Annotated in this window: 214 protein-coding genes, 1 tRNA gene, 1 other RNA gene, 4 pseudogenes and 1 other annotated feature (1 of these 221 cut by a window edge); of the genes and pseudogenes, 46 read left to right on the top strand and 174 right to left on the bottom strand. The window is 44.4% G+C overall.

Features of this window, described 5'->3' with window-relative positions; genetic code table 11:
* Positions 1-41: 41 nt before the first annotated feature.
* The 6 genes from MOC09_RS11585 to csoR all read right to left on the bottom strand — a co-directional run bounded on the left by MOC09_RS11585 (position 42) and on the right by csoR (position 6,602).
* The gene (locus tag MOC09_RS11585; protein ID WP_003235152.1) at positions 42-458 is read right to left on the bottom strand and encodes a disulfide oxidoreductase; all 417 of its coding nucleotides are present in this window, start codon (positions 456-458) and stop codon (positions 42-44) included.
* A gap of 4 nt (positions 459-462) precedes the next feature.
* Entirely contained in the window at positions 463-1,131 is a 669-nt protein-coding gene (bdbD, locus tag MOC09_RS11590; protein ID WP_268370565.1) for a disulfide bond formation protein BdbD, read from the bottom strand.
* Positions 1,132-1,250: 119 nt separating this feature from the next.
* Positions 1,251-3,359: a heavy metal translocating P-type ATPase gene (locus MOC09_RS11595; RefSeq protein WP_268370567.1), complete on the bottom strand. Its 2,109-nt coding sequence runs from the start codon at positions 3,357-3,359 to the stop codon at positions 1,251-1,253.
* Between the two features lie 159 nt (positions 3,360-3,518).
* Positions 3,519-5,930: a copper-exporting P-type ATPase CopA gene (gene copA / locus MOC09_RS11600; protein ID WP_268370568.1), complete on the bottom strand. Its 2,412-nt coding sequence runs from the start codon at positions 5,928-5,930 to the stop codon at positions 3,519-3,521.
* Positions 5,931-6,013: 83 nt separating this feature from the next.
* Positions 6,014-6,223 carry a copper chaperone CopZ gene (gene copZ / locus MOC09_RS11605; RefSeq protein WP_268361707.1) on the bottom strand — a complete coding sequence of 70 codons (210 nt, stop codon included), beginning with the start codon at positions 6,221-6,223 and terminating at the stop codon, positions 6,014-6,016.
* A 73-nt stretch (positions 6,224-6,296) separates the two neighbouring features.
* Entirely contained in the window at positions 6,297-6,602 is a 306-nt protein-coding gene (gene csoR, locus MOC09_RS11610; protein WP_003220011.1) for a copper-sensing transcriptional repressor CsoR, read from the bottom strand.
* A gap of 121 nt (positions 6,603-6,723) precedes the next feature.
* Between csoR and MOC09_RS11615 the strand changes: the two genes are divergently transcribed.
* Positions 6,724-7,806: an oxidoreductase gene (locus tag MOC09_RS11615; protein ID WP_268370766.1), complete on the top strand. Its 1,083-nt coding sequence runs from the start codon at positions 6,724-6,726 to the stop codon at positions 7,804-7,806.
* 35 nt (positions 7,807-7,841) lie between these two features.
* On the opposite strand, the gene azoRB is transcribed toward MOC09_RS11615, so the two are convergent.
* The 8 genes from azoRB to secG all read right to left on the bottom strand — a co-directional run bounded on the left by azoRB (position 7,842) and on the right by secG (position 16,382).
* A complete protein-coding gene (gene azoRB / locus MOC09_RS11620) occupies positions 7,842-8,477 on the bottom strand; it encodes an FMN-dependent NADH-azoreductase AzoRB (protein WP_268361709.1) in 636 nt (211 codons plus the stop codon).
* 158 nt (positions 8,478-8,635) lie between these two features.
* Complete coding sequence (locus tag MOC09_RS11625) at positions 8,636-10,534, bottom strand: FUSC family protein (protein ID WP_268370570.1); 1,899 nt, start codon at positions 10,532-10,534, stop codon at positions 8,636-8,638.
* A 255-nt stretch (positions 10,535-10,789) separates the two neighbouring features.
* Positions 10,790-11,584: an SDR family NAD(P)-dependent oxidoreductase gene (locus tag MOC09_RS11630; RefSeq protein WP_268361713.1), complete on the bottom strand. Its 795-nt coding sequence runs from the start codon at positions 11,582-11,584 to the stop codon at positions 10,790-10,792.
* Between the two features lie 183 nt (positions 11,585-11,767).
* Positions 11,768-12,130: a transfer-messenger RNA gene (ssrA, locus tag MOC09_RS11635) on the bottom strand.
* 176 nt (positions 12,131-12,306) lie between these two features.
* Complete coding sequence (smpB, locus tag MOC09_RS11640; protein WP_268361714.1) at positions 12,307-12,777, bottom strand: SsrA-binding protein; 471 nt, start codon at positions 12,775-12,777, stop codon at positions 12,307-12,309.
* Positions 12,778-12,921: 144 nt separating this feature from the next.
* On the bottom strand, positions 12,922-15,261 hold the full coding sequence (gene rnr / locus MOC09_RS11645) for a ribonuclease R (RefSeq protein ID WP_268361717.1): 2,340 nt from the start codon (positions 15,259-15,261) through the stop codon (positions 12,922-12,924).
* Between the two features lie 18 nt (positions 15,262-15,279).
* A complete protein-coding gene (locus tag MOC09_RS11650) occupies positions 15,280-16,020 on the bottom strand; it encodes an alpha/beta hydrolase (protein WP_268361720.1) in 741 nt (246 codons plus the stop codon).
* Positions 16,021-16,151: 131 nt separating this feature from the next.
* Complete coding sequence (gene secG, locus MOC09_RS11655) at positions 16,152-16,382, bottom strand: preprotein translocase subunit SecG (protein WP_003220028.1); 231 nt, start codon at positions 16,380-16,382, stop codon at positions 16,152-16,154.
* A gap of 148 nt (positions 16,383-16,530) precedes the next feature.
* Here secG and MOC09_RS11660 point away from each other — a divergent pair, with 148 nt between their 5' ends.
* A complete protein-coding gene (locus MOC09_RS11660; protein ID WP_268370572.1) occupies positions 16,531-17,301 on the top strand; it encodes an alpha/beta fold hydrolase in 771 nt (256 codons plus the stop codon).
* Positions 17,302-17,340: 39 nt separating this feature from the next.
* Here the strand turns inward: MOC09_RS11660 and MOC09_RS11665 are convergent, their stop codons facing one another.
* Entirely contained in the window at positions 17,341-17,574 is a 234-nt protein-coding gene (locus MOC09_RS11665) for a helix-turn-helix domain-containing protein (protein WP_003220031.1), read from the bottom strand.
* A gap of 151 nt (positions 17,575-17,725) precedes the next feature.
* Between MOC09_RS11665 and rghR the strand changes: the two genes are divergently transcribed.
* From rghR to MOC09_RS11685, 4 genes and pseudogenes are all read left to right on the top strand, one after another.
* A complete protein-coding gene (gene rghR / locus MOC09_RS11670) occupies positions 17,726-18,133 on the top strand; it encodes a transcriptional repressor RghR (RefSeq protein WP_268361724.1) in 408 nt (135 codons plus the stop codon).
* A 27-nt stretch (positions 18,134-18,160) separates the two neighbouring features.
* The gene (locus tag MOC09_RS11675) at positions 18,161-18,580 is read left to right on the top strand and encodes a helix-turn-helix domain-containing protein (protein WP_268370574.1); all 420 of its coding nucleotides are present in this window, start codon (positions 18,161-18,163) and stop codon (positions 18,578-18,580) included.
* Positions 18,581-18,670: 90 nt separating this feature from the next.
* The gene (catR, locus tag MOC09_RS11680; protein WP_003242888.1) at positions 18,671-18,997 is read left to right on the top strand and encodes a catDE operon transcriptional regulator CatR; all 327 of its coding nucleotides are present in this window, start codon (positions 18,671-18,673) and stop codon (positions 18,995-18,997) included.
* A gap of 293 nt (positions 18,998-19,290) precedes the next feature.
* Positions 19,291-19,635 (top strand): annotated as a pseudogene (locus MOC09_RS11685) (methyl-accepting chemotaxis protein); the annotation flags it as partial.
* Between the two features lie 42 nt (positions 19,636-19,677).
* On the opposite strand, the gene opuBD reads toward MOC09_RS11685, so the two are convergent.
* The 4 genes from opuBD to opuBA are packed head-to-tail and all read right to left on the bottom strand — an operon-like array spanning position 19,678 to position 23,120.
* On the bottom strand, positions 19,678-20,358 hold the full coding sequence (opuBD, locus tag MOC09_RS11690) for a choline ABC transporter permease OpuBD (protein WP_268370576.1): 681 nt from the start codon (positions 20,356-20,358) through the stop codon (positions 19,678-19,680).
* Between the two features lie 16 nt (positions 20,359-20,374).
* Complete coding sequence (gene opuBC / locus MOC09_RS11695; RefSeq protein ID WP_268360889.1) at positions 20,375-21,295, bottom strand: choline ABC transporter substrate-binding lipoprotein OpuBC; 921 nt, start codon at positions 21,293-21,295, stop codon at positions 20,375-20,377.
* An 11-nt stretch (positions 21,296-21,306) separates the two neighbouring features.
* The gene (gene opuBB, locus MOC09_RS11700) at positions 21,307-21,960 is read right to left on the bottom strand and encodes a choline ABC transporter permease OpuBB (RefSeq protein WP_268360891.1); all 654 of its coding nucleotides are present in this window, start codon (positions 21,958-21,960) and stop codon (positions 21,307-21,309) included.
* 14 nt (positions 21,961-21,974) lie between these two features.
* On the bottom strand, positions 21,975-23,120 hold the full coding sequence (gene opuBA / locus MOC09_RS11705; RefSeq protein ID WP_268370577.1) for a choline ABC transporter ATP-binding protein OpuBA: 1,146 nt from the start codon (positions 23,118-23,120) through the stop codon (positions 21,975-21,977).
* Between the two features lie 284 nt (positions 23,121-23,404).
* Between opuBA and MOC09_RS11710 the strand changes: the two genes are divergently transcribed.
* Positions 23,405-23,938: a GbsR/MarR family transcriptional regulator gene (locus MOC09_RS11710; protein ID WP_268360895.1), complete on the top strand. Its 534-nt coding sequence runs from the start codon at positions 23,405-23,407 to the stop codon at positions 23,936-23,938.
* A gap of 33 nt (positions 23,939-23,971) precedes the next feature.
* On the opposite strand, the gene opuCD is transcribed toward MOC09_RS11710, so the two are convergent.
* The 4 genes from opuCD to opuCA are packed head-to-tail and all read right to left on the bottom strand — an operon-like array spanning position 23,972 to position 27,410.
* On the bottom strand, positions 23,972-24,646 hold the full coding sequence (gene opuCD, locus MOC09_RS11715; protein WP_268360896.1) for a glycine betaine/carnitine/choline/choline sulfate ABC transporter permease OpuCD: 675 nt from the start codon (positions 24,644-24,646) through the stop codon (positions 23,972-23,974).
* Positions 24,647-24,663: 17 nt separating this feature from the next.
* The gene (gene opuCC, locus MOC09_RS11720) at positions 24,664-25,581 is read right to left on the bottom strand and encodes an osmoprotectant ABC transporter substrate-binding lipoprotein OpuCC (RefSeq protein WP_268370579.1); all 918 of its coding nucleotides are present in this window, start codon (positions 25,579-25,581) and stop codon (positions 24,664-24,666) included.
* Positions 25,582-25,594: 13 nt separating this feature from the next.
* A complete protein-coding gene (gene opuCB, locus MOC09_RS11725) occupies positions 25,595-26,248 on the bottom strand; it encodes a glycine betaine/carnitine/choline/choline sulfate ABC transporter permease OpuCB (RefSeq protein WP_268360900.1) in 654 nt (217 codons plus the stop codon).
* A 22-nt stretch (positions 26,249-26,270) separates the two neighbouring features.
* Positions 26,271-27,410 carry an osmoprotectant ABC transporter ATP-binding protein OpuCA gene (gene opuCA, locus MOC09_RS11730; protein WP_268360902.1) on the bottom strand — a complete coding sequence of 380 codons (1,140 nt, stop codon included), beginning with the start codon at positions 27,408-27,410 and terminating at the stop codon, positions 26,271-26,273.
* A 262-nt stretch (positions 27,411-27,672) separates the two neighbouring features.
* On the opposite strand from opuCA, the gene opcR reads away from it, so the two are divergent.
* From opcR to MOC09_RS11745, 3 genes are all read left to right on the top strand, one after another.
* The gene (gene opcR, locus MOC09_RS11735; RefSeq protein ID WP_268360903.1) at positions 27,673-28,230 is read left to right on the top strand and encodes an opuC operon transcriptional regulator OpcR; all 558 of its coding nucleotides are present in this window, start codon (positions 27,673-27,675) and stop codon (positions 28,228-28,230) included.
* A gap of 111 nt (positions 28,231-28,341) precedes the next feature.
* On the top strand, positions 28,342-28,956 hold the full coding sequence (locus MOC09_RS11740; RefSeq protein ID WP_268360905.1) for a PH domain-containing protein: 615 nt from the start codon (positions 28,342-28,344) through the stop codon (positions 28,954-28,956).
* A 145-nt stretch (positions 28,957-29,101) separates the two neighbouring features.
* A complete protein-coding gene (locus tag MOC09_RS11745) occupies positions 29,102-29,800 on the top strand; it encodes a zinc ribbon domain-containing protein (protein WP_268370581.1) in 699 nt (232 codons plus the stop codon).
* Between the two features lie 38 nt (positions 29,801-29,838).
* Here MOC09_RS11745 and MOC09_RS11750 read toward each other — a convergent pair whose 3' ends face one another.
* Positions 29,839-31,653 (bottom strand): zinc ribbon domain-containing protein, encoded by a 1,815-nt coding sequence (locus MOC09_RS11750; RefSeq protein ID WP_268360909.1) that lies wholly within the window; start codon positions 31,651-31,653, stop codon positions 29,839-29,841.
* A 132-nt stretch (positions 31,654-31,785) separates the two neighbouring features.
* Here MOC09_RS11750 and MOC09_RS11755 point away from each other — a divergent pair, with 132 nt between their 5' ends.
* On the top strand, positions 31,786-32,247 hold the full coding sequence (locus tag MOC09_RS11755; protein ID WP_268360910.1) for a GNAT family N-acetyltransferase: 462 nt from the start codon (positions 31,786-31,788) through the stop codon (positions 32,245-32,247).
* A 44-nt stretch (positions 32,248-32,291) separates the two neighbouring features.
* On the opposite strand, the gene eno is transcribed toward MOC09_RS11755, so the two are convergent.
* From eno to araE, 7 genes are all read right to left on the bottom strand, one after another.
* Entirely contained in the window at positions 32,292-33,584 is a 1,293-nt protein-coding gene (gene eno / locus MOC09_RS11760; protein WP_268360912.1) for a phosphopyruvate hydratase, read from the bottom strand.
* 28 nt (positions 33,585-33,612) lie between these two features.
* Positions 33,613-35,148 carry a 2,3-bisphosphoglycerate-independent phosphoglycerate mutase gene (gene gpmI / locus MOC09_RS11765; RefSeq protein ID WP_268360914.1) on the bottom strand — a complete coding sequence of 512 codons (1,536 nt, stop codon included), beginning with the start codon at positions 35,146-35,148 and terminating at the stop codon, positions 33,613-33,615.
* Positions 35,141-35,902: a triose-phosphate isomerase gene (tpiA, locus tag MOC09_RS11770; RefSeq protein WP_268370584.1), complete on the bottom strand. Its 762-nt coding sequence runs from the start codon at positions 35,900-35,902 to the stop codon at positions 35,141-35,143. Before tpiA ends, gpmI begins: the two co-directional genes overlap by 8 nt.
* A gap of 30 nt (positions 35,903-35,932) precedes the next feature.
* Positions 35,933-37,117: a phosphoglycerate kinase gene (locus tag MOC09_RS11775; protein WP_268370586.1), complete on the bottom strand. Its 1,185-nt coding sequence runs from the start codon at positions 37,115-37,117 to the stop codon at positions 35,933-35,935.
* 315 nt (positions 37,118-37,432) lie between these two features.
* On the bottom strand, positions 37,433-38,440 hold the full coding sequence (gene gap, locus MOC09_RS11780; protein ID WP_268366692.1) for a type I glyceraldehyde-3-phosphate dehydrogenase: 1,008 nt from the start codon (positions 38,438-38,440) through the stop codon (positions 37,433-37,435).
* Positions 38,441-38,486: 46 nt separating this feature from the next.
* Positions 38,487-39,509, bottom strand: coding sequence for a gapA transcriptional regulator CggR (gene cggR, locus MOC09_RS11785; RefSeq protein ID WP_268370587.1), 1,023 nt, complete (start codon positions 39,507-39,509; stop codon positions 38,487-38,489).
* Between the two features lie 298 nt (positions 39,510-39,807).
* Positions 39,808-41,202, bottom strand: coding sequence for an arabinose-proton symporter AraE (gene araE / locus MOC09_RS11790; protein ID WP_268358091.1), 1,395 nt, complete (start codon positions 41,200-41,202; stop codon positions 39,808-39,810).
* Between the two features lie 203 nt (positions 41,203-41,405).
* On the opposite strand from araE, the gene araR reads away from it, so the two are divergent.
* Positions 41,406-42,494, top strand: coding sequence for an arabinose utilization transcriptional regulator AraR (gene araR / locus MOC09_RS11795; RefSeq protein WP_268358092.1), 1,089 nt, complete (start codon positions 41,406-41,408; stop codon positions 42,492-42,494).
* Positions 42,495-42,543: 49 nt separating this feature from the next.
* Here the strand turns inward: araR and MOC09_RS11800 are convergent, their stop codons facing one another.
* Together MOC09_RS11800 and MOC09_RS11805 are read right to left on the bottom strand one after the other, a co-directional pair.
* The gene (locus MOC09_RS11800) at positions 42,544-43,554 is read right to left on the bottom strand and encodes an LLM class flavin-dependent oxidoreductase (protein ID WP_268370589.1); all 1,011 of its coding nucleotides are present in this window, start codon (positions 43,552-43,554) and stop codon (positions 42,544-42,546) included.
* 157 nt (positions 43,555-43,711) lie between these two features.
* Entirely contained in the window at positions 43,712-44,590 is an 879-nt protein-coding gene (locus MOC09_RS11805; RefSeq protein ID WP_268370591.1) for a LysR family transcriptional regulator, read from the bottom strand.
* A gap of 99 nt (positions 44,591-44,689) precedes the next feature.
* On the opposite strand from MOC09_RS11805, the gene MOC09_RS11810 reads away from it, so the two are divergent.
* Positions 44,690-45,607, top strand: coding sequence for a DMT family transporter (locus MOC09_RS11810; protein ID WP_268358096.1), 918 nt, complete (start codon positions 44,690-44,692; stop codon positions 45,605-45,607).
* A gap of 39 nt (positions 45,608-45,646) precedes the next feature.
* Here MOC09_RS11810 and MOC09_RS11815 read toward each other — a convergent pair whose 3' ends face one another.
* From MOC09_RS11815 to MOC09_RS11855, 9 genes are all read right to left on the bottom strand, one after another.
* Entirely contained in the window at positions 45,647-46,990 is a 1,344-nt protein-coding gene (locus MOC09_RS11815; protein WP_268358097.1) for an amino acid permease, read from the bottom strand.
* A gap of 63 nt (positions 46,991-47,053) precedes the next feature.
* Positions 47,054-47,289, bottom strand: a binding site (T-box leader).
* Positions 47,290-47,388: 99 nt separating this feature from the next.
* Positions 47,389-48,423: a glycosyl hydrolase family 18 protein gene (locus MOC09_RS11820; protein WP_268370593.1), complete on the bottom strand. Its 1,035-nt coding sequence runs from the start codon at positions 48,421-48,423 to the stop codon at positions 47,389-47,391.
* Between the two features lie 107 nt (positions 48,424-48,530).
* Positions 48,531-49,253 (bottom strand): lactate utilization protein LutC, encoded by a 723-nt coding sequence (lutC, locus tag MOC09_RS11825; RefSeq protein WP_268358101.1) that lies wholly within the window; start codon positions 49,251-49,253, stop codon positions 48,531-48,533.
* Positions 49,253-50,692 (bottom strand): lactate utilization iron-sulfur protein LutB, encoded by a 1,440-nt coding sequence (gene lutB, locus MOC09_RS11830; RefSeq protein WP_268370595.1) that lies wholly within the window; start codon positions 50,690-50,692, stop codon positions 49,253-49,255. The genes lutC and lutB overlap by 1 nt, the downstream gene beginning before the upstream one ends.
* Positions 50,693-50,718: 26 nt before the next feature.
* Positions 50,719-51,435, bottom strand: a complete 717-nt coding sequence (lutA, locus tag MOC09_RS11835; RefSeq protein WP_268358104.1) for a lactate utilization iron-sulfur protein LutA — start codon at positions 51,433-51,435, stop codon at positions 50,719-50,721.
* Positions 51,436-51,623: 188 nt separating this feature from the next.
* The gene (gene yvfU / locus MOC09_RS11840) at positions 51,624-52,226 is read right to left on the bottom strand and encodes a two-component system response regulator YvfU (protein ID WP_268370597.1); all 603 of its coding nucleotides are present in this window, start codon (positions 52,224-52,226) and stop codon (positions 51,624-51,626) included.
* A 16-nt stretch (positions 52,227-52,242) separates the two neighbouring features.
* Entirely contained in the window at positions 52,243-53,355 is a 1,113-nt protein-coding gene (locus MOC09_RS11845) for a sensor histidine kinase (RefSeq protein WP_268370598.1), read from the bottom strand.
* Between the two features lie 3 nt (positions 53,356-53,358).
* Positions 53,359-54,096, bottom strand: a complete 738-nt coding sequence (locus MOC09_RS11850) for an ABC transporter permease (RefSeq protein WP_268358105.1) — start codon at positions 54,094-54,096, stop codon at positions 53,359-53,361.
* Positions 54,097-55,002, bottom strand: a complete 906-nt coding sequence (locus MOC09_RS11855; RefSeq protein ID WP_268358107.1) for an ABC transporter ATP-binding protein — start codon at positions 55,000-55,002, stop codon at positions 54,097-54,099.
* Positions 55,003-55,273: 271 nt separating this feature from the next.
* Between MOC09_RS11855 and MOC09_RS11860 the strand changes: the two genes are divergently transcribed.
* Together MOC09_RS11860 and MOC09_RS11865 are read left to right on the top strand one after the other, a co-directional pair.
* Positions 55,274-56,083, top strand: coding sequence for an alpha/beta fold hydrolase (locus MOC09_RS11860; RefSeq protein WP_268358108.1), 810 nt, complete (start codon positions 55,274-55,276; stop codon positions 56,081-56,083).
* A gap of 34 nt (positions 56,084-56,117) precedes the next feature.
* Positions 56,118-57,329, top strand: coding sequence for a SpoIIE family protein phosphatase (locus tag MOC09_RS11865; RefSeq protein WP_268358109.1), 1,212 nt, complete (start codon positions 56,118-56,120; stop codon positions 57,327-57,329).
* A 47-nt stretch (positions 57,330-57,376) separates the two neighbouring features.
* On the opposite strand, the gene MOC09_RS11870 is transcribed toward MOC09_RS11865, so the two are convergent.
* The 7 genes from MOC09_RS11870 to lutR all read right to left on the bottom strand — a co-directional run bounded on the left by MOC09_RS11870 (position 57,377) and on the right by lutR (position 66,278).
* Positions 57,377-58,666: a glycoside hydrolase family 53 protein gene (locus tag MOC09_RS11870; protein WP_268370600.1), complete on the bottom strand. Its 1,290-nt coding sequence runs from the start codon at positions 58,664-58,666 to the stop codon at positions 57,377-57,379.
* 76 nt (positions 58,667-58,742) lie between these two features.
* Complete coding sequence (gene ganA / locus MOC09_RS11875) at positions 58,743-60,806, bottom strand: beta-galactosidase GanA (protein ID WP_268358111.1); 2,064 nt, start codon at positions 60,804-60,806, stop codon at positions 58,743-58,745.
* A gap of 18 nt (positions 60,807-60,824) precedes the next feature.
* Positions 60,825-61,676: an arabinogalactan oligomer ABC transporter permease GanQ gene (gene ganQ, locus MOC09_RS11880; protein ID WP_268358113.1), complete on the bottom strand. Its 852-nt coding sequence runs from the start codon at positions 61,674-61,676 to the stop codon at positions 60,825-60,827.
* Between the two features lie 3 nt (positions 61,677-61,679).
* Positions 61,680-62,936, bottom strand: a complete 1,257-nt coding sequence (gene ganP, locus MOC09_RS11885; protein ID WP_268370602.1) for an arabinogalactan oligomer ABC transporter permease GanP — start codon at positions 62,934-62,936, stop codon at positions 61,680-61,682.
* A gap of 39 nt (positions 62,937-62,975) precedes the next feature.
* On the bottom strand, positions 62,976-64,241 hold the full coding sequence (gene ganS / locus MOC09_RS11890; protein ID WP_268370604.1) for an arabinogalactan oligomer ABC transporter substrate-binding protein GanS: 1,266 nt from the start codon (positions 64,239-64,241) through the stop codon (positions 62,976-62,978).
* A 140-nt stretch (positions 64,242-64,381) separates the two neighbouring features.
* Positions 64,382-65,374 (bottom strand): galactan degradation operon transcriptional regulator GanR, encoded by a 993-nt coding sequence (ganR, locus tag MOC09_RS11895; protein ID WP_268358118.1) that lies wholly within the window; start codon positions 65,372-65,374, stop codon positions 64,382-64,384.
* A 181-nt stretch (positions 65,375-65,555) separates the two neighbouring features.
* The gene (lutR, locus tag MOC09_RS11900; RefSeq protein ID WP_284439438.1) at positions 65,556-66,278 is read right to left on the bottom strand and encodes an L-lactate utilization/bacilysin biosynthesis transcriptional regulator LutR; all 723 of its coding nucleotides are present in this window, start codon (positions 66,276-66,278) and stop codon (positions 65,556-65,558) included.
* A 227-nt stretch (positions 66,279-66,505) separates the two neighbouring features.
* On the opposite strand from lutR, the gene lutP reads away from it, so the two are divergent.
* A complete protein-coding gene (gene lutP / locus MOC09_RS11905; protein ID WP_268370605.1) occupies positions 66,506-68,197 on the top strand; it encodes an L-lactate permease LutP in 1,692 nt (563 codons plus the stop codon).
* A 25-nt stretch (positions 68,198-68,222) separates the two neighbouring features.
* On the opposite strand, the gene rpoN is transcribed toward lutP, so the two are convergent.
* Positions 68,223-69,533 carry an RNA polymerase factor sigma-54 gene (gene rpoN, locus MOC09_RS11910; RefSeq protein WP_268370607.1) on the bottom strand — a complete coding sequence of 437 codons (1,311 nt, stop codon included), beginning with the start codon at positions 69,531-69,533 and terminating at the stop codon, positions 68,223-68,225.
* Between the two features lie 78 nt (positions 69,534-69,611).
* On the opposite strand from rpoN, the gene yvfG reads away from it, so the two are divergent.
* The gene (gene yvfG, locus MOC09_RS11915) at positions 69,612-69,830 is read left to right on the top strand and encodes a protein YvfG (RefSeq protein WP_003219905.1); all 219 of its coding nucleotides are present in this window, start codon (positions 69,612-69,614) and stop codon (positions 69,828-69,830) included.
* A gap of 9 nt (positions 69,831-69,839) precedes the next feature.
* On the opposite strand, the gene MOC09_RS11920 is transcribed toward yvfG, so the two are convergent.
* The 15 genes and pseudogenes from MOC09_RS11920 to MOC09_RS11990 form a co-directional block, all read right to left on the bottom strand.
* On the bottom strand, positions 69,840-70,808 hold the full coding sequence (locus MOC09_RS11920; protein ID WP_268370608.1) for a polysaccharide pyruvyl transferase family protein: 969 nt from the start codon (positions 70,806-70,808) through the stop codon (positions 69,840-69,842).
* Complete coding sequence (locus tag MOC09_RS11925; protein WP_268358123.1) at positions 70,787-71,953, bottom strand: aminotransferase class I/II-fold pyridoxal phosphate-dependent enzyme; 1,167 nt, start codon at positions 71,951-71,953, stop codon at positions 70,787-70,789. Before MOC09_RS11925 ends, MOC09_RS11920 begins: the two co-directional genes overlap by 22 nt.
* A gap of 16 nt (positions 71,954-71,969) precedes the next feature.
* The gene (locus tag MOC09_RS11930) at positions 71,970-72,608 is read right to left on the bottom strand and encodes an acetyltransferase (protein ID WP_268358125.1); all 639 of its coding nucleotides are present in this window, start codon (positions 72,606-72,608) and stop codon (positions 71,970-71,972) included.
* The gene (locus MOC09_RS11935; RefSeq protein ID WP_268370610.1) at positions 72,605-73,213 is read right to left on the bottom strand and encodes a sugar transferase; all 609 of its coding nucleotides are present in this window, start codon (positions 73,211-73,213) and stop codon (positions 72,605-72,607) included. Before MOC09_RS11935 ends, MOC09_RS11930 begins: the two co-directional genes overlap by 4 nt.
* A complete protein-coding gene (locus tag MOC09_RS11940) occupies positions 73,210-74,727 on the bottom strand; it encodes an MATE family efflux transporter (RefSeq protein ID WP_268370611.1) in 1,518 nt (505 codons plus the stop codon). Before MOC09_RS11940 ends, MOC09_RS11935 begins: the two co-directional genes overlap by 4 nt.
* Positions 74,724-75,758, bottom strand: coding sequence for a glycosyltransferase (locus MOC09_RS11945; protein WP_268358129.1), 1,035 nt, complete (start codon positions 75,756-75,758; stop codon positions 74,724-74,726). The genes MOC09_RS11940 and MOC09_RS11945 overlap by 4 nt, the downstream gene beginning before the upstream one ends.
* A complete protein-coding gene (locus tag MOC09_RS11950) occupies positions 75,755-76,831 on the bottom strand; it encodes a polysaccharide pyruvyl transferase family protein (protein ID WP_268358131.1) in 1,077 nt (358 codons plus the stop codon). Before MOC09_RS11950 ends, MOC09_RS11945 begins: the two co-directional genes overlap by 4 nt.
* A 4-nt stretch (positions 76,832-76,835) precedes the next feature.
* Complete coding sequence (locus tag MOC09_RS11955; RefSeq protein ID WP_268358132.1) at positions 76,836-77,870, bottom strand: glycosyltransferase family 2 protein; 1,035 nt, start codon at positions 77,868-77,870, stop codon at positions 76,836-76,838.
* A gap of 24 nt (positions 77,871-77,894) precedes the next feature.
* Positions 77,895-78,998 (bottom strand): biofilm exopolysaccharide biosynthesis protein EpsG, encoded by a 1,104-nt coding sequence (gene epsG, locus MOC09_RS11960; protein ID WP_268358133.1) that lies wholly within the window; start codon positions 78,996-78,998, stop codon positions 77,895-77,897.
* Positions 78,995-80,150, bottom strand: a pseudogene (locus MOC09_RS11965) (glycosyltransferase family 1 protein). Before MOC09_RS11965 ends, epsG begins: the two are co-directional and overlap by 4 nt.
* The gene (gene epsE, locus MOC09_RS11970) at positions 80,143-80,979 is read right to left on the bottom strand and encodes a glycosyltransferase EpsE (protein WP_268358135.1); all 837 of its coding nucleotides are present in this window, start codon (positions 80,977-80,979) and stop codon (positions 80,143-80,145) included. Before epsE ends, MOC09_RS11965 begins: the two are co-directional and overlap by 8 nt.
* Positions 80,976-82,115 (bottom strand): glycosyltransferase family 4 protein, encoded by a 1,140-nt coding sequence (locus tag MOC09_RS11975; protein WP_268370613.1) that lies wholly within the window; start codon positions 82,113-82,115, stop codon positions 80,976-80,978. The genes epsE and MOC09_RS11975 overlap by 4 nt, the downstream gene beginning before the upstream one ends.
* Positions 82,116-82,126: 11 nt before the next feature.
* Entirely contained in the window at positions 82,127-83,947 is a 1,821-nt protein-coding gene (locus MOC09_RS11980; protein WP_268370614.1) for a nucleoside-diphosphate sugar epimerase/dehydratase, read from the bottom strand.
* Positions 83,948-84,179: 232 nt separating this feature from the next.
* Entirely contained in the window at positions 84,180-84,863 is a 684-nt protein-coding gene (epsB, locus tag MOC09_RS11985) for a protein tyrosine kinase EpsB (RefSeq protein ID WP_268358138.1), read from the bottom strand.
* Positions 84,864-84,868: 5 nt separating this feature from the next.
* Positions 84,869-85,573, bottom strand: coding sequence for a YveK family protein (locus MOC09_RS11990; protein ID WP_268370616.1), 705 nt, complete (start codon positions 85,571-85,573; stop codon positions 84,869-84,871).
* 245 nt (positions 85,574-85,818) lie between these two features.
* Between MOC09_RS11990 and slrR the strand changes: the two genes are divergently transcribed.
* From slrR to MOC09_RS12005, 3 genes and pseudogenes are all read left to right on the top strand, one after another.
* Entirely contained in the window at positions 85,819-86,277 is a 459-nt protein-coding gene (gene slrR / locus MOC09_RS11995; RefSeq protein ID WP_268358140.1) for an HTH-type transcriptional regulator SlrR, read from the top strand.
* Between the two features lie 73 nt (positions 86,278-86,350).
* A complete protein-coding gene (locus MOC09_RS12000) occupies positions 86,351-87,820 on the top strand; it encodes a carboxylesterase/lipase family protein (protein ID WP_268370617.1) in 1,470 nt (489 codons plus the stop codon).
* A gap of 2 nt (positions 87,821-87,822) precedes the next feature.
* Positions 87,823-88,012: pseudogene (locus MOC09_RS12005) on the top strand (hypothetical protein).
* 25 nt (positions 88,013-88,037) lie between these two features.
* Here the strand turns inward: MOC09_RS12005 and padC are convergent.
* The 5 genes from padC to MOC09_RS12030 form a co-directional block, all read right to left on the bottom strand.
* A complete protein-coding gene (padC, locus tag MOC09_RS12010) occupies positions 88,038-88,523 on the bottom strand; it encodes a phenolic acid decarboxylase (RefSeq protein WP_242734236.1) in 486 nt (161 codons plus the stop codon).
* Positions 88,524-88,544: 21 nt separating this feature from the next.
* A complete protein-coding gene (locus MOC09_RS12015) occupies positions 88,545-89,000 on the bottom strand; it encodes a DUF3237 domain-containing protein (RefSeq protein WP_268370619.1) in 456 nt (151 codons plus the stop codon).
* A gap of 121 nt (positions 89,001-89,121) precedes the next feature.
* On the bottom strand, positions 89,122-89,805 hold the full coding sequence (locus tag MOC09_RS12020; RefSeq protein ID WP_268370621.1) for an amino acid racemase: 684 nt from the start codon (positions 89,803-89,805) through the stop codon (positions 89,122-89,124).
* A gap of 15 nt (positions 89,806-89,820) precedes the next feature.
* Positions 89,821-91,176, bottom strand: a complete 1,356-nt coding sequence (locus tag MOC09_RS12025; protein WP_268370623.1) for a serine hydrolase — start codon at positions 91,174-91,176, stop codon at positions 89,821-89,823.
* 147 nt (positions 91,177-91,323) lie between these two features.
* Entirely contained in the window at positions 91,324-91,875 is a 552-nt protein-coding gene (locus MOC09_RS12030) for a C1q-like domain-containing protein (protein WP_268358146.1), read from the bottom strand.
* A gap of 592 nt (positions 91,876-92,467) precedes the next feature.
* Here MOC09_RS12030 and sacB point away from each other — a divergent pair.
* The 6 genes from sacB to MOC09_RS12060 all read left to right on the top strand — a co-directional run bounded on the left by sacB (position 92,468) and on the right by MOC09_RS12060 (position 98,596).
* Positions 92,468-93,889, top strand: coding sequence for a levansucrase (gene sacB / locus MOC09_RS12035; protein WP_268358148.1), 1,422 nt, complete (start codon positions 92,468-92,470; stop codon positions 93,887-93,889).
* Positions 93,890-93,965: 76 nt separating this feature from the next.
* Positions 93,966-95,516: a 2,6-beta-fructan 6-levanbiohydrolase gene (levB, locus tag MOC09_RS12040; protein ID WP_268358150.1), complete on the top strand. Its 1,551-nt coding sequence runs from the start codon at positions 93,966-93,968 to the stop codon at positions 95,514-95,516.
* A gap of 106 nt (positions 95,517-95,622) precedes the next feature.
* Entirely contained in the window at positions 95,623-97,185 is a 1,563-nt protein-coding gene (gene aspP, locus MOC09_RS12045; protein ID WP_268358151.1) for an aspartate/proton symporter AspP, read from the top strand.
* Positions 97,186-97,279: 94 nt separating this feature from the next.
* Positions 97,280-97,864: a TetR family transcriptional regulator gene (locus tag MOC09_RS12050; RefSeq protein WP_268358152.1), complete on the top strand. Its 585-nt coding sequence runs from the start codon at positions 97,280-97,282 to the stop codon at positions 97,862-97,864.
* Positions 97,865-97,946: 82 nt separating this feature from the next.
* The gene (locus MOC09_RS12055; RefSeq protein WP_268370625.1) at positions 97,947-98,282 is read left to right on the top strand and encodes a DMT family transporter; all 336 of its coding nucleotides are present in this window, start codon (positions 97,947-97,949) and stop codon (positions 98,280-98,282) included.
* Positions 98,282-98,596: a DMT family transporter gene (locus tag MOC09_RS12060; RefSeq protein WP_268358154.1), complete on the top strand. Its 315-nt coding sequence runs from the start codon at positions 98,282-98,284 to the stop codon at positions 98,594-98,596. Before MOC09_RS12055 ends, MOC09_RS12060 begins: the two co-directional genes overlap by 1 nt.
* A 42-nt stretch (positions 98,597-98,638) precedes the next feature.
* Here MOC09_RS12060 and MOC09_RS12065 read toward each other — a convergent pair whose 3' ends face one another.
* Together MOC09_RS12065 and MOC09_RS12070 are read right to left on the bottom strand one after the other, a co-directional pair.
* Positions 98,639-99,151, bottom strand: coding sequence for a DUF3231 family protein (locus MOC09_RS12065; RefSeq protein ID WP_268358156.1), 513 nt, complete (start codon positions 99,149-99,151; stop codon positions 98,639-98,641).
* Positions 99,152-99,303: 152 nt separating this feature from the next.
* Positions 99,304-99,379 (bottom strand) — tRNA-Arg (locus MOC09_RS12070).
* Positions 99,380-99,648: 269 nt separating this feature from the next.
* Here MOC09_RS12070 and clpP point away from each other — a divergent pair.
* Positions 99,649-100,239 carry an ATP-dependent Clp endopeptidase proteolytic subunit ClpP gene (clpP, locus tag MOC09_RS12075; protein ID WP_014665471.1) on the top strand — a complete coding sequence of 197 codons (591 nt, stop codon included), beginning with the start codon at positions 99,649-99,651 and terminating at the stop codon, positions 100,237-100,239.
* A gap of 46 nt (positions 100,240-100,285) precedes the next feature.
* Here clpP and pgmB read toward each other — a convergent pair whose 3' ends face one another.
* The 10 genes from pgmB to MOC09_RS12125 form a co-directional block, all read right to left on the bottom strand.
* The gene (gene pgmB, locus MOC09_RS12080) at positions 100,286-100,960 is read right to left on the bottom strand and encodes a beta-phosphoglucomutase (RefSeq protein ID WP_268370627.1); all 675 of its coding nucleotides are present in this window, start codon (positions 100,958-100,960) and stop codon (positions 100,286-100,288) included.
* On the bottom strand, positions 100,957-102,642 hold the full coding sequence (malL, locus tag MOC09_RS12085) for an oligo-1,6-glucosidase (protein WP_268370628.1): 1,686 nt from the start codon (positions 102,640-102,642) through the stop codon (positions 100,957-100,959). The genes pgmB and malL overlap by 4 nt, the downstream gene beginning before the upstream one ends.
* Positions 102,635-104,908, bottom strand: a complete 2,274-nt coding sequence (locus tag MOC09_RS12090; RefSeq protein ID WP_268370630.1) for a glycoside hydrolase family 65 protein — start codon at positions 104,906-104,908, stop codon at positions 102,635-102,637. The genes malL and MOC09_RS12090 overlap by 8 nt, the downstream gene beginning before the upstream one ends.
* On the bottom strand, positions 104,886-105,770 hold the full coding sequence (locus tag MOC09_RS12095; RefSeq protein ID WP_268370632.1) for a DUF1189 domain-containing protein: 885 nt from the start codon (positions 105,768-105,770) through the stop codon (positions 104,886-104,888). Before MOC09_RS12095 ends, MOC09_RS12090 begins: the two co-directional genes overlap by 23 nt.
* A 4-nt stretch (positions 105,771-105,774) precedes the next feature.
* Positions 105,775-106,611, bottom strand: coding sequence for a maltodextrin ABC transporter permease MdxG (mdxG, locus tag MOC09_RS12100; protein WP_268370634.1), 837 nt, complete (start codon positions 106,609-106,611; stop codon positions 105,775-105,777).
* On the bottom strand, positions 106,612-107,919 hold the full coding sequence (mdxF, locus tag MOC09_RS12105; RefSeq protein ID WP_268358165.1) for a maltodextrin ABC transporter permease MdxF: 1,308 nt from the start codon (positions 107,917-107,919) through the stop codon (positions 106,612-106,614).
* A gap of 40 nt (positions 107,920-107,959) precedes the next feature.
* Complete coding sequence (gene mdxE, locus MOC09_RS12110) at positions 107,960-109,213, bottom strand: maltodextrin ABC transporter substrate-binding protein MdxE (RefSeq protein WP_268370636.1); 1,254 nt, start codon at positions 109,211-109,213, stop codon at positions 107,960-107,962.
* 94 nt (positions 109,214-109,307) lie between these two features.
* The gene (locus MOC09_RS12115) at positions 109,308-111,077 is read right to left on the bottom strand and encodes a glycoside hydrolase family 13 protein (RefSeq protein WP_268370637.1); all 1,770 of its coding nucleotides are present in this window, start codon (positions 111,075-111,077) and stop codon (positions 109,308-109,310) included.
* Between the two features lie 111 nt (positions 111,078-111,188).
* Complete coding sequence (locus MOC09_RS12120) at positions 111,189-112,139, bottom strand: LacI family DNA-binding transcriptional regulator (protein WP_268358169.1); 951 nt, start codon at positions 112,137-112,139, stop codon at positions 111,189-111,191.
* Between the two features lie 184 nt (positions 112,140-112,323).
* Positions 112,324-112,899 (bottom strand): TIGR00730 family Rossman fold protein, encoded by a 576-nt coding sequence (locus tag MOC09_RS12125; protein ID WP_268358170.1) that lies wholly within the window; start codon positions 112,897-112,899, stop codon positions 112,324-112,326.
* A gap of 114 nt (positions 112,900-113,013) precedes the next feature.
* On the opposite strand from MOC09_RS12125, the gene MOC09_RS12130 reads away from it, so the two are divergent.
* Positions 113,014-113,334, top strand: coding sequence for a MazG-like family protein (locus MOC09_RS12130; protein ID WP_268358220.1), 321 nt, complete (start codon positions 113,014-113,016; stop codon positions 113,332-113,334).
* Between the two features lie 25 nt (positions 113,335-113,359).
* Here the strand turns inward: MOC09_RS12130 and MOC09_RS12135 are convergent, their stop codons facing one another.
* Positions 113,360-114,952 carry a SulP family inorganic anion transporter gene (locus tag MOC09_RS12135; RefSeq protein WP_268358171.1) on the bottom strand — a complete coding sequence of 531 codons (1,593 nt, stop codon included), beginning with the start codon at positions 114,950-114,952 and terminating at the stop codon, positions 113,360-113,362.
* A gap of 18 nt (positions 114,953-114,970) precedes the next feature.
* On the bottom strand, positions 114,971-115,564 hold the full coding sequence (locus tag MOC09_RS12140; protein ID WP_080010878.1) for a beta-class carbonic anhydrase: 594 nt from the start codon (positions 115,562-115,564) through the stop codon (positions 114,971-114,973).
* Positions 115,565-115,957: 393 nt separating this feature from the next.
* Between MOC09_RS12140 and MOC09_RS12145 the strand changes: the two genes are divergently transcribed.
* Positions 115,958-116,935, top strand: coding sequence for a 2-hydroxyacid dehydrogenase (locus tag MOC09_RS12145; RefSeq protein ID WP_268358173.1), 978 nt, complete (start codon positions 115,958-115,960; stop codon positions 116,933-116,935).
* A 36-nt stretch (positions 116,936-116,971) separates the two neighbouring features.
* Here the strand turns inward: MOC09_RS12145 and MOC09_RS12150 are convergent, their stop codons facing one another.
* The 4 genes from MOC09_RS12150 to psdR all read right to left on the bottom strand — a co-directional run bounded on the left by MOC09_RS12150 (position 116,972) and on the right by psdR (position 121,526).
* The gene (locus MOC09_RS12150) at positions 116,972-118,912 is read right to left on the bottom strand and encodes an ABC transporter permease (protein ID WP_268370639.1); all 1,941 of its coding nucleotides are present in this window, start codon (positions 118,910-118,912) and stop codon (positions 116,972-116,974) included.
* Positions 118,887-119,666 carry a lantibiotic ABC transporter ATP-binding protein PsdA gene (gene psdA / locus MOC09_RS12155; RefSeq protein ID WP_268358175.1) on the bottom strand — a complete coding sequence of 260 codons (780 nt, stop codon included), beginning with the start codon at positions 119,664-119,666 and terminating at the stop codon, positions 118,887-118,889. Before psdA ends, MOC09_RS12150 begins: the two co-directional genes overlap by 26 nt.
* An 82-nt stretch (positions 119,667-119,748) precedes the next feature.
* Positions 119,749-120,819, bottom strand: a complete 1,071-nt coding sequence (locus MOC09_RS12160) for a HAMP domain-containing histidine kinase (RefSeq protein ID WP_268358177.1) — start codon at positions 120,817-120,819, stop codon at positions 119,749-119,751.
* Positions 120,813-121,526: a two-component system response regulator PsdR gene (psdR, locus tag MOC09_RS12165; protein WP_268370641.1), complete on the bottom strand. Its 714-nt coding sequence runs from the start codon at positions 121,524-121,526 to the stop codon at positions 120,813-120,815. Before psdR ends, MOC09_RS12160 begins: the two co-directional genes overlap by 7 nt.
* 145 nt (positions 121,527-121,671) lie before the next feature.
* Here psdR and MOC09_RS12170 point away from each other — a divergent pair, with 145 nt between their 5' ends.
* Positions 121,672-121,881: a hypothetical protein gene (locus tag MOC09_RS12170; protein WP_268370644.1), complete on the top strand. Its 210-nt coding sequence runs from the start codon at positions 121,672-121,674 to the stop codon at positions 121,879-121,881.
* A gap of 35 nt (positions 121,882-121,916) precedes the next feature.
* Here MOC09_RS12170 and MOC09_RS12175 read toward each other — a convergent pair whose 3' ends face one another.
* From MOC09_RS12175 to MOC09_RS12275, 21 genes and pseudogenes are all read right to left on the bottom strand, one after another.
* Positions 121,917-122,681 carry an arylamine N-acetyltransferase family protein gene (locus tag MOC09_RS12175; protein ID WP_268370646.1) on the bottom strand — a complete coding sequence of 255 codons (765 nt, stop codon included), beginning with the start codon at positions 122,679-122,681 and terminating at the stop codon, positions 121,917-121,919.
* Entirely contained in the window at positions 122,682-122,939 is a 258-nt protein-coding gene (locus MOC09_RS12180) for an HPr family phosphocarrier protein (protein ID WP_003219835.1), read from the bottom strand. It lies immediately after the preceding gene.
* 23 nt (positions 122,940-122,962) lie between these two features.
* Positions 122,963-123,913 carry a DNA-binding protein WhiA gene (gene whiA / locus MOC09_RS12185; protein WP_268358184.1) on the bottom strand — a complete coding sequence of 317 codons (951 nt, stop codon included), beginning with the start codon at positions 123,911-123,913 and terminating at the stop codon, positions 122,963-122,965.
* A gap of 22 nt (positions 123,914-123,935) precedes the next feature.
* Positions 123,936-124,889 carry a gluconeogenesis morphogenetic factor gene (gene mgfK / locus MOC09_RS12190; protein WP_268358221.1) on the bottom strand — a complete coding sequence of 318 codons (954 nt, stop codon included), beginning with the start codon at positions 124,887-124,889 and terminating at the stop codon, positions 123,936-123,938.
* A 1-nt stretch (position 124,890) separates the two neighbouring features.
* Entirely contained in the window at positions 124,891-125,778 is an 888-nt protein-coding gene (rapZ, locus tag MOC09_RS12195) for an RNase adapter RapZ (protein ID WP_268358186.1), read from the bottom strand.
* Positions 125,779-125,802: 24 nt separating this feature from the next.
* Positions 125,803-126,279 carry an 8-oxo-dGTP diphosphatase gene (locus MOC09_RS12200; RefSeq protein WP_014481002.1) on the bottom strand — a complete coding sequence of 159 codons (477 nt, stop codon included), beginning with the start codon at positions 126,277-126,279 and terminating at the stop codon, positions 125,803-125,805.
* A gap of 319 nt (positions 126,280-126,598) precedes the next feature.
* Positions 126,599-127,549, bottom strand: coding sequence for a thioredoxin-disulfide reductase (gene trxB, locus MOC09_RS12205; RefSeq protein ID WP_060399565.1), 951 nt, complete (start codon positions 127,547-127,549; stop codon positions 126,599-126,601).
* Positions 127,550-127,769: 220 nt separating this feature from the next.
* Positions 127,770-129,182 carry a peptidoglycan DL-endopeptidase CwlO gene (gene cwlO, locus MOC09_RS12210; RefSeq protein WP_268358188.1) on the bottom strand — a complete coding sequence of 471 codons (1,413 nt, stop codon included), beginning with the start codon at positions 129,180-129,182 and terminating at the stop codon, positions 127,770-127,772.
* A 380-nt stretch (positions 129,183-129,562) separates the two neighbouring features.
* Positions 129,563-131,017, bottom strand: coding sequence for a tetratricopeptide repeat protein (locus MOC09_RS12215; RefSeq protein ID WP_268370648.1), 1,455 nt, complete (start codon positions 131,015-131,017; stop codon positions 129,563-129,565).
* Positions 131,018-131,143: 126 nt separating this feature from the next.
* On the bottom strand, positions 131,144-132,913 hold the full coding sequence (gene bmrA, locus MOC09_RS12220; protein ID WP_268358192.1) for a multidrug resistance ABC transporter ATP-binding protein/permease BmrA: 1,770 nt from the start codon (positions 132,911-132,913) through the stop codon (positions 131,144-131,146).
* Between the two features lie 167 nt (positions 132,914-133,080).
* A complete protein-coding gene (locus MOC09_RS12225) occupies positions 133,081-133,440 on the bottom strand; it encodes a hypothetical protein (protein WP_268370649.1) in 360 nt (119 codons plus the stop codon).
* A 14-nt stretch (positions 133,441-133,454) separates the two neighbouring features.
* Positions 133,455-135,335 (bottom strand): annotated as a pseudogene (locus MOC09_RS12230) (DUF6792 domain-containing protein).
* Entirely contained in the window at positions 135,325-136,038 is a 714-nt protein-coding gene (locus tag MOC09_RS12235; protein ID WP_268358195.1) for a lipoprotein YvcA, read from the bottom strand. Before MOC09_RS12235 ends, MOC09_RS12230 begins: the two are co-directional and overlap by 11 nt.
* Before the next feature lie 247 nt (positions 136,039-136,285).
* Positions 136,286-136,915: a bifunctional phosphoribosyl-AMP cyclohydrolase/phosphoribosyl-ATP diphosphatase HisIE gene (gene hisIE / locus MOC09_RS12240; RefSeq protein ID WP_268358196.1), complete on the bottom strand. Its 630-nt coding sequence runs from the start codon at positions 136,913-136,915 to the stop codon at positions 136,286-136,288.
* Entirely contained in the window at positions 136,912-137,670 is a 759-nt protein-coding gene (hisF, locus tag MOC09_RS12245) for an imidazole glycerol phosphate synthase subunit HisF (RefSeq protein ID WP_268358197.1), read from the bottom strand. Before hisF ends, hisIE begins: the two co-directional genes overlap by 4 nt.
* Positions 137,667-138,404: a 1-(5-phosphoribosyl)-5-[(5-phosphoribosylamino)methylideneamino]imidazole-4-carboxamide isomerase gene (hisA, locus tag MOC09_RS12250; protein WP_268370651.1), complete on the bottom strand. Its 738-nt coding sequence runs from the start codon at positions 138,402-138,404 to the stop codon at positions 137,667-137,669. The genes hisF and hisA overlap by 4 nt, the downstream gene beginning before the upstream one ends.
* The gene (hisH, locus tag MOC09_RS12255; RefSeq protein ID WP_268358201.1) at positions 138,401-139,039 is read right to left on the bottom strand and encodes an imidazole glycerol phosphate synthase subunit HisH; all 639 of its coding nucleotides are present in this window, start codon (positions 139,037-139,039) and stop codon (positions 138,401-138,403) included. The genes hisA and hisH overlap by 4 nt, the downstream gene beginning before the upstream one ends.
* Positions 139,040-139,624, bottom strand: a complete 585-nt coding sequence (gene hisB / locus MOC09_RS12260; RefSeq protein WP_106019624.1) for an imidazoleglycerol-phosphate dehydratase HisB — start codon at positions 139,622-139,624, stop codon at positions 139,040-139,042.
* The gene (gene hisD, locus MOC09_RS12265) at positions 139,621-140,904 is read right to left on the bottom strand and encodes a histidinol dehydrogenase (RefSeq protein ID WP_268370652.1); all 1,284 of its coding nucleotides are present in this window, start codon (positions 140,902-140,904) and stop codon (positions 139,621-139,623) included. The genes hisB and hisD overlap by 4 nt, the downstream gene beginning before the upstream one ends.
* Positions 140,901-141,542, bottom strand: coding sequence for an ATP phosphoribosyltransferase (hisG, locus tag MOC09_RS12270; RefSeq protein ID WP_268370653.1), 642 nt, complete (start codon positions 141,540-141,542; stop codon positions 140,901-140,903). The genes hisD and hisG overlap by 4 nt, the downstream gene beginning before the upstream one ends.
* Positions 141,535-142,710, bottom strand: a complete 1,176-nt coding sequence (locus tag MOC09_RS12275) for an ATP phosphoribosyltransferase regulatory subunit (protein WP_268358205.1) — start codon at positions 142,708-142,710, stop codon at positions 141,535-141,537. Before MOC09_RS12275 ends, hisG begins: the two co-directional genes overlap by 8 nt.
* Before the next feature lie 249 nt (positions 142,711-142,959).
* On the opposite strand from MOC09_RS12275, the gene MOC09_RS12280 reads away from it, so the two are divergent.
* The gene (locus MOC09_RS12280; RefSeq protein ID WP_268358206.1) at positions 142,960-143,712 is read left to right on the top strand and encodes a C39 family peptidase; all 753 of its coding nucleotides are present in this window, start codon (positions 142,960-142,962) and stop codon (positions 143,710-143,712) included.
* Between the two features lie 252 nt (positions 143,713-143,964).
* Positions 143,965-144,630, top strand: coding sequence for a pectate/pectin lyase PelC (gene pelC / locus MOC09_RS12285; protein ID WP_268358207.1), 666 nt, complete (start codon positions 143,965-143,967; stop codon positions 144,628-144,630).
* Positions 144,631-144,652: 22 nt separating this feature from the next.
* Here the strand turns inward: pelC and hprF are convergent, their stop codons facing one another.
* From hprF to hprK, 5 genes are read right to left on the bottom strand one after another with little or no spacing between them, the layout of a single operon-like run.
* A complete protein-coding gene (gene hprF, locus MOC09_RS12290; RefSeq protein WP_268358208.1) occupies positions 144,653-145,171 on the bottom strand; it encodes a heptaprenylglyceryl phosphate O-acetyltransferase in 519 nt (172 codons plus the stop codon).
* A 3-nt stretch (positions 145,172-145,174) separates the two neighbouring features.
* The gene (gene ppaX, locus MOC09_RS12295) at positions 145,175-145,825 is read right to left on the bottom strand and encodes a pyrophosphatase PpaX (protein WP_268367162.1); all 651 of its coding nucleotides are present in this window, start codon (positions 145,823-145,825) and stop codon (positions 145,175-145,177) included.
* Positions 145,822-146,760 carry a nucleoside recognition domain-containing protein gene (locus MOC09_RS12300; protein WP_268370655.1) on the bottom strand — a complete coding sequence of 313 codons (939 nt, stop codon included), beginning with the start codon at positions 146,758-146,760 and terminating at the stop codon, positions 145,822-145,824. Before MOC09_RS12300 ends, ppaX begins: the two co-directional genes overlap by 4 nt.
* Positions 146,761-146,783: 23 nt before the next feature.
* Entirely contained in the window at positions 146,784-147,593 is an 810-nt protein-coding gene (gene lgt, locus MOC09_RS12305) for a prolipoprotein diacylglyceryl transferase (protein ID WP_268358212.1), read from the bottom strand.
* Positions 147,594-147,606: 13 nt separating this feature from the next.
* Positions 147,607-148,539 carry an HPr(Ser) kinase/phosphatase gene (hprK, locus tag MOC09_RS12310; protein ID WP_268358213.1) on the bottom strand — a complete coding sequence of 311 codons (933 nt, stop codon included), beginning with the start codon at positions 148,537-148,539 and terminating at the stop codon, positions 147,607-147,609.
* A gap of 181 nt (positions 148,540-148,720) precedes the next feature.
* Here hprK and nagA point away from each other — a divergent pair, with 181 nt between their 5' ends.
* The 3 genes from nagA to nagR are packed head-to-tail and all read left to right on the top strand — an operon-like array spanning position 148,721 to position 151,384.
* Positions 148,721-149,911 carry an N-acetylglucosamine-6-phosphate deacetylase gene (nagA, locus tag MOC09_RS12315; protein ID WP_268370657.1) on the top strand — a complete coding sequence of 397 codons (1,191 nt, stop codon included), beginning with the start codon at positions 148,721-148,723 and terminating at the stop codon, positions 149,909-149,911.
* Complete coding sequence (gene nagB, locus MOC09_RS12320) at positions 149,908-150,636, top strand: glucosamine-6-phosphate deaminase (RefSeq protein ID WP_268358215.1); 729 nt, start codon at positions 149,908-149,910, stop codon at positions 150,634-150,636. Before nagA ends, nagB begins: the two co-directional genes overlap by 4 nt.
* Before the next feature lie 16 nt (positions 150,637-150,652).
* A complete protein-coding gene (nagR, locus tag MOC09_RS12325) occupies positions 150,653-151,384 on the top strand; it encodes an N-acetylglucosamine utilization transcriptional regulator NagR (protein ID WP_268370658.1) in 732 nt (243 codons plus the stop codon).
* Between the two features lie 18 nt (positions 151,385-151,402).
* Here the strand turns inward: nagR and MOC09_RS12330 are convergent, their stop codons facing one another.
* Entirely contained in the window at positions 151,403-155,272 is a 3,870-nt protein-coding gene (locus MOC09_RS12330; RefSeq protein ID WP_268370659.1) for a metallophosphoesterase, read from the bottom strand.
* Positions 155,273-155,436: 164 nt separating this feature from the next.
* Between MOC09_RS12330 and MOC09_RS12335 the strand changes: the two genes are divergently transcribed.
* The gene (locus MOC09_RS12335; protein ID WP_268360467.1) at positions 155,437-155,898 is read left to right on the top strand and encodes a MarR family transcriptional regulator; all 462 of its coding nucleotides are present in this window, start codon (positions 155,437-155,439) and stop codon (positions 155,896-155,898) included.
* Between the two features lie 38 nt (positions 155,899-155,936).
* Here the strand turns inward: MOC09_RS12335 and cypX are convergent, their stop codons facing one another.
* Together cypX and pchC are read right to left on the bottom strand one after the other, a co-directional pair.
* Entirely contained in the window at positions 155,937-157,154 is a 1,218-nt protein-coding gene (gene cypX, locus MOC09_RS12340) for a pulcherriminic acid synthase (protein WP_268370661.1), read from the bottom strand.
* Between the two features lie 15 nt (positions 157,155-157,169).
* Positions 157,170-157,916: a cyclo(L-leucyl-L-leucyl) synthase gene (gene pchC / locus MOC09_RS12345; protein WP_268370663.1), complete on the bottom strand. Its 747-nt coding sequence runs from the start codon at positions 157,914-157,916 to the stop codon at positions 157,170-157,172.
* 418 nt (positions 157,917-158,334) lie between these two features.
* On the opposite strand from pchC, the gene MOC09_RS12350 reads away from it, so the two are divergent.
* Positions 158,335-158,844 carry a MarR family transcriptional regulator gene (locus MOC09_RS12350; RefSeq protein ID WP_268370665.1) on the top strand — a complete coding sequence of 170 codons (510 nt, stop codon included), beginning with the start codon at positions 158,335-158,337 and terminating at the stop codon, positions 158,842-158,844.
* A gap of 22 nt (positions 158,845-158,866) precedes the next feature.
* A complete protein-coding gene (locus tag MOC09_RS12355; RefSeq protein WP_268360471.1) occupies positions 158,867-160,078 on the top strand; it encodes an MFS transporter in 1,212 nt (403 codons plus the stop codon).
* Between the two features lie 24 nt (positions 160,079-160,102).
* Here MOC09_RS12355 and MOC09_RS12360 read toward each other — a convergent pair whose 3' ends face one another.
* The 4 genes from MOC09_RS12360 to yvlA are packed head-to-tail and all read right to left on the bottom strand — an operon-like array spanning position 160,103 to position 162,114.
* A complete protein-coding gene (locus MOC09_RS12360; RefSeq protein ID WP_268360472.1) occupies positions 160,103-160,462 on the bottom strand; it encodes a phage holin family protein in 360 nt (119 codons plus the stop codon).
* A 1-nt stretch (position 160,463) separates the two neighbouring features.
* A complete protein-coding gene (locus tag MOC09_RS12365) occupies positions 160,464-160,661 on the bottom strand; it encodes a PspC domain-containing protein (protein ID WP_268360473.1) in 198 nt (65 codons plus the stop codon).
* A gap of 4 nt (positions 160,662-160,665) precedes the next feature.
* The gene (locus MOC09_RS12370; protein ID WP_268370667.1) at positions 160,666-161,763 is read right to left on the bottom strand and encodes a DUF4097 family beta strand repeat-containing protein; all 1,098 of its coding nucleotides are present in this window, start codon (positions 161,761-161,763) and stop codon (positions 160,666-160,668) included.
* A 24-nt stretch (positions 161,764-161,787) separates the two neighbouring features.
* Positions 161,788-162,114, bottom strand: a complete 327-nt coding sequence (gene yvlA, locus MOC09_RS12375) for a protein YvlA (protein ID WP_268360475.1) — start codon at positions 162,112-162,114, stop codon at positions 161,788-161,790.
* A gap of 217 nt (positions 162,115-162,331) precedes the next feature.
* Between yvlA and MOC09_RS12380 the strand changes: the two genes are divergently transcribed.
* On the top strand, positions 162,332-162,562 hold the full coding sequence (locus tag MOC09_RS12380) for a hypothetical protein (protein ID WP_268360476.1): 231 nt from the start codon (positions 162,332-162,334) through the stop codon (positions 162,560-162,562).
* 46 nt (positions 162,563-162,608) lie between these two features.
* Here the strand turns inward: MOC09_RS12380 and uvrA are convergent, their stop codons facing one another.
* The 3 genes from uvrA to MOC09_RS12395 form a co-directional block, all read right to left on the bottom strand.
* A complete protein-coding gene (gene uvrA / locus MOC09_RS12385; protein WP_268360477.1) occupies positions 162,609-165,482 on the bottom strand; it encodes an excinuclease ABC subunit UvrA in 2,874 nt (957 codons plus the stop codon).
* Between the two features lie 6 nt (positions 165,483-165,488).
* Complete coding sequence (gene uvrB, locus MOC09_RS12390; protein ID WP_268360478.1) at positions 165,489-167,474, bottom strand: excinuclease ABC subunit UvrB; 1,986 nt, start codon at positions 167,472-167,474, stop codon at positions 165,489-165,491.
* Between the two features lie 183 nt (positions 167,475-167,657).
* Positions 167,658-167,888 carry a CsbA family protein gene (locus MOC09_RS12395; RefSeq protein WP_003228053.1) on the bottom strand — a complete coding sequence of 77 codons (231 nt, stop codon included), beginning with the start codon at positions 167,886-167,888 and terminating at the stop codon, positions 167,658-167,660.
* Between the two features lie 615 nt (positions 167,889-168,503).
* Between MOC09_RS12395 and MOC09_RS12400 the strand changes: the two genes are divergently transcribed.
* The 3 genes from MOC09_RS12400 to MOC09_RS12410 all read left to right on the top strand — a co-directional run bounded on the left by MOC09_RS12400 (position 168,504) and on the right by MOC09_RS12410 (position 173,007).
* Positions 168,504-170,999, top strand: a complete 2,496-nt coding sequence (locus MOC09_RS12400) for a PEP/pyruvate-binding domain-containing protein (RefSeq protein ID WP_268370669.1) — start codon at positions 168,504-168,506, stop codon at positions 170,997-170,999.
* Positions 171,000-171,074: 75 nt separating this feature from the next.
* Positions 171,075-171,638, top strand: a complete 564-nt coding sequence (locus MOC09_RS12405) for a TetR/AcrR family transcriptional regulator (protein ID WP_268370670.1) — start codon at positions 171,075-171,077, stop codon at positions 171,636-171,638.
* 34 nt (positions 171,639-171,672) lie between these two features.
* A complete protein-coding gene (locus MOC09_RS12410) occupies positions 171,673-173,007 on the top strand; it encodes an MFS transporter (RefSeq protein WP_268370672.1) in 1,335 nt (444 codons plus the stop codon).
* 47 nt (positions 173,008-173,054) lie between these two features.
* Here MOC09_RS12410 and minJ read toward each other — a convergent pair whose 3' ends face one another.
* From minJ to degS, 30 genes are all read right to left on the bottom strand, one after another.
* Positions 173,055-174,251 (bottom strand): cell division topological determinant MinJ, encoded by a 1,197-nt coding sequence (minJ, locus tag MOC09_RS12415; RefSeq protein WP_268370674.1) that lies wholly within the window; start codon positions 174,249-174,251, stop codon positions 173,055-173,057.
* A 78-nt stretch (positions 174,252-174,329) separates the two neighbouring features.
* Positions 174,330-174,683, bottom strand: a complete 354-nt coding sequence (swrA, locus tag MOC09_RS12420) for a swarming motility protein SwrAA (RefSeq protein WP_103747342.1) — start codon at positions 174,681-174,683, stop codon at positions 174,330-174,332.
* 384 nt (positions 174,684-175,067) lie between these two features.
* Complete coding sequence (gene ctpB, locus MOC09_RS12425; protein ID WP_268360483.1) at positions 175,068-176,510, bottom strand: carboxy-terminal processing protease CtpB; 1,443 nt, start codon at positions 176,508-176,510, stop codon at positions 175,068-175,070.
* Positions 176,511-176,649: 139 nt separating this feature from the next.
* The gene (ftsX, locus tag MOC09_RS12430; protein WP_268360484.1) at positions 176,650-177,540 is read right to left on the bottom strand and encodes a permease-like cell division protein FtsX; all 891 of its coding nucleotides are present in this window, start codon (positions 177,538-177,540) and stop codon (positions 176,650-176,652) included.
* Positions 177,533-178,219: a cell division ATP-binding protein FtsE gene (gene ftsE / locus MOC09_RS12435; RefSeq protein WP_003228039.1), complete on the bottom strand. Its 687-nt coding sequence runs from the start codon at positions 178,217-178,219 to the stop codon at positions 177,533-177,535. The genes ftsX and ftsE overlap by 8 nt, the downstream gene beginning before the upstream one ends.
* A gap of 233 nt (positions 178,220-178,452) precedes the next feature.
* On the bottom strand, positions 178,453-178,791 hold the full coding sequence (cccB, locus tag MOC09_RS12440; protein WP_268360485.1) for a cytochrome c551: 339 nt from the start codon (positions 178,789-178,791) through the stop codon (positions 178,453-178,455).
* A gap of 48 nt (positions 178,792-178,839) precedes the next feature.
* Positions 178,840-179,685 carry a YitT family protein gene (locus tag MOC09_RS12445; protein WP_268370675.1) on the bottom strand — a complete coding sequence of 282 codons (846 nt, stop codon included), beginning with the start codon at positions 179,683-179,685 and terminating at the stop codon, positions 178,840-178,842.
* A gap of 164 nt (positions 179,686-179,849) precedes the next feature.
* A protein-coding gene (gene prfB / locus MOC09_RS12450) for a peptide chain release factor 2 (protein WP_268360487.1) occupies positions 179,850-180,951 on the bottom strand; the annotation gives its coding sequence in 2 pieces (ribosomal slippage) (positions 179,850-180,878 and positions 180,880-180,951; 1,101 coding nt in all).
* A gap of 68 nt (positions 180,952-181,019) precedes the next feature.
* Entirely contained in the window at positions 181,020-183,545 is a 2,526-nt protein-coding gene (gene secA, locus MOC09_RS12455; protein ID WP_268360488.1) for a preprotein translocase subunit SecA, read from the bottom strand.
* A gap of 167 nt (positions 183,546-183,712) precedes the next feature.
* The gene (gene hpf / locus MOC09_RS12460; protein ID WP_268360489.1) at positions 183,713-184,282 is read right to left on the bottom strand and encodes a ribosome hibernation promotion factor; all 570 of its coding nucleotides are present in this window, start codon (positions 184,280-184,282) and stop codon (positions 183,713-183,715) included.
* 189 nt (positions 184,283-184,471) lie between these two features.
* Positions 184,472-184,849: a hypothetical protein gene (locus MOC09_RS12465; RefSeq protein WP_268367160.1), complete on the bottom strand. Its 378-nt coding sequence runs from the start codon at positions 184,847-184,849 to the stop codon at positions 184,472-184,474.
* A 9-nt stretch (positions 184,850-184,858) separates the two neighbouring features.
* A complete protein-coding gene (locus MOC09_RS12470) occupies positions 184,859-185,200 on the bottom strand; it encodes a flagellar protein FliT (protein WP_268360491.1) in 342 nt (113 codons plus the stop codon).
* Positions 185,197-185,598, bottom strand: a complete 402-nt coding sequence (fliS, locus tag MOC09_RS12475) for a flagellar export chaperone FliS (protein ID WP_268370677.1) — start codon at positions 185,596-185,598, stop codon at positions 185,197-185,199. Before fliS ends, MOC09_RS12470 begins: the two co-directional genes overlap by 4 nt.
* 21 nt (positions 185,599-185,619) lie before the next feature.
* Complete coding sequence (locus MOC09_RS12480) at positions 185,620-187,116, bottom strand: flagellar hook-associated protein 2 (RefSeq protein ID WP_268370679.1); 1,497 nt, start codon at positions 187,114-187,116, stop codon at positions 185,620-185,622.
* Between the two features lie 17 nt (positions 187,117-187,133).
* A complete protein-coding gene (gene flaG, locus MOC09_RS12485; protein WP_268370680.1) occupies positions 187,134-187,463 on the bottom strand; it encodes a flagellar protein FlaG in 330 nt (109 codons plus the stop codon).
* Between the two features lie 233 nt (positions 187,464-187,696).
* A complete protein-coding gene (gene hag, locus MOC09_RS12490) occupies positions 187,697-188,611 on the bottom strand; it encodes a flagellin Hag (protein WP_268370682.1) in 915 nt (304 codons plus the stop codon).
* Positions 188,612-188,756: 145 nt separating this feature from the next.
* On the bottom strand, positions 188,757-188,981 hold the full coding sequence (gene csrA / locus MOC09_RS12495; RefSeq protein WP_268370684.1) for a carbon storage regulator CsrA: 225 nt from the start codon (positions 188,979-188,981) through the stop codon (positions 188,757-188,759).
* The gene (fliW, locus tag MOC09_RS12500) at positions 188,975-189,406 is read right to left on the bottom strand and encodes a flagellar assembly protein FliW (RefSeq protein ID WP_268370686.1); all 432 of its coding nucleotides are present in this window, start codon (positions 189,404-189,406) and stop codon (positions 188,975-188,977) included. The genes csrA and fliW overlap by 7 nt, the downstream gene beginning before the upstream one ends.
* Before the next feature lie 20 nt (positions 189,407-189,426).
* Positions 189,427-190,002: a DUF6470 family protein gene (locus tag MOC09_RS12505; RefSeq protein ID WP_268360497.1), complete on the bottom strand. Its 576-nt coding sequence runs from the start codon at positions 190,000-190,002 to the stop codon at positions 189,427-189,429.
* Between the two features lie 46 nt (positions 190,003-190,048).
* The gene (flgL, locus tag MOC09_RS12510) at positions 190,049-190,945 is read right to left on the bottom strand and encodes a flagellar hook-associated protein FlgL (protein WP_268360498.1); all 897 of its coding nucleotides are present in this window, start codon (positions 190,943-190,945) and stop codon (positions 190,049-190,051) included.
* 9 nt (positions 190,946-190,954) lie between these two features.
* Complete coding sequence (flgK, locus tag MOC09_RS12515; RefSeq protein WP_268370688.1) at positions 190,955-192,478, bottom strand: flagellar hook-associated protein FlgK; 1,524 nt, start codon at positions 192,476-192,478, stop codon at positions 190,955-190,957.
* An 18-nt stretch (positions 192,479-192,496) separates the two neighbouring features.
* Positions 192,497-192,979 carry a flagellar protein FlgN gene (gene flgN, locus MOC09_RS12520; RefSeq protein ID WP_268360500.1) on the bottom strand — a complete coding sequence of 161 codons (483 nt, stop codon included), beginning with the start codon at positions 192,977-192,979 and terminating at the stop codon, positions 192,497-192,499.
* 15 nt (positions 192,980-192,994) lie between these two features.
* Positions 192,995-193,261, bottom strand: a complete 267-nt coding sequence (flgM, locus tag MOC09_RS12525; protein WP_268360501.1) for a flagellar biosynthesis anti-sigma factor FlgM — start codon at positions 193,259-193,261, stop codon at positions 192,995-192,997.
* Positions 193,262-193,341: 80 nt separating this feature from the next.
* The gene (locus MOC09_RS12530; RefSeq protein WP_268360502.1) at positions 193,342-193,761 is read right to left on the bottom strand and encodes a TIGR03826 family flagellar region protein; all 420 of its coding nucleotides are present in this window, start codon (positions 193,759-193,761) and stop codon (positions 193,342-193,344) included.
* 72 nt (positions 193,762-193,833) lie between these two features.
* Positions 193,834-194,556, bottom strand: a complete 723-nt coding sequence (locus tag MOC09_RS12535) for a ComF family protein (RefSeq protein WP_268370690.1) — start codon at positions 194,554-194,556, stop codon at positions 193,834-193,836.
* Positions 194,520-194,816, bottom strand: a complete 297-nt coding sequence (locus MOC09_RS12540) for a late competence development ComFB family protein (RefSeq protein WP_268360504.1) — start codon at positions 194,814-194,816, stop codon at positions 194,520-194,522. The genes MOC09_RS12535 and MOC09_RS12540 overlap by 37 nt, the downstream gene beginning before the upstream one ends.
* A 59-nt stretch (positions 194,817-194,875) precedes the next feature.
* Positions 194,876-196,258 (bottom strand): ATP-dependent helicase ComFA, encoded by a 1,383-nt coding sequence (comFA, locus tag MOC09_RS12545; protein WP_268370692.1) that lies wholly within the window; start codon positions 196,256-196,258, stop codon positions 194,876-194,878.
* A 106-nt stretch (positions 196,259-196,364) separates the two neighbouring features.
* Positions 196,365-197,210 carry a DegV family protein gene (locus MOC09_RS12550; RefSeq protein WP_268370694.1) on the bottom strand — a complete coding sequence of 282 codons (846 nt, stop codon included), beginning with the start codon at positions 197,208-197,210 and terminating at the stop codon, positions 196,365-196,367.
* Positions 197,211-197,307: 97 nt separating this feature from the next.
* Positions 197,308-197,997: a two-component system response regulator DegU gene (gene degU / locus MOC09_RS12555; protein WP_003219701.1), complete on the bottom strand. Its 690-nt coding sequence runs from the start codon at positions 197,995-197,997 to the stop codon at positions 197,308-197,310.
* Between the two features lie 82 nt (positions 197,998-198,079).
* The gene (degS, locus tag MOC09_RS12560; RefSeq protein ID WP_268360507.1) at positions 198,080-199,237 is read right to left on the bottom strand and encodes a two-component sensor histidine kinase DegS; all 1,158 of its coding nucleotides are present in this window, start codon (positions 199,235-199,237) and stop codon (positions 198,080-198,082) included.
* 216 nt (positions 199,238-199,453) lie between these two features.
* Between degS and MOC09_RS12565 the strand changes: the two genes are divergently transcribed.
* Positions 199,454-200,107 (top strand): YigZ family protein, encoded by a 654-nt coding sequence (locus tag MOC09_RS12565; protein WP_268370696.1) that lies wholly within the window; start codon positions 199,454-199,456, stop codon positions 200,105-200,107.
* Positions 200,107-201,294, top strand: coding sequence for a polyisoprenyl-teichoic acid--peptidoglycan teichoic acid transferase TagV (tagV, locus tag MOC09_RS12570; protein WP_268360509.1), 1,188 nt, complete (start codon positions 200,107-200,109; stop codon positions 201,292-201,294). The genes MOC09_RS12565 and tagV overlap by 1 nt, the downstream gene beginning before the upstream one ends.
* 70 nt (positions 201,295-201,364) lie before the next feature.
* On the opposite strand, the gene MOC09_RS12575 is transcribed toward tagV, so the two are convergent.
* The 13 genes from MOC09_RS12575 to MOC09_RS12635 all read right to left on the bottom strand — a co-directional run bounded on the left by MOC09_RS12575 (position 201,365) and on the right by MOC09_RS12635 (position 218,068).
* The gene (locus tag MOC09_RS12575) at positions 201,365-202,441 is read right to left on the bottom strand and encodes an MraY family glycosyltransferase (protein ID WP_268360510.1); all 1,077 of its coding nucleotides are present in this window, start codon (positions 202,439-202,441) and stop codon (positions 201,365-201,367) included.
* 144 nt (positions 202,442-202,585) lie between these two features.
* Positions 202,586-203,779 carry a teichuronic acid biosynthesis protein TuaH gene (gene tuaH / locus MOC09_RS12580; RefSeq protein WP_268370768.1) on the bottom strand — a complete coding sequence of 398 codons (1,194 nt, stop codon included), beginning with the start codon at positions 203,777-203,779 and terminating at the stop codon, positions 202,586-202,588.
* 28 nt (positions 203,780-203,807) lie between these two features.
* Positions 203,808-204,566: a teichuronic acid biosynthesis protein TuaG gene (gene tuaG, locus MOC09_RS12585; protein ID WP_268360511.1), complete on the bottom strand. Its 759-nt coding sequence runs from the start codon at positions 204,564-204,566 to the stop codon at positions 203,808-203,810.
* A gap of 23 nt (positions 204,567-204,589) precedes the next feature.
* Entirely contained in the window at positions 204,590-205,270 is a 681-nt protein-coding gene (tuaF, locus tag MOC09_RS12590; RefSeq protein ID WP_268360512.1) for a teichuronic acid biosynthesis protein TuaF, read from the bottom strand.
* Between the two features lie 28 nt (positions 205,271-205,298).
* Positions 205,299-206,765 carry a teichuronic acid biosynthesis protein TuaE gene (gene tuaE, locus MOC09_RS12595; RefSeq protein WP_268370698.1) on the bottom strand — a complete coding sequence of 489 codons (1,467 nt, stop codon included), beginning with the start codon at positions 206,763-206,765 and terminating at the stop codon, positions 205,299-205,301.
* Positions 206,766-206,849: 84 nt separating this feature from the next.
* Positions 206,850-208,235, bottom strand: a complete 1,386-nt coding sequence (gene tuaD / locus MOC09_RS12600) for a UDP-glucose 6-dehydrogenase TuaD (RefSeq protein WP_268370700.1) — start codon at positions 208,233-208,235, stop codon at positions 206,850-206,852.
* Between the two features lie 61 nt (positions 208,236-208,296).
* Positions 208,297-209,466: a teichuronic acid biosynthesis protein TuaC gene (gene tuaC, locus MOC09_RS12605; RefSeq protein ID WP_268370702.1), complete on the bottom strand. Its 1,170-nt coding sequence runs from the start codon at positions 209,464-209,466 to the stop codon at positions 208,297-208,299.
* The gene (gene tuaB / locus MOC09_RS12610) at positions 209,463-210,914 is read right to left on the bottom strand and encodes a teichuronic acid biosynthesis protein TuaB (RefSeq protein ID WP_268370770.1); all 1,452 of its coding nucleotides are present in this window, start codon (positions 210,912-210,914) and stop codon (positions 209,463-209,465) included. Before tuaB ends, tuaC begins: the two co-directional genes overlap by 4 nt.
* Positions 210,915-210,969: 55 nt before the next feature.
* Positions 210,970-211,629, bottom strand: a complete 660-nt coding sequence (locus tag MOC09_RS12615) for a sugar transferase (RefSeq protein ID WP_268360517.1) — start codon at positions 211,627-211,629, stop codon at positions 210,970-210,972.
* A 235-nt stretch (positions 211,630-211,864) separates the two neighbouring features.
* Positions 211,865-213,769 (bottom strand): (poly)ribitol-phosphate teichoic acid beta-D-glucosyltransferase TarQ, encoded by a 1,905-nt coding sequence (gene tarQ / locus MOC09_RS12620; RefSeq protein WP_268370704.1) that lies wholly within the window; start codon positions 213,767-213,769, stop codon positions 211,865-211,867.
* Positions 213,770-213,987: 218 nt separating this feature from the next.
* Positions 213,988-215,475: an N-acetylmuramoyl-L-alanine amidase gene (locus tag MOC09_RS12625; RefSeq protein WP_268360519.1), complete on the bottom strand. Its 1,488-nt coding sequence runs from the start codon at positions 215,473-215,475 to the stop codon at positions 213,988-213,990.
* 88 nt (positions 215,476-215,563) lie between these two features.
* Positions 215,564-217,717, bottom strand: a complete 2,154-nt coding sequence (locus MOC09_RS12630; RefSeq protein WP_268370706.1) for a SpoIID/LytB domain-containing protein — start codon at positions 217,715-217,717, stop codon at positions 215,564-215,566.
* A gap of 27 nt (positions 217,718-217,744) precedes the next feature.
* On the bottom strand, positions 217,745-218,068 hold the full coding sequence (locus MOC09_RS12635; protein WP_268370707.1) for a hypothetical protein: 324 nt from the start codon (positions 218,066-218,068) through the stop codon (positions 217,745-217,747).
* Positions 218,069-218,280: 212 nt separating this feature from the next.
* Here MOC09_RS12635 and lytR point away from each other — a divergent pair, with 212 nt between their 5' ends.
* Positions 218,281-219,201 carry a transcription antiterminator LytR gene (gene lytR, locus MOC09_RS12640; protein WP_268360521.1) on the top strand — a complete coding sequence of 307 codons (921 nt, stop codon included), beginning with the start codon at positions 218,281-218,283 and terminating at the stop codon, positions 219,199-219,201.
* A gap of 39 nt (positions 219,202-219,240) precedes the next feature.
* Here lytR and wecB read toward each other — a convergent pair whose 3' ends face one another.
* From wecB to MOC09_RS12660, 4 genes are all read right to left on the bottom strand, one after another.
* On the bottom strand, positions 219,241-220,383 hold the full coding sequence (gene wecB, locus MOC09_RS12645) for a non-hydrolyzing UDP-N-acetylglucosamine 2-epimerase (RefSeq protein WP_268370709.1): 1,143 nt from the start codon (positions 220,381-220,383) through the stop codon (positions 219,241-219,243).
* Positions 220,384-220,405: 22 nt separating this feature from the next.
* Positions 220,406-222,316, bottom strand: a complete 1,911-nt coding sequence (locus MOC09_RS12650) for a glycosyltransferase (protein ID WP_268370710.1) — start codon at positions 222,314-222,316, stop codon at positions 220,406-220,408.
* Between the two features lie 74 nt (positions 222,317-222,390).
* Positions 222,391-223,911, bottom strand: coding sequence for a glycosyltransferase (locus MOC09_RS12655; protein WP_268360524.1), 1,521 nt, complete (start codon positions 223,909-223,911; stop codon positions 222,391-222,393).
* A gap of 33 nt (positions 223,912-223,944) precedes the next feature.
* Positions 223,945-225,315, bottom strand: a complete 1,371-nt coding sequence (locus MOC09_RS12660; RefSeq protein WP_268370712.1) for an alpha-glucosyltransferase N-terminal domain-containing protein — start codon at positions 225,313-225,315, stop codon at positions 223,945-223,947.
* 338 nt (positions 225,316-225,653) lie between these two features.
* Between MOC09_RS12660 and galU the strand changes: the two genes are divergently transcribed.
* A complete protein-coding gene (gene galU / locus MOC09_RS12665; protein WP_268370713.1) occupies positions 225,654-226,532 on the top strand; it encodes a UTP--glucose-1-phosphate uridylyltransferase GalU in 879 nt (292 codons plus the stop codon).
* Positions 226,533-226,570: 38 nt separating this feature from the next.
* Here the strand turns inward: galU and tagH are convergent, their stop codons facing one another.
* From tagH to ggaB, 3 genes are all read right to left on the bottom strand, one after another.
* Entirely contained in the window at positions 226,571-228,154 is a 1,584-nt protein-coding gene (tagH, locus tag MOC09_RS12670) for a teichoic acids export ABC transporter ATP-binding subunit TagH (RefSeq protein ID WP_268367358.1), read from the bottom strand.
* A 19-nt stretch (positions 228,155-228,173) separates the two neighbouring features.
* Entirely contained in the window at positions 228,174-229,001 is an 828-nt protein-coding gene (gene tagG, locus MOC09_RS12675; RefSeq protein WP_133485789.1) for a teichoic acids export ABC transporter permease subunit TagG, read from the bottom strand.
* A 173-nt stretch (positions 229,002-229,174) separates the two neighbouring features.
* Positions 229,175-230,686, bottom strand: the 3' portion of a protein-coding gene (gene ggaB / locus MOC09_RS12680; RefSeq protein ID WP_268370715.1) for a poly(glucosyl N-acetylgalactosamine 1-phosphate) glucosyltransferase. The gene runs 1,191 nt beyond the window's last position; only the last 1,512 of its 2,703 coding nucleotides appear in the window; the start codon falls outside the window, past its right edge — the gene reads right to left on this strand; its stop codon occupies positions 229,175-229,177.

A 230,686-nucleotide genomic window follows, 5' to 3' on the forward strand; every position in this document is an offset into this window, starting at 1 on the left:
ATCTTATGGGGTCAGTCCCCATACTGCGGGCGCTTTTTTTGTCATTCAGATTTTTCGCCTTTCAGCAGGCACATAAAAACGATAATCAGGATAAAAGCAATCAGGGCCAGGAATGGAATGGTAATAAAACCAAACCAGTTAATATATTGGCCTGAGCACGGCACGCCGCTTACACACGGCTTAATGCCGGTAAAGCCGGGCACTTTTTGCTCTAAGTAGTGCATGATCGAAATAAATGCCCCGATAATCGCCATTGGGAGCACATATTTTTTCACGCGTGTGTCACCTTGAAAGGTGGCGATGCCTAAAATCAGGACGAGCGGATACATGAGTATACGCTGGTACCAGCACAGTTCACATGGAATGAACTTTCTGATTTCACTGAAATACAGGCTGCCCAGCATAGCGACAAGAGCCACAACCCAGGAAGCATATAAAAATACAATTCTATTTTTCATATGATTACTTCCCTTTCAGCTCTTTTTCTATTGTTTCTTTGATTTCATTATAATCCGCAAAATTTTTGATCACTTTATCATTGACGTAAATCGTCGGTGTTGCGTTTATGTTCATTTTTTGATTAAGGTCAGAGTCCTTTTCCACTTGAGAAGCAAATGTTTCCTTATCAAGATTCTCCTTGAGCGTCTCAGGTTTTATCTTTGTGGTGCTTTTTGCAAGATCACCAAGAACGGCTGGGGTCACCCATTCCTGTTCTGTGTCCGGCTGTTTTTCAAACAGCTTTTCATGGAATGCCCAGAAAGAGTCAGGGTCTTCTTTCCATACTTCTTCTGAAGCAAGAGCCGCTAATCTTGAGCCTGTTCCGTGGAACATGACGTTCACAAATGAAAATTTCACATCGCCCTTATCAATAAAGTCTTTTTGTATCTTTGGAAAGATGTCACTGTTAAACACCTTGCAAGACGGACATTTGTAATCTCCAAATTCTACTACAGTTACCGGTGCATCATCCTTGCCAAGCACAGGCTGGCCTTTGATAGACGGCTGTCCGGAAACCGCTTCATCGCCTTGTTCCGTTTTGTTATTAATGATGACAATGGCTGCTAACAATACAACAACCACAACTGTAAGGATGACCGCGAATTTCGCAGAAGACTGCTGTTTCTTTTTCACTCCGACACCTCATCGTTTTAAAATTAAAAAAGAAGCGGATCACAATTGATCCACTTCTTTATTTTAACAAGACAAGCGCCTATAAGAAAACCCCGAAAAAATGAATTCTCTCCGACAATTTATCTGTTTTTGAGACGCATAACGCGCATGGCGTTTGCTACAGCGAGCAGTGTAACACCGACATCTGAGAAAACCGCCTCCCACATCGTCGCAATCCCAAATGCTCCGAGAATGAGAAAGATCGCTTTTACACCTAACGCAAAGCCGATGTTCTGCCACACGATTCGCCGTGTCCGTTTCGCAATCCGAATCGCTTCCGCTATTTTTGACGGCTGATCCGTCATCAGCACCACGTCTGCGGCTTCCACCGCGGCGTCAGAACCAAGGCCTCCCATGGCTGCTCCAATATCCGCGCGCGCAAGAACCGGCGTATCATTGATGCCATCACCGACAAAAATAAGTTTTTCGTTTGGCGAAAGCTTTGCTTCCAATGCTTCGACCCGCGCCACTTTATCCTGCGGCAGCAGCTCTGCATATACCTCATCGATGCCAAGCTGTTTTCCAACGGCTTCTCCTGTCTGCTTCGAATCACCTGTCAGCATAACTGTATGCTTGATTCCAAGCGCCTTCAGGTCGGCAACCGCCTGTGACGCATCTTCTTTTACTTCGTCCGCTATGATGATTGCTCCGGCATAGCGTTGATCAACAGCAACATGTACGATTGTTCCAGCACTTTCATCCGGGACGCCCTCAATCTGTTCTCTTTCCATAAGCTTCTTATTTCCAGCAAGGATTTCTGTTCCGTTTACGTTTGCAAAAATGCCGTGGCCGGATATTTCCTCATATGACTCTATGGCGTCAGAGGAAAGCATTTTTCCGTAAGCTTTACGTACAGATTCTGCAATCGGATGCTGGGAATGAAGCTCAGCGTATGCCACCGCTTCAAGTAATCTGTCCTTTGTAAATCCTTCCGCAGGTTTGATTTGTGTCACTTCAAAGCTGCCTTTAGTTAACGTTCCTGTTTTATCAAACACCGCGTATTTCACTTGATTCAAGGCCTCTAAATAATTGCTTCCCTTCACAAGCACTCCAGCCTTTGAGGCTGCTCCGATTCCGCCAAAGAAACCGAGCGGAATTGAGACGACAAGCGCACATGGGCAAGAAATCACTAAGAAAATAAGCGCGCGGTACACCCAATCGGAAAGCGCTGCGCCAGGAACCACCAGTGGCGGTACAAAGGCCAGCAAAACCGCGATGATCACAACCGCAGGTGTATAATACTTGGCAAACTTTGTGATAAAGTTTTCTGTCCGGGCTTTACGGCTGCTCGCATTCTGAACCAAATCTAGTATTTTTGATACTGCAGATTCCTGGTAGACCTTTGTGACTTCAATGTGCAGAACGCCGTTTTGATTGATAAAGCCTGACATTACATCTTGTCCTTCTGCAGCTTTTCTCGGCACGGACTCACCTGTTAAAGCAGACGTATCAACCATCGCTGATCCCTGCACAACCCTTCCGTCAAGCGGTATGCTTTCGCCCGGATTGACCACAATGATGTCCCCTGTCTTTACATCCTCTGGAGAAACCAGTTCGATCCCGTTCTCTGTTTTGACATTGGCGTAATCAGGCCGTATGTCCATTAACGCACTGATTGATTTTCTGGACCGGCTGACCGCAGCTCCTTGAAAAAGCTCACCAATTTGGTAAAACAGCATAACGGCGACGCCTTCAGGATATTGCTGAATCAGAAAAGCGCCAATTGTGGCAAGAGCCATTAAGAAATGCTCATCAAACACCTGACCGCGGCTCATGTTTTTGACTGCACGGATGACAATATCACCGCCGATGATCAAATAGGCAGCGAGGAAAAGCAAAAATTCGATTGTTTCGGAATGAACGACATATGCCGCTGCTCCGAGTATGACGGCCGCAGCCATCCTTACCAGCATCTTGATCATTCGATGACGATAGCCGTCATCAGCTGATTTCTGTTTATGCTTTTGGCGAACCGTTACATGCGGATCGATTGATTTCACCTTTTTCTCTACCTTACTGGTGACCCATTGCTCTTCTTTTCCATCGGCTGAGACAGTCAAGGTGCTTGCTGCAAAATTAACCGCGCATCCGTCAATGCCTTTTATGCCTTTAACTCCGTTTTCGATTTTTTGGGCACAATTGCTGCAATCCAAACCGTCCAGAACGTATTCCTGTTTCACTAGTCTCACCTTACCTTCCGATTTAGGCTTCCCTCTTCAAAGCGTATCAATGAGTGTTGGTCATGAATTTTTATATATGAGCACATACTCATATATGGGTTACATCTATTATATGGCGTTTCCCAAGAAAGTGTCAATGAAAAACAAAAACCGGCATTTGGCCGGTTTTTATTTTACTTTCTGCAGACGCAGGGCATTCAGAACAACGGAAACGGAGCTGAATGCCATTGCCGCTCCCGCTATCCATGGCGCTAAAAATCCGAGCGCTGCGACTGGGATGCCGAGGCTGTTGTAGCCAAGCGCCCAGAATAAGTTTTGTTTAATGTTTTTCATTGTCAGTCTGCTCATGCGAATGGCGTCGGCAATGCTGTTCAAATCTCCGCGAATTAGCGTAATGTCCGCTGTTTCCATCGCAATGTCCGTGCCTGTTCCAATTGCCATGCCGATATCGGCTGTGGCAAGCGCCGGAGCATCGTTAATTCCATCGCCTACCATGGCCGTCTGGCGTCCTTCTTTCTGCAGGCGGGAAATTTCGGCTGCCTTTTGTTCGGGAAGGACTTCGGCAATGACACTTGTAATCCCCGCTTCCTTCGCAATTGCTTCTGCAGTTCTGCGGTTGTCACCTGTCATCATGATGACATCCAGGCCCAACTCTTTCAGACGGGCCACGGCCTCCCGAGAGGTGTCTTTTATTGTATCGGCAACCGCTACAAGCCCTGCTGCTTCTCCATCAATGGAGACAAGCATAACCGTTTTCCCTTCTCCCTCAAGTTCTTCCATTTGGGCAAGAAGAGCCCTGTGCTCCACCTGTTCGCTCTCCATTAACTTTCTTGTGCCGACGAGAACGGTTTTGCCTCCGGCTTCAGCCAAAATGCCTGCGCCGATTTTCGCTTCAAAACGTGCCAGCTTTGGTATTTCAAGCCCTTTTTCCTTTACACCGGCAACAATCGCTTCGCCGAGCGGATGCTCCGATCCCGTTTCAGCTGCCGCCGCAAATTGAAGCAGTTCTGTTTCTTCAAATCGGCCGAACGGAATAGCATCTGTCAGTCGCGGCTTTCCGTTTGTCACAGTTCCGGTTTTATCAAGAACAATCGTATCGAGACGATGTGTTTTTTCTAAATGCTCGCCGCCTTTAAAGAGAATTCCAAACTCAGCAGCGCGGCCAGATCCAGCCATTATGCTCGTCGGAGTGGCAAGACCCAGAGCGCAAGGACAGGCAATGACGAGAACGGCAATAAACTTGCTGATCGCGTCGGCAAAATCGCCGGGAGCCGCCCATAGATACCAAATGAGGAAAGTAAGAACGGCAATCCCCAAGACGATGGGCACAAAAATGCCAGAGATCTGATCAGCGAGACGCTGGATCGGCGCTTTTGATCCTTGTGCTTCCTCAACAATTTTGATGATATGGGAAAGTGCGGTATCCTTTCCGACGTTGACAGCTTTGATTTTCAGAAAGCCGTTAGAGTTGACGGTTGCACCTGTCACACTGTCACCTGGATTTTTGTCAACAGGAAGGCTTTCTCCGGTAATCATTGATTCATCAACTGCCGAGCGGCCTTCCACCACCTCTCCGTCGACAGGAATTCGTTCGCCCGGTTTGACGTAAACAACATCATCGACAAGCACTTCGTCTATCGGGATGATTTGTTCCTGTCCGTCTCTGACGACAGTCGCTGTTTTCGCTTGAAGCTTCATCAGCTTTTTAATCGCATCAGAAGAACGCCCTTTTGCCTTTGTTTCAAACAGCTTGCCTAATAAAATCAGCGTCAGCAAAATCGCGCTTGTTTCATAGTAAAGACCGTCTGTATATCCATGGGAACCGAGGCTTTGGATGGTAAGATAAAGGCTGTAAGTGTAAGCAGCCGTCGTTCCGAGTGCGACCAATACATCCATATTGGCGCTTTTATTTCTGAGCGCCTTATATGCACCCGCATAAAACGGCCATCCGATCAGAAACTGAACTGGTGTCGCCAGCGCAAACTGCATCCACGGATTGAGAAATAGATCCGGCACCCAAATAAACGATGTGAACGTAAAATGGCTCACCATCGCCCAAAGCAATGGAAATGACAGGACCGCTGAAAAGATCAGTCTCGCCGTTTGCTTCCGTTCTTCTTTCTTTTTAGAAGCTGCCGCTTCACCTTCCTCATCACCCTTCAGCTGCAGCTTATATCCCAGCTTATCTACTGCTTCTTTCAAATCGCCTACAGACGCTTCTTTCGGATTGTACTCGACCGTAACCGTTTCTAAAGCGAAGTTTACAGGAGCATTTGTTACGCCTTCTATTTTATTAAGCCGCTTTTCAATCCGATTGGCGCAGGCCGCACACGTCATGCCTTCGATATCAAATTCAGCTTTTTCTGTTACGACGTGATAGCCTAGCTTTTCAATTTTTTCCTGAATCGCCTCAGCCCCTGTTTCAGCAGGATCGTAGGTGACATTTGATGTTTCCGTTGCCAGATTGACATTGGCATCCGTAACTCCGGGCATCCGCTTCAGGCCTTTTTCAATTCTGGAGGCACATGCCGCACAGGTCATTCCAGATACCTGCATCGCGATTTCCTTTTGTTCACTCAACATACTCACTCCTTTATATACACCAGGGGGGTATATAAAAATGAAAGAAATATCGCGCCTCCCTAAAGGCGCGATACCTTGAATCAATCAGCTACATCATAGCCCTGATCTTCTATGGCATCCGCAATGTCTTTGACTGATACTTTGCCAGCATCAAACGAAACATCGACTTTTCCCGCTTCCAGATTGACATGAACAGCACTGACGCCGTCCAGTTCTCCTACGCTCGTTTCCACTGCTTTGACGCAGTGCTGACAAGACATTCCTTCAACCCGCAATGTTTTTTGTTCCATTTGAATTCCTCCTGTTTATCTTTCTGTTTCCATCCTACCATACCCCCGTAGGGTATTACAATAAAAAAAGACTTTATGATTTTGTGAACTTTTTAAAAACGTCTAAAAGCTCAGAAATGGCTTGTTCCCCGTCACCGCTTTTGATGGCATCCGCTACACAATGATGGGCATGATCCTCAAGCAATTGAAGCGCCACATTTTTCATTGCCGCCTGAACAGCTGAAATCTGCACAAGAATATCTACACAATATCTATCGTTTTCCACCATGTTTTGAATGCCTCTGACTTGGCCCTCTATCCGCTTCAGCCGGTTTGTGATTTGATCCTTTTCTTTCGAGCTTTTATGGTTTAATGCTTTATGTTCGTTATGCTTTTCCATGCGTACACCTCTGTTTCTTATACTAATTCCCATTATACTGATTGTCCAAACTGTTGTCTAAGCATGCCTCTGCAAAAAAAATGAATCAGTTAGGTTTTACCATTTGATCAGGAGGGTATATATTTCTTATGAAAACGTTTTAAAGGGGAGAAGAAAAGTGAATACGATAAAGGTTGGGATATTAGGGTACGGACTGTCCGGTTCTGTTTTTCACGCGCCGCTGCTTGCTGTTCTGGATCAGTATCACATCAGTAAAGTCATGACATCCCGGACAGAAGAAGTGAAACGGGATTTTGCGGATGCTGAAGTTGTACATGAACTTGAGGAAATCACAAATGATCCAGATATTGAGCTCGTTATTGTCACAACCCCGAGCGGCCTTCATTATGAGCATGCTATGGCATGCATTGAGGCTGGAAAACATGTTGTCATCGAAAAGCCGATGACCGAGACGGCCGAAGAAGGGGAGACATTAAAGAAAGCTGCCGATGAAAAAGGTGTATTGTTAAGTGTATATCATAACCGGCGCTGGGATAACGACTTTTTAACAATTAAAAAGCTGATCGCTGACGGATCCCTTGAAGATATTCATACATATCAAGTTTCCTATGACCGCTACAGACCTGAAGTTCAAGAACGGTGGCGGGAAAAAGAAGGCGCTGCCACTGGTACGCTGTATGATCTCGGCTCCCACATCATAGACCAAGCCCTGCACCTATTCGGGATGCCTAAAGCCGTTACAGCAAACGTGATGGCCCAGCGAGAAAATGCAGAAACTGTTGACTACTTTCATTTGACTTTGGATTACGGAAGACTCCAAGCCATTCTGTACGGAGGTTCGGTTGTTCCGGCAAACGGCCCTCGTTATCAAATCCACGGACAGCATTCAAGCTTTATCAAATACGGAATTGACGGACAAGAAGACGCACTCAGAGCGGGAAGAAAACCGGAGGATGACAGCTGGGGAGCGGATGATCCGGAGTTTTACGGCCAACTGACAACCGTTCATGGCACGGACAAAAAAACAGAAACCATCCCATCAGTAAATGGCTCCTACCTTACATATTACCGCAAAATAGCGGAAAGCATACGGGAAGGCGCCGCGCTGCCCGTCACCGCTGAGGAAGGAATTGATGTCATCCGCATCATTGAAGCCGCGATGAAAAGCAGTGAAGAAAAGCGAACCATTATCCTGGAGCAATAAACAAAGCCTCCCCAAGTAAAGGGGAGGCTTTTTCATTAAAATGTTTTTCCTGCTTCTTTCGCACGCGCAATTGCGTCTTCTTTGATTTGCTGTGCTTTATCAGGTTCCGCATTGTGTCCCTCTACGAAAATGCCCTCAAATGATGGTACACCGAAGAAGTTCATCATGATGCCGATGTAGCGATGCCCCATTTCCATTTCAGCCGCAGGGCCTTCTGAATAGTAGCCGCCGCGCGCTTGGATATGAATTGCTTTTTTATCCGTTAACAAGCCGATAGGGCCTTGTTCAGTGTATTTGAATGATTTTCCTGCAACAGCTACAGAATCGAGATACGCTTTCATCACTGGCGGGAACGAGAAGTTCCATAATGGAGTAACGAATACATACTTATCTGCAGTAGCAAATTGATCGCTAAGTTCTCCCAGACGGCCCACTTTCGCTTTTTCGTTTTCAGAAAGCTCCTCAAAGCCTGTGCCTGACTGGAGCTTGCCCCAGCCGCTGAATACATCCGCGTCAATGTGAGGGATGTTTTCTTTGTACAAATCGATATGTACAACTTCATCATTCGGATTCGCTTCTTTGTAAGATTCGATAAATGCTTTACCTGTTGCCATACTGTAAGAAGTAGCTTCATCATGCGGGTGAGCAGTGATATACAATACTTTTGCCATTTTTACCAGCCCTTTCGTTTTTAAAATCACACATCAATTATTATCATACAGATGCATTATGATTATTCTGTCTCTCTTACTCTTTATTATAGGGGCACTAAAAATTACTTTCAAGTAAAATATCTCGAATTAAAGATTATTTTACTTTTCCAAACGGCTCACTTCTCAAAAGCTGTCCTTAGTCCGGAATAGAGTGCGCAGAGCTCTTTGCTGATTCGCGGGTAATATGAAACTTGCGGCACCTGAATGTCAGCCGGCTTCCTTTTCATCAAAACGGACTGCTCAGCCTGTTCAAAAAACGTTCTCAGCTGGTCCATCTCTACTTTGAAAAACGGTGCTGATGGACGATGGTGTGCTTGGGCCGAAAGCAAATAATACCCTAAGTGCTGAACGCCGGAGATGGCAGGCCAGAGCGCCTCCGCATTCGCATGAGGAAATTCCCCAAGCGCCTTGTCATACGCATCCCGAAGCCTGACCAAGCTCAGTCTTAATTTGTGTCCGTCTGCTTTCTGTCCTGATAACAGCTTCTCCATAAACTGCCCCTCCAGCCGGATCACGTCTCTCATCAGCTCTGGCAGCCGCTTCGTTGAAAATCTTCTCCACAAAAGCATTGTTCCCAATAGCCCGATCACGCTGCCGACAGCGACATCCGTCAGCCTCGCTAGCATAAAATAGCCGACGTCCTCACCGCCATGCATGCTTTCTGTAATAACCAGCGCATTAGCAGTTAAAAAAGGAACCGCCAGTGCATAATTGCGGACAATCAGCATCTCTAGAAGACATTGCAGCACTGCAATACATAACGCTATATAAACACCATCCGGCTTACATAACAGGATTGCGCCCGCCAGCCCAACACCAATTACGGTTCCGGCTGAACGCTGAATGGCCCTGTGCAGCGTAAAGACAACAGTGGTGCCAAGCATGACCGCTGCTGCCGAAAGCGGAATCCAATAGGAGCGTGCAAAACCGAATGCGAGGGCAAACAGATCGGCGGCAAACAGTACAATTCCGTACTTTACCGCCCGTATCAAAACCGGAGACTGCCAGTCAAAGGCATTTCTCAAAAAGTAAAAAGAGGCTGGCAGGCGGCTCGGTTCCAGGTCCAATTGCATATCGTTTCGTCCTGAAGCGATATGCAAAGCCTCATTGATTTCTTCAAGCAGCTTCCGGCTTGGCTCTGGTTCATTCTCTTTGATCTGAAACACACTGGAACTGCGGACACGCCCCAGTGCATCTCCTGCTTGACGGAGTACCTTTTCAATCTGGGCTGTCTCTCTGCCTGGCGTTTCAGCCGAAAAATGAATAATGGCAAGGAATATGTCGTCAGCTTTTTCGAGCAGGCGGAAAAAGCGTTCATCATGCTGCGACTTTTTTCCCCTATTCCCTTTGCCGAGAATGGTTTGACGGGCTGTTCTGAGCATAAGCACCGTCTGATGCTGTGCGTTATGAAAGCCTGGCGTTCCGACGGCAGAAAGACATGCGGCCAGCTGATGATACGTTTTTTGCAGCACAGCCTCCTCCGGTCCATGTTTGTTCCATAACCAGCCGATTAAAGCGATACACATGGCGAAAATGCCGCCAAGAAACGTCAGTCCCGCTCTGAACAGCGCTTGTGAAGGATCGGCCGGCAGCCCGGAACTGACTAAAAAGGCAAGGACAAAAAACATTGGCGCCGGGCCTTGTATACCAAGCGCGCTAAAAATAAACATCGCCGCTACGCCGATCAGCCCCAGAACAGCCGCCATCATCCAAAACACCCCGGACAAAAGCGTCCCTAATCCAAATGAGAGGGCGATCCCAATAGAGACCAAGAGCAGCTTCAAAGCGCGCTTTTTATACGATTCACCGCCCGCATACAAATAAACAAAGCCCCCGATGCTTGCAATTAAACCGTAATCCGTGTGACCCGCCAATGCGCCAATCAGCACAGGAAAACCGGAAGCGATGCCTGATCCGATCGCCTTTTTCCATGGAAATGGATTCGCACGAATGCGGAAGGCATCCTTGACGATACTTGGCATGGTTCTTTGTTTGTTCTCAGCAGTTTTGTTCATTTGACAGAATCCTTTTCTATAAATGTATAGGACTTTTCCCGATGATTCGCCATAGTATGCCCCAAAAACACCTTCGCTGCTCAATAGATGCCCTCAAAAAAACAGAGACCATCGTCTCTGCCTGTTTTACTCTACATCCTGAATCGGCTTGATCCAGTTGCTATACGTCAGCTCGGCAGCTTTTTTCCGATACTTTGATTATGTCAATTTAATTAGGAATAACACTATAAAAAAACCTCTCCTTTTGGGAGAGGTTTAAAAGACACTGCGGACCAAACCGCCGTCAGCCCGAAGCGCCGCGCCATTGATCGCGGAAGAAAGCGGGCTGCTTAAAAATGTAACGAAGTGGGCAATTTCTTCCGGACGGATCAGTCTTTGAATAATGGATGTCGGCCGGTTTTCTTTCATAAAACGAATCTCAGCTTCTTGAACAGTCAGGTTTTCGCCAGGATACAGCGAGTTCAGCATGGTTTCTACCCCCTCTGTTAAAGTCGAGCCCGGCATGACGGTGTTGACCGTGACATTCGTGCCGGTCGTCAGCTCCGCCAGACTGCGGGAAATGGACAGCTGCATCGTTTTCGTCGCACTGTAATGGGCCATTTCCTGTGACGGCATAATCGCCGCTTCACTGGCAATAAAAATCACACGCCCTTCTTTTTTCTCTATCATGTTGTGCAAATACCTGCGTGTGAGCCTTACCCCGCTCATAATGTTCACTTCAAAAAACCGGAACCATTCATCATCGGGAATATCAAAGTACTCCGCCGGTTCAAATATTCCTAAATTGTTGATTAAAATATCAACCTCTGGGTATGCCTGAAACAGCTTATTGCAGCCTTCTTCTGTTCCCAGATCATATGCAGCCGGATATAGGACGGCTTCAGCGTACTGTGTTTTTAATTCATTTATCGTCTGATTCACTTTTTCTTCCCGGCGCCCGTTAATGATCACTGCCGCGCCTTCTTCAGCTAACGAAGAGGCAATGGCTTTTCCGATCCCCGATGTCGAACCAGTCACCAGTGCGGTTTTTCCTTGTAAATTCAGCTTCATTTGTTCATCCCTCCGTTTTTGATTCTTCTTATTTATTGACAGAAACGCGATTGGTGAAACATCTGCTCTGCAATCAGTATGAAACAGCTGGGATTAAAATGGTAGTACGCACTTTTTGGTGCCTGTGGTCCGGAGAAAAAATAAAGCAGAACCCCTTAAGAGGTTCTGCTTTATTGTCAGTATGTATGGAGACGGTGGGAGTCGAACCCACGTCCAGAAACATCGATTACTTAAGCGTCTACGAGCGTAGCCTGCATATTTATGGTTTCACTCATCTTCTTGCCTGCGGGCGGGCCTTCCGAGAGCTAGTCTGTTCATCTCTTCTTACGTTCTCAGACGGGAACGCAAGCGTAGCCTACTTGGATGTGCTCTTCACAGACACATAGGCAATGTCAGGAAGAGCTCGCTGCGTTTATTAGGCAGCTAATGCTACGTTTTGGTTAAAACTGTTAGTTTTGCCAGTTATATTTAAGTGCGTGTTTACGAGATCGCCTCTCGGCTCGCAGCTCAAGCTCGATCCATCCCTGTCGAATCCGTAACGTCCCCTTGTTATAAGGGAAATACGGGAGAAAATATCAAGCTCTCACTCAAACTGGCTATAGTCTTATTATAACATGATCACGGCTCTTTTCAATTGTCAAATCCTTCAAATGAATGGCGTCGTGATCTGATCATGAACACAGTATAGCACAGGCCTGATTTTTGAATCAAGCACTATGCCTTTAAAAGCCTTTTTGCCTGTCTCTGAACGCTCTTTCAATTTCCCGCTTCGCGTCCTTGCGCTTCAGGTCTTCCCGTTTGTCATAGTTCTTCTTCCCTTTTCCAAGGCCGAGAAGCACTTTGGCGAAGCCGTTTTTCAAATACAGCTTCAGCGGAACGAGAGAATAGCCTTTTTCCTTTGTTAACCCGATCAGCTTATTAATCTCCTTGCGGTGCATTAACAGCTTTCTCGTCCGGAGCGGATCGTGGTTATAGCGGTTTCCCTGCTCATACGGGCTGACGTGCATATTATGGAGAAACACTTCTCCCCGTTCGATTTTGGCGAAGGAATCCTTAAGGTTTACACGGCCGGCGCGAATCGATTTGATTTCGGTTCCTTGCAGAACGATGCCTGTTTCATAGGTTTCTTCTATAAAATAATCGTGATTGGCTTTCTTATTTTGAGATAATACTTTTCCTGACCCTTTTGGCATGCCAGAACCTCCTCTCTCTAAGGAAAAACTGTCCACCTTTTGCGATACGCTCTATTTTACCAAATGTCACGTACCGCTACAATGAAAAGCTGTTCCGAAAGAAAGCAAATAGAGCACTGCGGCCCTATTTGCTGGTTTGAGCTGCTATTTCTTCTTTTTCCGTTTCTGTTTCGGCGCATTTTGGAAGCCGCGTTTTTTCTTTTTCTTCTTCGGCTTAGTGAACCACTCGCCTTTTTCCTCAGACGGAGCTGGAGAAACAGGCGTATTGGTGCTTTGAACGCGTTTTCTGGCAGGCTTTCCGCGTTTTCTGCTCCGGCTGCTGTCCAATTCTCTCGGACGCCGCGGAGTGCCCTTCATGCCGACGATTTCAAAGTCGATATTACGCTCATCTTTATTGACATCGACGACCTTGACTGTGATTTCATCCCCGATTCGGAAGACGTTGCCTGTCCGCTCGCCGATCATTGCAAAATGCTGTTCGTCAAAGCGGTAGTAGTCATCCGTCATAAAGCTGACGTGAACGAGTCCTTCGATTGTATTCGGCAGTTCGACGAACATTCCGAAGTTTGTCACAGAGCTGATCATGCCGTCAAACTCTTCACCGATTTTATCAAGCATGTATTCCGCTTTTTTCAGATCGTCTGTTTCACGCTCGGCGTCAACTGCACGGCGCTCCATTGAGGATGTATGCTCGGCGATATCCGGCAGGCGTTCAGCCCATTTTTCCTGTGTCGCTTCATCGACCTTGCCGTTGATTAAATACGTTCTGATCAAACGGTGAACGATTAAGTCAGGGTAACGGCGAATCGGCGATGTGAAATGCGTATAGAATTCCGTTGACAGACCGAAGTGCCCCAAGCTTTGCGGGTCGTATTTCGCCTGCTTCATCGAACGGAGCATGACAGTTGAAATAACTGTTTCCTCTGGCCTGTCACGAACAGCGTCCAGAATGCTTTGCAGCGCGCGCGGATGAATATTTCCCGCCGTTCCTTTCACCACATAGCCAAATGTCGTTACAAACTCTAAAAACTTTTGCAGCTTTTCAGCGTTCGGCTCTTCGTGGATCCGGTATATAAACGGAACGTTCATCCAATGGAAGTGCTCCGCTACCGTTTCGTTCGCCACAAGCATAAATTCTTCGATCAGCTTCTCGGCGACAGAGCGTTCTCTGATGACAACGTCTTTAACCGCTCCTTCGTCATCGACAAGCACCTTGGCTTCTTTAAAATCAAAATCAACGGCGCCGCGGTTCATCCGCTTATCGCGCAGAATTTCAGCCAGGCGCTCCATGTCTTTGAACATCGGAACGAGAGGCTCGTATTTTTGTTTCAGTTCTTCGTCATCGTCAACAAGAATTTTATTCACATCTGAATACGTCATTCTTTCCGTTGTTTTGATAACACTTTGGAAGATCTCGTGCTCCGTCACCTGACCCTGACTGTTAATTGTCATTTCACAAGAAAGCGTCAGGCGGTCAACCTTTGGATTTAAGGAGCAGATGCCGTTTGACAGTCTGTGCGGAATCATTGGGATGACACGGTCAACCAAATACACACTCGTCCCTCTTTCAAGCGCTTCTTTGTCAATAGGAGAGTTTTCGGTTACGTAATGGCTGACATCAGCAATGTGAACACCGAGCTTGTAGCTTCCATCATCAAGCTTCGTCACGGTAACTGCATCATCCAAATCCTTCGCGTCCGCACCATCAATGGTGACAATCACCTGGTCACGGAGATCACGGCGGTCTTTCAGGTCTTTTTCATCAATTGTGTCAGGCGTACTTGATGCCTGTTCCATTGCGTCAGCAGGAAATTCTCCCGGCAGGCCGTGCTTATGAATGACCGATAAAATATCAATGCCCGGATCATTTTTATGGCCGAGAATGGTTTCAATCTCGCCTTCTGCGTTCATGCGGCCTTCAGGATAGCTCGTCAGTTTGACAACAACCTTGTGCCCTTCCGCCGCTCCGTTTTTCCCATTTTTCGGGATAAAGATGTCACTCGTGATTTTTTTGTCGTCCGGAATGACAAAGCCGAAGTTTCTTGTTTCTGTATACGTACCGACAACCCGCTGAATCGCTCTTTCTAAAATGCGGATGACGGTCCCTTCCTGTCTGGAGCCGCTTGACTGTGAATTCAGACGAACCATGACGATATCGCCGTTCATTGCCGTATTCAGCTCAGTAGGCGGAATAAACACATCGCTTAACGACGTATCCTCAGGCAGCAAAAAGGCGAAGCCTTTTGCATGTGCTGAAATCTTTCCTTTTATTAAATTCATCTTCTCCGGAATGCCGTAGCGGTCGCTTCTCGTCCGTACGATCAGCCCTTTTTCTTCCAAGGCGACTAACGCTTTGACGAGCTCTTTAAACTCCTCAGCTTCCGTAATATTTAACATCTCCTCAAGTTCCTGAACGGTCAGAGGCTTGTACGCCTCTTCCTTCATAAACGAGAGAAGCTTTTCCATAAATGCTTCTTTTTCCATTATCCGACCTCCTGTTGGTTACCAATCGAGCTTCTCTAAAAATTCATACACATCCTGATGGACGAGGTCACGTTCTTTGTCAAGCGTAATGACATGGCCTGATTCCTCGTACCATTTCAGCTGTTTATCGTCAGTTTCCACTTCGTTGTAAATAATATTGGCGCTTTCTGTATTAATCATGTGATCATGACGGGCCTGCACCACAAATGTCGGTGAATAAATCATATCGACATTGTTCCGCACATCGGCAATTAATTCTTGCAGCGCCTTAAGGGTGTTCATCGGCGTTTTTTCGAATTCCTTCATTTCCTCTTCAATTTGCTCCTGGCTTTTCCCCTCGAATTTTTTGTAATTGCGAGCGTATGAAAGGACGCCCTGATACATCACTTCTTCACTCTTAATATGCATTGGCGCGCACATTGGAACAATTCCCTTTATGGGTACAGTGTAACCCAATTTCAGCGAAAAAACCCCGCCAAGCGACAGTCCGCAGGCAGCAATGCTCTCATAGCCTTCAGATTTTAAGTATTCATAGCCATCCATCACGTTTTTCCACCAGTCTTCAGGCCCTGTATGTACCAGTTCTTCAGGGGGAACGCCGTGTCCTTCATATTGAGGCGCGTGGCAAGTATAGCCCCGCTCATTCAAATAACGTCCCAGCATTCGTACGTCCGCTGTATTTCCTGTAAAGCCGTGCAGCAAAAGCACCGCTTTGTCCCCGCCTTTAAATGTAAATGGTTTTGGTGTCACAACTTTCATGCTCATGTCTCCCTTTCTATCTGCACGATCATTTTAGTTTTCCACAGTTTGATCAGAAAAAAACACTTTGAATATCATCCAGAAACGTGAAAAAGGCCTGACTTCACATCAGACCTTATACAAACATTGCCCTATAGGATATAAGCAAGCGCAATCGTTAACACGAAAAACAAGACTGCCAGCACAACCGTGATGCGGTGCAAAATCAAATCAAGACCTCTTGCTTTTTGTTTCCCGAAGAGCTGCTCCGCTCCACCTGAAATCGCACCAGATAATCCGGCACTTTTACTGGATTGAAGCAAAACGACAATAATAAGTGCAATGCTGACGATAACCAATAAGGTAATCAAAACCGCGTGCATCCCTTACACCTCCAGACTCACTGGCCTACATTACTTCTATTTTACATGAAAAGGGTTGGCATGTCACGCTGTATCAGACGCCAAATGGCGGGTTAAGACGTATTATCTTGGTTACCCTATTTAGGAAAAGGCCAAAAGGAGAAAAACGATGCCGCTGATCAGCATAGTTAACAGAAAACATCTTTATTATGAAGAATATGGACAGGGAATCCCTATCATCTTTATCCACCCGCCGGGCATGGGACGCAAGGTTTTTTATTATCAGCGCCTTCTTTCCGAACATTTCAGGGTGATTTTTCCCGATTTAAGCGGCCACGGTGACAGTGACCACACAGATGAGCCCGCTTCTATTTCCTATTACGCAAACGAGATCGTGCAATTCATGGATGCTCTTCACATTGACAAGGCTGTCTTATTTGGGTATTCCGCCGGCGGCTTAATCGCGCAGCACATCGGCTTCACCCGCCCGGACAAAGTGTCGCACCTCGTTCTGTCAGGCGCTTATCCTGTAGTCCATAACCTGATCGGACAGAAGATACACAAAACGGGGATGTATCTGCTCGAAAAAAACGCCGGGTTGCTCATAAAAATCCTTGCCGTCAGCCACACAAAAAATCAAGAGCTTCGGCACATATTGACAAGCCATATGAAAAAAGCAGACCTAGCCCCTTGGCATCAATATTATCAGGACTCGCTCAGCTATAACTGCATTGGACAGCTGCCCCATTTACACATGCCGATGCTGTTTATGTATGGCGGCCTGCGGGACTGGACCTTCCCAGCATCAGGCTACTACCGTAAAGCTTGCAGCCATGCTGAATTTTTCAGATTGGAATATCAGGGGCATCAGTTGCCGACAAAACAATGGAAAACATGCAATGAACTGGTGACAGGTTTTGTGCTGACACATCATGATTAGGGATAGAAAACGCTTGGTTACCTTGCGTTTTCTATTGCTTTATTGACTTTTGTCAATAAAATCGTAGTAAAAAAGATCCTCGAATTTCAAATTAAAATAATGAAGCATTTTACCGATCACTAGCTGCCCCGGCCGTCTTTCTCCATTCAGCACGCGGCTCAGTGTGGCGGGTGAGACTCCGATTTCCAGCGCAAGCTGATTAAGGGAATAATCGTTATTGACCATATACTGCAAGACATAATCGCGTCTAATCTGTATCTTTTCTACTGGCACTTTCCTCACCTTCCGTTCCTGAAAAAACTTTTTCTATACTTTTACATTACGGCTTATGTTAACTTTTGTCAATACATTTCCAGCTTACCTATTCCCTTTAGTCAATAAACATACTAAAATATGAGTAACAGTGAGGGACGGGGTGAGACATATGGAAAGCTTTGGCGAACAATTGCGGGCATTGCGCGAAGAGCGAAAGTTAACAGTCAACCAGCTTGCAACTTATTCAGGCGTAAGTGCCGCAGGGATCTCCAGAATCGAAAACGGCAAACGGGGCGTTCCCAAACCTGCCACTATCAAAAAACTGGCGGAGGCCTTAAAAATTCCTTATGAAGGGCTTATGTATAAGGCCGGTTACATCGAGGAAGTGCATGAAGACAGGGCTCCTTATGAAACGAAGTGCAAGCTGCTTGAAAAAGCGGAGGCCTATGACCTGAAAAACCTTGCTCTTCTTAAGAACGAAAAGTGGCAATATCTCAATAAAGAAGATTTGCTCATGCTTGATCATTATTTTTCATTTATCTCAGACGAAGCCAAAAAACGGTCTGCTGTTGACTAACTCTGACAGGAATGTGAGGCAATCACCATGTCACCATTCGGACAGCAATTACGAGAGCTGCGCCGCGCCCGCAAACTGACTGTGAATCAGCTTGCGGTGTACTCAGGCATCAGCTCGGCCACCATTTCAAAAATTGAAAACGGCAAGCGCGGCACCCCCAAACCTGCCACCATCAAAAAACTGGCGGCTGTACTGAAAGTGCCCTACGAAAACCTGATGGCTGCCGCTGGTCATATTCAAGCCTATCCAGAAGAAATCCGCGAGGCTTCGGAAAGCTATCAGTCCATTTATGACATTTACCAGACAGCTGTCACTCGCGGAGCGGAGCACCTCCCGATTTTCAACAGCCATAAATGGGAACATCTATCAAAGCAGGATATTGAAAATCTCAGCAAATACTTCGATTTTTTAGCTTCCGAAGCGAAAAAACGCACCTCTTCTTCGTAATCCCCTGTCTCTCCTTCTCATTTTATCAATCACCCTTGCATACCTTCCCTCGTTATTTGCGTTATAATAGTGACAGACGAGGTGAAAAGTATGAACCAATCAGAAATGTGTCCTAGATTTGAAAAGGCAGTCGACATCTTAAGTAAACGCTGGGTCGCTTTAATCGTATTTCAGCTCTTGAACGGGTCACAGCGATTTAGCGAAATTGAAGCAGCACTTCCAAATCTAAGCGGCAGAGTTCTGTCAGAACGGCTGAAAGAACTTGAGCTTGAAGGAGTGGTGAAGCGGGATGTCATCCCTGAAACTCCGGTTCGCATCGAATATTCTTTGACTGATAAAGGAAAGGCGTTAGCTCCCATTTTAGGTGAGATTTCAAAATGGGCGACAGAATGGATTGACCCTTCCTTTCTTGACTGATTGCTAAAACGGTTCTGATCTCCAAGACGAGAAAAGAGCCGTTTTTATTTTCCAGGTGAAAAAACAATTTCTCAGCCGATATATAGTACATCCACACACATTACGATTTTAAAGGAGACCACTTATATGCGACTGACGATTTCCCGCAAATTCAGCCTGGTATTTTTGATACTGATCCTGATCAATTAACTTGTCGGCGGAATAGGCGCTTTTAATATGCAGCATATCATTCAAAAAACAGACGAAATCAACACGAAATGGATTGACGGTATCAAAGAAATCACATCGATTAATTAAAATACTTAGAAAGCAGCTTTACAGAAGTCGAAAAAGGAACAGAAAACCTGACAGACACCGGTCAGGCTATGCAGCATATCAAACAGTCCGTCACACACGTTGCAGACAGCATTAAGGAAGTAACGGACGGCCTGAAGCGGTTAACAAACCAATCGATCACCATCAATCAATCGATTGAAAATATCGCTTCTGTATCTGAAGAATCGGCTGCCGGCATTGAAGAAACATTTTCCATTACCGAGCAATCCGCCCATTCCATGGATCAAGTGCTCCAAAATGCCGAAGAACTTGAGCAGCTGGCGAAGGAGCTTCATGAGAAGATGGATCAGTTTACGATTTAGATAAAAAAAGAGGCTGGAGTCATCCAAGCCTCTTTTTCTATTCTATGCAGCGGTTTGAACGTGTTTCGCTCTGGTTCTTTTTTTCTTTACCGGGCTTAATGCCCGCTCCAGCCAAGCCATTAGCAAATCAGCGGCAACCGCCATGACCGCAGTCGGTATTGCTCCCGCGAGAATAATTGCAGTTCCGTTTGCCGCGTTTGATCCGCGGACGATCATATCCCCGAGCCCTCCGGCGCCGACAAATGTACCGATTGCCGTAATCCCGATGGCAATGACGAGAGCCGTGCGCAAGCCCGCCATCATGACAGAAAGCGCGAGCGGGAGCTCAACCATCCGGAGAACCTGGAATTTCGTCATGCCCATCGCTTTTCCCGATTCTAAGTAGGCATGTTCAATGCTGACTATGCCTGTGTACGTGTTTCGGATAATCGGCAGAAGGGAATACAGAAATAATGACACAATCACCGTATTTGCCCCGAGCCCCATGACAAGCATCAAGACGGCCAGCATGGCGAGCGCGGGGATTGTCTGAATAACGTTTGTTACTGCGAACACCCAGGCTGACAAACGGCGAAAATGCGCAATGAGGATTCCGACCGGAACTCCGACGGCAGCGGCAAACAAAACACCGTAAGCCGACATGAGAAAGTGCCGGGCGAATTCTTCCATAACGTAGCTGCCATTCTGCGCATAATACGTCATGACCTGTTCAAGCACGTTCATTGGCTACTTCCCCCTTTCACGATTCGAAGTAATGATGCTTTTCTAAATATTCCTTGGCAACGACAGACGGTTCTTTTAAGTTGCCGTCGACCTCATAGTTAAGCTCCTGCATTGTGGCTGTGTCGATTTTCCCGATCATTTTCCGGATGATGCCTTCAAGCTCAGGATGTTCTTTGAGCACTTGTTCCGGCACAACCGGAGAGCAGTCATACGGCGGGAAAAATTGCTTATCATCCTTTAGCATTTTAAGGCCATAGGACTTGATTCTTCCATCCGTCGAATACGCGAGGACAATGTCCATTTTTCCGCTTTTCACCGCGTCATACACAAGCCCGATCTGCATGGGATACGTGCCGCCGAATGTCATGCCGTAGGTTTTCGTAAAGTCCTGATAGCCGTTTCCCTTGAGCTTCATCCAATAGTTATCGACACCCAGCTTTAATTGCGTCGCCCATTTTTTAATGTCTGATACGGTTTCTAAATGGTATTTGTCTGCTAGCTCCTTGCTGACTGTAAAAGCATATGTATTATCAAACCCATAGGAGTCATACCATTTTAAATCGTATCTTTTTTTAAACTCCTGCTGTGTTAATGCCAGTGCTTTGTCCGGATCCTTCTCTGGTGCCATTCTCAGCGTGCCTGTCAGCGCATCGCCGGTATATCTTGTGGCGGCAATGTCGATTTCCCCGTTCATTAAGGCCTGTTGCTGCACCGCGTTGGAGCCGAGATTTTTAATGGTTGTTGTTTTGAGATCAGTATGATGTTCAATCAGCTGGCCAAGCATATTTGCGATGATTTCTGATTCGCTCATGCTCTGCGCGCCGATTTTAATGGTCTGGTCTGAAGCGGCGCTGAGACCCGGAAGCGAACAGCCGCTCAGCATCAGCATTGCTGCAAGTATTAAACCGATCATCCATTTGTGATAGTTTCTTTTCATGAGCCGCCTCCTTATGAAACTTCCTTCAATCTTTGCATGCCGGCAGGTGTCAGTTTTCGTTCAGTCACCGCCAGCACATAATCAATCACAATCGCTAGTATCGTGACGGGAGCCGCGCCTCCGATGATGTATTCCGGCTGATATAAATTCAGGCCGATAAAAATGTAATCACCCAATCCGCCGCCTCCGATAAAGGAAGCAAGCGTGGCCCAGCCGATTAAGTAAATTGTTGATGTTCTGATTCCCGCCATGATAACAGGCGCAGCAAGCGGCAGCTCCACCAGGCGGACTTGTTCAGCCGGTGTCATTCCGATGCCTTTACCAGACTCGAGCAGATTTTTGTTGACGCCGCGAATGCCAGTATACGTGTTTCGGAGAATCGGCAACACGGAATAGAAAAACAGAGCCGCGATGGCAGGAACCTTTCCGACACCTAGGAGCGGAATAAAGATAGCAAGAATTGCCAGACTCGGCAGCGTCTGAATGATATTGACGATGCCGATAATGGTGCTGGCTCCCTTCTTCATTCTCGTAAGCACAACCCCGAGGGGTACGGCAACGAGCACACCCAAAATGACAGCAATGAACGATATCATGATATGCTCATATGTTTTATAAAGGAGCTCGTCCCCGTTGGTTTGCAAAAATTGAACAATATGATTCACAACTTATCGCCTCCCTATGACAATACCGCGAGCTGCTTTTCTTCTCCCCAGATAGAGTCATACACAATATCGACCAGACTCGCTCTCGTCACAATTCCAATTAAGCGCCGGTCTTCATCCACAACAGGGACATATTTAACACCCCGTTTTAAAATTTTCCGGACCGTGTCCCTTAGCAGTGTGCCGCCCAATACTGTATAAAGATCTTCATGTAAAACCTCTCCTACGAGATTGGCTTTTTTCCGGGATTGATCAATGATTTCAACATCTACATAGCCCTGCAGAACGTGACCGTCATCGACGACAAGCAGTGAATCGACACGCTCCTGCCTCATCAGCTGAATGGCTTCAGAAAGCGTTTTATCCGCAGTGATCGTCACAGGCTGTGTGTTCATAATCTGATCAACCCGTTCAACATCCGGGCTGGATGACTCGATCAGCCGCTCCTTGCCGATAAATTCCTCGACAAATTCATCAGCTGGATTTCTTAAAATGTCATCGGGTGTTCCAACTTGAACGATTTCTCCCGCTTTTAAAATCACAATCCGGTCTGCCAGTTTAATCGCTTCATCCATATCGTGGGTAACAAAAACGATGGTTTTATGTAAGGTTTTTTGCAGTTTTTTAAATTCTTCCTGAAGGGAATCCCTCGTAATCGGGTCAAGTGCCCCAAACGGTTCATCCATTAAGATAAGCGGTGGCTCCGCGGCAAGTGCCCGTAATACACCAATTCGCTGCTGCTGTCCCCCGCTTAATTCATGAGGGTAACGGTCTAAATATTCAGGCCCCATATCAACTAATTTCAGAAGCTCCCGCGCCCGTTCTTTCCGCTGCTGCTCCGGCCAATTCAGCAGTTTGGGGACAAGTGAAATATTCTGCTGAATGGTCATATGAGGAAACAGGCCGATTTGCTGAATGACATAGCCGATCTTACGCCTAAGCTCTACGGGGTCCTGTTCCATAATGTTTTCGCCGTCAATGAAAATCTTGCCGGCGGAAGGCTCAATTAATCGGTTAATCATTTTCATTGTTGTCGTTTTTCCGCAGCCGCTCGGGCCGATAAAACAGATAAATTCGCCTTTTGCAATCTTAAGATTCACGTTGTTCACAGCTTTTTTGCCGCCCTTGTATGTTTTCGAGACATTTTCTAATGTCAGCAAACATCGCACCTCCAAAGTTAAGTTTATTCAATTCATTCAGTTCGTATTTAATTTTTCAGACAATTGAATGGTTCCCATTATAGAATAAAGTTTATAAAATAAAAAGTTTACAATTTGTTCATATTATTTATAAAGTATGTGTAAACGCTGATTTACCTGCATTGACCTGTAATGATCTCCTTATTGCTCCAATTTCCTGCCAAATTCTCTTGTTACAGCATTTCCGCCGCATCAAAAATGTGGTATATTGACATCGGAATTGTTAGCTGAAAGGATTGAAACCGTTGGAGAAAGATCCGTTAACGATCATTGAACAAGCTGAGGACCATTTAATAGAAAGACTCGCGGAAAACATGCATGCATTTGGAATGCCCTCTACCGTCGGACGTGTGCTGGGCATTATTTATATGAATCGAAAACCGATGACGCTGACCGAACTTTCCGAAGCGACCGGCATGAGCAAAACACGCATGAGCCAGGTTGTGCGGGAAATGCTGGATGCCAACATCGCCGAGAAGGTGTTCGAAAAGGGCGTGCGAAAAGATTTATATGAGGTCGAACAGGATTACTACCAAACGTTTATTACCCTGTTTACAGCCACTTGGAGCAAAGTCGTCAGCAAGAACAAAATGATGCATAAAAAACTCAATCGGGAACTGCTCAGCGTCTTGGACGAAGAGCTTACTCCTGAAGCGGAAGAAAAAGTCAATGAGCTGCTGAAGGAACTAAAGGAATGGCTCGATTATTATAATTGGCTCGGGCGATTGATTGAGTTTTTTGAAAGCGAAGAAATTTTTAAATATGTGCCGAAGCCGTAAAAAAACGCCCTGTCATTCACAAGGCGTTTTTTCTTATGCGGCGCCGGCCAGATTTTTCTTCTTTTTCTTTTTAATCGGGCTTAACGTGCGTTCAAGCCAGCCCATCACCAAATCGGCTATCACCGCCATCAGAGCCGTGGGGATTGCACCCGCCAGTATAATCGCGGTTCCATTTGTTGCATTTGATCCTCTGACGATGATATCCCCGAGACCGCCTGCACCGACAAATGTCCCGATCGCTGTAATGCCGATGGCGATGACAAGCGCGGTGCGGAGGCCGGCCATAATAACAGAAAGCGCAAGCGGAAGCTCGACCATCCGCAGCACTTGACATTTTGTCATTCCCATCGCTTTTCCGGATTCCAAATAGGCATGTTCAATGCTGATAATGCCTGTATACGTATTTCTGATAATCGGCAGAAGAGAATACAGAAATAATGACAATATCACTGTATTAGCACCCAGCCCCATGACAAGCATCAGCACGGCAAGCATGGCGAGAGCCGGGATGGTTTGAATGACGTTCGTCACCGCAAAAACCCATCCGCTTAATGTTCTGTATCTGGCTATCAGGATGCCGAGCGGAATCCCAACAATGGCGGCAAACAAAACGCCGTACACCGACATCAGAAAATGGCGGTAAAACTCCTGCAGCACGTAGCTGCCGTTTTGCGAATAGTAAGTGCCAAGCTGCTGTAGTACCTCCATATGATCCACCTCTTTTCTTAGTCAAAATAATGATGTTTCTCTAAAAATTCCTTCGCTACGACAGACGGCTCCTTCAGCTTGCCATCCACCTCGTAGTTAAGCTCCTGCATCGTTTCCGTATCAATTTGCCCGATCAGCTTATTGATCACGCCTTCAAGCTCCGGATGTTCCTTAAGCACCTTTTCAGGAATCACCGGTGAACAGTCATACGGCGGGAAAAAACGCTTATCGTCCTTTAAGATTTTGAGATCATAGGCTTTAATCCGTCCATCCGTTGAATAAGCCAGAACAGCATCCATTTTTCCGTTTTTGACTGCGTCATAGACAAGCCCGATCTGCATCGGATAAGTTGTGCCGAACTCAAATTCATATGTGCTCACAAAGCCTTTATACCCGTCGCCTTTCCGTTTCAGCCAAGCATTATCGACGCCTAATTTATAATGAGAAGCGTTTTTCTTCAGGGCAGATACGGTGTTGATACGCTCCTTTTCCGCAAACTTTTTTGTTACGGTAAAGGCATATGTGTTCTCAAATCCGTAGGAATCAAACCATTTATAGGCAAAGCGCTTTTCAAATTCGTTCTGCACAATGTTCAGCGCTTTTTTCGGATCTTTTTCTGCTTCCTTGCCGAGGGTGCTTGTTAAATCTGTTCCGGAATAGCGCGTGGCAGAAATATCAATGTCACCGCCCAGCATCGCTTGGTGCTGAACATAGTTTGACCCGAGGTTTTTCACTAAAGCGGTATTCAAATCTGTATCATGTTCAATAAGCTGTGCGATCATATTCGCTACAATTTCTGATTCTGTCATGCTTTGCGCCCCGACTTTGATCGTGTCGTCTGAAGCGCCGCCGAGCCCTGGCAGAGAACAGCCGCTCAGCAGCAGGACAAAGGCAATAGCGAACGCGCCAAGCCATTTGATTTTTTTCGTTTTCAACAGAGCCAACTCCTTACGAAACTTCCTTCATCCCTTGCAATCCTTTCGGCGTCACCTTTCGTTCGGTCACAGCCAGCACGTAATCAATGATAATGGCCAGGATCGTGACCGGCACGGCGCCGCCAATGATATATTCAGGCTGATACAGGTTTAAGCCGATAAAAATGTAATCCCCGAGACCGCCGCCCCCGATAAACGATGCAAGTGTCGCCCAGCCGATTAAATAGATCGTTGATGTGCGGATCCCCGCCATAATAATCGGGATCGCCAGCGGGATTTCAACGAGCCGAATCTGTTCCCAGCCGGTCATGCCGATCCCTTTTCCCGATTCCAGCAGATTTTTGTTGACACCTTTAATGCCGGTATACGTGTTGCGCAGGATCGGCAGCACCGAATAGAAAAATAAAGCGACAATTGCAGGCACTTTTCCGACACCGAGAAGCGGAATAAAGAAGGCTAAAATCGCCAGGCTCGGCAGTGTTTGCACAATGTTGACGGCGCCTATAATCGCGCCTGCGCCTTTCTTCATTCTGGTGAGAGCAACGCCTAGCGGCACCGCAACGATAATGCCCAATACAACGGCAATGAGTGAAATATATAAATGCTCACCTGTTTTATACAGCAGTTCTCCGCCGTTCGTTTGCAAAAAAGTCATCATTTGATTCATCTTAATAGAGCTCCTCCCCTGGTCAGATCGTCATGAGCTGGTCTTCCTCGCCCCATATGGAATCGTATACGATATCAACAAGGCTCGCTCTCGTCACAATTCCTGCTAAATGATTCTGTTCATCCACCACAGGAACATACTTGATTCCCTGCTTCAGGATTTTCCGGACCGTATCGCGAAGAAGCGCTCCTTTTTGCACAGTATATATATCCGAGCGGTATACATCGCCAACGACGCTCGCTTTTTTGCGGTTTTGATCAATCATTTCCACATCAACATAGCCCTTCAGCACATTTTGCCGGTCCACAACAAGCAGTGAATCGACACGTTTTTCTCTCATCAGCTGAATCGCCTGTGAAAGCGTTTTGTCCGCTGATACCGTCACAGGTGTTCTGTTCATCATTTGCTCTACCCGCTCGATATCCGGTCTCGACTGGATCAGGCGTTCTTTCCCGATAAATTCTTCAACAAATTCATTTGCAGGGTTCCGGAGAATCTCATCGGGTGTGCCGACTTGAACGATTTCTCCCGCTTTTAAAATCACGATCCGGTCAGCCAGCTTAATCGCTTCATCCATATCATGGGTTACAAACACAATCGTTTTGTTTAAGGTTCTTTGCAGTTTTTTGAATTCTTCCTGAAGGGAATCACGCGTAATTGGGTCAAGCGCTCCGAACGGTTCATCCATTAGAATGAGAGGGGGTTCCGCAGCCAGTGCACGCAGCACGCCGATTCTTTGCTGCTGTCCGCCGCTGAGCTCATGGGGGTAACGGCCTAAATATTCCGGGCCCATATCCACAAGCTTTAACAGCTCTCTCGCCCGTTCTTTCCGTTTTTCTTCAGGCCATTTCAGCAGCTTTGGCACAAGTGAGATGTTCTGCTGGATGGTCATGTGGGGGAACAGACCGATCTGCTGAATCACATAGCCGATTTTTCTCCTCAGTTCAACCGGGTCCTGCTCCATAATATTTTCTCCGTCGATAAAGATGTTTCCTGACGATGGTTCAATTAATCTATTGATCATTTTCATCGTCGTCGTTTTTCCGCAGCCGCTCGGGCCGATAAAACAGATAAATTCGCCCTTGGCGATATCTAAATCAATGCTGTTCACAGCCTTTTTGCCGCCTTTATATACTTTTGACACTTGTTCTAATTTCAGCAATCCGTGCACCTCCGCAGGTTCTCTTTAATTTTCTGAAAAGTATAATCTTTATTATAGTTTGAACTTTATAAAATAAAAAGTTTACAATGTGTTGAAATTATATGTTATTTACAGATTATCTATTGTTATGACCAAGACGGAGAGGGTGTTCTTACAATTACGCCGGATCCCTCCCTCTTCCTCTGCATTCAGCTATTTTCAACAACTGTCAGAAATATGTTATATTGACACCATCAATTGCCATTTGAAGGGATGATCAGCTGTGGAAAAAACTGCTCTCGACATCATTGAACATGCTGAAGAGCATCTCATTGAGAAGATTGCCGAAAATATGCATACGTTTGGAATGCCTTCAACTGTCGGGCGTGTGCTTGGAATTATCTATATGAATCGAAAACCGATGACGCTAAGCGAGCTGTCAGAGGCAACAGGCATGAGCAAAACACGGATGAGCCAGGTTGTCCGTGAAATGATCGATGCCAATATTGCCGAAAAGGTGTTTGAAAAAGGCGTACGAAAAGACCTATATGACGTCGAGCAGGATTATTATCAAACCTTCATTTCATTATTTGCGGCGAACTGGACAAAGGTCGTAAGCAAAAACAAAGTGCTGTATAAAAAATTAAACCGGGAGCTGACTGATCTTTTACAAAGGGACGGGCTTACCCCGGAAGCGGAAGAGAAAGTCAATCAGCTGCTGAATGAATTAAGAGAATGGCTCCATTACTATGACTGGCTGAGCAGATTGATTGAATTCTTTGAGAGCGAGGAAGTCTTTCAATACGTGCCGAAAACAAAAGAAAGCAGTTTCCTGAAGTAAGGGAACTGCTTTCTTTTGTGGATAAAATGTTGTGATTTTATCAGTTATAGCCTGACAGAAACACTCCATGCTACAATAAAGTGACAAATGGAATAGGAAGGACGTATGCAGATGTTCAAAAAAATTGCAGCAGATGCACTGGGCTTATCTGATATCGGAAAAATTATCGACCCTCAGGATTATGACAAAACAGATGCTGATGACTATGTCATGCATGAAGACAATGAGAAAATATATTTCTTGATTAAAACAAAAGCAGACGAATACTGCTTTACGAATCTGGCTCTGATCCATGTAGACGGCGAACGCGCCACTTCCTCAAAACGAACATTGAAACGCTATCCTTATTCGCAGTATAAAATCTCTGACGTTTTTCTGGAAACCGCCGGAAAAGTCGATTTGGATGTTGAAATTAAGTTCAAGCTGGGCGGTGAACAATTCGACATCGATGTGCACAAAGACCAAATTGAAAAGTTAAAAGACCTTTATAAAGCACTGCTTCGTATCGCAGAAACAACCTATGAAAATGATATTTTAATCAATCAAGCGGAACAAAGCTTGGATAAAGCCGCAACGATTCTTCACCATACCCGTCCAGAGCACGTCAATATTGAAACGCAATATAAAGAGCTGACTGAATTCGGATTCACTTGGCTGACATCCGTTCGCTCGCAGTATCATATTAAGGATTTTGGGGATGTATTTGAGAAATATATAAATAACTAGCATATAAAAACGACACAGCTGCTATTGGGCTCGTGTCTTTTTTATATGGTATTTTTGTATGAATATTGGTTACTTTACAACTTTTTTCTTTTATAATAAACCTATTAGTCTATTTTCCCTATATTATAGATAAAGGAGTTATTTTATGTATTGTCCTCAATGCGGCCATCAAACAGATGGCGGAAAGTTTTGTGAGAAATGCGGATCACCTCTCCCTGGTCAATCAGGCCAACAGCAGGCAGCTCAAACCGGAGCCACTGCAAAACAAGCTGCAAAGCAGTTCGGTTCTTTTGTCCTTGCCGTCCTGAAACGCCCTTATCAGGAGTGTAGAACAACAGGCGGAGAGCAGCTGATCAGCGCAGTTATTACGATGGTTCTATTCAGTTTGCTGACCCCTTTGATGTTGTACACTCTTCTATCAGACGGTCCCGGAAGCGTAAGCTTTACAGCAGTCTTCTTAGAACCAACCATTTACTTTGCCCTGTTTCTTTTCGGTTTGCATGCCTTGATCTTTTTCGCTTTGAAAATCGCGGGAAACCAAGTATCTTTCAAGGATTCCTTTTCAAGGTTTGGTGCGTTTCTCATTCCGTTTACAGCTATTTTGATTTTTGCCCTTTTATTGTTTTTATTACATACAGACATTTGCTTTACCGTGTTAGTCGTTGGTTTAATCGGTGCATTTTTTGCCATTCCTCCTGCGATGATGAGCAGTTACCAGCATTCATATAAAGGAAAGGCTGATATCATTTACTCAACGATTGTGATTTATCTGATCACCTGCGTTACATTTCAGCTTATGATCGAACACTATATCAAGGAGATTTTCCGTTATATGTTCTTTTAAAAAAACAACCCCATCACCAGCTGGCGATGGGGTTGTTTTTATTGAATCGACGTTAAGTAAATTCTTCCGTTCTTCACTACGCCGGTATAAGTCCAATTATATGTTCTGAGCTTTGGACTGCCGCCTGATTTTGTGATATAGAATTCTTCGTACGTCTTAATTGTAATCGCTGATCCATTTTGGCTCCAGCTTTTCACTTCATAGTTATTAAAGTCTTCCGTTGTTCCCTCTTTATTTAATTTCGCCACGAGATGCTGCTGGTCGGAATAAAGGGAACTGCCTTTTTCAAGGCTGTCTTCCATCAGTGAGAAATTATTTTGATTCACGGCATCTGCCTGATTTTGCAGATAACTGCCCATGAATAATGTCACTTGTTCATCTGTAACATCACCGCTTGCAGAGCTTTCGCTGTTTTTGTTTTTCGAGCCTGCCCAAGCGGATGTGTACGTCTCCGGTTTGTCATTTTTGATTTTCTTTATATTTGTACCGGCAGATTCGAATGTTGATTCTGCATCTTCAAAAATCCATTTTTTCTGTTTTTTATCATATGAAAGAAGATATTCATAACTCGGACTTTCGTCAGTCATTTCAGATTTTGTATAGTCGTTATACGAAGAAGACTGGTGAAGTTCTTTTCCTGTTACCGATACCTGCCACGTTCCGTCGTTTTTCTGAGAGAGGGCAAATGTGTCCAGGTCAAAATCAGTTTCCAAGTATCTATCTTTTAAGTATGAATCCGCGCTTTTCATAGAATCGACGGTGTCCTTCGTCTCCGCCTTCCAATTGGCACTTGCCTCTGTCATCTCGGCTGTATTCCCATCAGATAGCGCTTTGGAGTATTGTTTTGTTGTTTTGACAATTGTGTTCATAATCTGTTCCTGTGTAGCTTGATCAGGAATTAACGTTAACTCCATTTCTTTATGATCGATCGGAACGCCCGCTGTTTTTGTTTTCCCCCATGGAAATGCTGCCTCGACTGAAGCCGTCATGGATCCGTCTGTCAGAAGCGGTCCGTATGTTACAGATTTGAACGGGTCTTTATGAATCGACTTGCCGTTAATCAGCAAGTCTCCCTTCCCGCTCTTGATGTCATCTGCTAAGCTGAATGTCACATCGTCTGCTTCTAGTGAGAGATCAACACGAAAGCTGTTATCGCCCACCGCCTGTATGTCTTCCTTTTTTACAAGATCGACTACATCGTTTTTCAGTTTGGCTGAGACTGTATATTCGCCGGGGATGTACGGCCCTAGAGTTTGTGCTTGATCCGCTTTCTTTACAGATCCGGCATCCTCTTTATTGACATATAGATCGGTATTTTTATAATTGCTGGTCACTTCAAAATAAACAGGTGCTACCTTTAAGTCATAATGGTCAAAAACAAGCAAGCTTTTCCCGTCTTTCTCCGCGTATACGATATCCTTTTGGGCTGTTTCAGCACGCAGCGATGCAAAAAGCTCATCTTTTTTGTCAGGATGATCCTTTAAATATGTAAGAAACGGCTTTACATTATTTTTAGTAAGCTTAAGCTTGTCATTTACCGGCGTAAGAAGAGACGCGATTTGGTCTTTATCCTCATCATTTACAGCCTGTTCAAACTTGTCGACTAACCTATCCTTTGAAGTAAAGTACGCTCCGGTTTTATATGCGGCGAATACTATCACGCACGCTGCGGCAATGCTGCTCCATAACATGATGGTTTTCTTAGGGATTGGTTTTCTCGGAGCCTGCTTCGTTTCAGCAGTGCTTGCTGTTTCTTTATGTGCCTGTCTGCTGCTTCCTCCTATCGGGGTGCCGCATTCTTTACAAAACTTGGCCCCTTCATTATTTTTTTGACCACATTCCTTACAAAACATGTGACTTTCCTCCTAGTTGTTATCCACTATTTTGTACAGATTTCCTATGTTACATATTTTATAATAGAATGGTATGAAATTGGAGGAAATCACGAAAATATCTCTATAAGAATGTGAAAAGGTGGAATGATCATGCAACATCTCACCATTCAAAAAGCAACAAACTATGATCAAGCGCTGTATGAGCTTCTGCTGCTCGCCGACCCATCAATAGAAATTGTTGATGAATATTTGGCCAGAGGAGAGTGCTACACAGGCTATCTATCAGGCGAATTAGCCGGTGTATACGTGATCATCACAACTCGGCCGCAAACGGTAGAAATCGTTAACATCGCAGTAAAACAAACAATGCAAAAACAGGGCATTGGCAAGCTTCTTATCCGCGACGCCATTGAAAAAGCGAAACATATGGGAGCAAAGGTGATTGAGATAGGCACTGGAAATTCCAGCATCCATCAGCTGTCTCTATATCAAAAATGCGGATTTCGCCTTCAAGGAATTGACCATGATTTTTTTATCAGACACTACGAGGAGGAGATTTTTGAAGACGGTATTCAATGCCGTGATATGGTGAGGCTTTATATGGACCTTTGAAAGCATAAAAAAACCGCCGAGAGAAAATCCCGGCGGTCATTTTATTACTTATTCAAGTTGTAGAAAGAGTTAATACCGTGGTATTGAGCAGTTTCAGCCAACTGATCTTCGATGCGAAGAAGCTGGTTGTATTTCGCAACACGGTCCGTACGAGACGGAGCACCTGTTTTGATTTGTCCTGCGTTTGTTGCCACAGCGATGTCAGCGATTGTGCTGTCTTCAGTTTCACCTGAACGGTGAGAGATAACAGCTGTGTAGCCTGCGCGTTTCGCCATTTCGATTGCATCGAATGTTTCAGTCAATGTACCGATTTGGTTTACTTTGATCAGGATAGAGTTGCCTACGCCGTTTTTGATGCCTTCAGCAAGTTTTTTCGTGTTAGTAACGAAGAGGTCGTCACCAACAAGCTGAACTTTATTGCCAAGACGCTCAGTAAGAAGCTTGTGGCCTTCCCAGTCGTTCTCATCAAGTCCGTCTTCGATAGAGATGATTGGATATTTAGAAACAAGCTCTTCATACCAGTCAACCATTTCAGCAGATGTTTTCACAACGCCTTCGCCAGACAGATGGTATTTGCCGTCTTCTTTGTTGTAGAACTCAGAAGATGCAGCATCCATAGCAAGTTTTACTTCTTCGCCAGGTTTGAAGCCGGCTTTTTCGATTGCTTCAACGATTGTTTGAAGCGCTTCTTCGTTAGAACCAAGGTTTGGAGCGAATCCGCCTTCATCACCTACAGCAGTGTTTAAGCCTTTTGCGCTTAATACTGATTTCAGGCTGTGGAAAATTTGAGCGCCCATGCGAAGTGCTTCACGGAAGTTTGGAGCACCTACAGGCATGATCATGAATTCTTGAATATCCACGTTGTTATCAGCATGCTCTCCGCCGTTGACGATGTTCATCATCGGTACAGGAAGCGTTTTTGAGTTGAATCCTCCAAGGTATTGGTAAAGAGGAATCTGTAAGAAATCAGCAGCAGCACGCGCACAAGCCATAGATACGCCAAGGATTGCGTTCGCACCAAGTTTGCCTTTGTTTTCAGTACCGTCAAGCTCGATTAAAAGCTGATCGATTGCGTTTTGTTCAGTTACATCAAAGCCAAGAAGCTCTGGAGCAATGATTTCGTTAACGTTGTTAACAGCTGTTAACACGCCTTTTCCAAGGTAACGGTCTTTGTCGCCGTCACGAAGCTCAACCGCTTCGTATTCACCTGTAGAAGCTCCGCTTGGCACTAATGCGCGGCCGAAAGCTCCTGTTTCTGTGTATACTTCAACTTCAACTGTTGGGTTGCCGCGGGAGTCTAATACTTCGCGTGCATAAACATCAACAATGTATGGCATGAGTTTTGTCTCTCCTTTGATTTTCAAATTATTTTTGAATTAAAGATGTTCCTGTCATTTCTTTCGGTTTTTCAACACCGAGAAGGTCTAATAACGTTGGTGCAAGGTCGCCTAGGATTCCGCCTTCACGCAGCGTGATGCCTTCTTTCGTAACAATCACAGGGACTGGGTTTGTTGTATGTGCAGTGTGCGGTTCGCCTGATTCTGTAATCAGAATATCAGCATTACCGTGATCAGCGGTAATGATAGCGTGTCCGCCTTTAGCGAGAATCGCGTCAACGACTTCGCCCAAGCATTCGTCCACTGCTTCAATTGCTTTAATTGTTGGTTCAACCATTCCGGAGTGGCCGACCATATCAGGGTTTGCGAAGTTAAGAATGATCGCGTCATGCTTGTCTGCTTCAATTTCTTTGACAAGCGCGTCCTTCACTTCATACGCACTCATTTCAGGCTTCAAGTCATATGTTGCAACTTTCGGCGAGTTGATGAGAATACGCTCTTCACCCGGGAATTCAGCTTCACGGCCGCCGCTCATAAAGAACGTGACGTGCGGATACTTTTCAGTTTCTGCAATTCGAAGCTGTTTTAATCCGTGCTGGGATAATACTTCTCCGACTGTGTTATCAAGATTCATCGGTTTAAACGCTACATAGCCGTCAACTGATTCACTGAAGTGAGTCAGGCAGACGAAGTGCAGGTTCTTCGGATAATTCTCGCCGCGATCAAAGTCACGGAAGTCTTTGTTTGTGAACGTGTTAGAAATCTGAATCGCACGGTCAGGTCTGAAATTATAGAAAATGACAGAATCGCCGTCGTGGATTTTCGCAACAGGCTCACCGTTTTCTTTTGTGATGACAGATGGAATCACGAATTCATCATAAATTCCGTTCGCATAGGAATCATCTACAACATCCAGTGCGCTGCGGTATGTCGGGCCTTCGCCGTATGCCATTGCGCGGTACGCTTTTTCTACACGGTCCCAGCGTTTGTCGCGGTCCATAGAGTAGTAACGTCCGGAAATGCTGGCGATTTCACCCACACCGATTTCCTTGATTTGTTCGTTCAGCTGGTTGATGTACGTTTTCGCCGTTTGCGGACCTACATCACGGCCGTCAAGGAAGCCATGGATATATACCTTTGTCAGCCCTTCATTTTTCGCAAGCTTTAAGAGCGCGAATAAATGGTTGATATGGCTGTGCACGCCTCCGTCCGATAAAAGACCGAACAGGTGCAAGGCTTTGTTGTTTTCTTTCGCGTGCTTCATGGCGTCCAGGAATGTTTGGTTGCGTTCAAACTCTCCTTCGCGGATCGCAATGTTTACACGTGTAAGGCTTTGGTACACAATACGCCCTGCCCCGATATTTAAATGTCCTACTTCAGAGTTCCCCATTTGCCCTTCAGGAAGGCCCACAGCCTCTCCAGAAGCAGTCAATGTTTGATGAGGATACTGGTTCCAGTAGCGGTCAAAATTCGGTTTTTTCGCTAAAGCGACTGCGTTCCCTACTGTTTCGTTTCGTAATCCGAACCCATCAAGAATGATGAGTGCAGCTGGTTTTTTACTCATATTGACCTTCCTCCAATAATTGAACGAATGACTGTGGCTCAAGGCTCGCGCCGCCGACCAAAGCACCGTCAATATCGGACTCTGCCATATATTCTTTAATGTTTGCAGGCTTTACGCTTCCGCCATATTGGATGCGAAGCTTGTCTGCAGCTTCTTGGCCGAAGCTTTCAGCGACGGTTTTACGGATATGCGCACACACGTCGTTCGCATCTTTCGCTGTAGAAGATTTGCCTGTTCCGATTGCCCAGATTGGCTCATACGCAATAACAGAAGCAGCAACTTGTTCTTCAGAAAGACCAGCCAGGCCTTTTTTCACTTGGTCAGCGACAAGATCATTTGTTTTGCCGGCTTCGCGCTCTTCAAGCGTTTCACCTACACAGATGATCGGCACAATGCCGTGTTTGAAAGCAGCATGTGCTTTTTTGTTGACTGTTTCATCAGTTTCAGCGAACATTTCACGGCGCTCAGAGTGGCCGATGACGCAATAGTCAACGCCAAGGTCTTTCAAAGCAACCGGGCTGATTTCGCCTGTGAACGCGCCGCTTTCTTCAAAGTGCATGTTTTGAGCGCCGACTTTAAGGTCAGTGCCTTTAACAGTAGAAGTAAGCTTTTCTAAGAAAAGCGCTGGCGCGCAAACAACAGCTTCCGCTTTGTCTGCTGCTGGAATGGAAGACTTTACTTCTTCAACGAAGCTGACAGCTTCGCCGAGTGTTTTGTTCATTTTCCAGTTACCGGCGATAATTGGTTTTCTCATCTGTTCCACTTCCTTATAGCAGTTTTGAGATTATTTATCGTTCAGTGCAGCTACCCCTGGAAGCTCTTTGCCTTCCATAAACTCAAGGGATGCGCCGCCGCCTGTTGAGATGTGGCTCATTTTGTCAGCAAGGCCGAATTTTTCAACCGCTGCCGCAGAGTCTCCTCCGCCGATGACAGAGTATGTATCTTTCGCCTCTGCCAATGCTTCCGCAACCGCTTTTGTTCCTTGAGCGAACAAGTCGATTTCGAATACGCCCATCGGTCCGTTCCACACGACAAGTTTGCTGTTTTTGATGACGTCAGCATACGTTTCGCGTGTTTTCGTACCAATGTCGATTGCTTCTAAATCACTAGGGATTTCAGAGATCGGCACAATTTTCACGTTTGCATCGTTAGAGAAATCATCTGCAACGAGTACATCTTCAGGCATGTAGAAGTTAACGCCTTTTTCTTTCGCGCGGTCCATAAATGACTTCGCAAGCTCGATTTTATCTTCTTCAAGAAGAGATTTACCGATTTCATAGCCTAGCGCTTTAACGAAAGTATAAGCAAGACCTCCGCCGATGATCAGGTTGTCTACTTTATCAAGAAGACTTTCGATTACACCGATTTTGTCTTTTACTTTCGCTCCGCCGATGATTGCTGTGAACGGGCGCTCAGGGTTAGAAATTGCTTTTCCTAGCACGTCAAGCTCTTTTTCCATTAAGAAACCTGCAACTGCTGGCAGATGCTCGGCAATTCCAGCTGTAGATGCATGAGCACGGTGGGCAGCACCAAATGCGTCATTTACATATACATCTGCAAGCTCAGCAAATGCTTTTGCAAGCTCAGGATCATTTTTCTCTTCACCAGGGTAGAAGCGTACGTTTTCCAATACAAGAACGTCTCCGTCTTTCATGTCAGAAATTTGTGCTTTAACAGCATCGCCGTAAGCTTCATCTGCTTTTTTCACTTCTTTGCCAAGCAGTTCGCCGAGACGTGCAGCGACAGGAGTTAAACGAAGCTCCTCAACCACTTCGCCTTTCGGGCGGCCTAAGTGGCTCGCAAGAAGGACTTTCGCGCCTTGGTCTGCAAGGTGTTTGATTGTTGGAAGCGCAGCACGGATACGTGTATCGTCTGTTACTTCCCCGTCTTTCATTGGAACGTTAAAGTCAACGCGGCAGAATACAACTTTGCCTTTTACGTCGATGTCTTTGAGAGTTTTCTTATTCATGCCTAGGAGATCCTCCTTCAAAATGGTTTGCATACAGCACGAAAAACGTGAAACCGCCTGGTCAAGCGATAACTCCGCTAGGGCAGATCGCAGTCTTTTTCGGCACAGGGCAGTTCACCTGAAGCCAGGGCAGCGGCCTCAGGCGAAAGCGCCGGCAAAGCTGCAATAACGCGGTCGTTTCTCTATCACAGAGCGTTTTATGAAAGCCGGTCTTCATGGAAAAAGGGAAAGGGAGTCCGTCCCCATCCCTTGTCCGCTTTCATTATAGCGCTTCTATTCAAAAGAACCAAGTCAGGTCCTTTTTTCAGCTATAAATTAAAGACCTTTTTTTGCGATGTAAGCTGCAAGGTCAACAACGCGGTTAGAGTAGCCGCTTTCGTTATCGTACCAAGAGATTACTTTTACCATGCTGCCTTCCATAACCATTGTAGAAAGAGCATCGATAGTAGAAGAGTTTTTGTTTCCGTTGTAGTCGCCAGAAACTAATGGCTCTTCGCTGTAGCCAAGGATTCCTTTAAGATCTCCTTCAGCCGCTTCTTTAAGAGCTGCGTTTACTTCTTCAGCTGTTACTTCTTGGTTCAGTTCTGCAACCAAGTCAACTAGAGAAACGTTTGGAGTTGGAACACGCATTGCTCCACCGTTCAGTTTGCCTTTTAGTTCAGGAAGAACTAGAGAAACTGCTTTAGCAGCACCAGTTGATGTTGGGATGATGTTTTCAGCTGCTGCACGCGCACGACGGTAGTCTTTGTGCGGAAGATCAAGGATTTGCTGATCGTTAGTGTAAGAGTGAACAGTTGTCATCATACCGCGTTTGATGCCGAATTTATCGTTAAGTACTTTTGCAAACGGCGCAAGGCAGTTTGTTGTGCAAGATGCGTTAGAAATAACATGGTGGTTAGCCGCATCATATTTATCTTCGTTAACACCCATAACGATTGTGATATCTTCTTCGTTAGCAGGAGCAGAGATGATTACTTTTTTTGCGCCAGCTTCTAAGTGTTTCGCAGCGTCTGCGCGTTTTGTGAAGAAACCAGTAGATTCAACTACGATTTCAACGCCTTGTTTGCCCCAGCTAAGTTTAGCAGGGTCGCGTTCTGCAGAAACTTCAATTGTTTTGCCGTTAACAACAAGGTTGTTACCGTCAACTGAAACTTCAGCGTCTAATTTTCCGTGTACAGAATCATATTGTAAAAGGTGAGCCAGCATGTTAGCATCTGTTAAATCGTTAACCGCTACTACCTCAACTTCAGGATTGTTTAATGCTGCGCGGAATACGTTACGTCCAATACGACCAAAACCGTTAATACCGACTTTTACTGCCATGATTGTTTCCTCCTTTAAATAAGTGAGAGATATTTATATTGAGGGATTATTCATCCCTTAATAACTTCTTTGCGGCTCCTTCGTCTGTGACGAGAACCGTGTTGCGGGGCTTTTTAAAGTAAGCCTCGATCGCCTCGGCTTTTGATGATCCGCCCGCTACTGCAATAATATCGGGGATGTCGTCTATGTCATCCAGCTGCATTCCGACAGAATGCACTTTGTGGACCACTTCGCCATCCGCGTTAAAATAGTAGCCGAACGCTTCTGTCACCGCGTTGTTATCATCTATTTTCTTTAAGTCTTCTAAAGGTGTGTTTCTTCGCTCAGCCATGGTTTTAGCTTCGCCGATTCCGTGAACCAGCATACTCGCTGATTTAATCGTCTTCAGCACCTCTTTGACAGAAGGCTCTTCAATAATAGATGAATAGGCGCCTTGTGACAGCTGTCCCGGAACAAACAAAAGCCGGTAAGTGCCTGAAGCCTTCTCCGCCATATGCGCACATATGGTGTTCGCCTGGTTTTTCACGTCTTCGCCTAAACCGCCTCTTGCAGGCACAAACAAAAGCTCGCGGTTTTTAGAATCCGGCGTCATCATTTCGGCGACAGCTTCAATTGTCGTACCGCCAGTTACAGCGACGATATTTTTGCCTGAAAATCTTTTTTTCATACATGCGACAGCCGCTCTTCCCATTTCTTTTTTGACCCATGGGGAGTGATCGCTGTCTCCGGATACGATAATGGCATCCTTTAGATTTAACCGTTCTTTTAATGTCTTTTCCAAAAGCGTCAAACCTAAAACATCTTTCATCGTATCTTCCAGAACGGAAAGCAGTTCATAGCCCTCTTCTGTCAATGTCATGCCGTTTGTTTTAATATCGACCAGGTTCTGTTCCTTTAAAAACTGAACCTCGCCCCTCAGCACACGCTCACTGATTCCGAGACTGGCAGACAGGCTTCTTCGCCCGATGGGTTCTGTCAGCCTGATATACTGCAAGATTTCAAACCTCTTTTGCATAACGACCAGAAGATCAGGCAATAATTTTTTTTGAGCTTGTATTAACTGGTTCATGACTCAAACGTTCCTTCCTTTTTTTGCTGGACATTAAACGTCCCGCTATGACAAAAAACGTCCCATCATAGCCAAAAAAAATTATTTCTGCTTTCTTTAATTATTTTAACAGGGTGGAATTGTTTATTCAACTGTTAAGAGCCAATTCATCGACAATATTCGCAGAGTTTTCATGCCGCGGCGATTATCCAGCATTATTTTTTCCTATATATCTTTATCTTATACAGAAAACGCCAAAAGGTGCATCCCAACAAAAACAGCCCTTCCAATAGAAAGGGCCTGCTCTTTTAAAGCGTTTTCATTTTATCCAAAGCTTTTCAATCTCTTCGAGCGATTTGTTCTTCGTTTCCGGGCAGATCGTAACGACAAACAGGAAGCAAAGGATGTTAATCACTGCAAAGATCCAGAATGTATAGGCGAGCCCGAATGAGTCGATCATCATTGGCACAAACTGCCCGATCGCCCAGTTTGCCCCCCATAAAAAGATGGTCGCAATGCCCGCAGCACGCGCACGCAGATGGTTCGGAAAGATTTCAGAAATCATTATCCATGTGATCGGTCCGACTGATACACAGAAGGCAGCCACAAAACCTAAAATAAAGAAGATCAGCATAAATCCGCTTGTTAACTGAAAGTAGAACGACGTCCCGATTAAGATCATAAAAATAGCCATAAAAGCAGAACCGATGGACATCAATTTTTTTCGTCCGACTCTATCAATCAGCAAAACCGCAATAACAGTAAAAATGACTTCTACAACCCCAACGATACAGGTTGTCACAAATCCGGCATTTTGACCGAAACCCATCATTTTGAAGATTTCCGGCCCGTAGTAAGTAATGGCGTTCATGCCAATGACTTGGTTAAAGAGCGCAAGCAGGATGCCAATGATAAGCGCCTTTCTGAGACCTGGCTTAAACAGCTGGGAGAGCGACCCCATTTGTTCTATTTTTAAAGAGTTCTCAATGTTCTTTAATTCTTCTTTTGCAACAGTTTCTCCATTAATACGTGTCAGGATCTTTAACGCTTCATTTGTTTTGCCCGCTTTCGCCAGCCATCTCGGACTTTCCGGCACGACAAGCAGGACGAGGAAAAAGATCACAGACGGCACCATCCCATAAGCGAGCATCCATCTCCAGCCGGTGTGGACGCCCCATTCATATGTTCCGGACCGCTGCACAGCGAGATTAATAAAGTACGTTGCGGATATACCCAATATCGTAAAGAGCTGATATAAGGAAGAAAGGCTTCCCCGTATGGCAGGCGGCGCTGCTTCCGTAATATACGTAACAGATAGTGATGAGCCCATCCCAATCCCGAGGCCGCCGATAATTCTTGCAATGATTAAAGTGGACACGTCTTGAGAAAGCGCTGAAACGATTGCGGATACCGCAAATAACAAGGCCGCTGTCATTAAAATTTTTCTCCGGCCGAATCTGTCACTTAGAAATCCGGATATCCCGACGCCCGCCACTCCTCCAATCATAATGCTGGAAATCACAAGACCTTCCATAAACGGACTCAGGCTGTATAAATCTTTCAGAAATCCGATGGCGCCGGAAATCACTGCCGTGTCATAGCCATACAATAGGCCGCCAAGACCCGCCGCGCATGAAATCAAAATGACAAATCCCATTGAATGGCTTCTTGTTACAGGAGCATTTGGTTCTAATTGCGTTGGAGTATTCTTCATTTCCCTGCCCTCCCGAATGTTGAGTAAAGCGTTTACATTTCTCTTTGTGTTTGTACGTACTTATATTAAAATTTAACGAAAATTACATCTAATTAGTACGTACAAATATAGAATAATCGTCTTTGCATTTTCTGTCAATGTTTTCTTACAAAGAACGCTGTGATATACTGAAATTTGTCCGTATACATTTTGGAGGAATGGATATGTTACCAAAATACGCGCAAGTAAAAGAAGAAATCAGTTCATGGATTAACCAAGGCAAAATACTGCCTGATCAAAAGATCCCTACAGAAAACGAATTAATGCAGCAATTCGGCGTCAGCCGGCATACCATTCGCAAGGCGATCGGAGACCTCGTATCACAAGGCCTGCTGTACAGCGTACAAGGCGGGGGCACCTTTGTCGCTTCACGCTCTGCTAAGTCAGCGCTGCATTCCAATAAAACGATCGGTGTTCTGACAACCTACATATCAGACTATATTTTCCCGAGCATCATCAGAGGAATCGAGTCTTATTTAAGCGAGCAGGGGTATTCGATGCTTTTGACAAGCACAAACAACAACCCCGACAATGAAAGAAGAGGGTTAGAAAACCTGCTGTCCCAGCATATTGACGGACTCATCGTAGAGCCGACTAAAAGCGCCCTGCAAACACCAAATATCGGCTACTATCTGAATTTGGAGAAAAACGGCATTCCTTTCGCGATGATTAACGCATCATATGCCGAGCTTGCCGCACCGAGTTTTACCTTAGATGATGTGAAAGGCGGGATGATGGCAGCGGAGCATTTGCTTTCTCTCGGCCACACGCATATGATGGGCATTTTCAAAGCAGATGACACGCAGGGCGTCAAACGGATGAATGGGTTTATTCAGGCACACCGGGACCGTGAGTTATTCCCTTCCCCAGATATGATTGTAACGTTTACAACGGAAGAAAAAGAATCAAGACTGCTGGAGAAAGTAAAGTCCACATTGGAGAAAAACAGCAAGCATATGCCGACAGCCATTCTTTGTTATAACGATGAAATTGCGCTGAAGGTGATTGATATGCTAAGAGAGATGGATCTTAAAGTGCCAGAGGATATGTCTATCGTCGGATATGACGATTCGCATTTCGCGCAAATCTCCGAGGTCAAATTAACCTCTGTCAAGCACCCGAAATCCGTGCTCGGACAAGCAGCGGCCAAATATGTTATTGACTGCTTAGAGCATAAAAAGCCGAAGCAAGAGGATGTTATATTTGAGCCTGAGCTAATTATTCGCCAGTCGGCCAGAGAACTGAATGAATAAAAAAAGCAATGTATGGGATCTCCCCGCTACATTGCTTTTTTTATAGCTGTTATCTGTTTTTCCAAACATCTGCGATGATTTCAAACGAGCGCATTCTGTCTGCGTGTTCAAAGGTTTCTGAGTTGACCATAATTTCATCAGCCTGCGTCGTTTTGACAAAGTCTTCGAGCTTCGCTTTCACTTCTTCTGGACCGCCGACAATCGTCGAACTCAGCTGCTCATTGACCATTGCTTTTTCATACGGGCTCCAGATTTGGTCCATATCTTCAACAGGCGGCTTTAGCTGGTTCGGCGTGCCGCGGACAAGATCAAGAAATCTTTGATAATGCGACGTCGCAAGGTGCTGCGCTTTCTCGTTTGTATCTGCCGCGATAATGGTAACACCGACCATCGCATAAGGTTCGTCGAGCACTTCTGACGGCGTGAAGGAATTGCGGTACAGCTCCAATGCGGGAACCGTATTCGCCGGTGAGAAATGGGCGGCAAACGCAAATGGAAGACCGAGTTCGCCCGCCAGTCGGGCGCTGAAGCCGCTTGATCCCAGCAGCCAAATCGGTACATCTATGCCCTCTCCCGGAATGGCGCGGACTTGATTGCGCACATTCCCGGTCGGTTTAAAGTAATTACGCAGTTCCTCTAATTGCTCTGGGAAATCTTCACCGCTGTTGATATTTCTGCGCAGCGCTCGTGCTGTCAATTGGTCCGTTCCAGGAGCACGTCCGAGCCCCAGATCAATCCGTCCGGGATACAGTGTTTCCAGTGTGCCGAATTGCTCAGCAATTACCAGTGAAGAGTGGTTCGGGAGCATAATGCCGCCGGAGCCGACGCGGATTTTCTTTGTGCCGCCGGCAATATGGCCGATCAGGACCGCGGTGGCAGAGCTTGCGACACCTTCTATATTATGATGCTCAGCGAGCCAGTAGCGGTGATAGCCCCATTCCTCCGCACGGCGCGCCAAGTCCATGCTGTTTCGGAATGATTCTGCGATCGTTCCTCCCTGAACAACCGGAGATAAATTCAAGACAGAAAGCAAGGTATCTTTGCGTTGTTGAGTAGACATGTTTTTCTCCTTTGCAATTGTGATATCAATAAACAGCCTCAAGCTGTCAAGTCATGATCGAAAGGACTTCTATCACACCATAACACAACTGCATTCAGGAATAAAAGAATTTGATTCGATGAAATTCGAACAATATAAAACGAACAGTTGGGCACCATTATTCTGTCCCAAACAGATCCTGCGCCATCTCAATAAAGAGTTTAGCCGCCAGAGAAGCTTCCTTCATCGACGGAACAGCAAGCTGCACATCACGGTATACCTGCGGGTCCAAATCCCGTGTCACCACATGCTCAGGCAGCGGCATGCCCGACATGGACATTTCTGATAAAATCGCCAGGCCCAGTCCTTCTCTGATCATACTGATCGAGGTATTCATGTTATAGACTGTGAAAGCGGCGTTCAGCGTAGCACCCGCCTGCCGGAACATATCGATAAAAGGTGATTCATAGCCGCCGTCACAGACGATCATCGGTTCATGGTCAAGCTCTTTCAGCGTAATGGACGCGTGACTGGCAAGCGGGTGATCGTCCCTGAGCACGACAGCCATTTTATCTTTTTTCAAATGAATGTACTCCATCTCCTCTGTTGGATATAGAAGGATGCCGACATCTATCATTCGCGTGTGAAGCCACTCCTTGACTTCATTTACAGTTCCCTCGTGCAGCACAAGCTCCAATTTCGGATATTTTTGTTTAAACTCACTGATCAGCTTTGGCATAAAATAAGCCGAAGCAGTTGAGAATGTGCCGATATGGATTGTTCCCAGTTCAAGCCCTTTTTCCGCGGCTGCGACTTGCTCAACTTTTTCAATGCCTTTTAGGACTTCCCTGATGTGGACTAAAATCTTTTTTCCTGTATCCGTCAGCATCAGGCCATTGCGCCGGTCACGAATGATCAGCTTCACATCAAGCTCTGCTTCGATCGCAGAAATCGCATGGCTGACAGCCGGCTGTGTCATGTTCAGCGCCTGCCCCGCTTTTGTAAAGCTTCCCGTTTCAGCTATTTTTACGAAAACCCTTAATTGTGTAATGGTCATAACAATTTACTTATACTCCTTATAAAAAAGATTCATTTTATTTATCTTATGTTCTACCGTATCATATGATGGAAACGTACTACAAGGAGTGATTGAACAGTGAAGCAGCTCTCAAAAACGCGGACAGCTCTTCTTCTCGCCTTTCTCGTCATCATGTGGGGCATCAACTGGCCGCTGTCGAAGGCAGCACTCGCTTATTCCCCGCCATTATTATTCGCGGGCATCCGGACGCTGATCGGCGGACTTTTATTAGTCATTGTCGCATTGCCGCGTATTCATAAATTACGCTTAAAAGAAACGTGGCCGATTTATCTTGTTTCTGCACTTTTAAATATTACGTTGTTCTACGGCCTGCAAACGATCGGGCTGAATTACCTTCCTGCCGGCCTGTTTTCCGCGATCGTCTTCTTTCAGCCGGTGCTGATGGGCGTGTTTTCTTGGCTGTGGCTCGGCGAATCCATGTTTGTTCTGAAAGTAATCGGGCTGATCCTCGGCTTTGCCGGAGTGGCCGTCATCAGTGCCGCAGGCTTTGGCGGGCATATTTCTGTCATTGGAGTTCTGCTGGCTCTCGGCTCCGCACTCAGCTGGGCGCTCGGGACAGTATATATGAAAAAGACAGGCAGCCGCGTCGATTCCATCTGGATGGTCGCTTTGCAGCTGACGATCGGAAGCGCGTTTCTGCTTATATCCGGCTTTTGGACAGAAAGCTTTTCTGCGATCCAATGGACGGTTCCGTTTATTGCGAGCCTGTTGTTCATCTCTGTCTTCGTTATCGCGCTTGGATGGCTTGTCTTTTTTACACTTGTCGGCTCAGGAGAAGCAAGCAAGGTCGCATCCTACACCTTTTTGATTCCGCTCATTTCGATCGTGGCCAGCTCCATATTCCTGCATGAACCGCTCACCTTGAGCCTCTTGGCAGGTCTGCTGCTGATTGTGACGAGCATCTGCCTCGTAAATTCAAAATCAAAAGCACAGAAAGCCGCAGCGATTGGTGTAAATGAGAAAGCTGCACAATAATAAAAAAACCTCTTGTCGATGTGACAAGAGGTTTCTCATTTACTGATGTTTGCGGCCATTGATCCAATACGCAATTGTAATCAAAAGATAAATCGCCGCCGTGATAAGGGTTATGACAATTGATGTTGTCATGATAACCCCGACCAGAATGGCAAGTAACGCCAAAACCGCAAACCATGTCGTGTAAGGGAACCATTTTACATAATAGGCCGGTGTTTCTGTTTGCTGTTTTCTCGATTTCAAATGGGCGAATCCGATGATCAGCCAAATGAATAAAACGGTATATCCCAATGAACCCATTAGGTAATTAAACGTTTGGCTTCCAGCGAACAGAGAAATCAATACGCCAATATAGAGTGAGGAAGTGCACATCAGAATCGCAAACATTGGTACATTTTTTGATGAAAGCTTCGAAAAGATCTTCGGAAGCCTTCCGTCAGTTGCCTGTGTATACAAAATGCGTGATGATCCGTATAAACCTGAATTCATTGAGGAAATGATTGCCAGCAGAATCACTGCGTTCATGATATGATCGGCGCCCGGAATGCCAACCATTTTAAAGACCATCACAAAAGGACTTTCCGGAACGGAATTGACCTGATTCCATGGGATCAGGCTGACGATGATGAAAAACGGCAGCAGGTAGAACGCGACAATCCGTGTCAATGTGCTGCGGACAGCTTTCGGGACAACTTTTTCAGGATTCTTTGTCTCAGCAAGCGTTACACCAATAATTTCTGTCCCGCCATACGAGTAAATCACAACAAGCATTGCCGTAATCAGCCCTGTGCCGCCATGCGGGAAAAATCCGCCGTGCTCTGTCAGGTTTGAAAACCCAGAGGCTGTATGATCACCGAATGATACAAATAAGAGCAGCAATCCTAATATAATAAAGACAATAATAACGGTAATCTTGATCATGGCCAGCCAATATTCGGTTTCAGCAAAGATTTTAACAGAAAGCAAGTTCACAATCGTGACGACAAGCGAGATTCCTAATGCCAGCACCCAGATCGGGCAGCCCGGCAGCCAATATTGAATAAAGATCGCAGCGACAACAGCTTCAGCCGCTATGTTAAGCACCCACATTTTCCAGTATATCCAATCCAAGAAGTAAGCAGCGTAATTTCCTAACACCTGCTGGACAAGATCCCGGAAGGTTCTGGCGTTTCGGTTGCGCACAGCCATTTCCGCGAGCCCCTGCATAATAAACAGCAAAATAATTCCGCCGAGCAGGTATGCGATAATGACAGATGGACCTGCCACATCGATCGCTGAGCTGCTCCCTTTAAATAAACCTGCGCCGATGGCTCCGCCCAGCGCCATCATCATAATATGGCGGGACGTCATCGTGCGTTTTAACGTCTGATTGTCCTTTTCCATCCTCTTCTACCTCTCCTTCTCGTTTACAAAAACAAAAAAGCCCGCCGTCTCCTATCTAATAGATAAAGAGACGACGAGCCTTTGGCTGACCGCGGTACCACTCTTGTTGATTCTTCATAAAGAATCCAGCTTTTGACCTGTAACGAAGGTTAGCCGTTAAAACATAGGGAATATTCAATCTATTCCGTTCCGTCTTACCACTCCCGGGCGAGTTCAAAGAAGAATCAGGCTGCGTCGCACCACCCCGCAGCTCTCTTTTCTGATCACTTTCTTTTACTGCTCCCATTCTATGTGTTGTAGTTTTCTGAAAAACTTAAATTTTATGATCTGAATATATTAACATAATATACGTGCTTCTCTTTTCCCTGTCAATAACTTCAGAGAAAAAAAAGAAACTGTTATTTTGTCCCTTTTTGAATGGCTTTCCAAAAGGATTCAGACTCGTTTCCTAATGCATAGACTGAGACGCCTGCTATTTTATATTGCTTTGCCAGATGGCTTTTCGTTTGAATTGTTTTTTCGTTTTCATACCACACGACATGTTTATGCTTCTTTTTGTCAACGTAAGAAAACGTCATCGAACCTGATTTTTTGTTGAATGCCGGCTTTGCTTTCTGCTTCTTGATGAGGGACTTTAGCTCATTCCATTCTCTCGCTGCGCTGCCGCTTCCGTCTTTTACATCCCAGTCATAACCGTACGCGGGAATGCCCATGATGACTTTATTGGCTTTGATTTTTTTGACTGAAAACTGCAGAGAGCTTTTAATCCAGCTTGTGCTTGCCACTGATCCCGGCTCGCCCCATATGCCGTGTTCGTCGTAAGTCATGACCTGTACGTAGTCGGCATATTTACCGATTTTCGCATAATCATACGGCCAGCTCCAGTCATCGTTTTGATCATCGGCGCTTTTGGCTGGAATGGATACCATTGTTTTGATCTGTTTCTTTTTTAGAGCCTGAGAAACATATTGAATAAAGCTTGAATATTTGGATCGGTCTTCTGGATTCACAGCTTCAAAATCAATATTGATCCCGTAGTATGAGTGCTTTTTGGCCAATGCTATTAGCTCGTTTGTGAATCGTTTTTTCGCTGTTTGATTACTCATGACTCGACTCGCTAAATCTCCGTCAAAATCGTAAATGGCGTCATTATAGTTTGAAATGACAGCCCATGTCTTGATTTTTTTCTTTTTCGCATATGTCAGCTGCCTGCCCGGGGCTTCGCCAATGACGTGTCCGTTTTTTTCAAACGCAAACGTATCTGTGGCGATGGAATTCATGTATGTATGATATTTCTCAAGAGAATTGTATGAGGCCGTATTCCCAGTCGTGTAGCCCAATGTTATGCCAGCCGCTTTTGCTTCTGCATTTGAATACATAAACAGAACGATCGCAATCGCCAGTGAAATAGCTGCGATCAGCCATTTTTTCATCGCATTTCCTCCTTTTTTCAAGTCATACTCTTCTCATCGGACAAAAAAATGGAAGTTGAAGGTTTTTCAAGCAAAAAGCCCGGCTGTATAAGCCGGGCTTCCTGTGATCAGCGGTCAGATACGAGAATATATGCAGCTTTTACAGGTCCGTGCACCCCGACGACCAAATCCATTTCGATGTCGGCTGAGTTGCTCGGTCCGGTAATATAGTTGACGCATGAAGGAACAGTGAAGCCGTCCGCAATGTTTTGGCGGATGATTTCACTGGCTTGTGTCATTCTAGGCACGATACTTGATTTGGGCACAATCGCAATATAGGTCGTTGGCAGAAGGCTGACAGACCGGCCGATATCTTTTGAAGAAAAGAGGACAACCGTTCCCGACTCAGCCAGCGTGATTTCACTGAATGTGATCCCTACATTGGCTTGCTCCGCTTTTTTGATATTTTCTTCGCCTTTGTCAGCATCCCACTCCCAGACCGGCGTTCCTTCGTTCGGCCAGTCCTTGGTGAGCAGGCTTTTTAATCCGTATGCTTCAAAGCGGGGGTCCTTCGGAATGATGACAGGGCCTCCGGAAAAGCGGCTGACCTGCTCGCGAAGAGCATCGTAAAGGCCGGTTGAATCGGTTTCAATCAGCTCTGTATGGATTTTGACACAATGGTTTTTGAGCACTGTGACTAAGTCATCGACTGAATATCCCTCAAGTGTTTTATATTGCGGCTGATGCGTCCACTCAGGGACTGCCACGCCTCCTGTTCTTCTTTCACGGCCCAGGCGAGAAGCGATCCGGTTTAGAAAGCTCTCTTGATTCTGAACGGTTCCCTTCATCATCACTGCTCCTCCTTCGTGTGTTCACGTGATTCTCTGTCTGTAAACCAGTCTCTAAACCTTGATTTGTGCGGAGCCGGGAAATCGCGGATCTGGGTCCAGTTTTTGAGCGGGCCAGGCCCTTTCGAAATTTTTTCATCTTCTGTAAAAGGTGTCATGGCGGCTGGCGCCCATTTTGATCCCACTTTATAAAGCGACAAAGAGGACGCGCCAAGTCCGAACGCTTTCATCGCAAGCTTTTCACTGATCGGCGCTCTGCCTTCTTTTTCGACGATGTTCTGGCGATGCTTGAGAAGCAGCTCATGAAGCGGAATTTTGACAGGGCAGGCTTCTGAGCAAGCCGCGCACAATGTGGACGCGTACGGCAGCTCCTTATAATCGTCATAACCGCCGAGCAGCGGCGATAAAACCGCTCCGATCGGCCCCGAATAAATTGAGCCGTATGAGTGTCCGCCGACATGGCGGTACACAGGACAGACATTGATACAGGCAGCACAGCGAATACATTGCAGCACAGACTGAAATTCCGTACCGAGAATATTGGACCGGCCATTGTCAACAATGACCAGATGGAATTCCTCCGGCCCGTCCACTTCCCCTTCCAGCTTCGGGCCTGTCAAAGCCGTAATATAGCTCGTCAGCCGCTGTCCGACAGCGCTTCTTGTCAGCATGCTGACAAGGACTTCAAATTCAGAAAATGATGGAACAATCCGCTCCATTCCCATCACGGTGATTTGCGTTTTCGGCAAGGTGCTCACAAGCCGTCCGTTTCCTTCATTGGTTACAAGGCTGACAGACCCCGTGTCAGCGATGGCGAAGTTACAGCCGGTAATGCCGATATCCGCTTCCAGAAATTTTTCACGGAGAATGGCGCGCGCATGCATGACAAGCTCTTCCGGTTTTTCTGTATGTTGATAGTCCAGCCTTTCTTTAAACACATCGCGTATCTGCTCTTTATTTTTATGAAGGGCGGGCGCTACGATATGTGATGGCGGATCATGATCATCAATCTGTAAAATATACTCGCCGAGGTCGGTTTCGATGACTTCACAGCCTTCCTTCTCCAGCACCTCGTTCAGATTGATTTCCTCTGTGACCATTGATTTTGATTTCACGATTTTCTTCCCGTTCTTCTTTTGAATGACGTCGCGAATATAAGAAGATGCCTCTTCCGATGTTTCCGCGAAATAAACATGCCCGCCTCTTTTCGTTACATTTTCAGCAAGCTGGCCGAGATAGAAATCGAGGTTTTCAAGGACATGCTGCCTGATTTCCTCTGACAGCGAGCGCCACTCTTCCCAGTTTCCCAGCTCTTCGGCTGCTTCAAGGCGCCGTGTCCGGAGACGTTCCTGCGCACCTGAAACAGCGCCTCTCATAAACTCATTATCTATCCCCTGTGATACCCGCTCTTTAAAAGCGTCAGTACCGATTTTCATCGCCATGATCCTTTCCCCCTCTGAATCCAGTTTTATCTGCTGTTGAGCACTTCGGCGATGTGCATCACTTTGACATTCTTGTCTTTTCTGTCAAGCCGTCCCCCGATATTCATCAAACAGCCGCAGTCAGCACCGATCAGCACCTCTGCTCCTGTTTCTTCGACACATGCGACTTTTTCATCGACCATCTGCTCAGAGATCTGCGCCATTTTGACGGAAAACGTTCCCCCGAATCCGCAGCAGTTATGTTTGCCCGGAAGCGCTGTGAATTCCAGGCCCTTTACATGGCTCAGAAGCTTCATCGGCTCCTCCCGAACCCCAAGCAGCCTTGTCATATGGCACGACGTATGTAAAGTCGCTTTTGTATGAAGGGTCGCGCCGACATCCTCTACCCCAAGGACGTTTACGATAAAATCCGTCAGTTCATACGTTTTATCCGCAAGCTTTTGCGCTTTGTCAGCCCATTTCGGATCATCCTGAAACAGATGCGGATACTCCCGGAACATCGTCGTGCAAGAGCCGGAAGGACTGACAACATATTCGGAATCCTGAAACGTTTCAATCATCCGTTTCATTGCTTTTTTGGCGTCATTTACATAGCCGCTGTTGTAAGCCGGCTGCCCGCAGCAGATCTGCCCCTCCGGAAAATCAACCTCACATCCAAGCCGCTCCAGCAGCTGAACCGTTGCTTTTCCGACGTTTGTTTGAAACATATCAACAAGACAAGTGACAAAAAGTGAGACTTTCATGATGAACCCCTCTCTCATCCCCAATATATGATCTGGTCATCAGATGACCTGAGTTAAAATAACTATATCAATATCGTACACTATTCTGACAATAGAAGGAAAGGGTTTTCTGGGGATATTTTCATTTGCAGGCATATAAAAAACACTCCTGATCTTCCAGAGTGCAGTAAATAGTGAAAAGTTTATGGTTAGATCCAGCCTTTTTCCTCAGCAATGCTGGCGGCTTCTGTCCGATTTTTCGCATGAAGCTTTTGGATGATTTCTGATATATAGTTTCGGACTGTGCCTTGAGATAAATAGAGCTCCAGCGTAATGTCTTTTGTTGTTTTGCCTAAAGCCGCAAGCCTCAGAATTTCTTGCTCTCTAACGGTTAGCGGATTTTCGTCTCGCATCATATTAAATGTCAGCTCGGGGCTGAACACCCTTTTTCCCTTTACACACTTTCGGATGGCATCGGCCAGGTCGTCAATTTCTCCGTCTTTCAGCAGATAGCCATGTACGCCTGCTTTAACGGCGCGTTCAAAATAGCCGGGGCGGGCAAAGGTGGTTAAAATAATGACCTTGCTGCCGCAGCCTTTTTGCACCAATTCCTCTGCTACATCCAGTCCGCTTCGAACCGGCATTTCAATGTCCATAATGCATACATCCGGCTCCAACTTCAATACAGCTTGTAACGCCTCTTCCCCATTTAGTGCTTGTCCGATGACTGTCATATCCTCTTCTAAATCAAGCAGAGATCCTAAAGCGCCCAACAGCATTCGCTGGTCCTCAGCAATAAACAGACGAATCATTCTTTTCGTCCTCCTATCATTCGGCTTTTTTAATCAGCGGAATCGTCAATGTCACAACCGTTCCGTTATGATCTGAAAGCGTTAATCCCCCTTCAATGAGCATCAGCCGTTCTTCCATTCCGCTCAGCCCATTTCCAAACGTTTTCTCCTTTGCTCCCTTTCCGTCATCCCGTATCACAACTTTCATTTTGTCAGCAAACTGTGAAATGGTGATGGCGCAGTGGGTTGCTTTGCTGTGCTTGATGATATTGGTCACGGCTTCCCGCATACACATACTGATAATATTTTGAGTAACGGGAGATATTGCTGAAAAGTCTTCGTCCCCTTCGTATTGAAAGGTAATGTTCCCTGTTTTTAATATGTGCTGGATGTTGGCGAGCTCCTCTGTCATTGTGACCGTTCTCATGTCAGAAACAAGCTCACGAACTTGCTTGAGTGCGGCTCGAGAGCTTATTTCCATTTCTTTTGCCTCAAGCCGGGTCCGATCTGAATCAGATGTTGCCAGCCGCTGAATCAGCTGGCTTTTTAATGTAAGGAGCGACAGGGTATGGCCGAGGGTATCGTGAAGATCACGGGCGATTCGCACGCGCTCCTGCCTTTTGGAGAGTTCCTTTATCTGTTCATTTGCTTGGTCAAGCTTCGTTTCAAGCTCAATTCTCCGAAACATTGAACGAATTCCGAATGGAGAAATGAGCATGATGACGAGAAACGGGAGAACAGAAAAAAGCTCTCGGAGCGAGACTGAGTTCGCGAAAAATTGATAAAAACAGGGAAAAAGCAGCATAAAGAGTAAACCGCAGAACGCACGGTTAAACTTTGTTTTCTCTTTGTAATAACCAACAAAGTTTGCCGGAAAAAAACCTAAATAGATATAGGTAATATGGTAAAACAGACTGTATACCAAAATCACTGCCATTTGCACGATAAGCCAATACGTAAATGAGATTTTGCCCACGCTGCAAAACAGCTGGCGATATGCCGCAACAAAAAGAAGCAGCATGCCATAGCCAATCACCTGTTTGATGCCTGATTCTTTCAATAAAGATAGGAACGGCATAACCGTGTACACCAGAAAGATATAAGGGAAAAACCCGAATTCCTTCGGGAAGATTGCTATTGCCTTTTTCATGTATTACACCGCTTCTTGTTTTCTTCTCATATACTTAAATAGTAGCATGAAGAACATCAAATAAGCGATTAATATTAGAATATGTTTCCCGGACGGGCTCCCGCCTTGGACAAGTTCCCACGCTCCGCTCCCGAAATGATAAGACGGAAGCCACCGGCCAATGTTCTGCATCATGTCAGGCATGACCTCAAACGGCATCCACATGCCGCCGCCTAAAGCCAGCAGCATGTAAAGCACATTACTGATTCCGGCCGCTGTTTCTACCTTTCTCATGAGACCGATTAGTGTGCCTAATGCTAAAAACGGGAATGCGCCAAACAAAATCCACAGTCCGCTCATGATCCATTCAAACGGCGGCAAGGCAATGTCATTGATGATTGCGCCGAACAGAAAAATGACGGCAATCGATAAAACGTGAATGACACTTTGGCCGATCATCTGAGCTGATAAATAGATATAACCCGGAAGAGGCGTAATGCGGAGAAAGGAAGTCCAGCCTTGTGACCGTTCTTGAACCATACGGATGCCAAGCGTCATGATAGAGGAGCCCATCACGCTGAAGACTGTCATCGACATTAAGTAATGAGCGTCCCATGCACGCTGGTCAGGAACGTTGGTATTGACTACATTTGTAAATAGATAATAAAAAGCAATCGGCATGATCAGCGACCAAAGCACAAAGTACTTATTCCTAAGAACCCTTTTTATTTCAGCGATGCTTTGCTTCTGCAGCATGTTCACTCACATTCCCTCCCTGTTTCCGTCAGCCAGTTGGCGAAATGCCTCATCGAGCGTTCCTTGCTCAATCCGGATATCGCGCGCCTGTATGTTTTCTTGAAAGATCAGTGCTAACACTTTGTCTGTACTTGATGTTTGGATGATGGTTCTTTGATGCTTTTGGATCACTCGCTCTACTTCCGGGTGTCGAGACAGCTTTTCCAATGATTCATCTGAATGGAGCGTAAAGGAAACAGACTGTTTTTGAATTCTAGAGCGGAGCTGCATTGGTGAGCCGTCTGCCACAAGCCGCCCTTCAGCAAAAAATAGGATTCGCTGTGCGGCATCATCTGCTTCCTGTAAATAATGAGTTGAAAAAATAATTGTTTTTCCTTGGTCCGCCAGTCCATGAATGGTCTGCCAGAACCGATGTCTTGATGATGTGTCCATTCCGACGGTCGGTTCATCGAATATAAGCAGCTCCGGGTTCCCGGCAAGAGCCAAAGCAAAGTTCAAACGGCGTTTTTGTCCGCCGGATAATTTTTCTGCTCTTGTTTTCAAATCTTCTTTTGTGAGTGCTGTTAACGCAACGAGTTCTTTCATAGACAATGGATGCGGATAATAGCTTTGAAAGAGCTCGAGGATTTCAATCACCTTTAAACCCGGCATGACACTCACGTCCTGAAGCATCGCCCCCATCTTTTCCCGCACCTGTTGATCATCGGGAACCCGATTAAATAGTTTGATATCTCCCTCACTTGGTTTCAGCAATCCTAATATCATAGAGATGACAGTCGTCTTCCCTGCCCCATTCGGCCCGAGAATAGCTGCAATTTCTCCTTTTTCAATGCTGAAGCTGATGTTGTGTACAGCTGTTTTTTGCTGAAAATGTTTTGTCACATTGCTTACTGATACTGCCTCATTCATCACATGAGCACCTCCTGATCGCTTACATTGATTGTAAAATGACGGAGAAGATGACGTTAGTATGGGGTGTCATGATATCAAAGTGACATATGTCATATTCTTTCTAACCGCAGAGTTCTAGACAATCCATCCTCTCTACATCTTCTAATTCAACTAGCTTGCCTATGCCGCCTTTTTCTTTTAAACTAACTTTTATTGAAAAACACACTATTGCAACCTATGAGTGGTATGATATACATATTGAACTTTATTTTCCGGCTGAAAGGAGCCAATCATGAACAAAGCGATTTTGTCTCGAAATGATGTGAAGGTGAGTGGTAGCGGCAAAGCATCTATCATTTTCGCTCCTGGTTTTGGCTGCGATCAAAGTGTGTGGAATGCCGTCGCGCCAGCCTTCGAAGAAGAGTATCGGGTTATTTTATTTGATTACGTCGGTTCCGGGAATTCGGATTTACGCGCATATGATCCGAATCGTTACGGAACACTTGACGGCTATGCCCAAGATGTTCTTGATGTTTGTGAAGCTTTAGAACTGGAAGAAACCGTATTTGTAGGTCACTCTGTCGGAGCTGTGATTGGGATGCTCGCTTCCATCCGCCGTCCGGCGCTGTTTTCCCACCTGGTCATGGTAGGCCCTTCCCCATGCTATTTGAATGATCCGCCTGAGTATTACGGAGGTTTTGAGGAGGAGCAGCTCCTTGGCTTGCTGGAGATGATGGAGAAAAATTACATAGGCTGGGCAACTGTATTTGCGGCTACTGTTCTGAATCAGCCAGATCGCCCTGAAGTCAGGGAAGAACTCGAAAGCCGTTTTTGTTCGACTGACCCTGTGATTGCCCGTCAATTCGCAAAAGCCGCATTTTTTTCTGATCATCGGGAAGATCTTTCGAAGGTAACGGTTCCCTCTTTTATTCTCCAATGCGCAGATGATATCATTGCCCCTGCAACAGTAGGTGAGTATATGCATAAACATCTGCCTTATAGCAGGCTAAAACAAATGGAGGCTCGCGGTCATTGCCCCCACATGAGCCATCCGGAGGAAACAATACAGCTGATCAGCGATTATTTGAAAGTACACGTGTAATATAGGAACGAAAGGGATTGAGGTGACCCTCTGAATGGACAAACAATTGAATAATGCACCATGCGGTTTCCTCACTTTGTCAGAAGAGGGTTCAATAATAGCGGTCAACCGTACTCTGCTCAACATTCTAAAATACGATCAGGAACAGGTAATCGGCCAGCATATGGATACAATCTTGACTGTTTCCGCACAGCTTTTCTACCAGCTCTATTTTGTTCCGCTTCTGAAACTGGAGAAGCACATTGAAGAAATGTACATTTCCCTAAAAACAAGAGATGGAGAAGACATTCCCGTCCTTGTCAATGCCGTGGTAAGAGCAGATCGCGGAGATTCTATTACCGAGTGTGTTCTGATTCCAATGCGGAAGCGAAATGAATATGAAAATGAACTGTTGATGGCCAAAAACGCGGCCCAGGAAGCTTTGCATGCCAAACAGAAAGCCAATGCGGAGTTAGAGATTGCGTTGGAGACGCTGAAGGCAAAACAAGAAGAACTCCTTGAGAGCAACAAGCAAAATCAGCAATTTAAATTAAACACCAAAAGAGAGCTTGAGCTCGCCAGAAGAATTCAGGAAAACTCGTTAACTGAGCCGATTGTAAACGGTCAAATTCAGATTGATTCTTATTACAAAGCATCCAGTGACTTATCGGGTGATCTTTACGGATTTTATCAAATCGATGAACATCGTTACGGCATTATTATCCTTGATGTGATGGGGCACGGGATTTCATCCGCTCTGATTACAATGTCACTTCATCCTTTGTTTCAGCGCCAGATCACGCAAGGCCTCGGTCCTGTCAAAGTCATGAAGGAATTAGACCGCCACCTTCATAGCTTGTTTCAAAATGATGAGGAAGCCAGACATTATTGTACTGCCATTTATCTCGTCGTTGATACTGCGCGGCAAAAAATTGATTATGTCAACGCAGGGCATCCTCCCGCATTATGGCAGGACGCCGATGGAACTCAACATCTGCTGCAAGCAACCTCACCTCCGATCGGGATGTTTGAAGACGCGGTGTTCCAGTCAAAGAGCCTTCCATACACGAAGGGCGGAAGGCTTCTTCTTTATACAGATGGTGTGATGGATCCTACGGCTTCATGTTATTTATTTGATTTATTAAAGGCTCATCCCGATTTGCCTATTGCTGACCTGAAAGAAAACATCCTTACATCACTTGATCAACATAAGGAAGCCCAGCATCAAAGTGATGATGAATGTTTTATATTAATTGACCTAAAATGATCCATGAGACATAACAATGATTTGTTGCATCTCATGGATTTTCTCTTTCAGCGTTTCTTCAGGTTATGGCCTGTCTCTGCATATCGAAATACCTGCAAGGAAGGCAACGGGTGTCCGGTAAAATCAAACAAAGCTTGGTTATCTACAGCACTTCCCCCAAACCACTTTCCGGCATCTTCAGGGTCATATTCAGCAGCATAGCTGGAGGCCCACCCTGAACCGTATGTTTCCCATAACAGTTTGTTTTTCTCTATCTGCGTTTTCGGCCCGACTGGAATCCACGCCGGCTCCCAATAGAAAACGCCAAGTCCTGCCGTACCCGTATTTGCTACGGCTTCCATCACATCTCTTACCGCATCTGCCTGGCCTTGAACGGAAATCGGGTATGGCAGCGTCTGCCCGCTTTTAGGCGCTGTATTTTCATGCCCGTCGCCATCCTCAGCGGTATAGGTGTATGACGTTTCTGCCACCATGACTTTTTTGCCGTACGTATCAGCGACTGCCTTCAGTACGGAGGTCAAATTTTGTAATGTGCCGTGCCAGAAAGGATAATAGGAACTCGCAAATACATCATAATCCACTTTGTTTTTGCTGAGGGTTTCCGCAATAAATGAATACCTTCCAGTTGTTTCAGGATTGGTAAAATGCAGGGCGACCAAGATGCTGCGGTCTGTTTCCCTGACCGCTCGGCTTCCTTCATTAAACAATTGGCTCATCTTCGCCCAATCCGTTTCGCCGGCAAAAGCCCCTGTGGTTTCATTTCCGACCTGAACCATGCCGATGTCTACGCCTTCCTTGATCATCTTTTGAAGGCTTTGCTTCGTATATTCATAGAGCTTTGCTTTTTTAGCTTCAAAGCTGAGATTGGCCCAAGCTTTGGGCACCTTCTGTTTCCCAGGATCAGCCCAGAAATCAGAATAATGAAAATCAGCCAGCACCTTCATTCCGTTCGCTGTCGCTCTTTTTCCGATAACGATGGCTTTTTGAACATCATTGTTTCCCCCGCCATACCCATTGCCACTTGAATCATATGGGTGATTCCAGATGCGGACGCGAACATAGTTGACTCCAGCCTGCTTTAAAGTTGTAAAAATGTCCTGGCGTTTCCCGCTTGTATCGTAAAAGGTGACACCGCTGTTTTCCAAAGCAATAATGCTGGACACATCTACTCCTTTGATAAAGTTCTTGTTCATGCCCGCTACCTTTTTAACGAAAAGGTCATTTGTCCGAAGCTCTGGCACATGTTTCTCTGCCTCAATGGCCGCAGCATATCCTGATGAACTACATGCACTCCACACGATGGCAGCCACAAAGAACATTTTCACTTTGCTTTTCATGATTTCATCCCCCGATTTAGTAAGCGTCTTCATTCCGTAGAAAAAAGAATCCGCCCATACCGAGCGGAGCAACAGCCTAATGTGTGTTTACAACAATTCTCACTTCATACTTTTCCATCGTCAGGTCGCCTGACAATATGTCTCCTGTCATCATATCCTTCACACTCTGGTCAAACGTGACCAGCTGCTTTTCTTCCGTAAAATTCATGACAAATATATAATCATTGTCCTGATCCTGCCTCGCTTGTACGGACACGCCTTTTCCGTGCAGAACCGGAAAAACAGGAGAAAGAGACAGATCTGTAATCAGCCCTTCATAGAAATCACGATGAAATTGATCTTCCAAACGCGCACCGATAAAATACGCCTTGCCCTGCTGGTATTGATGGCTTGTCACTGCTGGCGTACGCGCATAAAAATCTTCTTGATACACCGCTTCTGCTGAAGCGGTCTTTACATTGATCACCGTTGCATAATCCTTCATTTCATAGGTTTGGCTGCGGTAGCTGACAGCATTTCGATCCTTCGGATACAGCGTGTCAGTTTCAAGAGGCTCAATCCCGAAAATAGCCTGCAAATCCGGATGCCATCCGCCTGTGTACGTTAAGTCATGCTCATTTACAATCCCGCTGATATACGTCATAACTAAAGTGCCGCCATCAGCCGTAAACGCTTTTAAACGGGAAATAGTGTCCTCGCTGATTAAATACAGCATCGGGACGATCAGCAGTTTGTATGGTGAAAAATCTTGTTCTTTCGTAATGACGTCAACAGGGATATCATGCTCCCAGAACGTGCGGTAATGCTGCTGAAGCGTTTGCGGATAACGTTTTGTCGCCTTCGCAAATCCCTGAGCATCCTCGAGCGCCCAGTGATTTTCCCAGTCATATAAAATAGCGGTTTCAGCCGGACGCTTCGTCCCGACAACCTCGGACAGCCGTTCCAGTGTCTCGCCGACTTTGGCCACTTCTTGAAAGACGCGGTTCTTCGGGCTATTGTCATGATCCACAACCGCCCCGTGCAACTTTTCTGATGATCCGCGTGATTTCCGGTATTGGAAATAGAGAACGCTGTCCGAGCCGTGGGCAATCATTTGCATGGACGACAGCAGATTCATGCCCGGGCGCTTTGCTTTGTTGACGTGATGCCAATTGACTGCGCTTGGCGTACATTCCATTAATAAGAAAGGCTGCTGCTTCAAGCTCCGGTATAGGTCATTGATGAAGCCCACCTTCATCGCCAAATCGGCTGTGCTTTCCCAGTCATTGTGCCAGACTGGATAAGCGTCCCAGCTAATCACATCGACATGCTTCGCAAATTTGCTGTAGTCGAGGCCCTGATACGGAATCAAATCCGGCGTGTCTGCCATAAAGTTCGTTGTGATCGGAATATCAGGCGTCAATTCCTTCAGCGGAACGATTTCGTTTTCATAAAACGAAATCGTCTGATCTGTGACGAACCGGCGCCAGTCTAAGTTCAAGCCGTGCAAGCCATTTTCACCGATCGGCGAAGGGCTTTCAATTTGTGACCAATCATTGAATGTGTGGCTCCAAAAATGAGTCCACCATGCATGGTTCAGCGCCTTGAGGCTGTTGTCATATTTCGATTTCAGCCACTCCCTGAAGGCATGCTGGCATAGATCACAGTGGCAATCTCCCCCGTATTCGTTTGAAATATGCCACAATAACAGCGCCGGGTGATTGCCGTATCGTTCTGCTAATAAGCGGTTGATGTGACGTGTTTTTTCTCGGTAGACTTTAGATGTGAGGCAGTGGTTGTGCCTTCCGCCGTGCAGCTGTTTGACACGGGAGGCATTGACACGCAAAACCTCAGGATAGGTTTGCGAAAGCCAGGCAGGACGCGCCCCGCTTGGCGTTGCTAAGATGACTCTGCCGCCTATGCTGTGAATCTGTTCAAAAATATCATCCAGCCATTCAAATTGATATACGCCCTCCTCCGGCTCAAGTGCGCTCCATGCAAAAATGCCGACAGAAAACGTATTCGTATGAGAAAGCTTCATCAGCTTGATATCATCGGCTAAAATATCGGGCCGATCGAGCCACTGATCGGGATTGTAGTCTCCTCCGTGGAGCATAAATTTTGCTTCTGTTACGAGCGTTTTTTCAAGCTTTGACATCACATTCTCCTCCTTATTCTCTTAGCCTTTCGTTCCCCCTGCGGTTAAACCGGACACAAAATTCTTTTGCAGCATGATAAAGATGACAGCAACCGGTATGCTGATGAGGAGAGCTCCGGCTGCAAATGTCGTATAGCTGGCCCCCATGACATCATTTACTAAATTGAATAGACCGACGGGCAATGTATAGGATTCAGGCGTTCTCAATATGGTTGAGGACAGCACAAAATCTCCGAGCGGGCCGGTAAAACCGTTCATGGCGACCACTGCCGCCATCGGTTTTGATAGAGGCAGAATGATCTGGAAGAAGATTCTTGTGCTGCTGGCTCCATCAATCTTGGCGCTTTCATCTAAATCCATCGGAATGGAATCCATGTATCCTTTCATCAAATACGTATTCATCGGGATCAGGCCGCCGATATAAAGCAAGATTAACAGCCAGTGGCTATTGATCATCCCCAAGATTTGCGCCAATACAAACAGGGCAATTAACGCTGAAAACTGGGGAATCATTTGCAGCAATAAAAAGAGAGTTAAAGCGTATTTCCTCCCTTTAAATCGAAACCGCGAAAACGCATAGGCGGTAAATGTCACACAGATCAAAGACCCTGCCATCGTAAACAGGCTGATCTTCATTGAGTTGATATACCACTGCACATATTGAAGGCTTTCTTTGCCCGCAAATAATTCCTTGTAATGGTCGAGAGTCGGATGCTTCGGAATGATGGATGTACTGACCAAGCTGTTGCCGGGGTTAAAGCTTGCGCCTGCTGTCCAAAGGAGAGGATACACAATGATGACTGCCATACAGGCTAACAGCAAGTAAGAGAAAAGGAGACGGATATATTTTCTGACCTTCATATCTGCCAGCATGCCTCATGCCTCCTCTTTAAAAGACTTTGTCCGTCTGAACTGCCACAATGCGATGGAAATGACAAACACAGATAATAGAATTGTTAAAGCAGCGGCAAGTGAATATTGGCTGGACTGCATTGTCAATTTATAAATCCATGAAACGAGAATATCTGTCCCGCCGGCTGTTGATCCGGTTACAGCCGGACCTCCGCCATTAAATAGATAGATAATATTAAAGTTATTAAAATTAAACGTAAACTGGGTAATGATAATCGGAGCCATAGCAATGAACACCATCGGAAGCGTAATGTACCTCAGCTTTGATAAGACAGAAGCGCCATCAATCGTTGCCGCTTCATACAGATCGTCCGGTATGGATTGCAATACGCCTGTTGAGACGAGAAAGATGTATGGAAACCCGAGCCAGCCCTGCATGAGAATCAGCGCAAGCCTCGACCAATTGGCATCTGTCATCCACGGAAGCGGATCTATCCCGAAGAAAGCCAAGATGTCGTGATTCATCGCGCCGAAGCTGTCATTAAACAGCCCTGCAAAAATTAAAATCGTTACAAATCCGGGAACGGCCCATGGCAAAATCAGAATCGTCCGGAAAAAGCGTTTAAAACGAATGTCTTTCTGATTGACGATGATCGCGAGAAAAATCCCAAGGCTGACTTGCAGTGTGGATGCAGCAAGTGTCCAAACCACCGTCCAAGCCAGCACATCAAAAAAAGTCGACCTCCATATATCAACTGTGAAGATATTTGAGAAGGTTTGAAAACCGACCCAATCGATTAATTTTGCAGGAGGAGAATGATACAAATCATAGTTTGTGAAGGCTAATGCAAAGCTGAATAAGATAGGGAATATCACGGCGAAAATTAAAATAAACAAAGATGGGCCGCTGACGACATAAGGATAGCCCTCAGAAATGATATGCTGGTATTGTTCCTTTAAGGAACTTAATGGCTTGTTTTCATCACGCTGTTTTCCGCTTTGAAACGCATCGCGAAGATTCACATAATACACCGCAAGGCCAAAGCAGGTCACAATCACAGCGATAATCCCTTCTGCCAGCAGAAACACGGAATTATCCCGCGGCACCTCTGTTCCCAACGTAAAGATTCCCCAAAACCCCATATTAAGCAGATCTCCAAAGACTGCAAAAAACGATGCGCCTAAGAGAAGAAAGACAAAACCTTTGATCCATTGCTTGTTATAAAATTGCCCCAGCCCCGGAATAATTGACAGCAACAAAGCGATTTGACGATGCTGCACCGTTTTCACCTCTCTTACAATACAAATCTAGGTTTCTCTTTATTTTCCGCTGTGCTTTGCCTTGATTTGTCCTTTGGCCGTTTCAGCAGCTTGATCCAATGCTTGTTTTGGGTCCGCTTTTCCGGTTGCAATTGTTTGTAATGCTGAATCAGCCGGCGTCCATATTTCATTCATTTCCGGGATATTTGGCGTCAGCTCTGAGTAGCGGGATTGTTCAGTAACCGTCCGTGCCGCCTCGCTTTTCATAATTGCCGGATCATTGGCTAAGGATTTCACAGCAGGGACTTCTTTCGTTTGTTCATATCGTGTTTTAGAATTTTTTTCGTTTGCCAAATAAACAGCTAATTCTTGCGCCAGCTCCGCATTCTTTGAAAATGCACTGACGTTGTAGCTTTTGACGCCGATAAAGGAACTCATGTTTTTCCCATTGTCCAGCTTCGGCAGCTTCGTTATGCCAAAATTGATTCCTGCCTTCGAAAAAGCTTCTACATTCCACGGGCCTGAGATAATCGCGGCGGCTTTTCCTTCAGTGAACAGCGATTCCAGCACATTAATCCCTTGCTCTCCAATAATGCCTGCCGGGAATAAACCCTCTTTATAAAACTTTTGAATCAGCGCCGCACCTTTGACAGCGCCTTCATGATTGATCCCGATGTCAGACGGGTTATAGCTGCCGTCTTGATCCTTTCCGAAAATGTATCCGCCATATCCGCTCATCACACTTTCCGCGTAATAAATTTGATCGAACAGGGCTAAAAATCCAAACTTTCTTCCGTCAGCTGTCTTTTTAGAATAGTCGTACCACTCTTCCAGTGTTTGCGGCAATTCCTTCTCTGAGATGAGATCTTTGTTGTAAAAAAGCACTGTCGTTTCCACTGCTTTAGGCAGACCATAAAGCTTTTTGTCTACCATTTGAGACTGAATAGAGGCGTCAGTATAAAGCGATTGAACGTCCTTTTTGACATGTAATTCCTTGAGTAATCCCTCCGTGACAGCTGTTCCGATTTGGTCACCGGGCATTGTTAGCACGTCAGGACCTGTACCGGCCGGTCCGTCCATTCGCAAATCTTCAATCTGCTGGGCATACGGTTTTTCCACGACTTTAACCTTTATATCATGCTCTTTTTCAAATGCAGCAACAGCGTCTTTGATGCCGATGCTTTTTTCTTTATCCTCCCATACGACAAGCTCTGATCCTTTTGAACTTGATTTGGCACTGCTGCTTTCCTTTGGGCCGCAGGCCGCCAAAGATAAACTGACAGCCGCGCATAGCATGAATACGGTACACTTTTTTATCATTTTCATCGATTGTCACCCTTTCGGCATAAATGAAAGCGCTTTTAAAATAATATAGCACGACTGAGAAAATGTGTAAACAAACTATTTACTTCTAACAGTAAATTTTTTTACTTAAACAAAAAATGGCTTAGTCTCCTAAGCCATTCTCAATTCATACTCTTTCTGACGATCAATTCCCCGCCAATATACAATGTTTTTACCGTTCTTCTCTTGTCCTGCACTTGTTCAAGCAGCAACTGAACAGCATTTTTACATAATTCATATATATCAATGTGAAATGTTGTCAAAGGGGGCGAGACATACTTTGCGAAGCTGATGTTGTTGATGCTAACAACGCTGACCCTGTTCGGTATGGCAATACCATTTTCGTTCAGGGCTTGCAGACAGCCTACTGCAATCGGGTCCGCCGCGATCATAAAAGCGGTCGGGAGCTGATTGCCTAATGTGTCAATTGCTGCTGTCATCAGGCGGTAGCCGTTTTCTACAGAGAACCCGCGATGACAGAAAATATACCGCTCGTCCAGCATGCCTTTTTCCTTCATATAGGATCTGAAGGTTTGTTCACGGATGTCCATTTCATCTTGATTGGTGTTTGGATTTTTGTATGTGCCGCCGATAAAACCGATGTTCTTATGTCCCTTTTCGCTCAGCATGTTTATCGTTTTTCTTGTCATTTGGGCTAAATCAGGCCTTACTGAGTCAAAATGATCGGGATCAGGCGTTGAATCGATAAACACGCCGTTTTCAGTGAGATTTCTGAGGAAAGCCAGCTCTTGATCAGAAAATGTGCCGACGGCAATAAACCCTTCGGTATGTTCAGGGATGCGTTCGATTCCATCCGATATTTTATACGTTGTCATGTCGACATTGAATGCTTTCGCCAGTTTTTCTACTTCTAATCTCATTGTTTTAAAATAGACATCTTCTAACTCCTCTTTATCTGTCAGCCAATATAAAAAAGCAATATGTTTCACCAGCGGCCTTACTGTTTTCTTGCGGTAATTGAGCTTTTCCGCTGCTTCATAGATTTTCTCCCGTGTCTCATCAGGAACAGAAAGGCTTTCATCGTTATTTAAAACACGGGAAACGGTTGAGATCGAAAATCCCGCTTCCTGTGCGATATCTTTAATTGTCGCCATTGCATCTGCCTCCATTATTCAGCTTGCCGTTCATTTTAGTAAAACATTTTACTTTCTTTCCCGCAAATGTCAAGTGTACAAAGCCCCTGCTGCTTCATGTAAAAAGACTGAACCCTTTGCGGCTCAGTCTCAGTTGTTTGTATCATGCAGCACCGGCGGAATTGCCCGGGAAATGAGTTGATTATTGCACATTTTCCTCGAAATATCCCGAAAGCACAGCTTCCACATTCGTTAAATGCGCCAGCATAGCAGCCTCCGCCTGCACTCCATCCTGTGCAGCCACGGCGTTGTAAATCCGCTCATGCTCCTCATAAAGCCGCTGAACTGAGGTCTTCTTGGAAAACAGCCAGATTTTCCGTGTTTCCCTCATTGTTTCCAGCAGCAATGATGACACGTGATTCATCAGATGTTTAAGAAGATCATTTTGGGAAGCGTCAGCCAGCGCCAGATGAAATGCGAAGTCTGCTTTCTCACCCAGCTCTCCGTCCCCTTCAATGCTGCCCATTTCCTTTAACGCAGCATGAATTCTTTCGAGGTCCTCTTCTGTCCTTTTTTCAGCAGCTAATGATACAACGCCGATTTCAAGCAATTTTCTGACCTCAAGCAGCTGCTTAACGTCCTCTTTTTTCATGAGAAGCGCGGCTGAGAGCGGCTGAGAAATTTGATTCGGTTCAAATTCCTTCAAGTATGTGCCTTCTCCCTGTTTCATTTCGACTAGCCCCATCGCTTTTAATGCAGAAAGTGCTTCACGGACCGCTGAGCGGCTGACTTGAAAGCTTTCAGAGAGCGCCTGAACGGAGTCTAATTTATCTCCCGGCTTCAATTCGCCGTTTTTGATCATATCTAATAGTGCATCCGCCACTTCTTCATATATTTTCTTTGTTTTAATCTGTTTGTATTTCAATGCAATTCACCCCGTAACTTGTAGGTCTGGCTGGTTACGATCTATTATACTCTGTTTTCGGGGCCGCCAAAAGATTTAGACAATTTTGTCAAAAAGTCTTGTACTTTGATTTTTTTCAAAATATAATGCTAGGTAACTGGTCTTATTACCCAGTCATCAGATGATCATATCATCTTTAGAAACCGCTTACATATAACGCCAGTTTATGTTTCAAGGAGGGGTTTGGGATGCAATGGACACAGGCATTTACGCCTATAGGGGGAAATTTGCTTTTATCAGCGCTCGCCGCACTGGTACCGATTATTTTCTTTTTCTGGGCGCTCGCGATTAAACGCATGAAGGGGTATACAGCGGGCTTGTCCACCTTGGGGATCGCACTTGTCATTGCTGTATTGGTTTATCGGATGCCTGCGGAAAAAGCGCTGATGTCCGCTACACAAGGAGCCGTATACGGAATGTTGCCGATCGGCTGGATTATTGTGACGTCTGTTTTTTTGTATAAAATCACTGTGAAAACGGGACAGTTTGATATCATTCGCAGCTCTGTCCTCTCGATAACTGATGACCGCCGGCTTCAGGCACTCTTGATCGCTTTCTCATTCGGTGCTTTTTTAGAAGGAGCGGCGGGCTTCGGAGCACCGGTTGCCATTTCTGCCGCTCTGCTGGTCGGACTCGGCTTTAACCCTCTTTATGCGGCGGGAATCTGTTTGATCGCCAATACGGCCCCTGTGGCCTTTGGGGCGATTGGGATTCCGATTACAGCCGTAGAAGGGCCGACAGGGATTCCGGCGATGGAGATTTCACAAATGGTCGGGCGGCAGCTGCCGTTTCTATCCGTATTTATTCCTCTTTATCTAATCATCATCATGAGCGGGTTCAAGAAAGCCTTGGAGGTTTGGCCGGCAATTCTCGTTTCCGGTGTTTCCTTTGCTGTTGTTCAATATCTCAGCTCCAATTTTTTAGGGCCTGAGCTGCCGGATGTTTTGTCGGCACTTGTTTCGATGGCTGCGCTTGCAGTGTTTTTAAAATGGTGGAAGCCGAAAACAACATTCCGGTTTGCCAGTGAACAGGAATCGGCCGCCGCGATTGAAACGGCGAAAACGAATCAGGCAGCGCCTGCGTACAGCGGCGGACAGATTTTCATGGCCTGGTCGCCATTTCTGCTGCTGACAGTCATGATTTCTGTATGGGGCATCCCATCTGTCAAATCGGCGCTGACCGGCCATTATGAAGGCTCCGCTGTTTTCTTGCAGTGGCTGAATGCCGTTGGGCAAAAACTGACTTTTGCCCCTGGTGTGCCTTTTTTGAACAATCAAATTATCAATGCTGACGGCACGCCGATTGAAGCGGTTTACAAGCTTGAGGTGCTTGGTTCGGCCGGCACCGCGATCTTGATTGCCGCTTTGCTGTCAAAGTTCATCACGGCGATTTCGTGGAAAGACTGGGGAGCCGTTTTTAAAGAAACAATCCAAGAGTTGAAGTTTCCGATTTTGACCATCGCATCTGTCGTCGGTTTTGCCTATGTCACCAATTCCTCGGGAATGAGTACGACACTCGGGATGACACTCGCGCTGACGGGTTCGATGTTTACCTTCTTTTCGCCTGTTCTCGGCTGGCTCGGCGTCTTCATTACCGGCTCGGATACTTCTGCCAACCTGCTGTTCGGCAACCTGCAGAAAGTCACCGCGTTATCAGTCGGCATGGACCCTGTTCTGTCAGTCGCCGCCAACTCATCAGGCGGTGTCACAGGAAAAATGATTTCGCCGCAGTCAATTGCGGTGGCATGCGCCGCGGTAGGACTTGGCGGAAAAGAGTCAGATCTTTTCCGCTTTACCATTAAGCACAGCTTGTTTTTGCTGCTGCTCGTTTGTATCATCACCTTTTTGCAGCATCATGTATTCAGCTGGATGATTCCTTAAAAAATCCTCCCATCACGGGAGGATTTTATTTATACCGTTTTCTTGCTGCCGACGACGGAATGTTCATTTGGTCGCGGTATTTGGCGACTGTGCGTCTGGAGATTTGGATGCCGTTCTGTTCATATAGCAAATCGGCAAGCTTTTGATCTGAGAGCGGTTTTGTTTTGTCCTCTTGATTAATCAGGTCTTCAAGATGCGTTTTGACTGCATAGTTAGACGTATCTCCATCTCCTGAAGCCTCAGCTTTTGCTGAGAAAAAGAGTTTCATCTCAAACAGCCCGTACGGCGTTTGTATCGTTTTCCCTTTAATTGCCCGGCTCACAGTTGATTCATGAAGGCTTAGGCAGTCCGCTACCTCTCTAAGAGTCAGCGGCTTCATTGCGCTTCGCCCTTTCAGAAAGAAATCCTTTTGCCGTGTGATCAGCTCATTAACAATTCTCGTGATCGTCTGTTTTCGCTGCTGCAGCGCGCGGCTCAGCCAGCGCCATTCCTGATACTTTGCCGATAAATATGAAGCGGTATCCTGACAGGAGCCCGACGATAAAAGCGGCCTGTACTGCGGATGCAGGTCTATCTCTGGAAACGAGCGGGTATTCAGCTCCGCAGCAATGTGCCCGTTTTTCACGGTAATAAAAATGTCAGGCTCGATATACACATCTTGCTCCGGCCGGGCAAACAGAAGGCCCGGTCTTGGGTGAAGAGCTGCGATGTCATCAGAGATATCTTGAATCGTATGAAGCGGAATTCCCGTCTCCTTTGAAAGCGCTTTCCAGTTCTTTTGCGCAAAAGCATCAAAATGAGCAGAAACAAGCATTTCCGCTTGTTCATTTCTATTCGGCAGCCGCTGTAATTGGAGAAGAATGCATTCCTGCAGAGATCTTGCGCCGATTCCAGCTGGCTCTAACGACTGGAGTTTTGCCAAAACAGCCTCCGCTTCCTTAGTCGAAACAGATAATCGCCGTGCTGCCTCCTCCATATCTTCTTCCAAGTACCCATTCGAATCAAGCGAATGAATCAGATAATTAAAAATCTTTTTTTCAGAGTTTGTCAAATTCATATCGAGTGACTGCTGTTTTAACACATCCTGCAGTGTTTTTTGCGGATCACTTAATTGAAGGCCTGCTTCCTGTGCATTCATCCTGTTTTTATTTGTTTTATGGTAAGATAGTGGCGGTGTGTCTAATTCCTTTCGTTCAATAAGAGGGTTTTCCAGTGAGAGCTCATCAATGTATTCGGCGAGTTCTGCCGAATGATAGCCAAGCAGCGTGATGGCCTGCCTGAGCTCCTGTGTCAGTTGAGGCTTTAATACTTGTACTTGCTGAAGTTTCATATCCATCTTGCTCACTCCCCTTTCTTCATTGTACATGATTGAGATCACACCGTATACATTTATGAAAAAGGAGCTGCCAAAGAAATGTCTGAACTTTTTTCCGTCCCTTATTTTATTGAGAATTTAAAACAGCATATCGAAATGAATCAATCAGAGGATAAAATCCACGCGATGAACAGCTATTACCGTTCCGTCGTCTCAACGCTTGTGCAGGACCAGCTGACGAAAAACGCAGTCGTTTTGAAACGGATTCAGCATTTAGATGAAGCGTACAACAAAGTCAAACGGGGAGAATCAAAATAAACCTTCCGCTCACATGTGAGCAGGAAGGTTTTCCTTCTTAGAAGCGTTCTGGATGAGCCGGGTGTACGGCACTCCTTCCATCCAGGTGTGATAGTAATTGGCGTTTTTCCCGTAGGAATTATCGATGACCGTGTTTTCTTTTTGGAGAAGAGAGGACAAGATGTGTCCGTGCAGCCTTGACGTTTCGACCATTTCGTAACGGCTGAAGAACTGGATCGCTTTTTTGACGATATAATCCGAGTATTTTTCCCATATAAACGCGATCGGCAGAGGGTTGCCCGCTTTTTTGTTCAGGACGTTCAGCGTTTGCAGAAAAGCGATCGTCCGGCGGTCTGAAGCTGACAGCACTGTGCGCCAGTCGTAGCTCTCCGCTCTTGCGTGTTCCTGAAGCTCCTCGTTTGCTTCATGATCTGTCCTGATAAATTTCAGCTTTTGATTGAACGGCTGCTGCGTCGGAGCGATGGGAAAAAGCTGATGAGCCATATCAGGCAGAAGCTTAATATGATTGCTTGTAAAGTAAGCCTGCGCCGTTTCATAGGAGGCTTTTTCCCTTGCGATGATGTGGAGATTCGAATGTTTAGAAAATATCTCAGCTGTCCGTTTGAGATTGTCTTTTTGTTGAAAGTAAATCGATTGCGGCAGAATCACGATTTTGTGGTTCGGATAGGTTTGGACGATTTTCTCTCTAAAACCTTGATAATACGGATACAAATCCCCAAAGTTTCCGCCTCCCTGGCAGACGATGATGAGATTCGGATCCAGCTTCCGTCCGACAGGAAAATTGTCAGGATTCCAGCGTTTTCTGACACGGATCCCATGTTCTTTAAAGAAGGCTTCTGTTCCCTTCATAATAAATAAATCCCCTACATTTCCATATAGAGGATAGTCGGCGTATATGATCTCGGATTGTTTCGGAATGACGTCGAGCAGCCCGGACAATTTCTGTTTCAGGCTGATCATCGAATACTTGCTGTCCATTTCTTCACCTCGGCTGTTTGGAATAAGTTTACTAGCACATCAATGACCCGGTTTTGTTCTTCTTCCGTCATATTGGATCCAGATGGGAGACAGATCCCGCGCTTAAAAAGATCTTCGCATATGCTTCCTGTCCCTTCATGAGAATAAAACAAAGCCGGCTGAAACAGCGGCTGTGTATGAAGCGGCTTCCACAGCGGACGCGCTTCAATGTTTTCTTCAGCAAGGCGTTCCACTACGTCATATGGACTGAGTCCGTTCTCAAGTGTGAGTGTGGTAAGCCAGCGATTGGATACGCCTGCTGCATACTCCGGCATAAAGCGGACACCATCTATGTGACCGAGTGCATGTTTATATCTCGTAAAAATGGCCCTTCTTTTCTCCACCCGCTCATCCAGCACCTCAAGCTGGGCAATGCCTACACCGGCTAAGATATTGCTCAGCCTGTAATTGTGCCCGATTTCGCTGTGCTGATAATGAACAGCCGCATCACGGGCCTGTGAAGCGAGAAATCTTGCTTTTTCAATGGCGGCTTCATCATTTGAAACGAGCATCCCTCCGCCTGATGTGGTGATGATTTTGTTCCCGTTAAATGAAAAAATGCCGAAGCGCCCGAATGTCCCGCTTTGCTTCCCTTTATAAACTGTACCGAGAGACTCGGCTGCGTCTTCAATGACAGGAACTCCGTATGCATCACAAAGGCTTACGATTTCATCCATTTTCGCGCTCTGTCCATATAGATTGACAGCAATCACCGCTTTTGGCAGCGTTCCCTTTCTTTTTGCTTCTTCCAGCGCTCTTTCAAGGGCTTTTGGCGACATATTCCACGTATCAGGCTCAGAATCAATAAAGACAGGCACCGCTTTTTCATATAAAATCGGGTTGGCGGTTGCTACAAATGTAAAGGACTGGCAAAACACGTTGTCCCCTTCTTTTACTTCAAGCAAACGCAGCGCCAGGTGGATCGCTGCCGTTCCTGAGCTGACTGCAGCGGCCCCTTTAACACCGACGCGTTCAGCCAGCTGTTCTTCAAATGAATTCACGAGAGGCCCAAGCGGTGCAATCCAGTTAGAGTGAAAGGCTTCTGAAATATAATGCTGCTCTCTTCCGCTCATATGAGGGGGAGATAAGTAGATTCTTTTATGCATATAATCATCCTTTGTTTTATGTTTGAATGGAAGAAATAATGCGCGCTGGCGCACCGGCCACCGTTACCCTGTCCGGTATAGAACGGATCACCGCGGAGCCGGCGCCGACAATGCTCCACGATCCGATTGTGAGCTGCGGGATGACGGCCGCGCCGGTTCCGACGTGGGCGCCTTCCTGAACGGCGACCGCTCCTGACAGCGTGACACGCGGAGAGAGATGGACATAATCGCCGATTTGATTGTCGTGCTCTGCCACGGCGCCTGTATTGATGATGCAGTGAGCGCCGATACGCGCATCCGCCTGAATGATCGCGCCCGCCATAATCACGGTCCCTTCCCCGATGACAGCCGACTTGCTGACGATGGCTGACGGGTGAATCAATGTAATAAAATCTTCTTTCTTCAGGTCCAGGCGTTCAGCCACCTGTTTTCTGACACGGTTGTTCCCGATCGCGATCAGAAACAACACATCGGGGACCAGCCTGCGCACCTCAGAAACGGCTTCCGGCGGGCCTGTGAACCACTCTTCTCCAGCTTCAAACGTTCTGAATTTATCATCCAGCACCGCCGCTAAACGCGTGTCTGACCGGGCGTTTATCAGCTCTCTGATCACCTTTCCGTGTCCGCCGTCACCTACAATGGCCACGTTTCTCATGAGGATACATCTCCGCTTCCTGTAAAGCGTTCCGCAGTCACATGATTGGTTTGCTGAATCCCTTCTGAAACAAGGACCTTTCGCACCGTCAAACACAAAATTTTCAAATCGAGAAAAAATGATCGGTTATCAACGTACCAAACATCTAATTCAAATTTCTTTTCCCAGGAAATCGCGTTTCTGCCGTTGATTTGCGCCCAGCCTGTGATGCCCGGCTTTACCTCATGGCGCCGTGCCTGTTTTTCTGTATAAAGCGGCAGATAGTCCATTAGGAGCGGGCGCGGGCCGACAAGGCTGAGATCGCCTTTTAGGACATTCAGCAGCTGCGGAAGCTCATCGATGCTCAGCTTTCTGATCAGCCTCCCCGTTTTGGTCAGCCGGACTTCATCGGGCAGCAGGTTTCCTTCACTGTCCCTTTCATCCGTCATCGTTCGGAATTTATAAAGGGTGAATGGTTTGCCGTGCAGGCCCGGCCTCACTTGCTTAAAAAAAACAGGGGATCCTATTTTCAGCCTGACAACAGCGATGGTAAACAGAATGATCACACTCGTACAGCACAACAACAAAATGGCGGCCGTCAGATCAAAAAGTCGTTTCAGGATCAAAGATTCACAGCTCCTTTCGTTTTTCGAAACCGTTTCAGTACCAGCTGTCTTTCTTCTTTCGTGCAAACAAGTGTAAATGCGAAAACGGCGTAGCAGCAGCTGACTGCCATTCCCGTCGCAATCAGTGACGTCCAGCCGTCAATCTCGATAAATAACTGGATTGCCTCACAAACCGCCCAGGCAAACACAGCTGCTGAAAGAGGCCCAAATATGCCTTTAAAAAACACGTGCTTTTTGTAGCCGGTAATGCGGGATACGTACAGCGGTGTAAAGATGGCATTTTTCAACATCAAGGAAATCGCCCCGGCCAATGTAATGCCGTACAAGCCAAGATGAGCCGGTCCGCTCAGAGTGACGGCCAGCACCACATTCACCGCGCCTAACAGCAGGGTAACAATCGCCGGTGTTTTTTGCTGATTAAAGGCGGTCCAAATATAAAACAGCGGCATAAAGGCGAGGCTGACCACCAAGTATCCGGCATGAATGTATAAAAGCGGCGCTATAGATGAAAAAGACGGACCGAGCCAGATCGTCAGAAATGGTCCCGCCAATCCGCCCAATAGTGCAGCAGGAAGCGCCAGAAGAAGACCGTTCAGCCTCACTGCTTTGTTGGCGTAATTCACCAACCCGTCCATATCGCCTTTTGAATAATAAGAAGTGATCAGAGGCGCAAACAGGGAGGCGACCGTACCAGCCAAGCTGCGCAGCAGCAGCGGGAACTGGATGATCGCCGCGTATTTCCCGGAGGCAGCCGCCCCCAGCACCAAGTTGGCGGTTAATAGATCAATCTGCAAAAAAAGCAGCACGCCGATTTGATTGACGGAGCTCCATGTGCCCGCCTGAAACAGCTCCCTGCTTGTGCGGAATGAAAGATCTTTCATACGAAACGAAAACCACGGAATCAGCTTTTTGAAGAAATAGAAAGACAGCGCAGACGCGATGACAGCACCAGCTAAAGCAGCAAGCTGAATCTGCCATATTTTCGGCGTAAAGCATGCAAACAAGAGAAGCACAGACAGCACGCGCACAAGCATTTGCACCGCCTGAATTGAGCTGGTGATATAAAGGCGATTCGCATAAAATGGAGCAGCGCCGAAACCCGCCATCAGAAACGTTAAAATAAACAGCAGACTGCCGATCAAAATCGATAAACGCACATCTGACAAAAGCGCCTGTGGCACGTTCATCACACGGTCAATAAAAAAAGCCGAGCCGGCAAGCGGCAGCAAAAGTAGCAATGATATCAGAACAGACGCTGCCAAATAGTTGCTGATATACGCATTGGCTTTCTCCCGCTCTCCCCTATGGGCGGCGACAGAAAAGAACCGGACAACAACCGAGCTGAGCGCTACAGTAATAATCGAAAAGTAATTAATCACATTTTGTGTCAAATGAACAAAGCCGAACGCTTCAACACCAAGTGTTTTGACAATGAAAGGCGTCATCCAGACCGACAGGAAAACGGACAAGAGAAAAGCCGTGAGATTAGCGCTGAAGTTTATCGTGAATTTCATGCCTGCTTCGCACTGCCTTTCATCGTCCCCCGCTGCTCAAAAAACAGCTTAATGAGAAATATGAGCCGCAGTTTGCACAGCCCTAATACCAAACGCTCGCCTCTTAATAATTTCTCATGCTGAAACGGTGTATGTCTGACAGCCTGCCGCACCATGTCATAGGATAAAATCTGTCTGATCTGCTTTTTAATGGCTTTCGGCGGATTTGGAGAAGCACAAGCGTTTGCCAGAAGCATCGGAAGCTGGTGCCTGCAAATGTACACATTCAAATCTTCCTTGCATGCACCTGCTAAGCCGTAATGATTGTAGAATGCAATTTTCGCCTGATATTGCTTTTGAATCTGTTCATCCATCGCAGGCTTATAAGGCATTTCCGTCAGGCTGTTCGGGTTTTCACGATAGACGTACAAGCCTTCATCCAGCATTTTCACACGCTCCGCTTCAAAAAAAGCGGACAAATTGAAGGGAGAGTCTTCCGCAAAACGGATGTCTTCATCGAACATCAGGTTTGCCCTTTCCAAAAGCTCACGGCGATAAAGATAACGCCATACATACCAGATAAACCTCGTTTCGTGAGCATGCTTGAGCCGTTCAGCGATTTCCGTTTTTGTCAGCACGCGGTTAGTGTCAAGCTGCGGCGGCACATACATCCGACTGTCCGCTGACAGCTTGTAAAAACCGCATCCAGCGATGTCGAGCCGATTCTCCTCCGCCTCTTCAACCAGCCTCTGGAACATAGCGGAAGATACATAATCGTCTCCATCGACAAAGCCGACATACGTGCCCCGTGCTGCCTTTATTCCCGCATTTCGCGCTGAGCTCAGTCCGCCGTTTGTCTGATGAATGACCTGAATTCTCGCATCCTGCTTTGCATAGTCGTCTGCAATTTCGCCTGAACGATCCGGCGTTCCGTCATTCACGAGGATGATTTCAATATCAGAAAGCGTTTGGCGAAGCAGAGAATCAATACACTCCTCTATATATGGTTCAACGTTATACATCGGGACAATAATGCTGACGAGCGGGGTCATTGCGCTTCACCGCTGATTTTATCCCGCAGCCCTTTAAAATACACATCTCTCGGAAAGCCGGCACGAGGTGTTTCTTTTGTTAACAGCTCTTTCACTGCGGCTGTCACGCACTCGGGGTCGGGGTGTTCAATCAGTACCATCGATGGGATGTCTTTGAGCCATTGATAGCCTTCCATCACCTTGTGGTCAAAGGAGCGGATGACGACACACGGCGTTCCTGTCAGCGCGCAAAAGATCATGCCATGAAGCCTGTCAGTAACAACAGCTTCTGCCCTTTGCAGCTTAGACCACAGCGCTTCAAGCTCCTGCTCCCGGGAGTCGCGGCTGACCCGGCGCCCGATCGTTGTCGTAAAGGATTTGATCTCGCCAAATGCTTCAATAAGCGCCGCCTTCACCCGATTTCTCTGGCCCTCCTGCAGCACGCTTTCCTGATCCTCACGCAAACACATATAAACCCCTTCGCGCTCTGCGGGGGTCTTGCTTCTATCTAAATACAGCACCATGTCCGGCTGCTTCAAAATCGTTTTTTCCTGAAAATGCTGCTTCATAAATTGATATGTTGTTTCATCGCGCGCCATCAGCAACAGGCCGGGATGCGCGTTATAAATTTTCTGTGCCCGTTTCAGCTCTTTGCGCCCCTTTTTCGTATCAGAAAAATGAGCCGTTGCCGGAAGCTGGACAACTCGATAGTCGTGAAATGTTTTAATGATGAAACGGCGCGTCCACTCCTCATAACGGTATAAATCCCCCATGTTTCCGCCGCCGATGATAAAGACCATATCCTCCGGATGGCGCGAACGAAGCAGCGCTTTTGCTGATTTATAAATGTCCTTCATATCGACCTCGATGATGTCGAAATCGGGGTACTCCCGCTCAAGAAACGCCTTGCTGGCATAAGCAATCGCGTGATCCCCCAAATTGTCATGGGACGGCAGCAGGGTCAGAATGATTTTTTTCTGATGTGCTGCGGCCTTTACCGGCTGATCGGGGGCACCCAGCCAATATTGGGACGGGTATTTGAGCTTAAGCAGCAGCCATTCTGCAAGATTGATTTTCAACGATTGTAACGACATGTCCTCACCCTCTGTTTCTCATTTTGTACTCGATTACCCGCTGATACACGGCTGACGCCATAGCGACCAACGGCGTCATTCTGTATTTCGCCATCAGAAGCAGGCATGACCGTTTTGCGTCAAAAGGCGCAGTACCCGTTTTTGAGAGGCTCTCCTGAAACACCTGGTCCGCGCAAATCATACCGACATTTCTAAACCTTTCAAACAGCCGGCGGCTGCCGCTTGTTTTCCATTCATTCAGCATACAGATGCTGCTGTGAAGCACGATAAAGGTATCAAGCTCTTTCTGATACTCCTTCAGTTTGTTGTTCTCCTGTAAAAACGTCGCGTTAGCTTCATATAACGCAAGTCCTGATTCAAACAGTTTTTTCTGATAGCGCTGCACGATGGAGGAAAGGTGAATTCGGTAATGATAGAGCGGCGCTTTTACATAGGATACCGAGCGGGCGAAAAAATGAGCCCGGAAGCTGAAAAACTGATCCTCGACATGCTCCAGCTCTCCTCGGAGCGGAAACGACAGCCGATGTGCTTCAACCATGCTTCTTCTGTACAGTTTGTTCCATGAAAACCCTCTGACCTTCCCTTCGAATAACGCCTTGATATAGTGCTCCTTCGGCTGCCCTTGATAGGTTTCCGCAATGTCAGAGACCATGGTTTTCCCAGTGTCCTCAAACTCCGCGGCGTAATTGCAAATGACAAGATCAGTTTCATCGCCTGCCGCCTGAAGCATCTGCTCGCAATAATCAGGCTCGATCCAATCGTCTGAATCTATAAACGCAATAAACTCGCCGCGGGCTGCCTCAATGCCCTTGTTTCGAACCGCGCCGAGACCCTGGTTCTCCTGATGAATCACCTTGAACCTGTTATCGATTTTGGCGTATTCCTCTGCAATATCCGGGCTGGCGTCTGCTGAACCGTCATTGACGACGATGATTTCAATATTGTCTACCGTCTGATTCCGCAGCGACTCGAGACACGTTTTGATATATGTTTCCGTGTTATAAACAGCGACTAACAGACTAACCGCAGGTGTTTCCATAATGACCGGCTCCTCTTGCATAAATTACCGGGAAAAAATCGTTCTGTAGGGCAGAACGGACGAATCAACCGGCATAAGCAAATAACTGTAAAGAAAATAACAAACAATGATAGCGATATAGATCAGGGCATTCGATTTTTTATCAAATATCCTGACGAAATAAGGGACTAGAATCATTTGATACAGGCCGAAATAAATGTTGAACCTGGCAAAGATCACGTCCTTAGTGGCCAAAAGCCCAAACAAAAATCCGAGCAGGCACAAATTGACGACGATATCGATTTGCGGCCACAGCTTCCGCAAACGCGCTCTGTAGCAAAAGGCGAGAAACAGCGGCAGAATCAAGACAGCGATTTTAATGACATTCATTCCGTTCGTGTTGGACATGAGCCATTTTTCATAATGGCTGTACGAGCTGTTTTCCAGCACAACGACAAACACAGAAATAAATTTCTGGTATAAAAACGTCATGCCGAGAAATAAAGCGGATAAGACGAATATCGCCGGTGACCAGGCTTTTCTTCTGACAACAAAATACACGGGAATCATAATCAGCGCCGAGGAATGAAAGAGCGAGCTGATCAGCACGATTAGAAAATATCGTTTCCAGTTCCCGCTGATGATATAGCGGATCGCCCAAAACAAAACGGCTGCCACCATGTATTGCCTGATGCCGTTGAAAGACGCGTAATAATGAAAGGTTCCCAAAAATAAAAAGACACTCAGCTCAAACGGCCTTCCGTAGTCGGCGAGTGTCTTCATAATAAAGCTGTAGGTCACAGCCGCAACCGTTATATACATGATTTGCGGATCCTTCGTGATGAAATTCATCAGCCAAAGCAGCGCGGTAAAACCCGGATCTGTCGCCGTTTTCGCAGTACCGAAACCGAATATCTGCCATACGTTTTGGTAATCGCCCGCCAATTCGTACAGCAGCGTGTACGTCTGAAAATCCGTACCGACTTTGTAGCGAAGACCCGACACGAGCACTAGTGACGTGAGCGGAATCCAGATCAGAAGCTTATTCGGCCGATACCCCGTGGCGAGCGAATCGTCACGTCCGCCGCACATTTTGGCGAACCAAGACCAAATATATACAATTCCCATATTGACAGCATACACAATCATCGTTTATTGTCCTTTTCCGCAGCTGATGTTATATACATTCAGCAGCGCTCCAACATTTTGCTGTGCATCGTAGCCAAGTTCGGCGAGGGTTTCTTTGATGAGCTCACGCTTCGGCCGGCCTGCGGCGGCTGCTCTTGCAATGGTTTCAGCCCAGATGCCAATCGGCTCGGAAAGACTTAATCTCGTCACAAGTCCGAGACCGGCATCGACTTTTTCTGTAATGGTATCTGATATGATGCATGGAAGTCCTGATGCCTGCGCTTCCACAAGCACAACCGGCAAGCCTTCATACAGAGACGGCATGACAAACACATCAAATGTACGCATCAATTCATGAATGTGTTCTTCGATGCCCAAAAAGAGCACGTCTGGCAGCAGGTTCTGCCGCCGCGCCTCCTCCTCCATTTTCTCGCGCAGCGGTCCGTCTCCTGCAAGAACGAGCTGAAAGCGAACCCCTCGTTCTTTGAGATGCGCGGCAAGCTTCAGCAGAAACGCGTGGTTTTTCACTTCATGAAACCGGGCCACATGTCCAATAATGAGACGGTCACCTGCAATGCCGCGAGTTGCTTTTTCTTTAACAGCCGCCTGCCCATTTGGGGCGAATAAATCAAGATCAATTCCGTTTGGAAGAAGATGAACACGCTCCCGCTCCATGCTTGACTGTCCGAATAAAAACCTGCCCGCATCCTCTCCGCAGGCACACAGTGCTGTCGCATTGGCCAAAATAAGCCGTCTAAACACCATCAGCTGCAGGCGGTCCTTCCAATTGAAGCCCGTCTTCCACGACGTATTGTGGGAATGGCATACCCTGACCGGCACTCCGGCAAGCCGTGCTGCAAGGGCGATAAAGCCCGTTTGGAAATCTGTGTGCGCATGAACCGCACTGAACGGCCCGTTTTCTTTTATCGTGTTTTTTACATTCCTTACAAATGTAAGGGGATTGCTTTGTCCAATGCTCGGAACATAAAAAAGCCGCCCGCCTAAAGATAAAATTTCTTCATCATAAGCGCACGGATCATTCCGATATGTTAAAAAATCAAATTGCACTTTGCTTCTGTCCGTTTTCCGATATAAATTCATCACCATAGTTTCCGCACCGCCCCTGTTCATGCCGCTGAGAACATGGAGCACACGCTTTTGGCCGCTATTCATGCTTAACAAGCCCTTCCTTTTGGTTCATCACTCTTTTTTTGTGATAGCGATTCATTACGGCTGCAGGCATAAAGGCGCGGATTAACGGTTTTGCGATATATATGTAATCAGATAAAGGAAGCTTCAATCGTCTGCATGCCTGATAGACAAGGATGGCGTTATCAATGGAATACGTAAATGACCGCCGTTTGAATGCATCGCTGTCTTCCCTTACTTTATACAAGGCTTCCTGGAGATTATAGCCCCTGAAGCCCTCTTCAAAAAAGCGAAGCCACAAATCAATATCCTCCATTCGTCTCGTCCGCCGCACCGAACGGTAGCCTTTCAGCGTGCGGTAGGCACTCGCTCTCATCATAATCGTTCCGTGGCAAAACGGGGTCCCCTTTGCCATGATGCCCGGCTCCGGTACAGAAGGCAGGATACGTGTGCCTCTTACGCCGCATTCATCAAATACTAGCATGCCGGTCCCCACCACCTGGTAATGCCGATGCTTTTCTAAAAACGCGACCTGCTTTTCCAGACGGCGCGGGTACGAGAGGTCGTCTCCGTCCTGGCGGGCGATATACTGGCCTGTTGCGTGCGAAAGACAATGATTTAATGAAGCAGCCAGCCGCTTATTTGTTTTGTTTTGAATCAGCTTGATGCGGTCGCTGTAATGAGCGGCATACTGCTTCGCGATGCGGAGCGTGCCGTCAGTTGACGCATCATCACACATAATCAGCTCCCAGTTTTTATAGGATTGGCTGAGAATGGATTCAACGCTTTCTGCCAAAGTGCGTTCACAATTATAAATGCCCATAATGACAGAAACTTTTGGTCCTGAGTTCATACGCTTTTCTCCTTTATATCCATGTACGCGGAATAAATATCTGCCATTTCTTCTACCGTTCGCGCCTCGGAAAAACGCAAGGCTGTTTTTCGGCCTTCCTGGCCCAGCTTTTTGCAGAGTTCCGGCTTATGATAAAGCTCTTCAATCCGGCCAGCAAAAGCAGCACTGTCACCGATTTTGATCAGAAAACCGTTCTCTCCGTCCCGGATGATTTCCCGGTGTCCGCGGTTATCTGTGGCAATTGCCGGTTTTTCTGCCGCCATCCCCTCCAGCACATTCATGCCGAGGCCCTCTCTGATGCTGGAGGCGACAGATACATCTGCAAGCTGAATCAGCTCGTGAATGTCGCGGCAAAAGCCGTAAAAGCGGATATTGCTGGAAGCGCCAAGCTTTTCAGCCAGCGTTCGATATGTTTGTTCCATCGCCCCTTCTCCAGCAAATACAAGGCGGAGCGACGGAATTTTATCTTTCAGCAAGGCAGCGGCTTCAATTAGCAGCTTCTGATTTTTGTTCAAATTAAGCTCAGCCGGATAAACCAATATAAAATCGTCTTCCTGGAATCCATGTTTTTTTCTGAGTTTTTGCTGTTCTTCCAGGCTGACAGGCCGGAACCGCTCGGTATTGACGCCGATGCCGTGAATTTTCTGCGTCTTTCCGCCCGGCCTTTGAAGTCCTTTCGCCCGTGTGTAATCCTCTTCATTAATCGTAATCAGGCAGTCAGTATATGCCGAAAGCCATTTCTCAACCGGATAGTAAAGAAGCCAATTTTTTATCGGCGCTCCGCTGCAGAAGTGAAAGCCGTGCGCTGTGTACAGCACCTTTGTTCCGTGCCGCCTTGCTTGCCTCGCCGCTAGTCTGGCAAGCACGCCGCCGACCGGCGTATGGCAATGGACAATGTCATATTGGTTGTTGTCGATCACGTCCTTCAGCTGTCTGTAAACGGCCAGATTCTGAGGATGAAAGGGCGACCTGCGAATCGGAATGGAAATTTTCTCATCCACATACGGCAGCTTGGTTTGTCCGCTCGCGGCGACATGAACCTCCCAGCCCATTCGTTTAAACCATTGAAAGTAAGGGAGGTGAAAGGCCTTAAAATGATAATCAACGGTCGCGCAAAACAAGATTTTTTTCGTCATCTTCACTCCCCCTAATGAACACTGGCAGCCGTCATTTTGTCTGATGTATTGATGGCCGCAAACAGCCTCTCTCTCAGGTCAGCTTCCGGCAGGTCATGAAAATCCTCGATAAAGCGCATCAGCACCGGCCAATCGCCGTCCACCGCTTTGCCGATATGAATTTTCGGAAAGATTTGTTCAGCGTGTACTTCATTTTTGTTCAGCAATTCCTCATACATTTTTTCACCGGGACGAATGCCTGTGAATTCGATTGGGATCTGCTCAGTCGTGTAGCCGGACAAATGAATGAGGTTTTTGGCAAGATCCACAATCTTTACGGGTTCTCCCATATCGAGCACAAAAATCTGACGTCCTTTTGCCAGTGCCCCCGCCTGAATGACAAGCCTTGAGGCCTCGGGAATTGTCATGAAATAGCGGGTCATCGCCGGATGTGTGACCGTCACTGGGCCGCCTTTTTCAATCTGTTTTTTGAAAATCGGAATGACGCTGCCGCGGCTCCCGAGCACATTGCCGAAGCGGACAGCCACAAATTTGGTGCTGCTGAATTTTCCGAGATTCATAATAATCATCTCGGCGAATCGTTTTGTTGCCCCCATCACGTTGGCCGGGTTTACTGCTTTATCCGATGAAATCAGCACGAACGTTTCTGTCCCTGCCATATCGGCTGCTTCCGCGACATTTTTTGTCCCGATAATGTTGTTTTTGACAGCCTCTTCAGGATTGTGTTCCATTAAAGGCACATGCTTATGGGCAGCTGCATGGTAGACCACGTGCGGCTCGTACTTTTTCATTAAGGTAAACATTTTATCGCGGTCCTGCACATCCGCAATTTCCGTATGGAACACAATCTGTTTGCCGAACCTTCCATTTAATTCTGTATAAATCGAATGAATGCTGTTTTCTCCATGGCCGAGAAGAATGATTTCCTTAGGCCGGAACATGCTGATCTGCCGGCAGATTTCCGAACCGATTGATCCGCCCGCTCCCGTGACGAGAACTGTTTTTCCTTTGATGCGGTTTGAAATTTCGCTTGTGTCGAGGGTGACCGGCTTTCTGCCGAGCAAGTCCTCAGCTTTTACATCTCTGATTTGCCCGGCAGTTCGTGTGCCGAGCAGCATTTCATCAAAATGAGGCATAATTTTGATGTTTACCCCTGTTCGCACACATTCTTTATATAACACCTGAAGCTCATGGGTGCGGAGCGAAGGAATGGCAATAATAATATAGTTAATTTTGAGCTTTTGCACCGCAGGCATGATACTTTCTTTTCCGCCAATAACGGGCAGTCCCATAATTTCTAATCTATGCTTCGTTTGGTCGTCATCAATAAAAGCGACAGGTATGATGTCAGGATCATCTTTCGACAGCAGCTGCCTGACCATCAGAGTTCCTCCTGATCCCGCCCCGATAATCAGCGCGCGGGACGAGGCGCTGCGTTTTTTTCTGATGCTTTCTTTTAACACTCTTGATAAAACACGGGTTCCTCCAATAGACAAAAACTGAAGCACCCAGCACGCGGTTAACAGACGGAAGAACATCGTATGATACACCGCATACTGAATCACGCCGGTCACAGCGGCCGAAAGCGTAATGCCCTTAAGCAAGACGATCAGCTCTCCGAGTCCGGTGTATGTCCACACCTGTTTATACTGACGGAACAGGAAAGCACATACATGATAGCTGAGGAGCAAGCTGACAGCGGTAAGCAATAATGCTCCGGAGTCATAAAATTGATAGGAATCTTTTAAAAATTGATATCCTGCAATAACTGAATTTAAAACGAGGTACGTATCCAGCGCAATAATCATTGACAATCTTCTCCGGTAACTCAACCTTTTCCCCCCTAATTCTTTTATCGGTTTAGCTGCGGCGGTTTTCGTCTAAAAAAATCGGCAGCAGCTAAACCGACAACACATCCTATGTATATATCAGATAAGTGGGCATTTAACCCGTCCTCACGCCCCGCCAGCGACGACCAGCATCTAAGGCAGCAATATCAGCTGCCCACAGCAGAGCCGAGTGCCTCCATTGATACAGGTCAGGAGACATCACCTTATAATCTATTTAGTAGGAATAGTGTTCCGATTTTTTCATTTTCTTTTTGTTTAAAAGAGCGCCTAACAGCTTTGCATTGGATTGCTCCAGTGCGTCCTTCGCTTTCAAGACGGTATCGGTTTTCGTTTTTCCGCTTAAAACGACGAGCACGCTGCCGTCTGTCTGATTGGCTAAAATCTGGGCATCTGCAACAGACAAAAGCGGAGGGGAGTCAAAGATGACGAGGCTGAATTGTTCATAGATGTCAGAGATTAAATCTCCCATAGCTTTTGAAGACAAGAGTTCAGCCGGATTCGGCGGGGTCGGCCCGCTTGTCAGCACATATAAGTTGTCGATCGGCGTCTTTTGCACCGTCTCACTGAGTGAAGCATTACCGACCAGTACATTTGTCAGCCCGGTTACATTCTCAACCTGAAACGTCTGGTTGATGGTCGGTTTTCTTAAATCGGCATCCACCAGCAGCACTTTCTTTTCCTGCTGCTGTGCAAATACAGCCGCAAGATTCGCTGCACTGAACGATTTACCTTCACCAGGCACAGAGGAGGTAACGAGGATAGACCGCAAGTTGGTCTGGACGGATGAAAACTCAATGTTTGTCCGAATGGTGCGGTATTGTTCCGCAACAATTGATTTATTGTGTAAAACGGATATTTGAGCCAAACCTCGCCTTGCTTTCTTTTTTCTAAAGATCACTCGCTTCACTCCCCGAAATGTTTTATCCCGCGATTCCGCCCTTTTTGGACATCAGGAACGGAGCCTAAGCATGGCAATCCGGTTCTCTCGCTGAGCTGACGTGCGCTTTTGCACGTATCATCGAGAAAATGCAGAAAAAATGCCAGTGTAATGCCGCCCATGACAGCTGCGCCAAAAGCCATGACCATATTTCGCAGCCTGTCAGGCTTGATCATTTGACTTTCAGAAGCCTTCGCCTCTGATAAGATATGTACGCCTTGTACATTCATTCTTTCATCTACTTCTTTTTCAAACTTGTTCACTAACGTGTTCGCAATCTCAGCCGCTCTCGCCGGATCGTGATCCTGGACGGCAACATTAATAATTTCTGATTCATTCTCACTGCTGGTCATCACTTTTCCTTTCAGAGAGGAAGCCGATTCAGAAAGATGCAATTCCGCCTTGACCTCTTCCATCAAGGCAGTGCTTTTCATTATCGATTGGAACGTGCTGCTGTACTGAAGATTTCGCTGGATGTCACTGAGATTCGAGTTTTCTTCACCGTCTGATTCATGAACCAGCACCTGTGTCGACGCCTGGTAGGTCGGTGAAATGACCTTATATTGCACAAAACCCGTAATAAGGGTGACGCCGATTGTGATGAGCAGAATCAGCACGAATCTGTGTTTGACAATCGCATATAATTCTTTAAAACTCATATTCTCATTCATGTATTCATAGCCTTCAGCCTTCCCGCGGCTGGCTTCCCGCGCCCCTTTCTGTTAATGATTGGATTATAAAAGAAAATGTTATTATTTAAAAATTGCAAAATAAGCCAATAAGTTCTCTTTAGAGAACAAAATCATGATTTTCCTCTAATTTACTGCACTTCCCTTATTATTTTAAATTTTATAAAGAACGAAAAATTCCTTATAATGAACGAAATAACGACAGGAATAGAGGAGAATTTCATATTATGATTGGGAGAACTATCCGTTTGTACCGTAAAAGAAAAGGTTATTCTATAAATCAGCTGGCTGTCGAGTCAGGTGTATCTAAATCCTATTTAAGCAAGATTGAAAGAGGCGTTCATACGAATCCGTCCGTTCAATTTTTAAAAAAAGTTTCTGCCACACTGGATGTTGAATTAACAGAATTATTCGACGCTGAAACGATGATGTATGAAAAAATCAGCGGCGGTGAGGACGAATGGCGCGTCCATCTTGTGCAAGCTGTTCAAGCCGGAATGGAAAAGGAAGAGCTGTTCACTTTTACGAACAGATTAAAGAAAGAACGGCCCGAAACCGCTTCCTACCGCAACCGAAAACTGACGGAGTCCAATATAGAAGAATGGAAAGCGCTGATGGCAGAAGCAAGAGAAATCGGCCTGACCGTCCAGGAGGTCAAATCATTTTTCAAAACGATGGGAAGATAATGTCGACTAAGGGCTGACGTTCGCATTCTCAGGGGAAATCTGTTTATAATGGGGGAAAAAGGGAGAGGAAGCAATGTCTCATAAAACAGTAACGACTCAATACGGCAGAGTGAAAGGCACAACAGAAAATGGCGTACATATATGGAAAGGCATCCCCTATGCCAAGCCGCCTGTTGGGCAATTGCGTTTTAAAGCACCGGAAGCTCCGAAAGCGTGGGAGAACGAACTGGACGCAACAGCGTACGGCCCGATTTGCCCGCAGCCGTCTGATTTGCTGTCACTTTCATACGCTGAGCTGCCCCGCCAGTCCGAGGATTGCCTGTATCTCAATGTATTCGCGCCCGACACTTCAAGTCAACACCTTCCTGTTATGGTGTGGATTCACGGCGGCGCTTTTTATCTCGGTGCAGGCAGTGAGCCATTATATGATGGGTCAAGACTTGCAGTACAAGGAGAAGTCATTGTTGTTACACTGAACTACCGGCTGGGTCCGTTTGGATTTTTACATTTGTCTTCATTTGATGAAGCGTATTCCGATAACCTCGGACTGCTTGATCAAGCCGCAGCGCTGAAATGGGTCCGAGACAATATCTCAGCGTTTGGCGGTGATCCGGATAACGTAACGGTATTTGGAGAATCAGCAGGCGGCATGAGCATTGCCGCGCTGCTTGCTATGCCTGCGGCAAAAGGCCTGTTCCAGAAAGCGATCATGGAAAGCGGCGCTTCCCGAACGATGACGAAAGAAAAAGCGGCGAGCACTGCGGCTGCCTTTTTACAGATACTTGGGATTAACGAGAGCCAGCTGGACAGATTGCATACTGTATCTGCAGAAGATTTGCTTAAAGCGGCGGATCAGCTTCGGAAAGCAGAAAATGAAAATATTTTTCAGCTGTTCTTCCAGCCCGCCCTTGATCCGAAAACGCTGCCTGCTGAACCAGAAAAAGCGATCGCAGAAGGGGCTGCTGCCGGCATTCCGCTGTTAATCGGAACAAACCGCGATGAAGGATATTTATTTTTCACACCGGACTCAGAGGTTCATTCTCAGGAAACGTTTGATTCCGCGCTCGAGTATTTATTAGGGCAGCTGCTGGCCGAGAAAGCCGCCGATCTGTATCCGCGTTCTCTGGAAAGTCAAATTCATATGATGACGGATTTGTTATTTTGGCGCCCGGCTGTTGCCTGCGCCTCTGCCCAGTCCCAATATGCGCCTGTCTGGATGTACCGGTTTGACTGGCACCCGGATCAGCCGCCGTACAATAAGGCGTTTCACGCATTAGAGCTTCCTTTTGTTTTCGGAAATCTGGACGCGCTAGAACGGATGGCAAAAGCGGAGGTTACCGATGAGGTGAAACAGCTTTCTCTTAAAATACAATCGGCGTGGAACTCGTTCGCCAAAACAGGAAACCCAAGCACCGAAAATGTTACATGGCCGGCATATCAAGAAGATACAAGAGAGACGCTGATTTTAGATTCAAAGATTTCGATCGAAAACGATCCTGAATCTGAAAAAAGGCAAAAACTATTCCCTTCAAAAGGAGTATAAACATGGGGAAAACAGGATACAGGCGCTGTCATCGTTGTGGCAGCCTGTATCATCATTTTATCAGCTGTAATATGTTTACGGGACACAGCCTATAACCAGCCTATGCGCTGGACTGGCATCATATTGTTTTTCGCAGGAATTGTGATGGTTCCCGCCTACTCAGCAAAAAGAAAACCCGGGAAAGAGGAGTAACTCTCTTTTCCGGGTTTTTCGTTTCTTACAATTTTCCCGCACGGATATCGTCTGTCATTCCTTCATAAGGAGCTTTTGAAATCACTTCTTCATTGTCAATTCCCTCATTTTTCAGGAATGTAATTTCGGCAAATTCAGGTACAACGTATTTAGGATACGTTTCATATTTTTCACGGGATTCTTTCATCAGATCAATGTGGTCATTTTGGTAGCAGACCGTAATTTCAGGATGCTCATGCACCCATTTCGGGAAGAAAATAATGCCGTGCATGCGTTTTTCATTCGGCATGAAGTTTAAAGAAACATCTGTGCCTGTCGGCTCTGTCCAAGACACCTTATATACGCCTTCTGTCAGTTTGACAATATTAACTTCCTGATCCCGCACCCAGCGTCCGGCAACCATTCCGCTATGAATTCTATAATCAATTGTATGGTCGTTTTTAATATAGATTTCGTATTCCCAACCATTTTCATAAGTATAAATCATGTGGCTTCCGATAAAGTTTTCCATCTTTCACACTCTCCTTAGTCTTTACTGTACTTCATAAATGTCTAGTCGAACGTAATCAGGGCTTCTTTCTGCGGAACCGATAAACAAACGGTCATGCAGCCATCGATAGGCTTCACTGCCTGTTTCAAATCTCGGCACCGTACGGAAATAAACATGCTCCGGATCAATGATTTCCCCGGCCGCGGCTTGTTTTCGAAACGGCTCGCTGACTTGCCGTATTCCATTGTTTTCGATGTAAATGAGTTCATGATCTGCTGTTTCAATCACATACCTGGCAGATAAATCTGTTCTGCCGTCAGCGCGAATGATTTGTGAATCGGCACCGCCCGGCAAAATACGTCCCTTTACTTCTCCGGTTATTGTTCCCGAACGAATCGGAATGAGTCGTCTCAGTCCCAGGCCTGTCTCACCAATGGCAATAGGCGGATCAACCTTGATTTCTAAAGAGGCGAATGGTTTTAAAACCGGCTTCTTCATAAGCACCACCTCACCTTCGAAAAAATCATGTAACTATTTACATGTTTACTTTAACACCATTGAGTGTAACTGTCAAACAATAGGACATAAAAAAACAAGGACTGTTTGAAGACAGTCCTTGTTAGCTTTGATAGGCAAGATATGTGCTGACAGTGCTTTTTGCCAGACAGTCAGAGGAATCAATAATCGGAATCTCACTTTGGATATGATCTAACACCGCATTTAAATCCGTACAGGCTGAAATAATGATGTCTGCTTGCTGACTGATTTCTTCATATAGCTTCTGCCACAATGCTTGTGTATGCTGCATTTGATTCGGCTGTTTAATTGCGGCGATTAACTGATTCACAGCCTGCTGCCAATGATCTTTGTGAACAATTTCTTGTCCGTTTGCCTTCAGCCCTTTTTGATAGATGGCAGATTGGATGGTTGAATCTGTTCCTAAAACCGCCGCTTTTTTTGCAGAATGCGGAATCTCTTTTATCGTTTCCTCAATGATATGCAACAAAGGAACCGACAATGCCTGCTGAATCTCTTCATAGTAGACATGTGCCGTATTACAAGGCAGAGCAATGAAATCAACGCCTGTTTTCTCGAGCTTTACCGCCCCGCCAATAATCGCTTTTTTCATCTCAGCATGGTCAATCGGACGATCTGCATAGAAGGGTGTCGGACATGAATAAATCATCATGTGCGGATAGTCGATATCGTTTGAAGCCCCATACAGCTTCTGACAGTAGTCAATCACCTTATCGATAAACGGTGAGGTCGATTTTGGCCCCATACCGGCTAATATTCCGATCATCGCGCTCATTCCTTTCTAATTCGTGCGGACCGCTTCTTCTTCTGAGCCATCCTCATAGAGGATAAAGCTTTTCGCAGCATCCTCACCTAACATAAATTCGACTTCAACAGACAATGATCGCAGAAAGAAACGGGTTTCCGAGGAAGGGAATAATTCCAGTCTCAGCTGCCCGGTGATCTCCAAATAAAGCCGTTCATTCTCGGCTGTCACCCGTGCAGCCGTCCCATCTTGAAACGAGTAACTGCCAACATAGCGGCTGTATATCGCTGTATCAATTGCTTTTTTCTTTTTGTCAGCGGGGCGTTCCGGAATCTCATATGGCTGTCCAAATAGAATATGTTCCGCCGCCTTCAGAATTGCTTGTTCATATTCAGCATCCTCTTCCTTATTGCTCAAATAGATCAGCGTTTTACGATGATCGATATATCGGATCATCGTTGTTGAATAGCCGGGCCATCCTCCGGTGTGGCTGACAACCCGCCCTTTTTCAGGACTGTTTTGAAGCACCCAGCCAAAGCCGTAATCAAACATTTCCCCATTGTTAAGGCGTACAGGTGAAAATACGGCTTCCTTCGAAGCATTGCTGATCAATTCATCCTGATATAACGCCTGATCAAATCGAAACAAATCGCTTGTGACAGAGTTAACTGTACCGTCTCCCTGTATCCCATCAAGGTACACAACGTAGTTCGTTTCCTCAAGATCGTCAGGGAGGACGTATGTTTCGGAATGTACATCATACACATATCCATATGCATAATCATCCATCCGTTCAGGCCGAAGTCTCCGATTATACACTCTCGTTTCATTCATGCCGGCCGGTGAAAAAATATATGTTTTCATAAAGTCTGTATAGTTCATGCCAGATGCTTTTTCAATGATAACCGCCAGCAGCACATACCCCGTATTGCTGTACAGCCAGCCTTCATTCGGCTCAAAATAACCAGGCAGCCCCTCATTCATCAGCATATCCACAATATCCTGATTCACCGCGATCTTATGTGGATCCCAATTGGTAAAAAACCATTCCATATAATCAGGAAGCCCTGACGTATGGTTCAATAAATGCCGAATCGTTACGCCCCGATACGGAAAACCGGGCAGCCAGCGCTCCACTTTATCTTCGTATCCAAGAGTCCCCTTCTCCTCCAGCAATATGATTCCCAAAGCTGTAAAAGGCTTTGACAGAGATGCTAACTCAAACAAAGAGTTTGTTTGCAAGGGGCGTTTTTCCTTCAGTTCTGCATAACCGAAAGAGTGATGATAGATGATATCGCCGTCCTCCGCAGCCAGAGCCGTCCCGTTGAACTGATGTTTTTCGCCTAATGTCTCAAATAAATTCTTGAAATGCTTCCTTTTATTCTGCTTCATTCCTTCACCTCCTATATCTCGTACGTTACTCAGCTAGTAACGTTTCAAATATTTCGAAAATAAAAAAAGCTGATGATTCCTCAAACAGGAAAAATCAACTTTAATATAGATCGCTATTAGATCTGCACGATTCAAAAGATCCCCTTTTTACGAAGTCGGAGAAGGAACTCTAGCGGCAGCAAAATGGGTTCTCGCAGTCGCTTGAATGACTCCGGCCGCAGTACTTCTCATTGCAACTGTCACCGTATCTCCGGCGTTTAACTGAAGAATTTCGGTAATGGCTACGACAGCGGGGAGATTCCCTGCTTGAAATTGGTTATTTCCGCCGCCTACCACATCTTGATTCACGAGAAATACGACTTCTAAGTTGAAGCCAACATTCGCATTCGCTTGAAATTCAACTGATGCATTAAGAGAATACACGCCTGCTGTTCTCGGTGAAAATGTAGATGTGCCGGGGTTATATTCATTCGCCAAATCAAATTGGACATTTTGAAAAAGAACTCCGCTGGCTGCATTTGCAGCAACTGACAGATTCATATTGCTGGTGGCTCTGAAAGCAGAAATAGGCTGGTTCGTCATTGGTGCGAAGGACTGGTTTTGTTGAGCTGATGGGGTATTTCCATTTGTGACACTTGGTGATAAAAGAGGTTCCGGTCGATCGTTCCTCTTAATCCATTTAGTTGGCCGTGGCGGCATGGCATTTTCCTCCTTATCAATCTTACGCTTCTATCAATTGTTAGCTAGCAATACATTATTATATTGTTCGTTACGAGCATTGAAACGGTATCTGCCCCACAGTGCTCAAACATAGAAATGACAGCATCAAGTTCCAAAAAAACGGATAAACGCATTTGATCCAAGGCTATTTCAAGGCTTGCTTCCCCAAGGATGACCATTTTCTGAATCATCTTCAAAAGGTAACTTTATGCCCATTCATCAGACGTTATTAAGAATGCAGATCATAAAAAGAAATAGGAATCTTCGTTAGTTCTTTAGACCTGTAACTTTTAAATTCATTTATGATTTTCTATCAAACAAAAGAGGAAAATAGACCAGTTGCAATCCAAACGAGAGTCTAATAGAATGATGTCGAAAAGTAAATCACGCAGGTTTGTTACTGATAAAGCAGGCAAGACCTAAAATGTGTAAAGGGCAAAGTGTATACTTTGGCGTCGCCCCTTACATATTTTAGGTCTTTTTTATTGTGTGTAACTGACTTGCCATCTCAAACAGGAGGGCTGGAAGAAGCAGACCGCTAACACAGTACATAAAAAAGGAGACATGAACGATGAACATCAAAAAGTTTGCTAAACAAGCAACAGTATTAACCTTTACTACTGCACTGCTGGCAGGAGGCGCAACTCAAGCATTTGCGAAAGAAACGAACCAAAAACCGTATAAAGAAACATACGGCATTACCCATATTACACGCCATGATATGCTGCAAATCCCTGAACAGCAAAAAAATGAAAAATATCAGGTGCCCGAATTCGATCCATCCACAATTAAAAATATCTCTTCTGCAAAAGGCCTGGATGTTTGGGACAGCTGGCCATTGCAAAACGCTGACGGCACAGTTGCAAACTATCACGGCTACCACATCGTCTTTGCATTAGCCGGAGACCCTAAAAATGCGGATGACACATCCATTTACATGTTCTATCAAAAAGTCGGCGAAACGTCTATTGACAGCTGGAAAAACGCTGGCCGCGTCTTTAAGGACAGCGACAAATTCGATGCAAATGATTCTATCCTAAAAGACCAAACGCAAGAATGGTCAGGTTCAGCAACATTTACATCTGACGGAAAAATCCGTTTATTCTACACTGATTTCTCCGGTAAACATTACGGCAAACAAACACTGACAACTGCACAGGTTAACGTATCAGCATCAGACAGCTCTTTGAACATCAACGGTGTCGAAGATTATAAATCAATCTTTGACGGCGACGGCAAAACGTATCAAAATGTACAGCAGTTTATCGATGAAGGCAACTACAGCTCAGGCGATAACCATACGCTGAGAGATCCTCACTACGTAGAAGATAAAGGCCACAAATACTTAGTATTCGAAGCAAACACTGGAACTGAAGACGGCTACCAAGGCGAAGAATCTTTATTTAACAAAGCATACTATGGCAAAAGCACGTCATTCTTCCGTCAAGAAAGCCAAAAACTTCTGCAAAGCGATAAAAAACGCACGGCTGAATTAGCAAACGGCGCACTCGGCATCATTGAGCTAAACGATGATTACACACTGAAAAAAGTGATGAAACCGCTGATTGCATCCAACACAGTCACAGATGAAATCGAACGCGCGAACGTCTTTAAAATGAATGGCAAATGGTATCTGTTCACTGACTCCCGCGGATCAAAAATGACGATCGACGGCATCACGCCTAACGATATTTACATGCTTGGTTATGTTTCTAATTCATTAACTGGCCCATACAAGCCGCTGAACAAAACTGGCCTTGTGTTAAAAATGGATCTTGACCCTAACGACGTAACCTTTACTTACTCACACTTCGCTGTGCCTCAAGCAAAAGGAAACAATGTCGTGATTACAAGCTACATGACAAACAGAGGTTTCTACGCAGACAAACAATCAACGTTTGCGCCAAGCTTCCTGTTGAACATCAAAGGCAAGAAAACATCTGTTGTCAAAGACAGTATCCTTGAACAAGGACAATTAACAGTTAACAATTAAAAACGCAAAAGAAAATGCCGATATCCTATTGGCATTTTCTTTTATTTCTAATTAACATCATAAAGGTGAATCCCCTATGAACTATAAAAAAGCAGGCAAATGGCTAACCGTATTCCTCACCTTTGCAGGAATACTGCTGTTTATCGATTTATTGCCAAAAGAAGAACCTGTCAAAAAATCAAAATCGACACATAAGCCTGACTACCGGGCTGCATATCATTTTACGACACCCGACAAATGGAAAAATGATCCCCAAAAACCGATCTATTTTGATGGCAAATATCATTATTTCTATCTGTATAACAAGGATTATCCAAAAGGCAACGGCACAGAATGGCGGCATGCCGTATCAGAAGATTTGGTGCACTGGACAGATGAAGGCGTGGCGATTCCAAAATATACAAACCCGGACGGTGACATTTGGACCGGTTCCGTCGTGGTGGATAAAGAGAACACAGCCGGGTTCGGGAAAAATGCGCTTGTCGCGATTGTGACACAGCCTTCAGCCAAAGACAAAAAACAAGAGCAATATTTGTGGTACAGCACAGACAAAGGTAAATCATTCAAATTCTACAGTGGAAATCCCGTTATGCCTAACCCGGGCACAGACGATTTCAGAGATCCGAAAGTCATCTGGGATGACCAGGATAACAAATGGGTCATGGTTATGGCAGAAGGATCAAAAATCGGCTTTTATGAATCCGATAACCTGAAGGACTGGCATTACACAAGCGGATTCTTCCCAGAGCAGGCGGGAATAGTGGAATGTCCTGACCTCTACATGATGCGGGCAAGCGACGGTGCTGAAAAGTGGGTTCTCGGCGCCAGCGCGAACGGCAAACCATGGGGCAAACCAAATACGTATGCCTACTGGACCGGAAGCTTCGACGGAAAAGAATTTACAGCGGATCGGACCGAAGCCCAATGGCTTGACTACGGCTTTGATTGGTATGGCGGTGTGACGTTCGAAGACAGCAAAAGCACAGATCCATTAGAAAAGCGTTATGCGCTTGCCTGGATGAACAATTGGGATTATGCCAACAACACACCGACAATGAAGAACGGCTTTAATGGCACAGATTCTGTCATACGCGAACTCCGGCTGCAGGAAGAGGACGGAGCATACAGCCTTGTCTCACAGCCGATTGACGCTTTGGAGCAGCTGACGGTTTCAACTGACGGCATAGAGGATCAGGAAGTGAGCGGATCAAAAACACTGTCGGTGACAGGTGATGCGTATCAGCTTGATATCGATCTTTCTTGGTCAGAGCTAAAAAATGCAGGCGTCAGACTCAGAGAGTCAGAAGACCAAAAACGCCATATTGATGTCGGCATTTTCGCTGAAGGCGACTATGCGTATGTCAACAGGGCGGCCACAAATCAGCCTGACAAAAGCAATACCTATGTCGAAAGCAAAGCTCCTTACGATGTAAGCAAACGGAAGGTGCATTTGAAAATTCTCGTGGATAAAACAACAATAGAAGTATTTGTCGGCGACGGGAAAACCGTTTTATCAAATGAAGTGTTCCCAAAACCTGAAGATAAGGGCATTACCCTTTATTCTGATGGAGGTACAGCCTCATTCAAAAATATAACGGTGAAGCATTTTGATGCAATCCATCAATAAAAAACAGGTGCAGGCGGGCTGCACCTGTTTTTTTATTAGAGCGGTATTCTCTGTTACATATTGGGCATTGTAAGGAATATAAGGCTGGTTTTTAAGGAGGAAGCGGATGTCTAAACAAGGAAATTTTCAAAAATCAATGTCACTGTTTGATCTGATTTTGATTGGGATGGGAGCCATCTTTGGATCAGCATGGCTGTTTGCTGTCAGTAATGTCGCTTCAAAAGCAGGACCCTCCGGCGCTTTTTCCTGGATCATCGGCGGAGCCATTATTCTGTTAATCGGGCTGGTATACGCGGAGCTCGGAGCCGCTCTGCCCCGTACCGGCGGCATCATTCGATACCCCGTTTATTCACATGGCCATCTTGTTGGCTATCTCATTTCATTTGTCACAATTGTCGCTTACACAAGCCTGATTTCAATTGAAGTCACGGCCGTCCGGCAATACGTGGCCTATTGGTTTCCAGGCCTGACCATAAAAGGATCCGATTCGCCGACCATCGCTGGCTGGATCCTGCAATTCGCCTTGCTATGCTTGTTTTTCTTGCTGAATTATTGGAGCGTCAAAACCTTCGCTAAGGCGAATTTCATCATATCGATTTTTAAATATATTGTACCGATTACCATCATTATCGTGCTGATCTTTCATTTTCAGCCGGAGAATTTATCGGTCGAAGGCTTTGCGCCGTTTGGTTTCACAGGTATTCAAGCAGCCATTTCGACTGGCGGCGTGATGTTTGCGTATCTTGGCCTGCACCCGATTGTGTCTGTGGCAGGTGAAGTGCAAAATCCAAAACGCAACATCCCAATCGCTTTAATCATTTGCATTATCGTTTCAACCATTATTTACACTGTTTTGCAGGTCACCTTTATTGGCGCCATCCCGACAGAAACGCTGAAAAATGGCTGGCCGGCAATCGGGCGGGAGTTCTCATTGCCGTTTAAAGATATTGCGGTCATGCTCGGTTTAGGCTGGCTTGCAACGCTTGTCATTTTAGACGCCATTCTGTCTCCCGGAGGAAACGGGAATATTTTCATGAATACGACGTCTCGTCTCGTTTACGCCTGGGCGCGTAACGGCACACTATTCAGCATATTTTCAAAGGTGAATAAAGAAACGGGAACACCCCGAGCTTCACTCTGGCTTTCGTTTGCCATGTCGATTTTCTGGACGCTCCCCTTCCCTTCGTGGAACGCGCTTGTCAATGTCTGTTCTGTCGCGCTCATCCTTTCTTATGCAATTGCACCAATTTGTTCAGCAGCGCTGAGGGTCAATGCGAAGGACTTAAACAGGCCGTTTTATTTAAAAGGAATGAGCATCATCGGGCCGCTTTCCTTTATTTTCACGGCGTTCATCGTGTATTGGTCAGGATGGACAACCGTTTCCTGGCTGCTCGGTTCACAGCTCGTGATGTTTTTGATCTATCTCTGTTTCAGAAAATATGCGCCTCAAGAGGATGTCAGCCTTGCCCAGCAGCTGAAATCAGCGTGGTGGCTTGTCGGGTTTTATATCATGATGCTGATCTTTTCCTACATCGGTTCTTTCGGACACGGTTTAGGCATCATCAGCAATCCCGTCGACCTCATTTTAGTCGCCATCGGCTCACTTGCGATTTACTACTGGGCAAAGTATACCGGACTCCCGAAAGCCGCCATTGATTATGATAAATAAAGAAGCAAGAGTTTTTCTTGCTTCTTTCTGCTTTACAAATAAACATACCCGCGTTAAAGTGAATGATAGTCAGTCATTACAGGAGGTGTTCCTTATGCCAAAACAAACATCAGGCAAATATGAAAAAATTCTGCAGGCTGCCATTGAAGTCATTTCTGAAAAAGGCCTCGACAAGGCCTCTATTTCTGATATTGTCAAAAAGGCCGGCACTGCACAAGGAACGTTCTATTTGTATTTCTCATCTAAAAATGCTCTGATCCCGGCAATCGCAGAAAATCTTCTCACCCATACACTGGATCAAATCAAAGGAAGACTGCATGGAGACGAAGATTTTTGGACCGTTTTAGATATATTAATTGAGGAAACATTTCTCATTACAGAACGCCATAAGGATATTATCGTTCTTTGTTACTCCGGGCTTGCGATCGACCATTCCATGGAAAAATGGGAGACGATCTATCAGCCTTATTATTCCTGGCTCGAAAAAATCATCCATAAGGCCATTAATAACCACGAGGTGACTGAAGGAATCAATGCAAAATGGACAGCCAGAACGATTATCAACTTGGTTGAGAACACAGCTGAACGATTCTATATCGGGTTTGAACAGGATGAAAATATTGAAGTGTTTAAAAAAGAAATCTTTACTTTCTTAAAACGAAGCTTAGGTACAGCTTAAAAAATGACTGGGTAACACCGCTCATTTTTTAATGCCTTAAAAAATGACTGACGTTCATTCATAATATAAAGAGGTGTTTCATATGAACTGGGTGCTTGTTTTTATTGCAGGTCTTTTAGAAATGGTTTGGGCATCTTCCCTTAAACATGCCGATTCGCTTTTGGATTGGGTCATCATATTTATCTTGATCGCAATCAGCTTTATCCTGTTGATCCGCTCTTATCAAAAAATTCCGATGGCCGCGGCATATACTGTATTTGTCGGAATCGGAACCGTTGGAACATATATCACCGGAATTGTGTTGGGCGAATCCTTCTCAGCAGCGCAAATGTTCTTTTTAGCTCTATTGCTGACCGGTATTTTAGGAATGAAGCTATTTACGAAAGAAAGCAAAACACAGCCCGGAGGTGAAAAATAATGGCATGGTTTTTATTAGTGATTGCCGGCATAGAAGAAATTATAGCTGCTGTTGCCATGAAATATATTGACGGCACTAGAAAAAAATGGCCGATCATTGTGATGACTGTTGGATTTGGCTTATCCTTTTTCTGCCTGTCGCAAGCGATGATGGCCCTGCCTGCCGGAGTTGCTTATGCCGTCTGGACCGGCATTGGCAGTATTGGCGTTTCGGCGGTTGGTTTTATCTGGTTTAAGGAACGGTTTCAGCTGCCACAGCTGATTTCTCTTTTCCTGATCCTTGCCGGAGTCATCGGCCTGCGTCTGACGTCTTAATAGCAAAAAAGGGCATATACAGCTGTATATGCCCTTTTTTCATTAATCGTCTTGATGGTTGTGAAGATGGAGCGGCGGCGGGATGAGCCAGCCTTTGTTTTTTAACAGCCTTAAGTATTTTGCGCCGGTTGCCGCTTTAGATACATGGAATTGCCCAAACATCATGGCAATATCCTCACGAATGGACTGTCCCATAATTTTGCTGCATGTCACAAGGCCTGCAGCGTTTTGTGCTGCAGCAGAAGCCGCCACATCCGGATCGAGGAACCGTGCCCCTGGCGGAATATCGTTCAGATCTGCAGCCGGCGGCTCAGGAGAAGCCGGCGGAAGCGCCACTCCGTTTTCTTTCAGGATCGTACTGACTTGTTTCATTTCATCTTGGCACTTCTCAATGGACTCACGAAGCAGCTTCTTCAGGTCGTCATCACCGACATGATGCAATAACATCTGGTAATTGCCGACCATTTTATTGCCTGCCATCACATAACTCCACAAACTGAATACTTCACCGTAATGCATCGGTTCATCCTGCGGGTTTCCGCTTAAAATACCCATATTCATCCTCCTCGCAAATTCAATATCACACATTTCATAACGTGCCCGAGAGAAGGAAAATTTATGTTACAGCGAGAAAGATTTATGAAACAAAACAAAAAAGACAAGAGCGGCAAATGCCAAACCCTTGTCTTTCCTGTTGTTCTATTGGACGCGCTCGGAGGGATTCGAACCCCCGACAGACGTGGTACCGGAAACCACCGCTCTATCCAACTGAGCTACGAGCGCATATTGACTGCGTTAAGAGAACGTCAGCACAACTAATTATACGATAATTTCATTGAAATAACAACCCTCTATTTCAAGAGCCGTTTTTTTAAACCAGACATACATCTGATTTGGCAATCTAACATAAGATGGTTTGAACCCATGTATTTTTGGGGAAAATGGGAAAAAGAGACGACTTTGCATATCAAGCCAGCTTTTTGTTTGACCTTTATTGACCAAAAATGTATCATGTAACTACATACTTACCTAAAAGGTGAAGGAGGAGCATTATGAATTTAATACCTACAGTCATTGAACAAACGAACCGCGGGGAAAGAGCGTATGACATTTATTCTCGTCTATTAAAGGATCGTATCATCATGCTTGGCTCTGCGATTGATGACAACGTTGCAAACTCCATCGTGTCACAGCTTTTATTTTTAGCAGCAGAAGACCCTGAAAAAGAAATTTCTCTTTATATCAACAGCCCGGGCGGCTCTATTACAGCCGGTATGGCGATCTATGATACCATGCAGTTTATCAAGCCGAAGGTATCTACAATTTGCATCGGTATGGCTGCGTCAATGGGCGCATTCCTGCTTGCAGCAGGCGAAAAAGGCAAACGCTATGCGCTTCCAAACAGTGAAGTCATGATTCACCAGCCTCTTGGCGGTGCGCAGGGTCAGGCGACAGAAATTGAAATTGCCGCGAAACGCATTCTCTTGCTTCGCGACAAATTAAACAAAGTCCTTGCTGAACGTACTGGCCAGCCGCTTGAAGTAATCGAACGCGACACAGACCGTGATAACTTCAAGTCTGCTGAAGAAGCGCTTGAATACGGCCTGATTGACAAAATTTTGACTCACACAGAAGATAAATAGTCATAACAAAACCTGCAAGAGCCGCGTCTCTTGCAGGTTTTTTCATTTAAACACTTTTGATTCTATGCTGCTCCCATTCCTCATGTAACAGATCAAGCGTTAAATCACCAGTTCGCTTCACAATCAGATCAGCACCCAGCATTGACTGTTCATGACCGACTCCAACCGCAAACATCCTAGCAGATTTGATTGCAGAGATGCCTGCTTCAGCGTCTTCAATTGCCGCACAATCAGCCGGGAAAACGCCGAGCAGCGCTGCAGCTGTTAAAAAGATTTCGGGATCAGGTTTTCCTTTCGCGAGAGCGGTCGGGTCAACAATGGCATGAAATTCATCAATGATCTCCAAACGTCTTAAAATCTCGGGAGCATTGCGGCTTGAAGATGCTAAACCGATTTTTATATTTTCACGTTTTAATTCACAAAGAAGCCTGCCGATTCCCGGCAAAAGATTTTCCGGCGTCAATTGGCTGATCAGCGTTTGATAATATTGATTTTTTTGATGCATAAGTTCTCGTTTCTCCGCATTTGTATACTTTGTTTCCGCACCGCCAAAGATCAGTATGCTTTCAAGTGACTCCTCTCTGCTGATCCCTTTTAGCCTTTCATTTATGCTTCGGTCAAAGGAGATATCGATTTGTTCTGCGATATGCTTCCAAGCGTGAAAATGATATTCAGCAGTATCTGTTATCACTCCGTCTAAATCAAAAATGACCGCTTTCATATACTAATGCCCATCACAGCTTCATAAGGTTTGAGGCAAATGCTCTTCAAGTCAGCCCGCTCATGCGGATAGTTCGAAATCAGCACCTTCCAACGCTCATGAATCAGTTCCGGAGGCGCTTCGAACAGAGCCTTTTCTTCCGACAAATTCACAACGACGAGAAGCTTTTCCCCTCGATATTCTCGGAGGTAAGAAAAGATTTGCGGATCATTCTCCTGCAGCAGCTGATAATCTCCATATATCATGATCTTATATTGTTTTCGTAATTGAATGAGCTTCTGATAGTAATAGAAAATCGAATCTTGATCTTGCAGAGACTCTTTCACATTGATATCTGGATAGCGGGAATTTACCGCTATCCAAGGGTCTCCGGCAGTGAATCCCGCATGTTTTCCGGCATCCCATTGCATCGGTGTTCTCGCATGATCCCGCCCTTTTTTCGTTACGGCTTTCAGAAACTCCTTTTCTGACATCGTTTTATTTTCGGCGACTAGTTCACGATATGCATTCTTTATTTCAAGATCGTCATACATTTCCAGCGGCATATCACTGTTGACCATGCCGATTTCTTCTCCCTGGTAAATAAACGGCGTTCCTTTCATGCCGTGGAGAACCGTTGCAAATGCTTTTGCACACTGCTTTCGCAGCTTACCGTCATTGCCCCAGCGTGAAATAACCCTCGGCTGATCATGGTTTTCAAAATACAGGGTATTCCAGCCGACATTCATTAACCCGGTCTGCCACCTTGTCATTGTCTTTTTTAAAGCAATCAAATCAAACGGCTTGATCTGCCATTTCCCATTTGGCGAGTTATGTTCTGTATCAATATCCATATGTTCAAATGTAAAGATCATATTCAGCTCTTGCCTACTTGCATCTGTGTACTTTTTCGCCTCTTCAATATTAGAGCCGTTTGCCTCTCCGACCGTCATGCAGTCATAATGGGAAAGCACTTCCCTGTTCATCTCTTGAATAAACTCATGAAGACGGGGGCCGTTAGAGTGATAACGGCCGACGATATAGCTCCTGGTGTTATCCGTTTCGTAGTCCGGAAAATCGGTGTGCTTGGAAATAGAGCCGATCACATCCATCCGCCAGCCATCAACGCCTTTATCCATCCAGAATCTCATCAAATCATACACTTCCCGGCGAACCGCTTCATTTTCCCAATTTAAATCAGGCTGTTTTTTTGAAAAATAGTGCAAATAATACTGTCCTGTCCCTTCATCGTATTCCCACGCCGAGCCTGAAAAGATCGATCCCCAATTATTCGGCTCTGAGCCATCCGGTTTAGGATCTTTCCAAAAATAATAATCCCGATAAGGATTGTCCTTCGACTTGCGGCTTTCAGCAAACCAGGCATGCTCATCTGATGTGTGGTTGACGACCAAATCCATGATGATTTTCATTCCGCGCTGATGCACTTCGTCAATTAGCTGAACCATATCTTCATTTGTCCCAAATTTTTCGTACATGTTTCTGTAGTCGCTGATGTCATAGCCGTTGTCATCTTGCGGGGAATCAAACACCGGGGAGAGCCAGATGACATCCGCCCCAAGATTTTTGATGTAATCCAGTTTTTGAATGACGCCTTGCAAATCCCCGAATCCATCACCATTGGAATCATAAAAACTGCGCGGGTAAATTTGATAAACGACAGCTTCTTTCCACCATTCACTCATCAGACGTTCTCCTTTCATATCGTCCATTTAAGACAACCGGTTCTTCATAAACTTTCATGTGCAGCGGCTCGCCTTTTACAAGCTCAAAGATGGCAGCCGTTTCACCAACCGTAACATTGATTAATCGGTTTCGATAATTGATTTTGAACGAATATCCGTCCCATTCTTTCGGCAAAAACGGATGAAATGTCAGCGTCTCATTTGCGATGCGCATGCCTGCAAAACCCTGAACGATCGCAAGCCAGCTTCCCGTCATCGATGTAATGTGCAGGCCTTCTTCCGTGTCATGATTGTAATTGTCGAGATCGAGCCGAGCTGTACGCTTAACTAATTCCAGCGCTTTCTTTTCCTTTCTGAGCTCGGCTGCAAGAACAGCATGGACAGAGGGTGACAGGCTTGATTCATGAACGGTCATCGGTTCATAAAATTCAAAGTTCCGCCGTTTTTCTTCCATTGTAAAACGGTCGTTAAATAGGTAAATGCCTTGAAGAACATCTGCCTGCTTAATAAAATTAGAGCGAAGAATCTTGTCCCATGACCAGTTCTGATAAAGAGGCCGCTCAGCTGGATTTAACTCGTCCGCTGTTTGCAGGTCTTTATCCAAGAATGTGTCATGCTGAATGAAAACTTTCAGCTCTTCACTATACGGATAGTACATGTGCTGTATAATATTTCTCCAGGCTTTCAGCTCTTCGTCCTGCACATCAAGCAGGCGGTGTTTTTCCGCTGAAATACGTTCGAGATTTTCTAATGTATACTCCAACGTCCAAGCCGCAATGAGATTTGTATACCAATTGTTGTTGACATTGTTTTCATATTCATTCGGCCCTGTGACGCCATGGATCATATATTTGTTTTTTCGTTTCGAGAAGTGAACGCGGTCGGCCCAAAATCTGCTGACTGCCACAAGAACGTCTATCCCGTATTCTTCCATATAGCCACGGTCGCCTGTATAATTGATATAATTGCAGATCGCATAACAGATTGCCCCATTGCGGTGAATTTCCTCAAAGGTGATCTCCCATTCATTGTGGCATTCATCACCTGTAAACGTCACCATCGGATAAAGTGCTCCCTTCATCCCCAATTTTGAGGCGTTTCGTTTGGCAGCCTCCAATTGATGATAGCGATACAAAAGCAGGTTTTTCGTCACCTCCGGCTCTGCTGTCGCCAAATACATCGGAACGGCGTATGCCTCAGTATCCCAATATGCAGCACCCCCATATTTCTCGCCAGTAAATCCTTTCGGCCCGATATTCAAACGGGCATCGCCCCCGTAGTATGTCGAGAATAATTGAAAGATATTGTAGCGGATTCCTTGCTGAAGCTCCTCATCTCCTTTAATCTCTATGTCTGCTTTTGCCCACCTTTCTTGCCAACGATCGGTGTGCCTTCGTTTGGCTTCTTCATAACCGTTCTCAACAACATCTGCCAAAAGCTCCTTCGCTTTCGTTAACAGTTCTTTCTCCCGAAAATCACGGGAAGTCGTGACAATAATAAACTTCTTCAAAGAAGCCTTCGTTTGGTAACTGTAGCGATTCTCGACATACATCCCGGCTGTTTGAGAGCTTTCACTGACAAAGCCCTCTGTCACGTTTGCCATTGCGGCTGAAACCGTAAAGCGCGGTGTTTCAAATGGGTTTTCGATCGTTTTTGCCACTAAATGGCCGCGGTGAGGATCAGCCCCTTTCGCTTCTTCCTGCCAAAACTGTTCTTCGTAGTTGGAATCTTCATTTGCGACATTTCCATCCAGATAAGGAACAAGCGTAATGACCGCATCTTCTGTCAGACACTCCGCTTCATAATGAATCGCACAGAGTTCTTTTACGGCAAGGCTAAGAAATCGCTCCGATCTGAGTCTGACGGTTTTATCCTGAATACGGACCACAGCGCTTCGCCGCAGAATCCCCACTTTCATATTGAGCTCTAACTCAAATGATTCGATTGGATGTTGATAGAGATCGATTTTTTCACCGTCAACATATAAGCCTATGCCAATAAAGTTCATCGCATTGATCACTTTTCCGAAATATTCCGGATACCCGTTTTTCCACCAGCCTACTCGCGTTTTGTCTGGAAACCACACGCCTGCAATATATGTGCCTTGGTGGCTGTCACCTGAATAGCCTTCTTCAAAATTCCCCCTGACCCCCATGTAGCCGTTGGCAAGAGACGTGAGGCTTTCGAGCAGCCGTGGGTGCTCCTTTGGAAATGTACTAGTTTTGATTTTCCATTCATCAATCTCAAATAACCGCTGATTTATCATCATTTCCTCCCGAATGTAGGTTTCCATTATCACGGCGCATTTTGGCCAAATGTCTAAATGCAAAAGAAATCATCAAAGTGACGCCGCATGAATGGATCATCAATACAGTAATCAAGTCAAAATGAACCATACCGATAGCTGCTGCTGCAAATGCCGGCAGCGCTGAGGAACAAATCGCCGTAGATGCTGCTTCCTTGCATGACGCAATAGAGATCATGTTTGATATTTTTGTGATCCAGATGCCCCCCGCAAGAACGGCCGTTAACAAAAGCTGGATCATAAAAATCACCGCATATGCCAGCAACATGATCATTGGCTTATACTGTGCAAACCACAATGTATCGATCAAAACCTCTACGTCATGGACGTTTGGTTTCTTGAGCTTAGCGTCCATTTTTGCATAACCAACGGAAAACCCCGTTCCGTTTTGATCAGTGATCACCAGCTGATCAGGTTGAAATACAATGGCGTTATCATATCCAGTTACCTTCAATCGCCCATTTTCGCCGTTTGTCTGATATCCATATTTCATATCAACCGCCAGCAAATTCTGGCCATCTTCAATCCGCTGAGAGCTCTTCCCGCCTGTCAATTTTCCGTTTCTGATTTGGAAACCTTCTAATTGATCAGCAAATGTATCATTAACCTTTTCAATAGCTGATGGCATGAAAGTTGAAACGCTGAAGCGATCCATTTTCATAAACGAAACCGTCAGCGGGACCATCAAGGAGGCCGTCAAAAACATAAAGAGAAAGGAGAGCTGCAGCCAGCTGAATGTATTCCCGTAACGGCAAACACCTGATGGAGACGCAGCCGCTTTCAGGCAGCGGATGATAAAGCTTTCATTTTGCAGATTTTTCATCGAATTACCCCTTTGTTCCGCCAGCTGTCAGCCCGGACACAAAGTTTTTTTGGAGAAAAAAGAACAAGACGCATATCGGCAGTGCGGCAAGTATAGCTCCGGCCGCAAACAGGGCGACTTTTTGCTGCTGCGGATTTGAAATGAAGGACTGCAAGCCTACAGCAATGGTCAGTCTTTCCGGTGAGCGAAGCAAAAACTTCGCCAGCAAGTAGTCGCCAAACGGTGCCATAAACGCCCAAAGCGCTTGCACCGCAAGCATCGGCTTAACAAGCGGCAGGACGATGGAAGCGAAAATCCTCAGATGTCCCGCTCCATCAATTCGCGCGGCTTCATCAATTTCTCTCGGCACAGTGTCAAAATAACCTTTCATCAGCCACGTGTTCATCGGAATTCCCCCGCCGATATAGATCGCTGTCAAAAACCAGTATTGATCGAGTGCGCCTATCAGCATTGCCAGAACGTAAAAAGCAGTCAGCGCTGCCATCGTCGGCACCATTTGAATGATTAAAAAGAATACCAGGCTCTTTTTTCGGCCTGCAAACCGATAACGGCTATACGTATACCCGGCAAGCGTCACAATCGTAACCTGAAATATCATGACCGATAGCGCGATGACAAGTGTGTTGCTGTACCAGTGAAGATATAGCGTCTCGTCAAATAGCCGCTTAAAATGATCCAAAGTCCAAGAACCTGAAAAATCAAGCTGGAAAGCCGCCGTATTTCCGACACGGAAAGCGGATGAGGCCGTAATCAGCAACGGATAGATAATGACAATACTTAATAGTGTTAAAAATAAATAGGTACAGATTCTATTCAGCATTCTGGCAGTTCCCACATTCACCTACATAACCTCCTCATTGCCAAAAGCATTCGATTTTTTAAAAGCAATCAGGGAAATTCCAATGACAATGAAAGAAATTAACAGTGTAACAGCGGCCGCAACGGAATATTGCGGTGATGTGCCTGTTGTCAGTTTATAAATCCAGGAAATTAAGATATCGGTCGACCCGGCCCCCGCTCCTGCGCTCCCCGGTCCTCCCTCATTAAATAAGTAGATAATCGAGAAATTATTGAAATTAAACGTATACTGGGTAATCATCACAGGCGCTGTCGCAAATAAAATCATCGGGAAAGTAATATGTTGAAAACGCTGAATAAAAGTGGCACCGTCAATCTTTGCCGCTTCATACAATTCATCTGGAATCGCTTGAAGCACTCCCGTTACCATGACATAAATATATGGAAAGCCGAGCCACGTCTGAATCATAATGAGGGCTGTCTTTGTCCAGAAAGGATCGGTCTTCCATGCGATCGCAGGCAGCTCGACAAACGGCAGGTGATTGAATAATGGAATCACCTGTGCATTCATCGCCCCTACGCTGTCGTTAAACATGTTGGAAAAACTCATGATTGTAATAAAAGCCGGAATAGCCCATGGAAATAAAAAAATCATTCGAAATATCCGCTTGCCTTTTATAAAATCCTGATTGACGAAAAGTGCTGTCACGATACCTAAAATAATTTGCAGCGTTGTTGCACATATTGTCCAGATGACCGTCCAGCCCAGTACATTCACAAATGTTTCACGATAAGAGCCGAGGAAAAAAATATTCAAGAAATTTTTAAACCCGACCCAGTCAATCAGACTAGTAGGCGGAATATGATAAAAATCATAGTTTGTACATGCAACAAACAGAGTCACCAACACCGGAAAAATAATCACAAACACCATCATGATATATGCCGGCAGTGTAAATAAATATGGAAACCCTTTATCACCCGCATGACAGATCATATCCTTAGCCGTTGTATTGACCTCCAAACCCGCCGCTTTCATAGCGGCGGTCTTACGCGCATCATGAATATTAAAGATATAGAACATGAGGAAAATCAGCGTCACGATCAATTGCAGCGTGCCTTCAATCAGCATAAACAGTGAGTGATCTTCTCCGGGAACACTTCCCAATGTCATCAACCCGATTAGCGCCTGAAAACCGAAAACGCATAATTCAAAAGCAAACAAGCCTGTGATGGCAAAAAACAAGATCCCCTTTGACAACTGCTGGTTCGCAACCTGCCCAAGCCCTGGAATGATGGATAAAAGCCCTGCCTTTCGTTTTTGCTTTGCAAGTGTATAGTGTGTATTCATTTTTTTCGCCCTCTATTCTACCGGACGCGATCCCGCCGTTTTATTTCACATACTTTTCTTTGATATTTGCCTTTATGACGTTTACGGCATCATTCGCTGATGTTTGTGCCGCTTTTTTTCCTGAAACTGCATCAAACATCAAACTTTCCGCTCCTGTCCATACCTCAGCCATTTCCGGAATAGTTGGAGTCGGCGTCGCTGTTTCATATTGTTTAATCACAGCTGACGTCAGTTCATTCTTTTGCTCATCAGCTTTTTTCCTTGCATCCGTGTTGGCTGGAACTTCGTTTGTATCCTCATAAAAAGCGTAAGCATTGGCATCATTTGCAGCATACTCAAGCCATTTTTCAGCCAGCTCGGGTTCTTTTGTATATTTTGAAGCCACCCAGCCCTTCCCGCCGGCAAAAGGAGCATATTCTTCTCCATTTGGCAATGTCGGAATAGGAGCTGCCCCGTAGTTCAATTTAGCCTCTTTATAGTTGGCAGCTGACCAAGGTCCGCCGATGATCGCACCCGCTTTGCCGTCTAAAAACATCTGCTGAATAAAATCGTCAGCGCTTGAATTGTCTTGCATGCCTTTTGGCCAATAGGTTTTAAACCATTTCTCCGCATATTTCACCGCTTCTACAGCCCCTTTATTGTTCAGGCCGATGTCTCCGGAATCTGTGCCGTTTTTTCCAAATACATATCCGCCGTAACCGGCCAACAAACCGTACGACATGTAAAAGTCAGTCCATTTCGCTAAAAAGCCGGTTGATTTTCCTTTTTCCGAAGCAAACGCAAACCGGGAATCCTCTGTTAATTTTTCAAGATCTTTAAATGTTTTTGGTGCTGTTTGTAAGAGATCTTTGTTGTAATACAAAACAAGCGTTTCAATGACTAGCGGCATTCCATACACCTTGCCGTCAACCGTCACCTGCTGCATTTCTTTATCTCCAAAACTTTTTGTGTTAGATGGCTTAATATCAAGTAAATGTCCTTGTTGGCCCAAACCGCCGATCCGGTCGTAAGCTGCAAGCATAACATCAGGTGCATTACCTGCTGGGCCATCAAGAGGAAGCGCTTCCAACTGCTCGAACATTTGCTTTTCAACGATTTTTATTGTGGCATCATTCTCTTTTTCGAACTTTGTCTTTATGCTTTCGATATAACCTTTATAGGTTTCTTCGACAGACACAGTCAGTACTTTTTTGCCGTCAGAGCTTGCCGGATCTTTTGAGTTTGAACAGGCGGCAAGACCGAATGTCAGGACTGATGCTGCCAATAAGGCAAACCCTTTTTTAAAAGGTATCATCTCTTTTCCCCCTTCTGTTTATGAATCTATCACAATTGTATGGTTCTGCAGAAAGCGGTTACAACACATTTTGGTTTGTTACCGATAACAGAATTTAAACAGGGGCGGCAGCACCTAAAATGAAAAATTCTCCCGGCTGAATGGCAATCACATCGCTATGATGAAGCGGCTGCTCTGTCCATACATCGTAGATTTTCTTATCCCTTTCAATATTCAAATCTCGCAAACTGACATGTCGAGCCGCATTTCCTTGATTAAAGAAATAAATCAGTTTTTTTTCATCGAGAGTCCTCGAAAAGCGAATAAAATCGTTTTGGTCATCCAGCAGATTCCAGTCAAGATCTCCATAAGTCAATAAAGTGTTTTCCTGTTTGCGTAAAGCAATTAACCGTTTCATAAATGTGAGCATCTCTTGATTTTGCTTTTCTTTTTCCCAAACCATACATTTCCGGCATAATGGATCATTATCGCCGTCCAGCCCGATTTCCGTTCCGTAATAGATGCAGGGTGAGCCTGTCTGGGCAAACATAAAAGCAAGCAACGCGCGTGCTTTCTTCTCATCATTGTGGCATCTGGTCAACAGGCGTTTTGTATCATGGCTATCCAGTAAATTAAACATCACCTCATTGACCTGCTTCATCCCATTCATCAAATGCGCATTGACGCGGTGGGCCAGACGTGAGGCTGAGATCGTCCGGTCAGCAAAGTATTCCATCATAGGCTCTGTAAAAGGATAGTTCATCACCGCATGAAATTCATCTCCTCTAAGCCATGGTTCGGCCGTATGCCAGATCTCTCCTACAATATAAATGTCAGGCTTTTCTGCTGATACGGCCTGCCTGAATGTCTTCCAAAAAACGTGATCCACTTCATTTGCCACATCTAAACGCCAGCCGTCAATGTCAAATTCCCGAATCCAATACAAAGCAATATCAAGCAAATATCTCTGTACCTCAGGGTTAGCCGTGTTTAGCTTTGGCATATTGGGTGTAAATGCAAACCTGTCATACTTGTCTTCTGTGACAGGAAAAGAGTGAATATGGAACCAGTCTTTATAGCGGGATTGAGCTCCTTTCTTCACGACATCCTGCCACTGCGGAGAAGCGCTTCCTATATGATTAAAAACAGCATCAAGCATAATTCTCATCCCCCGCTGATGAAGCTGGCTGACCAATGTACGAAAAAGCTCGGGGTCCCCAAAGTGCGAATCAATGGAATAGTAATCAAGCGTGTCGTATTTATGATTAGAAGGTGCGGAAAAGATCGGCGTCAGATAAATGCCGTTCACCCCTAACTCCTCTAAATAATCAAGCTTGTCAACAATCCCTTGCAAATCCCCTCCGAAAAAATCATTGACGCCCGGATCCTTGCTCCCCCACGGCAATGCATTCTCCGGCGACAGGTCTTCTCTTCCATTTGCAAAACGCTCCGGGAAAATTTGATACCAAACCGTTGATTTGACCCACTCAGGCGCTTGAAATGTATCGGCTTCGTGAATAAATGGCAATTTAAAATAATAATGAATCGTCTCCAGCGTTTTTTCGTTATAAGGGCATACACCTGAACTTCCAAAAAAGATGTCTTCATGATCGTCTGTGATAACAAATGCATATTGTAAACGCCTAAATGGCGGAACCACTTCAGCAAACCAATAGTCATGCAATTCTGTTGCGGCAATTTTCCTCATCGGCTGCTCGTTTGCCGACCACCTGCCGTCATTGTACTCATAGGGATCACCCCAAATAAATCGAATGCGGTTTGCATCATCTTTTTTCGTCCGAATCTTGATATGACAGGTCCGCCCATCATAAGAATAAGCATCAGTGCTGAATGGCCGATGGTGAATCGCTGCATATTCCATCATGTTTCCCCCTTTGATTTCCGTTTTATAGAAGCCGGCTCATGGTTTGAAAGTATCATGATGAAATAGCGGGAACAATCCTTTTTACCTTGTTACCGATAACAGAATAGGCGCTTACAGCGTTGATTCACGCACAATTAATTCCGGCTCAAAATATAGATGTCCTTGGGCAGCACCGTCTTCATTCATTTTTTTCAGTAACATTTTCGCACAGGCTTCCCCCATTTCAACAACAGGCTGTCTGACCGTAGTCAACCGTGGAGAGGAGATGCGATCAAGAAACACACCGTCATTCCCGGTAACTGCAACATCTTCTGGAATTCGCTTTCCAAGCGATTGTGCCGCACGAATGACGCCGAGCGCGATTCGATCAGATGCGCAGACAAATGCCGCCTGATTGTCCATGGATTTCAGCAGTTCTCTTGCAAGGCATTCACTCTTCTTAGAACTGTTGTCGATCCGAAACAAATTCGATTTTTTAAAGCTTTCATTCATTGCCCGTATAAACCCTTGTTCTCTTGAACGTTCGAAAGGCTCATCTAAATCAATGCCAAAAAAGACCACTTCCCGCTCACCCAGCCCCATCACATGGCGGGTTGCCATAAAAGTGCCTTTCTCGTTATTCACATCGATAAAGTCATAGCCCATTTCATTTTGCCCGAATACGACGAGCGGCTTCTCAAACGCTTTTATGACACCTTCAAAATCAGCCTTTCTCAAGCCCGTTGCAATAATCCCGTCGCATTGGCCAATATTGAGAGAATTTCTTGTCACAAGCTGGAGTGCATAGTGATTGCGATCCAGTTCTCTGCTGATTCCGGTCAGCAGGTTCATGTAATATGGTTCTGTCGTATCCATTTCCTCAAGAATCAACAGTTTCACAACCTGTGTTCTGTTTTGCACGAGCGCTCTTGCCGCATAATTAGGGATGTAATTCAGCTCTTTCATCGCAGAATGAACAAGCTTTTTTAACTCATCTGTCACCGTCTCAGGGTGGTTGATCACTCGTGATACCGTCATTTTCGATACATTTGCTTTTTTCGCCACATCTGACAATGTTGCCATTTTCATCCCCTCCTTATCTGTGCTTATTATCCAAACTAGTGAAAAAGTCCTCTATTACTGCTAAATATACGAGGCAGGCAAAAGAGAAATAAAAAAGAGATTTCCTTCAGGAAACCTCACATTGTGAAAAAACTTGATTTTTAATGAATTCTCGCCCGGCAATCCACACGAGAAAGTCGCTTTTTTAGATTTCTGTCCACTTTTTTTCTAAAATCGGATAAGAATAATTTTGCATCTGCTCAATTAACTCATCTGGCCGTGACGAGCTGTGAATCAGTTTTAGGTGCGATTCGTTAGAAAACCCTTCTTGAATGCTGTATTTCACCATTTTCATCATCGGTTCAAAATATCCGTTCACATTGTACAGTCCAATTGGCTTTTGGTGGATGCCGATCTGCGCCCAGCAAAGCACTTCAAATAATTCTTCATATGTACCGAAGCCGCCCGGCATGGCGATAAAGCCGTCTGCCAGCTCGCTCATTTTAGCCTTTCGTTCATGCATCCCATTTACTTCAATCAGCTCAGTCAGGTTTTGATGGACAACCTCCCCGCTGAACAAACCGCTCGGCATGACCCCGATAGCAGTTCCGCCGTTTTCCATCACCGCGTCAGCAATCGAGCCCATCAAGCCTACGCGGGAGCCCCCATAGACAAGCCCGATTCCCTGCTCAGCCATGTACGCACCAAGCTCTGCCGCCTTTCTTTTATACGCTTCATTTCCCCCCGGGTTTGAGCCCGCAAATACACAAATGGTTTTCATTCTGTCATCTCCGCATCTATATATCGTGTTAAACATTCAAAAATACACTATATATTGTCCCACCTTCATGTGATAATATCAATATGAAATACATAAAGAATGCGAGTGATAATGGTGCAGCTGGCTGATGCTGAAAAATGGATGAAAGAGTTTTACGAAAGAAGAGGCTGGACAGAATACGGACCGTTTATTCGAATCGGTTTTTTAATGGAGGAAGCCGGAGAACTGGCCCGGGCTGTCAGGGCATATGAAATCGGCAGAGACCGGCCGGATGAGGAAGAATCGACACGAGCTGAGCAAAAACAGGAATTGATTGAAGAAATGGGAGATGTCATCGGAAATATCGCCATTCTTGCTGATATGTACGGAGTCTCTTTAGAAGACGTGATGAAGGCCCATCAGGAAAAATTGACAAAACGATTTGAGCATGCATAAAAAAGCGGCCGCAATGGCCGCTTTTTTAACCTGTGATTTCATCATGGTGATCAAAGAAATGCTGCTTCCCTATTTTGTGAAATAAGCCTGTTTTATGCAGCAGCTCCTTCGGCTGCGATTGCAGTCCTACAATCATCAGCTTTCCGTTGTGGCGTTTAATTCGGTTCATAATGTTGCCAAGCACCGCTTCAGCAGACGTATCCATATAGTGCACCTTATTCATGAGCAGAATGAGGGTCTTCGGCTTTTTCTGTACATGCTCCAGCAGTGAAGATTCAAGTGAATCAATTGATCCGAAAAACAGCGGCCCTTCTATCGCATACATGCTGACAGATGGATCTTCTTTCTTCGCCAGAACAGGATGCGATTCCTGATTGTGGATGCGGGTCGCTTCGCTCATTCTTCTGATGAAGAACACAAATGCGAGCAGCAAGCCGGTTGCCACACCGATGATTAAGTCAAACAAAACCGTAAGGGCGAAGGTCGCCGCCAAAATAAAGGAATCAGCGTTTTTCAATCTCAGCATGTTTGCGACTTCCTTTCGCTCACTCATATTCCACGCGACCACCATGAGAATCGGTGCCATACTGGCCAGCGGCACATGGGACGCATAAGGCGCAAATACGAGCAGGACAAGAAGAACGACTACACCGTGAACGACGCCGGAAACAGGCGACACAGCTCCGTTTTTAATATTGGTTGCCGTTCTGGCGATCGCTCCTGTTGCCGGGATTCCGCCGAACAGCGGCGCTGCCATATTTGCAATCCCCTGGCCGACAAGCTCCTTGTTGCTGTCATGCTTTGAGCCCTTCATGTTATCAGCGACCATTGCGGACAAAATCGACTCAAGTCCGCCAAGAAGCGCGATGACAAGCGCTGCCGGAAACAGCATGACCATTTTATCCAAAGTAAACTCAGGAAACTGAAATTCCGGCAAATGTCGGGGGATTTCTCCATAGGTTGACCCAATCGTTGCCATGCGGTCAGGGAAAAAGACAACTGCAACCACTGTGGAAATCAGAAGCGCCAACAAAGCGCCCGGCACTTTAGGCATCACTTTGGCGGATACTAGCAAAATGATGAGCCCGATCACAGCAGTCAAAATGGCATACACGTTAAAGGTGCCGAGCTGCTGCACAATTTCAAACATGTTGTGATGAAAGTTTTCATGTTTTTCAACATTTCTCAATCCGAGAAAATTAGCGATTTGTTCCGTAAAGATGAGCACGGCAATTCCGGCTGTAAAACCGACGATAACCGGTTTGGGCACGAATTTCATGATTTTCCCGAGCTTAAACAGCCCAAACAGCACCAGCATTACCCCTGCCATAAACCCTGCAATCAGCAGATTCTCTAATCCGTACTGCATGATAATGCCGAACAGTATCGGGACAAAGGCGCCTGTCGGACCGCCAATTTGATATTTAGATCCTCCGAACAAAGAGATACAAATCCCCGCTATAACAACAGTGTACAGCCCGTATTCAGGCTCGACTCCCGAGGCAATGGCAAACGCCATCCCTAAAGGAATTGCCACGACACCTACTACGATACCTGCAATCAGGTCTTTCTGAAATTTCTGTAAATTATATCCCTTGAATCTCCCTGAGAATCGCATATTTTGTTATAACCTCCCTTATAAATGTGTGTTTATGAGCTCAGTTTCATAACCGTTAATGACGACATCAAGTTTTCCTGTTTCAGGGTGAATGACAAGCCCGTGAACCGGCACCTTTTTCGGCAGCAGCGGATGGTTCTTAATCATGTTCACACTATGGGAAACGCTTTCTTCTACGCTGTGAAAACCGGTCAGCCATGATTTCAAATCAAGTCCGGCGCTCGACAGCAAATTCAGGCAGCTTTCTTCCACTCCGCGCTCCTTCGCTTTTTCGAGTATCGAAGACGCATTCAGTCCTGACATCCCGCATTCATGGTGGCCGACAATGCACACCTCTTCAGCCTGCAATTCATAAATCGCTACCAGTATGCTTCGCATCACGCTTCCAAATGGGTGAGAAACGATGGCTCCCGCGTTTTTTACAATTTTAGCATCGCCGTTTTTAAGCCCCATTGCTTGCGGAAGAAGTTCTGTAAGCCTTGTGTCCATACAGGTGACAATGACGAGCTTTTTAGAAGGAAACTTTGTCGTTTTGTACGGTTCATACTTCTTCTCTCTGACAAACCGCTGATTGTGTTCCAAAATTGACGTTAAAGAAACCATTTGATTCATCTCCCATCCATATGATTTTGCAAGCCTTCTTACCCAGCTTACAGTAAGGAATTATAGCATAGGAATAAGCCAAGAAAAGGCTTTCAAAAAAAGACACTATAATTGGACTGTAGAATCAAAACATAAAAATTTATATCTTTCAAAGATAATAAAATTTATATTTAATGAATCCTATAATCCGGCTGCAGCTCGCATATTGATGATTTGTCTGACAAAAAATATAGGTGAATTCAGATAATTAAAAAACTTTTTTAAGCAAAATTAGCTGTTGATTCGATTTTTATATTCATTTTAAGTTCAAAAGAACCAGAAATTAAAAACAACGCAGCTATATTTTTAACATCTTTTTATTTCCGATATAATGAAATAGACAACAGCCATAAAGGGGGAGCCTTGTTGAAACCATTTGTATTTGTCACAAAACCAATTCCTGAAGAGATTGAAGCATTCATCGGTGAACATTGCCGTTATGAAATATGGCAGGAGGATACGCTTCCGAGTGACGTGCTATTTGAGAAACTAAAAGATGCTGAAGGGCTTTTAACGTCAGGAACGTCCGGACCGTCCATCAATCGTGAACTGCTTAAACATGCGCCTAAGCTCAAAGTGGTCAGCAATCAATCCGTTGGGTATGATAACTTCGACATAGAAGCCATGAAAGAACGAGGCGTCGTCGGCACTCATACACCTTATACACTGGATGATACAGTTGCGGATCTGGCCTTTTCTCTGATTCTATCTTCCGCCAGACGTGTCGCCGAACTGGACCGTTTCGTCAGAGCCGGAAAATGGGGAACAGTTGATGAAGAAGCGCTGTTCGGCATTGACGTTCATCATCAGACATTAGGCATTATCGGCATGGGCAGAATTGGCGAACAAGCCGCAAAACGCGCCAAATTTGGTTTTGATATGGAAGTGCTTTATCATAACCGCCATCGTAAACAAGAAACGGAAGACAGCATTGGCGTTAAGTATGCTGAGCTCGATACATTGCTGGAGCAATCTGATTTTATTCTGCTCATCACACCGCTGACTGATGAAACGTATCACATGATAGGGGAACGCGAATTTAAGAAGATGAAGGATTCAGCAATTTTCGTCAATATTTCCCGGGGAAAGACAGTTGATGAAAAAGCACTGATTCGCGCCCTTCAGGAAGGCTGGATCAGAGGAGCAGGGTTAGACGTGTACGAAGAAGAACCTGTCGCAAAAGACAACCCCCTCTTGAAGCTAGATAATGTTACTTTACTGCCGCATATTGGCTCAGCAACAGCGAAAGTACGCTTTAATATGTGTAAACAGGCTGCCGAGAACATGCTTGCAGCCATCCAAGGGCAGACGCCGAAAAATCTCACAAGAGAATTTCAATAAAACAAAAATCCGGTCTGATCCAGACCGGATTTCATCTTACATATGCTGAAGAACAGCACGCTTATAAATATGGCGGGTGACGATATAATAAACAGCCTGGAACACAAAATAAATGAAGATGACAATCACGGCCTCAAGAAATAAGTTAGAATTCAGCATATTACTTAACGCTGCATACGCAAAGCCGGCGTGAATGGTGCCCGCGATAAATGGGATGAAGAACAAAAACCCGATTTGCTTTCCGAGGATTGAGTGAATCTCTTTGTCCGTAATGCCCATTCTCTTTAGTGCTAAAACTTGCACTCTCGTATCTTCTATTTCCGTAAACATCCGCAAATACAGCATGCTTCCTTGCACGATAAAAAACAGCACGCTGACAAACAGACCGATAAACAGCATGAATGCGACTCCCTGCTTCACAATTTGAAAACTGGGAGCACGTGTTTGAAAATCAGATGTATGTTCCTTCGGCACCATGTTTTCAAGCTTTTCAGAGACATCCACCGTCTCCTGCCAATGCTCAAGCTCATACCCTACCACTCTCATCTGTTCCTTCAGCGGCACATCATGTGTCAGGCTGTCAAAGCTCTTATCGCTGACAACCAATAAACGGCTGACTCCATCGACTGACATCAGTATCCCTTTGTTTTGCTGCTTTTTCATGATGTAGGAAAATGTTTTTCCTGACTTCATATGAAATGCTGCGGTTTCCCCTTCTCCAAATGTATCTTTCACCATCATTTGAAAAGGAACATTGATAAACGCTTCATTTTCTTGTAAATGAATAACAGGAAAACCTTTTTCCTTTGCGACTTGATTATAGATTTTCTCTGAAATCAGCAAGGCTTCCGTTTCCGCTTTCTTATTCCCATACGGCAAGTCTGATTGAAAAGTGACAGGAATCCCTGTGGCATCCACCTTATACTTGATATCAGCATCAGCTTTTTTCAATGTATCCTCAGCTAAATCAGGCTTCATAACCTGAAAGCGGGAAGCGTCTTTTTCCACCCAGGCAACAGATTGAGGTATGCTTTGCTCCTCCTGTCTTTCTAAATCAGCATAAAACATATAGATAACACCTGTAGCGGTTAAAATGACCGCTGTAATGACAGAGGTTAGAAACAGCATGCGTGCATGATCTTTCAGCCTGAATATCATGTTGGAACGGACAATGATATTCGTACCTTTATAAAAGCTGTGTTTCTTCCTGTACAGCATGCGGAAGAACGCCACGCTGCTTTGTGTAAAAAAGAAATACGTCCCGATTAACACGAAGATCAAAATCGGAAAAACGCGAAATACCATATCAATCGCATTCGCTGTGGCAGACAGATAATAACCGCCAGCCAGACACAGCAAGGACAAAACAGTGAGCCACTTTGAATAAGCCGGCAAGCTTTTCGGCTTTTGGGCTGCTTTAATCAGCTCAATGATTTCCAGCTTGCGAATCCGTGCCAGCGATAAAACAAGCAGCGTCTGAAACAGGATGAGAAAGCCCACAGCTGTCATCACAAACGCTTTCGGCACAATGACAAATGAGATCGGCACCTTCACGCTGAGCATCCAAGTCATGATCATAAAAAACAGTTTTGAAAATAACAGCCCTGCACCAATGCCGGCAGCAATCGCCGCTAGAGAAATGAGTGACTGCTCATAATAAATCATCTTGCGGAGCTGCTGCTTTGATGTTCCAAACAGCGTCAGCAGCCCAAACTCTTTCTTTCTCGCCTGCAAAAATGCCGAATTCGAATAGGAAATAAAAAATATACAAAAGACAATGATGACGACAAGGGCTGCGCTCAAGCACGTTTTGACAAGACTACCGCCATATACATTTTCTTCATTGACATCAGGATGAAAAATAAAAGATGTGAAGACAAAAAACACCGAAACGGCAAATACACAGCTTAGAAAGTAGGCGACATACCGTTGCAGATTTCCAAGAATGTTTTTACGGGCGATGGTTCTCAAATTCATGAAAATCGCCTCCCAACACACTCAAGGTATCCAGTATACTTTGATAAAACACCTGCTGGTTTGCCCCTCTGTGAATCTCTGAAAAGAAACGGCCATCTTTAATGAACACAATCCGTTTACAGAAGCTTGCCGCTGTCGCATCGTGCGTGACCAACAAAATCGTCGCTTCCTTTTCTTCATTCAGCTGAGCCAGCGTGTTCATCACTTGCTTAGCCGATTTTGAATCAAGGTTTCCTGTCGGTTCATCGGCAAGAATGAGCGCCGGATTGTGAATAATGGCTCTGGCACAGGCAGCACGCTGCTGCTGACCGCCCGACACCTCGTATGTCCGGTGGTCAAGAATATGCTTGATTTGAAGCGTATCGGCCAGTTCATCGAGACGGGCCTCCATTTCTCTCAGCTTTACCTTGTCCAATGCAAGCGGCAGCAGGATATTTTCACGAATCGTCAGCGTATCAAGCAGATTAAAATCCTGAAAGACGAAACCGAGTTCTCTTCTGCGAAAAAGAGCCAGCTCTTGATCCTTTAACGTTTTCGGCTGGATGCCGTTAATCATCATCTCACCCTGGGTCGGCTTATCAATGGTAGCCAGCAAGTTCAAAAGCGTGGTTTTTCCGCTTCCAGACGGCCCCATAATCCCGACAAATTCCCCTTTCGTCACACTGAGGTCAAAGTCGCAGAGTGCTTGAAATGAGATTGTTCCTTTATTTGAATAGTATGTTTTCGATAGATTCGTTGTTTGTAACACGTTCATGTTCTGCTCCTCCTTTTTCTTTATTATAAAAAGGAAGTCAGCAGCCTCCCATCGAACTTTCTTTCAATTCTGCTCTCCAACCTTACAATGCTGTCACATTCACTAGGGTGTCACTTGAAAACACGATGGTCATCACAGTGCCAGCCCCTTCTTTTGATTCCGCATACAGCTTATGGCCAAGCCGGCTGCACACCTGTTTTGCTAAATAAAGGCCCATTCCCGTTGCCTCTTTCATGCTTCGCCCGTTTTCCCCGGTAAAAAATGCGTCAAAAATCCGCGGCAGATCCTGCGGAGGTATGCCGATGCCTTCATCCGCAACCGACAGCCGCGTCTCATGTCCCTGCGTTTCAATCCGGATTGTAATGCGGTCTCCCACCCCTTGCTTTGAATACTTTAAAGCATTGAACAGAATTTGCTCAACAACAAAGGAAAGCCATTTTTGATCACTGGAAACCTGCACGGCGTTAGGCGGCACATGTAGCTTTGGAAAAAGGCGCCGTTTGATAAACTGCCGTTTTTCCTGATTGATAAGTGAACGGACAAGCTCGGCCAAATCAAAGGTTTGCGGCCTTACATCAAACGCAAATTCCTCCAGCCGGGCCGTTTGCAGCATCATATCCAGACCATGGCGAAATCTCTCATTTTCATCCTCCAGCTCCTCTAAAAACGTCGGAAAAGAAGAAGAGGTTCCGTTTTTTCCTTCCTGAATCATTAAAGAAATGACAGATACCGGTGTTTTCATATGGTGTATCCATTGATTGGTGAAGGTATAATGCTGTTTTTGCTGATTGATATATTGTGAGAGCCTGCCTTCGTATTGCTGTCCGAGCGCGTTGATCATTTTCGTCCAAAGGGCTTGCTCTCGTGTTCTTGGCTTTCGGGCCCTCAAAATCTGTCCGACGTCATTCGGTGAATTCGCTTGTTCTGCAAGCTTTTTAACAGATGCGAGAAAGGAAAACTGCCGAACGTAATCAGCAGCAAAACCCGCAGCTATAAGAGCACCGGGCAAAATCCATATGTATATCATATTTTCTGCGGGAGGTTCTGCCCCGCTCTCTATAATGCTTAAATACGCTATCAGCATGGCGGACCCTATTCCTAATAATGAAAATAAAATAATGGCGAAGCGGTCGATGAGATAATTCTTTAACACTCCGGTTCATCCTTCCGATTGACTTGAAATTGATAGCCTTGTCCTCTTATCGTTGAAATGCAATCCTTCAGTCCGGCATTCTCCAACTTTTTTCGCAGCCGATTGACATTGACCGTTAGCGTATTATCATCGACAAAATCGACGTCATCCCATAACGCCTCTAATAATTCATCACGGGAGACGATTTTTTTATGCTCCCTCACAAAAATCGATAGAAGCTGAAATTCCTTTTGTGAAAACAAGATGCGGGTGCTGTTCCACTCGGCCTCATTCTGATCCGGATAAACCATCAGCCCGCCAAGCTCGACTATTCTTGATTCCTGTGACAAAGAGGGCGAGTATTCACCATAGGTGCGGCGCAGGACGCTTTTGATTTTGGCCATCACTACCTCTAAATGGAACGGCTTGGTGATATAATCATCGCCGCCATTTTCAATTGCCATCACCTGATTCAGCTCATCGGTCCTTGCCGATATAAAGATAATCGGCGCATTGGAAATGGTACGGATTTGCCTGCACCAATAAAACCCGTCAAAAAAAGGCAGGTTGATATCAAGCAGCACAAGATCCGGCTTCATTTCTGCAAATTCAAATTTTATATCATTCAGCTGTTCAGCTACTTTGACTTCATATCCGTATTTTTGAAGATGACTGCCCAGCAAAGAAGCAATCCGCTCATCATCTTCCACGAGCAAAATCCGATACACGTTTATCCCCCTTATATTCTGCACGAAGATTTTTCTAGAAGATTCCAAAATTATTATAGCATGCGGCGAAGTAGTAAATCGGTCTTTTTCTGTTCATTATGGTAGAATAAAAAAGGAAAAAATTTCATGATAAGCAGGTGTCATTATGAAGAAAATCATGCTGCTCGTGACCATTACGTCAATTCTTTCAGCATGCCAGCCGAACTATACCGGGAAATACATAGAAATTGGGGATTCATTAACTGAATATGAAAAAGAGTGCTTTAAAGAGAACCACATTCCTTATCAATATGAAAAGGGAAAACTGTATATCCCTGAAGATGCATTTGATGCAGCAATCTACACTTCTTCATAAGAAAAAGCTTGCAGACATGCTGCAAGCTTTTTACGTTACAAAAAATGGAGATTTAATTTCTCTTCAAACTCTGAAGGGGCGATGTCACGTTTTTGGCCTTCCCCGCCGTTTTCATGAATCGTGAAATGGCGGTCTGACATGACCATCCGTCCGTTCGGTGTCAGCTTTGAAGCGAGCAGTGATTTGTTAAAAGGAGATTTTTCATGAGAATGAATCAGGTTCTTCATGTCATCTAAATCACCGGGATCGCTTTCTTCAAGGGTAAAGGCGTAACCGATTTGCCAGCCTTTCCCTTTATCCATCAACAGAACGTGGCTGCCCTTTTCTGTCTCTTCCTCTTTGATTCGGAATGACCCGACAGGTGATTGTACCGTATCTCCGGAAAGCGGTATCGGCTGGAGTGCCAGATTAATGCCGAATCCAATATCAACAATGTAATCACCTTTTTCCGCAGATAGCCATACAGCAGCGTGTGTTCCATCTAATGCCCACTCATCTTGATCTCCTGCATAAACCGTTCCCCGAATAAGCTTTACATTAAATCCGGCCTCATGCAAGACAAAATAAAGGAACCCGTTTAAATCGTAGCACAGGCCGCCGTGCTGTTCCTTGACCAGACGGCGCCATAGCTCTTCTTTTGTTACCTTATAATTCTCTTTTGCGAGTACGGCGCGGTTTTCAAATGGAAAACGGTATGCTATTGCTTCGAGAAAAAGGGGGAGATCGCCGAAGCTGACATGGTCTTTCTCCCAGCCGATTTTCTGAAAGCACTCTTTTAGAAAGTCATTCATCTTTATCACCTAAACTTCTTCTTGAACATAAGCAGCCAGCTTTTCCAGCGCTTCTTGTTCATCTTCCCCCTGGGCAATCAAGGTAACCTCAGTGCCAGTGCTTACCGCAAGGCTCATCAGCCCCATGATGCTTTTCGCGTTTACTTTTTTCCCATCCTTCTCAAGAAACACATCTGACGTAAACCGGTTTGCTTCTTGTACAAACAACGCAGCAGGACGCGCCTGCAGTCCTGTCTTTAATCGAACTTCCACTTTCTGTTGAACCATAAGATCTCCCCTTTTCTTTACGGTTATTTTAAAGTGACGGATTGCCCTGTCCGCAGCTGTTCTGCGATTTCGTCAAGTTTTCTCAGCCTGTGATTGATTCCAGATTTGCTGATTTTCCCGCTAGCTACCATTTCCCCCAGCTCTTTCAGCGTCACTTCCTGATAATCAATCCGCAGCTGCGCAATTTCCCGAAGTTTTTCAGGAAGCGCATCCAGGCCGATTCTTTCATCGATGTATTTAATATTTTCCACCTGTCTGAGCGAAGCGCCGATCGTTTTGTTTAAGTTGGCTGTTTCACAATTGACGAGGCGGTTGACCGAATTTCTCATATCCCTGACGATTCTGACATCCTCAAATCGCAGTAGCGAATTGTGGGCGCCGATCACGTTAAGAAACTCAGTAATCTTTTCCGCCTCTTTTAAATAGGTGATATAGCCTTTTTTCCGTTCGAGCGTTTTGCTGTTTAGCTGAAACTCATTTAACAGGTCGCATAATGAATCGTTATGCTCCTTATAAAGAGAGAAGATTTCTAAATGATACGAGGAGGTTTCCGGATTATTGACCGAACCTCCCGCCAAAAATGCCCCTCTCATATAAGAACGCTTGCAGCATCTCTTTTTGACCAGCTCTTCCGAAATACTTCGTTCAAACACAAAATTCTCTCCGAGTATTTTTAAATCCTCTAAGATTGCTTTTGCATTTTCTGAAAAACGCACAATATAGACGTTATTCTTTTTCAGCCGCATTTTCTTTCTGACCAGCAGCTCGACCGACACATCATATTGTTTTTTCAGCAATGTATAAATGCGTCGGGCAATCGCCGCATTTTCGGTTTGAACATCAAGTACGAGATGGCGGTTTGTAAATGATAAAGCTCCATTCATCCGGATAAGTGCAGACAGCTCTGCCTTAATGCAGCAGTCTTTCACTTCCAGATTCGTTAATTCTTTTTTTGTTTCAGATGCAAATGACATATAGCCACCTCATTTCAAGGCTTCATTCTTTCAGTAAATCGACAAGAAGAGAGGCCACTTTATGTGTATCGTGACGAATTACGTCATTTTTATACGTTACAATTTGATCTCTGATGACTTCAAGCCCCATCGCTTTCAGCTCTTCGATATCAAAATCAACAGGACGCGCCGATTCCTTTTCGTACTTACGCTTTATTTCGTCAGGAATGTCTTCGCTGTTCACTAATATCGTGTCAATAAAACCGCAGCCCATGTGCTGATTGAGCGCTTTCACATGATCAGCAGCAGTGTAATGGAGCGTTTCGCCAGGCTGAGTCATCACGTTGCAAATGTATACTTTTTTTGCCGGCGCCTTCACCACTTCTTCCCCGATCTTTGGCACAAGCAAATTGGGAAGAATGCTTGTGTAGAGGCTTCCCGGGCCGATAATAATCAAATCCGCTTCCCTGATCACGTCTATCGTTTCCGGCAGCGGATCAATATGTTCAGGCGTGAGAAAAACACGCTTAATGCGCTGTCCGTACGCCGGAATCGTGGACTCTCCTGAGACCACGCGGCCGTCTTCCATCTCAGCATGCAGAACGACACTGGCATTGGCAGCTGGCAAAACCTTTCCTCTTACATTCAGCACCTTGCTCATTTCTGTGACAGCGTGAAAAAAATCACCGGTTATATTTGTCATCGCTGCCAAAATTAAATTTCCGAGAGAATGGCCTGTTAAGTCATTCCCCTTATTGAAGCGGTGCTGAAAAAGATCTTCAACAAGCGGCTCCACATCGGATAAAGCGGCGAGCACATTTCTGATGTCTCCAGGAGGCGGAATTTTCAGTTCATCCCGCAGACGGCCAGAGCTTCCCCCATCATCGGCAACTGTCACAATGGCCGTAATGTCAACAGGTTTATGCTTTAGGCCCCGAAGCAATACAGAAAGGCCCGTACCGCCGCCAAAGATTGCGATTTTCGGCTTTTGTCCCATCTTATTTCCGGCTTCTCTTTTCAATGTCCCGGTGAGTAACATGAGTATAGTAATCCTTTTTGAAATAATCAGCTAGATTCTCAGCTAATGTCACAGAGCGGTGCTGGCCCCCTGTGCAGCCGATCGCAATGACAACCTGGCTTTTTCCTTCTCTTTTGTAAGAGGGAAGCATAAAGCTTAGCAGATCAATTAATTTCTCATTGAACTTTTGCGTTTCATTCCACTTCATGACGTAAGAGGAAACCTCTTCATCCTTACCAGTCAGCGGCCGCATGCTTTCAATATAATAAGGATTCGGCAAAAATCTGACATCAAAGACGAGGTCTGCGTCAATCGGGATACCGTATTTAAAACCAAATGACATCACATTTACGGTAAATGTCTCTCCTTGGTTAGTCGCAAAGTGCTTGACGATTTTTTCGCGCAAATCACGAGGCTTCATGTCTGACGTATCGTAAATGATTTGAGAGCGGCCTTTTAATTCCTCTAACAGCTCACGTTCCAGCGCGATGCCTTCAAGCGGCAGGCCAGTCGCTGCCAGCGGATGCGAACGTCTCGTTTCTTTATATCTTGTAACGAGAATGGAATCCTTCGCGTCCAAGAATAAAATTCGCGGTGTGATCCATGGATTTTCCGCCATTTCATCAAGCGCTTCGATCAGCCGGTCAAAAAATTCACGGCCGCGCAGATCCATTACGAGCGCAACCTTGCTCATTTTCGAATTTGATTCCTTCATCAGCTCTAAAAATTTCGGAAGCAATGATGGCGGAAGATTATCGACGCAGAAATAGCCGAGATCTTCAAAGCTTTGAATGGCGACAGTTTTTCCCGCTCCAGACATTCCGGTTATAATGACAAGCTGAATATCATGTGATTCACTAACACTCATCCTTCTCCCCCCTGACTTGTCTTTCTATTTGATATGCTGCGGATCTAAACGATAACTAAGCAGCTCAAAGTCCGGTGTATACGTAAATGTGCCGTGCAGCAGCCCTTGTCCCTTCATCATAAAATCAAGGATATGGCCGTCTCCCGGGGCCATAGGCAGGTTTTGTATGTCATTGACATCGTGCCACTGCAGTTTGCCTTCCTCTGATTCTGATACATTTTGTCCGGTATAAGAATCAGCGACAAACGTAAACATCATCCACTCAGAGACAATATGGTCACCGTCTTTAATAATAAAGGTAAAAACGCCTTTTAACTGAGGATTTATGATATAGATACCAGTCTCTTCTCTGTACTCTCTGATGACGGAGTCTCTGACTGATTCTCCGCTCTCCATCTTGCCTCCCGGCGCGACCCACCAGCCGCGTCTCGGCTTTTGAAGCAAAAGAACTTTGTCATCCGTCTGAAGCACACAATTTGTCACTCTTTGCAAGTACGTCACCTAACCTTCTCGTCCTGTCATCGTCTCTTTATTATACCGCTTCAAGATGCCTCCCACAATGAAGAGACATTGACAATCTTTTCTTCTATTTTACAGCATATTCATGTCTGCCGTTCAGATGGTTTTACTGTAACAGGCATTTCTCTTTATTTTTGGACAAAAAAAGGACACGGATAACTGGAGAATCCGTGCCAAAAAAGTGTATTCATTATAAAAAGGGGGTCAATTACTTTATTAATCATAACCGAAAAGCATTACACATGTGTTACAGCGGAATTAAAACCCAGTAACGTTATGTGAAGCTCGTATGACAGCCTTTTTATTTTAAGGTTTTCAGCGTTTCTTGGAGCTCTTCGACATAATGCTGAACGCTTTGTGCCGCAATACTTCCGTCTCCTGTAGCCGTTACGATTTGGCGCAGTGATTTTTCGCGAATGTCTCCGGCAGCGAAAATCCCTTCAACCTTTGTTTCCATGCGGTCGTTTGTTTCGATGTAGCCTTCTTCATTCGTAATGCCCAGATTTTCAAACGGTTTAGACAGAGGAAGCATGCCGATGTAAATGAATACGCCGTCTGTTTTGAATTCACTTTCTTCACCGGTTACCGTATCGACAAGCGTTACGCTACCGACTTTGCCGTTTTCCTCATGTATTTCCTTCACGGTTTTGTTCCATAGGAAGTCAACTTTTTCATTATCAAATGCTCTCGCTTGAAGAATGCTTTGCGCACGAAGTTTATCACGTCTGTGAACAATTGTTACTTTTGAAGCGAAACGTGTCAGATACACACCCTCTTCAACAGCAGAATCTCCGCCCCCGACAACAACAAGCTCTTTGCCTTTAAAGAAAGCGCCGTCACATACCGCACAATAAGACACACCGCGGCCGCCCAATTCTTTTTCGCCAGGCACGCCGATTTTTTTATACTCAGCACCTGCCGCAATGATCACGGCACGCGCTTTATATTCTTTTGAACCGGCTTTGACCACTTTGTACTCTTTGCCGTCAACGACTTCTTTAATATCGCCATAAGCGTATTCAGCGCCGAATTTTTTCGCGTGTTCAAACATTTTGTTAGAAAGCTCAGGTCCGAGGATGCTTTCAAATCCAGGATAGTTTTCTACATCCTCCGTATTGGCCATTTGACCGCCTGGAATCCCTCTTTCAATCATTAATGTCGATAAATTAGCTCTTGATGTGTATACTGCGGCCGTCATCCCAGCAGGACCCGCGCCGATTATAATCACGTCATATATTTTTTCTTCTGACACACTATTCACTCCTTAAACCATCTTTTCAAGTTTGGGCTCTTTCCTATATGATAAGAATCCCCATCAAACGTATTCCTTACCCATATCCTATAAAATCTCATGGTGATTCGCTATTTTTTTGCTCATATTTTTTTCTAATCACGATTAAATGTATTTCAAAAGGGTATATATGTTAATAAAGAAAGAGCCTTCTGTTCAAAGAAGGCCCTTGTCTTATTTATTATTGAACAACACGTCTTACAACGCCTTTAAATGCTTTTTTCCAGTAAGGATTGCTCATAGAGTCAACAGATACACCATGAGATGTATTGTCGTTTAGGAACGTACCGTTTCCTAAGTAAATGCCAACGTGACCATTAGTTTTATATGTGTCAAAGAAAACTAAGTCTCCGCGTTTCATTTCAGATGCGCTGACAGCTTGTCCTCGGCCAACTAACGTATCAGTTGTTGTACCGCCAACAGGTCCAAGGTTAACACCTGCAGAAGCGTATGCCCAGCGTACGAATGATGAGCAGTCAAAAATACGGTTGTTGATATCAGACTGAGTGCGTCCGCCGCCAAATTTGTATGGAGATTGTCCTACAATGCTTGAACCAACGCTGATTGCACCTTCAATTCCGCCTGAGTTGCTGATAACAGTGCCGCCTGAATTGCTGTTTGAGCCGCTGCTCTTCTTAGAAGATGAGCCGTTAGACGAACTGTTTGATGAACCGTTAGAAGAGTTGCCTGAAGAATCATCATCAGATGAGCTTGCTTTTGCTGTTTCAGTTGTAGCCGTTTGGCTGTCATCTGTTTGTGTTTCATCAGATGCTTTTTGTGCTTCTTCCTGCTTTTTGATCAAAGCAGCCGCTGCTTCTTGTTCTTTTTTGATGCGTGCTTGTTCAGCTTCAGTATCCGCTTTTTGATTTGCAAGTTCAGACGCTTCTGATTTTAATTCAGAAATCGCGGCAGCCGTTTTCTTCTGGCTTTCTTTTGCTTCGTCGAAAAGCTTGTCTTTTTCATCAAGCTGTTTATCAAGGTCTTTTTGCATTGTTTCTAATTTAGCTAATGCAGCTTGAACTTCTTTCAGCTTGTCATTTAAATCCGCTTCAGAATCTTCAAGCTTCGCTTTATCCTGCTCTTGCTGCTTGATTAAATCTTTGTCTGCATCCACAATAGATGAAACCGCAGTCGCGCGAGAGATAAAGTCACCAAAGCTTGTTGATCCTAAAAGGACATCTATGTACCCTTGAGATCCGCCGCTTTCCTGTAAAGAACGAACGCGTTTTTTCAGGATTTCGTTGCGTTTTTCGATGCGGGCTTCAGTCTCTTTAATTTCTTTTTTCAGTTTTTTGATTTCTTCTTTTGTTTTATCGTTTTCTTCTTTTTTATCTTCGATCTTGTTGCTTGTATCAAGCGCCTTAGCGTTAATGTCTTTCAGTTCTTTTTCAATCTTTGATTGATTTGCCTGAAGCTCGGTTAATTCTTTCTCTTTCGCTTCAATGCTGGAAGCAACCTCAGATTGCTTGCTTTCGATTTTTTGTTTCTTTTCATCTAATGTTTCCGCCGATGCAGTTTTACTTGTAAATGGGATCAAAAAACTGCTTGTCCCGATGACGGAAGCCAAACCAAGTGTAATTAAACTCTTTCTCACTTTTTATATCCTCCCTTTTACTGTGAACCTGTTCTCATTTGGAATCGTATTTTGAACATCAAGTTTCGTTCCTCATACTCTACGAGGAATGATGGTTGTTTATGGTTAATTATTCTGTGCATCTCTTATTCTGGTTGTATAGCGTTTATTTCACATCATATGTAAAAAACACTAATTCCTTATGTACGAGAATCATTATACCATCAAGTTTCGACAAATTAGCGATAAATTTTATTACATTTGTGTTTCAAACAGATGTCAAGCCGCGCACCGTTTGTCATTTTTCTTAAATCAATAAAAAAACTGTCGATATTATTTTCTTAATATAATCTACTAAATAAAAAAAGAGTCGATTCTACAAATCGACCCTTCAAAATATACTATTCTAGAATATCATCAATATATTTCATATATTTCGTCAAAGTTGCCGGAGAGATGCCGAATCGGGCCGCTGTTTCTTTTTTCGTGCCATGTTTCCCGTGAGCTTCTTTCCAAATATAACAGATTGCCGCTGCCCAGCCTCTCTCATTTTTCAATGGAGCGGCTGCGCGGATTTGCTGGATGACATGGAACACCCAGCAGCTCATGACTTCTGTTTTCATCTCTTCTTTTTCGGCGTGCTCTAATAATTTGACGGTTTGATAGGCGAAACGTGCATCCTCTGAAACGTCTGCAGCCGCGGAATCTCCATTCAAAAGCAGCTTAACAAAGTGATTTTCGAATGGAGCGGTAATTCTCTTCGAACGTATCACCGCTTCAAGATGCTCCGTTTCTCCCTTTGTGCTGCTGATATAATAAGCGGCGAGACGCTGTTCTACAGATGAAGGAAGTGCTTCCCTGCGCTCAATCCAGGGAGCCGGGCGGTCTTCTCCGGGGTATTGCGACTCGACTTTTCTCCATATTGTTTCGGCAAATTCAGTATGTCCCGTAAAATAAGCTGAGCACGAGAGCCAGTAAAAGAATGTGTCGTCGCCTTCAAAGCCGGCTTTATATAGTGATTTGAGCCATTTATATCCGATCTCATAACGGCCGACAAGAGCCAAAGTGGCCCCCAGTTTATAGCGCTGTTCCAATAGCATCGGATATACATTAGACAGCTGATCACTCAATTCAGCCACTTTTTCATCTTCTCTTTCATAATAGTAGAAAACGAGAAGATTGCATAAGGCGTGAAGATTCCCTTCATTATGACTGAGCACTTGGTAGGCGGTTTGCTTCGCTTTTACAATGTTGCCTGAATAGAAATAGGCAAGCGCCAGATTATTGTATGCTGACCAAAGCTCTGGATAATCGGCTGTGATTTCCTCCAGCGCCGCAACTGCTTCAGCAAGCTGGCCGCTTTCAAGCAGTGACTTTGCCTGATCCTGCTTCATCAGCAATTCATCCTGATCATACAACGAATCCTCAAGGCCGCCGTCCCCTAGATCGAGCAATTCAAGCAGACTATCATTTTCTTCAGCGAATTCACCGTCCGGATCCGCATTTGCATAAGCGGCCGCTTCTTTATAAGCTTCTTGAAAGAGTCCCAAATGGGCAAAGTTATTCGCTTTAAAATAATGGCACTCCGGCATTTCGGCCTCCAGATTTGCCATAATATAATCAAGAAGATCATTCGACTCTTGATACTGGCCCATTTCTGAATAAATGACCGCAAGCTGTGACAGCATCTCTGAATCTTCCGGCTCCAAATGAACCGCGCGCTGAATCAGTTTGCTTGCCCGTTTCAGATTGCGCTCTTTATACGCTTTCAAGCCTTTATGAAAAAAATATTGTCCATCTTGAAGCAGCTGGACAATTTGTGCGTGATTTTTATGTTCAGAAGTGTGTTTTCCCACAACTACCCTCCGTTTTATACAATATTACCGTCAGTAGTATACCATAAATCGTAAGCCCCTCAATAGTTCAAAAGGAAGGATTGGGAAAATCCCTCCTCTTTTTTTATTGGCTGATTCGACCAAAAATTACCCGGCTTTGTTTTCTAAATCCGCATTCATTTTCAGCTGCTGTTCAGCAAAATCCCTATAAAGATCATGGGAAGCCATTAATTCATGGTGTGTGCCCCGTCCGGTAATTTCTCCTTTTTCAACAAACAAAAGCTGGTCCGCGTCTACAACGGTAGATAAGCGATGAGCGATGACAATCGTAGTGCGTCCCTTCATCAGCACCTCAAGCGCCTGCTGGACTGATTTTTCAGATTGGCTGTCGAGACTTGAGGTAGCTTCATCCAACATAAGTATGCTCGGATCACGGAGAAGCGCTCTCGCAATCGCGATTCTTTGCCGCTGTCCGCCTGACAGCATAATGCCGCGTTCGCCCACTTCTGTGTCAAGCTGATCCGGCAGCTCCTTTATGAAATTGAGCGCATATGCCATCTCCGCGGCTTTTTCGATCTCAGCATCTGTTACATCTCGTTCTAACCCGTAGCAAATGTTTTCTCTGATCGTTCCCGACATTAACGGGCTCTCCTGTGATACATACCCAATGTGCTCCCGCCACGATTCAAGTGAATAAGTTTCAATCGGCTCGTCCCCCAGCCGAATGGTCCCTGCAGTCGGCGAATAAAAACGTTCAAGCAGCTTAAACAGCGTCGTTTTCCCGCCGCCGCTCGGACCGACAATGGCTGTTACTTTCCCTGCCTCAATGACAGCGCTGATCTCTTTCAAGATCAGCTGATCAGACTTATAGCCAAAAGATACATGGTCAAGCTGAATAGGCAGATGTGCGTTTTCAATTTGTTTTCCTGTAACTGTATCTTCCTCTTCCTCTGCCAAAATCTCAATCATCCGTTCTGTTGCACCGATTGATTTTTGCAGCTGTGTGAAGAACGTTGTGATTTGGCCCATCGGCATAATAATTTGAAACAAATATAAAATAAAAGCCACAAGCGCTCCGGCGGTGAGCTCACCTGATGAGACCTGCATGCCTCCGTATCCGATGACAGCCACGAGAGCTGCCATTAATACTAGTGAGATGAGCGGGCCGACAAGTGACTGAACCTTTGCTTCACGAACTCCAAGTTTAAATAATGAAGAAATCCCTAGCTTCCCGCGCCCATATTCAACATCCTCCGCATTTGAAGCCTTGACGAGTCTGATTTCCGGAAGAATTTGATTCAGCAGGCCAGTAAAACGGGCTGTTTCATCTTGCGTTTCCCGTGAAATGGTGAACATTTTCCGTCCAATCGGCACCAAGATAAGAGCAGCCAGCGGTACGACCACCAAAACAAGCAGTGTCAGCTTCCAGTTCATAATAAACAAGATAGATAGGGATCCGATGACAGAAATGATACCTGTAATAAATCCGCTGATATGGGTTGTAATCAGTTCTTTGACCACCATCGTATCATTCGTTATCCGGCTGACAGTTTCTCCCGAAGCGTTTGTGTCGAAATAGGAGACAGGGAGCTTAATTAATTTCTTCCATAATAAATCCCGCAGCCCGGAGATGATTTTTTGTCCATTATAATTAAGCGCATAGGTGGCATAGGCGCTTAAACCCGCTTGAACGAGAAAAACAAGCGCAATCAGCCCGATTTGTGTCCCTGACAGAGCTGACATTGAAAATCCATCGACAAGCTGCTTCGTTAATAATGGAATCAGCAGGCTGACCAGTGTGGTCACAATACTGAGTATCAGCGCAAAGGCAAGCTTTCCATAAGAAGGATTGGTCTGCTTGACTAATGCAAAAAAAGGTTTCCATTTACTTTTTGATTTTTGTTTCTGAGTAGGCATATATTTTTCCTCCTGTTTCAGCATTCAGAAAGGTGAAAATGGCATATCAAAAGGATGATTTTTACTCTTTCTCAATCATATCAATGGCGAGAGACTTTTTCAGTATATTTTTGCCGTGATGAAAATAAAAATCTCCTACTCATTGTTTGAAATAGGAGATTTTTATTTTAGATATCTTTCATAGGCTTCTTTTTTCTGTAAGTCAATGTCACATCCTGCTTTCGCAGGTCTTCAATCATCATTTTATATCGGTCAACTTTCGCAGTATGCTCTTCTTTTATCATCTGAAGTGCAGCTTTTCGTTTTTCGCTATTAGACTCAAGCTCTTTTTTTATTTTTTTTACAATCAACCCTTTTTGCCCTTTGATTTCCTCTTTTAGCGAAGACTCAAATTTCTTTGTCAGGCTGAGAATGTCGTTGATCGGTTTTTTGAGGGCGCCTGCTTTACCCTTCATTTCGTCTTGGGTAAGAAACATATAGGTGGTTGATACAATTTCTGTTTCACTTTCTGAAAATAAGGAAGTCACTCTTCATATTCCTCCTAAGGCTGAAAATCAAATAACTGAGAAATCATTTCTTCTTTTTCAAACAGCTTTTCAATACTCTCGCGGATGTTTTTGATGAAATCTCTTTTTTCTGTTGCCTGTTTTTTTAATTCAGCAACAATTCCATCATTAGCAGGGAGCGCACCTGTGTGGAGCGATTCATGAACTGAGATTTTCTCCAATTATCGAATGTGTGGCTGAAACCGGACGCAAGCCGGTATTGAAGATCGAAGGCATAGTGTGAAGGATTTTCTTCCATATGATGAATAGCCGCGATGATCGCCTGTTTTTTATTTACAAAGTCTTCATCGATTTCCTGACTGTAAACCTTCTGGTACTTAAAAATCGCATCTTCCATATCTTCAACGATTTTCATACCGTTCTGATAGATTCTCACAGCGGATGAGAGATTGACTTGAATCGTTTCTCCCGAGCCGCTCTTTCCTGTAAAGTAAATATCGGAGCCTTTATAGCTAAAGCCTTTTTCCTTTGATAAAGCGTTCAGCATTTGAACGATGCTGTGGCCGTCAACGATGAGTTTTAATGCGTCTTTTGTTTCTGTGTCGAGTGTTTTCAACGAGGACAAGATGGATTTAACATAGTCCACTATTTCACCAACGTCTTTTAAAGCTTGCATAAATTGACCATGCTTTAGATGGTCAATGAAATGTTCGTACCGTGATTCTATGCCTCGCATACTCGCATTAATATTCGTTACTTCTTTTTTGATCACTATCTTTTGGGTTTCATCAATATACCCATTTTCGGCTAACTGATCTACGACCGGTCCGCTGTTTCTCAACAAGGTATGAAGAAAACCTAAAAACGATGGGAGTTCCTCTTTTATTCGGCCATACATTTGCTTGACATCATCAAAATTCTCATATAGGACACTTACTTTCTTTAAAGCGCCGTCTGTATTTTTCACTTCTTCAATCAGGTCTATGTCTATCCCGCTGGCAGCCTTTATAAAACCGTTCAAGCCGTCTCTTTCATAGTCATCCTTATACTTTTGAAGGAATTTTTGAATTGACCTCACGTCTTCATCTGGGATCCCATCCATAATGTTACGGATGCCCTTTACACTTGTGTTTGTATCTGCCATCTTCACTTCACCGAATGTAATAAAATCTGCCTTGCCGCTCGATCCGTACAGCGGGTCATCCTTTGAGATTCGCTGAGTGATGTTTGTTGTGACACCTTTGTCTTTGTAGTATTGGGTGATGGCTTTTTTAAGGTCATCTTTTGGAATTGAATTTAACTCTTTAAATGTATTCACTTTGAACTTCTTAATCATTGTGTACCTTAAATAATCATCTGCTTTTAATAAGTGATCTACACTTATTTGAGCTCCGTTCACTCCATAAACCTCATCATATTCCCCATCTATTAATTGCACCATTACTTGATTATTATTGGCAAGTGAATGCCCCATACTATACGTTTTTAAACTTTCATCCTTGCCAGCTTTCTTTTTGGCTTCTCTAGTAAACTCTTTTGTTGCATTATATTGGCTGTCATCCATTCCAAGAAACAATCCAAAAAAGTTATAAGTCCAGTCTTTATTATCTGCGCTACCTTCAGAAATAATTTGCAACTGATTCACTTCGTGCTTTTTATCTAAAATATGAATAGCAGTACCATCATAACCAGATTCTTCATTCTGGCGTACAAGCTCTTTAGATGTATAAATTTCAATATTTTGTGTGAGTTCTTGATGAGTTTCCATAAATTCTTCGAATGTCTTCTTCAAAGTCTTTCTTAGCTTCTTGTATTTCTTTGGGATCGGAAGAAGCGAATTTCTGTTTATAACTGTATTCTAAATTTATAATACGCAGTTTTATATTTTCATTTTCAAAAATATTTTTATTTCCCATCTTCCCTCTCCTCTAAATGGAAAGTAACAGAGTTTAATATTTTTTTAACCTTTTCTTCATAGCCTTTTGGATTTAACTTACATGTCTGTGCATTTGCTGAGCAGCTAAACATAAAAGAATATTCCATCCCTAAATAATCTTGTTTCTTTGATTTTATATAACCAAGATAGATATAAGAAGGATTCTCTTTGTTGTCAAAGTTTTCTTGTTTTGAAGCAAAATAAATATCCTTATCCTTTGCTTCTACTTTTTCAAATTTACCTTTGTAATCATTTTTACCGCTAACAATATCCAACATGGTCTCCGGGTTGTTTATAAATGATTCATTTTGATAGAACTTTACTGAAGCATTCATTACTATATTCGTTTTATTATTAATACTGTCGAAAAACAGTGACTCGTTTGTCTTTGAAGTTTCAGAGTCGGAATACTCCCCATCCTCTGGAAACAACATCCTAAACCCCTTCAGCTTAGACTCAAGCAAATAGTACCCAGGCTCCTCTTCTTTCGTTGACACCATGTACTCTCTCGTTTTCTCGTCCTGAAACGCCGAAACCTGCGGCAGGTCTTTTGGATCCATGTCTTTTGGTTTTACGGCTTCTGTTTTATTGTCATTTGTGTTGTTTTTTTCATTGTCGTTCATACTGCATCCTCCTGTCAGGGCAAGTAATAAGCTGAAGCATATAAAGATGATCTTTTTCATTACGAACCTCCATGGGTTTTGTGAGAATAGTATTCTATTTTCATCCTAAAAATAATTCTATTGGCCTGGTTAGCGTGTGATTCATTTATCCTTTTCCATGTTGCAACATGGCGGAATTTGGATAAATAGGAAATCTGACTTGGTTTTACTCTTCTTTTATTTACTAATTATGCAAAACACCGCATACACTTCTAAATACCCAATACTATCTTCACGCAAAAAAAAGAGCCGTTATCATCCGGCTCTTTTACTCTTCCTTTTCAAAATGGCGTTTTTTCAATACGTCAAGCACATCATCCAGCGGCAGAGCTTGCTCCCTGAGCAGGACAAGCAGGTGATAAAGCAGATCTGCCGCTTCCCATTTGAGTTCCTCGTGGTCTCGGTTTTTCGCGGCGATGATGACTTCGGATGCTTCTTCACCGACTTTTTTCAAAATCTTATCAACGCCTTCTCGGAAAAGGTAAGTGGTGTAAGCACCTTCAGGCATTTCCGCTTGGCGTTCCGCGATGACGCGCTCCAGTTCGTTGATGATGTCGAACCGGCCCGCAGCCTGTTCTTCTGTTTGGTCCTTTGTAAAACAGCTGTAACTGCCAGTGTGGCAAGCCGGGCCAGACGGTTCTACGAGCACAATCAGCGCGTCCTGGTCGCAGTCATACCGGATACCCTTGACGGCTTGTGTGTTGCCTGACGTTTCACCTTTATGCCATAACGCTTGGCGCGAGCGGCTGTAAAACCATGTTTCTTTCGTTTCCAACGTTTTTTCATACGATTCCTTATTCATATAGGCAAGTGTCAGCACTTCTTTGTTTGCCGCATCCTGCACGATGGCAGGAATTAATCCGTCCTCGTTAAAACGCAATTCATCCGCCTGCTTCATCTCACATTCACCCCGTGATCTTTCAAGTATGATTTCACTTCTTTAATTGATGTTTCTTTATAATGAAAAATAGAGGCAGCCAGTGCGGCGTCGGCTTCTCCTTTTGTAAAAGCCTCAAGCATATGCTGTGCGTTACCCGCGCCTCCTGAGGCAATAACCGGCACAGGAACAGCTTCAGAAATAAGCTTTGTCAGCCTGTGGTCAAACCCTTTTTTCTCACCGTCAGCGTCCATGCTCGTCAGCAATATTTCTCCGGCTCCGCGTTTGACGCCTTCTTTTGCCCATCTTGTGACTTCCCAATCTGTTTTCTTTCTGCCGCCGTGCGTGTAGACCTTATATGTGTCAGATTCTTCGTCATACTTGGCATCGATGGCAAGAACGATGCACTGGGAACCGAAAAACTCGGCTCCTTCTGTAATCAGCTCAGGGCGGAGAACAGCTGCCGTGTTCACCGACACTTTGTCCGCTCCGGCACGCAGAATCGTTTTCATATCGCTAAGCTGATTGATGCCGCCGCCGACTGTAAACGGAATCGCGAGCTTCGCGGCAACCTGCTCCACAACGTCAACCATCGTTTTGCGTCCTTCATGCGAGGCAGAAATATCAAGAAAAACGAGTTCATCCGCGCCTTCCTGGTCGTACACTTCCGCCAGTTCAACTGGGTCACCGGCATCCATCAATTCAAGAAATTGAATTCCTTTGACAACGCGTCCTTCTTTAACATCAAGACATGGAATAATCCGTTTTGTAATCATTTCCGCTTCACCCTTTCAAGCGCCTCGCTCAGCGTAAACTGATTGGTATACAGCGCTTTTCCGATGATCGCTCCAGAAACGCCGTCCGCCTGATAGCGGGCGAGGGCTTCGAGGTCCACGACGGAGCTGACTCCGCCGGAAGCGATCACAGATTTCCCCGTTTCCTTCGCAAGCTCGACAGTGCTTTCAATATTGGGGCCTGACAGCATTCCGTCTGTCGCGATGTCAGTAAAAATAAAGACTTCCGCACCTTCATTGGCAAGCTCTTTGCCTAGTTCGGTTGCCTTAAGAGTTGATGTTTCCAGCCATCCCTCTGTTGAAACAAAGCCGTTTCTCGCATCCAGTCCGATTGCAATTTTCTCGCCATATTGTTTCAGCATTTTTTTTACAAACGGTGGGTTAGAGACAGCTGAGCTCCCCAGGATCACCCGATCAACTCCGCCTGATAAGTATTCATAGACGTCTTTTTCGGAACGGATTCCGCCGCCGATCTCAACTTTCAGATCCAGCTTATGCGCAATCTCAAACACATGGCGGTCATTTACTCTTTTCCCTTCTTTGGCTCCGTCGAGATCAACGAGATGGAGCCATTCGGCACCCTCACCCGCAAATAATGCGGCCATGTCGTACGGTGAGTCACCGTAAATGGTTTCCTTATTATAATCTCCTTGGACAAGACGGACACATTTGCCGTTTCTCATATCTATTGCCGGATATAATGTAAAAGCACTCATTTTTTCACCTTCTGTTCTGCTGCCATTTTCGTGAATTGGGTTAAGATGGACATTCCGACCGTGCTGCTTTTTTCCGGGTGAAATTGGGCGCCAAAGACGTTCCCTTTTCCGACTACAGCAGGCACTTGCACACCATAATCAGCGCTTGCCAAAAGTGCGTTCTCCTGCATCCCGTCAATGTAATAAGAATGTACGAAATAAGCGTACCCTTCCTCTGTTTCAGCCAGCAGCGGAGATTCATTATGAAAGGAAAGTCGGTTCCAGCCCATATGCGGAACCTTCAGCTTGTTTCCTTTCTCATCTTCCGCTTTCAGCCTGACCGCTTTTCCTTTTAACAGCCCGAGTCCTGACGCGGTGCCGTTTTCTTCGCTTTTATCAAATAAAAGCTGCATGCCGAGGCAGATCCCGAGAAGCAGCCTTCCCTCTGAGACCATATCGTGAATTAATTGATCCAGCTTCGCATGGCGCAAATTGTCCATAGCGTCTCCAAATGAACCGACCCCCGGCAAAATGAAGGCATCGGCTTTTCTCAGCTCCCCCGGCTTTTCAGAAACAAAGTACGGTACGCCGACACGCTCAAGCGCCTTTGAGACACTGTATAAATTGCCCATTCCGTAATCTATCACGCCAATCATTTACAGCATCCCTTTCGTTGACGGGATTCCTTTAACACGCGGATCGATCGTTGTCGCTTCATCAAGCGCACGTCCCAGCGCTTTAAAAACAGCTTCAATCATGTGGTGCGTGTTTGTTCCGTAATGAACGATGACGTGCAGGTTCATCCGCGCTTCAAGCGCCAGCTTCCACAAAAATTCATGTACAAGCTCCGTATCAAATGTTCCGACTTTAGCTGCCGGGAAGTCCGCGCGCATTTCTAAGTGCGGCCGGTTGCTTAAATCAATCACAACCTGAGCAAGCGCCTCATCCATCGGAACAAACGCTGATCCGTAGCGTTTAATTCCTTTTTTATCGCCTAAGGCTTCAAGCAGCGCCTGACCTAAGCAAATGCCGATATCTTCAGTCGTGTGGTGATCATCTATATCAACATCGCCTTTCGCGTTAATGGAAAGATCAAATTGCCCGTGTTTCGTGAATAAATCCAGCATGTGTGTCATAAACGGCACGTCTGTTTTGATATCCGCTTGCCCCTCGCCGTCTATGGCGAATGCCAGCTCAATATCTGTTTCGTTTGTTTTTCTGGCGCGCTCCGCTTTTCTCATTTTGAATTCCTCCGTTCTCTCGCTTCGATTGATCTGGCATGCGCTTCTAGCCCTTCAAGTCTGGCAAATGCCGCAATGCTTTCGGCATGTTCTTCAAAGGCTGATTGACTGTAAGAAATAATGCTCGATTTCTTTTGAAAATCCGTTACGTTTAATGGACTTGAAAATCTGGCTGTTCCGTTAGTCGGAAGCACATGGTTCGGTCCGGCAAAATAATCGCCGACAGGCTCAGGGCTATATCTTCCTAAGAAAACCGCACCCGCATGTTTGACTCTGCCAAGCAAAGCTTCGGGAGACTGTGTGATAATTTCTAAATGCTCCGGTGCGAGCGTATTGACCGTATCAATGGCTTCTTCCATTGTTTCCGCCACATAGATACAACCGTAATCGCTCACTGCAGCTTCTGCTATTTCTCTTCGGGGCAAGGTTTTCAGCTGCTCGTTTATTTCTGCTGATACCGCCTCGGCCAGCGTCATCGAATCTGTGACCAACACACATGAGCTGAGCTTATCGTGTTCCGCCTGTGACAGCAGATCGGCCGCAATTTCACGCGGAATCGCTGTTTCATCTGCCAGCACGACGATTTCACTCGGTCCGGCAATCATATCGATATCGACATCACCGAACACCTCTCGTTTGGCAAGCGCGACATAAATATTGCCCGGCCCTGTGATTTTATCCACCGGCTCAATGGTTTCGGTTCCGTATGCAAGTGCTGCAATCGCTTGGGCGCCGCCCATTTTGTACATGTCTTTTATGCCTAGCTCGGCAGCGGCGACTAAAACCCCGGGGGACAGCTGTCCGTCTTTTCCCGGAGGCGTCACAAGCACGATTCTTTCCACACCCGCTACGAGTGCCGGAATGACATTCATCAAAACAGAGGAAGGGTATGCCGCCGTTCCCCCCGGCACATATACGCCGGCGGAATCAAGCGCCGTCACTTTCTGCCCCAGCATTGTGCCGTCCTTTCTGTGATAAAACCAGGAGGATTGCATCTGTCTCTCGTGATATTCCCGAATATTTTTGATTGCCTGCCTAATCACCTGAAGGAGCTGTGAATCCAGCAAGGTATATGCTTTCTCAATTTCTTCTTTTGTGACCAGCGGGCTGTCGATTTCGATACCGTCAAATGTCGCCGTGTAGCTGCGAACCGCTTGATCACCATTTGCTTTAACATCTTCAATAATGGACCGGACCGTTTTTCTTTGCTCTTCCGTTCCGGCATCAATGGATCGCTTGAGAGAAAGCCGTTCTGCACTGCTGATGGTTTTGATCTTCATTTTGCCGTTTCTCCTTCCACAACAAGAGATAAACGGGATGCCATTTCGTCTATTACATCGTCTTTCATGCGATAGCTTACCGGATTCACGATAAAGCGGGACGTAATGTCACAAATGTGCTCCGTTTCAACAAGCCCGTTTTCTCTCAGCGTCTGTCCCGTGGAAACGATGTCCACAATTCGGTCCGCAAGCCCAATAAGCGGAGCCAGCTCGATTGACCCGTTGAGCTTAATGATTTCGACTTGTTCTCCCTGCTCCCTGAAATAACTGGAAGCCACATTCGGATACTTTGTCGCGATTCTCGGCGCTACGCCGCTCCAGTCTGCATTGGGAAGTCCGGCGACTGCCAAGTGGCATTTGCTGATTTTCAAATCCAGCACCTCATACACATCGCACTCCTCCTCAAGCATGACATCCTTACCCGCAATTCCGACGTCTGCCACGCCATGCTCCACATATGTGGTCACATCCATCGGCTTCGCTAAAATGAAACGGAGATTTTCCTCCGGGACATCGATGATCAGTTTCCTCGAATCTTCAAACTCCTCTGGGAGCTTGTAGCCCGCCTGCCGCAGCAGCCCTGCCGCTTCTTCAAATATCCGGCCCTTCGGCATCGCCATTGTGAGTAACTTACCCATTTTGCTCTTCCTTTCTGGCACCGATAAAATAGGTGACGTTTGCAAAAGATTTTGTCATCTGATCGATATTTTTAATTCCAGATAAATCTTGAAGAACCACTTTGTTCCCTTTCATACGTTCTTCATTCGCATAAGCGATGGCTTGCGCCCGCTGCTCTTTGCTGAAAATAACAGCGTCAATGTCACAAGGTTCGTCTTTCAAATGAAGTGCTTCAATCAGCCGGTCGATCCGAAGCCCAAAGCCTGTCGCCGGTGCGGGTGAATCAAAATGGCCCAGAAGCTTGTTGTAACGGCCGCCGCTTCCAATGACAAAGCCGACATTTTCCGCGTACACCTCAAATAAAATCCCTGTGTAATAGCTCATGTGACTGACCATATTCAGATCAAGACGGACATTTTCCGTACATCTATAATCCTCGAGAATGCCCCACAGCGCCTTCAGCTCATCAACCACGCTTTTTCCTTGTGCAGAATCGACGATTTCCTCAGCACGCCCGCAAACTTCTATGCCGCCCCTCAGTTCAAGAAGCTCAAGCAGCCTGCTTTGATCAATGGAGGAAAGCGGGAGAGACTTGACATGTTCTCTGTAGCCAACGTAGTTCTTCTCATATAAAAACCGCCGCAGCACATCAGCGCGTTCAACGTTTCCAAGCACCTCAACAAACAGGGCATCCGCAATGCCGGCATGGCCGATAGCAATCTTAAAGGAAGCCAGCCCGGCGTTTTTTAACGCACCGATTACTAAAGCAATGACCTCCGCATCCGCGCTTGTCGTGCCGTCACCGATTAATTCCACTCCGACCTGCTCGAATTCGGCGGGACGTCCGCCTTCGCGTTCCTGAGCCCTGAACACATTTGCCGCATAGCCGACTCTAAGCGGATGATCGTGTTTCAGAAGCTTTGATGCCGCTACCCTTGCAATCGGTCCTGTCATATCCGGGCGAAGCACCAATGTCTTGCCGTCCTGATCAAGAAGCTTAAACAGCTGCTGCTCTTCAATTGCTGACTGCACGCCAACGGTATCGTAAAACTCCAGTGTCGGCGTTTCCATAAATTGATATCCCCATTTATCGATCAAATCGGTTAACGATTGTCTCACCTTTTTTTTCGTTTCGTATAAACCGGGCAGTGTATCTCTCATGCCGTGCGGTTTTTCAAACATAAACATCAACCCGAGCACCTCCGTTGCAGTGTTTGAAGGAAAATTCCGAATCCTTTAGTTCGCTAATATGATAATATGTTAGCAGATGAAAGATCGAAAATCAATGCTTACCTTCAGTCAGGATTTTTTTAGTACAAATATCCTTCTCCTCATTATGAAAAAATCATGAATAATGTATTAAAGGTGCGTAATATCTCAAATTCTTTATGTTTAGCATGCTATAATACAAATCAAATAGAGAACAAGGAGATAAAGATGAAAACACTGCGAACTCTATGTGTCCTGATGATTCTTTCAGGCGTTATTTTTTTCGGACTTAAAATAGATGCAAAAGATATAGATATTCCTTTTTTGAACAGCCTTAAAAAAGTGGTTTCTGATAGCGATACAGACTCAGCTGCGAACAGCAAAAAGGAGCTGAAGGGAAGCGCCGAACCGCTGGATGTCATCCTTTATAACCAGATGGACGCGCCTCGGCTCTATAACGGCTGTGAAGTAACAAGCCTTGCGATGGTGCTGAATTACGCGGGATACGACGTAACAAAAAACACATTGGCAAACCAGATTGCCACAGTGCCTTTGACATACAGCAGCGGATTAAAGGGTGATCCGAATGACGGATTTGTCGGGGATATGGCAAATGGCCCGGGTCTCGGTGTCTATCACGGGCCGATCTATCAGCTGGCGAAAACCTACGCCGGCAACAAAGTGTCTGACCTGACTGGAAAAAGCATTTCCGCTGTTTATGCACAGCTTGAGAAAGGCAATCCTGTTTGGGTGATTACGACCGCCAACTTTACGCCAGTGGACAACATGCAGACATGGAAAACGCCAAACGGAACAATAGATATCACGTACAGTGAACACAGTGTCGCCGTTACGGGATATGACGAAAAGTATGTCTATCTCAATGATCCGTATGGCTACAAAAACAGAAAAACCGACAGAACGAGCTTTGAAAAAGCGTGGGAACAAATGGGCAGCCAAGCCATCGTTATTCAAAAGTAAACGGCTGAAAACTGTTCGTTTTTACAGTGCCCTATGCTCTCCCCTGAGCAAATACGACAATATTCATGCTTTTTGTTTCAATCGGTAATATCGATTCATTTTCCATTTATCATCCAAAATTGTCTTTACTTTCAGGCTGTCTGTTTTTATGATTAAAGCAGATTCAGCCTTGCCCCGATCTATGTGAGAGAAGCCGGTGCAAGACGCTGAAGCTTCTCTTACAAATTAAATATTCCGGGGAGGATTTTATCATTGAAAAGAATCGTGTCTATCCTATTTATGTTCAGTTTGGTTATAGGTTTCAGCCAGTTTCAGTCATCAACTGCATTTGCAGCTGACAAAGTGGTTCACGAAACAATTATCGTACCAAAAAATACAACATATGACGGGAAAGGACAGCGGTTTGTAGCAGGGAAAGAATTAGGTGACGGAAGCCAGTCTGAAAACCAGGAACCTGTTTTTCGCGTAGAGGATGGAGCAACCCTGAAAAATGTGGTGCTTGGCGCACCTGCTGCTGATGGCGTGCACACTTATGGAAACGTTAACATTCAGAATGTAAAGTGGGAAGATGTTGGTGAGGATGCGTTAACGGTGAAGAAGGAAGGAAAAGTAACCATTGACGGCGGCTCTGCCCAAAAAGCGTCAGATAAGATTTTCCAGATCAATAAGGCCAGCACATTCACAGTGAAAAACTTCACGGCGGACAATGGCGGAAAATTCATTAGACAGCTAGGCGGTTCAACCTTCCACGTTGATGTGATCATCGATAAGTGCACCATCACGAACATGAAAGAAGCGATATTCCGGACAGACAGCAAAACAAGCACGGTCAAAATGACAAATACACGCTACTCCAATGTCGGCCAAAAATGGATCGGCGTTCAGCATATTTACGAAAACAACAATACTCAATTTTAACAATAAAAAAGCCTGCTGATGTTTATTCAGCGGGCTTTTTGAATCTCTCTTGCATTTCTTCCTTCGTATAGATGATCCTCATCGGATTTCCGCCGACAAATGCCCCGGCAGGTACGTCTTTATGGACAAGCGTTCCGGCGGACACAATTGCGCCATCCCCTATTTCCACACCTGGCAGAATGGTCGTGTTCGCACCGATCATCACTTCGTCTCCGATCAGGACTTTGCCGATCCGGTATTCATGAATCAAATACTCATGGGCCAAAATGGTCGTATTGTACCCGATGATTGTATTTGTTCCGACTGAGATCTTTTCCGGAAACATAATATCCGGCATCACCATAAGGGCAAAGGATGTCTGTTTTCCTACCTTCATCCGCAGAAATGTACGGTACAGCCAGTTTTTCATACCGATAAACGGTGTATATCTCGCCATTTGAATGACAATAAAATTTTTGACAACCTTTACAAAAGGCACCGTTTGATAGACATGCCATAGTGAGTTAGCCCCCGTGACCGGATGGCGATCTGTTTTTCTCACAGATTACTTCACTCCAACGATTTGTAATAGATCACTCATTTTCTCAAGCATATAATCAGGCTCATGCTTCGCCAGCATTTCCGGCCCTTTAATCGTCCATGCGACTCCGGCCGTTTTTGTTCCGGCGTTTTTCCCTGCCAGCACGTCGTGGTAATTATCGCCGACCATAATGGCTTCCGCCGGCACGCTTCCAAGCTGTTTCAGCGCTAAAAGCACAGGCTCGGGATCAGGCTTTGCATTTGTCACATCATCAAGAGTGACGACCGTTTCAAAGAATTCGCCGATTCCTGTCAGCTTGAGGCCCATATTGACAGTATCTCTTAATTTCGTTGTCACAATCCCTAATTTAAAGCCGGATTTTTTCAGTGCATCCAAGGTTTCATACACGGTTTCATATTCAGTCACAAGTGTATCATGCATGTCATGATTGTACGCTCTGTACATGGCGATCATATCATCACATTTATCAGGGTCCATCGAAGAGAATGTTTCAAAAAGAGACGGCCCGATAAATGCGAGCACATCCTCTCTTTTATACTTGCTTGGGTAATAATGCTCCAGTGTATGCAAAAAGGACGCGATAATTAATTCATTCGTATTAATAAGGGTCCCGTCTAAATCAAACAAAATCGTCGTTACTTGTTTGTCACTCATACTGCTTCCTTTCCAACCGGTGAAGGTTTCCATTTTTTCCACGTATGTGCTATGACCATCGTCAGCAGTACTGCTGTGGCGACACGAATCAGAAGAAGAGGCCAGACCGGTATGCCGAGCGGAATAAAGACTAATGTATCTTCCACGACCGCGTGGCAGGCAACGAGAAAAATAAATGCCAACGTCATATCCCGTCTGCTCACACCGTCATCCTCGACAGCCTTGATCATGACACCCGCTCCGTAGGCCAGACCAATTGTCAGTCCCGCCACCATCGTCATAGACGTATTTTTATTCATGCCAAGCAGCTGCGTAAACGGAGACAACCACCCGGAAAACCGATGCAGCCAGCCTAAATCTCTTAAAAACTGAATAATGATCATCAGCGGGATCACAATTGCCGCCAGCTGCAAAACACCAAGTCCGGCTTTCATTAAAGCCTCGGCCAGCATTGCCAGCCAGCCGTCTGGCGCCGTGCTCTTTGCGGCGATAAAACCGTACTGCGCCGTTTCCTGTCCGCCATGCCAAATGAGGTTGATGACGATGGCTGACACAGCGGCCAAACCGATGCGCACGGCCAATATGACGCCAATTCTGATGCCAACCTTTGCGGCAACTGTCGATTCGATAATCAAGTTATGACAGAATGAAAGCATAACAGCTAAAATAAAGACTTCCTTCACAGATAAATCCAATGTCAAAATCCCGGCAATTCCCGCATACAGATTCAGCATATTTCCCAGCACAAGCGGAATGGCCGCTTCACCTGAAAGCCCGAACAGGCCCATAACCGGTGTGATCAGCCGTACCAGCCAATCCATGACAGACGTATGCTGGAGCAAAGTGACCAATAGTGTTACCGGGAAAATGACTTTACCGAGCGTCCATGTTGTTTGAAGACCTGCCGCAAGACCAGCCAGAAAGATTTTCTTCATCCCTCAGCCCCCTTTGTTGACGTCTACTCCGCGTAACGCTCCTTCGAGTACCCCTTGACCCGTCTGAAGATGATGGCTCCCACAGCCAAAACAATCAATACGATTGAAATCACCTGAGCGATGCGAAGTGTATCAGCTAGCATTAAGCTGTCAGTCCGCATTCCTTCAATAAAGTATCTTCCGATCGAATACCAAATGATATAGGTCAAGAACAGCTCGCCTCTCCTTAAATTCGCTCTGCGCAGGAGGAGCAAAACGATGACGCCGACAAGGCTCCACAGTGATTCATATAAAAAAGTAGGGTGGTAGTATTGCCCGTTGATGTACATTTGATTGATGATAAATTCAGGCAGGTGCAGGTTTTCTAAAAAGGCTCTGCTGACTGCCTCGCCGTGCGCTTCCTGATTCATGAAGTTTCCCCAGCGGCCGATCGCCTGGCCGAGCAAAATGCTGGGGGCGGCAATATCCGCAAGCTTCCAGAATGAAAGGTTTTTCACTCTTGAAAACACATAACCTGTTAAAATGGCGCCGATTAACCCGCCGTGAATGGCAATGCCGCCCTTCCAAATCTTAATGATTTCTCCCGGATGCGCCGCATAATAATCCCATTCAAATGCAACGTAGTAAATTCGTGCGCAAATAATCGCAATCGGAATGGCAAACAGGACAAGATCGATAAACGTATCTTTCTGCAGCCCCCTTTTCTCACTTTCCCTCATGGCAATCCAAAGCCCGAGCAAAGCGCCGAGACCGATAATGATTCCGTACCAATGGACGGCTAACGGCCCCAGCTGAAATGCTATTGGATTGAGTGGTTCTATCGCTTCATTCATTTAACGCCAACTCCTATTCGTCTTGTTCACCGTCTTCAATGACATCCGCCAGCTTGTTGGTAAATTGTTCAGCGGCATTCAGCCCCATCCGCTTCAATCTGAAGTTCATTGCCGCCACTTCGATGATGACTGCGAGATTTCGGCCCGGACGGACGGGAATTGTCAGTTTTGTAATTTCCGTATCAATGATTTTCATGGTTTCTTCCTCAAGTCCGAGACGGTCGTATTGCTTGCCCTGCTCCCAAAGTTCAAGGTTCATGACAATCGTGATTCGTTTATTGCTTCTGACCGCACCGGCGCCAAACAGCGTCATCACGTTGATAATGCCAAGCCCCCTGATTTCAAGGAGATGTTCAATTAATTCTGGAGCGTTTCCGACAAGAGTATCCTGATCCTCCTGCCGAATTTCAACGCAGTCATCGGCAACGAGGCGGTGCCCTCTTTTCACAAGCTCCAGCGCAGTTTCACTTTTTCCGACGCCGCTTTTTCCTGTGATCAGCACGCCGACACCATATATATCGACAAGAACGCCGTGAATCGCCGTGGTAGGCGCCAGCCGGCTCTCAAGAAAGTTAGTTAAACGGCTTGACAGCCTTGTCGTTTTCAGCGGTGATCTGAGGACAGGCACACCGTTTTTTTCAGAAGCGTCAATCAGCTCCTGCGGGATAGGCATATCTCTGGAAAGAATGATAGCTGGTGTTACATCAGTGCACAGAGAATCCATTCGCTGCTTTTTCTCCTCTTCCGGCAGCTGCTCAAAGAAAGAAAGCTCTGTTTTTCCGAGAAGCTGCACGCGCTCCCTCGGGTAATATGTAAAATATCCGGCAATTTCAATGCCTGGTCTTGATAAGTCACTCATTGTAATCGGGCGGTTAATCCCTTCTTCACCGCTGATTAATTCCAAATTGAACTGTTCCATTACGTCTTTTGTGCGAACCTTTGCCACGATATGTTCCTCCTGTTCCGGGCTGCCCCGAGCTTGCTCACAATACCTTCATTTTATCACTTTCGGGCTTGAACCTAAAACAGATTTTATAAAAGGCGGGAAAACACCTCAGCTGGTCTAGATCACTAGTCTGAAAAAGAGTAAAATAAATGTATTCATATTCCAGAAAGGCGGATCACCTATGGCAGAAAGTCTACTTATCCGAGACATCGCGATCGTGACAGAAAATGAAGTAATCAAAAATGGCTATGTCGGAATCAAAGGCGGAAAAATCAGCACAGTCTCAACAGAACAGCCTAAAGAATCTTATTCAAAAGAGATAAAGGCACCGGCAGATTCCGTTTTGCTTCCCGGTATGATTGACATTCATATTCACGGCGGCTATGGCGCCGATACGATGGATGCAAGCTTTTCCGCTCTCGACACCATGTCGTCAAGACTGCCCGAAGAAGGCACGACGAGCTTTTTAGCAACAACCATTACTCAGGAACATGGGCACATTTCTCAAGCTTTGGTGAATGCAAGAGATTGGAAAGCAGCTGAAGAATCCTCTTTACAAGGCGCTGAACTGCTAGGCATTCATTTAGAGGGCCCCTTTGTTTCACCTAAAAGAGCCGGAGCGCAGCCAAAGGAATGGATCAGGCCTTCGGATGTTGCGCTTTTCAAAAAGTGGCAGGAGGAGGCAGGCGGGCTGATCAAAATTGTCACACTTGCGCCAGAGGAGGATCAGCATTTTGAACTGATCCGCTATTTAAAAGACGAATCGATTATCGCGTCGATGGGGCACACAGATGCCGACTCCGCACTACTGTCGGAGGCCGCGAAAGCAGGGGCGAGCCATATGACCCATCTGTACAACGCAATGAGCCCGTTTCATCACCGAGAGCCCGGCGTGATCGGAACGGCGCTGGCTCATGATGGGTTTGTGACAGAGCTTATCGCAGACGGCATCCACTCCCATCCTTTAGCGGCAAAGCTTGCTTTTCTGGCAAAGGGCAGCAGCAAACTCATTTTAATTACCGATTCCATGAGGGCAAAAGGACTGAAAGACGGAGTATATGAGTTTGGCGGCCAAAGTGTGACGGTAAGAGGAAAAACCGCTCTTCTTTCAGACGGCACACTTGCCGGTTCGATCCTCAAAATGAACGAAGGCGCACGGCATATGCGTGAGTTTACAAATTGCCCTTGGACGGATATAGCTAATATAACTTCTGCAAACGCGGCCAAACAGCTGGGCATCTTTGACCGAAAAGGCAGTGTGACAGAGGGAAAAGATGCGGATCTTGTCATTGTCAGCAGTGATTGCGAGGTGATTCTCACCATTTGCCGCGGAAACATTGCATTTATATCCAAGGAGGCTGACCAGATATGAAAGTAATGGAATGTCAAACATATGAAGAGCTAAGCCAAAAAGCAGCCAGCATAGTGGCAGACACAGTAAAGGAAAAACCTGCCGCCGTGCTCGGTTTAGCTACAGGCGGCACGCCGGAAGGCACGTATCGCGAGCTGATCCGCCTGCACCAAACTGAGAACCTCTCATTTAAAAACGTCACTACGGTTAATTTGGATGAATACGCCGGACTTTCAAGCGATGACCCGAACAGCTATCACTACTATATGAATCATCGTTTTTTTCAGCATATCGACAGCCAGCCAAGCCGGCATTTTATTCCCGATGGAAATGCAGACGATCTTGAAGCAGAATGCAGGCGGTACGACCAATTAGTCAAATCCCTCGGCGGCACTGACATCCAGCTTCTCGGCATTGGGCGAAACGGGCATATCGGCTTTAACGAACCGGGAACGCCTTTCAAGTCGCGAACACACGTTGTAACATTAAATGAACAAACCCGCCGGGCGAATGCCAGATATTTTTCTTCCATAGACAGCGTACCAAAACAAGCGCTCACAATGGGAATTGAGACGATCCTCTCAAGCAAACGCATTCTCCTGCTTATTTCCGGCAAAAGCAAAGCGGAGGCCGTGAAAAAGCTGTTAGAAGGAGACATAAGCGAAGATTTTCCCGCATCTGCTTTGCACCTGCATTCTGATGTTACGGTTTTGATTGATCGTGAAGCCGCGGCATTAAAGCCTTGAAAGGAACATGCTGACTATGAATATTGATAAACAATCGCCTATTCCGATTTATTATCAGATTATGGAGCAATTAAAAGCCCAAATTAAGAGCGGAGAGCTGCAGCCGGATATGCCACTTCCCTCTGAGCGCGAATATGCCGAACAATTCGGGATCAGCCGGATGACGGTTCGCCAGGCGCTTTCTAATTTAGTCAATGAGGGCTTCCTCTATCGCCTGAAAGGCCGGGGCACCTTTGTCAGCAAGCCAAAAATGGAACAAGCACTCCAAGGGCTGACAAGCTTTACCGAGGATATGAAAAGCCGCGGAATGATACCGGGCAGCAGGCTCATTGACTATCAGCTTATTGAGTCAACTGAGGAGCTCGCTGCAATATTAGGCTGCGGGCACCCCTCCCCTATCCATAAAATCACTCGGGTGCGGCTGGCGAATGATATTCCGATGGCGATTGAATCCTCGCACATTCCGTTTGAGCTTGCTGGGGAATTAAACGAATCGCATTTTCAATCGTCGATTTACGAGCATATTGAAAGGTACAACAGCATACCGATTTCCCGTGCAAAACAGGAGCTTGAACCAAGCGCTGCAACCTCGGAAGAAGCGGGCATTCTTGACATTCAAAAGGGAGCGCCTGTCCTGTTAATCAAACGAACAACGTATTTACAGAACGGAACTGCTTTTGAACATGCCAAATCTGTTTACAGAGGCGACCGCTATACATTTGTCCACTATATGGACCGGCTTTCATAAAAAAAGCTCCAACCCTATTTAAGGATTGGAGACATGGCGAAAATCTAACTGGTCTGGCGCCGGACGATATGTTTCTTTTTTCGTCTTGAACTTCCAGATCGGTGATTTCGTTTTGCCGTTAAAACGGTCTTCTACAATCGTGTACCAATAATAAACAGAGTGCGGCTCAAGATGCTCCCAACGGAATTCAGCGGTACCCCCGCTTTTCACCTGCTCCCGCTTTCCGAGCTCTTCATTGGTATATACATTACATTCAAAATAATCGGTTTCCACCTTTTTGATCCTCGGCTTCAAGTCAAGCGAAAGGGAAAACTCATCCTTGTTGCCGTAGGTATCTGTATCATAATAGTTTTTATCTTGTAAATGCGGAGAGTACGTCGACACATGCACCATATCACTTGCCTGGTCAAACTGCAGCAAACGCAAATACCCTTGCCCGCCTTCCGGTCCGCCCTGATAATCGGCCAGCATTTGATGCACGAGGCGATCCGGTTTTCCATCACCATCATCATCCAGCTCATCTGTTTTTCTCATCGCACTATGATAATGCCCGCTTAACACCATTACCACATTCGGATTCGGCTTCACGACTTTTTTGAATATTTTCTCTCCGATCGGGCTTCTGTTTCCGCTGACCAGCAAATACTCATGAAAAGCTAAAACAGCCATCCGGTCAGGATGCTTCTTCAGCACCTGATTCATCCACGCGACGTCCTCATCCGTAATGCCCCATCCCATGTACAGCATGATATAGTCATTGCCGTTGCTGGAAATCAGGTCATAATGTCCGCGGTTATTTTTATAGGAACCGTCATAATGCAATTTTTTATCAAAACGATGACTGCCAAAGTATTTGCCAAACGCTCTGTAGGAGCCGTCCTTATGCCCGACATCGTGGTTGCCGGCCAGCACGCCGTAAGGAATTCCGTTCTTGTCCAGAACGGACATTGACCGATCAGCGTTTTTCCACTGTCTGATATCGGCAGAATCATCTACAATATCACCCGTGTGAAACACATATTTGATATTGAGCTGCTTTTGATTATTTTTGATCCATGCGGTCTGTTTATCAAAAATATGCGGATAGCTTTCGGCGTAATACTGTGTATCGGACATCCAGACAAATGTGTACATATCCTTCGCAGGAGGAATTTCATCCTGGACAATCACATTCATCTTTGACTTCCGCACAAAATCGGAGACGATTACTGACGCCTTCAGCGTAAACGTTTTGTTATCCTTAGCAACGAAGCTGTCAATCGGCTGCCACTCGTTTGTCCGATAATTCCAAGCATACATCGTCACCTTTCTTCCCTGCAAAGAACTTCCTTTCCAGACCGCTTCCGCCAAGTCATTCTCATCAACTGACGGATCAACCGTCACTTCAAAGCGGTGATAAGGGAAAAGCTCCTTCTTTTCTGTCGATACTGCTTTTCCGTCAGCAGCAGATACCCGCTCCAATTCTTTATTCGTAAACGGGGCCTCACGTTCCGGCACAAAGTTTTTCGGCGGTTCAGTCAGTGATGCATGCTTAAATATTTTTACATTGTTTCGCGCTGTATATTGAAATCCTCTATAAAAAGCGACATCCATAGGGTCATCCGTCGGATCCTTCACCCGCACAGAAAGCTTCGCCTTATGCGTGTCGGCTTCGGTATCAATGACCTCCGGCTGATCCGGATGCTCACGTTCTGTTTTAAACGTCCGCTCAATGACCGTCTTATTGCCCGCGAGGTCCGTTGCTGTTATTTTTAAAGAATGTTTCCCCGGCAAAAGTTCAGAAGATGACGTATGGTAGGGAAGGGTAATGCTTTCACCGTCTAAAGACGCCTCCGCTTCCTCAATTTTGCTCCATTTATCATACATATCCGCCTGCAGAATGAGGTTTCCTTTATACGTTTGTCCCTCGGTGATATTCGGCTCAATGTGAGGCCCTGAATTATCCACCCGTACAACCAGGCTTACATTTTCCTTGCCATCGCTTGCTTGAATATGGTGAGCGCCTTCAGAAAGCTTTGATGTATCCCACTCCAGCAGCTGTGAGGTAAACAGTCCGTCAGGCAGATTGAATTGAAATTGCCAGCTTTTATTCGACCGCTGATTATCACCAATAAAGAGTTCCTTCTCAGGAGAAACCCTCTCATCCCTGATGACCGTACCATCCGATAACACCAATCGGGCGTTTTTGACTAAGAAATCATCTCGGTTTTCAGCCGTATCAAACGGAGACGCCTTTGAACCTGATCGTATCGTAATACGCTGCAGCTGCTTCCCTTTCCGAAGCAGTGTCTCTGGCAATGGAACAGAATAGGTGCGGTATTTATTTGTCGTGTCATCAAACACCTTTAACACTTTCCCTTCCATTGTTACCGCGTTTTTAAAGTAAAGATTCGTTTTTCTCGTATCGAACGCAAAATAGACTTCTTTTTCCATAGCGGGCTCTGTCACTTGTTTTTTGCCGTCAATCCACAGCTTAATGCTGTCCGTGCGCCCGTCTGTCGTCGCTTTGAGAAATTGAGTTCCCGAAAGCGTGTCTCTATTTTCAATGTTCAGCCGCAAACCATGCGACTTGCTTGTTTGCTTAATATCAATCATTTTAACCGGTGTTCTCGCTTCATTGATCCCATCCCCTGCCGCCACGTAATATTCAAGCTGATCCTTCCCGATCAGTTCAGGCGAATACACAATATAATGGTACAGATTGTCGTTGCGGTCTTTTTCAGCGAGAATGCGCTTAAACGGTTTGTTTTCATCCGTCCGGTAGTAAAAGGCTGCGGTTTTCACAAGACTGCGGTCCCGTATATCAGCCCGCAGCTCAATGCTTTCTGCAGGACGGACAGGCTTGCGGTCAGTCAAATCCTCAATGACCGGCTTTTCTTTATCAAGCTTGATTTTCCGTTTCTGCTCAGGCACCTGCGCCTGTAATACGGCTCCAGGGGATGGATTCTTTTCTCCGATTGAAATATTGAGAAGTTCTGCGGTTCCGTCAAGCGGATATTTGTACAGCACAGACGACAGCCGGCGCAGCGTATGTTTCCGATAGTGAGCAACCGAAATATCCTTTCCTGTATTCGTTGATATCACAACTGCCCGCGGCCTCGTATTGGCCATGCCCTCTGCCTCTTCAATCACCGCGAGGTTTTTCCCTTCCGTTAATTGTGTCTTGTAATACCGATTGAAATCTTCCGCCGTCAATTCCGGATGCCCGGCAGGCTTAAGCCAGACGACAAACGTTTCGCCGGATGGTATCAGGATTTTTTCATCAGGTCTCCAAATCAGATCGGAGTCAGGCCCTTCTTTTGGGTAGCGATAACGGATATGATAGTCTTTAAAATCAATCGTTCGGTCAGTGGTATTATAAATCTCAATAAATTCATACCCGTCTGCACGTCCTGTGTTCTTTGTATCAACTGCCAGCTCTGTGATCAGAAGCTCGGGAATATGAGCAAGATCAGCCTGATACCCTTCAAGCTTCAGTTTCTTCATCTCTGACTCGACCCGCTGCTTCCCATTGGAAACCACAATGTAATACTCAAGCTCGCTGTTCCAAATCAACCGTTTCGGGATTTGTGCCAAAAACTTGCGGACCGCTCCGGGTGTCGGGTCCATCGGCACCATTTTGTAGCCCAGCTCATTACTTTGTTTATAAAACAGAAAGGCAGAAAATGCTTGATATTCATTGTCACGCACTTGTGCCTCAATTATCAGATTGCTTTTCATTTCAGCTTTCACATCGATTTGAGGAGGATTTTCAAGCAAGGGTATGTAATGAGGCGTTTGAAATGGTTCCTGTTTTATAACAGGAACAGCTTTTGGTTCATGATGACCGCCATATAAAACTGAAAGAAATGACAAGAATAAAGAAGCAATAACTGTGGATTTCCTCATCAAAGCACCTCCCTTTTCATGTATTTTGCGTTTGAACAGGGAAGCTTATGAGTTAATTTTTGTGTAAAGAGAACAAAAAAGCGTCTGCCTCTTGAAAATTCCACTATTCTCCAGTAAACTAAGGATAGTTAACCGGTTAACAATTAAATCAGAGAGGCAGATTGATGGACAACAGCATTCATGATGAATTATTTCAAGCTATACAACAATTCGCATTAAAAAGAGATAAACGCGTCTGGCAAAAGGTGCAGATTCCGTCCTCAAAACATCTCGACCACCTCAAAAAAGACTGGACATTGACCCAGCTTCACATTGTTTCCTGTATACATACCAGCAAAAATGTGAATAACAGCTTCTTAGCAGCCCGCTTACATATCTCAAAAGCAGCTGTTTCAAAAGCAATTCAAGCTTTGTTGAAACATAACATCATTACAGTGACAAAAAAGCCGGGCAACAAAAAAGAAATTTTTTATACGTTAACTGAAAGCGGCAAAGAACTGGCGGGGTTACATGAACGGCTTCATCAAAAAGCAAAGGAGCGATACAAACAGCTCTTCAATGAATTTTCAATTGATGAGTTGAAAACAGTGACTGCGTTTATTAACTTGTGGATCAAGCATATGTAAAAAAGCCTCACCCGCACGGGAGAGACCTTTCCATATTATTAAGCCCTGTCAAATACAATATGAAGTGAGACGGGTCCGCGTGTATACAGACCGGACTCAGCATAACAAAAGTCTTCCTCTAATCTGATATTCCGCATCTTATCCAGCACAATATTAGCTACAATTTCGATTTCGGTTTTGGCAAAAGCTGCTCCTACACAGTTATGAATGCCGGATCCGAAAGCGAGATGCCGGGCGGCGCCGCTAAAAGCGCTCTTGATGCCAAGATCCTCCCGATGAATATTAAACACGTCAGGCTGTTCAAATGCTTCAGGATCCCGGTTAGCCGCACCGATCATACAAAAAACAATCGTATCTTTTTTGATTTCCATACCGCCGACCACTGTATCTTGGGACAGCTGCCGCGGAATCAGCTGAACCGGCGGTTTATAACGCAATGTCTCCGCAATGGCTCTTGGAACTAAAGAACGGTCAGCCAAAACATCATTCATCTGCTCAGGATTGTTGAGCAAATGGTAGATCATCAGTGCCAGCGTCTTATCAGCCGGTTCCGTTGCGGCTAACAGCACATTAAGAATCAGTGCGAGTATATCCTTGTCCGACATCGCCATGCCTTCATAATCAGAAGTACATAGGATGGAAATTAAATCTGATCCCGGATTGACGCGACGTTCTTCAATGACCGGCATCAAGTATTGGGAAAGCTGTTCGCTGCACCATAACGAATGTGCCCGCGCTTCAGGAGATTGAGAGATACTCGTGATAAAATCGGCAACTCCGCTGTGCCACTCAGCGATTTTTTCATGGTCTCTTTTATCCAGCCCGAGCATGTCCATCGTGACGCACACCGCAAACGTCTTTCCAAAATCATTGACGAGATCAATTTTCCCTCTTTCAAGATAAGGCGCTAACAAGTTTTCTGCATTTTGTTTAATCAATGGAGACAGATGATCCAGTGCGTCACCGATGAAGCTTCTCACTACAATTCTTCTTTTGGCAGAGTGTTCTTTTCCATGCATTTGGGCCAGCACAGGGCCTCGCATGACTGGTTCGGCACGCTCAACAAGTGATTTCGTCGTGAAGATATCCGGATGCTGAAGGATATAGCGGACATCATGATAGCGGCTGATAAAATAACTGTCTATCGACTCTTCATAATGAACCGGATCTTCCTCCCGCAGTTGTGAAAAATAAGCATATGGATTGTTTTGAAATTGATCAGAAAGCACACTAAACAATTTAATCGATTGGCTCATGTTTTACTCCCCCTATCATCCTTCACATGTGATCCGTTTCTCAGAAAGCATCTGCGCCATTTCCTGTACAATGAGATACCCTTGATTCGGCCGCATACAAATAGAAAATTCATGGTTACTGATCTTCTCACCCAGCTTCCACGGACGATGATAAGCAAGGAGCGTCTCTTCCACCTCTAAAATATCCGGAGCTCCGATAAAAAACGGCAGCTCAGCTATGACATATTCCACAGCCAAATTCAGCATATCCTCACTGACTTCTTCCATCATCAAACTGACGCCCCGTGCACGCCCGATTATCGCTTCACGAGACATGTCCAAACAAGCATGTCGAAAATGAGGCTGCTCAAAAAAAGCATGTTCAACTTCTTGTCTCAACAGCTGGTAGGCTTTGTTATCCATAAAATCAGAAAATGTATGAATCGCCTTCGGATCCCCGCCATGAGCCACAAGAGCTCTTTCTGCAAATCTCCTGTTTCGTGATACCTCTTTCCTTACTTTTCGTTCAGCCTTTCCTCTCGGAGTTCCAAGCGCTTCTAGAAGATTAGCCGCCTCATGCCCCGCAAGTAAAACAGAAACGCTTTTAAATTCAGCTTTCGCCCATCCAATTAATCTGTAAATATAATCCTCTGAAAACCTGCTGTTAAATGGGCTGATCCCCACCAACACATGCCTGCGCCGTTCAAATATTTCTCTGCAGTTTTCTGTTAATGGCTCAGCAATAAAATGCACAGACCTTCTTTCCGTTACCATTCCGGTCATCTCATTCACCCCTAAAACTTATCCCGCTTTAAGTCATCACCCTCAAATACAAGATGGAATAGCTAGAACAACTGAACAAGACGAATGGCAGGCAGCACTTAAAGTTTCCAAATGTTTTTTAAGTTTTAATAATCATTTTCAATACCCATATCATGATAAATGTTTACTAGTAAACATTAGTCATTTTATCCCTTTTCCTTCCAAACGTCAATATGATCTGTACCCAAATATTTGAAAATAAATGTAAACATCACATTTTTCACACACTTTTTACACGCATATTCAGCATGACATATCAACAAATAGTCTAAACACCAACAATTGACAACGAAAACAAGAAAAGATAAAATAAAATTGTTCACCAGTAAACGATTATTGTTTCATCGTAAACTATTATTCCTAAGAAAGAAGGTAGCCTATGTATGATTTGACAAAACAGATGATATACAACATATACGTGAGACTGCTGCACCTTAATGAACAAAAAGCGAACACTTCACTTCAGCAATTTTTTAAGGAGGCCGCAGAAGAGGATGTAGCTGAAATTCCCAAAAATATGACAAGCATTCACGTCATTGACTGCATCGGCCAGCATGAGCCCATTAACAATGCGGGGATTGCCAAAAAAATGAACTTATCGAAAGCGAATGTAACGAAAATCAGCACAAAACTGATAAAGGAAGAATTCATTAACAGCTATCAGCTGTCAGATAACAAAAAAGAAGTGTATTTCAAATTAACACGTAAAGGAAGACAGATTTTTGAGCTTCATGAGAAACTGCATAAAAAAAAGGAGCTGGCTTTTTACCAATTCCTTGATTCATTTTCTTTAGATGAACAGCGTGCTGTATTGAAATTTTTAGAGCAGCTGACATTGAAACTCGAAGCGGAACAAACCGATGCGACTCCGGACAAACCTGTACAGTAAACAAAAAGGCGGTGTACACTTTATGGCTCAAACAAAATCAAAGGCGGTATGGATCTTATATATTGTTTGCTTCAGCGCATTTTTTGCATCTTTAAGCCAAAACATTTATTCACCTATTATCCCGGTTATTAAAGAATCGTTCCATGTTTCCGCAGCTATGGTGAATCTGTCAGTCTCCGTCTTTATGATCGTGACTGCCATTATGCAAATTATATTAGGGACCATCATAGATTTTAAAGGCGCGCGTTTTGTCTTGATTGCCGGTATTCTGGCAACAGCAGCAGCCAGCATCGGCTGTGCAGTGACCACTGACTTTACTTTATTTCTGATATTCAGAATGATTCAGGCAGCCGGGTCCGCAGCACTGCCTCTTATTGCCGCCACAACGATCGGACAGCTTTTTACAGGCAGTGAGCGAGGGAGTGCGATGGGAACATATCAGATGCTCCTTTCCGCCGCGCCTGCTATCGCCCCTGTTCTCGGGGGATTCATCGGCGGAGCAGCCGGATACGAAGGGATCTTTTGGATGCTTACGGCCATCTCTGTCGTTATACTGGTAACAAACAGCATATACTTTCCTAAGGATTCTCCCGCTGAATGTAAGCAGCAAGCCAAGGGCAATGTGTTGACTCATTATAAATCTATATTTACAAATCGCACAGGAAACGTCATTTTAGCCTTAAGTTTTGTCCTCTTTTTCATTTATTTTGCAGTAATTGTCTACCTCCCAATATTGCTGACAGAGCATTACCATATAGATGTGGGTATAGCAGGACTGTTATATTTGCCGCTGGCGCTGAGCACGATTGCAGGTACGTTTCTGTTTAAAAGAATACAGGCAAAAATCGGGCTGCACACTTTGTTTATCGGAAGCAATGTGATTGCCGCCTGCAGCATCATTTTATTTGCTGTTACACATTCCGTTTCTCTCGTTCTCATGGCTCTGACGCTGGCACTGTTTGGCATCTCGATGGGGGTTATTCCTCCCTTGTACTCTACAATGATTACCAATGAATTTGAGCACAACAGAGGGAGTGCAATCGGAATGTTTAACTTTATCCGATATACAGGCATGGCAGCAGGTCCGATGGTATCTGCCTACTTGCTCACAATGATGCCGTCTGCCATGTCCTTTAGCCTCCTAGGCGTTGGATTTGCCGCATTGAGCTTTTGCCTTCTTCCTTCAATGTTTTCGCCGCAGAAGCGCACGAAACAAAAAAAGCACCACATGTAAAAAAGCTGCCATCTGTATGGCAGCTTATTTCTTTCGCAGCGGATCTAAAATGCCTTTTTGAATCAGCAAATGGAACACCGATAGGATAACGGATGCCCATATCGCTGTGCCGAAGCCGTCAATTTGAAAACTGTCACCCATAATGGAAGCAGTCATCATAAGCGTGATCGCGTTAATCACAAACAAAAAGAGACCAAGCGTCACCATCGTGACTGGCAGTGTAAAGATAATCAAAAGCGGTTTAATCAGCACGTTTAAGATCGATAAAATGAGGCTGGCGATAATTGCTGCCCCGATGCTGCTGATATGGATAGAATCAATATATCCATCAATGACGATTAATAACAATGCATTTACCAAAATGCTGACTGCCCATTTTACCATGTCATTTCATATCCCTTTCTGACGGGACGATATAAATCCAAATGATATAAATGAGCAAAACAGGGAAAACACTTGTCATAATAGCTAAGATGACCGTTATGACTCTGAGGAGTGATGCATCCCAATTGAAATATTCTGCGAGACCGCCAATGACACCGGCAATTTTCTTGTTTTTTTCTGAACGATAAAGCTGATTCATTCGATCACCTCTGTGAGTACTTTAGTTTGATGGCGCCTGTTAGTGATTCTGAGAAGACGGTGATGTTTTGATCGTGTGCCTGATTTGAAGTGAACATCATTTCTTTTTGAATGGTATCATTTTTTTCTTTCAGCATCTCAACATCCATTAATTCATGGGACAGCGAACCAAGATTGCTTTTCAGCTCCGCCTTCACGGCAAGATCGTCTGGAATCGAAAGCTCCACATTTCCAGTCGTCGTTTTCGAGTAAATGGAGCGGCAGTCCGATTCTGTTACGTTTATCGCAATATTCCCGTTAAAGCTTTGAACATCAATCGATTCGCTTCTCCCGCGGAGATCGATCAATCCGTTAATGGTTTCCGCTTCTATCGTGCCGCAGTTGTGGCTGGCAAGCTTAATTTGCCCGTTGGCCGTTTCCGCTATGGCTTTTTCGGCTGTTAAATGTGAAAACGACAGCACGCCGTTTGTCGTTTTCGCTGAGAACTCTTTTACATGTAAATGTTCCCCTCTGGCCGGACCGTTAAACAGCTTCACCCGAATCTTATCATACTCCTTCTGAGGAATGTACAGCGTCACATTGGTTTTCATCGTTTTCTTCTCAGTACGGATAAAAAATTTATTTCCTTTAATTTCACATTCAATATGCTGAAGAAACGCATGTCTCGCTGCGTCCTGGCTGTCAGCGCGATATACCTTCGCCTGGCATTCCACTCTGATATCCTCGTCCTCCCAAGGGACGATATTCACGCTGCCGTTGGCGATTTGAAGCTCAACACTGGAAAAGTCAGTATCTTTAAATTGAAAAATGTGCTGAACATCATACGCATGGCCAAAGTTCAAATCGAGATCGACTTCCTTGACCTTTTTCACGGCAGAATCAATCCAATCAAACAGCTTGGCTCCTAAAGACGGCTTGCCGCTATCTTTTTTTGCTGCTGTAAATGGCTCTTCCTCGTCATGCACATGAACTGAGAGCGCTGTGATTTTGTCTTCCTTTTCCTTGTAGTCGCTGTCAAGCTTTTCAATCAATGTCAAAGCCTCTTGTGCTGTAAGCTTTCCTTCCTCCACAAGCTTAAGGATCCGTTCCTTTTCTTGCTTCATTGCGATCTCCTCCCCATTGTCTACTTATGCTGCACGCAGCACCTTAATGCCCTGAATCACATTCCAAATGATAATGCCAATGACAACCAAGAAATAAATAACCGCTCCACCAATAATCACAAATACAGGCAGCAGGCTGTCTCCATTAATCGCAACGGCTCCGCCAAGAAAAGCAATAAAAAGGACCAGCCAGCCGACAAACGGAACAATGTGAGAAATAAGAGAACGAAGCGCATGGCGTTTGGTTTCTTTCTCAGTCACAACAAAATAAGCGACAACCGGCACAATGATTGGCGCAATGAACACACTGAAATAACAAAGTGATGCAATAATAGCTTGATTACGATTCAATTCGTTCCACACTCCTATTGTGAAATGACCATGACAAAAGATCAGGGACGTTTTACTTATTCATACGTTTAAAACCTCTTCAGGGTTTCAAATTCATTCTTTAGACATGCTCCGATTTACGGAAATTGGATTTTAAAAAGTTTTAGAAGTAGAATCTTTCCGCTGTACCGATTACAATATGTAAAAAGCTTACGGCAACAAGGAGGCTGGACAAGCAATGGAGAAAGATCCCAGTGACTATACAGTAACACAAGAATCGGTGTTACAACTAATTCATGAACAAAAAAGAATGAATCGTGAAATGATCGCCGAGCTTGAACAGATTCACGGACCTTTTCCGATCTCTCACGATATTCAATATATAAAAGTGCTGCTCGATAGCAGCAATACGCATATTGTTCAAGATTTAATGAGTGTCAGCAAGCAGCTGTATAAGAAGACTTTGTAAGATATACTGCAAAGAAAAGACAAAACCCTCTACTAAATAGAGGGTTTTAAGATGTAGCCGTTTCTTTCGCTTCCAAGATCAATTTCATGCGTTTTTTGTCACGCTCCATAACAGGCTTCAAATAGCGGCCTGTATACGATTCTTCCACTTCAGTAATTTCCTCAGGCGTGCCCGACGCGACAATGGTTCCGCCTCCGGCTCCGCCTTCTGGCCCCAGATCCACAATATAATCCGCTGTCTTAATGATATCGAGATTGTGCTCGATGACTAAAACCGTATCTCCGTTGTCCACCAAACGCTGAAGCACGACAAGAAGTCTGGCGATATCGTCGACGTGCAAACCTGTCGTCGGCTCATCTAAAATGTAGAGCGTGCGCCCTGTTGACCGTTTGTGAAGCTCCGATGCGAGCTTCACACGCTGCGCTTCTCCGCCCGACAAGGTCGTCGCCGGCTGGCCGAGCGTAATATAACCTAAACCGACATCATAGAGAGTTTGGAGCTTACGCTTGATTTTCGGGATATTTTCAAAGAAAGAAAGAGCATCTTCCACCGTCATATCAAGCACATCAGAAATACTTTTTCCTTTGTACGTCACTTCAAGCGTTTCTCGGTTATATCGTTTACCATGGCATACCTCGCACGGAACGTATACATCAGGAAGGAAGTGCATTTCAATTTTAATAATCCCGTCTCCGCGGCAGGCTTCACATCGCCCGCCCTTCACGTTAAAGCTGAAACGGCCTTTTTTATAGCCGCGCACCTTCGCTTCATTGGTCTGTGCGAATACATCACGAATGTCATCAAACACACCGGTGTATGTCGCAGGATTGGATCTCGGCGTTCTTCCGATTGGCGCCTGGTCAATGTCAATGACTTTGTCTAAATGGTCCAAGCCTTTAATCTCTTTGTGGCTGCCGGGCTTCGCTTTGGCTTTATGAAGCTTTTGCGCCAGCGCCTTGTGCAAAATTTCATTAACGAGGGTACTCTTTCCTGAGCCGGAAACCCCTGTAACCGCTGTGAACGTTCCAAGCGGGAACTTGGCATTCGCTTTTTTCAGGTTATTTTCTGCAGCGCCTTTAATCTCAATGTAACGGCCGTCCGGCTTTCTTCTTTCAGGAGGCAATGGGATAAACTTTTTCCCAGATAAATAGCTGCCCGTCAATGAGTTTGGATCTTCCATCACTTCTTCCGGCGTACCTGCAGACGTCACCTGTCCGCCGTGAATGCCGGCGCCCGGTCCAATATCAATTAAATAATCGGCTGCCATCATCGTGTCCTCATCGTGTTCGACAACAATCAGCGTGTTTCCAAGGTCTCTCATATTCTTCAAAGCGCTGATCAAACGGTCGTTATCACGCTGGTGCAGGCCGATAGACGGCTCGTCTAAAATATAAAGGACACCGGATAAACGTGAACCGATTTGCGTTGCCAGCCTGATGCGCTGCGCCTCTCCCCCGGACAGTGTTCCCGCAGCCCTGCTCAATGTCAGGTAATCAAGGCCGACTTTGTCCAGAAAGCTTAAGCGCTCCACAATTTCGCGCAGAATCAAATCAGCAATCTTCATATCTTTCTCGGAAAGAGTAAGGCCTTTAAAGAAAGCCAGTGCGTCACCGACAGATAGCTCGGTAATTTTCCCGATATGGCGTCCGTCAATCAATACGGCAAGCGCCTCTCTCTTTAACCGGTAGCCTTTACAAGTGGGGCAAGACTTCTGAGACATATACTGCTCCATCTGCTCACGGATGAAATCAGAGCTAGTCTCCTTATACCGTCTTTCGATATTGTGCAATACGCCTTCAAATTGAATTTCGCCCTCACGTATTTGCCCAAAGTCATTTTCATAACGGAAATAAATCAGATGATCTCCGCTGCCGTACAGCACTTTATCCAGCTGGTCCTTCGGCAGGTCTTTTACCGGCACATCCATATCAATACCGTAATGGGTGCAGACCGCCTCAAGTAGCTGCGGATAATACTGTGAACTGATCGGTGTCCAAGGAGCGACGGCATTCTCCTTTAATGATAAATCTTGATTGGGGATGACGAGATCCGCATCCACTTCAAGCTTCATTCCGAGACCATCACACGTCGGACACGCTCCGAATGGGCTGTTGAACGAAAACAGCCGCGGCTCAAGCTCACCGATTGAAAATCCGCAGTGCGGGCAGGCATGATGCTCACTAAACATCAGCTCTTCCTCACCGATGACATCAATCATGACCCGCCCTTCACCTAAACGAAGCGCCGTTTCAAGTGAATCTGACAGACGGGCTGCCACGCCTTCTTTCACCACAATCCGGTCAATGACAACCTCAATCGAATGCTTTTTATTCTTTTCTAATTCAATATCATCAGAAAGCTCTGCCATTTCGCCGTCAATTCTGACTCTGACATAGCCTTGTTTTCTGATCTGGTCAAGCACTTTGACATGAGCGCCTTTTCGGCCCGATACAATCGGGGCCAGCACCTGAAGCTTTGTCCGTTCCGGGTATTCAAGAATTCTGTCAACCATTTGCTCGATGGTTTGCGATGTAATTTCAATCCCGTGCTCCGGACAATGAGGCTTCCCTACTCTCGCATACAAAAGACGCAGATAATCATAAATTTCAGTTACCGTGCCGACAGTAGACCTCGGATTCCGGCTCGTGGTTTTCTGATCGATGCTGATAGCGGGAGACAGCCCCTCAATTGCATCAACATCCGGCTTATCCATTTGCCCTAAAAACTGGCGGGCATAGGCAGACAGCGACTCGACATACCGTCTCTGGCCTTCTGCATATATGGTGTCAAAGGCAAGGGAGGATTTCCCTGATCCAGACAATCCTGTAACAACGACAAGCTGATCTCTTGGAATTGTCACATCGATATTTTTCAGGTTATGCGCCCTGGCTCCCTTCACCTCTATCCGATCCATAGCCATTGTTCATCATCCTTCCGCTTTTAGCTCTAAAAGTAAATCGCGAAGCTCCGCGGCTCTTTCAAAGTCAAGCGCCTTGGCGGCTTCTTTCATTTCGTGCTCCATCTGTTCAACGACTTTCTGGCGTTCTTTCTTCGTCATTTTCGACAGCTTCGGCGCGGCTTTTGTTTTGTATTCCGCTTTATCCTCAGCCGCTACCGTTGCACGAATGACATCGCGAATTTCTTTATTTATTGTTTTCGGCGTAATGCCGTGCTCTTCATTAAACCGCTCCTGCTGCTCGCGGCGGCGTTTAGTTTCATTAATGGCAATTTCCATAGACTTCGTGATTTTATCAGCATACATAATGACACGGCCTTCCGCGTTCCGCGCTGCACGTCCGATGGTCTGGATAAGCGACCGCTCCGAACGAAGGAAGCCTTCCTTATCTGCGTCCAAAATCGCAACGAGAGAGACTTCGGGAATATCGAGGCCTTCTCTCAGCAGGTTGATGCCGACAAGCACATCATACTTGCCGAGGCGCAGGTCACGGATGATTTCAATCCGTTCAAGCGTCTTAATCTCTGAATGCAGATAGTTTACTTTAATGCCGATTTCCTTCAAATAATCAGTCAGGTCCTCTGACATTTTTTTCGTCAGGGTTGTCACGAGCACCCGTTCATCCCGTTCGATTCTTGCTTGAATCTCGCCGATCAAGTCGTCAATCTGGCCTTCAATCGGACGCACATCAATAAGCGGGTCAAGAAGCCCTGTCGGACGGATGATCTGCTCGACCATTTCATCCGTATGCTCAATTTCATACGGACCCGGTGTTGCTGATACATACACGATATTGTGCATATGCTTTTCAAATTCCTCAAACCGGAGCGGACGGTTATCAAGCGCTGATGGAAGCCGGAAGCCGTGATCCACGAGCACCTGTTTCCGCGCCTGGTCTCCGTTAAACATGCCGCGCACCTGAGGAATCGTCACATGCGACTCATCCACCACGATCATAAAATCGTCTGGGAAATAATCAAGAAGCGTATATGGCGTTGAACCCGGAGGCCGAAGCGTCAAATGTCTTGAATAGTTCTCAATGCCGGAGCAGAAGCCCATTTCCCGCATCATTTCAAGATCATATCTTGTGCGCTGCTCTAAACGCTGTGCCTCAAGCAGCTTGCCGTTTTCATGCATGACCTTCAGCTGCTCCTCCAGTTCCTTCTCGATATTTTGAATGGCTTTCTCCATTTTCTCCGCCCGCGTTACGAAGTGGGACGCCGGGAAAATCGCAACATGGTCGCGGTCGCCGAGAATTTCACCTGTCAGGGCATCCACTTCCCGGATTCGTTCGATTTCGTCACCGAAAAATTCAACTCTGACACAATGTTCATCACGGGATGCAGGGAAGATTTCCACTACATCTCCGCGCACACGAAACGTACCGCGCTGAAAGTCGATATCGTTGCGGGCATACTGGATGTCTACAAGTTTTCTGAGCAATTCGTTGCGCTCAATTTCCATTTCTGGCCGCAGCGACACGACCATTTCCCGGTATTCTTCAGGCGAACCGAGTCCGTATATACAAGACACACTCGCAATAATAATGACATCTCTCCGCTCAAATAAAGCCGAAGTAGCAGAGTGTCTCAGTTTATCAATTTCATCATTAATACTTGCGTCTTTCTCTATAAATGTATCCGTTTGAGGCACATACGCCTCCGGCTGATAGTAATCATAGTAGCTGACAAAATACTCAACAGCGTTGTTCGGAAAAAATTCTTTGAACTCACTGTAAAGCTGTCCGGCGAGGGTTTTGTTATGGGCTATCACGAGAGTCGGCTTATTGACTTCTTTAATCAAATTGGACACCGTAAATGTTTTGCCCGTTCCTGTCGCACCCAGCAGAGTCTGATGCTTCTTGCCCTCCTGAATTCCTTTTACAAGTTTTTCAATGGCTTTCGGCTGATCTCCCTGGGGCTGGTATTTCGAGACTAACTCAAAGCGATCTTTCACAAAATAAGCCTCCGTTTCTTTACGAAATCTTCCTATAGATATAGTAACACAATAGGATGCAAAATCACTAAAAATACGAACTAAAGTTCGGTGGTTTTTTATTTCCAGCTGTTTTCGTGTATAAAAAACCTGCTTTTAAAACGTAAAAGCAGGAATTCAGTCGTTATATTCATTATGTCCGATTTATTCTTCTTTTTTCTCAGCAGCTTTTTTGGCCATGTACAATCCGCCAGCCACAAGAGACACAACATCCAATCCTACAATAAAATACGTTTCTGTATAGCCTTTTAAATAAGAGGCAAACAGCAATGCAGCTGTTAGAGCGATCGCTACATAATGATTAAAGGTGACTCTTGTAAAAAGGACAACAAGCATAAAAGGGAAAAACAATGCAAAAACGGCTTTTGTAATCAACAAAAACCCTCCTCAAGGATTCTTCATCTGATCTGATTATAGTAAAAAATGAAGAATCGGACAATCGTGCAATCGTTCCCTCTTTCTACACCATACCCTTTTTCAGCCTAAATCAATCATCATCTCTGCACTTTGGTCCCAGCCCACAGAAACATCGACAGATCAAACCATGATAATGAATAAAATAGAATATAAACAATAAAAATTACATTATGGTTGTGAGGGCTGGCCAGTACTCCATGAAAATGGAGTGGACAAATATGAAGTTCAAGTTCGTATGTGACTCCCGAGAAAGCAATCAGTATCATAAAGTAAATAAAATACAAATAACACACAGTGCCGCTGTTCTTATCAGCGGCACTTTTTTATGAATGCATGACCGCTGTCAGTCTCCGAGAATAATAGAAAATAGGCATACAGCACCAGTCCCGCACCATTTTTCATGATAATCTAACTAACTTAACTATTCATTTTATTTAGGACTTTCTGAGTTTGACAGCATTTTCCTGAAAACCTACAATGGAGTGATAGTGTTCACTATCATTTTTTTTGAACACGGGCTCCGAATTAAAAACTAGAGAGAAAAACAAAATGAAGGAAAGAGGGGTTTCAAATATGTATTCTGTTATATTTCGCCAGGCAGAAGAGTCCAGCGAGCTTGCTGGAGCAAAAGGCATGAATTTGATTAAACTGACCAAACACGGTCTTCCTGTTCCGGACGGATTTATTATTCAGACAAATGCGCTCGCCCGTTTTATGGAGGATAATCAGCTTCTTGATACAAGCGAAAGCATCGAGAGCGCGATCCTCGCCGGAGCATTTTCAGATGAACTGAAACATGAGCTGACAAGTTCCTTTTACAAGCTGAGAGAATCATACCGCTCCGTTGCCGTGCGTTCTTCATCCGCCTCAGAAGACTTAGAGGGGGCTTCATTCGCTGGTCAATATGAAACCTACTTAAATATCAAAACAGAGGAAGAGTTTCTAGCTAAAGTGAAAGAATGCTGGGCCTCATTTTTCTCAGGCCGAGTCAGCAGCTATAAGAAAAAAATGAACAATCAAATCGCAGAGCCGTTAATGGGGGTTGTCGTTCAGGGCCTGATCGATTCAGAGGTATCAGGCGTTATTTTCAGCCGCAATCCTGTTACCCATGATGATAGAGAGCTATTAATCAGCGCCAGCTACGGTTTAGGAGAAGCTATCGTGTCAGGCAGTGTCACGCCAGACACGTACATTGTCAACAAATCCTCGTTTGAGATTCAGAAAGAGATAGGTGTCAAAGAAATCTATATAGAGTCTGCGGCTGAAGGGATTGCTGAAAAAGAAACGAGTGAAGACATGCGCAGCCGTTTTTGCCTTACAGATGAACAAGTGATTGAATTGGCTGAAATCACAAAAAAAACCGAAGACCTGTACGGATATCCTGTCGATATAGAATTTGGAATTGCTGATCATCAAATATACCTTCTGCAGGCTCGTCCGATTACAACCATTGATCAGGACAAAAAGGCGGCAGAAGAAAAACGCAGCTTCATGATTACCGACACTGATATGAATGATTTCTGGCTTAACATGGAGTCTAATATTGAAGGTCCGGTGAGTCCGTTATTTTCATCCTTCATCGTGCCGGCATTGGAATATGGTTTGAAGAAGAGCATGCAAAAGTTTCCGATTGGTGTAGTTGTTGATGAAGTAAAACTTTATCGCGGACATATTTATTCCAAAAACCAAGGCGGACAGCAGCCTCCTTCTGAAGACTGTGGCAAAGAGCTTTTCCCGATTTTATCGGAGCATATGTATGACATCATCAATCACACATACCTCCCTTTTTACCGGACACTGGACCAGCTCGCACAAACTGAGCATACCGCAGAAAGCGCACTGGATGCTTTTCAAAAACTAAAGGCCTTTTATCTCACGGCTTATGAAGAGCACTTCAATATCGTTTTCCCGCAAATCCTTTTAACAAACAAACTGCAAGCGATGTATCAGGACATTCAAGGAGAGTCCGAAAACGCTCATTTTTACGAGATGCTGACAGGAAAAATGAACAAATCACTGGAAACGGACCGTTGCTTATGGCTATTTTCTATGGAAGTTCAGGAGAACCCGAACCTTCTGGCCATTTTTGAAAACAACAAGCCTGAACAGCTCCAGGAGAAATTGGAACAAACAGATGAGGGAAAACACTTCCTGAAGAACGTCCATGAATTCTTGCAAGAATACGGATGGAGATCTGTTAAAAGTCATGATCTGATTGAACAAATCTGGGTGGAAAATCCGTATTTCGCTCTGGCCAATATTCAAAATTATGTCCGTAATGGCTATCATTTTGACAATGAATTTCAGAAAACGAAAGAAAAACGAGAGAAATTATACAATGAATTCTTGGAAAACATAGAAGATCCCGGTTTACGCACTGAATTTGACCGCCTTTATCAATGGACGCTGAGCTCTGCAAATATAAAAGATGATCACCACTTTTATATTGACGCCATGCTGGATGCCAAGGCGAGAATCTTTCTGCTGAAGATAGGTGAATTGCTGGCGGAAAACGGTGTCATTCATGATCGTGAGGACCTTTGGTTCTTATATGATGACGAAGTGGAACAAGCGCTTCTTCACCCTGTACCCCTGCAAGAAAAGGCTGAAAAACGCAGACAGATTTTTCATGAGTATGAGCTGGCTCAAGCCCCGGCCTATCTCGGCACCCCGACAAAAGAACAGCTCAAAGCAGCTGAAGAAATCGTCGGCGCTGTGATAGAGGATGAAAAAAACACAGAGAATCATATTTTTGGCATTGCGGCATCAAGCGGCATTGCGACAGGTCCGGTGAAAATCATTCGGGACGCCAATGAATTTTCTCAATTCGCGCCTGGGGACGTACTCGTTTGCAAGATGACCACACCGCTATGGACCAGCCTGTTTCAAGACGCCAAAGCGATTATTACAGACACAGGCGGCATTTTGTCTCACGCTGCGATTATTGCCCGTGAATACGGCATTCCAGCCGTTCTCGGCACACGCACGGCAACCGAAAGACTACGAGACGGAGACATCATCACTGTTGACGGAAGCAGCGGCAAAATCACAGTTGTCAGCCGGTCCTGATGCGTACCCCTCTTTCTTATACAAGCGGGGCGGGTGTATACTTGTCCTGCCAGTATACTCGTGAGGTGAAACGTATTGAGACCGACAAACAAGAGAATCCTTGACGCTGCCATGCAGCTGCTCGTCAAAAAAGGATATCGCGCAACGACTACAAAAGAAATTGCAGAAAAAGCAAATGTAAGTGAAGCGACGATTTTCAGGAACTTTAAAAACAAACAAGGACTAGTTGAGGCTTTGCTTTCTCAGCATTCTTCAAACAGAGGCAGCATTTTGGAACAAACAGAAGGGGATTTGTACAAAGACCTGCTTCATATCGGAACCTGTCTCTTGGAGGAGCTCGAACATAGAAAAGATATCATTAAAATCAGCTTTCGTGAACCCGCCATGTTTCAGGATGTTATCGACCATGTCACTGAATATCCTCAATCTATGAAACAGCTATTGGTTGATTATCTCAAAACGATGGGCGAAAAAGGGATTATTCAGACAGGACATGAAGCGGAGCATGCCGATGTGTTCATGTCGATCATTTTCGGTTATTTTATTCACCGTCTCCATTTGGGAGACCGGGTGATTTCCATGCCCCAGGAAAAAATGCTGGAGCATAGCACAGCTCTATTTGTCAAAGGAATTTCTTGATGATCTCCTTGGCATAACAAAAAGGAGGATCCCCATGAGCTCAAGAAAAGAATGGGCGCTGATCGTCTCGCTATTATTGGGTGCCATCCTGGTTCCCATTAACTCAACGATGATCGCGGTTGCGCTCTCATCTATATCCCATACGTATAACGAGTCCATCGCAAGCATCACCTGGGTGGTTACCGTTTATTTAATCGTGATGGCAGTCACACAGCCGATCGCGGGAAAACTCGGGGACATGTACGGCAATAAAACCATGTATTTATGGGGCGTCGGCCTTTTTCTTATCGCGTCCTTAGGCTGCGCACTCTCACCTAGCCTGCTGCTATTGATTGTGTTTCGGGCATTGCAGGCTGTAGGCGGCGCACTGCTTACGCCAAACAGCATTGCCATTATCCGCCACGTAGTTTCTGAAAAACGCCTTCCGAAGGTATTTGGATTTTTTGGGCTTGGCGCAGGACTTGGAGCAGCACTAGGGCCTTTCATCGGCTCTATGCTGATTGACAGCTTCAGCTGGCATTCAATTTTTTGGGTGAATATCCCGTTTCTCGCCATTGCTTTATTTACAGCATTCACGATGTTTCCTCAGTATAAAGAAAACAAATCTGACGCGCCGCTTGATATTATCGGCTCTCTCTTGCTCGCAGGCAGCATTGTTTCAATTATCCTGCTGACCAAAAATGAGGCTTCGTGGGGTTATGCAGTATACAGTGTATTGATACTTCTTTTTGTCCCGCTTTTTTTCAGAAGAGAAAAACGCACACAGCACCCAATTATCGATTTTACACTGTTTAAAAGCTCAACCTTTACAAATGCCAATCTATCAGTTTTGCTAAGCAATCTGATAATGTATGCCGTCTTATTGATCATGCCGTTATTCATGACGAGCCAATTTGGGCTGAATACGTCGAACAGCGGCATGGCGCTTTCTGTGTTTTCGATCTTTATGTCAGCCAGCAACTGGGTCGGCGCCCAGCTCCATCACAAATGGGGGGCAAAAAAAATCATTTTTCTTTCATTTGCCATGATGGCTGGAGCGAATCTATTATTTTTGTTCTTAAGCAGCTCTCACTCGGTCTTATTCCTGATGATTTCTCTCATCCTCGGAGGGCTCGCATCCGGAGTCGGACTGACCAGCATGCAGGTGTCGTCCCTTGCTACAGTAGACTCAAGCATGTCAGGAGTGGCGTCCGGCATTTTCTCGACCTTCCGTTATTTCGGAAGCATCATTTCATCTGCCTTAATCGGCCTGATTTCCGGATATCACACGTTATTTATGATTCTCTTTGCCGTCTCCATCATTGGCGTTTTTGTTTCATTAGGGATCAAATCTGATAAAACGGAACAGGTGGAAAAAAACTCAGCGTAACACAAAACAGCCCGGCACCGCTTCTCCTTGCGGTGCCGGGCTGTCTCTTATGATCCGGACAAAGCGGCGGCTTCGTCCTCACGGTCATCCTTTACGAAAAGGATGCCCAATTCATGATGTTCTCCCTCATAAGAAGCACGCTGATCAAAACGAATTTCTCCATTCAAACCGATTATCTCAAGCTTCACATATGCACGGTTATGCTGGAGCGCTTCATAAAAATCAGATACGTTCTTAACGGGTATGCCATTGACTTTCGTAATGATTTCCCCGATTTTCAATTCCAAATCCTCAGCTGGCGTATTTGGTATAATCCCAAGCACCATTAAGCCCTGATCACGTTTCGAGAAATAAAACGGAGCCGCGTTATCATTCACCCTTTGCTTAATGGACAGAAAAATACGCCCTAATACAGCTGCACAGACGGCTGCACCCGCAAGCGGCGTCCACAGTATGCTTGCTGCACCGAGAGCTGTGACAACAAGACCGAGAATACAAACCCGTTTCGCTGTGATCCTTATGCTCGTTTCAGGCAGAGATCCCTGCACCCTTTGTCTGAATCCGACAAAGTAAGGAATCCATAGAAAGTGGAATGATCCGCCGGGAACAGTAAACACAGGCCACCAGCTGAGGTGCGATTCTAATCCGTTGCCGGGTACGAGCAGGAACAGCGGCAAAAGCCATATCCGGTTTGCCAGCTGCTGGCCGATCGGCAAACCGCGGCTGCTCACGACAAGTGCCGGTGACGTTCTCACATGTGCAGAGCGATAAGCAACCGCTCCCTCGATGATAACCAGCAAGCCTAAAAACACAGCCATAGCCGGCCAAACAACTGCAAATCCTTGCGGAAATCTCTCTAGAAAAGGTTCCGCCTGATTCATTTGCAGTCCAAAACCGATCAGCATACTCACGCTGACGATATATGCAGCAGACATCCAGTTTGCGCGAAGAGTGAGCGCTGCCGCTGCAGTGATAACGGCAATAATCGCAAGTAAACCGAGAGGAACTGAAATTCCAAGTACCCCTAAAACAACCGACAGAAGGATACCTGGGATCAGTCCCTTTGTATAAGTAAATTTCAGTTCATCATAAATATCTGCAATTCTTGTATGAAAGGTTTTTCGTTCCCGTTTGATTCTTACATAGCCGAAAGCCAGACTTATGATGATAAAAAACCAGAAAAGCGGGTGTAAGAAGAAGAGGCCCGCACTTTTTAACAGTTCAAATCCCCATTGAACAGACACTATCTTTCACCGCCTCAAGCCAAACATGTTACTCATATTCTATCAAATATTAAATGGCTTGGATATCCTCAGGAGTGTTTATCCTTCTTGCGTCATCCACAGCGTGACATTCGATAGTGAAAAATCCTTTAAATAATGGTTTACGTCCACATCCAACAACCCGCTGATCAGGTGCATCGACCTTTTGATATCTGTCAGATTGATGCCTAATCGTTTATGGTTTTTCATTAAGTAATTAAAATAATGTTTGGCACATTCTTCATTGATATCATTTACTGATTCGACATTGGTATAATTGACCAAATATCTGCTGAATAGCATAAGAAGACTTAGTGCTTTTGTAGCTGAAAATGTTACGTCTTGTGTTCTGTCTTTTAATTGTTCCACTAATTCATAATATTTTTTTTCACGCACAATACTTGCCCTCTTCAATTGTGAACCCCCATTTTCATTATACAGATAAGCACGGGCCAGTATAAGCAGCAGTACTGGAGTGCTAACAAGCATTCTCGTTATCGTTACCCTGTTAAATACCTGTCGTTCAGCTGCCATAAACCTGTTTACTGTTCTTTTTAGAACCTTCTTATATTGTATGAAGTAAACAAAGACTAGGCAACTTGCAAAAGTTTCATTTTAAATGCATATTAACTCGTTAGAAAGTCTCTCTCATATATTGATATCGGGTAATCACAGTCCTTTATAAATGTTTATTTGTGAAAATTTTTTTAAATTCTTGTCAAAAACTCATTTTTTATGTGACTTATGATCCATTACCTCTTTAAGCACAAAGAAACAGGAGATGGAATTCCATCTCCTTTAATTGATAACTAATGATTTCAGTGCTGTTTGAAGCTGCAAGTCATTTTTTTCATCAGATTTTTTCTTTTCGATCAGCTGATTTAATGTCTCTGCGGTGCGTGTGTCGATTACGCCCGTTTTATCCAGTTTGTTCTGATCCTGAAAGGCCATGACCGCTTTTTTCATGTCCTTGCTGAAATAGCCATCTTCACGTCCCGGATCAAAACTGAGGCCTTTTAATAATACCTGTGCATGCTTGACGTCTTCATTGTTCATATCCACTTTAAGCGGTTCCTTCAGCTGCAAAGGCCCGGCGGAAAAATAATCAGGCTGTTTAATCGCAATGGTCGGCTGAATTCCTTTTTTATGAATCCAATTCCCATTTGGCGTCAGCCACTTGTAAAGCGTTAATTTAATGTTGCTTCCATCTCCCATCGGAACCGCCTGCTGAACAGTTCCCTTACCAAAGGACGTATCACCTACAACATCATAATGCCCTGCTTCTTTTAATGCCCCGGCAAGGATCTCTGAGGCGGAAGCACTCCCTTTATCTGTGATGACATTGACAGGATACGCTTTTTTCTGGGCCAATGTTGAGAAATACCGTTTTTTATCACCGTTACGTTCAGCAATTTGAATGTACGGCTGATCCTTTGTGATGAATTGCTTAAGAATTTCTTCCACACTTTGAAGATACCCGCCCGGATTGCCGCGGACATCAATGACCAGGCCTTCAATTCCTTTTTTCTCAAGATTGCCCAGCGCCTTTGTAAAGTCCTCTGCGGTATGCTCAGAAAAAGTTGAGATGGCGATATATCCGACAGTGTGCCCCTGTACTTTTTTCTCTGAAGCAAAAACCGTTTCGAGCGGAATCTCAGCTCTTTTGATCCGGAATGACAGCTGCTTCTTCGTACCGGGCCGCTGAATCTTCATTGAAACGCTGGACCCTTTCTTTCCTCTTATTTTTAGTACAGCGTGGTTTAAATCCTTGCCGGCCATCGATTCTCCATTAATGCTGATAATTTCATCATTAGGCTTGAGCCCGGCTTTTTCTGCTGGTGATTTCTTAAATGGAGACACAATGATAATTTTGCCGTCCTCCATTCCAACCTCAGCCCCAATACCTTCAAATGAGGAATCAAGAGAATCAGAAAATTGCTTAGCCGTCTGCTTGTCCATGTAGACAGAATAAGGATCATTCAGCGTAGACAGCATTCCTTGGATGGCTCCCTCGAGCAGCTTTTCTCTATCAACTTTTTCAACGTACTCATTCGAAATTAACTCGTACGCTTTTTCGATTTTATCCATCGCCTTATCCCGTTCAGAATCAGCCTGTGCCGTCGCGGCAACAGCTGCGGTCTGGGGCTTATCCACCTCAAGCAGGTTCATTCCCGCATATACGCCGGCGCCCCCGAACAGCATGCTCCCCGCTGCGATCACAGCCATTATTTTTTGATTCATCCTTTACTCCTCCTGTATGCCAGACTGTCTTTATCAAAACCTAGAGATAGTATATGTAAAGGATGGAGATTTCATGTAATCATAGAAGAAAAAGAAGGCAAAAGAAAAGCCGTCCGGTAGCGGAACGGCTTTTTTCTCGTTATACTCGCAGAAACTTGCGGATGGAAGTCAGGCTTCCCCATACTCCAATCACTGCGCCGATTGCAATCAGCACTAATGAAACTTGGAATACAAATGGATTATAAGGAAGAAGAGAGACAAATGATCCCTGAACCTTCGGAACGACCCATCCGATGACGTATTGATAAGTGCTCAGCACCAGTGCGATCGGAATCACGGAACCGAATACGCCAAGCAGCAATCCTTCTAGGAAAAACGGCCAGCGGATAAACCAGTTCGTCGCGCCTACAAGCTTCATGATTTCAATTTCTTTTCTTCTTGCGAAAATTGTAATTTTAATGGTGTTGGAAATTAAGAACATCGCCGTAAATACCAGGCCGATAATTAACGCGATTCCAATGTTGCGGGAAACGCCGACCACTTTAAACAAACGGCTGACCTCTTCTTTTCCGTAAGTGACTTTATATACATGATCCATTTTTTCGATCTTTTTCGCCACATTCGGCGTATCATGCGGATCTGTCGTTTTGACGACAAACGCATCATTAAGCGGATTCTCCTGATCCTGCATCGTCAGGGATTTACCGCTGTCACCAAAACTGTCAACCAGCTGGTCTAGCTCTTTTTCTTTAGATGAAAAAGTGACACTCTGAATCCCCTTCAGTTCCTTAATATCGTTCTGAAGCTTGTCCTGTGCCTTCTGATCTGCAGTCAGATCGATCAACACTTTGATTTCGACTTGTTTTTCAGCATTCGTGGCCATGTTATTCAAATTCAGCATAATCACTAAAAACACGCCGACTAAAATCAGCGTAACGGTTACAGCACTAATGGATGCAAATGTCATCCATGTGTTTCTCCCGAGAGATTTAAAACTCTCACGCAAGTGGCGCCCGAGAATTTTAATCATATGAACCATACTCCCCTCTTGACTCATCACGCACAATGATACCATCTTCGATTGCAATGACACGTTTCTTCATGGTGTTTACGATTTCTTTATTATGTGTCGCCATCACGACTGTTGTCCCGCGGTTATTAATTTCCTCCAGCGTCTTCATGACTTCCCAGGATGTATCCGGATCAAGGTTTCCTGTAGGTTCATCAGCAATGACAACATCGGGGTTGTTCACAATGGATCTGGCAATAGATACACGCTGCTGCTCCCCGCCCGAAAGCTGGTCAGGAAATTGTCTTGCTTTATGCTTCAGCTGTACGAGATCAAGCACTTCAAGCACCCGTTTCTTAATGACAGACGGCTGTTCTCCAATCACCTCAAGGGCAAATGCCACATTTTCAAAAACAGTAAGCTTCGGCAGAAGCTTGAAATCCTGGAAGACAACGCCTATTTTGCGACGCACGAAAGGAATCTCTTTTTCTTTAATTGTAGCGAGATCTTTATGATTGATTAAAATTTGTCCTTTTGTTGGTTTTTCTTCTCTGTAAATCATTTTAATAAAAGTAGATTTACCCGCCCCGCTCGGACCGACAACATAAACAAACTCGCCGGGATGAATGGTAACAGAAATCCCATTGAGCGCTTTTACGCCGTTCGGATAGGCCTTGTATACTTCTTTCATCTCTATCATGAAATCACCTAATCTTTTATATCATTTTATGTATCACACGGTCATACTCTTCGAATGCATTCGACAATTTATGACCCACTCATTTGTAAAAAGATGAAAAATCTGAAAGTTTCTTTTTTCAATACACTTCATTATACGTCAAATTTAGACATAATACTATTACAGTTTCTTTTCATTCATATTGTCATGGCATAAAAAATCCTTGCCTGCATTGCGGCAAGGATTTTCTCATCTTACTTTTTTTCTGACAGCCATTTGGCAATAACGGCGGCTTCTTTATCTTCTACAAGCCCCTTTGGCATATTGCCGCGGCCGTTTTTAATAATGCTTTCAATTTTGTCCTCGTCGTATTTGCCTCCGACCTCCTGGAGATTAGGACCTGATACACCTTCTAAATCCTTGCCGTGGCAGCCTACGCAGCTTTGCTGATATAACTCTTCCCCTTCGGATGCAGAGGCTTCGGTCTTGCTGCCGGTGTCTGTCTTCTCTTCTTTTGCATCATTTGAACCGCAGGCAGCCAACAGAACAGAAAGCGCAAATACAAGCATTAGTATCGATAACTTTGATTTCATGTTGAGAAGCACAACTCCTTTACGATCTCTTCCATATTATAACCTCGTTTAAGCGCGTTTGAAACCCTCGCCCAGCACCTCGCTCGCGTCTGCCACGATCACAAACGCAGACTCATCAATCTGTTTGACGATTTGTTTCAATTTGGTGAATTCAGCTTGCCCAACCACACACATTAAAATCGGACGTTCATCGTCCGTATATCCGCCGACCGCAGAGATTTTCGTAACGCCTCTGTCAATCTTCTGTAAAACGGCTTCCTTAACAGCCTGCTCCTGCTTTGTAATAATGAGCGCCATTTTTGAACGATTGAAGCCGACTTGAACGACATCAATGGTTTTGCTGGAGACAAAGACCCCAAGCATGGCATATAAGCCTTGCTCAATATTAAATACAACCATAGCCGAAACGACAATCAATCCGTCAATGAGGGCGAGACACGTCCCCAACGACAGACCGGAGTACTTATGAATGATCTGTGCAGCCAAGGCCGTTCCTCCCGTCGATCCTTTCCCTAAGTACACAATGCCAATGCCGACACCGATGCCGACACCGCCAAAAATCGCCGCCAGAAGCTCATGATGAGTAGCGGGCTGAATATCCCTTGTCAAAAATACAACAAGCGGCAAAAACACAGAACCCGCAAGCGTCTTAAGGCCAAATTTTCCGCCAAGCAAAATGACACCGGCAATAAATAAAGGAATATTAATAATCCACTGTACATATGCAGCTTCATAACCATATGACTGTAAAATTGTACTAATTCCGCTGACACCGCCGGCGGCAATCTTATTTGGAAGCAAAAATACATTAAAGGATACGGCTGTAATCGCTGCCCCTATCAGTATGTATACATAATCCCGCAAAACCCGTAGTGTTTGATTCCGAACATCCATCATATATCCTCCGTTTCTCCAATGCTCTCCGATAGCATTTTAAGCCTTCCCCGATTAGATGTAAATAACACCCAAATGCAGTGGTAATATGCTAAAGCAGCAGTGAAATCAAGGGTTGAAGGAATGAAAAAACACACCTGCATCTATCAGGTGTGTTTTTCTGGTTATGAAAGCTTAGAACGCAGGTAGGCATCGATAAATGTATCAATATCTCCGTCCATTACCGCTTGAACGTTCCCCATTTCTGTATTGGTCCGATGGTCTTTTACCATGGAATACGGATGGAATACGTAAGAGCGGATTTGGCTGCCCCAGCCGATTTCTTTTTGTTCACCGCGAATTTCATCAAGCTCTGCCTGCTGTTCCTCAATTCTGCGCTGATACAGCTTGGCCTTCAGCATTTTCATAGCTCTTTCCCGGTTTTTAATTTGTGAGCGCTCCGTTTGGCACGTCACAACCACATTCGTCGGCAAGTGGGTAATCCGAACAGCTGAATCCGTCGTATTGACGTGCTGTCCGCCCGCGCCGCTTGCACGGTACGTATCGACTTTAATATCCTCTGTACGGATATCAATATCAATTTCATCGTTAAATTCAGGCATGACTTCACATGAAACGAAAGACGTGTGACGGCGGCCTGATGAATCAAACGGTGAAATCCGCACGAGACGATGGACACCTTTTTCCGCTTTGAGATAACCGTAAGCGTTGTGCCCTTTGATCAGCAATGTGACTGACTTAATTCCGGCCTCATCACCTGGAAGGTAATCGAGCGTTTCCACCTTAAAACCGCGGCGTTCTCCCCATCTGGTATACATTCTGAGAAGCATAGAGCCCCAATCCTGTGACTCTGTACCGCCGGCACCAGGATGCAATTCTAAAATTGCATTGTTTTTATCATACGGCTCACTCAGAAGAAGCTGAAGCTCAAATTCATTGAACTCTTTCGTCAATGATTTTAGTTCTTTTTCAAGCTCAAGCTGGAGGTCTGCGTCCGGCTCTTCTTTCAAAAGATCATGAGTCATTTGCAATTCTTCATGGGATTCATTCAATTTTTTATACGAATTGACGTAATCCTTTATACCGTTAGCTTCATTGATGACTGTTTGGGCTTTCTGCTGATCATTCCAGAATTCCGGATCAGCCATTTGTTCATCTAGCTCAGCAATGCGGGCCTCCTTTGATTCGAGGTCAAAGAGACCCCCTAAAGTCCGCTAAACGAGAAGCCATATTTTCGAGCTCTGCTCTGATTTCTGATAATTCCATTCCATTCACCTCATTAAAAGATCCGCGGGCGCCACAGGCGCCGCGGTCAGTACCCTTGCCTAAGCGAACTATTCAGTCCGGCCGCAGCAATTTTTATATTTTTTTCCGCTTCCGCAGTGGCACGGGGCATTTCGGCCGATATCAACCACTTTGCGAACCGGTGCTTTTTTTGCTTTCTTGTTATCATCGCCTTCTTGCGGCTGATGAGCCGTTGTCTGGCCTTGTACAACCTCTTCACGCTCCAGATTGTTTTCAATCTCAGCCTTCATCACAAATTTTGCGACCTCATCCTCAATTGATTCAATCATATGCTCAAACATCGCAAAGCCTTCCATTTGATACTCACGCAGCGGGTTTGTTTGCGCGTAAGCACGAAGGTGAATCCCTTGGCGAAGCTGATCCATCGCATCGATATGGTCCATCCATTTGGAGTCGACGGCGCGAAGCACGATGACTTTCTCGAATTCACGCATTTGTTCTTCGCCGAATTTTTCTTCTTTTTCATCATATTTGGTCATGATGCGGTCCATGATGAGCTCATGCATTTCATCCGGCTCTTTGCCGAAAATATCGCTCTTCTCAAGCGCACCTTCATCAAGGTAAGTCGTGTTGACGAGCTCAACAAGACCATCAAGCTTCCATTCCTCAGGAAGCTCTTCTTTTGGCGTATAGGCTGCAATTGCCCGTTCGAGAGAAGATTTGATCATATTTTCAACGATTTCACGCAGGTTTTCAGAGTCGATAACTTCAAAGCGCTGCTTATAAATGACCTCGCGCTGCTGGCGGAGAACATCATCATATTGCAGAAGCTGTTTACGTGAATCGAAGTTATTTCCTTCAACGCGTTTTTGAGACGATTCAACCGCACGGGATACCATCTTGCTTTGAATTGGAGTAGAATCGTCCATTCCGAAACGGTCAAGCATCGCCATTGTCCGCTCAGCCCCGAATCTGCGCATCAATTCATCTTCCATAGAAAGATAAAATTGGGTAATCCCCGGGTCTCCCTGACGTCCGGAACGCCCCCGAAGCTGATTGTCAATCCGGCGTGATTCATGGCGTTCCGTTCCGACAACAGCAAGGCCGCCAAGCTCTTTTACACCCTCGCCAAGCTTAATGTCCGTTCCGCGCCCCGCCATGTTTGTCGCAATGGTAACTGCGCCTTTTTGGCCGGCCTCCTCAATGATCTGCGCTTCGCGTTCATGGTTTTTGGCGTTTAACACTTGATGCGGGATCCCTTTGTTTTTAAGCAGCTTAGAGATCAGCTCAGACGTTTCAACCGCAACCGTACCGACAAGAACAGGCTGCCCCGTCATATAACGCTGTGCAACATCCTCTGCAACCGCCTTAAACTTTCCTTCCATCGTGCGGTAAATTAAATCCGGGCGGTCGTCACGGATAACAGGTTTGTTAGTAGGGATCGTAACAACCTGCATATTGTAGATGTTGCGGAATTCTTCTTCCTCTGTCTTAGCCGTACCCGTCATACCGGCAAGCTTTTCATACATCCGGAAGTAGTTTTGGAACGTAATGGTCGCCAAGGTCATGCTCTCATTTTGAATTTCAAGCCCTTCCTTTGCTTCAATCGCTTGGTGAAGACCTTCGCTGTAGCGGCGGCCTTTCATCAGACGTCCCGTAAAGGAGTCTACAATGACAACCTGGCCGTCTTCCACTACATAGTCAACATCCTTCTGCATCGCAGCGTGCGCTTTTAAGGACTGGTTGATATGGTGGTTGAGCGCGACATTCTTCACGTCAAACAGGTTATCGATGCCAAACGCTTTTTCAGCCTTTGTCATTCCTTCTTCCGTCAGCTGTACACTCTTCGTTTTAATATCATACGTATAATCCTTTTCTACTTTTAACGTACGGACAAAAGCATTTGCCTGTACATACAGCTTAGTGGATTTTGCAGCTTGTCCAGAAATAATCAGCGGCGTTCTCGCTTCATCAATTAAAATAGAGTCAACCTCATCGATTACCGCAAAATGAAGCGGGCGCTGAACCATCTGCTCTTTATAAAGAACCATATTGTCACGCAGATAGTCGAAACCAAGCTCGTTGTTTGTGGAGTAAGTAATGTCAGCGGCGTAAGCTTCCCGTTTTTCGTCTTTTGACATTGAGTTTAAATTCAAGCCGACAGTCAAACCGAGAAACTCGAAAATTTTCCCCATCTGCTCAGCGTCACGGCTTGCCAAGTATTCATTGACAGTCACGACGTGTACGCCTTTACCGGTTAACGCATTTAAATAAACAGGCAGAGTCGACGTTAACGTTTTCCCTTCCCCTGTTTTCATTTCCGCGATATTTCCATCATGAAGCGCCACGCCCCCCATGAGCTGGACTTTAAACGGAAACATGCCTGTTACACGGCGTGAAGCTTCCCGAACAACGGCGAATGCTTCAACAAGAAGATCATCAGTTGTCGCCCCTTTTTCAAGGCGTTCTTTAAATTCAATCGTTTTATGTTTCAGCGCGTCGTCAGAGAGATTTTCATAGTCTCCGCGAATCGCATCAATATCGTTAGCTATTTTTTCGTATCTATTCAGCGTACGTTTTGTTGGATCAAACATTTTATTTAAAATTCCAAGCATTTATAACGCTCCTCTATCTTTACATGCCTGTTTTGCAGGCATGTATACATAATTTGCTAGTCCATGTATACCTCTCATTATCATATCATACCTTTTGTTATTTCCAAAGAATTTGCAAATAAGAAAAACAAAAACCTTCCGCAGATATCGCGGAAGGCCTCTCTTCATTATTCAGTCGGTTCAATCAAGCCATATTTCCCATCATTTCTGCGGTACACGACATTTGTAAGGTTTGTTTCCGCATTAGTAAAAACGAAGAAATTATGGCCTAGCATATTCATTTGCAAGATCGCTTCTTCACTATCCATCGGCTTTAAATTAAACCGTTTCTGACGGACAATGTCCAAGCTCTCCTCATCTTCTATTTCATCCTGAACCGCAATATCTGTTTCTGAGCCAAGGCCGTTTGCCAGTAAATATTTTGGAGAGCCCTGCTCACGGAATTTACGGTTTACTTTCGTTTTATGCTTACGGATTTGACGTTCCAGTTTGTTTGTTGCGAGATCAATTGCGTTGTACATATCCTCGTTATGCACCTCGGACCGAAGCGCCAGATCTGTCATCGGAATTGTAACCTCAACTTTAGATTCCTTGTCATTGTAAAACTTCAAGTTGACGTTCACATCAGCATTCACGCTATGGTCAAAATAACGCTCCAGCTTGCCGATCTTCTTCTCGACATGATCCTTTAACGCGGGTGTCACTTCAATATTTTCTCCTCTGATGTTATAGTTCATCAAAGAACGCCTCCCTTTTATTAAGGATATGTATCTATTTCTCCTTTACCCTTTACAATTCCTGCTGAAACGTAAATCTTATGTGAAAATTCAGTGAACTTTGTCGAATTGTGTTTGTAGTGCTGATGTATTGGCGGTTTGGAGGTATATGTATATGCTGATTGTAAGAAACAAATACCTCTCCCTCGCCTAATTGATTACAAAGGGCTCCATACATTGATGAATGGACAACATCCATTTTCTATAATGGATCAGAAAATGTTCTTTTAAAAACTCACAGAACTCATGAGAGGGAAAAGAGAAAGATACCAATTGATCAAACTCCTCAAAAATTTCGTCAAATGCTTTAACACATATTTCAGCACACCGCGTATTCATCACAAACAGGAGTGTTGAATGTGTGGAATCCAAATAAAAAAAGGCTTGGATCAGATCCTGGTAGATCCGATCCCCTTCTGTTTTTGATAAATTCTGTTCAGCTTCTATCAAATAACATAGCCCTTCCTCAATGGTAAAAAGAAGATGATAATAAGCTGATAAAAGCGTATAATCTTCAATGCTCTTCAAGGCACTCACCTATTTACGCTTGTCATAATATGTGCCGTCAATCGTAAGGTTGTTATAAGGATTTAAATACGTCGTGTGCATTACTCGTTTCCTTTTTACCTGCTGAAGTTCTGCTGCGATTGACTGCTTCAGTCTTTCCATTTCCTTCACAATAAGCTGATCCCATGTCAGCACAAGCTTTATCTGCTTTCGCTCTTCATCAGAAAGCGGCAGAGATATCTCCTGAATAAGGTCAGAGCGTTTAGCCACAAAGTCTTCAATCTGCTTTAAAAGTTCATCGCTTTCCGGTGTATTTTGTATGTGTGACAGCATACTCTCCGTCTCAGTGTATAGTTGATCTATGTTTTTCATGCGATCCCGCCTGATCCGTGCCGGTCCTTCCGTTCACTTTGAATGGCCTGTTTCCAAGCATCGCGAAAATCTGTTACATAGCCTTCAACCTCAGCCAGCATACCCTTATCATTTTTGATATTTGCCTGCACCAATCTTCGATACATATAATCGTACATCGCACCCATGGAAGCGGAAAGCTCTATATTACGGTTAAGCGTAAAATTTAATTCCTGAATGATATTTTGCGCTTTAATCAGGTTTTCATTTTTACGTTCCATATCATCATTCTCAATGGCCTGAGAGGCAAGTCTTATAAATTTCAAACAGCCATTATACAGCATAAGCGTCAGTTCACCGGGTGTAGCGGTATTCACTGAATTTTGCTGATAGGCTGTATAAGGATTTTGGATCGCCATGTGTCATCCTCCAAATTACATTTATTGTACAAGAAGCTGTGATAAATAGGACGCTTGTTCGTTCATTTTTTGAATCGCAGAATCCATTGCACTGAATTTTGTATAATAGCGGTTTTCTATGGTATTCAATCGGTCCTGCATATCAGTTATCTCATTACTAATTGAGTTCAAATTTTTTCCGATAGAATAATCGCTAGCTCCCATTGTCGAGTTCCCAGCTTTAGCTTCAATACTTTTTACAGTACTTCTAAGTGTATTAGTAATCCGCTTCATAATACCTTTATCGCTGTAGTTACTATCGTTTGTTCCGCTTGTAAAAAGATTAGCAACCCCTTGAGGATCTTCTGCTATTTTTGCTTTCAATTTCTCTTCGTTAATCTCTAAGTGTCCTCTCAGTTGGTAAGCACTTGAAGTTGTGATACCAAACTCAGTTAATTGATATGTTTTACCATTCGCATTTACTTGAGAATATAAATCCGTCCGCATTTGGTTTGTGCCAGTACTTATGCTTATATCATTTCTCAGTAGTCCGCTTTTTGCCTTCTCTTCCCAGAGCTCTACCTCCTTATCTGACATAGCCTCTTTTTGTTCACTCGTCAGCGGAGTGTAGTCCCTGTATTTTGTTTCTTGTAATTTATTATTTAAACTATCAACCAAATCATTATATTTATCTACAAATTCTTTAATTTTGTTATAAATCCCGTCAACATCAGTTGAAACAGATGTGGTAACAGGGCCTGTGGCTGCAGTTGTATTTTTGATCGAGTAGGTAACACCGTTAACCGTGAAATTGTTTGTCAGCTTCTCCATTTCAAAGCCGTTAATTGTGACTTTTGCATTTGTCCCTTCCTTGTATGCAGTGAGCTTATTATCAGCGTCTAATGAAAAACCGAGCTGGCCGGACATAAAGTCGGCTGTAGCAGAGTCTGCTGCCTGTATGCTGCCTCCTGCACCTGTTGCTTTAGAAGAAAACGCAATCGTTTCTACATACTCTGTACCGTTCCAAATTTTGTCTTTAAATGCTGATACGCCTAGATCTGAGTTGTTAATTTTAGTAATTACATTATCAATCGTATCGGCGCTCGTCACACCGATATTCACTGATTTTGCTGTTGTTTCACCGGGTGCGATTACATTAAAAGTCAAATTATAATCTCCCTGTGTATATCCTGAATAACTACTGGCTTTATAAGTTGCCGCAGTTGCTAAGCTTGCTACTTCGACAGTAGAAGATGAGTTTGGTGCACTTACACTACCTGTAGCAGTCAAAACAGACTCATTTGAACTTGTTACAGTCTTACTCTGGTATACACTTGGATATGTTAGTGTATTTTGAGATATATAATCCTGCAATTCTTTTATTTTTGAGTTTACTTCACGATAGCTGTCACGCTGCCATTCAAGGGTCTGCTTTTTTTGAGTCAGCTTATCAAGCGGCGCTCTTTCTGTCTGCATCAGCTTTGATACGATATCATCTATGTCCATTCCCGACGCCAGACCTGTTATTCTCGTAACCATTTCGAACCACTCCTATTCTACTTTTTTTCATCTACAAATAATCCAAGAAATTCAGTCATAGCTGCATAAAAATCAAGCCACCGTTTTGGCGGAATTTCACGGATCACTTCATTTGTAGAGTCTTCTATTACCTTTACATAGTATTCATTTAACTTTTCATGAAGCTCAAACTTCAGGTGAACTTGCGAAGGTTCCAAAAGCTTGTTCATCTCCCCTACCATTTCAGCAAGATTAGTATAAGAAACAAGATGAACGGGAACCTCACTGTCATGATCTTTCTGATTATGTATTTGAGCATCGTAACGATCCCAAACAGGTTGTAACGTAGTGAGCCTTTCAATATTCAATTGATCATCCCCTATGCCCCAATCTATCGTTTATATCGACTAAGTCGAGTTAAGATTACACATATTTTTTGGAAAAAACTCATTCGTTTTATATTTCTTGTTTGAAGATACATTTATACAAAGGTAGTGGAGAATCCGGTTATTATATCATGAGTTAGAGAAGCAAGGAGAATGATTCGGAGTTAGAAATATAAAATAAAAGACCTCGGCAAACGCCAAGGTCTTTTTCAAAATTAACGTAACAATTGAAGTACGTTTTGCGGCTGTTGGTTCGCTTGAGCAAGCATCGCTTGAGAAGCTTGAGAGAGAATGTTGTTCTTTGTGAACTCGCTCATCTCTTTCGCCATGTCAACGTCACGGATACGAGACTCAGCAGCTGTCAGGTTTTCACCAGAAGCGCTTAAGTTGTTGATTGTGTGCTCAAGACGGTTTTGTACCGCACCAAGCTTAGCACGCTGAGAAGAAACTTGGTTGATCGCTTCATCAACAATTTTCAATTGATCGTCGAAACCAATATCAGCTGTATTTGCTGCATTATCAGCAAATTTTGTTACATCAAGGTCATTAACAGAATGAAGAGCTGCAATTGAACCATCAGCTTCTTTAATTCCAAGAGCGTCAGCACCCATATCCTCAATATTTACAGAGATTTGCTGTGTCGCATTTGCTCCGATTTGGAAAACCAAGTTCTTTTGGTTTGCAGGAGTAGCTGCGTCAACTTTGTAAGTACCATCTAACAATTTCTTACCATTGAATTCTGTACGATTTGAAATACCATCGATTTCATCTGTTAAAGCTGAAATTTCATCTTGAATAGATTGTAAGTCAGTTGCTTTATCCTGAGTCCCAGTGTTTCCTGCTTGAACAACTAGTTCACGAACACGTTGAAGGATCGCATGAGTTTCAGTCAATGCACCTTCAGCTGTTTGGATAAGAGAGATTCCATCTTGAGAGTTTTTAGAAGCCATTTCAAGACCTCTGATTTGTCCTCTCATTTTTTCAGAGATCGCAAGACCCGCTGCGTCATCTCCCGCACGGTTGATACGAAGACCTGAAGAAAGTTTCTCCATGTTTTTTTGGCTCGCACTGTTGTTTGAAGACAAACGGTTCAGTGTGTTAAGTGCTGCGATATTGTGGTTAATTCTCATTGTTTTGTTCCTCCCTGAATGTGTTGTTACGGCACGTCCTTGTGCCTTGTTTTTTTGTAACTGGCGGAGTATTCGCACCTCCTCCCGGCTACATCATTAATATCGGATTGTCTCTGATTTTGTTAATACAAAAATAAAAAAATCCTCACTTTTTTTGTGAGGATAATGCGGAGATCACATCGCTGGATAACGTTGCCGCGCGGTTATTTTCTTCTTGAATGGTCAAGTAAATTTCTTTCCTGTGAATATCAATATGCTTTGGGGCTTCAATTCCAAGCTTCACTTGATCCCCCTCAACCGCAATCACTTTCACTTCAATATCAGTGCCTATTTGAATCGCTTCGTTTATTTTCCGCGATAAAACTAGCATGATTCTCCTCCAATCGGATGCTTTGTCGTATATGAGGAGTCGTGTAAAACGACTTGCTTAGCCATCATGTTCTTGCGATTCACAATAATGGGAGCCAATAAATTGGCAGTAGATTTTTCGAACGGCTCTGCCATGGTCAATATTGTCATGACTTCTACCTCTTCAATATTATCGATATCCAAAAGTTCAGCAGTTGATTCATCAAGATCAAATTCATAATTCTTAAAAAAGATAAACGGACTTACAACGATGAACGCAAGATTTTCTGAAGTGACGGACTGCAGCGCCACGAATGGAGAGTCTTCCGAAAGCGGAAGAATGACGAACTGTTTTTCTTCTAAAAAACCTGGAATCCCGTTTTCAAAAAGGATGATTTGTTCTTCTTTTACGTTCATTTGGCCATGGTACTTAGTTTGAATGATCATTGTTCACGATCCTTTACTTTTTACTTTTCGGGTGATTCTTTCGGGTATTCTACATCTATTTTTAAATCAGGGTATTGGAGCATGTCAACCTTAACATTTCCCGGCGTATATTCAACTATTGGCTTATTCGGTTCAGCCTGAATAACAGGCTTTCGCGGCGTAATCTGAATATCAAGCTCTGATGGGGCATATTGTATTTTCACCCTTGAAAGAGAAGGAGCATAATGTTCTCCTAATTGAATTTGGTGCAGCTCAGAGTTCCTCCTTGCTTGTGAGGCGATTGGATTCCCCTTATTTTCGATTCTCATAAGCTCGTCACCTTCTTCTGCAGTGCGGGCTATTCCCTCCATTACATCCTCATGTCCTTGTTGGGCAGCTTCTGCGATCCGTTTGAATATATGCTTTCTGTCTAATTCTTCCCATGCTTGCGTTTGGTCAATCGTGAGTTTTCCAGGTGTCACGGATATTTCCATTTCTGCACTTGGCTGTTCGATCTCAAGATCGGCTTGCGGCTGCTCCATTTTTAAACTGGCGGGCGTCGTTGTTAAACCAATTTTCCCTTGAACACTGTGCATAATCAATCTGGGAATTTGCATCACTATACCTCCTGAACTATAAAAAAAGCGAACTCCTGAGAGCCGCTTACTTTAAAAAGTCAATTAATGTAGGCTGGACAATTTGCGCATTTACAGCCAAAGTAGCTCTATGCACGCTTTGCTGCGCAATAAATTCTGTTATTACTTCTTCCAGTTCTACATCTTCATTGTCTGATAACACTTTTGTAGCTGTTTCTTCTTGAGCTGAGAGTCTTGTATTAATCAGTTCAAGACGATTATATCTTGCTCCAAGATCTGAGCGTTCAGCACTCATGCCCTCAGAAAATCGATCAATATCATTTAAAACGCTGTCCATGTCATCGAGTGAACCTGAACTAAGTGCTTTTTCAAATGAGTCAAGCATTTCAAAGACATTCTGTCCGCTTTCAGAAGTGCCCCCAAAAGCTGACTTTGGATCTGAATTCACTTTTAATGTCATATTATTAGATATATTGACTATGACATCAGCAGTATCAGAGATTGTATAAGTTCCGTCTCCGTTATCTGTAACCGGAGGCTTGTCTGAGTTTGTGCCATTAAAAATATATCTGCCGTTCACTTGTGTATTCGCAATATTTAAAAGCTGCTCCTTTAACTGCTTCACTTCTACGCCAATCGCTTGCCGCTCTGCTTCACCGTTTGTGTCATTTTTTGCTTGAATAGCTAATTCTTTGACTTTTGATAAAATATCAATTCCTTCAGTGATGTTCGTTTCTGTGTTTTCAAGCCAGGTAAACGCTTGAGAAGCATTACTTTGATATTGCTGGACTTGAGACAGTTGTGTATTATACTTTAAGCTTTTCATTGCTACTACAGGATCGTCGGAAGCCTTTGTGATTTTTTTCCCTGACGAAATCTGTGATTGAAGTTTATCCAGCTTCGAGTAGCTTGAACCGATATATCTCAATGAGTTTTGCTGAATCATGCCTTGTGTTACTCTCATTTGATCTACCTACCTTCCTCCGACACCCATGCCATTGATCACTTTATCAAGGATTTCGTCTTGTAAAGTCACCATTCTGGCAGCAGCATTGTACGCGTGTTGGAATTGAATCATATTCGTCATTTCTTCGTCTAAAGAAACTGCGCTCATTTGCTGCCGGTTTATGTCGGCGTCATTAAGCTGTGTTTCTGTATTAGACGCCAATCGATTTGCTTCTTGCGCTTTAATTCCCAGCTCACCAATCAGGCCCGCATAATAATCTAACACACTGGTTTCTTTACCGTTAATGGTTATTTTACCGGTTAAAACATTCGCTAAATTTGTAGCATTTGAGTTATCGTTGGCTGCACCAGTCAGTGAGAAAGCAATGTTTGCGCCTTTTGAATCTAAAATGCTGTCAGTAACTTTAATCTTGCCAGCTGCCCCTTTTGCCGGCTCAGTTTCACCACCGGTAAAATCAAAAAAGTCTCCGCCTTGATCCCCGCTCTTGGTCAAACCATTTCTGTGCACCTCATTAAAAGCTTTTGCGAATTCAAGTGCCATCTTGTCAAGGTCAGAAAGCATTTCCGGGTATATGCCCTTTTCTTGGCCATCTGCTGTAATATACCCGTATGACTCCACAAATCCTAAAAGAGATCCCTTACTGGTGAATGACTCAGTCTGTACAGCATTGTCTCCGATTGAAATACTTGATACTAACCCAGTTTCAGTATCATAGTTGGCTGCAAGTTCTGAAACCTCGTAATTTTTACCGTCCAAAACAGTTCCCAGAGATTGTTTATTCTTATCAAGAATTTCAATGGATACAGTCCCTTCAGCAGAAGCAAGCGCATTCCCGCCTGACTTGTTGTAGCTGACCTTAATATCAACCATTGAGGATAATTTATCGATCAACACATCTCGCTGATCGTATAAACCATTCGGAAGAAGCCCGACCGGTTCTACTTGTGCAATTTGCTTATTTAAACTGTTTAATTGAGAAAGTAGAGAATTGACATCCAACACAGTTGTATCCAGTTCTGCTTTTAAGTTCGATTGAACATTGGTGAGCGATTCAGAAATATAATTAAACGTTTCTGCTACAGTTTTTCCTTTTTCAGAAACAACGGAACGCGCACTGTCTTCATTTGTATTATTTGATAATTCCTGCAGGGAATTCCAAAACGAATTGAGCACACTGTTCAAGCCGCTGTCATCTGTCTCATTTAAAACGCCTTCCATTTGGGACAGCGCATTGGCTTTCGTGTCATAGTATCCGGCACTGTTGTTTTGAAGACGGTATTGGTAGTCAAGAAAGATATCTCTTATTCTCTCAACAGACTTCCCTTGAACTCCTGTTCCCATTTGTCCTGCAGTTTTTTCTGCATTTTTTGATACAGCAGGGAAATAGTCAGTTGCCTCCAAAGAGACTCGCTGTCTTGTATAACCATCAGTATTGGCGTTTGCCACGTTATTTGCAGTAGTGCTTAACGCTGCTTGCTGAGCGCTTAATGCCCGCCTTGCAGTTTCAAGCCCCATAAAGCTAGATGTCATATTCTGAATTCCTTTCTGCTAAGCTTTTGAATCAAATAATTTCATTCGGCTGCTCTTCGGAAGCTCAGCTTTAATTGATTTGCTGTAATTGATGCTGTTTTCCTTAGGAACCAGCATATCGTACGAAATAGAGATGAATTGCAGTGCGTCTCTCGTCAGCTGCCTATTCATCTCATTCACTTCTTTCAATCGTCCGAGAACTTTAGAAAGTGATTCATATAGTTGTTCCAGCTCTTCCTTTTCTCCGCGTGAAGTTTTGGCAATACATGCGGAAATGGTGTTATTTTCGCTGTACCCCAGAAAAGCGGAAGTTGCTTTGATCCGGTCATCTTCTGTTTGGCCGATTGCCTGAATATATTTTTGCTCTTTTGTCAAAATGTTAGAAAGCTCTTTTGTTTTGCCGGCTTTGAGCGCTTCCGTCTTTTCCTCAGACAGCGTGAGCAGGTGCTCATGCAGAACGCAAAGTCGCTTCAATAGTTCAATAATTGGCTTTGCTGACATGGGCTTTCTCCTTTTTTATTGCTTTTTATAAAAATTAATCATATTTTTTGCTATATGATTTGCGTCTACTTTGTATGACCCATTTTCAATTTGTGCTTTAAGCTGCGCAATTTTTTCCTGGCGTGAACCAGCGACTGCGTCGGATGCATTTTGCATTTCTTTAGCCTGTGATGAAATTTCAATTTTATCTTGAGGCTGTGCAGCTGTTTTTTGCACCGTTTGCTTTTCATAATTTTTTTGATATGGATTAACGGATTGTGTTCCAAATTGATTGATTTTCATAGGATTCCTCTCGCTTTCCGTTGCAGTCTTTAAACAATCTTAACCCTTTTATCGACTGCGTTTTCAGTTAGTTTAGGGAATCAGCTGTTTTTGGTATTATAGGCATAGTATGTGTCTTTTTTACTATTTTCCTTCTCGATTTTCAGGGCGTCCTCGTGGTTCAAATGATCCATTTGAGCCTTTATATCAGACTGGCAAGCCTTGCAGAACTTGCCTTCTCGAATCGATGCTCCGCACCTTTCACATGGATATGCCAAATTGGGAAGATGAGAGATTTGAATCCGCTTCTGCCTGATGAATTTCAATATCAGCTCTTCTTCTACACCTGTTTCCTCAGTTATCCGGTTCAAAGTTGATTGCCGGTTTTCCTGTTTTCTTAAAAACTTATAGACAGTTTCAAATGATTTTTCTTCTTCCTTAATACACGCCTGACATACGGTTTGCAGCTTTGTTTTTAAAAATAAAGCATTGCATTTCGGACAATTCGCCAGTTCTCCCATCTTTTTTCTCCTTATAAAATAATATGCCTGTGTTAATTTCTAGTGATTATATCGGCATAAAAACAGAATCATTTAGCTTCTGATTAAGGTAAAAGATGCCACTGAACGGGCTTTTCCTTTTTCTAATAAGCAGCGGGCTGCAAAATGCAAAGTGGCGCCTGTTGTATAAAGATCGTCTATTAAAATGATATTCATACCTTCGGCTGAATTGTTCTCTGTATCAAAAATACACTCTGAAAGCAGGCGTTCTGTTTTCTTTTTCTTGGACTGTTTCTCATTGTTCAGGCGAATAAGGGGATGGTGGACAGGCCGGTCTAAGCATTCTGCCAGAAGCTGTGCCTGGTTAAATCCGCGCTCTTTCTCCCGTTCCTTGCTCAGCGGAATAGGAACAAGAACAAAATGCTTATCGGGGTAAACCTCTGAGAAGGTTGAGGAAAAATCGCTTTTAAATGCATGTATGATTTCTGCATCTCCTCTGAATTTAAAACGGGAGAGTGTTTCTTTCATCATATCATTATAGGTATAAACTGAACGGTTTTGGCGGAGCAGCAAGCTGTCACTTATCATTGATTTCCACGTCTTGCAATCCCTGCATACCGCATGAATGGCTTGAGGTCTGCCGCATAAGGTACACATATGTCCTGTGATTTTCTTTAATTTTCTTCTGCAGGAATTACAAACCTTTTCGTCAGGCTTTAATAAAAAAAGAGCTCTCCATGTAATAGCTTGAGAAAATTGTGAATCGCATAATAGACAGATCAGTTTATGAATGCCTCCTCCTGCTTCGTTTGGCACTGATCGCTTGGATTCTCTGATACCATAGCAGCAGATTCAGCCAAAATCACTAGCATGGCCGTATTTTTTTGTTTATCTACCAGCTCAGCTTTTGTATAAGCGATCTTTTTAAGATCAGTGACGTAGGATGGTGTTACTTTGTTTAACGAAAGTGCCAATACATCGTTTTTGCATACTTTGCAAGTACAGGTCATATGAAGCTGGTCCATATATCGGTCGAGCAGTTCTTTCATTACAATTTCTTTTGAATTGACAAGCATTTGTACAGCTCCTCATCATCGGTTATATGAGTATACTGTACCATGTTTTCGAATAATGGCTAGCCTGTACATTCATTTTTCGCTGCCAAATCATTCATTTCTTTTATATGCTTTCGTGCATCCAGCATACTCTTTGTTTTACCGTAGTGAAAGAAAATGACATCACCGTCCGCATGCTCTTTATGCCGGCCTGTTCTTCCGGCAATTTGAACAAGTGCGCTTTCCGTAAAGATTGGTGATTCCGCCCCTAATACTCCCGTCTGCACCTTAGGAACCGTGACGCCTCTTTCTAAAATTGTTGTTGTGAGTAAGAGATCAAGCTGACCGTCTCGGAATTGCTGAACTTTTTCTTTTCTGTGCTTATCTTCCGCATGTACAGACGCTGTTCGGCAATTAACATCTTTAAAGCAGGCTGCTGCCTTTTCCAAAACAGAAACTGAGGGAACAAATAAAAAAACAGGCCTCCCTTCTTTCACATGAAACGCTACCCATCTTTTTACCGCTGGCGGAACTTTGCTTCGGTTTAATTTCTTTTTCCAGTCTCCGCACCAAATAAAGCGCGGTTCCGGCAAAGGTTTTTTGTGGTATCTTGCTGGAATCCGAACTGAGTCTAACTGTCCGTTCAGTGCTTTTCTTTTTAATTCTTTAGGAGGTGTTGCACTTAGGTAAACAAGGGTGCTGTTTTTCTTTCTTGCTTTTTGAACAGCGAATTGAAGAGTTTGATCTACGGAAAACGGAAAAGCATCAACTTCATCCACGATCACAACGTCGAATGCGTCTTTATAGCGCAAAAGCTGATGTGTAGTGGAAATCATAAGTGAAGATAAAAGCCCTCTGTCCTCGCTTCCTCCGTAAAGCGCTGAAATGTCTGCCCCCTGAAAGGCAGCCTTGAGTCTCGGGGCAAGCTCTAGTACAACATCGGTGCGGGGTGTCGCAATACATACACGCAGTCCTTGATTTAGCGCTGATTCTATACCGGGGAATAGCATCTCAGTTTTGCCAGCGCCGCAAACTGCCCAGATGAGGAGCTCTTCTTTTTTTGATATTGCTTTAATTAAAACATTGGCGGCTTGTTGCTGTCCGCTTGAGAGCTTGCCATCCCACGTCAGCTTAACCGGCCGCCAGTTTGGTTCATTATCCTTTTTCCATGAATATAAAGGAACATCCTCACTCACTCTGCCCATCATGACACAGGAACGGCAATACAGATGTTTTTTTCCAGATGAGTGATAAAAAGAAAAATACCGTTGATCATTTTGTCCGCATCTATTACACCTATACCCGCGTTTATTTATGGATATAGAGTTTTGAGCGGTGATATAGCCATTTTTAATATGCCATTCAATCATCTCATCGGAAAATGGGAGTTCAGTTCTAAGCAGGTGACGGCTTTGAAGGGCCTCCTGCAATTCTTTTGAGAAAGAAATGTTCTTTTCAGTCACATAGAACCGCCTCCTTTCGAGACAGTATGCCTGAATGAATATTTCCTGTCCAACAATCAAAATTAGAATATAAAAAAATCTCCGTTGCTAAAACGGAGATTTTATATTATTTAAAACACCAGCAAATTCCGAGCGCGCCTTCCCCCAAATGAGTGCCGATAACCGCGCCAAAATAACTGTTATAAAATTCAACATGAGGATATTTTGCAGAAAGCTCCTCAATGATTTTCGCTGCTTCTTCTTCTCGATTAGCGTGGATAACAGCAGCACACATAGGCAATCCTTTACTCGCATCTTCGTCTAAAAGCTCATAAATTCGCGAAATGGCTTTTTTACGTGTGCGAATCTTCTCAAAAGGCACAATTACCTTATTGTCAAAATGAAGAATAGGCTTTACCTTTAGAAGACTCCCAATAAAGGCTTGGGCGCTGCTTAATCGTCCGCCCCGCTGAAGGTGGGCCAAATCATCTACCATAAAATACGCCCGCACTGTTTTTTTCATTTCTTCGAGTTCTTTTATGATATCTTCCGGTGATGATGCTCCATTTTTGATTAATTCAGCCGCTTTAAGCGCATAAAATCCTTGGGCCAAACAGCTGATCTCTGAGTCAAATGGATAAACGTCAATATTGTCGACCATAGTGTCAGCCGCTGCTGCACTGCTGAATGTCCCGCTGATCCCGCTGGAAAGATGGATACTGATAACAGCATCATAAGTCTTGCCAAGCTCTTCATATAAAGCAACCAGCTCGCCGATTGGCGGCTGAGAAGTCGTCGGAAGTTCGGTATGTTTTTTTACTTCTTCGTAAAAGCTTTTCCAATCCAATTCGATTTCTTCGCGGTAAGTTTCTTCTCCAAAAACAACCTGCAGAGGGATCATATGTATCTGATGCTGTTCACGCATTTCTTTCGGAATATATGCCGTGCTGTCTGTTACTACTGCAATATTCATAGCTTCGATACCTGCCTTATTGCTTTATAACTCTATTGTAAGGGAAACGGCAGCCTAAAAAAAGACCTGCCTCATAAAAGGCAAGTCTTAATTTCCACTATCTCATTTCTACCCAGCCATTTTTAATGGCGACCACAACGGCTTGCGTTCGGTCGTTTACATTCATTTTTTGTAAAATATTACTTACATGGTTTTTAACGGTTTTCTCACTGATAAACAATGATTCACCAATACCGCGGTTGCTTTTTCCGTCTGCAAGCATCTGCAGCACTTCACATTCCCGCCTAGTTAAAATATGTAATGGTCTGCGGATTTCAGGGTAAACCTCATGCTGAGGATGTGCAGAAACTCCGCTTGTTGCAAGGCGGCGGAATTCGTTAACGAGGTTGTGAGTAACCTTCGGATGAAGGTAAGAGCCACCCTCGGCAACTACTTTAACCGCTTCGATTAATGTATCAGCATCCATCTCTTTCAGCAGATAACCTCTTGCGCCTGTTTTCAGGGCATGTGTTACATAATTTTCGTCATCGTGAATTGATAGAATAATTACTTTAGATTCAGGATACAGCTCTACAAGCTGTTTTGTAGCTTCCACACCATTTACGTTTGGCATATTGATATCCATGATCACAACATCGGGATGATAGTGCTCAACAATACGAGCCGCTTCGTCTCCGTCGTCACCTTCGGCTACCACTTCAAAGGTAGGTTCAAAATCCAATATCCGTTTAACACCTTCACGAAATAACTGATGGTCGTCGATAATAACAATGTTTACTTTAGTCACAAGCCACGCCTCCTTGTATTATTGTTCTATATACTCTAGCATTCGGTCAATATGCCTTTTGGCTCTATTTTACAAATCATAGTCAAAGAGATAACGGAACCTTAATCATAATAAATGTCCCAAGACCTATTTTCGAATCTATTGTCATCGTTCCTTCCAATAAATCTACTCTTTCTTTCATGCCAAGCAAGCCGAATGATTTGTTTTTCTTCTCTTTTGCTTCCTTCAGGTCGAACCCTTTGCCGTTATCTTTTATCATTAAAATCACAAAATCCGTTGTGATCTCAACTTTGACTGTAATTTCCTCAGATTCAGAATGCTTTAGCGCATTAGACACAGCTTCCTGTGCGAGCCGGAAGAGCGCAACTTCAAACTGGGGCGCTAGCCGCCTATCCTCTGTTTCACCGATGCACTGAAAATGTATTTTCACATTTCCGTTATATTCCTCAGTTGTATATAGATATTTTCTTAAAGTTGGAATCAGGCCTAGGTCATCAAGGGCCATCGGTCTTAAATCATATATAATCCTTCTCACTTCGTAAAGGGCATTCCGCACATTTTGACGGAGATTTTTAATTTCTTGGAATCCGTCCTCAGCACCCCGGTCACGGAAAATCCGTTCGATTAATTCCGATCTCATCATTACATTTGCCAGCATTTGAGCAGGTCCGTCATGAATTTCTCTTGAGACTCTTTTTCGCTCTTCTTCCTGCGCCTCAATAATTCTCAAGCCGAAATCCTGTTTTGCCTGAGCATCAGCAAGAAGCAGTCCGACCTCGCGCAAATCCTGATTCAAGTAGTTGAGCACAACTGTAATTTGGCTTACTAATGATTCAGAGCGCTCAATGATTTCCTGAAGGCCCAACAATCTGCGCTCTAAATCATCACGGCGTTCGCGCAGTTGCTTTTCACGCTGCTGGATCATCGTCAATTCCACCTGCAGCTTATGGGCTTTTTCGTAAGCATTGCGGATTTCTTCTTCACTGAATCTATGAAAATTCCGGCTGACCTCGGATAAACGATTTCTCGCATGTCGGGTTTGCACTTCAAGTTTATCGCCAAGCTCGATTACTTCATAAACCTGCTGTTTAATTTGTTTCAGTTCTTCAACCAGCTGTTCATACTGCTGGCGTGACTGCTCCCCGATTTGAAAAACCTCATCCTTGCTCCCGTCAACGGTTTTCAGCATCTTCATCAAAATAGAATCCAGCACTTTGGAATCCATCTTTGTTTTATTCATAATTTCCCTCCGTCACGGCGTTGTCATATATTTTTATTATAAATGTAATTGATCTGCAAATTGTGTCGAATTATAATGAAAGAATGCGTATATTCTAGAAATAAACATTTTTATATACCTTCTATTCTTTATGATACCAAAATACGCACAAAAATTCTAAAGACTGTACGAATTTGTATGGGCAGTCTTTTATGCTTAGCAGGAGGGTCAGCAAGCATGCTGCACAGCTATTTTACTGTGAAAGAAGCAGGAGAACACGAGATTGTTATAGAAAAATCGCGTTTTATCTGTCATTTAAGCCGTGTTTCTACAGAACAAGAGGCACAGGAATTTATACAGAAAATAAAGAAACAGCACTGGAATGCGACTCATAATTGCTCGGCTTACGTAATTGGCGAGAACGATCATATCCAAAAAGCCAATGATGATGGAGAACCAAGCGGTACAGCGGGAGTGCCGATGCTCGAAGTATTAAGAAAACGCGGTCTTAAGGATACCTGCGCCGTCGTTACACGATATTTCGGAGGCATTAAACTTGGGGCCGGCGGATTAATTCGCGCTTATGGGAAATCAGTGTCTGAAGGATTAAATCATATAGGTGTTGTAGAACGGAAGCTCATGCGCGTCATGCATACTTCCGCAGATTACACTTGGCTTGGCAAGATAGAAAATGAATTAAGGGAATCACAATTTCTGTTAAAAGAAATCCATTATGCGGAAAATGTTGAATTCGAAACATATGTGGAAGAAAAAGATACTGGCGCATTTTCTGAATGGATGACAGAACTGACAAATGGAAAAAGTGATATTAAAGAGGGAGAGTTGACGTATCTTGAAAAAGCCGTCAATCACATAAAGGAGACTGAATAATGGCTGAACGCGTTAGAGTGCGTGTGCGAAAAAAGAAAAAGAGCAAACGCAGGAAAATTTTAAAAAGAATGATGTTATTATTCGCCCTTGCATTATTGGTAGTCGTAGGGCTTGGAGGATATAAACTATATAAAACCATTAACGCTGCGGATGATTCGTACGATGCTCTTTCCCGCGGAAATAAATCAAATCTTCGCAGCGAAGTGGTAGACATGAAGAAAAAACCGTTTTCTATTTTATTTATGGGAATAGAGGATTACGCGACAAAAGGACAAAAAGGGAGATCAGACTCTCTTATTGTAGTTACCCTTGATCCCAAAAATAAAACCATGAAAATGCTGAGTATTCCCCGTGATACACGGGTGCAATTAGCCAGTGACACAACTGGAAGCAAAACAAAGATTAATGCCGCTTACAGCAAAGGCGGAAAAGATGAGACAGTTGAAACCGTTGAAAACTTCTTGCAAATCCCGATTGATAAATATGTCACAGTTGATTTTGACGGATTTAAAGATGTGATTAATGAAGTCGGCGGCATTGATGTAGATGTGCCTTTCGATTTTGATGAAAAAAGTGACGTAGACGAAAGCAAACGGATTTACTTCAAAAAAGGCGAGATGCATCTAAACGGCGAGGAAGCCTTGGCGTATGCCCGTATGAGAAAACAGGATAAACGCGGCGACTTTGGCCGTAATGACAGACAGAAACAAATCTTAAACGCGCTGATTGACCGAATGTCAAGTGCAAGCAATATTGCTAAGATTGATAAAATCGCAGAAAAAGCGAGCGAAAACGTTGAAACCAATATTCGCATTACAGAAGGTTTAGCGCTTCAACAGATTTACAGCGGCTTTACCAGCAAAAAAATCGACACCTTGAGCATTACAGGTTCTGATTTGTATTTAGGGCCAAACAACACGTATTATTTTGAACCGGATGCAACAAATCTGGAGAAAGTCAGACAAACGCTCCAAGAGCATTTAGCTTATACTCCAGATACCAGCAGCACTGACACTACCGGTACCGGAAGTTCAACATACGGAACGGACAGTTCAAGCAGTTCCGACAGCACCGGCACAGATGAAAGCACAACAACTGACGGTACGACGAGCGGAAGCAGCTATTCGAATGACAGCAGCACAAGCTCAAACGGCACAACAAATTCAACAACTGATTCATCCTATTAAAAAATGCCCGGTCCTTTAGAGGATCGGGCATTTTTGTAACGAAAAAACTCCGGCCACTCAGCCGGAGTTTTTAATTCCTTTTTAACAGCCGTTTATAGAATTTCGTAAACGGCTTGAATTTTTCATTCACAAGTCCTGTCACTTCTGCAATGATCTGCATAAAAATAATTAAAATGAAGATAATAAACAAAGAGAGCCAAATTGTGGCACTTTTGAGCACAATTGCACTTATGCTGAAAATAAATCCAATCAGATAAATCACAATGACCGACATCCGATGTGAAAGGCCAAAGGCCATCAGTCTGTGGTGAATATGGGACTTATCCGGCGCCGAAATCGGCTGTTTGTTTAATATTCTCCTGATAATAGCAAATGTTGTATCAAAAATTGGCACACCTAAAATAATAATCGGAATAACGATACTGAATAATGTTACGCTTTTATACAGTCCTAATAATGAAAGAATTGAAATACTATACCCTAAAAAAAGTGATCCTGTATCACCCATAAAGATTTTTGCTGGATGAAAGTTGTAAAACAAAAATCCCAGCGTACTGGCGATTACAACCAATGAGAGGGACAGAATCAGTATTTTTCCGCCGGATAGCGCCATGACGGCGATTGTTGACAGGCCGATAACAGAGAGACCGGCGGCAAGGCCATCCAATCCGTCAATCAGGTTAATTGCGTTTGTAATCCCGACAATCCATAATACTGTCAGCGGATAAGCCATCCACCCTAACTCAAATCGTTCTGTTAAAAAAGGTACTGAGAAAAAGTCCATTTTTAAGCCGGTGCTTACAATCATAATGGCAACACCTAATTGAATCAAAAACTTAACTTTTGCACTTAATTGATATTTATCGTCAAGAATTCCTAACACAATAATGATGAATGCTCCGACTGTAATAGCCGTCATTCTTGTTTCTGTGTAAATACCGGATGCAAGCACGCCTGCAACCACCCCGATAAATATGGCCAGCCCGCCCATCCGGGGCATAATTTTGTCATGTACTTTTCGATTGCTGGGCTGATCAACTGCACCTATTTTAATCGCAATCCTTTTTACGATTGGGGTTATGATTAAAACTGTAAGCAGCGAGACAATAAACGCAACAACAATGCGAATCATGCGTTCGTCAAGCATAAAGAAGTCTCCTTTGGAATTAAATGAAGTCTTTATTTAGATAGAGAACCGTTCCTTCCATTATACCTTCTCCTTAGTTATTATAACAAGCTTCATCAAAAAGAAACACGTATAATCAAAAAACGCGCATCCCAATTTATAGGACTACGCATGTTTTTGAATCCCTGTATACTTCATGATTTGTTTAAATAAGCAGTTCCAATCTTGCGCGCGGGCAATGTTTCGGCGCATTTCTTTATACCTTTCATCTCCGTTTTGGGCGAGGACTTTTTCGCACGCGGCTATAAAATCAATCGGATCATCGCCTTCTACATATTCGTATATATACGGCTTTTTCATTTTTGATGTTGACGGAAGATTAGAGCCGACAACAGGCTTTCCTGCCGCTAAAAATTCAAATAGTTTCAGCGGAAACACGGCTTGATTATACGGTGAATTTTTATATGGCATCATGCCGATATCGATAAGCTCCATATAATGCGGAACTTCCTTTGGATCCGCCGGGCCGGTCCATATGACATTGGGAAGCCTCAGCAGCTTTTGAAACGAGGCAACTCCGTTGGTGGCATCCGGACCAACCCATAAAAATGTCCAATCAGGCTTTTGTAATGCAGCTTCTTCAATCATTTTAAAATCGAGCTTAGGTTTAATCCCACCGATAAAGCCTAATACTGTTCCTTCTCTTCCCTGTAATATACTGCGATCAGGAGCTTTCTTATTTGCAGAAAACAGCTCAAATTCAACCCCGTTCTCGACAGTATGAACCTTTTCTCGTCCTGCGGTCAGTTTTTTGTCTACTTCTTTGTGAAGATAATCCGATGAACAGGTAATGGAATCTGCACGATGTATAATTCTTATCTCCGCCGATTTAATGACTTTTCGCCGGAATTCAGACAGCAGATTTGAACGGCCGCTGATCGGCGCTGCCCATAAGTCACTGCAATCATAAATAACCTGATCCCAGGGATACAGCGAAGACAACAGCGGGAACCCAGGGAACGTGTACCACAAACAGCAGCGTTCACCGTTTGCAGAAGCAGTTTTCAGCTCATCAAGTAAAGGGGAGAGCTTATGCCTGTAAAAGACATCTGTATATCGCCCGAAGCGAAACATTTTTTTCTGCAGCAGGTCTTTGACGGCGAATTGCCTGATGCCTGAACGGACCTGCTGGAATTCACTTTCTTGGGGGCGCGGAGCCGGGCACACCCAAATGACTTCCTTCGTTCCCTCCTGAGCGGCTAAAAACTCCGCCAGCCGGTGCCTTCTGTATCTCAATTGGTCTTTTCCCCATTCAGCAGTGGCAACGATGACATGAATCATTGTTTCTTTTGTTTCCACCTTCATCACCTTTTCTCTCTGTTTGCGGCTATAATCTTTTTTTCACCGCATTTTTCGCATATTGTACAAAACACCATGTGGCTTTGATCAAATGAAGCCGCTCAATCTCCCTGTAAACAAACCACGTTTTTTTTGCGGCCTTCCATTTGTTGCTGGATATCGAGTTATCTACAAGCCGATATTCAGCCAGGCATTCATTCATTCCATAGGCGGTAAATCCCTTTTTCAAAAGAGACAGCCATGTGGCTAAGTCCTGTCTCGTTCTGATATTCGGCATTTGGATCTGTCCCGTTTGCTCCCTGTCAATCATCACCGTCAAACAGCCGATAATCGTGTTTTTCAGAGCGTCATCGTACGTCAGACTTTCCGGGGCATGAATAAACTTATCAAGCGGAGTCCCGTCTTGGGCCATTAGGCTGTAGCCTGTGAAAGAAAACGCACAGGAACGCTCCATCATAAAATCAAGCTGCTTTTCCAGTTTGTCTTTTTTCCATTTGTCATCACTGTCCAAAAATGCGACATAACGTCCTTGAGCGCGCTCCAATGCTTTGTTTCGAGCAACCGCTGCTCCGCTGTTTTCTTCCAGATACACGACATGAATTCTTTCATCTATTTTTTCATATTGCTGTAAAATGTCGCGTGTGCCATCCGTTGAGCAATCATCCACGATAATCATTTCCCAATGAGAGTGGCTCTGATCTAACACTGAATGAATCGTGTCTTCAATATAGTCACGCGCATTATAAGAAGGCGTAATGACAGATACGAGAGGTTTCCAATTGGTCATGATCACATCTCCATCATATGATTTTAAAAGGATTCCCTGAAAAATTCAGGAATGACAACAAACATAAAGGCGATCGTGAGGCCGATCATAACGCCAAGAACCGCTTTCTTTTTTGGAGACATTCCGCCGCCTGCCGCCTCACTTACGGTTTCAGAATCAGTGACACTGGCCGGTTTCAAGTTAAGCTTCGTGTTCTTCAGCTCATACAAAAATCTCTCTTTATCCACCTTGGAATCCTCGCTAACCGTCTCACCTTCAAGCGCGTCTATGCTGCTGCGGATGACGGCTTCTCTTTCTGAATAGAGCTTTTGATCGTTTTTGAGAAAGGCGGAGGAAATAGCATTTAAGACGGATTCCGTTCTATCCTTATCCTCGTCGCTATAGCTTAAAGTCAGTAACGATTTGGATTCCGTTTTGATGGTAAGCTTCTCTTTGATTTCTGCCAAATTTTCATCCTTCTCATCAGGAAGCGCCTCCTTCAAAAAAGAGTCGCTCTTCAGCAGAAGCGGAATCTCCTCTGTGCTGTTATAAACCGGATGATCATAGCTCCCCACAGCCAAAGTGTCTTCAGCTACAAAACTTTTTTGATCAGCAATCTGCGACGGCAGGATATACCCCGCCGCACCTAATATAATTGGCACTGCTATAATCCAAATGATATTTTTTTTCACGCGCCGGGCTATTCTTATCAATATATCGTTCATATAAGTCTCCCTGCTTTTTGTAGTCTGTTTATCTGTACATCGGTTCAGGCACCTGTCTGGATCGCCTTAACACATTCACAGCGGCGATGACGAGCGCAAGAAACACCCAGTGGAAAAATAAATTTGAAACAGAGCTTGGGCTGATACTGGATACCAGGAAACTGACCAGAGCCGTGATAAGCCCTTCTGTGATCAGTTTTGACTGATTTCCCAATTTTCTTTCATAAAATTTGTAAAGCACCCAGATAAGGTAGGCATAAACAGCCAGATATCCAAGCATGATGAACAAGCCAAAGTTAGAAAGAATTTCAACAAGCCAATTGTGCACTTCTGTGACGTTGTCAGTATCATATAACGCATGATGCTCAAGGTAATAGGATACATTCCCTGCTCCGACTCCGAATCCGTATGAATCAAGGAAAAAGTGCCATGCGTTTTTCAGCAGATTGGCCCGGGCCACATTTGACGGCAGCGTTTCATGAAATGAATGCAGCGTTTGCGGGGCCAGAAACAGCTCCCAAAACTTTGAATAAATTCGGCTGGCGAAAAGAACTGCAAAAATGGTGATTCCCGCTGCAGACAGCCTGATGGCGATTTTCTTTAAAACAGGCGGCAATACAATAAAGATGTAGACAGCAGCGCCCGCAAAAATCCCCAGAAGGCTGGCTCTTGAACCGGTAGCAAAAATTAAATACAACGCACAGACCGAAAGAAAAAGGCCAATCGCCTTGATGTATCCATTCTTTATGTTTTTCACCAATGCGATGTACAAAAAGAAGCTGATGGATAAAAATGTCGCAAAGTCATTTTGATTAAAAAAGACCGATGTCGGATAATGCTGCTTATATTCCGGTCCAGTGTAAAGCGTTGAACTCGGAAGATGATGATGGGTGATATGATTGTAAAAACCAATGATCATCAGAAGTATTGTCATCACCAGCCAAATGGAATAAACAATCATCAGCCGCTCCATTTTTTGCACGTACATGACAATGAGGTAAACGAAGAAGATTCCCATTGCCAATAAGGCCAAATATTTGATGCCGGCTGTCACTGATTTTGCCCACAGCAGTGAAACAAGACCGTATATAAACCAAAAGGCGAAAAAGAGTAAAATCCCTTTCACTTGCAGCCCGTTCCATCTTTCAATATGTGTTCGATTCCGAACCATACCGATGACATGGAGGCATCCCGCTGCAATGAGCAGTAGCCTGTAAAGGAACAAACTGAAAAATCCGAGATGAATGGCAAAGAATGCATTATTTAAAAAAGTGCAGGCGATCAAAATATAAATGACAGCCATAAAGAGCCGTTCTTTCGTTGTAAATGCGGTTGCAAGCGTCAGCGCAAACAAACCAATTGCCAGCACCGCAAGCACGGCAGCCATCTGCATGAAACCTGTGTCTGTACGGATGGCGCCCAGCAGTAGGACGACTCCAAATATGGCAGCGGCCAGTAACGTAAGCGTATGGACCGCTGAACGTTTGATACTCACATGTTTAACCCCTTTCCTGATGTTTCAGGAGCCGGCGGCCGAGCCTAAGCAGCCGGCAGCTTCAACCAAGCAACACTTTTCTATTTATAAATTGACGCTCCCCAAGTCTTTAGCGAGTTCCTCGAGCGGCAAGCCCGGAAAATACTTGTCAGCGGGTTCCGTTCCACGAACAGCAGGACGGCCGATGGAATGATAAATGTATCCGGCGGCCTGCATCTCTTCAAGTGAAAATAAATTTCTGCCATCGATAATGATTGGCTGCTTCAAGAGGGTTTTCACTTTTACAAGCTCCATTTCCTTCACTTCCGGCCAATCTGTTAAAATCAGGCATGCATCAGTGTCCTCAATCGCAGCATACACATCTGTGCAATACTCGATCTGTTCGCCTAGAATCGCTGAAGCTTCAGGAATAGCAATCGGATCATATGCTTTTACATGGGCACCCAGCTGCTGCAGCATCGGAATAATATCAAGAGCTGGAGCGGATCTCACATCGTTTGTATTCGGCTTGAAGGCCAATCCGAGAACGGAAATGGTTCTTCCTTTGATGCTTCCCATAACAGTTAAGAGTTTATCTACAATGTGAACGCGCTGCTTTTCGTTCGTTTCAATCACAGCTTCGATGAGCTTAAATGGATAGCCGGCAGATTTTGCAATTTGAAGCAGTGCGGTTGTATCCTTAGGAAAACAGGAGCCGCCAAACCCAATACCCGCTTTAAGAAACTTTCTGCCGATACGGCTGTCAAGCCCAACGCCATCAGCAACTTTTGAAACGTCTGCGCCGACTCGCTCACAAATGTTTGCGATATCGTTGATAAAGGAAATCTTTGTCGCCAGAAATGCATTCGCGGCGTATTTAATCATTTCTGCACTTTCTAAGTTTGTTTTAATGACAGGAGCATGGAAAGGCTGGTGCAGATCCTCAATGATGGCAGCGGCTTTATGACTGGTTGAGCCAATCACGGCGCGCTCCATATTCATCGTGTCATGAATCGCTGAGCCCTCCCGAAGGAATTCAGGATTAGATACAACATCGAATGAGTATCTTCCTTTTGAAGCTTTCTGAACGATCGATTGAACCAGTTTTCCCGTTCCGACCGGAACTGTGCTTTTATTTACAATAATTTTATAGCCGTTGAGATGCTCACCGATTGTTTTCGCTGCCGCTTTGACGTACGTTAAATCAGCTTCACCTGTTTTGGACATCGGGGTTCCGACAGCAATATAAATAATGTCGGATGCCCGAATGGCGGATGGAATATCGTTCGTAAAGGACAAACGCTGATCCAGCACATTTTTTTCAACTAAGTCTGAAAGCCCTGGCTCATAGATCGGGATTACTCCATTTTTCAGACTTGTGATTTTTGATTCATCAATATCACAGCAAACAACTTTATTGCCGATCTCCGCAAAGCAAGTGCCTGATACGAGTCCTACATAACCTGTTCCAATTACAGCTATTTTTTTCACAGCGCTCATCCCTCTCCTGTAAAATGATCTTCCTATTTATATTGGTCGCAGTTACTTACGATTAAACGGATGTTTTCATAACCGTCAGATACTGATGATGCAAGGCCTTGGCATTTTTTCGGGCATCAAATTGAGCCTGCACGGTCTCATACAAATCATCTGCTACTTCCGGTTTCCATATTTGCTCATGTTCGTACAGAGTGATCGCTTCCGCCAAGGCTTGCGCGGATTTCGGTTTAATCAGCAGATGCTGATGCTTTCCGAATAAAGATGCCACTCCGCCAACATCTGTACAGATGACAGGGACTCTTAGCGCCAGCGCCTCAATTACGACAGTCGGCATCCCCTCACTGTAAGAAGGAAGCACGAATAGGTCTGCCGCAAGCAAATAGTCTCTTACCTTATGATTCGGCACTTGGCCTGTGACGATATGCCCCTTCTGCATCATCATTGATTTTGCGGGACCGTCTCCGACAAAGACTGCCGTAGGAGGTTCCTTCAGCGATTCGATCGCTTCAGACAGTTCAAAAATGCCTTTCTCCCTGACAAGCCGGCCCACAAAGACAGCCAGACGCTGATCGAGCGGGAGTCCGAGTCTTTTTCTGATTTCTTCTTTCGTTTCCTCATTCTCCTGAAAACGGCTGAGCTGTATGCCAATCGGCAAAACCGAGCTGTCAAAGCCGGAAAGCTTTTTCGTTTCTTCCTGAAGTTTGTGGCTGACTGCTAAAACAGCTGATGCGGAGCCTACCGCACGATTGAAGGCCTTAAATGCCCCTTTGCTGTAGTGCGGATAGACATTTACATCACTGCCATGCAAGGTCAGGACATAAGGAATTCGCGCTGTTTCCGACACGACTGCCGCTGCCCCGCCTGATGGCATGGCAAAATGCGCATGGATCAGATCCGGATGTAAATCGCGCTGTTTCATTGTTTTTAAAACGGCTGATGCGATTCTCCGGTGGGGCTGCGCCCACTTCAGCTGGCCGGGAACTGCTCGATAGAAAGGCCGATAAACCGGTATCCCCTTCCTAATCTCATACTCCGGTCTGGCATCCTTTTTTCGATACGCCTTTTTCAGCATACGGACAGGCGCCGAATGAAAAGGCCTTGGGCATATCACGGTGATATCAATCCCGAGTTTTTGCAGTTCTTGCACCTGTGTCTCATGAAACACACCCTCACCGGGTTTCAGACTGCTCGGGTATACGCTTGTGATCCACAAAATCTTCATGACAAACGTCCTTTTCTTAGTAGTTTGCTTTTCGTTTGAGGGTACGCTTTTACCAAAAGAAAGAGATAGCACAGCGCCCCGGCCGGAACTGAAATGGCCAGCCTCATTTCGGCCTGCAGGCTGAAGTGTTCCGTCCCCAGGCTTACACCAAACGCAATGATGCCCATAGCGGCTGTAATCAGAAACGGCTTCATTATAGACTGGAAATAAGCCAACAGGTTAAGCTTGATGACATATGCCAGGAGCCAGCGCCCGATCATAAAATTGAAAACGCTGATGATGGCGTACACCCATGCGACTGTCTGCAGATTTCCTGTTTGCACAGCTGCAAACAGTGACAAGCCGTACAGCAGCAGCACGCCGGAATCCCAATAAAACGCTAAGTCCGCCCTGCCTTTAGCAAGAAGCACAGATCCATTTGGATTCATGAGCACTCTTAGTATTCCGACAATGGCGAGAACATTGAGGACCGGAACAGCAGCAAGCCATTTTTCTCCGAAAACCGCTGCGACAAAGGCGTCTGACACAGACACGAGCCCGATTAACAGCGGAAACGAGACGAGCGCCAGCATTTTTGTCATATTCAGAAAGCCTTCTCTGATCACGCTGTTTTCATATTTGTTTTTTGCGAAGACAGGGAATGCCACCCGTGTGACAATCGGATTGATCTTTAAAACTGGAATGGTGACAATCTGGTAAGCAAGGTTATAAATCCCCAGCGCTTCAGCACCGATAAACCGGCCGATCAAAATCATATCGATATTCGCGCCCAGCCTGTTCACAAGGCGGGATGAAAGCTGAAAGGCTCCAAAGGAAAAGAACCCCTTCATGCCCCTCAAGTCAAAAACAAGAGCGGGATGCCATTTTTTCCGGTATACGGCCCAATATAAAATCCCTTTACTGGACTGCAGAAGCACTTGAGAAATGACGTATGCCAAAATTGCATCCATCATAAAAACCGCTATCGCTAAATATCCGAAGGACAATACATTTGAAAAAATCTCAATTTTACTTAACGTATTAAAATGAAGCTGCTTTTGCAGCATATACTGATACTGCTGTCCGATTGGCGCGATCAAAAACATAATCGCCAAAATCCGAATCAGAAACACCAGCTCTTCCCTTTGATAAAATCCCGCAATGGCAGGGCTGCTCACATATAAAAGAACAAACAGCAGCACGCCGGTCATAATATTAAGCCAATACAATGTTGACAGCTGGCGCTCCGTCGCATCATCTTTCTGAATCAGCGCTGCGCCAAAACCCATATCAAGCACAATCTGGGCGAATACTGTAACTGTTGTGATCATGCCGACGAGTCCAAATTCCGTTAAGGTCATCATATTTCCTAGCAGGGCAAACTGAACGATTTGTATGATTGTAATACAGATGGTTGAAATACTTGTCCACTTTGCACCGCTCATGATTTGTTTTGTAATACTTGGCATCATATTCCCTACTTCTTTTTAAGCTCAGATTGATGGTGAATCCAGACATTCAGTTTTATCTTGCACCATCACCTGTCCAAACAACTTTACAAGTTTTTAACATAATTTTTAATTCTAAAGTGAAAGTCAGATTGCGAATGTAATATAAATCAAATATCAGCTTTTCCTTCGGCGTCATATCGTAACCGCCGTTCACCTGAGCCCAGCCGCTCAATCCCGGTTTAACAGCCAGACGCTGTGTAAAGCCTGGAATTTCATTTTGGAATTTTTCCGTAAACACAGGACGTTCCGGACGAGGGCCAATCATGCTCATATCGCCTTTCAGCACATTAAACAGCTGAGGAAGCTCGTCAATTCTCGTTCTTCTGATAAAAGCTCCGATCCTGGTCACCCGCGGATCTTGCTTCTGCGCCCAAACCGCCCCAGACTTCTCGGCATCTATTTTCATGGAACGTAGCTTATAAAGCTTAAATGGTTTCCCGCCTTTCCCTACGCGTTCCTGCGTATAAATGGCAGGCCCCGGCGTCTCCAAACAAATCAATATTGAAAATACCGCAATCATTGGCAGCGCAATCGCCAATCCAATGAGCGCAAACCAAATATCCATTACGCGCTTTACTGCCAAATAACGAGCCGTCTTTTCAGATAATGTAAAAGAATTTATTTGCTGAACTGAGAATTCACGACTCACATTCATGCTTTTCTCTGCACTCACTGACACACACCTCACGATTTGTTTGGGATGTTATGATGACCTATGCCAGTCAGTTTAGCAGACAGATGTTAATTGGATGTAAATGGTATGTTAAGAAGTGTGAATTTGTTATTTTTTCTGACATTTAATCGTAAACTTTTTATTGTTTTAGACACTTTTTTTAATAATTAAGCATATTGTATAAAAAAAGAGACAAACCATTTTCCAGATTTGTCTCTTTTGCGCTGCGAAGCATTTAATATTGAAAATAAAATTTTGATTTAGACGTTAACAGCTTGTATTGAACCTCAACCATTTTACTGAAGAATAACATAGATTTTCGTTCTACGCTTTTTGTGCCCAGAATAATGGCTTGGTTATCCACTTTCGCACTGATTTTATTTTGAGAAGTGTTGATCGCAAATTCAATTAATCGCTCTTTCTTTACATGAGCTAGCTGTTCAAGCAAGCTCTGCACGTTGACTGTCAGTTTCGTACAATGAGGCTCTAAATCAATTCGTTTTACCGGTAATGAGATTTCAGACTGTCCGGTATTCACAATGAGTCTTGATTCATTCGGCAAACAGATTTGTTTATCTTTAAATATAAATGATAAATCTTTTGATTCTGTTTCATAAGAAAGTTCAGCTTCTGTGTAAGCATGCTTTTTGATATCAATCGAAAGATTATCATAGTTCATTGTGAAATATGGTCTTGCGCTGAAAACAAACAAAGCGTTATGCCCTAAATACATCGTTTTTGTTGAATACTTGTACGCAGCACGCTTGTTTCCTATTCTTGCCCTTAATTTATAGCCGCCTATTGTTGATTCGATAAAGAAATCCCATACGCCTAAATCTTCTTCAGCAGATGCAAGTTCATCAAACTTGCACTCAAATGTAAATGTTGAATGTTCAAATGAAGCCGGTGAAATGTACTTTTCCGCCTTTGTATCGCGATGAACAAATACTCCCGTCAGAGATTGATTATTATTCATTTCATCATTGACCAATTTGTGTTTAATGGTTCCTTGAATGCTGAGGCTGTTATCGCTAAATTCAATATTCTGCAAGTAATGTTCAAGCTTATTTTTATAATTTACTTTTAATAGTTCTTCAGAAATTGGATATTGCTCTAAGCTCGGATAACGTGCAATTAACTCCCCATTATGTACAGTACAGAACTTTTTAATGTCCTGTTCCTCCCGCTCATACTGGGTTAATCCTTGCAAATCATTATTCCGGATAAACAGCAGCCGCAATTTAATATGCGGAAGCACAAATTGATCAGCCTCTTCAGGCACTGCATGAATAAATGATGACAAGTATTTAAACCATTCAGCTCTTTCTTCATCGGTTTTCATTTTAATCGTGACATTTTTTGTCCGGGAAAAATCAAAATGCCTGTTTAAAAATACGGCCATCAGCTTAATTTTTCTCGCTTCTTCCAGATCACTTGCCTTGATAGCAGAGATAATATCCTCCATTGCTCCATAAAAGTTCTCTGGAGGAACATAAGCAACACTCATATGTTCGCCGTCTCTTTTGACCAGATAGTAATAATCATAGTCAGCTGAAACAGAAATCTTCTTTGCTTTCAAATAAGCGTTCATTGTGAAAACTTGATCTTCCGCTGCTTTTATGTGAGTAGGGAAGGTGATTTGATTTTCTTTTAAAAGTGAGGCTTTAAACAGTTTTTGAGGTCCCAATGTGAATACAATTTTGGAATCAACCAAATCAACATCCGGATTCGTTTCCTTAAACATTGATTTTGGAACACCTCGGCCGTTTATCCCTTTTAACTTTCCTAAGGTAATATCTGATTCATTCTCTTTTGAGAAATTGTACCACCTTAACAATGCTTCATTGCCCAGATAATCATCGGAATCAACAAACAGGATGTATTCACCCTTGGCAATTTTTATTGCATCATTCCGCGGGGCACCTGGTCCGCCTGAATTTACCGTTCTTTCAACAACAACAATATTGTCATGTTTCTTTTTATATTGATTCAAAATGTCTAGAGATGAATCCGTAGATTTATCATCAACACATATAATCTCATAATCCTCTTTTGGCATCGTTTGATTAACTAAGCTGTCAAGACATTCGGAAATAAGATCTTCTGAATTATATACAGGGATAACAATGCTTATTTTCATCGATTACCTCACTACCCTAATGGATCGGTTATATTTTTGCCAGATAATTATATCAAAAACATCTGTCAATAAGAATAGGCCAAACCTTAAATCTTGTTAAACTTTTACATAGCATGTACTGTTTAAAATTTTTCTCATTTTATCGCATAAAAAAGCTTGCCGGCAATTCCTGATGGGTTCTGCCGGCAAGCCGCTATTAACGTATACTAATTTATTCCTTAATAATAGCCGATAATTCCTTCATATATTGCTTGAGCTGCTTTTTCTTGGTACAAAGCACTCTTTAGCTTACTTGCGTCGTTCGCATTTGAAATGAATGCCAGCTCCGCTAAACTGCTCGGCATCGTTGATTCTCTAATGACATGGAAATTCCCGATTTTCACACCACGGTTTTGAGTATTGAGCGCTTTATAGAGTCTGTTTTGTATTTCTGTCGCAAGCCGTTTGCTGTTTTCTGACTCATACTTTGTATAATAGTATGTTTCAGTACCGGTTGCAGCAGGGCTCGCTGAATTGGCATGAATACTTACAAACAGGTTTGCATTATTGCTTTTCGCTTTAGCAACCCGTTCAGAAAGCTCTAAGAAAACATCGGTAGATCTGGCCATAATCGGAATCGCTCCGCCGTTAGACAGTTTGCTGTTTACAAGCTTAGCAACGGCAAGGTTAACATCTTTCTCCTTCAAACCATTACCGACCGCTCCGCTGTCATAACCCCCGTGTCCGGCATCTACAAATACCTTTTTGCCTACAATGACATTTTTCAGCTGGTTCACGACATTGTTAGTAACTGAAATGGTTCCCCCAAGTACAGTGAATGTGTTCTTGCTATTTGATCCGATGACTGTTCTTGTTGCAGTAGGCAGTGAACCGGCATCAGTAAAAAGCATTGGACGATTTTGCTTCGCTGCCAGCACAGAACCCGCTAAGGCATCTGCATATTGATAGCCATTGCTGACAAATGCAGCTTTTGATGATGAATAGTACTTCTTTGCTATATTTGCTGCCACTTCAAAACGGCTGTTTCCGCCGATTCTTGTCGGCGAAGGAAGCTGGCTGTAAACACTTTTAGAGACACTGATTTCTCCTCCGACCACAATAGTCGAAGTTGTTCCTTTGCTGCTCATCGCACTTTTCGTTGGTGCAGGAATGGAGCTTGCAGTTGTCAGAAGAATTGGAATGCCATTACGTGCAGCATAAGAACCGATTGCCAGACTGTCAGCATATGCAGTTCCATTTGCGATTACTGCTTTTGAATTTGAAGATAATTTTTTGGAAATATTTTGGGCAACTTCGTAGCGGCTTCTTCCGCCGATTCGTTCCACAGTGGAAACACCCAATTTTTTAATGTCACTTACAACGTTGTTAGAAACACTGATCGTTCCGCCAATGACGATGACCTTGCTCGGTTTAAGCTGGCTGATTCTTTCTTTAGTCGGCGTAGTCAGTTTAGATGATTCCGTCAATAGAATCGGCGCATTGTATTTATAAGCGAGCGGAGCGGCAGTTAATACATCGGCATATGCTGTTCCATTCGCCACAACAACTGTGCTCGCACTGCTCCAGCCTTGTTTTGAAACATTTACAGCAACCTCATATCTGCTTGCTCCATCCAGCCTTGTCACAGAGTTGGCCGCAAACGCATTTGGTATAAATAGCACGACTCCTAATATCAGCATCGGTATGCTTTTAAGAAAGATCCGCAAAGATAGTCCCTCCAAAGATTGATAATGATTCATACATCAAATAACGAACGAGGGAGGCGTATCGCCTCCCTGGACTTCTATCAATCTTTTAATAGCTTGATAGAGTCGTTCCCGGATAGTAAAAACTTAAAATCGTTGTATATGATTGTCCGGCAGCTGCTCTGGCATTAGCTCCATACTGGCTCATGCCTATGCCGTGTCCGTATCCCTTACCGCTAATGATAAAGGCATTTGTATTGCTTGAGACTGAAGCGTATGTACTCTTCATATTCGAAGCGCCAAGCATTGTCCTCAGCTCTGTTGTCGGCACAGAAATAGTTGCTGTTTTTTCACTCAGGCTGCCATTTGAAAGAATGTAGCCATTCGATTTTTCTTTCACGAAATATGAGAAGGTGACGCTTGCTGTTTCCGGCCGCTGACCGGCCGTTTTCTCCGTGCTGAATTTCACACTGGATATTTTCGTGATTTTGATAGACTCGGCACTGCTGTATTTATTTTTAATAAACCAGCTTTTCAAACCGCTCAAATAGGCTGAGTTTGTTTCATTTTTTGAGCTCCACCAGGATCCCGGACTTTTGAGATTCAAGCTGTTTTTATCGAGCTGGGTTTTATTTAATGAAAGAGACCAGCTGATTTGCGGGTCATACGTATCTTTTTTGGCGATTAAGTAAGGAAGCTGGCTGCTCCAAACCTCGCCGCTCGCTTCTGTATACCCGCCGTTGCTTGATGAATAAGTAGCTGAAATCAAATTGCCATTGTATTTCAGCACTTTTCCTTTTGTAGCCTCTACTACGTCTGAAGTCTTCGAATTCCAATCATAACCGCCGTATACTTGAAATGCTGTCGTATCTTTCACTTCTTTTCCAGCAGAAGAAATGGAATAGGTTCTGGCCGCAACCGCCTGGGCTTTTAATGCTTCTTTTTGCCAGCTCGCCGGCATCTCATGAGGAACAACACCCTTTAAATAATCTTCAAAAGGTATGTCCACATTGATCGGACGAACATATTTGCCTGACTCAATGGTAAATTTCATGTTTCCGAGATATGGCGTTCCATTCAAACTGATAGAATTTGTCGTTGCATATTTTTTAGGATTTGCTGTGAAAGAAGTTCCAAGCGTTTTGATAGCAGTGCTGCCTTTATAAAGCACCAGGTTTCCGCCTGATAACTTGACTGAATAGCCAGTCCCTGCAAAGGTATCTGCCAGTTTGTTCTTTAGCGTGTCACTGATGGAAATGCTTCCTCCAAGCAGCGCAAATGACTGAGTTCCTTTTGACGCCACTATATCAGCAACTGGCGATGGCAGACTTCCAGATTCAACCAGAAGTAAAGGGCTGCCCTGCTTCGCTGCAAGCACAGACCCCGTCAATGCGTCCGCAAATGTTTGGCCGTTTGACATGAATACCTTTGTTGCTTTCATATTTAATTCTTTTACGATATTGGCAGAAACCTCATATCGGGAAACCCCGCCAATTCGTTTCACAGTCGCCTGCTTTTTTAACGTCGCTTCCACGCCAGTGCTGACACTCAACGGACCGCCGACAATCGTAACCTTGCTCGGAATTTTGTAATCGCTGCGGATGTTATTGTCTCCCGCAAGTAATATCGGATAACCGTTCATTGCAGCATATGGCGCGATTGACAGGGCATCTGTAAAGACCATGCCTGTAGCCACTACTGCCTGGCTGTAATTCCCCATTCGGTCGGCTATGTTTTTAGAAACCTCGTAACGGGTAGCTCCGCCGATCCGATCGATAGAACCATATTTTTTTAATGTATTTTCTACATTTTTAGAAACACTGATCGTCCCGCCAATGATAAGAATATTGTCAGGATTTAGTTTAGCAATTTCGCTTTCTGTTTTAGGTGTTAATGAATCCGCGTCTGTTAACAAAATGGGTGCATCGTATTTTTTGGCAAGCGGTGTTGCTGAGAGCGCATCGGCAAAAGCGTCTCGATTCACAATGACCACTGTCGTCGGATTTGTCCATCCGGCTGAAGCTACAGTATTGGCAACATCAAAACGGGTAGCTCCTCCATATCGCTCTGTATCCGCAATTCTCGAGCCGGGAATTTCATAGCCGCCTGTGATATCGACATCCAAGCTTGACTTGCTGCCTACATAATTACTCAGCTTAACCGAAATGGTTTTATCAGCGGCTTTCGCAGACTCCATAAACGACGGGCATGCAAGAGCTGCCGCTGTGACTGACGATAGAAGCAAGAGCTTCATTTTTTTCAAAACATTGAACCCCCTAAGAAGTTTTTATTACTTCGTTTCAAGATCCTTAAGCATTAATGCGCCATTTGAATCTTTTGTATATTTGACCACAACTTTTTGCCCTTCTGAAATGCTGTTCATTTTGTCCTGAAGGTCTGAACCAACCTGAATCGAAGTCTCTTCACCATCAATAGTGACTGCAATCGTATGGCTGTCCGCCAAACCGGCAAATGTGCCTTCCTTCGTTACAGTCTCTTCAGCAGCCGCATCCTGGCTATCTGAATTTGTTTCTGAACCTGATGAGTTCTCAGCTGTTCCGCACGCAGATAAAAGAAGCAGCATTGAGAACATTAAAATAGTAAGTTTTTTCATTCCTATATCACCTCTCCTCTTTTTATCGACATTTTTAAGCTTATTTTAAGATTTGTTTCAAAACAACGAAAAATTTTTGCGGATTTTCTTAAAATACCGAAACATTTGTTACAAGCAGCCGTCTATTGTAAAGAATCAGACAAATTTTAGTTGTTTTCAAATATTAAGAAACTTATAATCGTACTAGATTACAAAAAAGCGAGGACTTTATTATGAGAGCTGAAAAAAGAAAGAAAAAAAGAAAGGTGTTACTTGTCATATTAGCTATTGTGGCCGTATTTGTACTCGGAACAGGCGGCTATGCATACTACTTATGGCATAAAGCAGCTACAACCGTGGCAAGTATTCATGAAAGTATTGATAAATCTAAAAAGAGGGATACAGAGGTCAACATCAATAAAAAAGACCCGTTTTCCGTGCTAATCATGGGTGTGGATGAACGCGACGGCGATAAAGGCCGTGCCGACACGCTCATTTATATGACTGTTAACCCGAAAACGAATACAACTGACATGGTCAGCATTCCGCGTGACACATATACAAAAATTATCGGAAAAGGCACAATGGATAAAATCAACCATTCATACGCATTCGGCGGTACCCAGATGACAGTCGACACGGTTGAGAACTTCCTCGATGTTCCGGTTGATTATTTCGTAAAAGTGAACATGGAAAGCTTTAGAGACGTTGTTGATACACTTGGCGGCATTACAGTTAACAGCACATTCGCATTCAGCTATGACGGTTATTCGTTCGGCAAAGGAGAAATCACGCTGAACGGAAAAGAGGCACTCGCCTATACCCGGATGAGAAAAGAAGATCCAAGAGGCGATTTTGGCCGTCAGGACCGCCAGCGTCAAGTCATCCAGGGTATTATTAATAAAGGCGCTAATATTTCTTCCATCACGAAATTTGGAGATATGTTTAAAGTTGTTGAAAATAATGTGAAAACGAACTTGACCTTTGATGACATGTGGGATATCCAGTCTGACTACAAAGGCGCGCGCAAAAATATTAAACAGCACGAACTGAAAGGCACAGGCACGAAAATCAATGGAATTTACTATTACCAAGCTGATGAAAGCGCACTTTCAGATATCACAAAAGAGCTGAAGGAAAGCCTCGAAAAGTAAAACAAAAAGAAGCTTCGCACAATGTGCAAAGCTTCTTTTTTATTTGCCTGTAAATGAATCAGGATGTTCTTTCCGATATCCGTAATGAAACAGCAATTCCTCCACAATCCGGCGGGAAGCCTCTCCATCTCCATACGGATTAGAAGCATGAGACATTCTCCGGTATTCATCATCATCAGTTAACAGCTGTTTTGCCAGCTGATAAATGGTTTCCTCATCCGTCCCTGCAAGTTTCAGCGTTCCCGCTTCCACTCCTTCAGGCCGTTCCGTCGTATCGCGCAGCACAAGCACCGGTTTCCCGAGTGATGGTGCTTCCTCCTGTACGCCGCCTGAATCTGTCAAAATGAAATGCGATTTTGCCGCAAAGTTATGGAAATCAATGACTTCCAAAGGCTCAATCAGGTGCACTCTGTCAGAATTGCCGAAATGCTTCTGAGCCGCTTCACGGACAACAGGATTCAGGTGCACAGGATAAACGACCTGTACATCGTTAAACTCCTCAACAATTCTGCGGATGGCCTTGAACATGTTTTCCATTGGCTCGCCCAGATTTTCCCGGCGATGCGCGGTCAGCAGAACCAGTTTATCCTTGCCCACCTGATCGAGGACAGGATGTGAGTAACCATCCCTAACCGTTGTGCGGAGTGCATCAATTGCTGTATTGCCCGTTACAAAAATAGAGTCGGCCTTTTTATTTTCTTTTAATAAATTGTCTTTCGCCTGGCCTGTCGGCGCAAAATGCAAATCAGCAATCGCCCCTGTCATCTGGCGATTGAGCTCTTCCGGAAAAGGAGAATACTTATTCCCCGTACGGAGCCCGGCTTCCACATGGCCGACAGCAATTTGATGATAAAAGGCAGCTAGGCTTCCGGCAAACGTCGTCGTCGTATCACCATGGACAAGTACAATATCAGGCTTGATGTCTTTAAACAGCTCATCCAATTTCACAAGGGCGTTGGACGTAATCTCTGCCAGCGTCTGCCGCTCCTTCATAATGTTCAAATCGAAATCAGGCTTGATGTCAAACGCATCTAAAACCTGATCAAGCATTTGTCTGTGCTGGGCAGTGACCGTGACATAGGAATCTATTTCAGGATATTTTCTCAATTCAAGCACAAGCGGTGCCATCTTGATCGCTTCGGGCCTGGTCCCGAAGACGGTCATGACCTTTAGTTTTTTCATATTTGTCACCTGGTTTCTTCGTTTAACGGGCTGTTAGATAAAATTTGGATTGGTCTGATTGTATAAATAGATCTACTTTCTTCTTTATTTTAAAGCACCATAGCTTTTTTTCAATATTCTTACTGCAAAAATAAACGCTGACATCCTTTTTGGGTACCAATGTCGTTTTGTATGAATTGATGGATAAAACGATATTGGTGTTTTGTAAATGAGCCGGGGCAAATTTTTGTTCAACGAGATTCCTGTCAACCTGTATCACTGTCCCGTCAGCGGAGCTGATTTGTTTTTTAATTGGGATTAAAAACTCTTGGTTATTGAATTCAAGCAATAATAAAGATTGCTTCGGAAAAAACAATTGGCTTCCAGGGAATACAAATGTTAAATACTGATCCGAATCATCATTTCTGAATTCAACTTTCAGAACTTCCTGCTTTCTTATCTCCACCGACAAATTATCGTATGTTTTTGTAAAGTACGGTCTTGCGCTGAAAGCATACTCCCCGTTATTCCCAATATATTTAGCATGCTTTGTATAGGGATATTTTTCTCTGCTGCTGCCAATTCGGACGCGTTTTTTATAACCGTCAATCTCTGATTCAATAAAGAAGTCCCAAACTCCAATATCTTCTTCATTAACGGCCAAATCAGCAAACTTCGTGAGAAATTCAAATTCCCCGTCCTTGGCATACACCGGAGAAATGATTTTTTCAGTTTTTCTATCACGGTGCACCCAAATGCCGGATAAAGTTTGCATAGCTTGATGCTCTGATTGTAAGGCCGAGTGGGTAACCGTCCCTTTTAATGAAAAAGTGTTGTTCTTCATTTGAAATTCGCTTACGTAATGACTGATTTTGTTTCTGTCATCAATGATCCGTTCGTTCTCTGCTAAATGATACGGGAAAAGGCTGGGATAATCTGCTATGATATGACCATTTTTAATTGACGTAAATTGAGTCATATTTTCTTTATCCGCCTCAAATTGCTTCAAACCCTTTAAGTCATTATGACGCACAAAATATAATTTTAACCGCGTATGAGAATGAACAAGCTTGTCAATTTCCCGCGGAATATTTTGTTCAACAAAATGATGCAGCTCTGTCATCCATGTTTGCTGCTCCTTTTCGTCCTCGATTGTTACGGTAAAGTCCGTTGTTCTGGAAAAGTCAAAATGACGATTTAAAAACTTCGCCATAAACTTCTTTTTGCCAGTATGAGATAAACGGCTCTCCCAAATCATATCTATGATGGCCTTCATAGCGCCGTAGTAGCTTTGGGGCGCAACATATGCAAATGTCATATGCTCGCCGTCATGCTGTACGGCATAGTAATAATCATAGTCGGCCAAGACAGAAATTTTGTCCGCTTCTAAATAAGCTTTCATGACAAATACCTGATCCTCTGTGGCCTGTATATTGGAAGGAAAATATATGTCATGCTCTCTTAGCAGTGAAGTTCTAAAAAGTTTTGTCGGGCCAATTGAGTAGACAAGTGGAGATTTAACAAGATCTGCCTCAGGTTTTGTTTCCTTAAAAATAGCTTGCGGTACCGATCTGCCATTTACACCGACCATTTTTCCAAGCACAATATCTGAATCGTGCTGTTTTGCAAATTGATACATTCTCTCAAACGCTTCAATTCCTATATAATCATCGGAATCAATGAAAAAAATGTATTCACCGCCGGCAGCACGTATGGCTTGGTTTCTTGGTTCTCCTGGCCCCCCCGAGTTTTCCTCTCGTTCAATAACCGTTATATTAGAATACTGTTCACTGTACTTTTTTAATATTGAAACCGTGCCATCCTGAGAACAATCATCTACACAAATAATTTCGTACTCATTATTCGGCATGGTTTGTTGAACCAGACTATCCAGGCAGCGGGAGATAAAATGTTCTGAGTTGTATGTGGGTACTGCTGCAGTAATTTTCAACATGACACCTCTATCCTTATCCGCTTCTATTTCTTCACAAAAGCTCATATAATGAACAAAAAACGTATAGAAATGTATTATTTCGTCATTTCAAATACTTCTTCCCATCTTTCAAACAATCGGTCTTCACTATATTGTGTATCCATTAAGTTCTTTGCATTTTTTCCATATTGAATGGCTTTCTCTGGGTTGTCGTACAAATAAATGATACTCTCAGCAAGCATTTCAATATCATCAGGTTCTACAAGCATTCCCGTTTCGTGTTCTTTTATAAGCTCTCTCGGGCTGTATTTCACATCAAAACTGATAACAGGGGTTGCGCACGAAAACGATTCACAAATGGCAAGACTGAACCCCTCAAATTTTGATGTTAATAATGTGGCAAGCGCCTGCTGATAAAACGGCGCAGGATTTGCAATATAACCTTTTAAATGTACATTATCAAGCCGGAGATCATCAATCAGTTGCTGGTATTGCTCGTGGCCAGGACCGCTGCCGTAAATATTAAGGACAACTTCAGGACGCGCTTTTTTTACGATTTCCATTGCTTTTATGACTTTATCGATCCCTTTTTCCTCATGATATCTGGCCACCATGACAAATTCGTTTTTCTTTTTTTCATACGTTTGTAATTTTTTAAGCCTTCTTGGAGCATGAGGGATAACAAAAATATTATTGTTCGACTCAAAATCTTTCATGATATCTTCTTTTTGTTCATTCGTTAATACGATCAGCCCGTCATAATCGTTAATATGCTCCATTGCGTATTGATGATTTTTCCGGACTTTGCTGCCTAACGTGTATGGATAATCTAAATGATTTGAATGGACACAGTAATATCGTTTTGCCAATCCTTCACGCATTTCATTTACTTTAGAAGCACTTCCGACCCCATCACAGATAATAATAGGGTCTTTTTCCTTTTCACATAGCTTCTCAAGCCAGTGTGTATGAAACGCATGCTTGTTTTTGAAAGAGACAGCTTCCTTCTCATCTCGTTCAAACAGCATAACTCCCTGGCTGGCTCCCGTATGAAAATGATACCATTCCGTAAGATAACAGAAACCGTCCGGTGCTGTGTAGTGAATTTGATTGATTTTTCCGCTTCTCGTATCGAATAATACCGTTTTATTTACATAAGCGTCACGAAAGTATTCTCGCTTTGTCATCTGCATATTTTCATTGAAGTGATCTACATATAAAAGGTTATCCGACTCATCCCACTTTTTCCTTTTTATATATAAACCGTTCTTGAAGTATTCCGTTTCTGATTTTTCCTCATTATGATACATGGCATAGGGTTCTTCAAAGCGATTGCGATTTTGTTCATAATAACTTTGTTGTGCATTCCCGACTTTTATATGCTTATGCTGATTTTTATAGTCATCATAAATATTGAGGATATTTACATCAGCATGCAATCTTCCTGCGTTCTTCAGCTCTTTCTCAATCTGGTCATAATTCTCTTTATAATCAAGTGTGACCAAATCGATTTTATGGCCGCGCTCCGCAAATGTATAAGATCTTGACATCATAGAGCTTGTAATGCCGCCTTTTTCAATGTCTATTTCATATATTAGTGAAAAGATCCTTCTCATCTTCAAGCTCCTTCTTCTGGTAAAGCTTCTCTACTATTTCCTTGTAAACAGCCGGTTCATTAGTTTTCTCCGAAGTCCCTCGGCCGTCTGGACACGCAAATAATTATTTTCTACTGTTAAAGTCAATTGCCAGCCTGAAATGCTTTGTTCTGATGATGAAATTTTCTTTAGATCGGTTACGCGTACACCCGATGCAAAGAAGCTATTATCCCACTCTGAACAGAGATACAATTCGATCATGGACAGCTGATCTAATACTGAATGAACACGAAGAGTGCCGCTTACAGTAAATATCAGCTCTTCCTCATTGCTTACGCTTACTGTTGCATTAAACGTACTTTCAGTACCGCTCTTCTTATTTTTTACTTTCCAATACATTTTGTGACGGTCAACAGAATGGGTTGGAACGTCGCCTTTAAATTCGACCTTGGCTGACAAATATAAATCTCTTGATTGCCATTCTGCCGTTAACAGCTCAACATTCATATCTTTCAATTGATTGTTGAAAGGCACCTGATCAATTAATTTGCCCACAAAACGTTTGCGGGTAAAAGGCTCTTCAGAAACGTAATAAATATTTGTGCGAGGCCCCGTTTTTTCAATCGTGTCATGATATCTCTTCAATGAAGGGACCACGAACGCATCAAGATGGCTTATTTCCTTTTCAGGGCTGTCCAACATCACATTTGTCTCTATAAAACCTAAATACATAGAAGGATATTCAACTGAAAGAGATTTTAGTGTTGTATATATTTCCACTTCAGAAGTTAAAAATAAATAATCCGTTTCCTTTATCAAACGGCTCAGAAAATAATGTGATAGTTCATCTTCTGAATACAACACACTGACTATATTCTCTTTTTCGTCAAAAATGACAATTTTTTCAGTCGTGCCATCATTCTTATACCATTTGGTCATATAACAGGTGCCGTCTGCTCTTACATAAAGATGCTGCTTCGGTTTGTTAGCCTCCAGATCCATGTACATTAAACTGTGTACATAGCCGGATGAATCGTATTCTTCTCTTTTAAACCTTTGCCTGTTTTCGTTAAAGTAGTCAATAACAGCAAGTTCTCCTGATGCTGTAAACCTTTGGTATTTGATATAACGCCCATTTTGGTAATACCGGTAAATAGGCTTGTTCGGTTCTTGAATATATGTTAAACCTTCCTGTTCAATAGGATGCTTGATTTTATCTTTCTGAGGTTCAGATCCTTTAAAATAGCTGTACATATTGATAACAGCTGCATCTTTAAAAGAAGAAGGCCCATTAGGCTCATGATGTAAAGTGACAATTTCCATTGGATAATTCCAATCGATTGTATTGATATTAAACTTTTTTGCAGCATTCAGTCCTGTGCAAACATATGCTAATTTTGGGATAGAAACCTTAATCGTCATCATCTATTTATACCTTTCGAAAAAATTCGTACAGTCACATTTTCAGAACTACATTATATCATTTTTGCTGTGCTGGCTCTAGAGATGAAAAAGCAGTTACTCTTCTGGAATTTTTCGGGTCCGCGTAAACTGTCTTATCTATAATTGATGTTAATTTTTTGTATTTCCTTAATCTAAAGTCACTGAATTGACTCTTGTTTAATAATGGTTTTTCTTATATGATTAAATGTGTTTAACAGAATGAAAATAGGGTATTGATGAGAAAAGAAACTCAAACATTTTAAATACTCAGCATTTAACAGCTGAACCCTAAATCTGTTCTTAAGGAAGGTGCTTTGAAATTGAAAAAAGTACGTAAAGCCATAATCCCTGCCGCGGGTCTCGGAACGAGATTCTTGCCGGCTACGAAAGCAATGCCGAAAGAAATGCTTCCTATCGTTGATAAGCCAACCATTCAATACATAATTGAAGAAGCTGTTGAAGCCGGTATTGAGGATATTATTATCGTAACAGGAAAAAGCAAGCGTGCGATTGAGGATCATTTTGATTACTCTCCTGAGCTTGAAAGAAACCTAGAAGAAAAAGGAAAAACTGAACTCCTTGAAAAGGTGAAAAAAGCTTCTAATCTGGCTGATATTCACTATATCCGTCAAAAAGAGCCTAAAGGACTCGGACACGCTGTATGGTGCGCGCGCAACTTTATCGGTGATGAACCGTTTGCGGTTCTGCTTGGAGACGACATTGTTCAGGCAGAAACCCCGGGATTACGCCAGTTAATGGATGAATACGAAAGAACGCTTTCTTCTATTATCGGTGTTCAGCAAGTGCCTGAAGAAGAAACACACCGTTACGGCATTATTGACCCGCTTACGAGTGAAGGCCGCCGTTACCAGGTGAAAAACTTCGTTGAGAAGCCGCCTAAAGGCACAGCACCTTCTAATCTTGCCATCTTAGGCCGTTACGTATTCACGCCTGAGATCTTCATGTACTTAGAGGAGCAGCAGGTTGGCGCCGGCGGAGAAATTCAGCTGACAGATGCCATTCAAAAGTTAAATGAAATTCAGAGAGTGTTTGCTTACGATTTTGAAGGCAAGCGTTATGATGTTGGTGAAAAGCTCGGCTTCATCACAACTACTCTTGAGTTTGCGATGCAGGATAAAGAGCTTCGCGAGCAGCTCGTTCCATTTATGGAAGGTTTACTAAACAAAGAAGAAATCTAAACAAAAAGGCTATTGGAGATTCCTCCAATAGCCTTTTCTTATTTCGACATCAGGGTCAGCGTATGCTCTTCATTATCAACTGTAAAAACCCGATCGTCTGTATTCACAAGAAAACGATTTTTACTGCTGTCATACAATACATCGGTGTCACTCAAAGATAGTGACGCCGGAGTAACGGGAGAAATATTATGAAAGATTAGCTCTGATGCTTTATCATTCTCCAGCACATAGCTGATTTTTTCATAATCAAAATCTAACGTTTTTCTGCCGTCAGCTGTATCTCCTTCAGTATATCCATTCAATTTCGATTGAATGCTGGCACTGCTGTCTCCCAAGAATTTCAGGAAGTAATCATAGGAAGATGCTGCATTTTGCGTGACATAAGGCGTAAAGGCAGCAGCCTGCACTTCAGCATATTTCACGTTTGTTTCAACAGCCTTCTTTTTCACAAAATAAGACTGACCGTCAAACTTTATTTTCGCTGCTTGTTTGCCTTTTGCAGCTACTGTCACCTCGGTACCGAATGGCAGTGTAACGTCAGCTTTCTGTTTCAAATCCTGGTCCTTATAAACAGACGCTTTTTCATCTGCTATAAACCCTTGCTTATTGACTGCGGTTAAACGTTCCTCTGACTTGCCCTTAGCATTGCCATGATGATTCTTCACTTCATTTTGCGGTATAGCGCCAAACGAAGCAATTGTACGAAGCGGGGCATTAAAGAACATCGTTCCTGCCATGAATACAGTCAGGATAGACAAAATAGCAATTTGAACCGCATTAGCCAATGATTTCGGCTTTTTCTTCTTATTGCGGAAACGGGCAAACACTTCAGGATCTTCTTTCTTACGTTCTTCCGTTTGCTCTTTTTTATATGTTTCTTTTTCTTTTTTCGACAGCTTATTAAACCAATCAATGAACGCTTTATACTCTTTGACAACCGTTTTTGTCTCATCAAACATGCGAAGCTCGCCGTAGTGCATCCAAGCGACGCGGTCACACATCTTTTCAATCTGGCCGATGGAGTGGCTGACAAAGAAAATGGTTTTTCCTTGCTTTTTAAACTCATTTATTCTGTCTACACACTTTTGATAAAACGTTTGGTCCCCTACAGAGAGCGCTTCGTCAATAATTAAAATGTCAGGGTCAATATGAACAGAAATTGCGAAACCGAGACGTGATTTCATCCCGCTGGAATAGTTTTTAACCGGCTGATTAATAAAATCGCCAATCTCGGCAAATTCCACAATGCTGTCATACATCTCGTCAATTTCTTTATTGGTTAACCCCATCATCAAACACTTAAGCCGGACATTGTCCCGGCCCGTTAATTGGTTATTTAAACCGGCAGCAATCGCAATCAGCGACGGCTGGCCGTTCATTTCAATTTCACCGCTGGTCGGCGGAATAATTTTAGCCAGCAGGTTAGACATGGTCGATTTCCCTGACCCGTTTATTCCTACAAAACCGATTGTCTCACCCTCATACACGTCAAAGGAGACATTCCGCACAGCAAAAAAACCATTATCCTTAGCCGGAAAAAACAATCCTTTAATCTTGTCCGATTGTTTTTTATACAAATGATACTGCTTTGAAACATTTCGAAACGAAACTTTTAGTTTCATCGTACAATCTCCTTACGTATTAAAGAAAGTCAACAAACTTGTCTCTGAATTTCATATGCAGGATAGAACCTACCAACAACAAAAGGAATGTGAACAGCCAAAAGTACAGCGTGTACTTCATATCCTGGAAAAACCATTTTCCGTCTAAGAAGCTGTTCCTGAATCCCTCTATCAGATAAAAAATCGGATTCAGCTTAAGCACAGGCAGAAGGTTCGGGTGATTTTTCCCGAGCTGCTCCGAGATATTCCAAAAAATTGGAAGTAAAAAGAACAATAATCTGGTTACGGCCTGCAGCAGAAATTGATAATCTCTGACAAGCACACTGATTGTAGAGTTAAACAAACTAAATGAAAACATAAATACAATCATGCAGATCAAATAGTAAATATATTGTATCCAATGCAAGCTAGGGTAAATACCGCTTGCTAACAAGACTATGACATAAACACCCATCATTACAAAATAACTAAATAAATTTGAAGCAATCACAACAGAAGGCAGTGAACTGATCGGAAAATTCATTTTCGCAACCATATTGATCCGCTTAAACACACTGTTTGATCCATCAAGAATGGTCGGGCTAATAAAGAACCACGGAATTAACCCAGCCAGCATCCAAACAATAAAAGGCACTTCTCCGATACCTGTTATGATCGGCTTGCTGTTGCGAATCCCCATACCAAATACAAACCAGTACGCCAGCATTTGAATGAGAGGATTTAAAAACTGCCATAATACACCAAGATAATTCATCTGATACTGAGACTTTGTCTCATACGAAGCCAAGCGCAAAATTAAAGGAAACGATGTCACTTGCTCTTTTACGATTCTTACTAATGCATTCATTGTTTATCTTCCTTAGACTTAAATGATTTTTTGGATCTTTCGGTTAAAGAAATTTGAAAGCACCGGTGAATATTGTAACAGATGTTGAGTTTTTTTTCACTTTTAAAAAGTAAAGAGAAGTCCCGCAGAACTTCTCCTAACATTTTGAAGTGTTAATATAAGCAAAACCACGCTTATTTAGCGACTTTACTTTTGTCTAATTGCAAAATAGCATTATATATACGATTCCGATTATTTTTATCAGTATAGGCAAAAAAGTTATCTACTCTTTTTCTATACTTATCTTCCATACGACTATCATTTTTCATATAATAGATCACTTTATCTACTAAACTATTATGATCTTCTATTACATCACCAAAGCCCATTTTCTTATAATCATAGTAATCAAGTTTAAAATGGTATGACTTTTCGTATTGATAATAAATGACAGGCTTTTTCTCGTATGCAAAATCAAATGCAACAGATGAAAAATCAGTAATCATTATATTAGAAGAATTAAATAACATTTGATAGCTGCTATTATAATCTGCAAACTCTACATACTCATGCTTTTCAAAATCTACCATCTGTTGTTGAATGTCCGGGTGCGGGAAAAAGGTTATCTTATAATTATTATTTTTGGCAAATTCGATTAACCGTTCATCATTAATCAAGGCATTATACCTAGCAAAGTATTCACTTTCTTTAAATTTCGGATTGTACGGTCTTACTCCTTTTGCCTGATCTTTAGGTAATACAATATCTTTTCTCCATGTAGGCATTATTAGAAGCTGCTTTTCCCCTTCGCTCTTCTTAAGATTATCGTATCTCGGAAATCCACCCAAAAAGATATTTTCTTTTTTATAATTGTAATTCCCTTTTACAATAGACCGATATTCAGGTTTCGCTGAAGTGACTAATAATTTGATATTTTTGCTGTATTTGTTTAACCATTCAGAATGATCTGCCATTGTTATTCCATGCTGTAAAAAGACAAACTCAAAATTAAATAAATCTCTAAAATAAATCTCCATATTGAAAAATGGATTTACAACCCATATATCTGCATGTGTCGATATTACCTTGGAAGAGGATAAGGTTAAAATTTTATGTCTAAAAGATCTGTATGGTATAACCTTTCCGTATTTTTTAATTCTGTCATAATCCTTGCTGTCTTTTTTTATTACAAAGTATTTTTTTACCCCGTCATTCTTGTTGATTGCATATTTAAAGAGGTGCTCAGCATTATCATCAGCTTTATCTTGTCTGTCTATGAATAACCATACTGGTTTTCTGTTAAATATAGTGAAAACATGGTGTGCCATTCTTGCCACCATTGCCTTCTTAATAGCTGATTTTCGTTTCTTTGATTTCCCACCTGATTTATGAAGGGATTTTAAGAAACGAAACTCTTTTATAAATCTATTTTTAACATTGTTTTTTTCGAACATTAATTTTTTATAATTATAATAAAAAATATAATCTTTTTTAGCTGCATAAGAATTATATAGATCATTTGACAAACCTGAATACTTGAAAAAGCGAAGTTTTGTCATCTTTCTTTTTTTGCCCTTTGTTATAAAAAATTCGATATGCTGATTGTCTGCTAGATAGCTTTTGGGAATATCTATAGAGAAACCAGGATATTTTTTTATTACTTCTCCTAAACTTATATAATCATTATGCTGTCTTTTTATATTCTT

It is taken from the genome of Bacillus sp. N12A5 (genome assembly GCF_026790125.1).
Lineage (GTDB): Bacteria > Bacillota > Bacilli > Bacillales > Bacillaceae > Bacillus.

Excerpts from the sequence above, each read along its gene's own strand:
- ctpB (WP_268360483.1), bottom strand. The coding sequence starts at position 176,510 with ATGAATCAAAAAATAATGGCTGTGATCGCAGCGGGGAGCATGCTGTTC.
- gap (WP_268366692.1), bottom strand. The coding sequence starts at position 38,440 with ATGGCAGTAAAAGTCGGTATTAACGGTTTTGGTCGTATTGGACGTAAC.
- MOC09_RS12140 (WP_080010878.1), bottom strand. The coding sequence starts at position 115,564 with ATGAATCAAATGGTTTCTTTAACGTCAATTTTGGAACACAATCAGCGG.
- flgK (WP_268370688.1), bottom strand. The coding sequence starts at position 192,478 with ATGACATCTAGCTTTATGGGGCTTGAAACTGCAAGGCGGGCATTAAGC.
- ganR (WP_268358118.1), bottom strand. The coding sequence starts at position 65,374 with ATGGCGACAATTAAAGATATCGCACAGGAAGCGGGATTTTCGATCTCA.
- MOC09_RS12025 (WP_268370623.1), bottom strand. The coding sequence starts at position 91,176 with ATGAAGCAGAATAAAAGGAAGCATTTCAAGAATTTATTTGAGACATTA.
- ganQ (WP_268358113.1), bottom strand. The coding sequence starts at position 61,676 with ATGCTGGCAGATATGAAGGTCAGAAAATATATCCGTCTCCTTTTCTCT.
- MOC09_RS11815 (WP_268358097.1), bottom strand. The coding sequence starts at position 46,990 with ATGGAAAAGGACAATCAGACGTTAAAACGCACGATGACGTCCCGCCAT.
- yvfU (WP_268370597.1), bottom strand. The coding sequence starts at position 52,226 with ATGATTCGTCTGTTTATTGCTGAGGACCAGCGAATGCTGTTGGGCGCT.
- MOC09_RS12565 (WP_268370696.1), top strand. The coding sequence starts at position 199,454 with ATGCTGCACAGCTATTTTACTGTGAAAGAAGCAGGAGAACACGAGATT.
- ftsX (WP_268360484.1), bottom strand. The coding sequence starts at position 177,540 with ATGATTAAAATTCTCGGGCGCCACTTGCGTGAGAGTTTTAAATCTCTC.
- lutA (WP_268358104.1), bottom strand. The coding sequence starts at position 51,435 with ATGAAAGTCTCACTTTTTGTCACTTGTCTTGTTGATATGTTTCAAACA.
- MOC09_RS11845 (WP_268370598.1), bottom strand. The coding sequence starts at position 53,355 with ATGAAAAAGGCAATAGCAATCTTCCCGAAGGAATTCGGGTTTTTCCCT.
- MOC09_RS12060 (WP_268358154.1), top strand. The coding sequence starts at position 98,282 with ATGGCATGGTTTTTATTAGTGATTGCCGGCATAGAAGAAATTATAGCT.
- MOC09_RS11750 (WP_268360909.1), bottom strand. The coding sequence starts at position 31,653 with ATGTTTTGTAAGGAATGTGGTCAAAAAAATAATGAAGGGGCCAAGTTT.
- tagV (WP_268360509.1), top strand. The coding sequence starts at position 200,107 with ATGGCTGAACGCGTTAGAGTGCGTGTGCGAAAAAAGAAAAAGAGCAAA.
- MOC09_RS11775 (WP_268370586.1), bottom strand. The coding sequence starts at position 37,117 with ATGAATAAGAAAACTCTCAAAGACATCGACGTAAAAGGCAAAGTTGTA.
- tuaG (WP_268360511.1), bottom strand. The coding sequence starts at position 204,566 with ATGACCAATTGGAAACCTCTCGTATCTGTCATTACGCCTTCTTATAAT.
- padC (WP_242734236.1), bottom strand. The coding sequence starts at position 88,523 with ATGGAAAACTTTATCGGAAGCCACATGATTTATACTTATGAAAATGGT.
- MOC09_RS12115 (WP_268370637.1), bottom strand. The coding sequence starts at position 111,077 with ATGATGGAATATGCAGCGATTCACCATCGGCCATTCAGCACTGATGCT.
- MOC09_RS11945 (WP_268358129.1), bottom strand. The coding sequence starts at position 75,758 with ATGACCCCGCTCGTCAGCATTATTGTCCCGATGTATAACGTTGAACCA.
- hisG (WP_268370653.1), bottom strand. The coding sequence starts at position 141,542 with ATGGGTAAGTTACTCACAATGGCGATGCCGAAGGGCCGGATATTTGAA.
- MOC09_RS12380 (WP_268360476.1), top strand. The coding sequence starts at position 162,332 with ATGGAGAAAGATCCCAGTGACTATACAGTAACACAAGAATCGGTGTTA.
- MOC09_RS11820 (WP_268370593.1), bottom strand. The coding sequence starts at position 48,423 with ATGAAAAAATGGCTGATCGCAGCTATTTCACTGGCGATTGCGATCGTT.
- azoRB (WP_268361709.1), bottom strand. The coding sequence starts at position 8,477 with ATGGCAAAAGTATTGTATATCACTGCTCACCCGCATGATGAAGCTACT.
- MOC09_RS11860 (WP_268358108.1), top strand. The coding sequence starts at position 55,274 with ATGAACAAAGCGATTTTGTCTCGAAATGATGTGAAGGTGAGTGGTAGC.
- MOC09_RS12095 (WP_268370632.1), bottom strand. The coding sequence starts at position 105,770 with ATGAAAAATCTGCAAAATGAAAGCTTTATCATCCGCTGCCTGAAAGCG.
- opuCB (WP_268360900.1), bottom strand. The coding sequence starts at position 26,248 with ATGAATCAAATGATGACTTTTTTGCAAACGAACGGCGGAGAACTGCTG.
- MOC09_RS12505 (WP_268360497.1), bottom strand. The coding sequence starts at position 190,002 with ATGCAAATTCCCAGATTGATTATGCACAGTGTTCAAGGGAAAATTGGT.
- MOC09_RS11625 (WP_268370570.1), bottom strand. The coding sequence starts at position 10,534 with ATGAACAAAACTGCTGAGAACAAACAAAGAACCATGCCAAGTATCGTC.
- hisD (WP_268370652.1), bottom strand. The coding sequence starts at position 140,904 with ATGAAGATCAAAACCATCAGCAGTGCAGAACGGCTTTCTCTCAAGCGA.
- hag (WP_268370682.1), bottom strand. The coding sequence starts at position 188,611 with ATGAGAATTAACCACAATATCGCAGCACTTAACACACTGAACCGTTTG.
- MOC09_RS12065 (WP_268358156.1), bottom strand. The coding sequence starts at position 99,151 with ATGGGTATTTTAAGCGGAAACCCGCAGGATGAACCGATGCATTACGGT.
- lutB (WP_268370595.1), bottom strand. The coding sequence starts at position 50,692 with ATGGCGATGAAAATCGGTACTGACGCTTTTAAAGAGCGGGTATCACAG.
- MOC09_RS11745 (WP_268370581.1), top strand. The coding sequence starts at position 29,102 with ATGTATTGTCCTCAATGCGGCCATCAAACAGATGGCGGAAAGTTTTGT.
- nagR (WP_268370658.1), top strand. The coding sequence starts at position 150,653 with ATGAATATTGATAAACAATCGCCTATTCCGATTTATTATCAGATTATG.
- MOC09_RS12360 (WP_268360472.1), bottom strand. The coding sequence starts at position 160,462 with ATGGTAAAATGGGCAGTCAGCATTTTGGTAAATGCATTGTTATTAATC.
- MOC09_RS11800 (WP_268370589.1), bottom strand. The coding sequence starts at position 43,554 with ATGTCTACTCAACAACGCAAAGATACCTTGCTTTCTGTCTTGAATTTA.
- MOC09_RS11930 (WP_268358125.1), bottom strand. The coding sequence starts at position 72,608 with ATGAGAAACGTGGCCATTGTAGGTGACGGCGGACACGGAAAGGTGATC.
- ganS (WP_268370604.1), bottom strand. The coding sequence starts at position 64,241 with ATGAAAATGATAAAAAAGTGTACCGTATTCATGCTATGCGCGGCTGTC.
- tuaB (WP_268370770.1), bottom strand. The coding sequence starts at position 210,914 with ATGCCAAGTATTACAAAACAAATCATGAGCGGTGCAAAGTGGACAAGT.
- mgfK (WP_268358221.1), bottom strand. The coding sequence starts at position 124,889 with ATGGGACAAAAGCCGAAAATCGCAATCTTTGGCGGCGGTACGGGCCTT.
- mdxF (WP_268358165.1), bottom strand. The coding sequence starts at position 107,919 with ATGAATACACACTATACACTTGCAAAGCAAAAACGAAAGGCAGGGCTT.
- MOC09_RS12355 (WP_268360471.1), top strand. The coding sequence starts at position 158,867 with ATGGCTCAAACAAAATCAAAGGCGGTATGGATCTTATATATTGTTTGC.
- MOC09_RS12330 (WP_268370659.1), bottom strand. The coding sequence starts at position 155,272 with ATGAGGAAATCCACAGTTATTGCTTCTTTATTCTTGTCATTTCTTTCA.
- cccB (WP_268360485.1), bottom strand. The coding sequence starts at position 178,791 with ATGAAATCAAAGTTATCGATACTAATGCTTGTATTTGCGCTTTCTGTT.
- csoR (WP_003220011.1), bottom strand. The coding sequence starts at position 6,602 with ATGGAAAAGCATAACGAACATAAAGCATTAAACCATAAAAGCTCGAAA.
- aspP (WP_268358151.1), top strand. The coding sequence starts at position 95,623 with ATGTCTAAACAAGGAAATTTTCAAAAATCAATGTCACTGTTTGATCTG.
- rghR (WP_268361724.1), top strand. The coding sequence starts at position 17,726 with ATGGAAAGCTTTGGCGAACAATTGCGGGCATTGCGCGAAGAGCGAAAG.
- MOC09_RS12020 (WP_268370621.1), bottom strand. The coding sequence starts at position 89,805 with ATGATCGGAATATTAGCCGGTATGGGGCCAAAATCGACCTCACCGTTT.
- MOC09_RS12300 (WP_268370655.1), bottom strand. The coding sequence starts at position 146,760 with ATGAAGAAAATCTTTCTGGCTGGTCTTGCGGCAGGTCTTCAAACAACA.
- wecB (WP_268370709.1), bottom strand. The coding sequence starts at position 220,383 with ATGAAAAAACTAAAGGTCATGACCGTCTTCGGGACCAGGCCCGAAGCG.
- smpB (WP_268361714.1), bottom strand. The coding sequence starts at position 12,777 with ATGCCAAAAGGGTCAGGAAAAGTATTATCTCAAAATAAGAAAGCCAAT.
- MOC09_RS11650 (WP_268361720.1), bottom strand. The coding sequence starts at position 16,020 with ATGAAAGTTGTGACACCAAAACCATTTACATTTAAAGGCGGGGACAAA.
- ppaX (WP_268367162.1), bottom strand. The coding sequence starts at position 145,825 with ATGAGTGACAAACAAGTAACGACGATTTTGTTTGATTTAGACGGGACC.
- MOC09_RS12335 (WP_268360467.1), top strand. The coding sequence starts at position 155,437 with ATGGACAACAGCATTCATGATGAATTATTTCAAGCTATACAACAATTC.
- whiA (WP_268358184.1), bottom strand. The coding sequence starts at position 123,913 with ATGTCATTTGCATCTGAAACAAAAAAAGAATTAACGAATCTGGAAGTG.
- hisB (WP_106019624.1), bottom strand. The coding sequence starts at position 139,624 with ATGAGAAAAGCGGAGCGCGCCAGAAAAACAAACGAAACAGATATTGAG.
- MOC09_RS11990 (WP_268370616.1), bottom strand. The coding sequence starts at position 85,573 with ATGAATGAGAATATGAGTTTTAAAGAATTATATGCGATTGTCAAACAC.
- tuaC (WP_268370702.1), bottom strand. The coding sequence starts at position 209,466 with ATGAAGATTTTGTGGATCACAAGCGTATACCCGAGCAGTCTGAAACCC.
- MOC09_RS12000 (WP_268370617.1), top strand. The coding sequence starts at position 86,351 with ATGTCTCATAAAACAGTAACGACTCAATACGGCAGAGTGAAAGGCACA.
- opuBC (WP_268360889.1), bottom strand. The coding sequence starts at position 21,295 with ATGAAAAGAAACTATCACAAATGGATGATCGGTTTAATACTTGCAGCA.
- MOC09_RS12370 (WP_268370667.1), bottom strand. The coding sequence starts at position 161,763 with ATGAAGCAAGAAAAGGAACGGATCCTTAAGCTTGTGGAGGAAGGAAAG.
- MOC09_RS12090 (WP_268370630.1), bottom strand. The coding sequence starts at position 104,908 with ATGATAAATCAGCGGTTATTTGAGATTGATGAATGGAAAATCAAAACT.
- MOC09_RS12400 (WP_268370669.1), top strand. The coding sequence starts at position 168,504 with ATGTATTCTGTTATATTTCGCCAGGCAGAAGAGTCCAGCGAGCTTGCT.
- MOC09_RS11805 (WP_268370591.1), bottom strand. The coding sequence starts at position 44,590 with ATGACCATTACACAATTAAGGGTTTTCGTAAAAATAGCTGAAACGGGA.
- MOC09_RS12170 (WP_268370644.1), top strand. The coding sequence starts at position 121,672 with ATGAAGAAAATCATGCTGCTCGTGACCATTACGTCAATTCTTTCAGCA.
- lgt (WP_268358212.1), bottom strand. The coding sequence starts at position 147,593 with ATGAATGAAGCGATAGAACCACTCAATCCAATAGCATTTCAGCTGGGG.
- MOC09_RS12365 (WP_268360473.1), bottom strand. The coding sequence starts at position 160,661 with ATGAATCAGCTTTATCGTTCAGAAAAAAACAAGAAAATTGCCGGTGTC.
- MOC09_RS12125 (WP_268358170.1), bottom strand. The coding sequence starts at position 112,899 with ATGAAAACCATTTGTGTATTTGCGGGCTCAAACCCGGGGGGAAATGAA.
- MOC09_RS12635 (WP_268370707.1), bottom strand. The coding sequence starts at position 218,068 with ATGAAAAAACTTACTATTTTAATGTTCTCAATGCTGCTTCTTTTATCT.
- MOC09_RS12650 (WP_268370710.1), bottom strand. The coding sequence starts at position 222,316 with ATGTTGAAAATTACTGCAGCAGTACCCACATACAACTCAGAACATTTT.
- mdxE (WP_268370636.1), bottom strand. The coding sequence starts at position 109,213 with ATGATACCTTTTAAAAAAGGGTTTGCCTTATTGGCAGCATCAGTCCTG.
- nagA (WP_268370657.1), top strand. The coding sequence starts at position 148,721 with ATGGCAGAAAGTCTACTTATCCGAGACATCGCGATCGTGACAGAAAAT.
- MOC09_RS12120 (WP_268358169.1), bottom strand. The coding sequence starts at position 112,139 with ATGGCAACATTGTCAGATGTGGCGAAAAAAGCAAATGTATCGAAAATG.
- MOC09_RS12655 (WP_268360524.1), bottom strand. The coding sequence starts at position 223,911 with ATGAGAAGGATCTTTTCACTAATATATGAAATAGACATTGAAAAAGGC.
- MOC09_RS12660 (WP_268370712.1), bottom strand. The coding sequence starts at position 225,315 with ATGATGACGATTAAGGTTTCTATCCCAAAATTAGCATATGTTTGCACA.
- MOC09_RS12275 (WP_268358205.1), bottom strand. The coding sequence starts at position 142,710 with ATGTTTATGTTTGAAAAACCGCACGGCATGAGAGATACACTGCCCGGT.
- rapZ (WP_268358186.1), bottom strand. The coding sequence starts at position 125,778 with ATGAGTGTTAGTGAATCACATGATATTCAGCTTGTCATTATAACCGGA.
- MOC09_RS12280 (WP_268358206.1), top strand. The coding sequence starts at position 142,960 with ATGAAAACACTGCGAACTCTATGTGTCCTGATGATTCTTTCAGGCGTT.
- MOC09_RS12055 (WP_268370625.1), top strand. The coding sequence starts at position 97,947 with ATGAACTGGGTGCTTGTTTTTATTGCAGGTCTTTTAGAAATGGTTTGG.
- cypX (WP_268370661.1), bottom strand. The coding sequence starts at position 157,154 with ATGAGCCAATCGATTAAATTGTTTAGTGTGCTTTCTGATCAATTTCAA.
- ftsE (WP_003228039.1), bottom strand. The coding sequence starts at position 178,219 with ATGATAGAGATGAAAGAAGTATACAAGGCCTATCCGAACGGCGTAAAA.
- hisH (WP_268358201.1), bottom strand. The coding sequence starts at position 139,039 with ATGATTGGCGTGATAGATTACGGAATGGGCAATTTATACAGTGTCTCA.
- clpP (WP_014665471.1), top strand. The coding sequence starts at position 99,649 with ATGAATTTAATACCTACAGTCATTGAACAAACGAACCGCGGGGAAAGA.
- lytR (WP_268360521.1), top strand. The coding sequence starts at position 218,281 with ATGAGAGCTGAAAAAAGAAAGAAAAAAAGAAAGGTGTTACTTGTCATA.
- MOC09_RS11585 (WP_003235152.1), bottom strand. The coding sequence starts at position 458 with ATGAAAAATAGAATTGTATTTTTATATGCTTCCTGGGTTGTGGCTCTT.
- flgN (WP_268360500.1), bottom strand. The coding sequence starts at position 192,979 with ATGTCAGCAAAGCCAATTATTGAACTATTGAAGCGACTTTGCGTTCTG.
- MOC09_RS11740 (WP_268360905.1), top strand. The coding sequence starts at position 28,342 with ATGTTCAAAAAAATTGCAGCAGATGCACTGGGCTTATCTGATATCGGA.
- opuBD (WP_268370576.1), bottom strand. The coding sequence starts at position 20,358 with ATGAACGTGCTTGAACAGGTCATGACGTATTATGCGCAGAATGGCAGC.
- opuCD (WP_268360896.1), bottom strand. The coding sequence starts at position 24,646 with ATGGAGGTACTACAGCAGCTTGGCACTTACTATTCGCAAAACGGCAGC.
- secG (WP_003220028.1), bottom strand. The coding sequence starts at position 16,382 with ATGCACGCGGTTTTGATTACCTTATTGGTTATCGTCAGCATTGCACTT.
- tagG (WP_133485789.1), bottom strand. The coding sequence starts at position 229,001 with ATGAATGCATTAGTAAGAATCGTAAAAGAGCAAGTGACATCGTTTCCT.
- MOC09_RS11870 (WP_268370600.1), bottom strand. The coding sequence starts at position 58,666 with ATGAAAAGCAAAGTGAAAATGTTCTTTGTGGCTGCCATCGTGTGGAGT.
- MOC09_RS11865 (WP_268358109.1), top strand. The coding sequence starts at position 56,118 with ATGGACAAACAATTGAATAATGCACCATGCGGTTTCCTCACTTTGTCA.
- malL (WP_268370628.1), bottom strand. The coding sequence starts at position 102,642 with ATGAGTGAATGGTGGAAAGAAGCTGTCGTTTATCAAATTTACCCGCGC.
- flgM (WP_268360501.1), bottom strand. The coding sequence starts at position 193,261 with ATGAAAATCAATCAATTTGGAACACAATCCGTTAATCCATATCAAAAA.
- MOC09_RS12530 (WP_268360502.1), bottom strand. The coding sequence starts at position 193,761 with ATGGGAGAACTGGCGAATTGTCCGAAATGCAATGCTTTATTTTTAAAA.
- catR (WP_003242888.1), top strand. The coding sequence starts at position 18,671 with ATGAACCAATCAGAAATGTGTCCTAGATTTGAAAAGGCAGTCGACATC.
- fliS (WP_268370677.1), bottom strand. The coding sequence starts at position 185,598 with ATGGCGATCCAAAATCCTTATACAGCCTATCAGCAAAATTCAGTGAAT.
- MOC09_RS11975 (WP_268370613.1), bottom strand. The coding sequence starts at position 82,115 with ATGACGAAAAAAATCTTGTTTTGCGCGACCGTTGATTATCATTTTAAG.
- MOC09_RS11950 (WP_268358131.1), bottom strand. The coding sequence starts at position 76,831 with ATGTCGTTACAATCGTTGAAAATCAATCTTGCAGAATGGCTGCTGCTT.
- rpoN (WP_268370607.1), bottom strand. The coding sequence starts at position 69,533 with ATGGATATGAAACTTCAGCAAGTACAAGTATTAAAGCCTCAACTGACA.
- secA (WP_268360488.1), bottom strand. The coding sequence starts at position 183,545 with ATGCTTGGAATTTTAAATAAAATGTTTGATCCAACAAAACGTACGCTG.
- rnr (WP_268361717.1), bottom strand. The coding sequence starts at position 15,261 with ATGGAAAAAGAAGCATTTATGGAAAAGCTTCTCTCGTTTATGAAGGAA.
- MOC09_RS11955 (WP_268358132.1), bottom strand. The coding sequence starts at position 77,870 with ATGGAAACACCTGCGGTTAGTCTGTTAGTCGCTGTTTATAACACGGAA.
- flgL (WP_268360498.1), bottom strand. The coding sequence starts at position 190,945 with ATGAGAGTAACACAAGGCATGATTCAGCAAAACTCATTGAGATATATC.
- tpiA (WP_268370584.1), bottom strand. The coding sequence starts at position 35,902 with ATGAGAAAACCAATTATCGCCGGTAACTGGAAAATGAACAAAACACTC.
- MOC09_RS11940 (WP_268370611.1), bottom strand. The coding sequence starts at position 74,727 with ATGAAATTCACGATAAACTTCAGCGCTAATCTCACGGCTTTTCTCTTG.
- fliW (WP_268370686.1), bottom strand. The coding sequence starts at position 189,406 with ATGATCATTCAAACTAAGTACCATGGCCAAATGAACGTAAAAGAAGAA.
- MOC09_RS12050 (WP_268358152.1), top strand. The coding sequence starts at position 97,280 with ATGCCAAAACAAACATCAGGCAAATATGAAAAAATTCTGCAGGCTGCC.
- MOC09_RS12350 (WP_268370665.1), top strand. The coding sequence starts at position 158,335 with ATGTATGATTTGACAAAACAGATGATATACAACATATACGTGAGACTG.
- araE (WP_268358091.1), bottom strand. The coding sequence starts at position 41,202 with ATGAAGAATACTCCAACGCAATTAGAACCAAATGCTCCTGTAACAAGA.
- slrR (WP_268358140.1), top strand. The coding sequence starts at position 85,819 with ATGATTGGGAGAACTATCCGTTTGTACCGTAAAAGAAAAGGTTATTCT.
- tuaF (WP_268360512.1), bottom strand. The coding sequence starts at position 205,270 with ATGAACGATATATTGATAAGAATAGCCCGGCGCGTGAAAAAAAATATC.
- MOC09_RS12410 (WP_268370672.1), top strand. The coding sequence starts at position 171,673 with ATGAGCTCAAGAAAAGAATGGGCGCTGATCGTCTCGCTATTATTGGGT.
- MOC09_RS12235 (WP_268358195.1), bottom strand. The coding sequence starts at position 136,038 with ATGAAAAAGATCATCTTTATATGCTTCAGCTTATTACTTGCCCTGACA.
- lutC (WP_268358101.1), bottom strand. The coding sequence starts at position 49,253 with ATGATGAAGGGAACCGTTCAGAATCAAGAGAGCTTTCTAAACCGGATC.
- MOC09_RS12445 (WP_268370675.1), bottom strand. The coding sequence starts at position 179,685 with ATGGATGTTCGGAATCAAACACTACGGGTTTTGCGGGATTATGTATAC.
- MOC09_RS12135 (WP_268358171.1), bottom strand. The coding sequence starts at position 114,952 with ATGCGATTCTCAGGGAGATTCAAGGGATATAATTTACAGAAATTTCAG.
- MOC09_RS11920 (WP_268370608.1), bottom strand. The coding sequence starts at position 70,808 with ATGGACAGCAAGTATTCGATGATCAGCCTGAAACAGAAATTGTCCGGG.
- tarQ (WP_268370704.1), bottom strand. The coding sequence starts at position 213,769 with ATGAAAATAAGCATTGTTATCCCTGTATATAATTCAGAAGATCTTATT.
- MOC09_RS11675 (WP_268370574.1), top strand. The coding sequence starts at position 18,161 with ATGTCACCATTCGGACAGCAATTACGAGAGCTGCGCCGCGCCCGCAAA.
- MOC09_RS12550 (WP_268370694.1), bottom strand. The coding sequence starts at position 197,210 with ATGAATATTGCAGTAGTAACAGACAGCACGGCATATATTCCGAAAGAA.
- uvrA (WP_268360477.1), bottom strand. The coding sequence starts at position 165,482 with ATGGCTATGGATCGGATAGAGGTGAAGGGAGCCAGGGCGCATAACCTG.
- bmrA (WP_268358192.1), bottom strand. The coding sequence starts at position 132,913 with ATGCCTACTCAGAAACAAAAATCAAAAAGTAAATGGAAACCTTTTTTT.
- hisIE (WP_268358196.1), bottom strand. The coding sequence starts at position 136,915 with ATGAAGCAGGCGGATGAATTGCGTTTTAACGAGGACGGATTAATTCCT.
- eno (WP_268360912.1), bottom strand. The coding sequence starts at position 33,584 with ATGCCATACATTGTTGATGTTTATGCACGCGAAGTATTAGACTCCCGC.
- MOC09_RS11630 (WP_268361713.1), bottom strand. The coding sequence starts at position 11,584 with ATGAAGCTGAATTTACAAGGAAAAACCGCACTGGTGACTGGTTCGACA.
- MOC09_RS12575 (WP_268360510.1), bottom strand. The coding sequence starts at position 202,441 with ATGCTTGACGAACGCATGATTCGCATTGTTGTTGCGTTTATTGTCTCG.
- degS (WP_268360507.1), bottom strand. The coding sequence starts at position 199,237 with ATGAATAAAACAAAGATGGATTCCAAAGTGCTGGATTCTATTTTGATG.
- lutP (WP_268370605.1), top strand. The coding sequence starts at position 66,506 with ATGCAATGGACACAGGCATTTACGCCTATAGGGGGAAATTTGCTTTTA.
- pchC (WP_268370663.1), bottom strand. The coding sequence starts at position 157,916 with ATGACCGGAATGGTAACGGAAAGAAGGTCTGTGCATTTTATTGCTGAG.
- hisA (WP_268370651.1), bottom strand. The coding sequence starts at position 138,404 with ATGAGTGCTTTTACATTATATCCGGCAATAGATATGAGAAACGGCAAA.
- MOC09_RS12180 (WP_003219835.1), bottom strand. The coding sequence starts at position 122,939 with ATGGTTCAACAGAAAGTGGAAGTTCGATTAAAGACAGGACTGCAGGCG.
- hisF (WP_268358197.1), bottom strand. The coding sequence starts at position 137,670 with ATGATTACAAAACGGATTATTCCATGTCTTGATGTTAAAGAAGGACGC.
- araR (WP_268358092.1), top strand. The coding sequence starts at position 41,406 with ATGTTACCAAAATACGCGCAAGTAAAAGAAGAAATCAGTTCATGGATT.
- MOC09_RS12470 (WP_268360491.1), bottom strand. The coding sequence starts at position 185,200 with ATGAAAAACATAGATCAACTATACACTGAGACGGAGAGTATGCTGTCA.
- nagB (WP_268358215.1), top strand. The coding sequence starts at position 149,908 with ATGAAAGTAATGGAATGTCAAACATATGAAGAGCTAAGCCAAAAAGCA.
- copZ (WP_268361707.1), bottom strand. The coding sequence starts at position 6,223 with ATGGAACAAAAAACATTGCGGGTTGAAGGAATGTCTTGTCAGCACTGC.
- pgmB (WP_268370627.1), bottom strand. The coding sequence starts at position 100,960 with ATGAAAGCGGTCATTTTTGATTTAGACGGAGTGATAACAGATACTGCT.
- csrA (WP_268370684.1), bottom strand. The coding sequence starts at position 188,981 with ATGCTAGTTTTATCGCGGAAAATAAACGAAGCGATTCAAATAGGCACT.
- cggR (WP_268370587.1), bottom strand. The coding sequence starts at position 39,509 with ATGAACCAGTTAATACAAGCTCAAAAAAAATTATTGCCTGATCTTCTG.
- MOC09_RS12480 (WP_268370679.1), bottom strand. The coding sequence starts at position 187,116 with ATGGTTACGAGAATAACAGGTCTGGCGTCGGGAATGGACATAGATGAT.
- hpf (WP_268360489.1), bottom strand. The coding sequence starts at position 184,282 with ATGAACTATAACATCAGAGGAGAAAATATTGAAGTGACACCCGCGTTA.
- MOC09_RS12015 (WP_268370619.1), bottom strand. The coding sequence starts at position 89,000 with ATGAAGAAGCCGGTTTTAAAACCATTCGCCTCTTTAGAAATCAAGGTT.
- MOC09_RS12150 (WP_268370639.1), bottom strand. The coding sequence starts at position 118,912 with ATGAATTTGAGAACCATCGCCCGTAAAAACATTCTTGGAAATCTGCAA.
- MOC09_RS12030 (WP_268358146.1), bottom strand. The coding sequence starts at position 91,875 with ATGCCGCCACGGCCAACTAAATGGATTAAGAGGAACGATCGACCGGAA.
- psdA (WP_268358175.1), bottom strand. The coding sequence starts at position 119,666 with ATGAACGTGTTACAAACAACGAATCTATCGAAAACATACTATTCAAAT.
- MOC09_RS11925 (WP_268358123.1), bottom strand. The coding sequence starts at position 71,953 with ATGCATAAAAGAATCTACTTATCTCCCCCTCATATGAGCGGAAGAGAG.
- MOC09_RS11755 (WP_268360910.1), top strand. The coding sequence starts at position 31,786 with ATGCAACATCTCACCATTCAAAAAGCAACAAACTATGATCAAGCGCTG.
- yvfG (WP_003219905.1), top strand. The coding sequence starts at position 69,612 with ATGTCTGAACTTTTTTCCGTCCCTTATTTTATTGAGAATTTAAAACAG.
- MOC09_RS11660 (WP_268370572.1), top strand. The coding sequence starts at position 16,531 with ATGCCGCTGATCAGCATAGTTAACAGAAAACATCTTTATTATGAAGAA.
- epsG (WP_268358133.1), bottom strand. The coding sequence starts at position 78,998 with ATGATTGTGTATGCTGTCAATATGGGAATTGTATATATTTGGTCTTGG.
- MOC09_RS12540 (WP_268360504.1), bottom strand. The coding sequence starts at position 194,816 with ATGCTTGTCAATTCAAAAGAAATTGTAATGAAAGAACTGCTCGACCGA.
- tagH (WP_268367358.1), bottom strand. The coding sequence starts at position 228,154 with ATGAAACTAAAAGTTTCGTTTCGAAATGTTTCAAAGCAGTATCATTTG.
- epsE (WP_268358135.1), bottom strand. The coding sequence starts at position 80,979 with ATGAACTCAGGACCAAAAGTTTCTGTCATTATGGGCATTTATAATTGT.
- gpmI (WP_268360914.1), bottom strand. The coding sequence starts at position 35,148 with ATGAGTAAAAAACCAGCTGCACTCATCATTCTTGATGGGTTCGGATTA.
- levB (WP_268358150.1), top strand. The coding sequence starts at position 93,966 with ATGAACTATAAAAAAGCAGGCAAATGGCTAACCGTATTCCTCACCTTT.
- sacB (WP_268358148.1), top strand. The coding sequence starts at position 92,468 with ATGAACATCAAAAAGTTTGCTAAACAAGCAACAGTATTAACCTTTACT.